At 70.9% G+C, this 230686-nt stretch carries 158 protein-coding genes, 5 tRNA genes, 6 rRNA genes and 5 pseudogenes (2 of these 174 cut by a window edge); 63 read left to right on the top strand and 111 right to left on the bottom strand.

Going from position 1 to position 230686, the window contains the following annotated elements; all coding sequences use genetic code 11:
• Window positions 1–67, top strand: the 3' portion of a protein-coding gene (locus tag P3T34_RS29700) for a hypothetical protein (protein ID WP_280669098.1). It extends 173 nt beyond the left edge of the window; the window shows 67 of its 240 coding nt (coding positions 174–240); the start codon falls outside the window, past its left edge; the stop codon is at window positions 65–67.
• A gap of 75 nt (window positions 68–142) precedes the next feature.
• Here the strand turns inward: P3T34_RS29700 and P3T34_RS29695 are convergent.
• The 5 genes and pseudogenes from P3T34_RS29695 to P3T34_RS29675 all read right to left on the bottom strand — a co-directional run bounded on the left by P3T34_RS29695 (window position 143) and on the right by P3T34_RS29675 (window position 3317).
• A pseudogene (locus P3T34_RS29695) lies at window positions 143–477 on the bottom strand (NUDIX hydrolase).
• A pseudogene (locus tag P3T34_RS29690) lies at window positions 474–599 on the bottom strand (NUDIX hydrolase); the annotation flags it as partial. The pseudogenes P3T34_RS29690 and P3T34_RS29695, both read right to left, overlap by 4 nt.
• A gap of 32 nt (window positions 600–631) precedes the next feature.
• A complete protein-coding gene (locus tag P3T34_RS29685; RefSeq protein ID WP_280669097.1) occupies window positions 632–1081 on the bottom strand; it encodes an NUDIX domain-containing protein in 450 nt (149 codons plus the stop codon).
• A complete protein-coding gene (locus P3T34_RS29680) occupies window positions 1078–2328 on the bottom strand; it encodes a DegT/DnrJ/EryC1/StrS family aminotransferase (protein ID WP_280669096.1) in 1251 nt (416 codons plus the stop codon). Before P3T34_RS29680 ends, P3T34_RS29685 begins: the two co-directional genes overlap by 4 nt.
• Window positions 2325–3317, bottom strand: a complete 993-nt coding sequence (locus tag P3T34_RS29675; protein WP_280669095.1) for a Gfo/Idh/MocA family oxidoreductase — start codon at window positions 3315–3317, stop codon at window positions 2325–2327. The genes P3T34_RS29680 and P3T34_RS29675 overlap by 4 nt, the downstream gene beginning before the upstream one ends.
• A 155-nt stretch (window positions 3318–3472) precedes the next feature.
• On the opposite strand from P3T34_RS29675, the gene P3T34_RS29670 reads away from it, so the two are divergent.
• Together P3T34_RS29670 and pyrE are read left to right on the top strand one after the other, a co-directional pair.
• Window positions 3473–4786, top strand: a complete 1314-nt coding sequence (locus P3T34_RS29670) for a helix-turn-helix transcriptional regulator (protein ID WP_280669094.1) — start codon at window positions 3473–3475, stop codon at window positions 4784–4786.
• A 114-nt stretch (window positions 4787–4900) separates the two neighbouring features.
• Window positions 4901–5425 (top strand): orotate phosphoribosyltransferase, encoded by a 525-nt coding sequence (gene pyrE, locus P3T34_RS29665; RefSeq protein ID WP_280669093.1) that lies wholly within the window; start codon window positions 4901–4903, stop codon window positions 5423–5425.
• Window positions 5426–5583: 158 nt separating this feature from the next.
• Here pyrE and P3T34_RS29660 read toward each other — a convergent pair whose 3' ends face one another.
• The 10 genes from P3T34_RS29660 to P3T34_RS29615 form a co-directional block, all read right to left on the bottom strand.
• Window positions 5584–6102, bottom strand: coding sequence for a flavin reductase family protein (locus tag P3T34_RS29660; protein WP_280669092.1), 519 nt, complete (start codon window positions 6100–6102; stop codon window positions 5584–5586).
• Between the two features lie 85 nt (window positions 6103–6187).
• Window positions 6188–7336 carry an LLM class flavin-dependent oxidoreductase gene (locus P3T34_RS29655; RefSeq protein ID WP_280669091.1) on the bottom strand — a complete coding sequence of 383 codons (1149 nt, stop codon included), beginning with the start codon at window positions 7334–7336 and terminating at the stop codon, window positions 6188–6190.
• A 56-nt stretch (window positions 7337–7392) separates the two neighbouring features.
• Window positions 7393–15489, bottom strand: coding sequence for a non-ribosomal peptide synthetase/type I polyketide synthase (locus tag P3T34_RS29650; protein ID WP_280669090.1), 8097 nt, complete (start codon window positions 15487–15489; stop codon window positions 7393–7395).
• Complete coding sequence (locus P3T34_RS29645; protein ID WP_280669089.1) at window positions 15486–18764, bottom strand: type I polyketide synthase; 3279 nt, start codon at window positions 18762–18764, stop codon at window positions 15486–15488. Before P3T34_RS29645 ends, P3T34_RS29650 begins: the two co-directional genes overlap by 4 nt.
• 1 nt (window position 18765) lies before the next feature.
• Entirely contained in the window at window positions 18766–32172 is a 13407-nt protein-coding gene (locus P3T34_RS29640) for a type I polyketide synthase (protein WP_280669088.1), read from the bottom strand.
• Window positions 32159–33121 (bottom strand): mycothiol conjugate amidase Mca, encoded by a 963-nt coding sequence (mca, locus tag P3T34_RS29635; RefSeq protein ID WP_280669087.1) that lies wholly within the window; start codon window positions 33119–33121, stop codon window positions 32159–32161. Before mca ends, P3T34_RS29640 begins: the two co-directional genes overlap by 14 nt.
• On the bottom strand, window positions 33118–34116 hold the full coding sequence (locus tag P3T34_RS29630; protein WP_280669086.1) for a ketoacyl-ACP synthase III: 999 nt from the start codon (window positions 34114–34116) through the stop codon (window positions 33118–33120). The genes mca and P3T34_RS29630 overlap by 4 nt, the downstream gene beginning before the upstream one ends.
• A 310-nt stretch (window positions 34117–34426) precedes the next feature.
• Window positions 34427–34945: an NUDIX hydrolase gene (locus tag P3T34_RS29625; RefSeq protein WP_280669085.1), complete on the bottom strand. Its 519-nt coding sequence runs from the start codon at window positions 34943–34945 to the stop codon at window positions 34427–34429.
• Window positions 34923–36209, bottom strand: coding sequence for an XRE family transcriptional regulator (locus P3T34_RS29620; RefSeq protein ID WP_280669084.1), 1287 nt, complete (start codon window positions 36207–36209; stop codon window positions 34923–34925). The genes P3T34_RS29625 and P3T34_RS29620 overlap by 23 nt, the downstream gene beginning before the upstream one ends.
• 148 nt (window positions 36210–36357) lie before the next feature.
• A complete protein-coding gene (locus tag P3T34_RS29615) occupies window positions 36358–37956 on the bottom strand; it encodes an IS1634 family transposase (protein WP_280669083.1) in 1599 nt (532 codons plus the stop codon).
• A 195-nt stretch (window positions 37957–38151) separates the two neighbouring features.
• On the opposite strand from P3T34_RS29615, the gene P3T34_RS29610 reads away from it, so the two are divergent.
• The 7 genes from P3T34_RS29610 (at window position 38152) to P3T34_RS29580 (ending at window position 41513) form a co-directional block, all read left to right on the top strand.
• Complete coding sequence (locus tag P3T34_RS29610; RefSeq protein WP_280669082.1) at window positions 38152–38634, top strand: hypothetical protein; 483 nt, start codon at window positions 38152–38154, stop codon at window positions 38632–38634.
• A 92-nt stretch (window positions 38635–38726) separates the two neighbouring features.
• Window positions 38727–38978, top strand: coding sequence for a hypothetical protein (locus tag P3T34_RS29605; RefSeq protein WP_280669081.1), 252 nt, complete (start codon window positions 38727–38729; stop codon window positions 38976–38978).
• 190 nt (window positions 38979–39168) lie between these two features.
• Window positions 39169–39405: a hypothetical protein gene (locus P3T34_RS29600; protein WP_280669080.1), complete on the top strand. Its 237-nt coding sequence runs from the start codon at window positions 39169–39171 to the stop codon at window positions 39403–39405.
• Between the two features lie 82 nt (window positions 39406–39487).
• Window positions 39488–40357: a cupin domain-containing protein gene (locus P3T34_RS29595; protein WP_280669079.1), complete on the top strand. Its 870-nt coding sequence runs from the start codon at window positions 39488–39490 to the stop codon at window positions 40355–40357.
• Window positions 40358–40585: 228 nt separating this feature from the next.
• Window positions 40586–40891 carry a DUF6087 family protein gene (locus P3T34_RS29590; RefSeq protein ID WP_280669078.1) on the top strand — a complete coding sequence of 102 codons (306 nt, stop codon included), beginning with the start codon at window positions 40586–40588 and terminating at the stop codon, window positions 40889–40891.
• A gap of 47 nt (window positions 40892–40938) precedes the next feature.
• Window positions 40939–41094: a hypothetical protein gene (locus P3T34_RS29585; protein ID WP_280669077.1), complete on the top strand. Its 156-nt coding sequence runs from the start codon at window positions 40939–40941 to the stop codon at window positions 41092–41094.
• 167 nt (window positions 41095–41261) lie between these two features.
• Complete coding sequence (locus P3T34_RS29580; protein WP_280669076.1) at window positions 41262–41513, top strand: hypothetical protein; 252 nt, start codon at window positions 41262–41264, stop codon at window positions 41511–41513.
• A 94-nt stretch (window positions 41514–41607) separates the two neighbouring features.
• Here the strand turns inward: P3T34_RS29580 and rrf (P3T34_RS29575) are convergent.
• The 3 genes from rrf (P3T34_RS29575) to P3T34_RS29565 form a co-directional block, all read right to left on the bottom strand.
• Window positions 41608–41724 (bottom strand): 5S ribosomal RNA (gene rrf, locus P3T34_RS29575).
• Window positions 41725–41814: 90 nt separating this feature from the next.
• Window positions 41815–44935: ribosomal RNA gene (locus tag P3T34_RS29570) — 23S ribosomal RNA — on the bottom strand.
• A 285-nt stretch (window positions 44936–45220) separates the two neighbouring features.
• Window positions 45221–46742 (bottom strand): 16S ribosomal RNA (locus tag P3T34_RS29565).
• Together the 16S, 23S and 5S rRNA genes form the textbook arrangement of a ribosomal RNA operon.
• 721 nt (window positions 46743–47463) lie before the next feature.
• On the opposite strand from P3T34_RS29565, the gene P3T34_RS29560 reads away from it, so the two are divergent.
• The gene (locus P3T34_RS29560) at window positions 47464–49098 is read left to right on the top strand and encodes a peptidoglycan-binding protein (RefSeq protein ID WP_280669075.1); all 1635 of its coding nucleotides are present in this window, start codon (window positions 47464–47466) and stop codon (window positions 49096–49098) included.
• Between the two features lie 91 nt (window positions 49099–49189).
• On the opposite strand, the gene P3T34_RS29555 is transcribed toward P3T34_RS29560, so the two are convergent.
• The 16 genes from P3T34_RS29555 to P3T34_RS29480 form a co-directional block, all read right to left on the bottom strand.
• Entirely contained in the window at window positions 49190–49765 is a 576-nt protein-coding gene (locus tag P3T34_RS29555) for a phage tail protein (RefSeq protein ID WP_280669074.1), read from the bottom strand.
• Window positions 49762–51711 (bottom strand): putative baseplate assembly protein, encoded by a 1950-nt coding sequence (locus P3T34_RS29550; RefSeq protein WP_280669073.1) that lies wholly within the window; start codon window positions 51709–51711, stop codon window positions 49762–49764. Before P3T34_RS29550 ends, P3T34_RS29555 begins: the two co-directional genes overlap by 4 nt.
• A complete protein-coding gene (locus tag P3T34_RS29545) occupies window positions 51711–52133 on the bottom strand; it encodes a GPW/gp25 family protein (RefSeq protein ID WP_280669072.1) in 423 nt (140 codons plus the stop codon). Before P3T34_RS29545 ends, P3T34_RS29550 begins: the two co-directional genes overlap by 1 nt.
• Window positions 52134–52135: 2 nt before the next feature.
• Window positions 52136–52492 carry a PAAR domain-containing protein gene (locus P3T34_RS29540; protein WP_280669071.1) on the bottom strand — a complete coding sequence of 119 codons (357 nt, stop codon included), beginning with the start codon at window positions 52490–52492 and terminating at the stop codon, window positions 52136–52138.
• A gap of 38 nt (window positions 52493–52530) precedes the next feature.
• On the bottom strand, window positions 52531–54288 hold the full coding sequence (locus tag P3T34_RS29535; protein ID WP_280669070.1) for a VgrG-related protein: 1758 nt from the start codon (window positions 54286–54288) through the stop codon (window positions 52531–52533).
• Window positions 54285–55001: a LysM peptidoglycan-binding domain-containing protein gene (locus P3T34_RS29530; RefSeq protein WP_280669069.1), complete on the bottom strand. Its 717-nt coding sequence runs from the start codon at window positions 54999–55001 to the stop codon at window positions 54285–54287. The genes P3T34_RS29535 and P3T34_RS29530 overlap by 4 nt, the downstream gene beginning before the upstream one ends.
• A 72-nt stretch (window positions 55002–55073) precedes the next feature.
• Complete coding sequence (locus tag P3T34_RS29525; RefSeq protein ID WP_280669068.1) at window positions 55074–55496, bottom strand: phage tail protein; 423 nt, start codon at window positions 55494–55496, stop codon at window positions 55074–55076.
• A gap of 101 nt (window positions 55497–55597) precedes the next feature.
• Window positions 55598–56320, bottom strand: coding sequence for a hypothetical protein (locus P3T34_RS29520; protein WP_280669067.1), 723 nt, complete (start codon window positions 56318–56320; stop codon window positions 55598–55600).
• A 2365-nt stretch (window positions 56321–58685) separates the two neighbouring features.
• The gene (locus tag P3T34_RS29515; protein ID WP_280669066.1) at window positions 58686–58841 is read right to left on the bottom strand and encodes a DUF6760 family protein; all 156 of its coding nucleotides are present in this window, start codon (window positions 58839–58841) and stop codon (window positions 58686–58688) included.
• Window positions 58838–59302 (bottom strand): hypothetical protein, encoded by a 465-nt coding sequence (locus P3T34_RS29510; protein ID WP_280669065.1) that lies wholly within the window; start codon window positions 59300–59302, stop codon window positions 58838–58840. The genes P3T34_RS29515 and P3T34_RS29510 overlap by 4 nt, the downstream gene beginning before the upstream one ends.
• Window positions 59299–59742, bottom strand: coding sequence for a phage tail protein (locus tag P3T34_RS29505; RefSeq protein WP_280669064.1), 444 nt, complete (start codon window positions 59740–59742; stop codon window positions 59299–59301). Before P3T34_RS29505 ends, P3T34_RS29510 begins: the two co-directional genes overlap by 4 nt.
• A 49-nt stretch (window positions 59743–59791) precedes the next feature.
• A complete protein-coding gene (locus P3T34_RS29500) occupies window positions 59792–61351 on the bottom strand; it encodes a phage tail sheath subtilisin-like domain-containing protein (RefSeq protein ID WP_280669063.1) in 1560 nt (519 codons plus the stop codon).
• A gap of 179 nt (window positions 61352–61530) precedes the next feature.
• On the bottom strand, window positions 61531–62721 hold the full coding sequence (locus tag P3T34_RS29495; protein WP_280672488.1) for a DUF4157 domain-containing protein: 1191 nt from the start codon (window positions 62719–62721) through the stop codon (window positions 61531–61533).
• Window positions 62722–62935: 214 nt separating this feature from the next.
• Window positions 62936–65035, bottom strand: a complete 2100-nt coding sequence (locus tag P3T34_RS29490; RefSeq protein ID WP_280672486.1) for an ATP-binding protein — start codon at window positions 65033–65035, stop codon at window positions 62936–62938.
• Window positions 65036–65043: 8 nt separating this feature from the next.
• Window positions 65044–65808, bottom strand: coding sequence for a DUF4255 domain-containing protein (locus P3T34_RS29485; RefSeq protein WP_280669062.1), 765 nt, complete (start codon window positions 65806–65808; stop codon window positions 65044–65046).
• Between the two features lie 159 nt (window positions 65809–65967).
• On the bottom strand, window positions 65968–66597 hold the full coding sequence (locus P3T34_RS29480) for a response regulator transcription factor (protein ID WP_280669061.1): 630 nt from the start codon (window positions 66595–66597) through the stop codon (window positions 65968–65970).
• A gap of 528 nt (window positions 66598–67125) precedes the next feature.
• On the opposite strand from P3T34_RS29480, the gene P3T34_RS29475 reads away from it, so the two are divergent.
• Window positions 67126–68406 carry a zinc ribbon domain-containing protein gene (locus P3T34_RS29475; RefSeq protein ID WP_280669060.1) on the top strand — a complete coding sequence of 427 codons (1281 nt, stop codon included), beginning with the start codon at window positions 67126–67128 and terminating at the stop codon, window positions 68404–68406.
• 23 nt (window positions 68407–68429) lie between these two features.
• Here P3T34_RS29475 and P3T34_RS29470 read toward each other — a convergent pair whose 3' ends face one another.
• The 3 genes from P3T34_RS29470 to P3T34_RS29460 form a co-directional block, all read right to left on the bottom strand.
• On the bottom strand, window positions 68430–71150 hold the full coding sequence (locus tag P3T34_RS29470; protein WP_280669059.1) for a helix-turn-helix domain-containing protein: 2721 nt from the start codon (window positions 71148–71150) through the stop codon (window positions 68430–68432).
• Window positions 71151–71307: 157 nt separating this feature from the next.
• Window positions 71308–71769, bottom strand: a complete 462-nt coding sequence (locus tag P3T34_RS29465) for a hypothetical protein (RefSeq protein WP_280669058.1) — start codon at window positions 71767–71769, stop codon at window positions 71308–71310.
• Window positions 71770–71776: 7 nt separating this feature from the next.
• Window positions 71777–72019: a hypothetical protein gene (locus P3T34_RS29460; RefSeq protein ID WP_280669057.1), complete on the bottom strand. Its 243-nt coding sequence runs from the start codon at window positions 72017–72019 to the stop codon at window positions 71777–71779.
• Window positions 72020–72202: 183 nt separating this feature from the next.
• Between P3T34_RS29460 and P3T34_RS29455 the strand changes: the two genes are divergently transcribed.
• Together P3T34_RS29455 and P3T34_RS29450 are read left to right on the top strand one after the other, a co-directional pair.
• Complete coding sequence (locus P3T34_RS29455; RefSeq protein WP_280669056.1) at window positions 72203–73228, top strand: LuxR C-terminal-related transcriptional regulator; 1026 nt, start codon at window positions 72203–72205, stop codon at window positions 73226–73228.
• A gap of 147 nt (window positions 73229–73375) precedes the next feature.
• Complete coding sequence (locus P3T34_RS29450) at window positions 73376–73987, top strand: hypothetical protein (protein WP_280669055.1); 612 nt, start codon at window positions 73376–73378, stop codon at window positions 73985–73987.
• 20 nt (window positions 73988–74007) lie between these two features.
• On the opposite strand, the gene P3T34_RS29445 is transcribed toward P3T34_RS29450, so the two are convergent.
• The 4 genes from P3T34_RS29445 to P3T34_RS29430 are packed head-to-tail and all read right to left on the bottom strand — an operon-like array spanning window position 74008 to window position 77990.
• Complete coding sequence (locus P3T34_RS29445; RefSeq protein ID WP_280669054.1) at window positions 74008–75231, bottom strand: ABC transporter permease; 1224 nt, start codon at window positions 75229–75231, stop codon at window positions 74008–74010.
• Window positions 75228–75920: an ABC transporter ATP-binding protein gene (locus tag P3T34_RS29440; RefSeq protein ID WP_280669053.1), complete on the bottom strand. Its 693-nt coding sequence runs from the start codon at window positions 75918–75920 to the stop codon at window positions 75228–75230. Before P3T34_RS29440 ends, P3T34_RS29445 begins: the two co-directional genes overlap by 4 nt.
• Window positions 75917–77275 (bottom strand): hypothetical protein, encoded by a 1359-nt coding sequence (locus P3T34_RS29435; RefSeq protein ID WP_280669052.1) that lies wholly within the window; start codon window positions 77273–77275, stop codon window positions 75917–75919. The genes P3T34_RS29440 and P3T34_RS29435 overlap by 4 nt, the downstream gene beginning before the upstream one ends.
• Entirely contained in the window at window positions 77259–77990 is a 732-nt protein-coding gene (locus tag P3T34_RS29430) for a hypothetical protein (protein ID WP_280669051.1), read from the bottom strand. Before P3T34_RS29430 ends, P3T34_RS29435 begins: the two co-directional genes overlap by 17 nt.
• A gap of 116 nt (window positions 77991–78106) precedes the next feature.
• Here P3T34_RS29430 and P3T34_RS29425 point away from each other — a divergent pair, with 116 nt between their 5' ends.
• From P3T34_RS29425 to P3T34_RS29415, 3 genes are all read left to right on the top strand, one after another.
• Entirely contained in the window at window positions 78107–78826 is a 720-nt protein-coding gene (locus tag P3T34_RS29425; protein ID WP_280669050.1) for a response regulator transcription factor, read from the top strand.
• A complete protein-coding gene (locus P3T34_RS29420) occupies window positions 78816–80723 on the top strand; it encodes a HAMP domain-containing sensor histidine kinase (RefSeq protein ID WP_280669049.1) in 1908 nt (635 codons plus the stop codon). The genes P3T34_RS29425 and P3T34_RS29420 overlap by 11 nt, the downstream gene beginning before the upstream one ends.
• Window positions 80724–80848: 125 nt before the next feature.
• Window positions 80849–81028 carry a hypothetical protein gene (locus P3T34_RS29415; protein WP_280669048.1) on the top strand — a complete coding sequence of 60 codons (180 nt, stop codon included), beginning with the start codon at window positions 80849–80851 and terminating at the stop codon, window positions 81026–81028.
• Here P3T34_RS29415 and P3T34_RS29410 read toward each other — a convergent pair whose 3' ends face one another.
• Together P3T34_RS29410 and P3T34_RS29405 are read right to left on the bottom strand one after the other, a co-directional pair.
• On the bottom strand, window positions 81029–81769 hold the full coding sequence (locus P3T34_RS29410) for an alpha/beta hydrolase (protein WP_280669047.1): 741 nt from the start codon (window positions 81767–81769) through the stop codon (window positions 81029–81031).
• A 90-nt stretch (window positions 81770–81859) separates the two neighbouring features.
• On the bottom strand, window positions 81860–82249 hold the full coding sequence (locus P3T34_RS29405; protein WP_280669046.1) for a VOC family protein: 390 nt from the start codon (window positions 82247–82249) through the stop codon (window positions 81860–81862).
• A gap of 234 nt (window positions 82250–82483) precedes the next feature.
• Here P3T34_RS29405 and P3T34_RS29400 point away from each other — a divergent pair, with 234 nt between their 5' ends.
• From P3T34_RS29400 to P3T34_RS29385, 4 genes are read left to right on the top strand one after another with little or no spacing between them, the layout of a single operon-like run.
• Window positions 82484–83128, top strand: coding sequence for a hypothetical protein (locus P3T34_RS29400; protein ID WP_280669045.1), 645 nt, complete (start codon window positions 82484–82486; stop codon window positions 83126–83128).
• On the top strand, window positions 83115–84818 hold the full coding sequence (locus P3T34_RS29395; protein WP_280669044.1) for a GH3 auxin-responsive promoter family protein: 1704 nt from the start codon (window positions 83115–83117) through the stop codon (window positions 84816–84818). Before P3T34_RS29400 ends, P3T34_RS29395 begins: the two co-directional genes overlap by 14 nt.
• Window positions 84815–85717, top strand: coding sequence for an SAM-dependent methyltransferase (locus P3T34_RS29390; protein WP_280669043.1), 903 nt, complete (start codon window positions 84815–84817; stop codon window positions 85715–85717). The genes P3T34_RS29395 and P3T34_RS29390 overlap by 4 nt, the downstream gene beginning before the upstream one ends.
• Window positions 85714–86898: a hypothetical protein gene (locus P3T34_RS29385; RefSeq protein ID WP_280669042.1), complete on the top strand. Its 1185-nt coding sequence runs from the start codon at window positions 85714–85716 to the stop codon at window positions 86896–86898. The genes P3T34_RS29390 and P3T34_RS29385 overlap by 4 nt, the downstream gene beginning before the upstream one ends.
• Window positions 86899–86987: 89 nt before the next feature.
• Here the strand turns inward: P3T34_RS29385 and P3T34_RS29380 are convergent, their stop codons facing one another.
• Entirely contained in the window at window positions 86988–88148 is a 1161-nt protein-coding gene (locus P3T34_RS29380; protein ID WP_280669041.1) for a transposase, read from the bottom strand.
• 161 nt (window positions 88149–88309) lie between these two features.
• Between P3T34_RS29380 and P3T34_RS29375 the strand changes: the two genes are divergently transcribed.
• The 3 genes from P3T34_RS29375 (at window position 88310) to P3T34_RS29365 (ending at window position 91607) form a co-directional block, all read left to right on the top strand.
• Window positions 88310–89086: a DUF6182 family protein gene (locus P3T34_RS29375; protein ID WP_280669040.1), complete on the top strand. Its 777-nt coding sequence runs from the start codon at window positions 88310–88312 to the stop codon at window positions 89084–89086.
• Window positions 89087–89204: 118 nt separating this feature from the next.
• Window positions 89205–90731, top strand: coding sequence for an FMN-binding glutamate synthase family protein (locus P3T34_RS29370; RefSeq protein WP_280669039.1), 1527 nt, complete (start codon window positions 89205–89207; stop codon window positions 90729–90731).
• 93 nt (window positions 90732–90824) lie between these two features.
• Entirely contained in the window at window positions 90825–91607 is a 783-nt protein-coding gene (locus tag P3T34_RS29365; protein ID WP_280669038.1) for an alpha/beta fold hydrolase, read from the top strand.
• Between the two features lie 58 nt (window positions 91608–91665).
• Here the strand turns inward: P3T34_RS29365 and P3T34_RS29360 are convergent, their stop codons facing one another.
• The gene (locus tag P3T34_RS29360; RefSeq protein ID WP_280669037.1) at window positions 91666–92376 is read right to left on the bottom strand and encodes a hypothetical protein; all 711 of its coding nucleotides are present in this window, start codon (window positions 92374–92376) and stop codon (window positions 91666–91668) included.
• Window positions 92377–92450: 74 nt separating this feature from the next.
• Window positions 92451–93314 (bottom strand): dimethylargininase, encoded by an 864-nt coding sequence (ddaH, locus tag P3T34_RS29355; protein WP_280669036.1) that lies wholly within the window; start codon window positions 93312–93314, stop codon window positions 92451–92453.
• Window positions 93315–93847: 533 nt separating this feature from the next.
• Between ddaH and P3T34_RS29350 the strand changes: the two genes are divergently transcribed.
• Window positions 93848–96910: a BTAD domain-containing putative transcriptional regulator gene (locus tag P3T34_RS29350; protein WP_280669035.1), complete on the top strand. Its 3063-nt coding sequence runs from the start codon at window positions 93848–93850 to the stop codon at window positions 96908–96910.
• A 33-nt stretch (window positions 96911–96943) separates the two neighbouring features.
• On the opposite strand, the gene P3T34_RS29345 is transcribed toward P3T34_RS29350, so the two are convergent.
• A complete protein-coding gene (locus P3T34_RS29345; protein WP_280669034.1) occupies window positions 96944–97168 on the bottom strand; it encodes a hypothetical protein in 225 nt (74 codons plus the stop codon).
• A 323-nt stretch (window positions 97169–97491) separates the two neighbouring features.
• On the opposite strand from P3T34_RS29345, the gene P3T34_RS29340 reads away from it, so the two are divergent.
• The 7 genes from P3T34_RS29340 to P3T34_RS29310 all read left to right on the top strand — a co-directional run bounded on the left by P3T34_RS29340 (window position 97492) and on the right by P3T34_RS29310 (window position 119783).
• Window positions 97492–97683, top strand: coding sequence for an MbtH family protein (locus tag P3T34_RS29340; RefSeq protein ID WP_280669033.1), 192 nt, complete (start codon window positions 97492–97494; stop codon window positions 97681–97683).
• A gap of 117 nt (window positions 97684–97800) precedes the next feature.
• Window positions 97801–102921, top strand: a complete 5121-nt coding sequence (locus tag P3T34_RS29335) for a non-ribosomal peptide synthetase (RefSeq protein ID WP_280669032.1) — start codon at window positions 97801–97803, stop codon at window positions 102919–102921.
• Window positions 102918–109397, top strand: coding sequence for a non-ribosomal peptide synthetase (locus tag P3T34_RS29330; protein ID WP_280669031.1), 6480 nt, complete (start codon window positions 102918–102920; stop codon window positions 109395–109397). Before P3T34_RS29335 ends, P3T34_RS29330 begins: the two co-directional genes overlap by 4 nt.
• 21 nt (window positions 109398–109418) lie before the next feature.
• Window positions 109419–116801: a non-ribosomal peptide synthetase gene (locus P3T34_RS29325; protein WP_280669030.1), complete on the top strand. Its 7383-nt coding sequence runs from the start codon at window positions 109419–109421 to the stop codon at window positions 116799–116801.
• The gene (locus P3T34_RS29320) at window positions 116795–118021 is read left to right on the top strand and encodes a cytochrome P450 (RefSeq protein WP_280669029.1); all 1227 of its coding nucleotides are present in this window, start codon (window positions 116795–116797) and stop codon (window positions 118019–118021) included. Before P3T34_RS29325 ends, P3T34_RS29320 begins: the two co-directional genes overlap by 7 nt.
• A gap of 55 nt (window positions 118022–118076) precedes the next feature.
• Entirely contained in the window at window positions 118077–119369 is a 1293-nt protein-coding gene (locus P3T34_RS29315; RefSeq protein WP_280669028.1) for an MFS transporter, read from the top strand.
• 126 nt (window positions 119370–119495) lie between these two features.
• Entirely contained in the window at window positions 119496–119783 is a 288-nt protein-coding gene (locus P3T34_RS29310; protein ID WP_280669027.1) for a DUF3303 family protein, read from the top strand.
• Window positions 119784–119844: 61 nt separating this feature from the next.
• Here the strand turns inward: P3T34_RS29310 and P3T34_RS29305 are convergent, their stop codons facing one another.
• From P3T34_RS29305 to metG, 3 genes are all read right to left on the bottom strand, one after another.
• Entirely contained in the window at window positions 119845–120231 is a 387-nt protein-coding gene (locus P3T34_RS29305) for a type II toxin-antitoxin system death-on-curing family toxin (RefSeq protein WP_280672484.1), read from the bottom strand.
• Window positions 120232–120243: 12 nt separating this feature from the next.
• Window positions 120244–120441: a hypothetical protein gene (locus P3T34_RS29300; RefSeq protein ID WP_280669026.1), complete on the bottom strand. Its 198-nt coding sequence runs from the start codon at window positions 120439–120441 to the stop codon at window positions 120244–120246.
• A gap of 246 nt (window positions 120442–120687) precedes the next feature.
• Window positions 120688–122295, bottom strand: a complete 1608-nt coding sequence (gene metG / locus P3T34_RS29295; RefSeq protein WP_280669025.1) for a methionine--tRNA ligase — start codon at window positions 122293–122295, stop codon at window positions 120688–120690.
• A gap of 190 nt (window positions 122296–122485) precedes the next feature.
• On the opposite strand from metG, the gene P3T34_RS29290 reads away from it, so the two are divergent.
• Together P3T34_RS29290 and P3T34_RS29285 are read left to right on the top strand one after the other, a co-directional pair.
• Window positions 122486–123301 carry a phytanoyl-CoA dioxygenase family protein gene (locus P3T34_RS29290; RefSeq protein ID WP_280669024.1) on the top strand — a complete coding sequence of 272 codons (816 nt, stop codon included), beginning with the start codon at window positions 122486–122488 and terminating at the stop codon, window positions 123299–123301.
• Between the two features lie 22 nt (window positions 123302–123323).
• Entirely contained in the window at window positions 123324–124523 is a 1200-nt protein-coding gene (locus P3T34_RS29285) for a GNAT family N-acetyltransferase (protein WP_280669023.1), read from the top strand.
• On the opposite strand, the gene P3T34_RS29280 is transcribed toward P3T34_RS29285, so the two are convergent.
• The 8 genes from P3T34_RS29280 to P3T34_RS29245 form a co-directional block, all read right to left on the bottom strand.
• Window positions 124429–125760, bottom strand: coding sequence for an MFS transporter (locus tag P3T34_RS29280; RefSeq protein ID WP_280669022.1), 1332 nt, complete (start codon window positions 125758–125760; stop codon window positions 124429–124431). The genes P3T34_RS29285 and P3T34_RS29280 overlap by 95 nt on opposite strands.
• 26 nt (window positions 125761–125786) lie before the next feature.
• Window positions 125787–126767 carry a phytanoyl-CoA dioxygenase family protein gene (locus tag P3T34_RS29275; protein ID WP_280669021.1) on the bottom strand — a complete coding sequence of 327 codons (981 nt, stop codon included), beginning with the start codon at window positions 126765–126767 and terminating at the stop codon, window positions 125787–125789.
• A gap of 10 nt (window positions 126768–126777) precedes the next feature.
• Window positions 126778–127776 (bottom strand): aldo/keto reductase, encoded by a 999-nt coding sequence (locus P3T34_RS29270; protein WP_280669020.1) that lies wholly within the window; start codon window positions 127774–127776, stop codon window positions 126778–126780.
• Window positions 127773–128384, bottom strand: a complete 612-nt coding sequence (locus tag P3T34_RS29265) for a hypothetical protein (RefSeq protein ID WP_280669019.1) — start codon at window positions 128382–128384, stop codon at window positions 127773–127775. Before P3T34_RS29265 ends, P3T34_RS29270 begins: the two co-directional genes overlap by 4 nt.
• Complete coding sequence (locus P3T34_RS29260) at window positions 128381–130021, bottom strand: radical SAM protein (protein ID WP_280669018.1); 1641 nt, start codon at window positions 130019–130021, stop codon at window positions 128381–128383. Before P3T34_RS29260 ends, P3T34_RS29265 begins: the two co-directional genes overlap by 4 nt.
• Window positions 130021–132231 (bottom strand): radical SAM protein, encoded by a 2211-nt coding sequence (locus P3T34_RS29255; RefSeq protein ID WP_280669017.1) that lies wholly within the window; start codon window positions 132229–132231, stop codon window positions 130021–130023. Before P3T34_RS29255 ends, P3T34_RS29260 begins: the two co-directional genes overlap by 1 nt.
• 107 nt (window positions 132232–132338) lie before the next feature.
• The gene (locus P3T34_RS29250; RefSeq protein ID WP_280669016.1) at window positions 132339–132533 is read right to left on the bottom strand and encodes a hypothetical protein; all 195 of its coding nucleotides are present in this window, start codon (window positions 132531–132533) and stop codon (window positions 132339–132341) included.
• A gap of 1172 nt (window positions 132534–133705) precedes the next feature.
• The gene (locus tag P3T34_RS29245) at window positions 133706–134617 is read right to left on the bottom strand and encodes a LysR family transcriptional regulator (RefSeq protein ID WP_280669015.1); all 912 of its coding nucleotides are present in this window, start codon (window positions 134615–134617) and stop codon (window positions 133706–133708) included.
• Between the two features lie 140 nt (window positions 134618–134757).
• Here P3T34_RS29245 and P3T34_RS29240 point away from each other — a divergent pair, with 140 nt between their 5' ends.
• Entirely contained in the window at window positions 134758–135342 is a 585-nt protein-coding gene (locus tag P3T34_RS29240) for a hypothetical protein (RefSeq protein ID WP_280669014.1), read from the top strand.
• 58 nt (window positions 135343–135400) lie between these two features.
• Entirely contained in the window at window positions 135401–136075 is a 675-nt protein-coding gene (locus tag P3T34_RS29235; RefSeq protein WP_280669013.1) for a YbhB/YbcL family Raf kinase inhibitor-like protein, read from the top strand.
• Between the two features lie 226 nt (window positions 136076–136301).
• Here the strand turns inward: P3T34_RS29235 and P3T34_RS29230 are convergent, their stop codons facing one another.
• Window positions 136302–136760, bottom strand: a complete 459-nt coding sequence (locus P3T34_RS29230; protein WP_280669012.1) for a MarR family transcriptional regulator — start codon at window positions 136758–136760, stop codon at window positions 136302–136304.
• A gap of 63 nt (window positions 136761–136823) precedes the next feature.
• Here P3T34_RS29230 and P3T34_RS29225 point away from each other — a divergent pair, with 63 nt between their 5' ends.
• Entirely contained in the window at window positions 136824–137192 is a 369-nt protein-coding gene (locus P3T34_RS29225; RefSeq protein ID WP_280669011.1) for a VOC family protein, read from the top strand.
• 79 nt (window positions 137193–137271) lie between these two features.
• Here the strand turns inward: P3T34_RS29225 and P3T34_RS29220 are convergent.
• A pseudogene (locus P3T34_RS29220) lies at window positions 137272–138129 on the bottom strand (transposase family protein); the annotation flags it as partial.
• A 414-nt stretch (window positions 138130–138543) separates the two neighbouring features.
• Here P3T34_RS29220 and P3T34_RS29215 point away from each other — a divergent pair.
• Window positions 138544–138813 carry a hypothetical protein gene (locus P3T34_RS29215; RefSeq protein WP_280669010.1) on the top strand — a complete coding sequence of 90 codons (270 nt, stop codon included), beginning with the start codon at window positions 138544–138546 and terminating at the stop codon, window positions 138811–138813.
• Window positions 138810–139046 (top strand): hypothetical protein, encoded by a 237-nt coding sequence (locus P3T34_RS29210; protein WP_280669009.1) that lies wholly within the window; start codon window positions 138810–138812, stop codon window positions 139044–139046. The genes P3T34_RS29215 and P3T34_RS29210 overlap by 4 nt, the downstream gene beginning before the upstream one ends.
• A 108-nt stretch (window positions 139047–139154) precedes the next feature.
• Here the strand turns inward: P3T34_RS29210 and P3T34_RS29205 are convergent, their stop codons facing one another.
• Together P3T34_RS29205 and P3T34_RS29200 are read right to left on the bottom strand one after the other, a co-directional pair.
• A complete protein-coding gene (locus P3T34_RS29205) occupies window positions 139155–139943 on the bottom strand; it encodes a WD40 repeat domain-containing protein (protein ID WP_280669008.1) in 789 nt (262 codons plus the stop codon).
• Complete coding sequence (locus P3T34_RS29200) at window positions 139907–140428, bottom strand: WD40 repeat domain-containing protein (RefSeq protein ID WP_280669007.1); 522 nt, start codon at window positions 140426–140428, stop codon at window positions 139907–139909. The genes P3T34_RS29205 and P3T34_RS29200 overlap by 37 nt, the downstream gene beginning before the upstream one ends.
• 446 nt (window positions 140429–140874) lie before the next feature.
• On the opposite strand from P3T34_RS29200, the gene P3T34_RS29195 reads away from it, so the two are divergent.
• A complete protein-coding gene (locus P3T34_RS29195; protein ID WP_280669006.1) occupies window positions 140875–141246 on the top strand; it encodes a hypothetical protein in 372 nt (123 codons plus the stop codon).
• Between the two features lie 774 nt (window positions 141247–142020).
• Here the strand turns inward: P3T34_RS29195 and lanKC are convergent.
• A complete protein-coding gene (gene lanKC, locus P3T34_RS29190; protein WP_280669005.1) occupies window positions 142021–144642 on the bottom strand; it encodes a class III lanthionine synthetase LanKC in 2622 nt (873 codons plus the stop codon).
• Window positions 144643–145574: 932 nt separating this feature from the next.
• Between lanKC and P3T34_RS29185 the strand changes: the two genes are divergently transcribed.
• From P3T34_RS29185 to P3T34_RS29155, 8 genes are all read left to right on the top strand, one after another.
• Entirely contained in the window at window positions 145575–145877 is a 303-nt protein-coding gene (locus P3T34_RS29185; RefSeq protein WP_280669004.1) for a hypothetical protein, read from the top strand.
• 47 nt (window positions 145878–145924) lie between these two features.
• Window positions 145925–146965: a hypothetical protein gene (locus tag P3T34_RS29180; RefSeq protein WP_280669003.1), complete on the top strand. Its 1041-nt coding sequence runs from the start codon at window positions 145925–145927 to the stop codon at window positions 146963–146965.
• Entirely contained in the window at window positions 146851–147111 is a 261-nt protein-coding gene (locus P3T34_RS39995; RefSeq protein ID WP_348534762.1) for a restriction endonuclease fold toxin-2 domain-containing protein, read from the top strand. The genes P3T34_RS29180 and P3T34_RS39995 overlap by 115 nt, the downstream gene beginning before the upstream one ends.
• 35 nt (window positions 147112–147146) lie before the next feature.
• A complete protein-coding gene (locus P3T34_RS29175; RefSeq protein WP_280669002.1) occupies window positions 147147–147533 on the top strand; it encodes a hypothetical protein in 387 nt (128 codons plus the stop codon).
• A gap of 385 nt (window positions 147534–147918) precedes the next feature.
• Window positions 147919–147991, top strand: a tRNA-Gln gene (locus tag P3T34_RS29170).
• Window positions 147992–148000: 9 nt separating this feature from the next.
• Window positions 148001–148085, top strand: a tRNA-Ser gene (locus P3T34_RS29165).
• A 19-nt stretch (window positions 148086–148104) separates the two neighbouring features.
• Window positions 148105–148196: transfer RNA gene (locus P3T34_RS29160), tRNA-Ser, on the top strand.
• A gap of 1 nt (window position 148197) precedes the next feature.
• Window positions 148198–148280 (top strand) — tRNA-Tyr (locus P3T34_RS29155).
• 585 nt (window positions 148281–148865) lie between these two features.
• Here P3T34_RS29155 and P3T34_RS29150 read toward each other — a convergent pair.
• A complete protein-coding gene (locus tag P3T34_RS29150; protein WP_280669001.1) occupies window positions 148866–149573 on the bottom strand; it encodes a tetratricopeptide repeat protein in 708 nt (235 codons plus the stop codon).
• 48 nt (window positions 149574–149621) lie between these two features.
• On the opposite strand from P3T34_RS29150, the gene P3T34_RS29145 reads away from it, so the two are divergent.
• Complete coding sequence (locus P3T34_RS29145) at window positions 149622–150719, top strand: integrase core domain-containing protein (RefSeq protein WP_280669000.1); 1098 nt, start codon at window positions 149622–149624, stop codon at window positions 150717–150719.
• A gap of 402 nt (window positions 150720–151121) precedes the next feature.
• Here P3T34_RS29145 and P3T34_RS29140 read toward each other — a convergent pair.
• The 5 genes from P3T34_RS29140 to P3T34_RS29120 all read right to left on the bottom strand — a co-directional run bounded on the left by P3T34_RS29140 (window position 151122) and on the right by P3T34_RS29120 (window position 155390).
• Window positions 151122–151195, bottom strand: a tRNA-Pro gene (locus P3T34_RS29140).
• A 133-nt stretch (window positions 151196–151328) separates the two neighbouring features.
• Entirely contained in the window at window positions 151329–152564 is a 1236-nt protein-coding gene (locus P3T34_RS29135) for an MFS transporter (protein WP_280668999.1), read from the bottom strand.
• 153 nt (window positions 152565–152717) lie between these two features.
• A complete protein-coding gene (locus P3T34_RS29130) occupies window positions 152718–153494 on the bottom strand; it encodes a DUF1684 domain-containing protein (RefSeq protein WP_280668998.1) in 777 nt (258 codons plus the stop codon).
• Between the two features lie 40 nt (window positions 153495–153534).
• Window positions 153535–154404 carry an acyl-CoA thioesterase II gene (locus P3T34_RS29125; RefSeq protein WP_280668997.1) on the bottom strand — a complete coding sequence of 290 codons (870 nt, stop codon included), beginning with the start codon at window positions 154402–154404 and terminating at the stop codon, window positions 153535–153537.
• Window positions 154405–154631: 227 nt separating this feature from the next.
• Window positions 154632–155390, bottom strand: a complete 759-nt coding sequence (locus tag P3T34_RS29120; protein WP_280668996.1) for a transglycosylase family protein — start codon at window positions 155388–155390, stop codon at window positions 154632–154634.
• Window positions 155391–155947: 557 nt separating this feature from the next.
• Here P3T34_RS29120 and P3T34_RS29115 point away from each other — a divergent pair.
• Both P3T34_RS29115 and P3T34_RS29110 read left to right on the top strand, forming a co-directional pair.
• Window positions 155948–156901 (top strand): hypothetical protein, encoded by a 954-nt coding sequence (locus P3T34_RS29115; protein ID WP_280668995.1) that lies wholly within the window; start codon window positions 155948–155950, stop codon window positions 156899–156901.
• Between the two features lie 181 nt (window positions 156902–157082).
• On the top strand, window positions 157083–157697 hold the full coding sequence (locus tag P3T34_RS29110; protein ID WP_280668994.1) for a hypothetical protein: 615 nt from the start codon (window positions 157083–157085) through the stop codon (window positions 157695–157697).
• A 116-nt stretch (window positions 157698–157813) separates the two neighbouring features.
• Here P3T34_RS29110 and der read toward each other — a convergent pair whose 3' ends face one another.
• From der to P3T34_RS29095, 3 genes are all read right to left on the bottom strand, one after another.
• Window positions 157814–159283 carry a ribosome biogenesis GTPase Der gene (gene der / locus P3T34_RS29105; RefSeq protein WP_280668993.1) on the bottom strand — a complete coding sequence of 490 codons (1470 nt, stop codon included), beginning with the start codon at window positions 159281–159283 and terminating at the stop codon, window positions 157814–157816.
• Window positions 159284–159392: 109 nt separating this feature from the next.
• Complete coding sequence (cmk, locus tag P3T34_RS29100) at window positions 159393–160109, bottom strand: (d)CMP kinase (RefSeq protein ID WP_280668992.1); 717 nt, start codon at window positions 160107–160109, stop codon at window positions 159393–159395.
• Between the two features lie 127 nt (window positions 160110–160236).
• Complete coding sequence (locus tag P3T34_RS29095; protein WP_280668991.1) at window positions 160237–161322, bottom strand: prephenate dehydrogenase; 1086 nt, start codon at window positions 161320–161322, stop codon at window positions 160237–160239.
• Window positions 161323–161618: 296 nt separating this feature from the next.
• Between P3T34_RS29095 and P3T34_RS29090 the strand changes: the two genes are divergently transcribed.
• Genes P3T34_RS29090 through P3T34_RS29080 form a run of 3 tightly spaced genes read left to right on the top strand, consistent with a single transcriptional unit; the run spans window position 161619 to window position 165731 of the window.
• Window positions 161619–163721: a DUF4139 domain-containing protein gene (locus tag P3T34_RS29090; protein WP_348534706.1), complete on the top strand. Its 2103-nt coding sequence runs from the start codon at window positions 161619–161621 to the stop codon at window positions 163719–163721.
• Between the two features lie 3 nt (window positions 163722–163724).
• Window positions 163725–165344, top strand: coding sequence for a mucoidy inhibitor MuiA family protein (locus P3T34_RS29085; RefSeq protein ID WP_280668990.1), 1620 nt, complete (start codon window positions 163725–163727; stop codon window positions 165342–165344).
• A 24-nt stretch (window positions 165345–165368) separates the two neighbouring features.
• The gene (locus P3T34_RS29080) at window positions 165369–165731 is read left to right on the top strand and encodes a DUF952 domain-containing protein (protein ID WP_280668989.1); all 363 of its coding nucleotides are present in this window, start codon (window positions 165369–165371) and stop codon (window positions 165729–165731) included.
• A gap of 31 nt (window positions 165732–165762) precedes the next feature.
• Here P3T34_RS29080 and P3T34_RS29075 read toward each other — a convergent pair whose 3' ends face one another.
• The 10 genes and pseudogenes from P3T34_RS29075 to P3T34_RS29030 all read right to left on the bottom strand — a co-directional run bounded on the left by P3T34_RS29075 (window position 165763) and on the right by P3T34_RS29030 (window position 177976).
• Window positions 165763–166752, bottom strand: a complete 990-nt coding sequence (locus P3T34_RS29075) for a helix-turn-helix domain-containing protein (protein WP_280668988.1) — start codon at window positions 166750–166752, stop codon at window positions 165763–165765.
• A 188-nt stretch (window positions 166753–166940) separates the two neighbouring features.
• A complete protein-coding gene (locus P3T34_RS29070) occupies window positions 166941–168407 on the bottom strand; it encodes a pseudouridine synthase (protein WP_280668987.1) in 1467 nt (488 codons plus the stop codon).
• 55 nt (window positions 168408–168462) lie between these two features.
• Window positions 168463–169254 carry an SMC-Scp complex subunit ScpB gene (gene scpB, locus P3T34_RS29065; RefSeq protein ID WP_280668986.1) on the bottom strand — a complete coding sequence of 264 codons (792 nt, stop codon included), beginning with the start codon at window positions 169252–169254 and terminating at the stop codon, window positions 168463–168465.
• Window positions 169251–170054, bottom strand: a pseudogene (locus P3T34_RS29060) (segregation/condensation protein A); the annotation flags it as partial. The pseudogene P3T34_RS29060 and the gene scpB, both read right to left, overlap by 4 nt.
• Before the next feature lie 74 nt (window positions 170055–170128).
• Window positions 170129–170725, bottom strand: a complete 597-nt coding sequence (locus tag P3T34_RS29055; protein WP_280668985.1) for a hypothetical protein — start codon at window positions 170723–170725, stop codon at window positions 170129–170131.
• Window positions 170722–171873, bottom strand: coding sequence for a ParA family protein (locus P3T34_RS29050; RefSeq protein ID WP_280668984.1), 1152 nt, complete (start codon window positions 171871–171873; stop codon window positions 170722–170724). Before P3T34_RS29050 ends, P3T34_RS29055 begins: the two co-directional genes overlap by 4 nt.
• Before the next feature lie 319 nt (window positions 171874–172192).
• On the bottom strand, window positions 172193–173335 hold the full coding sequence (gene ald / locus P3T34_RS29045) for an alanine dehydrogenase (protein ID WP_280668983.1): 1143 nt from the start codon (window positions 173333–173335) through the stop codon (window positions 172193–172195).
• A 242-nt stretch (window positions 173336–173577) separates the two neighbouring features.
• Complete coding sequence (locus P3T34_RS29040) at window positions 173578–175392, bottom strand: AAA family ATPase (RefSeq protein ID WP_280668981.1); 1815 nt, start codon at window positions 175390–175392, stop codon at window positions 173578–173580.
• 176 nt (window positions 175393–175568) lie between these two features.
• Window positions 175569–176210 carry an NUDIX hydrolase gene (locus P3T34_RS29035; protein ID WP_280668980.1) on the bottom strand — a complete coding sequence of 214 codons (642 nt, stop codon included), beginning with the start codon at window positions 176208–176210 and terminating at the stop codon, window positions 175569–175571.
• Window positions 176211–176296: 86 nt separating this feature from the next.
• Entirely contained in the window at window positions 176297–177976 is a 1680-nt protein-coding gene (locus P3T34_RS29030) for a CTP synthase (RefSeq protein ID WP_280668979.1), read from the bottom strand.
• Between the two features lie 493 nt (window positions 177977–178469).
• Between P3T34_RS29030 and P3T34_RS29025 the strand changes: the two genes are divergently transcribed.
• Complete coding sequence (locus tag P3T34_RS29025; protein WP_280668978.1) at window positions 178470–180419, top strand: glycoside hydrolase family 15 protein; 1950 nt, start codon at window positions 178470–178472, stop codon at window positions 180417–180419.
• Window positions 180420–180435: 16 nt separating this feature from the next.
• Here P3T34_RS29025 and P3T34_RS29020 read toward each other — a convergent pair whose 3' ends face one another.
• From P3T34_RS29020 to P3T34_RS29010, 3 genes are all read right to left on the bottom strand, one after another.
• Window positions 180436–181602, bottom strand: coding sequence for a glycosyltransferase family 4 protein (locus tag P3T34_RS29020; RefSeq protein ID WP_280668977.1), 1167 nt, complete (start codon window positions 181600–181602; stop codon window positions 180436–180438).
• A 143-nt stretch (window positions 181603–181745) separates the two neighbouring features.
• Window positions 181746–183479, bottom strand: coding sequence for a DNA repair protein RecN (gene recN / locus P3T34_RS29015; RefSeq protein ID WP_280672480.1), 1734 nt, complete (start codon window positions 183477–183479; stop codon window positions 181746–181748).
• 78 nt (window positions 183480–183557) lie between these two features.
• A complete protein-coding gene (locus P3T34_RS29010) occupies window positions 183558–184196 on the bottom strand; it encodes a hypothetical protein (RefSeq protein WP_280668976.1) in 639 nt (212 codons plus the stop codon).
• 112 nt (window positions 184197–184308) lie between these two features.
• Here P3T34_RS29010 and P3T34_RS29005 point away from each other — a divergent pair, with 112 nt between their 5' ends.
• A complete protein-coding gene (locus tag P3T34_RS29005) occupies window positions 184309–185835 on the top strand; it encodes a PLP-dependent aminotransferase family protein (protein WP_280668974.1) in 1527 nt (508 codons plus the stop codon).
• Window positions 185836–185854: 19 nt separating this feature from the next.
• Here P3T34_RS29005 and P3T34_RS29000 read toward each other — a convergent pair whose 3' ends face one another.
• The 4 genes from P3T34_RS29000 to P3T34_RS28985 form a co-directional block, all read right to left on the bottom strand.
• Window positions 185855–186757, bottom strand: coding sequence for an NAD kinase (locus P3T34_RS29000; RefSeq protein ID WP_280668973.1), 903 nt, complete (start codon window positions 186755–186757; stop codon window positions 185855–185857).
• Between the two features lie 87 nt (window positions 186758–186844).
• The gene (locus P3T34_RS28995) at window positions 186845–187651 is read right to left on the bottom strand and encodes a TlyA family RNA methyltransferase (RefSeq protein WP_280672478.1); all 807 of its coding nucleotides are present in this window, start codon (window positions 187649–187651) and stop codon (window positions 186845–186847) included.
• Between the two features lie 13 nt (window positions 187652–187664).
• Window positions 187665–187862: a hypothetical protein gene (locus P3T34_RS28990; RefSeq protein WP_280672679.1), complete on the bottom strand. Its 198-nt coding sequence runs from the start codon at window positions 187860–187862 to the stop codon at window positions 187665–187667.
• A complete protein-coding gene (locus P3T34_RS28985) occupies window positions 187855–188592 on the bottom strand; it encodes a hypothetical protein (protein WP_280668972.1) in 738 nt (245 codons plus the stop codon). Before P3T34_RS28985 ends, P3T34_RS28990 begins: the two co-directional genes overlap by 8 nt.
• Window positions 188593–188777: 185 nt before the next feature.
• On the opposite strand from P3T34_RS28985, the gene P3T34_RS28980 reads away from it, so the two are divergent.
• Window positions 188778–189125, top strand: a complete 348-nt coding sequence (locus tag P3T34_RS28980; RefSeq protein WP_280668971.1) for an SCP2 sterol-binding domain-containing protein — start codon at window positions 188778–188780, stop codon at window positions 189123–189125.
• A gap of 16 nt (window positions 189126–189141) precedes the next feature.
• Here the strand turns inward: P3T34_RS28980 and P3T34_RS28975 are convergent, their stop codons facing one another.
• Complete coding sequence (locus P3T34_RS28975; protein ID WP_280668970.1) at window positions 189142–190182, bottom strand: HAD-IIA family hydrolase; 1041 nt, start codon at window positions 190180–190182, stop codon at window positions 189142–189144.
• Entirely contained in the window at window positions 190179–190754 is a 576-nt protein-coding gene (locus P3T34_RS28970) for a tetratricopeptide repeat protein (protein WP_280668969.1), read from the bottom strand. Before P3T34_RS28970 ends, P3T34_RS28975 begins: the two co-directional genes overlap by 4 nt.
• A gap of 125 nt (window positions 190755–190879) precedes the next feature.
• Here P3T34_RS28970 and P3T34_RS28965 point away from each other — a divergent pair, with 125 nt between their 5' ends.
• Window positions 190880–192253: a DUF1015 domain-containing protein gene (locus P3T34_RS28965; RefSeq protein ID WP_280668968.1), complete on the top strand. Its 1374-nt coding sequence runs from the start codon at window positions 190880–190882 to the stop codon at window positions 192251–192253.
• A 94-nt stretch (window positions 192254–192347) separates the two neighbouring features.
• Here the strand turns inward: P3T34_RS28965 and P3T34_RS28960 are convergent, their stop codons facing one another.
• The 5 genes and pseudogenes from P3T34_RS28960 to P3T34_RS28940 all read right to left on the bottom strand — a co-directional run bounded on the left by P3T34_RS28960 (window position 192348) and on the right by P3T34_RS28940 (window position 200303).
• A complete protein-coding gene (locus P3T34_RS28960; RefSeq protein ID WP_280672476.1) occupies window positions 192348–193328 on the bottom strand; it encodes a tetratricopeptide repeat protein in 981 nt (326 codons plus the stop codon).
• Window positions 193329–193748: 420 nt separating this feature from the next.
• Window positions 193749–194789: pseudogene (locus P3T34_RS39990) on the bottom strand (hypothetical protein); the annotation flags it as partial.
• A gap of 335 nt (window positions 194790–195124) precedes the next feature.
• Window positions 195125–195241, bottom strand: a 5S ribosomal RNA gene (gene rrf, locus P3T34_RS28950).
• Between the two features lie 135 nt (window positions 195242–195376).
• Window positions 195377–198497, bottom strand: a 23S ribosomal RNA gene (locus tag P3T34_RS28945).
• Between the two features lie 284 nt (window positions 198498–198781).
• Window positions 198782–200303, bottom strand: a 16S ribosomal RNA gene (locus tag P3T34_RS28940).
• Window positions 200304–200440: 137 nt separating this feature from the next.
• On the opposite strand from P3T34_RS28940, the gene P3T34_RS28935 reads away from it, so the two are divergent.
• Window positions 200441–200833: a hypothetical protein gene (locus tag P3T34_RS28935; RefSeq protein WP_280668967.1), complete on the top strand. Its 393-nt coding sequence runs from the start codon at window positions 200441–200443 to the stop codon at window positions 200831–200833.
• 109 nt (window positions 200834–200942) lie between these two features.
• Here the strand turns inward: P3T34_RS28935 and tyrS are convergent, their stop codons facing one another.
• Both tyrS and P3T34_RS28925 read right to left on the bottom strand, forming a co-directional pair.
• Window positions 200943–202208 (bottom strand): tyrosine--tRNA ligase, encoded by a 1266-nt coding sequence (gene tyrS / locus P3T34_RS28930; protein ID WP_280672474.1) that lies wholly within the window; start codon window positions 202206–202208, stop codon window positions 200943–200945.
• A 96-nt stretch (window positions 202209–202304) separates the two neighbouring features.
• A complete protein-coding gene (locus P3T34_RS28925) occupies window positions 202305–202949 on the bottom strand; it encodes a DNA-3-methyladenine glycosylase (protein WP_280668966.1) in 645 nt (214 codons plus the stop codon).
• Between the two features lie 125 nt (window positions 202950–203074).
• Between P3T34_RS28925 and P3T34_RS28920 the strand changes: the two genes are divergently transcribed.
• Window positions 203075–203590 (top strand): HNH endonuclease, encoded by a 516-nt coding sequence (locus P3T34_RS28920; protein WP_280668965.1) that lies wholly within the window; start codon window positions 203075–203077, stop codon window positions 203588–203590.
• 39 nt (window positions 203591–203629) lie between these two features.
• On the opposite strand, the gene P3T34_RS28915 is transcribed toward P3T34_RS28920, so the two are convergent.
• From P3T34_RS28915 to P3T34_RS28890, 6 genes are all read right to left on the bottom strand, one after another.
• Window positions 203630–205420: a PQQ-binding-like beta-propeller repeat protein gene (locus P3T34_RS28915; RefSeq protein ID WP_280668964.1), complete on the bottom strand. Its 1791-nt coding sequence runs from the start codon at window positions 205418–205420 to the stop codon at window positions 203630–203632.
• 87 nt (window positions 205421–205507) lie between these two features.
• Entirely contained in the window at window positions 205508–205810 is a 303-nt protein-coding gene (locus P3T34_RS28910) for a 4a-hydroxytetrahydrobiopterin dehydratase (RefSeq protein WP_280668963.1), read from the bottom strand.
• A 57-nt stretch (window positions 205811–205867) separates the two neighbouring features.
• The gene (locus tag P3T34_RS28905; protein ID WP_280668962.1) at window positions 205868–206626 is read right to left on the bottom strand and encodes a sulfite exporter TauE/SafE family protein; all 759 of its coding nucleotides are present in this window, start codon (window positions 206624–206626) and stop codon (window positions 205868–205870) included.
• 137 nt (window positions 206627–206763) lie between these two features.
• The gene (locus P3T34_RS28900; RefSeq protein WP_280668961.1) at window positions 206764–207786 is read right to left on the bottom strand and encodes an SPFH domain-containing protein; all 1023 of its coding nucleotides are present in this window, start codon (window positions 207784–207786) and stop codon (window positions 206764–206766) included.
• Between the two features lie 10 nt (window positions 207787–207796).
• Window positions 207797–208222: an NfeD family protein gene (locus P3T34_RS28895; RefSeq protein ID WP_280668960.1), complete on the bottom strand. Its 426-nt coding sequence runs from the start codon at window positions 208220–208222 to the stop codon at window positions 207797–207799.
• Between the two features lie 100 nt (window positions 208223–208322).
• Window positions 208323–209114 carry an ABC transporter ATP-binding protein gene (locus tag P3T34_RS28890; RefSeq protein WP_280668959.1) on the bottom strand — a complete coding sequence of 264 codons (792 nt, stop codon included), beginning with the start codon at window positions 209112–209114 and terminating at the stop codon, window positions 208323–208325.
• Between the two features lie 205 nt (window positions 209115–209319).
• Here P3T34_RS28890 and P3T34_RS28885 point away from each other — a divergent pair, with 205 nt between their 5' ends.
• On the top strand, window positions 209320–210117 hold the full coding sequence (locus P3T34_RS28885; RefSeq protein ID WP_280668958.1) for a hypothetical protein: 798 nt from the start codon (window positions 209320–209322) through the stop codon (window positions 210115–210117).
• Window positions 210118–210131: 14 nt separating this feature from the next.
• On the opposite strand, the gene P3T34_RS28880 is transcribed toward P3T34_RS28885, so the two are convergent.
• The 4 genes from P3T34_RS28880 to P3T34_RS28865 form a co-directional block, all read right to left on the bottom strand.
• Window positions 210132–210779, bottom strand: a complete 648-nt coding sequence (locus tag P3T34_RS28880) for a response regulator transcription factor (RefSeq protein WP_280668957.1) — start codon at window positions 210777–210779, stop codon at window positions 210132–210134.
• Complete coding sequence (locus tag P3T34_RS28875; RefSeq protein WP_280668956.1) at window positions 210772–211920, bottom strand: GAF domain-containing sensor histidine kinase; 1149 nt, start codon at window positions 211918–211920, stop codon at window positions 210772–210774. The genes P3T34_RS28880 and P3T34_RS28875 overlap by 8 nt, the downstream gene beginning before the upstream one ends.
• 119 nt (window positions 211921–212039) lie before the next feature.
• Window positions 212040–212498, bottom strand: a complete 459-nt coding sequence (locus tag P3T34_RS28870) for a hypothetical protein (protein WP_280668954.1) — start codon at window positions 212496–212498, stop codon at window positions 212040–212042.
• A gap of 6 nt (window positions 212499–212504) precedes the next feature.
• Complete coding sequence (locus P3T34_RS28865) at window positions 212505–220043, bottom strand: RHS repeat-associated core domain-containing protein (RefSeq protein WP_280668953.1); 7539 nt, start codon at window positions 220041–220043, stop codon at window positions 212505–212507.
• Between the two features lie 272 nt (window positions 220044–220315).
• Here P3T34_RS28865 and P3T34_RS28860 point away from each other — a divergent pair, with 272 nt between their 5' ends.
• Window positions 220316–224623, top strand: a complete 4308-nt coding sequence (locus P3T34_RS28860; RefSeq protein WP_280668952.1) for a LamG-like jellyroll fold domain-containing protein — start codon at window positions 220316–220318, stop codon at window positions 224621–224623.
• 70 nt (window positions 224624–224693) lie between these two features.
• On the opposite strand, the gene P3T34_RS28855 is transcribed toward P3T34_RS28860, so the two are convergent.
• Together P3T34_RS28855 and P3T34_RS28850 are read right to left on the bottom strand one after the other, a co-directional pair.
• Window positions 224694–226223 carry a UDP-N-acetylglucosamine 1-carboxyvinyltransferase gene (locus P3T34_RS28855; RefSeq protein ID WP_280668951.1) on the bottom strand — a complete coding sequence of 510 codons (1530 nt, stop codon included), beginning with the start codon at window positions 226221–226223 and terminating at the stop codon, window positions 224694–224696.
• Window positions 226224–226320: 97 nt separating this feature from the next.
• Window positions 226321–228897, bottom strand: coding sequence for an FHA domain-containing protein (locus P3T34_RS28850; RefSeq protein WP_280668949.1), 2577 nt, complete (start codon window positions 228895–228897; stop codon window positions 226321–226323).
• Between the two features lie 218 nt (window positions 228898–229115).
• Here P3T34_RS28850 and serB point away from each other — a divergent pair, with 218 nt between their 5' ends.
• Complete coding sequence (serB, locus tag P3T34_RS28845) at window positions 229116–230357, top strand: phosphoserine phosphatase SerB (RefSeq protein WP_280668948.1); 1242 nt, start codon at window positions 229116–229118, stop codon at window positions 230355–230357.
• 40 nt (window positions 230358–230397) lie between these two features.
• On the opposite strand, the gene P3T34_RS28840 is transcribed toward serB, so the two are convergent.
• Window positions 230398–230686, bottom strand: partial view of a histidine phosphatase family protein gene (locus tag P3T34_RS28840; protein ID WP_280668947.1) — the 3' portion only. The gene runs 239 nt beyond the window's last position; 289 of the gene's 528 nt are visible here — the last part of the coding sequence; its start codon lies off the right edge, out of view; the stop codon is at window positions 230398–230400.

Genomic DNA, 230686 nt, shown 5'->3' with positions numbered 1-230686 from the left:
CCAGGGCGATGGCGTCCCGACCGTGGACTTCCACCCGTACACCGGCACCCCGCCGGCGTGCAGCTAGCGGGGGGCACCCAGGGAGCGGTCAGCGACACGCCGGCCACCAGCTGGTGGCCGCCCACAGGCCTGACCCGTTCCGTCAGCCCTTGAGAACGGCGTTCAGGTACTCCTGCACCGGCTCGAAGGGCCCGTACGGCTGACGACCTCGCAGGCCGTGTACGACATACGCCGCCCCGTCTTCGGGTGGACACGCTCGCCCAGGAGCCTGAGGGCCGCCACCACGAGTCCGGTCTCCTCGACGGTCTCGCGGACAGCAGCATCCTCGGACGACTCGCCACGCTCGATCTCGCCAGCCGGGAACTGCCACGAGAGTTGGCCCTCACTGACCCGGCGTCGCACCATCGGCACACGGCCCTCGTTCACCACGATCGCGGCGGCAATACCCGGCCGCTCCTCGGAAGTCTGCTCTGTCACGTCTGCTCCTCCAGGGCAGCCAGGATGGGTGAGAAATCCGTATCGGCAAAGATGAAGCGGGTCACCGAATTCCGGGGAACCCGCATCATCTCGACGTTCTCGACGGTGTCACTGTTGGTTGAGGAATGTCAGCTGGAAGTTCGACCACCGGATGTCAGTGGATGAGGAGCGCTCGCGTCTCATCGCTCACGTTGGGCAGTTCGCTCCGGTCCGCCCAGGTCGAGTCGTCGTGCTCGGTGAGGATGACCGGTTCATGCTTCTCGACGGTGACGGTGAAGGTGAACTGGCGGGTCATCAGGCCGTTGTCAGAGGAGTAGTCGAAGGCGCCGACGTAGCCGGTGACCTCGGCGAGGGTGAGGCCGGTCTCCTCCGTGATCTCCCGGCTCAGGGCCTCCCCCAAGTGCTCGCCCGGCTCGACCCCGCCGCCGGGCAGCTCCCACAGGCCGCCGAGGAAGTCGTCGGGCTTTCGCCGCAGCAGGAGGACGCGACCGGCCTCGTCAGCGACCAGTGCGCCGACGACGAACTGCCCGATGCCTGCCTGCTTGGCTTCGGCCAGGAGGCCGGGGACGAGGTCGGGTTCGGTGGTGAAGAGGGAGGCACTCACAGAAGCTCCTTGTGGTGGTCGATCACCTTGCGGGCCGCGCGAACATAACTCTCGGCCAGCGGAAGATCCTCCTCACGATGCCAGACGGGGAGCTTGACCGTGTGCCGGTAAGTGTGCTCGGCGATCGGGAAGTCCCCGTCCATGTACCGGCGGTGGGAGTGCGGGTGGCCGGGGAACAACGGGCCCGGTTGCTGGTACAGCGCCAGCTGGTTCATCGGGCAGGTCGAGCCGGGCAGGTCAAACTCGGTGGCGCCTTCTGCCAGGAGTGCCTGGTGGAACCGCTCGATGCCCAGCCCGCCGAGTTCCTCCGGCCGGTAGGTGAGCGTCAACCCGTACCAGGACGGGATCACCCCGTCGGGCATCGGGATGACGTCCAGGCCAGGCATATCGGCGAACTGCCCGCTGAGGTGCCGGGCGATCTCGGCCCGGCCGGCGAGGTAGCCGTCGAGGCGATCGAGCTGGTCGTGCGCGAGGGCGGCGGCCAGCGGGTGGATGCGGAGCTTGAGGCCGGACCCGGTGACCGCGTACCGCGCGAGCGGATGGCCTTCCGGGATCTCCGACTTGGCCCGCTTGTTGTAGTGCGCGAACGTCAGTACCCGAAAGTACGTGTCGTCATCATCGGTGAGGACGAACCCGCCCTCACCGCCTGACAGCGGCTTGGGGCCGTTGAGGGAGAACGCCCCGGCGAGGCCGAACGTCCCGACCTTCCGCCCGCCTTGGGAGGCGCCATGGGCGTGGGAGCCGTCCTCCAGCAGGGCCAGCTTGTGGGTCTTGGCAATGGCCCGAAGCGCGAGCATGGCGGCCGGCCTGCCCCACAGGTGGGTCACCATGATGGCCCGCGTCCGGGGCGTGATCAGCTCCTCCACCCGGGTCGGGTCGATGTTTCCGTCCGGGCCGGTCTCGCAGAGCACCGGCACCGCCCGCAGGTGGAACAACGGGGAGGCTGTGGCGTGGAAGGTCCAGGCCGGGACGATCACCTCATCCCCTGCGCTGACGCGGGCGGCCCAGTGGGCGGCGTGCAGCGCGGAGGTACCGGAGCTGAGGGTGATCGCGTGCCGGACCCCGAAGTACTCCTGCAGGGCATCCTCCAACTCGGCGACGATGCCGGAGCGGCCGGGGATGGAGACGGCGGTGTCGAGCTGGGCGGCGACCCTCGCGCGGGTGGTGTCGTCGATCGGCGGCCAGGCGAAGTGCGGGCTGGCGGCGGTCACCGCGGCATCGCCGCCGAGCAGAGCGAGGGCTTTCACAGCAGTTCCTTCGGGTCGATGTAGCGCCCCGCCTTCTTCGACTCGTAGCAAGAGGCGACGAAGGCGGCGTGGGCGAGGTGCTGGTCCGGGCCGGAGGAGTTGGGGCGGTCACCGTCCAGGACCCGGCAGAAGTAGTCGATCTGGGCGGTCGCGGCGCCCGCCGGGGCCTGCGGGCGGGACAGCTCCTCGACCACCGTGCCGTCCAGGGCAAGGCGCTGGACCTGGCCCTTCGTCAGCAGGACCGAGCCACGGGTACCGACGACATGCAGCTTCTCGGTCTTGGGTGCCATCCAGCGCGAGAGCAGAATGGAGCCGTAGAGGCCTGAGTCGTAGCCGAGCTGGATGACGGCAGTGTCCTCGGCGTCGTAGCCGCCCTCTGGCACCGCCGAGGCCGAGAGTTCGGCGAGCACCCGGGTGGGCATGCCGAAGTACCACAGCAGCAGGTCGACCAGGTGGTAGCCCATGTCAATGATGCAGCCACCGCCGGCCCGGCTGACGTCCCCGCGCCACCCCGCGCCCGGATCGTCGGTGTGGAAGGTGTACTGGCCGTCGATCAGGAACGGGGTACCGATCTGATCCAGCAGCTGCGGCACGGAGGTGTAGAGCGGGTTGAAACGCCGCTGGAGGGTGACCATCAGCTCCACCCTGCCCGCCTCGCAGATCCCCGCGAGCTCGCGGGCCTCGGCGAGGGATGTGGCGAACGGCTTCTCCTTGAGGACATGCACGCCCCGGGTGGCGCACTCCTGGATCACGGTCCGGCCCGCGTGGTGCGGGACGGCGACGATCACGAAGTCCGGCCTCACCGTGTCCAAGAGGTCAGCGGAGCGGGCGAACCCCGGCACCTGGTGGACGTCCTGCTGGGTCCGCAGGGCGTTCGGGTTGCTGTCGCAGACCGCGACCAGCTCGGCTCTGCCGGACCCGAGCAGGCCGGGCAGGTGGTCTTCGAGCGCCTGGTGGCCGAGGCCGATGACGGCAACTCGACGTCTCATGAGCAGACTCCTTCCGCTTCGTACGGGAACTTGTCGATGCGTGTCGAGTACAGCCCAACGGACAGTCGCCGAACAGACTTTGCCTGTAGTCCCGGGGTGGTCCCGCCCTCGCTCGCAGTAGGCTCACCGTCACTGTCGATGATGGAATTGGGCCCGTGGATGACACGATCCGGCACCCCCTCGCCTACGCACGCGACCTGCGCGGCTGGTCGCAGTCAGACCTCGCCCTGCAGATGGACCGGGCGGCCCGCAGACATGGGCTCCGCTCCGGCGCGGACAAGGCTGCCGTCAGCAAGTGGGAGAACTGGCGCAAGGGCCCCAATGCGGAGACCCAGATCTGGATCGCCGAAGCCTTCGAAGTCCCCACAGAGGACGTCGAGTTGTTCGACTGGCCGGACTGGCTGCCCGGCCACGACGTTCCTCTGCCGCTGGGCTCCGCGTACACCGTCCAAGCACTTCGAGAGGCTCAGAGAACCGCGATGGATCGCCGCAACTTCATGACCCTCAGCGCCGTTTCACTGGCCGGCCTCGCCGCTCAGTGGGCGCGCATCGAGCCAGACCGCCTGACCACAGCCCTGAACGGCAAGGTCGTGGACACGGAGCTGGTCAACTGGCTGGAAGACACCAGCGCGCAGCTGACGGCCCTGCCGACCGAGCAGCGCCAGCACACCGCCCGGCTGATGGACGCCCACCTCGCCACCGTCACCGACCTGATCGACGCCGGCCGGTACACCGAGCCGACCGGCAAACGTCTGCACGTCCTGGCCGCGTCCCTGGCCACCACCTGCGGCTGGCACCGATTCGACCAGAGCCGGCACTCGGCCGCGGGCCGCCTATGGGCCTCGGCCCTGCAGAGCGCACATGCCGCCGACGCCCGCGACTTCGGGGCCGGAGTCCTGTCCGACTTCGCCTACCAGTCGAACTGGCTCGGCAAGCCCAACATCTCCGTGGACCTCCTCGGCAACGCGCTGTCCCGTACGGAGCATCCCACCGCCAGGTCCCTACTGTTCCTCCGCCGTGCTCGGGCACACGCCGCGCTCGGTGAAAGCTCCGACTGCTACCGGGACCTGGCGGCTGCCGAGACCGCGTTGTCTGTCACCGCCGCCAACCCGGCTCCCGGCTGGTGCGCGTGGATGAGCCCGGCCGACCTCGCCGTCGATTCCGGCCAGTGCATGCTCGACCTCGGACAGACCGACCTCGCGCACGCCCGCATCACCGAAGGCAAGCGCCTGCTGCCGCGTGCCCGGGACAAGACGCGCGGGATCTTCCTCACCTACGAGGCCCGCAACCTCCTCAAAGCCCGCGAGGTCGAACAGGCCCTCGCCGTCACCAACGAATCCCTCGACCTCGCCACCCGCATCGGCGCCGAGCGATGCGTCACCCTGGTCCGCGAACTCGCGCCGGCCTTCAAGCCCTACCGCCAGGTGGACGGCGTCCCGGAATTCCTGGAGCGACTCAGGGCCAGCTGACCACCGATCAGCGGTCCCACGGTCTCGATGGGGGAGCGGCGTTGGCGGTGGTGGCCAGGTCTGGGGTGCCCCCAGCCGAGGCGGCGTGGCGGCGGGCTGGGAGACTGGGTTTCTGTGACGCGCTCAGAGCTTGCCAGCCGAATTCGTTCCGTTTCTCACCTCACTGGTGAGTTCATCCTTCGATCAGGACGGACTGCCACCGAGTACTTCGACAAGTACCGTTTCGAGGGCGATCCTGTTCTTCTGGATGCCATTGCCAAAGAGATGGCCGCGTTGGTGCCGGCTGACACCGAGGTGCTGGCCGGGTTGGAGATGGGCGGCATCCCTGTGGTCACCGCTCTCGGCCGACACACGGGCTTGCCGTGCGCTTTCGTCCGTAAGCAGGCCAAGGAATATGGCACTTGCCGCCTCGCCGAGGGCTCGGACATCGTGGGCCGGCGTGTGCTGGTGGTGGAAGACGTGGTCACGAGCGGCGGACAGATCGTGCTCTCGACTGCCGACCTGCGTGCGTTGGGGGCCGATGTGCGTGAGGCGCTTTGTGTCATCGACCGCGAACAGGGCGGCGCCGAGGCTCTTGGGGCCGAGGGGATCGACCTGCTGTCGCTGCTGACGGCCACCGACCTGCGTGCCGCTGTCTGATCCGGCAGCACGGCAACTGGTCGAGGACGCCGTGAAAGTCGGCCAGGTCGACCTTCTGGTAACACAGTCAACCGTGCCGCTCCTGCTCCACCCGTCCGGGCATGACGATGCGGCCCTGGCGGTAGCCGCCGGGGCCGCGGTGTCGCAGCGTGGGCAGGTCAGCCGGCGGTGTGGAAGGTGCGTTGGTACCAGACGAGGGAGCGGCCGGGGTGGCCGATGCGGATTCCGGTGACGGCGCCGAGGAGGAGGTCGTGGTCGCCGGCGGGGGTGACCTGGGCGACGGTGCAGCGGAGGAGGACGCGGGCGTCGGGGAGGCAGGGGAGGGCGGTGCCCGGCCAGCTGGTGAGGCCGCTGCCGGCGAAGCGGTCGAGGCCGTGGGTGGCGAACCGGCGGGCGATGTCCTGGTGCTGCTCGCCGAGCACGTTGACGGTGAACTCGGCGGCGGAGACCAGGGCTTGGTGGCAGCTGGAGGTCCGGGCGATGCCCACCAGAAGCAGCGGCGGGTCCAGGGAGACCGAGGTGACGGCGCTGGCGGTGAAGCCCCAGGGCTGCCCGTCGGCATCCCGGGTGGCGACGATCGCGGTGGGCGCGGCGAGCAGGGACATGGCGTCCCGGAAGCTCTGCGCGTCAACGGTGGAGGTGTGGATAGTGGGCTGTTCGGTGGTCAGGGTGGGCATTGCTGATACTCCATCAGTAAGGGACGTGCGCCCGCAGCAGCCCAGGGGGTAGCCGCCGCGGGCGCACGCCCGGTCATGGGGTGGGTCAGCCCTGCACGGGGGCGGCCGACGCGGCCGCTGCGGCCTGCGCCGCGGCGCCGCCCTCCAGCGCGAACTTCTCCTTGTTGGCGGCCATCCAGCGCTGCGAGGCCCGGATGCCGGTCAGCGCGCCACTGAAGTGCGGTGCCACGTAGCGGGCCAGCAGCTCGAAGCTGTGCTTGACCTGCTCGCGGGTGGCCCAGTCGTGGGTGTTGACCAGCAGGGTGCCGAAGCCGCCGCTCTCCTGCAGCATCCGCTCGATCGCCTCGATCGCGTCGTCCACCGAGCCGACGATCACCGTACGGGCCTCGACCGCGGCGTCCACCTCGCGGCCGACCGGCAGGGTGGCCGGCGCGCCGAAGGTGTCCCGCACGCACTCCTTGAACCAGTGCGTCATGCCCGGGCGGACCTGGTCCTTAGCCTCCTCGGTGGTGTCGGCGAGGTGCAGGCAGACCGCGACGCGCCACTTCGAGCGGTCGACGGTGGTGCCGTGCTGGGCGGCCTCGTCCTCGGCGGCCTGCCAGAGCGGGGCGAGCGGCAGGTCCTTCATGCCGGGGCGGCCCGCGAAGGTGAGCGAGCCCAGGCCGTACTTGCCCGCCAGCCGCATGCCGCGCTCGGAGCCGGCGCCGGCCACCGCGAGGTCGAAGAGCGGCTCGCTGTAGGGGCGCAACTGCAGCCGGGCCTCGCGCAGTTCGAACCAGTCGGTCTTGGCGTTGACCGGCTCGGTGGTGGTCAGCAGCTTGACCACGGCGTCCAGCGACTCGGCCATCCGCCGGCGCTGGTCGGCGGCCTCGATGCCCATCATGTAGGCGTCGGCCGGGGAGACGCCGGCGCCCATGCCCATGATGATCCGGCCCCGGCTCTGGTGGTCCAGCTGGACCAGCCGCTCCGCGACGGTCAGCGGGTGGTGGTACGGCAGGCTGACCACGCCGGTGCCGAGCTTGATCCGGCGGGTGCGCTCGACGGCGGCCGCCAGCAGCAGCTCGGGGCAGGCCACCGGGGAGAAGCCGCCGGAGTGGTGCTCGCCGACCCACGCCTCGTCGATGCCGAGGGTGTCCAGCCACTCGATCAGCTCCAGGTGGCGCCACAGGGCGATGGTGGGGTCCTCGTTGAGCGAGTGGAAGGGGGCCATGAACGCGCCGAACTTAAGAGACATTGTGTTCGCTTCCTCTAGCAGGGGGTGGTAGCAGATGGGTGGTTCAGGTGCGTGGTTCAGGGAGTTGCGGGGGCCGGGTCCAGCGCTGCGCGCAGGCCGGCGGCCAGTGCGGACAGCCGTGGCGTCCGCATGACCGAGTAGTGGTCGCCGGGCAGCTCGATCAGCTCGCTCTGCGGACCGCACAGGGCCAGCCAGCGCTCGGAGGTCTCCCGGGTGGAGCCGTCCTCGGCCCGCACCAGGGTCACCCGGCCGCCGTACGGCTGCGCCTGGTGGGCAAGCAGCGCACGGGAGTTGACGGTGAACCGGTCGACGATCCGGGTCAGCGTGGCCAGGTCGATGCCGGGCGGCAGGGCGCCGGTGCGGCAGGCGTCGCCGTGCAGCACCTCGATCGGGCTGCGGCCGTCGGTCGGCCGGTAGTCCTGCGGCTGCGGCGTCCAGTCGCAGTCGCGCTGGCCGGCCAGGTCGCGGGCGAACCAGCAGAGCAGGTCGGCGTCGGCCACCGGCTCGGTGGCGGTCGGGTTCGGCGCCTCCAACAGGTCGATGGCCGCGACCAGTTCGACCTCCCGCCCGGCGTCGCTCAGCCGGCCGGCCAGCTCCAGGGCGATCACGCCGCCCATCGACCAGCCGCCCAGGCGCAGCGGACCGTCCGGGGCGGCCGCCTCGATCGCCGCCGCGTAGTGCTCGGCGAGCTGCGGGACGGTGGTCAGCGGTTCGGCGAGATCGGGCACCTGGAGCCCGTAGAACGGCTGGTCGTCGCCGAGTTGGCCGGCCAGCTCGGCGTAGCAGAGCACGTCGCCGCCGACCGGGTGGATGAAGAACAGCGGCGACTGGGTGCCCTCGGGGCGGATCGGCACCAGGGCGGTGCGCATCGAGAGGGCGGCGCCGTCGCGCAGCGCCTGCGCCAGCAGCTCGATGGTCGGCCGGGCGAACAGTACGGACAGCGGCAGGTCCCGGCCCAGTCGGCGCTTGACCTCGGCCATCATCCGCACCGCGGTCAGTGAATCACCGCCCAGGTCGAAGAAGTTGGCGCCGACGCCGAGCGGGCCGCGGCCGAAGAAGTCGCCCCAGGTGTCGGCGAGCAACTGCTCGATCTCATCCCTGGGCAGCACCTCGCGGCCGTCGCCGACGCCGTCCTCCGGGGAGGGCAGCGCCGAGCGGTCGACCTTGCCGTTGCTGCTCAGCGGCAGCGCGTCCAGCAGCAGGATCCGCTGCGGCACCAGGTACTCGGGCAGCACCTTGTGCAGCGTGCGGAGCAACTCGGCCTCTGCGTCGGCCGATGCCTCGCCGTCGGCCGGTTCGCCGTCCAGTACCACGTACCCGATCAGCCGCTTGGCACTCTGGTCCGCTCCGACGGCGGTGGCCACGGCCGCCCGTACGCCGGGGCACTGCAGCAGCGCCGCCTCGATCTCGCCCAGCTCGATCCGGTAGCCGCGGACCTTGACCTGGAAGTCCTCCCGGCCGAGGAACTCGATGTTCCCGTCCGGAAGATAGCGGCCCAGGTCGCCGGTGCGGTAGAGCCGCTCGCCGGTCGAGGGGTGGCGGACGAAGGAGGCGCGGGTCTTGGCCTCGTCGCCCAGGTAGCCCCGGGCCACCCCGGCGCCGGCGATGTAGAGCTGGCCGGGCACCCAGACCGGGCACGGCTGCATCGCGTCGTTCAGCACGTGGAACTGCTGGCTGCGCAGCGGCGCGCCGTACGGGATGCTGGTCCACTCCGGCGGCACCTCGCCGATCGGGTAGCAGATCGACCAGATCGCGGCCTCGGTGGCCCCGCCCAGGCTCCAGATCGCGGCGCCGGGCGCTGCCGCCCTGATCCGCTCCGGGAGGGTGACCGGGATCCAGTCGCCGCTCATCATCACCACCCGCAGGGGCGGCGAGGCGCCGGCGTCCTCAGCCAGGACGTCCTCGGCCAGCACGTGCTCGGCCAGCATCTCCATCAGGGTCGGGACGCTGTTCCAGACCGTCACCCCGTGCTCGCGCACCAGGCTCGCCCAGCGCGCGGGCTCCCGGTGCGCGCCCGGCTCGGGCAGCACCAGCGCGCCGCCGGCCGCCAGCAGTCCGAAGACGTCGTACACCGACAGGTCGAAGTTGAGCGCGGAGAGCGCCAGCGTGCGGTCCTGCTCGGTGACGCCGAAGCGCTCGTTGACGTCCAGCACGGTGTTCAGCGCCGCCCGGTGCTCGATCATCACCCCCTTGGGCACTCCGGTGGAGCCCGAGGTGAAGATCACGTAGGCCAGGTCGGTGGGCAGCGTCGCGGGGATCGCGAGCGGCTCGGTGCTCTGCGCGGCCGCGTCCTCGCCGTCCACCGCGAGCACCGCGATGCCGCTCGGCCAGACCGCCCGCTCGGCCACCCGCTGCTGGGTCAGCACGGTGGAGATCCGGGCGGTGTCCAGCAGCACCCGCAGCCGCTCGGCCGGCACCGCGGCGTCGATCGGGACGTACGCGGCACCGGACTTCAGCACCGCAAGCACGGCGGCGACCTGCTCCCAGCCCTTCTCCATCACCACCCCGACCAGGGCTCCCGGCGCCACGTCGTGGCGGCGCAGCAGCCGGTCCACCTGGTTGGCCAGGCCGTCCAGTTCGCCGTAGCTCAGGGTCCGCTCGGGGGCGATCACAGCGGTCCGCTCGGGGGTGGCCGCGGCATGCGCCACAAAGGCGTCGTGCAGCAGGCCGCCGGGCAGCGGGGCCGCCGTGGCGTTCAGTTCCTGGCGGCGCGCCAGGTCGGCGTCCGGGACCAGCACCGGCGACGGGCGGTGCCAGGCCTGCTCCTCGGAGCACAGCCCGCGCAGCACGTCGAGGTAGGCGGCGAACATCGCGTCGATCATCCCGGCCGGGAAGATCTCCTCCACCACGTCCCAGTTGACGACCAGGGCGCCGTTGTCCTCGATCGCCTGGTGGTCCAGCCAGACCTGCGGGGTGCGGATCGAGCTCCACACCTCCTGGCCGCTCTCCCCCATCGACATCAGGTGCGCGGCGAAGCCGTTGGTCGAGGCGTTCTCCTTGACGCCGAAGTTGACGGTGCTGGCGAACACCACCGGCATGGTCATCCGGCCGGAGCCGCCGCGCGCCCGGGCCAGCTCGCGCAGCACCTGCACGCCGCTGACGTGGCTGTGCTCGAGGTCGCTCCAGAGCTGCTTCTGGATCCGGTCGGCCCGGACCGCGAAGGCGTCGGTGGCGGTGCTGTCGATCTCCAGGAGCGTGGTCGCGGTGAAGTTGCCGACCAGCTCGCTGACGTCCTTGTGCATCGGCAGCCGGTTGAAGAACAGCACGTTCAGGGTGAACCGGTCGGACTTGCTCCAGGCGGCCAGCACCTGCGAGTAGACGGTGCACAGCGCCGAGGACGGGGTCACCCCGGCGGCGGTGGCGAACTGCTTGAAGCGGGTCCAGTCCGCCTCCTCGAGACGGCCGGTGCGGTGGGCGAACTCGGGCCGGTCCAGCTGCGCCGGGTCCATCGCCAGCGGCAGCTCGGGGGCGGCCGGCAGGGTGGGGATCCGGGCCCGCCAGTAGTCCACCGACTGCTGGTGCAGCTCGCTGCCCTCCATCGAGCGCTGCGCCAACACGTAGTCGCGGAAGGTGACTTCGAGCTCGGGCAGCTGCTCGCCGCGGTAGACGGTGGACCACTCGCGGAACAGCAGCGAGGTGCTCCAGGCGTCCATGATCAGCGCGTCGAGGCCGATGTGCAGCCGGGTCGTCCGGTCGTCGAGGAGCGTGGCGCGGACGTCGAACATCGGCCAGGTGGCCGCGTCCAGGACCTGGCGCTTCATCTCCTGGTGGATCTCCTCCAGCCGCAGCGCCTGCCGCTCGCGGTCGTCGCCGCGCAGGTCGGTGGTGCGGATGACGTACCGCGGCACCTCGGGCAGCACCCGCTGGTAGCCGTCCGGGGTCACCACCGCCCGCATCATGTCGTGCCGGGCGATCAGCTGCTGCAGGGCGTCGTCGAGCCGGGGCAGGTCGACGACCTCCAGGTCGACCTCGATGAAGAAGTAGGTCGAGACATTGCCGAGCGCGAAGGCGTTCGAGCGCCCGACCAGGTAGGCCTGCTGGAGGTCGGTCAGCGCGAACGGCTCGTAGCGGGCGGCCGGGTCGGCCTCCATCACCGGCAGGCCGGTGCGCCGCGGGCCCGCCGTGGCCGGGGTGTTGGGGGACACCACAGAAACAGCCTGCGCCGACACGGTCTGCGGCAGGTCGAGCATGCCGAGGATGATCTCGGCCAGCTTGGCGATGCCGTTGCCCTCCAGGAAGGCCACCAGCGGCAGCGCGACGCCCAGTTCGGCCGAGAGCGCGTCCTTGACCTCCAGGGCCATCAGCGAGTCCAGGCCGAGGTTCTGCAGCGGCTCGTGCACCTCCAGGTCGGCCGGCTTGGCGCGCAGCGACTTGGCGATGGTGCGGGTCAGGATGGTGCGCAGCTGCTCCTCGCGCTCGGCGGGCGACGCGGCGCGCAGCTCCGCCAGGCCGTCCTGACCAGCCGACGTACGGGTGGGGGCCGGCGCGATCCGGGCGGGAGTCTGGGCGCCGCCGGTGCGCAGCACGGTGTCCCGCTCGGCCCGCTTGGCGACCACGCCGGTGGCCAGCACGACCGGGCGGCCCTGCTCGTCCACCAGCCGCACCTCGGCGACCAGCATCTTGCCCGGCTCGGTCGCCGGGAGCAGCACGGCATGGGCGTACAGCGCCTGCTCGGGGTCGTACTCGTGGAACTCCAGCCGGTCGATCCCGACCAGGGCGTAGACCGCGTCGGCCGGGCCGTCGGGAGCCAGGCAGGCGAACAGGGTCTGGAAGGTGGCGTCGGTCAACCCGGGGTGCAGCAGGTACGGGCCGGCCTCGCCGTCCTCGGGCGTGCGCATCCGGGCGATCGCCTCGCCCTCGCGGCGCCAGATCCGGTCGATCCACTGCGCGGACGGGCCGAGGTAGAGCTTGCGCTGCCACATCTGCCGGTAGAAGTCGGCGGAGGAGACCTCCTCGCCCAGCGCGAGCCGGGTGGCCTCCAGCTGCGCGGTACCGGCGACGGCGGTCGCCAGCGTCGGCTCGCGGCGGATCCGCCCGCGGGCGTGCGGCAGCCAGCGGGTGCCGCCGTCCTCGTCCTGGTGCTGCGCGTGGTACTGGAACGCGCCGCTCGGCTCCACCAGCAACTGGGCGTTCTTGCTGCCGTCCTGGTCGAGCACCAGGCTCTGCAGGACCAGGCAGTCCTCCACCACGAACGGGCCCGGGCCCTGCAGTTCGCGGGTGGCGGCGAAGGCGGACTCCAGGTAGACGCCGATGTTGACCACCGTCAGGCCGTCCATCACGCAGTCGCCCAGACAGCGGTGGGTCTCGGTGCTCAGCCGCGACTCGTACTGCACCACGTCCAGCGGGGACGGGATCCGCCGGCCCAGCAGGGTGGCCGGGACAGCGGTGGCCGCGGCGGCGGTCGGCGCGAGTGCCGCCGGTTGCCGTTCGCTGGGCGTGTACCAGTGTCGGCTGCGCTGGAACGGGTAGAGCGGGAGGTCGACCCGGCGGCGCGGGTGGGTGGCGTCCAGGCGGGCCCAGTCCACCGGGAAGCCCCGGGTGTAGAGCTCGGCCAGGCTGCCCAGCGCGACCTGCCAGTCGTCCTGGCGGGGGCGCAGCGAGGGCAGGAAGACGCAGTCGGCGGGGCCGAAGCGCTTGGCCATGCCGAGCAGGGTCGGCGCGGGGCCGATCTCCAGGAAGACCCGGTGGCCGAGCTCGAAGAGGGTGGTCATGCCGGCCAGGAAGTCGACCGGGCGCCGGACGTGCTCGCGCAGGTACGGGGCGCTGAACGCGTCCTGGCCGCTCAGCAGTTGGCCGGTGACGTTGGAGACCACCGGGATCCGCGGAGCCGCGTAGCTGATCCCGGCGGCCTCCTGCTCGAAGGCGTCCAGCATCGGCTCGACCAGCGGCGAGTGGAACGCCCGGGTCACCTCGATCGGCTTGGACCGGATGCCCTGCTCGGCCAGCTCGGCCAGCAGCGCCGCCAGCGCCGTCGGGTCACCCGAGACCACCACGCTCTGCGGGCCGTTCACCGCGGCGAGCGACAGCTCACCGGCGTACGGCGCCAGCGCCCGGCGCACCGGCTCCGGCTCGGCGAACACCGCGGCCATCGCGCCGGGGCCGCAGAGCTCCTGCATCAGCTGGCCGCGCCGCGCGGCCAGCCGCAGGCCGTCCTCCAGGCCGATCGCGCCGGCCACGCAGGCCGCCACCAACTCGCCCACGCTGTGGCCGAGTACGGCGACCGGCTCGATGCCCCAGGACTGCCAGAGCCGGGCCAGCGCGTACTCGACGGCGAACATCGCGGGCTGGGTGTAGCGGGTCTGGTGGATCAGCTCGGCGTCCTGCGGGGCCGGGTCGAGCAGGCTCAGCAGGCTGCGGTCCAGCAGCGGCCGCAGCACCTCGTCACAACGGTCGAGGGTCTCGCGGAACGCGGGCTCGGTGGCGTACAGCGTGCGGGCCATCCCCGGGTACTGCGCGCCCTGGCCGGTGAAGAGGAACACCGCCCCGGGGCGGGCGCCGGCCTGGACCTGCCCGGTCGCGGTGTCGCCGTCCCGCAGCCGCTCGGCCAGCTCGGTCGGCGAGTCGGCCACCGCGGCCAGCCGGTGCGCGAAGTGCGCCCGGCCGACGGCCGCCGTGTAGCAGAGGTCGGCGAGGCCCTCGGGCGGGGTCTGCGCCAGCCGGTCGAGGTAGCGCTCGGTCAACTCGCCGAGGGCGGCGGGGGTCTTGGCCGAGAGGGTGAGCAGGTGCGCGGTGCGGTCCGGCTGCGGCTCGGCCTCGGGCCGCAGCGGGGCCTCGGCCACCAGCACGTGCGCGTTGGTGCCGCTGGCCCCGAACGAGCTGACGCCGGCCAGCCGGGCCTGCTCCTGGCGCGGCCAGGGCGTGCGGACGGTGGGGATCTCCACGTTCAGCTCGTCGATCCCGATCTCCGGGTTGATCTCGCTGAGGTTCAGGTGCGGCGGGATCTCCTCGTGCTGCAGCGCGAGGACGACCTTGATCAGGCCCGCCACGCCCGCCGCGGGCTCCAGGTGGCCGATGTTGGTCTTCACCGAGCCGACCTTCAGCGGCTCGGACCGCTCGGGCCCGCCGTACACCGAGGCCAGCGCGCGCAGTTCGATCGGGTCGCCGAGCGGCGTGCCGGTGCCGTGCGCCTCGACGTAGCCGATCTCGGCGGCCGCGGCGCCCGCGTCGCGCAGCGCGCTGTGCAGCACCTCGCGCTGGGCGGTCGGGTTGGGCACCGTGATGCCGCTGCTGCGGCCGTCCTGGTTGACGGCCGTGCCGCGGATCACCGCGAGGATCCGGTCGTTGTGGGCGACCGCGTCCGACAGCCGCTTGAGCACCACGATCCCGCAGCCCTCGCCGCGGGCGTAGCCGTTGGCGGCGGCGTCGAAGGTCTTGCACCGCCCGTCGGTGGACAGCGCCCGGGTCTTGCTCAGCACCACGAAGGACTCCGGCGCCAGCAGGACGTTGACCCCGCCGGCCAGGGCCATCGAGGACTCGCCCGAGCGCAGGCTCTGGCAGGCCAGGTGCACGCCGACCAGTGAGGAGGAGCAGGCGGTGTCCACCGACAGGCTCGGGCCGGTCAGCCCCAGCCAGTAGGACATCCGCCCGGCCGCGAAGGTCGAGGCATTGCTCCAGGCGTAGTAGGACTCCAGTTCGGCCGGATCGACCTCCTGGATCTGGCGCTGCGGGTAGTCCAGGTTGGTCACGCCCAGGTACACCCCGGTCGGGGTGCCGGCCAGCTGGTCGGCGCCCTGCCCGGCGTGCTCCAGCGCCTCCCAGCCGACCTCCATGAGCAGCCGCTGCTGCGGGTCCAGGGTGGCCGCCTCGCGGGGCGAGACACCGAAGAACGCCGCGTCGAACTGGTCGATGCCGCTGAGGAATCCGCCCCGCCGGGTGCGGGTGGTGCCGGGCCGCTCGCCGGTCGGGTCGTAGATCCGCTCCACGTCGAAGCGGTCGGCCGGGATGTCGCCGGTACCGTCGCGGCCGGCGCTCAGCAGGTCCCAGAAGCCCTCCGGGCCCTCGTCGGCGCCGGGCATCCGGCAGGCCATGCCGATGATGGCGATCGGTTCGGTTCTCGCCTCCTCGGCGGCGGCGAGTTCGGTCCGCAGCCGGCGGATCTCCTTCACGCTCTGCAGCAGGACGCTCTGGCGCTCGTCCTCGGTCGGGTCGGTCATTGGGTGCTCCCAACGGTGCGGGTCGAGGCGCGGATCTCGTCGGCGAGCAGTGTCAGCAGCTCGCCCTCGGACAGCTCCGCGACGTCCTGGTCAGTACGGGTCTGCGCTTCGGGCGCGGTCGGTGCCGGGGCCTGCGGAGCGCGCTGGTCGGTGAGCAGGCCCGCCAGGTGGCGGCCCAGTGCGTCGACCGAGGGGTGTTCGAACATGACGGCGGTGGGCAGTCGGCGGTCCAGTGCGGCGGCCATCCTGGTGCGTACCTGGGCGGCGAGCACCGAGTCCATGCCGAGGTGGAAGAAGCCGCCCTGCGGGTCGATCCGGGCCGGGTCGAGGCAGAGCACCTCGGCCACCGTCTCGCGGACGGCCTCGGTGACGATCCGCTCGTGCTCGGCCGGACCGGCCGCGGCGAGCTGGGCCAGCAGCCCGCTGCCCGGCTCGTCGGCCGCGGCGGCGGCCGGCGCGAGGACCGGTCCCGCGCCCGGCGTGCCCAGCTCGTCGGGCGTCAGCGACTGGCGCCGCTCACGGAACCAGAACTGCTCGCGCTGCCAGGCGTATCCGGGCAGCGGCACGGCGTGCGCCGCGGCGTCGAAGGCGGCCGGCAGGGCCACCCGCAGGCCGTGGCAGTGCATCGCGCCCAGGCTCGCGAGCATGGTGTCCGCCTCCGGCTCCTCGCGCCGCATCGAGGGCAGCGCAAGACCGGTCAGGTCGCCCTGCTCGAAGCAGTCCGCGACGGCGGAGGTGAGCAGCGGGTGCGGGCTCATCTCGACGAAGGTGCCCGCGTCGTGGTGCTGGATCGCCGACCTGACGGTCTCCCAGAACCGCACCGGGCGACGGAGGTTGGTGTACCAGTACTCGGCGTCCAGGTCGGTGCCGGTCACCGGCGCGGCGGTGACGGTGGAGATCATCGGCACCGTGCAGGCCCGCGGCGTGAGGTCGGCCAGGCCGGCCAGCAGGTCCGCGCGCAGCTCCGCCACCTGCGGGCTGTGGCCCGCGACGGCCACCTTGATCAACCGGCCGAAGACGTTGCGCTCGCGCAGCTGCTCGGCCAGCGCGGCCAGGGTGGCCGGGGCGCCGGAGAGCACCGTGGAGCTGGGGCCGTTGGCGACGGCCACCGAGACCTCGTCCCGGCAGGGGGCGATCAACTCCTCGGCCTGCGCGAGGTCCAGGCCGGTGGCCAGCATCCCGCCCCGGCCGCGCAGCCGCTCCAGCAGCGAGGAGCGCAGGCAGATCAGCTTGGCCGCGTCCGGCAGGCTCAGCGCGCCGGCCACGTGCGCGGCGGCGACCTCGCCCATGCTGTGGCCGATCACCAGGTCGGGCACGATGCCGAAGGAGCGCCAGCGGGCGGCCAGGCCGATCGAGATCGCGAACAGGGCGGGCTGCACCAGGTCGAGCTGCTCCAGCTGCTCCAGCGGCGCGTCCGGGGCGAACTGGTGGATCTCCTCGATCACCGAGCGGCCGAGCCACTTGCGCAGCTCCTGGTCGCACTCGGTGACGGCGTCCCGGAACACCGCGCAGTCGCGCATCAACTCCCGTCCCATACCGGCCCACTGGGAGCCGTGCCCGGCGAAGACGAAGACCGTGCCGCGGGCCACCTCCGCCGAGCCGCGGCCGGTGACCACCGAGGCGGGCGCCTTGCCGTCCAGCCAGGAGGTCAGCCGGTCGGCGGCCTGCTCGGGCGAGTCGGCGACCACCGCGCAGCGGTACTCGTGCTGGGTGCGGCGCGCGCTGGCGGTGTGCACCAGGTCCCGCATCCGCACCGCCCGGCCCGCGGGCGAGCGCAGGTGGTCGCGGTAGGCCAGCGCCATCGGCGCCAGCGCGTCGGGCGTGCGGGCCGAGAACGGCAGCAGGAAGCTGCCCTGCTCGGACCCCTCGGCGGCCACCGGCTCGACCACCGGACCCGGGCCCAGGATGACGTGGGCGTTGGTGCCGCCCGCGCCGAAGGAGCTCACCGCGGCGTGCCGGCAGTCGTCCGGCGCGTCCCAGGCGCGCGGCTCGGTCGGGATCGAGAGCCGGCTGCCGTCCAGCGAGATGTGCGGGTTGAGCGTCTCGAAGTGCAGGTTCGGCGCGATCGCCTTGTGCTCGACGCAGAGCGCGGTCTTGATCAGCCCGGCGATGCCCGAACCGGCCTCCAGGTGACCGATGTTGGTCTTGATCGAGCCGAGCGCGCAGGGCCCGCCCTCGGCCGCGCCGTAGACCTCGTTGAGCGCCTCGACCTCGATCGGGTCGCCGAGCGGGGTGCCGGTGCCGTGCGCCTCCACCAGGGTCACCTGGTGCGGCTCCAGGCGGGCGTTGCGCAGCGCCTGGGTGATCACCGCGCGCTGGGCCAGGCCGTTGGGCGCGGTGAGGCCGTTGGTCAGCCCGTCCTGGTTGACCGCCGAGCCGCGGATCACCGCCCGGATCCGGTCGCCGGCCGCCAGCGCGTCGGAGAGCCGCTTGAGCACCACCACGCCGACGCCCTCGCCGCGCACATAGCCGTTGGCTCTGGCGTCGAAGGTCTTGCAGCGGCCGTCGGTCGACAGGGCGTGGATCTTGTCGAAGGTCATCGTGGGCAGCGGGGAGAGCAGCAGGTTGGTGCCGCCGACCACCGCCGCGTCGCACTCGCGGCTGCGCAGGCTCTGCGCGGCCAGGTGCACCGCGACCAGGGAGGAGGAGCAGGCCGAGTCGACCGTCAGGCTCGGCCCGCGCAGGTCGAAGAGGTAGGAGAGCCGGTTGGGGATCAGCGAGTTGGCGCTGCCCGCCGCCGTGAAGGTGTCGATCTCCATCGGGTGCTGCAGCTGGAGCTGCTGGTAGTCCGAGGAGTTGCAGGCGACGAACACCCCCGTCCCGCTGCCCTGCAGCGCCTCGCGGGTGAGCCCGGCGTCCTCCAGGGCCTCCCAGGCGACCTCGAGGAAGTGCCGCTGCTGCGGGTCCATCCGGGCCGCCTCGCGCGGCGAGATGCCGAAGAAGTACGGGTCGAACTCGTCGACGGCGTCGATGAACGCCCCGGACCGGGTGGTCATCCGGCCGGGGGTGGCCGGGTCCGGGTCGTAGAAGCCGTCGACGTCCCAGCGGGAGGCCGGCACCTCGGTGACGGCGTCCACCTGCTGGGAGACCAGCTCCCACAGGGCGTCGGGCGAGTCCACGCCGCCCGGCAGCCGGCAGCCCATGCCGACGATGGCGATGCCCTCACGGGTGGCCTGCTCCAGGGAGTCCAGCTTGCCGCGCAGCTGGCGGATCGCGGCCAGCGCGGAGTTCAGGCGGGCGTCCGCCGAGCTGTCGGGTGTACGGGTGTCAGCCATCTCAGATGTTCTCCAACCGCTGTGTCAACTCGGCGAGTTCACGCTCGAGAAGGTCTTCGGGACTGTCAGTGGGCGCGCCCTGCGAGGCCGGCCCGGCGGCCGGGGCCGCGGCGGTGGGATCCTCCGGCTGCTCGACCTCCTCCAGCGGGATGCCGATCTTCCCGGCCAGGAAGGGCGCCATCTCGCGGATGGTCGGGTAGTTCCAGATCAAGGTGGCCGACAGCCGCACGCTCAGGCGGGCCTCCAGCCGGTTGCGCAGCTCCAGCGACATCACCGAGTCGATGCCGAGGCCGCGCAGCGGCAGATCGGAGTCGATCCGGCTCGGCGAGAGCTGCACCACCTGGGCGACCGTCTCGCGCAGCACCGACTCCAGCGCCGCCCGGCGCTCCGGGCCCGGCGCCACCGCCAGCAGCAGCTCCCGGACGCTCGCAGCGGTGGGCGCGGCCTGGTCGACCGGCGCCGTCACCGCCGCCGCCACCCGGGCGTCCTGGCGGACGATCCGCAGGCCGTCCGCCTCCAGCACCACCGCACCGTCCGGATCGGTGACCCGGACGTCGGCCTCCCAAGGCCCGTCAGGACCGGCGGCGCGCAGCACCGCGTGCGCCCAGAGCTCCGGGCCCGGACGCCGGTGGACCAGGATCCGGCCGATGCCCTGGCTCAGGAAGCCGTGGTTCTCCTCGACCCCCCAGCCCTCGCCGAGCACCGGGCCGACCGCCGCCTGCAGCGCCGCGTCGAGGATCGCCGGGTGGACCCGGAATCCGGCCGCCCTGGTCCGCACCTGCTCGGGCACCCGCAGCAGGGCCAGCGCCTCGCCCGCGGTGCGCGAGATCCGCTCGATGCCCTGGTACGCCGGGCCGTACGCGACGCCCCGGGCCGCCAGCAGGCGGTAGTACGCGGCGCCGTCCAGCGCCTCGGCCATCCGGTCCTGGATCTCGGCGAGGTCCAGGCGGTCCGGCGCAGGCCGCTCCGCCTGCGGGGTCAGGATCAGTTCGGCGACCTTGACCATCGCCCCCGAGCGCTGGGCGAAGAGCTGGACGGTCGCCTCCGCGCCCATCTCGGTAAGCACCGTCTGCACCCGGCGGGTGCCGCTGTCCGGCACCACCAGGGGCTCGTGGAAGGCCAGTTCGCAGGCCGCGAAGCGGGTCTCCGGGTGCAGCTCGGCGGCCGCCGCCAGCGCCATCTCCGCGTACGCGGCGCCGGGCGCCAGAGCGGCTCCGCCGATCCGGTGGTCGCCCACGGCGGCGGTGCGCAGATCGAAGTCGCGCTGCCAGTAGTGCACGCCGGGCTGCACCGCGGAGTCCAGCCGCTCGCCGAGCAGCGGGTGCCCGGTGCCGGCCGAGCCGGGCGCGACGTCGGCACGCAGCCAGAACGACTCGCGCTGCCACGGGTAGCTGGGCAGCTTCACCCGGCGGGCGGCGGTGGCCATCGCCCGGCTGGCGGCCACCGGCAGCCCCAGCGTGAACAGCCGGCCCAGCGAGCCGAGCAGGCTGCCCCGCTCGTCCTCCCGGCGGCGCAGCGAGGGCAGCACGGCCGCGGTGGCGCCGATGTGCGCGGCCACCTGCTCGACGGAGGGCAGCAGGATCGGGTGCGGGCTCATCTCCATGAAGGCCTGCACGCCGTCCCGCAGCAGCCGCTCGATCCGGTCCGAGAACAGCACCGGCCGGCGCAGGTTCTCCACCCAGTACTCGGCCCGCATCCCGGTGCCGTCCACCACCTCACCGGTGACGGTGGAGTAGATCGGCACCGTGGCGCGGCGCGGGACCACCTCGCTCAGGGCCTCCCGCAGCTCCGCGCGCAGCGGCTCCATCTGCGGGCTGTGCGAGGCGACGTCCACCTTGACCCAGCGGTGGAACACGCCGTCCTGCTCCAGCTGGGCGGCGATCCGCTCCAGCACACCGACATCGCCCGACAGCACGGTCGAACGGGGGCTGTTGTTCACCCCGATCGAGACCAGCTCCTCCTGGCCCGCGATCGCCGCCTGCGCCTCGTCCATCGTCAACTCGGCCGCCAGCATGGCGCCCAGGCCGCTCAGCCGGCGCATCAGCCGACTGCGCAGGCAGATGATCCGGGCCGCGTCCACCAGGTCGATCGCCCCGGCCACGCAGGCCGCCGCGATCTCGCCCATGCTGTGGCCGACCACCGCGTCGGGCTCAACGCCCCACGAGCGCCAGAGCGCGGCCAGCGCGATCTCGACGGCCAGCAGCACCGGCTGCACCACGTCGATCCGGCTCAGCCGGGACGACTCCTCGTCGGCCGCCAGCTCCGCCAGCACCGACCAGTCGACGAACTGCGCGGCGGCCCGGTCGAAGGCCTCGATCGACTCCCGGAAGGCCGGTTCGGTGCGCAGCAGCTCCCGGCCCATGCCGATCCACTGCGAACCCTGGCCGGGGAAGATGAAGGCGATCTTGGGCGGGGTGTCGGCGGCCCGTTCGGAGACCGCCAGGCCGGCCGCCGCCTCACCCGCGGCGTGCGCCGCCAGCGCGGCCGCCAGCTGCGTGCTGCTGCCGGCCACCGCGGCCAGCCGGTGCGGCTGCGCCGTGCGGCGCGCGGCGGCGGCGCAGACGTCCGCCAGCGCGGTGTCCGGCCCGGCCAGCGCCGTCGCCATCCGGCCCGCCAGCGCCGCCAGCGCCTCCGGGGTCCGGGCGGAGAGGGCGAACAGTTCGCTGTCGAGGTCCTCGGTCTCACTCTGCGGGGTGTGCGGGGTCATCTCGCTCTCCTGCCGGGGCCGGCCCTCGCCCGAGTCCTCGGGACGCCAGCCCTCCAGTACGGCGTGCACATTGGTGCCGCCCCAGCCGAAGGCGCTGACGCCCGCGAGCAGCGGACGGTCCTGCGGCCAGGGGGCCAGCTCGGTGTTCACCCGCAGGCGCAGCTCGTCGAAGGCGATGTGCGGGTTGGGGTTGTCGAAGTGCAGGCTCTTGGGGATCTGCCGGTTCTTCAGCGTCAGCGCCGTCTTGATGAACCCGGCGATGCCGGCCGCGGCCTCCAGGTGGCCCAGGTTGGTCTTGACCGAACCGATCGTCAGCCGCTCGCCGTCGGCCCGCTCCCGGGTCAGCGCCGCGCCCAGTGCGCTCGCCTCGATCGGGTCGCCCAGCATCGTGCCGGTGCCGTGCGTCTCGACGTAGTGGATCTCCTGCGGCGCCACCGCCGCCAGTCGGCAGGCGTCCCGCAGGACGGCCTCCTGGGCGGCGCTGCTCGGCGCGGTCAGGCCGTTGCTCGGGCCGTCGTTGTTGGCGGCCGAGCCGAGGATGGTGCACCAGATCTCGTCGCCGTCGGCCAGCGCCCGGGAGAGCGGCTTGAGCACCACCACCCCGCAGCCCTCGCCCCGGCCGAAGCCGTCGGCGCTGGCGTCGAAGGCCTTGCAGCGGCCGTCCGGCGACAGTCCGCCGAACTGCGTGATGGACACCATGTTGGCCGGGTTGAGCAGCAGGTTGACGCCGCCCGCGATGGCCGCGGTCGACTCCCCCGCCCACAGGCTCTGGCAGGCCAGGTGCACCGCCAGCAGCGAGGACGAGCAGGCGCTGTCCACCATGAAGCTCGGTCCGCGCAGGCCCAGCACATAGGAGAGCCGGTTGGCCACCATGTTGAGGGCCCGCCCGGTCGCCGAGTGCGGCGAGAGTCCGTCCACGTCGGGCGCGGCCAGCTCGGCGTAGTCGTGCCAGATCGCGCTGGCGAACACCCCGGTCCGGCTGCCGGCCAGCGACTCGTTGGCCAGCCCGGCGTCCTCCAGGGCCTCCCAGGCGACCTCGAGGAAGAGCCGCTGCTGCGGGTCCATCTCCTGGGCCTCGCGCGGCGAGATGCCGAAGAAGAGCGGGTCGAAACCGTCCACCGGGCCGTCCAGGAAGCCGGCTTCGACCGGCACCCGGTCGCTCACCACGTCGGGGTGCGCCTGGGCGTACGCCACCGGGTCCCAGCGGTCGGCCGGCACCGGGCCGACCGCGTCGACGCCCTCCTCCAGCATCCGCCAGAACGCCTCGGGGCTCTCGGCCTGCGGGAACCGGCAGCCGATGCCGACCACCGCGATCGGCTCGCGGACCTGCTCGTGCTCGCCGGCGCCGCGCCGGGCCGGCAGCGGCTGCTGCTCCTGCCCGTGCTCTGCGACCTGCGGCTGCGCACTGTCCGGCAGCAGCAGCCCGCGCAGCGCACGAGCGACGGCGGTGGGCGTCGGGTTGTCGAAGAGCAGGGTGGCCGGGAGCCGCAGCCCGGTCGCCGCCCCGAGCCGGTTGCGCAGCTCCACCGAGGTCAGCGAGTCGAAGCCGAGGAACTTGAACGCCTGCCCGGTGCCCACCGCGCCCGTGTCCTGGTGGCCCAGCACGACGGCGGCGTTGGCGCACACCAGGTCCAGCAGCAGCCGGTGCTGCTCGGCCTCCGGCAGGCCGGCCAGCTTGCCGCCCAGCCCGGAGCCGGCGCCCTGCTCGGCCGCGGTGGTCGCCGCCAGTGCCGTACGGCGGGTGCGACGGGCCGGGGCGGCCTGCGCCAGGCCGCGCAGCAGCGCCGGTACGGGACCGCCGCGCAGCGCCGCCGCGTCGATCCTGGTCGGCAGCACCACCGCGCGGTCACCGGCCAGTGCCGCGTCGAACAGCGCGAGCGCGTCGGCGGTGGCCAGCGGGGTGCTGCCGGAGCGGGCCAGTCGGGCCCGGTCGGCGTCGGTGAGGTGGGTGGACATCCCGCTGCTCTGCGCCCAGTAGCCCCAGGCGAGGCTGCGGGCGGGCAGGCCGCGGGTGTGCCGGTGCTGCGCCAGCGCGTCCAGGAAGGCGTTCGCCGCGGCGTAGTTGGCCTGCCCGGCGTTGCCGAGGGTGCCGGCCACCGAGGAGAACAGCACGAACGCGCTGAGGTCCAGGTGCTCGGTCAGCCGGTGCAGCTGCCAGGCCGCGTCGGCCTTGGGCCGCAGCGCGGCGTGCAGCTGCTCGGCGGTCAGGTTGGGCAGGGTGGCGTCGTCCAGCAGGCCCGCAGCGTGCACGATCGCGGTCAGCGCGTGCTCGCCCGGGACGGCGGCCAGCAGCGCGCCGAGCTCGCCCGGGTCGGCGGTGTCGCAGGCCGCGATGGTCACCTGCGCGCCCAGCCCGGCCAGCTCCTCGCGCAGCTGCTCGGCGCCCGGCGCCCGCTCGCCGCGCCGGCTGGTGAGCAGCAGGTGGCGCACGCCGTGACCGGTCACCAGGTGACGGGCCAGCAGCCCGCCCAGGGTGCCGGTACCGCCGGTGATCAGCACCGTCCCGGCCGGGTCCAGCGGCGCGGGCAGGGTGAGCACCACCTTGCCGATGTGCCGGGCCTGGCTGAGGAAGCGGAACGCGGTCGGCGCCTGGCGGATGTCCCAGGTGCGCAGCGCGATCGGCTGGAGCACGCAGCTCTCGAAGAGGGCCATCAGCTCGGTCAGCATCTGCTGGATCCGCTCGGGGGCCAGCGTCAGCAGGTCGAAGGCCTGGTAGTGCACGCCCGGGTGGGCGTCGGCCACCTGGCCGGCGTCGCGCGGGTCGGTCTTGCCCATCTCGATGAAGCGCCCGCCGGCGCCCAGCAGCCGCAGCGAGGCGTCGGTGAACTCCCGGGCCAGCGAGTTGAGGACGACGTCCACCCCGGCGCCGCCGGTCGCGGCGCGGAAGGACTCCTCGAAGGCGAGGTCGCGGGATGAGGCGATATGCGCCTCGTCCAGGCCGAACGCCCGCAGGGTGTCCCACTTGGCCGGGCTCGCGGTGGCGAAGACCTCCGCTCCCCGGTGCCTGGCCAGTTGCAGGGCGGCCAGGCCGACCCCGCCGGTCGCGGAGTGCAGCAGCAGCCGCTCGCCGGCCCGCAGGCCGCCCAGCTCGGTGAGGCCGTGGTAGGCGGTCAGGAAGACGATCGGCACACTGGCGGCCTGGGCGAAGGACCAGCCCGCCGGCACCCGGGTGAGCAGCCGGTGGTCGGTGACCGCCACCGCGCCGATGCCCTGCGCGAACAGGCCCGCCACCCGGTCGCCGACGGCCAGGCCGGTCACCTCGGTGCCGGTCTCCAGCACAGTGCCGGCGCCCTCGGTGCCGAGCAGCGCCTGGTCCGGGTACATGTCCAGGGCGATCAGCACGTCGCGGAAGTTCAGCCCGACGGCGCGCACCGCGACCCGGACCTCGTGGGCCGCCAACGGCCGTCCCTGTTCGGGGTGTTCGGCCAGCGCGAGGCCGGAAAGGCTGCCCGGCTCGGCGACTTCGAGACGCCAGTGGTCACTGCCCTCGGGCAGCGCCAGGGCGTCCGACGGTCCGCGCCCGGCCAGCCGAGCGGCGAGCAACTTGCCGTCACGGACTGCGAGTTGCGGCTCGTCGGCGGCCAGCGCCGCGCGCAGCAGGCCGCCGGCCTCCGAGCGGTGGTCCAGGTCGAGCAGAACGATGCGGCCCGGCTGCTCGGACTGCGCGCTGCGCACCAGCCCCCACAGCGCGGCGGCGGGCAGGTCGCGGACGTCCTCGTCGGCGTGCGTGGCGATGGCGCCGCGGGTGACGATCGCCAGCCTGCTGTCGGCGAACCGCTCGTCCGCCAGCCAGTCCTGCAGGATCGTCAGCAGCTCGACCGCCGCGCGGTGGGTCTCCTGCGCCGGGTCGGTGCAGGTCAGCGGCGTGCTCCAGGGCAGCAGCAGGACGTCGGGGACCACCGCCAGCTGCGCGAGGTCGGTGACCACCGGGGAGCCGAACAGGCCCTCCTGGCCGTGCCGACTCAGCACGGCCCAACTGGCCGCGCCCTGAGCCGATCCGTCCGGCTCGGGCAGCTCCGTCCAGTCGAGCTGGAAGAGACCGCCGGTGGTGGTGCTGCCGCCGCTGGTTGCGGGCGCCGCGGCCGGGCGGGTGCTGAGCGAGCTCGCGGTGGCGACCGGCGCGCCGGTCGGGTCGGTGACGGTGAGCGCCACCCGGTCCGGGCCCTGCGACGTGAGGTGGACGCGCAGGCTGGTCGCCCCGGTGGCGTGCAGCCGCAGGCCGCTCCAGCTGAACGGCAGTCGCAGCTCCTCCCCCGTCCCGTCCAGCAGTGGCAGCAGGGCCATCGGGTGCAGGGCGGCGTCCAGCAGGGCCGGGTGGATGCCGAAGCCGGCGGCGGCCGCGGCGTGCTGGTCGGCGGGCAGGGAAACCTCGGCGAACAGGTCGCCGCCGCGCCGCCACAGGGCGGTCAGGCCCTGGAAGGCCGGGCCGTACTCATAGCCGCAGTCGGCCAACCGGGCGTAGGCGTCGGTGAGTTCGACCGGCTTGGCCTGCGGTGGCGGCCAACTGCCGCTCAGGCCCGGGTGGTCGGCGATCTCCTCGGCGGCGCAGACACTTCCGGTGGCGTGGCAGGTCCAGGCGGCCTCGGCGGTCGGCCTGGCGTGGATGGTGACGGTGCGCCGGCCGGTGCCGTCCGCCTCGGCGGCGCCCGCGCCGGTCAGCGCGACCTGGAGTTGGACGCTGCCCTGCTCGCCGAGGAACAGCGGTGCGTGCAGCGTGAGTTCGTCGACCAGGTCGCAGCCGACGGCCTCCGCCGCGTGCAGCGCCAGCTCGGCGAAGGCGGTGCCGGGCAGCAGCACGGTGCCGCGCACCGCGTGGTCGGCCAGCCAGGGGTGGCTGCGCAGGGACAGCTGTCCGGTCAGTACCAGGCCGTCGCCGTCGGCGAGTTCGAGCGTGGCGGCGAGCAGCGGGTGCTCCGGGTCGGTCAGACCGGCCGAGGAGACGTCCGTCGCGCTGTCGGTGGTGAGCCAGTAGTGGTGGCGTTGGAAGGGGTAGCTGGGGAGGTCGGTGTGGGTGGTGGGGGTGTGGGTGTGGGGCCAGGTGATGGGGTGGCCGTGGGTCCACAGGTGGGCGGCGTTGGTGAGCAGCCGGGTGGGGGTGCCGTCGGTGCGGTGCAGGGTGCCCAGGGTGTGGGTGGGGGTGCCGGTGGCCTCGGCGGTGTCCTGGATGTGGTGGGTCAGGATCGGGTGCGGGCTCACCTCCAGATAGGTGTGGTGGCCGGTGGTGGCGAGCTGGTGGATGGTCTGGTGCAGGTTGACCGGCCGGCGCGCGTTCTGGAACCAGTACGGCGCGGTGAGCTCGCTGCCCTCCAGGGCGGTGGTGGTCACCGTGGAGTGGAACGGGGTGCGGGCCGGGTGCGCGCTGACCTGGGCCAGTGCGGCCATCAGCTCGTCGTGCAGCGGCTGCACCTGCGGACCGTGGCTGGCCACCGTGGAGGGGATCACCCGGGCCTGCACGCCCTGCGCCGTCAACTCCTCGACCAGCGCGGCCAGCGCCACGCCGTCCCCGGAGACCGTGATGTTGCGCGCGCTGTTGTGCCCCGACACCGTCAGCGTCGGGTAGCGGTCGAGGTAGGGCTGGGCCTGCTCGGGAGCGAGGTTGACCGCGGCGACCGCGCCGTTGCCGGTCAGGTGCTGCTGGAAGAGCCGGCTGCGGGTCACCGTGATCAGCGCCGCATCGCTCAGACTCAGCACACCCGCGACATATGCGGCCGCGATCTCACCCTGAGAGTGGCCTATCACGGCATCGGGAGCGATCCCCAACCCCTGCCACACCTCGGCCAGGCTGATCATGATGGCCAGCAGCACCGGCTGCAGCACATCGATCCGCTCCAGATCGTGCCTGCCCTCGGTGTCCCGCAGCGCCTCCAGCACCGAGATCCCCGCATGCACCGCGATCACCCGATCGCACTCCAGCATGCACTGCGCGAACCGCGGCGAGGCCTCCAGCAACTCCAACGCCATCCCGGCCCACTGCGAACCCTGACCCGGGAACACGAACACCACACCATCGGTGTCACCGACCGTTCCGGTGACCACCGCGGCATGCGGCTCGCCCTCGGCCAGGGCGCGCAGCGCGCTCAGCATGCCCGCCCGGTCGGCGGCGAACACCGCGGCCCGGTGCGAGTGAGCGCTGCGCCCGACCAACGCGGCTGCCAGCGCCGCCGGTTCGAGCTCGTGGTCGGCCTCGGCGAACTCCAGCAACTGGGCGGCCCGGGCCCGCAGGGCCGGCTCACCGACGGCGGAGAGCAGCAGCGGCAGGGCGGGCTCGGTCAGCAACTCTTCGGCCTGGTCGGCCCCTTGCTCCCCTTGCTCCTCGACCGGCGCCACGACGACGCCCTCGGCCGGTTCCAGGGCCTGCTCCAGGATGGCGTGCGCATTGGTGCCGCTGATGCCGAACGAGGAGACCGCGGCCCGGCGCAGTCGCCCGGTCTCCGGCCAGGGCGTCGCCTCGGTCAGCAGCGCGACCGAACCCGACGTCCAGTCCACGTGCGGCGTCGGCGAGTTGACGTGCAGGCTGCTGGGCAGCAGCCCGTTGCGCAGCGCCATCACCATCTTGATCACGCCGCCCACCCCGGCCGCCGCCTGGGCGTGTCCGATGTTGGACTTCAGCGAACCGAGCAGCAGCGGGCGGCTGCGCTGCTGACCGTAGGTGGCGAGCAGCGCCTGCGCCTCGATCGGGTCACCCAGCTTGGTGCCGGTGCCGTGCGCCTCGACGGCGTCCACCTCGGCCGAGGCCAGACCCGCGTTCGCCAGCGCCTGCTGGATCACCCGCTGCTGAGCGAGGCCGTTGGGGGCGGTGAGGCCGTTGGAGGCGCCGTCCTGGTTGATCGCCGAGCCGCGCAGCACGGCCAGCACAGGGTGGCCGTGCTTGCGGGCGTCGGACAACCGCTCCAGCAGCACCATGCCGACGCCCTCGCCCCAGCCGGTGCCGTCGGCGTCGGCCGAGAAGGCCTTGCACCGCCCGTCCGGGGAGAGCGCCCGCTGCCGGCTGAGCTCGACGAACAGGCCCGGGGTGGGCATCACGGTGGCGCCGCCGGCCAGCACCAGCGAGGACTCGCCGGAGCGCAGCGACTGGCAGGCCAGGTGGATGGCGACCAGCGAGGAGGAGCAGGCGGTGTCCACGGTGACCGCGGGCCCCTCCAGGCCGTAGGTGTAGGCCAGTCGGCCGGAGATCACGCTGGACGTGGTGCCGGTCAGCGCGTAGCCCTCGACCTCGGCCGAGCCCTCGTGCAGCCGGGGGCCGTAGTCCAGCGACATCGCACCCACGAAGACGCCGGTGCGACTGCCGCGCAGGGCCACCGGGTCGAAGCCGGCCCGCTCGAACGCCTCCCAGGAGGTCTCCAGCAGCAGGCGCTGCTGCGGCTCCATGGCGAGCGCCTCGCGGGGCGAGATGCCGAAGAAGGCCGGGTCGAACTCGGCTGCCTCGTACAGGAATCCGCCTTCGCGGACGTAGGTCGTGCCGGTCCGCGAGAGCTCCGGGTCGTACAGCTCGTCCAGCCGCCAGCCGCGGTCGGTCGGGAAGCCGGCGATCGCGTCGACGCCGTCGACCACCAGCTGCCAGAGGTCCTCGGGCGAGCGCACCCCGCCCGGGTAGCGACAGGCCATGCTGACGATGGCGATCGGCTCGTCCTGGAAGGAGGCCGGCGGGCGGTTGGCGGTCACCGCGCGGGATGAGCCGGCGGAGCCGCCGAGCAGCTCGGCGCGCAGGTAGCCGGCCAGCGCGGCGGCCGACGGGTGGTCGAACATCGCGCTGCTCGGCACATTGAGCCCGGTGGCCTTGGCGAGCCGGTTGCGCAGCTCGACGGTCATCACGGAGTCGTAGCCCAGGTGCTTGAACGCCTGGCCGGCCTGCTGGGAGTTGAGCGAGTCGCGGCCGGAGACGGCGGCGACATGGGTGCGGACCAGGTCGAGCACCAGGCGCTCGGCCTCGTTGCCGCTGAGCTCGGCGAGCCGCTCGCGCAGCGAGGACTTCTTGGCCGGACGGGTGGCCGGCTCCTGCGCCGGCTCCTGCGCCCGTACCGGCGCGGACACCGGCGCGGCTTCCTGCTCGCTGCTGCTGCTGTCGGAGGTGGTGGTGAGCCAGTAGTGGTGGCGTTGGAAGGGGTAGCTGGGGAGGTCGGTGTGGGTGGTGGGGGTGTGGGTGTGGGGCCAGGTGATGGGGTGGCCGTGGGTCCACAGGTGGGCGGCGTTGGTGAGCAGCCGGGTGGGGGTGCCGTCGGTGCGGTGCAGGGTGCCCAGGGTGTGGGTGGGGGTGCCGGTGGCCTCGGCGGTGTCCTGGATGTGGTGGGTCAGGATCGGGTGCGGGCTCACCTCCAGATAGGTGTGGTGGCCGGTGGTGGCGAGCTGGTGGATGGTCTGGTGCAGGTTGACCGGCCGGCGCGCGTTCTGGAACCAGTACGGCGCGGTGAGCTCGGTGCCCTCCAGGGCGGTGGTGGTGACCGTGGAGTGGAAGGGGGTGCGGGCGGGGTGCGCGCTGACCTGGGCCAGTACGGCAATCAGCTCGTCGTGCAGCGGCTGCACCTGCGGACCGTGGCTGGCCACCGTGGAGGGGATCGCCCGGGCCTGCACGCCCTGCGCCGTCAACTCCTCGACCAGCGCGGCCAGCGCCACGCCGTCCCCGGAGACCGTGATGTTGCGCGCGCTGTTGTGCCCCGACACCGTCAGCGTCGGGTAGCGGTCGAGGTAGGGCTGGGCCTGCTCGGGAGCGAGGTTGACCGCGGCGACCGCGCCGTTGCCGGTCAGGTGCTGCTGGAAGAGCCGGCTGCGGGTCACCGTGATCAGCGCAGCATCGCTCAGACTCAGCACACCCGCGACATATGCGGCCGCGATCTCACCCTGAGAGTGGCCTATCACGGCGTCGGGAGCGATCCCCAACCCCTGCCACACCTCGGCCAGGCTGATCATGATGGCCAGCAGCACCGGCTGCAGCACATCGATCCGCTCCAGATCATGCACACCACCGGTGTCCCGCAGCGCCTCCAGCACCGAGAACCCCGCATGCACCGCGATCACCCGATCGCACTCCAGCATCCGCTCCGCGAACCGCGGCGAGGCCTCCAGCAACTCCAACGCCATCCCGGCCCACTGCGAACCCTGACCCGGGAACACGAACACCACACCATCGGTGGGGACTTCGCCCACCTGACCCTCGATGACCTTCGCGGCCGGACGCCCCTCGGCGAGCGCCTCAAGGCCGTTCAGCAGCTCGGCCCGGTCCTCGCCGAGCACCACCGCGCGGCACTCGAAGGCGGTGCGCTCGGTGGCCAGCGAGCGGGCGACCTGGTCCGGGTCGAGTCCGGGGTTGCGGAGCGCGTACGCCAGCAGCTGCGCCGCCTGGTCGCGCAGCGCGTCCTCGGTGCGGGCGGAGAGCAGCCAGGGCGCGAGCCCCCCGCCGGTCAGCGGCGCCGGGGCGCTCTGCTGCCGCTCCGCCGCCGTGTCCCAACTCTGCATCACCAGGTGGCAGTTGGTGCCACCGACGCCGAACGAGGAGACGCCGGCCAGAGCCGGGGCACCGTCCTGCTGCCAGGGCCGCAGCTCGGTGTTCACCTGGAGGTTGAGCTCCTCCAGCGCGATGGCGGGGTTGGCCCGCCGGAAGTGCAGGCTGGCCGGCAGCGCGCGGTTGCGCACGCACAGCGCGGTCTTGATCAGGCCGGCGATGCCGGCCGCGCCCTCCAGATGGCCGATGTTGGTCTTCACCGAGCCGACCAGCAGCGGCGAGCCCACCGGACGGGCGGCGCCGATCACGGCACCCAGCGCGGCCGCCTCGATCGGGTCGCCCACTCTGGTCCCGGTGCCGTGCAGCTCGACATAGCCGACCTCGGCCGGGTCGGTGCCGGCCCGCTCGTGCGCGAGCCGGATGACGTCCGCCTGGGCGGACTCGCTGGGCACGGTCAGCCCGGCCCCCGCGCCGCCGTTGTTGACCGCACTCCCCCGGATCACGCAGTACACCGGGTCGCCGTCGGCCAGCGCGTCCGCGAGCCGCTTGAGCACCAGCGCCCCGCCGCCCTCGCCCCGGACGTAGCCGTTGGCCCGCTCGTCGAAGGTGAAGCAGCGCCCGTCCGGGGAGAGCCCGCCGAACTGCTCGGCCACCCGCAGGTTCTGCGGAGCGGTGTGCAGGTTCACCCCGCCGGCCACGGCCAGCGTCGACTCACCCGTGCGCAGGCTCTCGCAGGCCATGTGGACCGCGACCAGCGAGGAGGACTGCCCGGTGTCCACGGTCAGGCTGGGTCCTTGCAGGCCCAGCGTGTACGAGACCCGGTTGGCGATGATGCTGCGGTGCAGCCCGGTCAGGGTGTGCGGGCCGACCGCGTCGGCGCCGCCGTTCAGCGTCAGGGTGGTGTAGTCACTGCCCAGCGAGCCCACGAAGACACCCGTGCGGCTGCCCATCAGCGTGCCGGGCACGATGCCGGCGTTCTCCAGCGCCTCCCAGCCGAGCTCCAGCATCAGCCGCTGCTGGGGGTCCATCGCGGCCGCCTCGCGCGGCGAGATCCCGAAGAAGTCCGGGTCGAACATGCCGATCCCGTCCAGGAACGCCCCCTGGCCGAGTCCCGAACGGCCGTCGGACGGCCCGGTCGTGACCGCGTCGGTGCCCGCGCTGAGCAGCCGCCAGTAGGAGTCCAGGTCCGGCGCCTTGGGGAGGCGGCAGGCCATCCCGACGATCGCGATCGCGTCGCCCATCGCCTCGTCATCAGTGGAGAACATCGGCCAGTCCCTCGGTGTGCTCGGTCGCGGTCGGGTGGAACGGTCTGGCGGCAGGGAGCGGCGGCCAGGACGTGTCGGGGGTGATGCCGGCGAACAGGTCGTCCTCGGGCAGCTGCACCGGGACGGTCGACCGGGCCAGGTAGTAGTCCTCGGTCGGCCAGGCGGCACGCAGCAGGTCCGGCGGGTGGATGAACCAGAAACCGTCCGGATCGATCTGCGTCTCGTGCGCCTGGAGGGCGCGGAACCGGGTCTCGAACCAGTCGCCGCACGGCACCCGGGTGGTCAGCGGCAGCAGCGGGGTCGGGTCGTGCTGCCAGAGCCGCATCAGCTGCGCCGACAGCGCGGGGTCGGAGAGGTCCGCGCCGCGGGCCCGCAGTTCGGCCCGCAGGGCGGCGATCCGCTCGGGGTGCGAGCCGCCCACGTGGTAGTAGAGCTTCGACGGCTGCCACGGCCGGCCCGTGCCGGGGCAGCAGCCGGCCTCCCCGGCGCTCTCGAAGGCCGCCACCGAGACCTGGTGGCACATGATGTGGTCCGGGTGCGGGTAGCCGCCGTTCGGGTCGTAGGTCAGCATCACGTGCGGCCGGAACTCCCGGACCACCCTGACCAGTTCAGCCGCGGCGACGTCCAGCGGACGGCTCGCGAAGCAGCCCTCGGGCAGCGGCGGCAGCGGCCAGCCCTCCGGCAGGCCCGAGTCGACGAAGCCGAGGTTGCGCTGGCGTACTCCCAAGATCTCGCAGGCGAGCGCCAGTTCGGCCCGCCGCACCGCTCCGAGGTTCTCCCGTACCCCCGGGCGGTCGGCCGCCGGATTCTGGATGTCGCCGCGTTCGCCGCCGGTGCAGGTGACCACCAGCACCTCGACGCCCTCCGCCGCGTAACGGGCCATCGTGGCAGCGCCCTTGCTGGACTCGTCGTCCGGGTGCGCGTGCACGGCCATCAACCGCATCGTCATGACGGCACCACCCAGCGCACCAGACAGGAGCCGATCGCCATGCCACCGCCGAAGCCGGCCAGCAGCACCAGCTCGCCCTCGCGCAGCAGGCCCGCCCGGTTGGCCGCGTCCAGGGCCACCGGGATGGACGCACTGCCCACGTTGCCGTACTCGACCAGCGTCTTGTGCGTCTGAGCCCGCTCCAGCCCGGCGGCCACCACCAGCTGGTCCAGCATCACGCCGTTGGCCTGGTGCGGGACGAAGTGGTCCACCTCGGCCAGCGGGTGCCCGGCCCGCTCGGCGAGCGCGGCCAGCGCCGGCGGCACGTGCTCCAGCACGAAGTCGCGCACACCGCGGCCGTCCATCCGGAAGTAGTGCTCGCCGGCCGCCACCGTCTCGGCCGAGGCGGGCAGCCGGCTGCCGCCGGCCTCCACCCGGATCAGCCCGTGCGCGTTGCCCTGGCTGATCAGCCCGAACTCCAGGATCCCGGCCGGCTCGTCCACATGGCCAAGCACCGCCGCGCCGGCGCCGTCCGCGAACAGCACCGCCGTACGGCGGTCGGTGAAGTCGAGGATGCGCGAGTAGACGTCGGCCGCCACCACCAGCGCGTGGCAGCCGGGCCGGCGCGCCAGCAGGCTCTCGGCCAGCGCCAGCCCGTAGACGAAGCCGCTGCACACCACGTTGATGTCGAAGCAGACCGCCTTGTCCGCGCCGAGCAGGCCCTGCACCAGGCACGCGGTCGGCGGCTGCGGGGAGTCCCCGGTGGAGGTCGCGACGATCAGGTAGTCGATCTGCTCGGCGGCCAGTCCGGCCTGCGTGAGCGCCTCCGCGGCCGCCTGCGCGGCGAGGTCCGAAGTGGCCTCGCTGGGCGCCGCGTACCGGCGCGACCTGATCTGGGTCTTGCGTTCGATCCACTCGGCGGTGGCACCGACCCGCAGTGCCACTTCCTCGTTGGACACCTCTTCCTTCGGGAGGTAGGAGCCGGTTGCCAGGATCCCGACCGATGTCCTTGCCACGATATGAGTACGCCTTTCGCGAGACAGGGGCTGCCGGAATTCGGGCGCACCGGGCAGTTCCGGGTGCCCTGATGCATGCAATTCCCGATACCTGTCCATCAATTCGGTGCGGCAGGTCGGCAGATGGGCTGCGCTGTGATGCTGCGATGCGATGCGTTCGAAAAGCACACTATGAACGCGCCCGGTGATCGCCAACCCCTAACCGGGCCCCATACGCCCCACGTCCCGAACCCCCGTCCCACGCTCTGATCACAGCGATGCCCCGCCACCCTGGAAGGGTGACGGGGCATCGCGGCACGGCGAGTCCGGGTCAGAAGATCGGACGCCCATCCTGCAGGTATCGGGCGTGTCCATCAGCCAGCGCCAAGAGTGCAGCGTCATAGCGTGGCTGCAACCGGGGACGCAACCGCTCGCGGGCAGCAGCAGTCGACAACATGACCGCATCCGACAACTCATGATCATGAGGGCGGAGTTGCGTCGCCTGCTCGGCGGTGATCTCGCCGCCGTCAAAGATCATGGCCAACTGATCATCCCAAGGCCCGTGCGGCGGCACCCAATCGACCACCAGCAGCTTCCGAGGCGTGAGGTCCAGCCCCAGCTCCTCGCTCACCTCTCGACGGCCCGCGGCCTCGGGGGATTCGTTGGCCTCAACCATGCCCCCGGGCAGATCCCAACCCGGCTTATAGCCCGGGTTGACCACCAACACCCGGCCACGCCGGTCCCTGATGATCAGATCAACCGCGACCCGCTTCCGCGCCTGCTTGGCATTCCCCTCGGCCAAATAGGCGTTCCACGCTTCCGGGTCGTCAGGCGTCGGCGGTGTCCTCAAGACCGGTTCCTCCCCTTAGCGGCGGCATGATGTCGGCTAGCAGCAGCGCCCGCGCTCTGTTTGCTTCATCGAATCGTGCCAGATACTCATAAACAGGTCGGTAGGCAGTGTGGCGGCTGAGTTGATCTCGGAGGCCATCCAGCTGTCGGACGACCCGAATGGATCCTAGGGTTGGGCTGGTGGCGAGGAGTTCAATCCCGACGATCACAGCTGCATCCAGCTCCCCGCGCCTAACGCGCAACGAGGCGAGCGTGATCCGGCTCAAGGCTAGGGACCGGGCTCGACTGTCCTCCCGAAGGCTGACGGCTTGCTCGGCGTGCACAAGCGCAGGGGTGAGCTGCCCCAAGTCCGCGAACACCAGCGCTGATTCGCTGGCAAGCGTCGCGTGGTCAAACGGACTCAGCCAGGGATGTTCGTCGTCGGCTGCAAGCTCCAGAGACACGCCCGCCTGGTCCAGTGCGTAGGTCGCAGGGGCGTATTGCCCTGTCGCCGCGAGGGCGCGAGCGTGCATGGTGTGCAGGCGAGCCATAAGGCTTGGCAGGTGCGGCCCGCTTCGTGCAAGTTCAATCCCCACCAGCGCCCAGTGCGCCGCCTGGTGAGGATCACCGGACTGCAGCGCCAGATGGCTGCTGCTTGCGGCAACGTGCGCGGCGAGCGGAAGGTCTCCGGAAGTGCGGGCAAGCGGCAGCGCCTTAGCGAAGTGCGCTGCCGCCAAGTCATCTTGGCCCGAGTCGTGAGCCATCCAACCGGCCATTTCGGTGAGCGCTGCTGCCGCACCGAACACCCTGGGCCCGGTTGCTCCATCGACCAGACGAGGGGCGACGCTGACAGTCAGGTGGCGGACTACAGCGCTGTACAGCCGCCCGCCACCGGCCTGGCGGTCTGCATTTCGGAAGGCATCCATCGCGGAAAGGTCGTCCGAGTCGGCCGGCACTTCGGCAAGCGGCACACTGTAGGCAGCCGACGGACCCACGGATTCCCATGGGCGTCGAGCGAGGCCGAGCAGGGCGCCGGGAATGTGGACGGCGTCAGCGATCTGCTCGAACATACTCAGCTTCTCAACCCGCGTGCGGCCGTTCATGTAGTCGTAGAGCCGCCCTTGGGTGATCTCTACTGCTGCGGCGATTCGACGGGTACTGACTCCGCGGGAGTTGAGCAGTCTGAACAGGGCCCCCATGTCTCTGGCCCGGAGGATGGCCAACAGGCGTTCATCGCCGAGCAGGCCCGCAACAACATCGCGCGGCCCTGGTGGTTGCTGGTCCACAGATTCGCTCCCCTGACACGGTGCTCCGATCGTAGACCCACAGCCGGTTAGCTGACCCCAACTTGGAGTCACCACCTCGGAGTCTCCCGGCTGGCACTCGGCACCGTTGAATGTGCATCAGCTAGTCGGTGACTTCGCACGTGGGGTTTTAGGTCTCCAGCCAGCGGGGGCGGGTTTCGTCGATGCCGAGGAGTTCGAGCAGGTGTGCTTCGACTCCTCGGCTGATGAGGATGGTGGGTGGGCTGGTGGCGGTGCCGGGTCGGAGCATGAGACTGTCGAGCTGGTAGAAGATCATGCGGCCGGTGGGGCGGACCTTGCGGTTGTCGGGGTAGAGGCCGGACATGGTCTGCTCGGGGCCCAGGGCCTGGCGGACCTGGCGTTCGATCAGGCAGAAGACCAGCAGGGCCAGGCAGATCACGGTGATCAGGGCCGTGATGCGGCGGTTGTTCTCGAGGAAGATCGGTGCGACGGCCAGGGGCCCCTTGAAGTCGTTGTACCGGCGTTCGACCACGCCCTGGCCCTTGTAGCGCCGGAGCACTTCGGCGGCGTCGGCCTGCTCGGCGGTGAGCCGGGTCACCAGCGCGTACCAGCCGTCGGCGGCGGCCTGGGCATCCAGGACGGCTTGATCGAAGGTCCAGCCCAGCGACGGACGCCCGTCCTCGTCGGTGGTGACGGTGGTGTGCAGGCAGTTCGCGACCCGGCGGGATTTGGCGATGACACCGATCCGGGCTTCGACCTTGGCCGCGGTGTTGTAGTACCGCCCGCCGGCCGAGCGTTGCAGCTTGTCCAGGTCCTCGGTGGCCTTGGCCAGGCGTTTCGTGCGGGCGGCCCGCTGTCCCTTGGCGTTGCCGGTGGAGTGGACCAGGACCCTGCGCAGCCGGTGCACGGGATCGCTTTTGCGGGGCCCGGCCATGACGTGGACGTCTTCCAGGACCCGGTAAGACTCGCGCTGGTCGGCAGGGGTGTTCCGCTCGCGGTCGCGGTCGTTGACGTAGTTGACCGGCTCGGCGCGGTCCACGTCCAGAGCGGCGTAGACACCGGCGTCCACCTGGGCGGCCGGGAGCGGGGCGATGAAGTCGACCTTCGCGTCCAGCAACGCGGTGATGTTCGGGTGGGAGACCAGCTTGGAGTCCGCGACGAGGAGGAAGTCCTTGCGGTCGGCGATCTTCCGCAGGGCTTTCATCGCGCCGACGACCTGGGCGACCTCGCCGGCGCCGCCGTCGTAGGCGCGGTGGAAGACCGGGATGCCGCCGTCGCGGGTGACGGCCAGCCCGGCCTGGATCTGCTTCAGATCGACCCGCCGGTCCTTGGGGTGACCGTACTTGACCTGCGGGAATCCGTCCTCCTGGTCCTCGTAGGCGCCGAACATGGACATCGAGGTCATGTCCCAGTGGAGCTGCCCGACGTCGATGCCGAACTCCGCGATGGCCTGCGCGCCGACCGAGCCGGTGATCTCCTCCAGGCGCGGTGCGATGGCGTCCAGGGCCCGGGCGAGCCGGTCGTCGTTCAGCAGTGCGGGCTCCACGCCGAAGACCTCCTCGACGGCCCATTTGCGGGCCCAGTCGCCCACCCGGACCATCGACGTCGGGCACGAGAGCCGGTTGGCGACCAGGACCTCGATGACCTGCCCGTGCGTCAGGTGGGCCAGATCCCGGATCGGGCACAGCTCGTCGATGATCCCGGCCACGTCCAGCCGGCGCAGAAACTCGGCAGAGGCAGGCAGAGCGCCCAGACGCCTCTCCACCACGGGAGCCAACTCCACCGTCAGACGAGGACGTTGAACCCGGGAACGACGCGAACGAGATATCGGCACGCCCCCATCAAAGCGAACAACCAGCCCCCAAGCACCGGTCATACCGACCATTCACCCGAACGTGTCATGTGCGGAGGATGGGGCTAGTCCAACAGGTGCACTGCTGCGAGCGACAAATGAGGTGAGACCGTGTCTGACTCTCTGCTCTCCCGCCTCGTCGGGGAGCAACGTCGGCAGGCGGAGGAGGCATGCGCCGAGCTTCGCGAGGTGACCGAAGATGCGAGGTGCCCGCTGCCCTCACTGGCAGTCGAGTCGGCATCCGTCATCACGGGCACTGTCCTGGTTCAGATGGGCGGTGCGACGCCGGAAGTCGTCCGGCGACTCGCGGAGGTTCTGCGCGCTGGGGTTGACGCCCTGGCTGCCGAGGACACCCCCTCCGCCGTTTCGCACCGCTGGGAACCGTCGCCCGGTGACCTGGTGGTGGACGTGTCGGCGGGCAGGGTCGGCGAGTTCTGCGGCGAGGACGACTCCGGACGGTGGCTGATGGCGCCGCCGACCGGCGGCGAGCCCTGGCCCGCAGACCCCGGGACGGTCCGGGTGGCCGGTCCGATGGACCAGATCAGGGCCGAAGCCGCCCGTGTAACTGCCCGAAGCAAAGCGAGAGTTGGCTAATGATGACCGAGACTGACACGACCAATTCGCCGAAGCCGTGGACCCCGGCGCACTCCGACTGTAGCGAGACGGCCCGTCGTGAGTCCGCTACGGTGACGGCCTTCGGTGAGTGGATCCTGAGCGCGGACGCCGACCCCGGCGACGTCCCACCGGTCTACGTGCTGATCTGCAAGGCGGAAGCCGAGGACAGAACGCCCTGCGGAGTCGAGTCCGGCCCGCTCGGCAGCACGGACGCCATGAGGGAATGGGCTCGCGTGCACGTCTGGAACAACACCGGGCATCGTTCCTTCCGCCTGGTGGCAGACGTGCCGATGGTGATGGTCCCGAAGGTGGAACCGCTGTGACGGTGCAATCGCCCCTTGATCCCCAACCGGCAGTCTGCGCCTGACCGGTTGGTAGCACACCTCCGCCCCGTCGACGGGCCAGGACGGACCCGGACGGCCGGGGCGGGGCACCATCCCTGCCGCAGGGCAGGGCCTCGCCACAGACGGGTACGGCGTCTGCCGTGCCCCACCAACAAGAGGAGGAACGCACGTGAGCAAGCCCGCGGAATTCAACCCGTCGTCGCACCCCGGCCTGAACTGGTCGGTGGCCCGTGACTCCCACCTGGACGACAAGGTGGAGTGCTTCGCCGTCGCCGACGCCGGGAACGGCCTGGTCGCCATCGCCAACATCAACAACGAGGGCGCCGTCATCACCGGCACCCCCGGCGAGCTGAGCAAGCTCAAGGCGGCGTTCACGGCTGGGCAGTTCGACCACCTGGCCGGCTGACTCAACCCCTGGATGGGCGGCGACCGCCCCAACTCAACTGGGGCGGTCGCCGCTCTCCACGTTACGAGAAGGGAGAGCAAACGTGCAGCAGCAGACAGCTCTGGCAAGGCTGGTCGACAACCCGGAGAGCTTTCGTGATGCATGGCCCGTAACCCCCACGGTGTACGACAGGGACGCAATGGACCTGCAACGGCTCGCCAGCCGCCAGGCAGCCCGCGAGATCCTGGCGGACCCGGACATCCGGCCGGGAGGGTTCGGCATGGTCCGGGACGGCGTCCTGACCGCCGAGCGACCGTCCGCCGACCACCCGACGGACACCCTCGTCCTCAACGGACTTCACCGGTCGTACCCGCCGATCGTGACGTTCTGCAAGGAACTCTCTTCCATGCTCGGTCACCCGGTCACCGGAAATTTCTACCTGACCCCGGCCGGTAACGCGAAGGGATTCGGATGGCACTGGGACTGCCACCACGTCTTCATCGCGCAGGCCGAGGGCGCGAAACGGTGGTGTCTCTTCGCCCCGACGTTCCGCAACCCGCTCGAACATCACAACTGGTCCAAGATCGGATTCGACCCAGCCGACAAGGCTCGGTTCGAGAATTCGGAACCGGATTGCGAGGTGACACTCCGGGCCGGGCAAGTGCTGTTCATCCCCCGAGGGTGGGTCCACGCGGGCCAGAGCCTCGAGGAGGATCACAGCCTTCACATCACCTTCGGTGTGCAGCTTCTCACCGTTCACTGGGCGCTGAGGAGGCTGCTGGACCTGGGCGAGGACAACGAGGAACTGCGCGAGGCCCTGCCGCCGAACCTCGGGGGGCAGGACTTCCTATCCCTGACGGGCCAGTTGCGTGACACGCTGGGCAATTGGCTGATGAGGCTGCCCGAGGAGTCTCCCGCCCTGCGTCTTCGCTCAGCACAGCGGCTCTCGGTACTCAACCAGGAACCCAAGTAGAGCGGCCGAGGACGGCTTAGCATCGCCCCGGAACGGACGACGGGGGGAGGCACCGCAGGAAGTGCCGGTGGCCCGGCTGCCGGCACTACGCGAACCTGCGGAAGCGACCGATCTTCGGCCTGTTCGGTTGGCCTGGCACCATCCCGCCTGTCCGGCGCCGGGTGAAAGCTGGCCGCCGAAAGACGCTGGCCGATAGCCTCGGACCAACGCCGTGCGAGAGGATCAGCCGTGCTCGAACCCGACGACGAAACCGTCTCCGACTGGTATGCCGCGCGTGCCAGTTACCACCGGCCGCCGGGAACACGGGACGCGCTGAGCCTGGCCCCGGAGGTCCAGCAGGTCGGTCTGTTCCAGGACACACCGCGCCTGGTGCTGGAGTGGGACGGTCGAGCCTGGCAGCCGGTTGGCGTGGCCGATACCTACGCCGATGCTTATCCGATGATCGTTCGGCGCGGTGCCGAGTTCGCCCCGCCACAGGACGACACTCCTGTGTCGTTGCTGCGCAAGGGAAGCGGTCGACACCGTAGGTGCTGACGGCGTTCCGCGCTCGTCATATTTACGAGCACCTAGCATGGATGACCATGCACGTACTAGTCCTCGAAGACGACCCCGAGCTCGGCCCTGTGATCACGAGGGGTCTACGCGAGGCGGGCTCCACGCTGCCGGTGCTGCTGCTCACCGACCGGGTGGCCGGCTTCGAGCACGGCTCCGACGACTACCCTGCCGCCGACCTGTGAGCGCACGCCTTGAGGATGCTCAGGAGCTCACAGCGGCTGTCCGAGACGCAGAGTCGGCGTCATGGTCCGTCAGGGCTGCCGCTGGACGACGCCTCGCCGCGTCGGCCGAGATCAACAGCGTGTCTGGAGTCCTCCATAGGCTCCTCCTGGATGCGCACGACTCGGGCGTGACGCAAGAGACAGCCGCAGCGCTCTTGGCACGCCGAGACGTGCACGGGCTGCGCTCCGTCCTCGCCGCCCTTGCCTGCGCAACCGAGGATTGGACCGCTGACCAGCTCAGCGCAGAGGTTGACTGCAACCCGCACTGGTTCACCGAGAAGGGCACCATCGAACTCGTCGGCCACCTTGAAATATTGGCGTCAGAAGAAGAGCCCGGTGTTCGAGACGAAGCCCGACGGCTGCTTGCGCGTATGCGTTGATCGTACGGATCACCAGGGAACCGCAGGTAGAACGCTAAACGCAGATAACCCCCATCCGAATCATCGGATGGGGGTTATCTGGTATTCAAAGATTGTTCGGCGGCGTCCTACTCTCCCACAGGGTCCCCCCTGCAGTACCATCGGCGCTGTGAGGCTTAGCTTCCGGGTTCGGAATGTAACCGGGCGTTTCCCTCACGCTATGACCACCGAAACACTATGAAACTGTCAACCGCACCACACCCCCGACCAAGTGGGGATATGGGGTCGTTGTTTCAGAACAACACAGTGGACGCGAGCAACTGAGGACAAGCCCTCGGCCTATTAGTACCGGTCAGCTCCACCCATTACTGGGCTTCCACATCCGGCCTATCAACCCAGTCGTCTACTGGGAGCCTTACCCTCTCAAGGAGGTGGGAATACTCATCTCGAAGCAGGCTTCCCGCTTAGATGCTTTCAGCGGTTATCCCTCCCGAACGTAGCCAACCAGCCATGCCCTTGGCAGGACAACTGGCACACCAGAGGTTCGTCCGTCCCGGTCCTCTCGTACTAGGGACAGCCCTTCTCAATATTCCTACGCGCACAGCGGATAGGGACCGAACTGTCTCACGACGTTCTAAACCCAGCTCGCGTACCGCTTTAATGGGCGAACAGCCCAACCCTTGGGACCTACTCCAGCCCCAGGATGCGACGAGCCGACATCGAGGTGCCAAACCATCCCGTCGATATGGACTCTTGGGGAAGATCAGCCTGTTATCCCCGGGGTACCTTTTATCCGTTGAGCGACGGCGCTTCCACAAGCCACCGCCGGATCACTAGTCCCTGCTTTCGCACCTGCTCGACCCGTCGGTCTCACAGTCAAGCTCCCTTGTGCACTTACACTCAACACCTGATTGCCAACCAGGCTGAGGGAACCTTTGGGCGCCTCCGTTACTCTTTAGGAGGCAACCGCCCCAGTTAAACTACCCACCAGACACTGTCCCTGATCCGGATCACGGACCCAGGTTAGACATCCAGCACGACCAGAGTGGTATTTCAACGTCGACTCCACGACAACTGGCGTTGCCGCTTCAAAGTCTCCCACCTATCCTACACAAGCCGAACCGAACACCAATATCAAGCTATAGTAAAGGTCCCGGGGTCTTTCCGTCCTGCTGCGCGAAACGAGCATCTTTACTCGTAATGCAATTTCACCGGGCCTATGGTTGAGACAGTCGAGAAGTCGTTACGCCATTCGTGCAGGTCGGAACTTACCCGACAAGGAATTTCGCTACCTTAGGATGGTTATAGTTACCACCGCCGTTTACTGGCGCTTAAGTTCTCAGCTTCGCCCGACCGAAGTCGGACTAACCGGTCCCCTTAACGTTCCAGCACCGGGCAGGCGTCAGTCCGTATACATCGCCTTACGGCTTCGCACGGACCTGTGTTTTTAGTAAACAGTCGCTTCTCGCTGGTCTCTGCGGCCACCCCCAGCTCAGAGTGCAAGACTCATCACCAGGAATGGCCCCCCTTCTCCCGAAGTTACGGGGGCATTTTGCCGAGTTCCTTAACCATAGTTCACCCGAACGCCTCGGTATTCTCTACCTGACCACCTGAGTCGGTTTGGGGTACGGGCCGCCATGAAACTCGCTAGAGGCTTTTCTCGACAGCATAGGATCATCCACTTCACCACAATCGGCTCGGCATCAGGTCTCAGCCTTAATGAGTGACGGATTTGCCTATCACTCGGCCTACACCCTTACCCCGGGACAACCACCGCCCGGGCTGGACTACCTTCCTGCGTCACCCCATCGCTCACCTACTACCCTGTTGGGTCAGCGGCTCCACCACGTCCCTTCGTCCGAAGACTCCAGGCCGGCTTCACGGCTTTAGCATTCAGAGGTTCGACGTTGGCGCTTCAAAGCGGGTACGGGAATATCAACCCGTTGTCCATCGACTACGCCTGTCGGCCTCGCCTTAGGTCCCGACTTACCCTGGGCAGATCAGCTTGACCCAGGAACCCTTGGTCAATCGGCGCAAGAGTTTCCCACTCTTGTATCGCTACTCATGCCTGCATTCTCACTCGTGAACCGTCCACAACTGGATTCCTCCGCTGCTTCACCCGGCACACGACGCTCCCCTACCCATCACAGCCCCCGTTGGGGGTATTGCTGCAATGACACGACTTCGGTGGTGTGCTTGAGCCCCGCTACATTGTCGGCGCGGAATCACTTGACCAGTGAGCTATTACGCACTCTTTCAAGGATGGCTGCTTCTAAGCCAACCTCCTGGTTGTCTGTGCGACTCCACATCCTTTCCCACTTAGCACACGCTTAGGGACCTTAGTCGGTGTTCTGGGCTGTTTCCCTCTCGACCATGGAGCTTATCCCCCACAGTCTCACTGCCACGCTCTCACTTACCGGCATTCGGAGTTTGGCTAAGGTCAGTAACCCGGTGAGGCCCATCGCCTATCCAGTGCTCTACCTCCGGCAAGAAACACGTGACGCTGCACCTAAATGCATTTCGGGGAGAACCAGCTATCACGGAGTTTGATTGGCCTTTCACCCCTAACCACAGGTCATCCCCCAGGTTTTCAACCCTGGTGGGTTCGGTCCTCCACGAAGTCTTACCTCCGCTTCAACCTGCCCATGGCTAGATCACTCCGCTTCGGGTCTTGGGCGTGCAACTCAAACGCCCTATTCGGACTCGCTTTCGCTACGGCTACCCCACACGGGTTAACCTCGCTACACACCGCAAACTCGCAGGCTCATTCTTCAAAAGGCACGCAGTCACGAGACACACAGCAAGCTGGTGTCCGACGCTCCCACGGCTTGTAGGCACACGGTTTCAGGTACTATTTCACTCCGCTCCCGCGGTACTTTTCACCATTCCCTCACGGTACTATCCGCTATCGGTCACTAGGGAATATTTAGGCTTAGCGGGTGGTCCCGCCAGATTCACACGGAATTTCTCGGGCTCCGTGCTACTTGGGAGAAGCTCAAGTGAGCCGCACAGATTTCGTCTACGGGGGTCTTACCCTCTACGCCGGACCTTTCGCATGTCCTTCGACTATCCATACGGTTTCTGACTCACCCAGCCGCCGGCAGACGACTGAAGAACTTTCCCACGACCCCGCATTGGCAACCCCTGCCGGGTATCACACCAATACGGTTTAGCCTCATCCGGTTTCGCTCGCCACTACTCCCGGAATCACGGTTGTTTTCTCTTCCTGAGGGTACTGAGATGTTTCACTTCCCCTCGTTCCCTCCACATACCCTATATATTCAGGTACGGGTGACAGCCCATGACGACTGCCGGGTTTCCCCATTCGGAAACCCCCGGATCAAAGCCTGGTTGACGGCTCCCCGGGGACTATCGTGGCCTCCCACGTCCTTCATCGGTTCCTAGTGCCAAGGCATCCACCGTGCGCCCTTAAAAACTTGGCCACAGATGCTCGCGTCCACTGTGCAGTTCTCAAACAACGACCAGACACCCACCTACACCACCCGACACAAGCCGAGGATGTCCATGGGACCGGCACTGAAGCAACGACCATGACAGCCGTTCCCTCAGGACCCAACAACGTGCCCGACACACCCGACCCGCCGATACGTTCCACGCACCGAAGTGCAGTACTGGTATCAACCAACCGTGTGTGCCGAATAGTCAACGTTCCACCCATGAGCTGACCGTGCGAGACAGGTGCTCACAATCGGCCGTGTGCTCCTTAGAAAGGAGGTGATCCAGCCGCACCTTCCGGTACGGCTACCTTGTTACGACTTCGTCCCAATCGCTGGTCCCACCTTCGACGGCTCCTCCCCTTACGGGTTAGGCCACCGGCTTCGGGTGTTACCGACTTTCGTGACGTGACGGGCGGTGTGTACAAGGCCCGGGAACGTATTCACCGCAGCATGCTGATCTGCGATTACTAGCAACTCCAACTTCATGGGGTCGAGTTGCAGACCCCAATCCGAACTGAGGCCGGCTTTTTGGGATTCGCTCCGCCTCGCGGCATCGCAGCCCTTTGTACCGACCATTGTAGCACGTGTGCAGCCCAAGACATAAGGGGCATGATGATTTGACGTCGTCCCCACCTTCCTCCGAGTTGACCCCGGCAGTCTCCTGTGAGTCCCCATCACCCCGAAAGGCATGCTGGCAACACAGAACAAGGGTTGCGCTCGTTGCGGGACTTAACCCAACATCTCACGACACGAGCTGACGACAACCATGCACCACCTGTATACCGACCACAAGGGGGCGACCATCTCTGGCCGTTTCCGGCATATGTCAAGCCTTGGTAAGGTTCTTCGCGTTGCGTCGAATTAAGCCACATGCTCCGCTGCTTGTGCGGGCCCCCGTCAATTCCTTTGAGTTTTAGCCTTGCGGCCGTACTCCCCAGGCGGGGAACTTAATGCGTTAGCTGCGGCACCGACGACGTGGAATGTCGCCAACACCTAGTTCCCACCGTTTACGGCGTGGACTACCAGGGTATCTAATCCTGTTCGCTCCCCACGCTTTCGCTCCTCAGCGTCAGTAATGGCCCAGAGATCCGCCTTCGCCACCGGTGTTCCTCCTGATATCTGCGCATTTCACCGCTACACCAGGAATTCCGATCTCCCCTACCACACTCTAGCCTGCCCGTATCGAATGCAGACCCGGGGTTAAGCCCCGGGCTTTCACATCCGACGCGACAAGCCGCCTACGAGCTCTTTACGCCCAATAATTCCGGACAACGCTCGCACCCTACGTATTACCGCGGCTGCTGGCACGTAGTTAGCCGGTGCTTCTTCTGCAGGTACCGTCACTTGCGCTTCTTCCCTGCTGAAAGAGGTTTACGACCCGAAGGCCTTCATCCCTCACGCGGCGTCGCTGCATCAGGCTTTCGCCCATTGTGCAATATTCCCCACTGCTGCCTCCCGTAGGAGTCTGGGCCGTGTCTCAGTCCCAGTGTGGCCGGTCGCCCTCTCAGGCCGGCTACCCGTCGTCGCCTTGGTAGGCCATTACCCCACCAACAAGCTGATAGGCCGCGGGATCATCCTGCACCGCCGGAGCTTTCCACCCATCCCCATGCGAGGACAGGTCATATCCGGTATTAGACCTCGTTTCCAAGGCTTGTCCCAGAGTGCAGGGCAGATTTCCCACGTGTTACTCACCCGTTCGCCACTAATCCACCCGAAGGCTTCATCGTTCGACTTGCATGTGTTAAGCACGCCGCCAGCGTTCGTCCTGAGCCAGGATCAAACTCTCCGTGAATGTCTGTCGGTAATCCGACCCACACCCGCGTTGAGCGGCACGACAACCACCGGAATAGGGTGGCCACGTGCACTGCGTCCTCGCTGTGTATTACTTCAAAAGGAATCTCCAACCCCGATCCGAAGATCAAGGCCGGGGATGTCAACATATCTGGCGTTGACTTTTGGCACGCTGTTGAGTTCTCAAGGAACGGACACTTCCTTCGAACTGCCTTCGCAGTATCTCCGGGCGCTTCGTTCTTTCTTTAGCTTATCAGACCCGCCGTTCGGCGTTTCTCACTCGCTTTCCTGCTTCGCGGTTTCCCGCCGCAGTGCCTCCGACCCTACCAGGTCCTCCGCACCGCCTCGGCCCTCAAGTGGCCTTGCCGTAACCGACCTGACGGCCTGTCCGACGTCCCAGACTTTAGCCCGGTTCCGCCCCGAAAAGCGAATCCGACCCCACCCACCGAAATGCAGACGCAGCAAAGCAGAACCCCCTGCGACAAGGCGCAGAAATGGCACACGTATTGCTGAGAAAGGGTATTTCAGGAGAGTGGCCGCCCCGGGACCGTCCGCGCCGATGCGTGTCCGGTGCTCCCTGCCGAGCGACTTGAGAACACTAGGCCCACGGGAGGCGGGATGCAAATCCGAGGCAGAGCCTGCCCGGACGGGCAGTCAGGGCTGCCCGCGGTAGCGCCCCTTGGGCCGTCGTGGCCACGCCAAGGCGCCACTACCGTGCGACGGTGAGTATCTGGACCTCCCTGGAACCCGCGTCGGCAACAGTCGACGCCGGCGCGAGCACCACCGTGGCCCTGCGGCTGCGCAACACCGGCGACGTTGTCGAGGAGTACCGCATCCAGCTGGTGGGTGACCCGGCCCCGTGGGCCCGGGTCGAGCCCGCCACGCTCAAGCTGTACCCGGGCACCAGCGGCACGGTCGAGCTGACCTTCGCCCCGCCACGCTCCCCCGACGCGACTGCCGGCCCCAACCCGTACGGCGTACAGGTGCTGCCCGCCGAGCAGCCCGAGGCGACCGTGGTGGTCGAGGGCGTGCTGTCGATCACGCCGTTCACCGAGCTCTACGCCGAGCTCCTACCGCCGACCTGCCGAGGCCGGCTGCGCGGGCGCCCGCGCCTTGCCCTTGACAACCTCGGCAACACCCCGCTGACCGCCTCACTGGTGGGCCGCGACCAGGGCAACCAGCTGGACTACGAGCTGGAGCCGTCCTCGGTGCAGATCGCCCCCGGGCGGGCGGCGTTCGCCAGGGTCAGCCTGCGCTCGAAGGAGCGGCGCTGGATCGGCGGCAAGGAGACGCTGCCGTTCGGCATCGGGGTTCAGCGCTCCGGGGTCGAGCCGATCACGGTCGAGGGCAACTGGATTCAGCGCGGCCTGCTGCCCCGGTGGATCATGCGGTGCCTGGGCGTACTCGCCGCGCTGGTGGCGGCGGCGGTGGCCCTCTGGCTGACGGCCGCGCCCAGCGTGAGCACCAGGGCCTCGGAGGTCGCCGCGACCGTCGCCCCGTCGGCGATCCCGCCGTCCGCTGGGCCGCAGGCCCTGGGCGCGCCCAGCGGCCAGCCGCAGGCACCGGTCGGGCAGCCGAGCACCGACGCCGGCGGCCCGCCGCTCGCCCCCGCGCCCGTTCCCGTCCCGGGCGGGAACAACGCCCCCGCTCCGAACCAGCCCCCGGCCGGTGGCGGAGGCGGCGGCGGAGGTGGGGGCGGCGGTGGCGGCGGAGGCGCCCCGGCCCCGACGCAGCTCGCCCTGCCGATCACCCAGACCAGCAACACCCCGCCCAACCTGATCGTGCAGTTCGCCCAGCAGCGGCTGGCGAACCTGCCCAGCAACAACCAATGCAGGCTGACGGGACCGGTCACACCAGGGGTGCTCGACGCGGCCACGGCCGCCAAGATCGCCTGCTTCCAGGGGTCCACCGACCGCGACCACCCCAACCACCCCGGGAACATCGGCCACAGCGACGCGCCCGGCGCTCTCGGACGGGCGACCCTGACCGCGATGATCATGTTCCCGGTGATCCAAACTCCGCTCAACGTGGTGGGCGACAAGACCAACTGGGAGAACGCCTGCACCACGGCGGCCCTGCGGTGGGCCGACCAGGACAGCCTGAGCCAGGCCGACCTGAACGCCGAGTCCACCTTCTTCCAGCAGGCCATCAGCGGACTCGTGAGGCAGACGGCCAACCCGACCGCCGGGTACCCCACCGCGGCGATCCACCAGTACCAGCAGGACGTGCACCCGCCCGCCGGCACCGCCGGGACCACGGTGATGGTGGACGCACTGGTGACCGGCTGGGTGAAGGACTTCAGCACGCAGCCGGGCGTCATCCAGGCATCGGCCTGGCCGGGAATGTTCACGGGCTGACACCGAGCAGCCGAAACCAAGCAGCCGGAAACACCGCAGGCCCGAAGCGAAATGCCTCGGGCCTGCGGTGTTTTCGGCTGGCGTTACCCCGCTATTCGGGCCGCAGCTCGACCCGGAAGTCGACGTGGGCCGGGCGCTCACGCTCGACGAGCGCCTCGATCCGGCGCAGCGAGGCCGCCGACCGGTCGGCGGTCCGGACCCGGACCAGGACGGCCGGTCGGGGCGTGCCCGGCAGCGGGCCGTTCGGGGTGGCGGACCAGGACGATCCGCCGCTGTCGATCACTTCGGCCTCGACGTCCAGCTGCCGCAGCCGCTCGACCAGTCCGCGGGCGGTGCCGCGCAGCCGGTGGGACGGGATCGCCTCGGCCACCAGTGCGCGGCGCTCGGCGAGCGGCGCCGGCTCGCCGTCGGCGCGGGCGCTGGTCTCGGCGGCCACCCATCCGGCCAGCCAGTCCAGGAAGTCGGCCGGGGCGACTTCCGGCGCCCAGTACGAGTCCAGGCAGTCCAGTACGGCGAAGACCGGGGCGAGGACGTCGTCGAACGCACCGAGGAACCGCTGGGTGAAGTCGTCCTCGGCGTAGACGCCCGGCAGCCGCTCGCCCAGCGGGTGCGGGGAGGCCAGGCCGGCCACCGCCCGGCGACCGCCCGGGTCCACCTCGGCTGTCACAGCTCCTCCACCCTGACCTGGTGCTGGTGCGAGAAGACCAGCGCGTTGTGGTCCAGGTCGACCCGGTCGCTCGGGTCACCGCGCTCGCCGGTCAGCGGATTGGCCGGAAAGAGCTGGACGTGGTCGACGAGTTCGACGCCGGGCAGTCGCTGCAGCACCGCGTACGCCTCGCCGGACTGCACCGGGCGGCCGAACGGCCAGCCCTGCCCGTCCGGGCCGCCGACCAGCGGGTTGAGGTAGCGGTAGAGCGCGTCCAGCGCCTGCTCACGGACGCGTCCCACCGGCACCCCCCGCCGCGCCATCACCCGGGCCACCACGGTGACGCCCTGATAGAACGGCGGTTCCACCACCAGCCGGGCGCCGATCGGCCGCCGGTCGTCCAGGTAGGTCGAGATGCCGGCGAGTAGTTCGTCCGAGGGGACCATCTGCTCGAAGCGCAGCCGGTCGCCCGCGTCCGCGGTCACCCCCGGCACGACCAGCACCCGCACGCCGCCCTCCGCAGCGCCGGAGCCGGCCGCCAGCGCACGGATCCGAGCCGCCGACGGGGCGGCCCGGCGGGCCAGCAGCTCGTAGTCGGCGGCGGTCACCGCCCGGTCCTGGGTGCGCAGTTCGACCGGTCCGCGGAGCATCGCGGACTCCACGCTCTCGCCGTCCACGCCGCCCGCGGCGCCCTCCCTGTTCTCCACCCGGGAGACGTACGGGACGGAGCTGCGCAGCACGGTCAGCGCGCCGCGCGCCACGTTGCCGCGCCGCCCACCGCCGGTCCGGTAGCGGCGGACCCGGATCCGGGCGCCCTTGCCGGGCACCGCGCCGTACGAGCTCAGCGACCCGTCGGCCTCCCGGACGGACGGCCCGAACGAGACCTCGCCGGAGGTGCGGTCCAGCGTGATGTGCCGGTCCTCGGGGCCGGAGTCGCCGAACGCGTCGACCTCCTGCCACTCCTGCCAGCCGTCGCCCTCGGCCACCTCGACCACCAGCGGGTCGCCGTCCGCGAGCACCGGGGGCCGGGAGACCAGGAAGCGCTGCCCGGGGGTGCCGGTGGAGTCGCCGATCCACTCGTCGTTGACGGTCTCGCCGTGCAGGGCCTGGACGGTCCCGCCGACGGTGCCCGCCACCACGGAGCGCACGGTCGGCGAGGCGGAGTAGAAGGGCTGCCCGGGCCGGCTGGCGACCGTGCGGCAGCGCAGCCAGCCGGCCCGCCGGCCGGCGACGGTGGCGACCGCGTGCCCGGCCGGGACGTGCAGCACGACGTCACCGGGGCGGTTGAGCCCGCCGGTGCCGTCGGTGTCCACCTCGCAGGGCAGCCAGTGGTCGCCGTCGAACGCCTCCCAGACCAGCGGGGGCTGCCGGGGGTCGACGCCGACGCCCTCGACCTCGCTCTCCAGGCTCAGCAGCACCGCGCAGGACGGGACGGGCGCGGACAGCGCCACCATCATCAGGTCGCCGACCTGCGGGGCCTCGGCGAAGCAGGGGACGGCCTGGCCGTCCAGCAGCTCCTCGGTCCGGTCGGCCGGTCGGCCGCCCGCCGACTGGGTCAGCAGCGCGGTGAACTCGCAGGGCACGATCGCCAGTTCGCTGGTGGTGGCGAAGACCACCCGGTCCTTCTGGCCGGCACCGGCGGTGGCGACCTCGGTGCCCTCGCGCAGCCGCAGCTCGGTCGCCTGGGGCGAGGAGAGCCAGAACGTCACCCCGGTCCTGGCGGCGCTGGCCGGAAAGAGCTTGACGCCGATCAGGTCCAGGAAGGCCAGGTAGTTCTTCTCCGGCACCCGGTTGAGCCGGTAGAGCAGCTGGTCGGTCATGTGCGCGAACGCCTCGATCAGCGTCACGCCCGGGTCGGAGACGTTGTGGTCCGACCACTCCGGGCAGCGCTGCTGGACGAACCTCTTCGCCTCGTCCACGAGTTGCTGAAAGCGGCGGTCGTCCAGGTTGGGCGCGGGCAGGGCCATCAGAGGGAGTTCTCCTGCTCGTGCTCGGGGTGCTCGGGGATCACATAGAACGGAAAGACCAGGCTGCGCGGGTTGTTGGTGCCGCGCACGGTGTAGCGGATGTCGATGTAGAGGGTGCCGCTGTCGGCCCGGTCGAAGGAGACCTCGACGGTGTCGACCTCGATCCGCGGCTCCCAGCGGTCCAGCGAGCGCCGCACCTCGGCGGAGATCCCGCCGGCGGTGTCGGCATCGGTCGGCGCGAAGACGTACGCATGGACGCCGCAGCCGAATTCGGGGCGCATCGGCCGCTCGCCCGGCGCGGTGCCGAGGATCAACCGGATGGACTCGGCGATCTCGCGGTCCTGGTCGACCAGGGCGATACCGCCGGTGAGGTCGGTGCGCAGCGGGAAGGCCCAGCCGGAGCCGACGAACTGCTCGGGCATCGCTACGCACCCCCGATGAGGACGTTGAGCGCGCCGCCGCTGATCGAGGCCTGGCAGGTGACCTTGTCGCCCTTGCGCGCCGCCGGGAACCCGCCGATCAGCACCTCGCCGCCGGTCGGCAGCGAGGGCAGCACCAGATTGCCGAGCAGCAGTTCGGCGTGCAGGTCGCAGACCACCACCGTGCCGGTCACCGCGGCCGGTTCGCCGCCGATCCGGACCGAGGGCACGCCGAGCAGCGGGCCGATGGAGGCCGGCAGCGCCTGCCCACCGGGCGGACCCACCGTCCCCGTGGGCAGCCCGCCCACCACGGGTACGTACAGCTGGCTGATGGGATCCCCCACCCTCGCGGCCGGCGGCATCGGATTCACTCCTCTGAGTTGATTGCACTGACGTATCGTCAGTTGAGCTTGATGAGGGGCGCATTGACGCTGACCTCGGAGTCGCCGCGAATCGAGACGGAGGCGCCGGAGAGTTTGAGCGCGCCGCCCGTGGCGCTGATGGTGATGTCCCGGGCGGCCGTGATGGCGACCTCGCCGCGGGAGTTCACCATGATCTTGGTGTTCGTGCGGTCCAGGTGGACCGTCAACTCGTCCTTGCCGGTAGAGATCTGCACGCCCTCGCCCTTCCCGGACGGGCCGAGCAGCTCGAGCCGGTCGCCATCGCGGGAGGAGAGCACGCGGCGGCGCACCTTGTTGCCGCTGAGCAGCTGACCCGCCACCGGCGACGGAGTGTCCTTGCCGTTGTAGAGGCCGCCGAGCACCACCGGGCGGTCCAGCAGGCCCTGTTCGAAGGCGACCAGCACCTCGTCGTCGATGTCCGGGCAGAACAGGCTGCCACCGGCCACCCCGCCCAGCTGCACGGTCCGCACCCAGTCCGTCACGTACGCGGGGTCGCCGAGCGACGGACTGTCCGACAGCCAGGGGAACTTGAGCTTCACCCAGCCCTGCTCGGGCTGGGTGTCGTAGCCGTTGACGACGGTCTTCTGGCCGGGCCGCATGATGTCCACCACCACGCCGACCGCCACCGACGGGATCCGCGCCGAGCGGGCCGCCGCCGAGGCGGCGGCGGCCAGTCCGGGCAGCGTGCGGTCCTGCTGGCCGCTGACCGTGATCCGGGTCTCGTAGCCGATCCCGCGCAGGTCGGTGTGCGAGGCGGCGGTGATGGTGTACTTGCCGTCGAAGGGGTCCCCCGCGCTGCTCAGCGTCACCGGGACGCCCACCCGCAGCTCCGGGGTTCCGCGTACGGTGAGCTCCAACTCGGCCATCCCGGCGGCGTTCTCGGCTGCCAGCGCGGTCGCCACCGCGGTCACCTCGGCGTCCGTCCGGTACGGGACGTCCGCCACCAGCAGGTTGGCCGGCGCGAACGGGGCGGTGACCTTCGCCGGGGTGAGGGTGAGTTGCTGCTCCGGGCTGGGCTGGACCGTCGGATTGGCGCTGACGGCCTTCTTCGCCGCCACGTCCCAGCCGCGCACCTCCACCGTGGTGACCTGGTTCACCGAGGTCGCCATCGCCCGCACCGCGAGCACGTTCTTGCCGAGCTCCAGGACGTACGGGCTTTTCTCCGGTTCGGCCGACAGAGCGGGTGCGGCGGCGGCCGGCACCGGCTTGCGGAAGTAGAAGGTGCCGTCCTCCACCACCATCTCGCGCTCGTTCTCCAGCGCCAGCGTGCGCAGGAAGTCCCAGTCGGAGACGTTCGGTTGGGTCACGTAGCCGTAGACCGTCGTGGTCGGGTCGATCTGCACCTTGGTGAGGCCGGCCGCCTTGACCACCTGCTCGACGATCTCCGAGGCGGTGCTGCTCGGGTAGCCGACGATCCGCCGGCCACGCTGCAGCCGGTGCGAGACGTCCAGTGCGCGGACCGTGGTGAAACTGCCCGAACCGTCGAACTCGGCCTCCAGCGAGACCACTTCACCGGTGAAGAGCGGCTTGGCCGGTGACCCGGCCCCGATCTGGACCTCGATCGTGAAGGGGGCGCCGATGGTGATCCCGGTCTGCTTCAGCAGTGCCCGGTCCGGGTCGTGGAAGCGCACCACGGCCACCGCCGCGAGCGCGCCGCTCTCCTCCACCTGGACGTCCATCGGCGCGGAGGCCCACACCGGCGGCAGCGGACCAGGCGTACCGATCGTGAAGCCCTGCGTGTCGGAACCGACCGTCATGCCGTACCCTCCCGCCGCTCATTGCCGGCCGGCACCAGCAGTTCGGCCCCCGGGCGCAGCCGCATCGGATCGTCGATGCCGTTGGTCTCGGCGATCCGCCGCCACGCGGTGGCGGAGCCGTACTCCTTGAAGGCGATCAGCTCCAGGCTGTCGCCACCCACCACCCGGTGCACCCGGCGCGCCTCCAGCGCGCCCGAGGTGGGGTTCTGCCCCGGCGTCGGGTCGCCCGCCTCGGTGAGCTGGACGGCGCAGGTCGCGCGCAGCGGGTGGCCGTCCGTGTCGAAGAGCGTGTACGTGGCGCTGACACTCTCCAAGTAGCCGGAGAAGAAGGCGGATTGGAAGGATCCCCAGGCGAACATCACCCGCGGCGCGCACGGCGCTTCGGCGGCGACCGAGGCGGCCGTCGGGGCGCACCAGCCGAGCACGGTGTCCACCGCCTTGGCCACGCTGTTGTCGTGGGTGGCGGTGGCGTCCAGGAAGAGCTCCACCGAGAGCCGGCGCGGCTGGGCACCGCGGTACGCCGCCACGCCGACCTCCAGGGCCTTCACGGTCGGCTGCTGCAGCCAGGACGCACCCTTGCTCATCGTGAGGGTGTGCGGGTTGAACTGGAAGGTGACCGGGCTCCCGATGGCACCGCCGGGCATCTCGCCGGGCATCTTGGGCGGTTCGTAGGCTGTCAGCGTGGCCTTGGCCGGCGTACTGGGGCTGGGCATGGGGTGCGCGCTCCCTTCCATAGGTCGTGCGGTGGCGGGTGGTGCGGGTGGTGGGCTGCTAGTGGTGGGCTTCTAGAGGAAGCCGTGGTAGGCGAGTTCGATGCTCTCGCTGGCCACTTCGGACCGGTTCGGGTCGAAGGACGGGCCACTCCAACGGACCATGATCGCGTCGCGCAGTGACCAGGTGGCGATCACCGACTCGAACTTCGAGTCCAGCGCCGTGATCTGCGCAGTGCCACGGGTCACCCGCTGCTGGAGGGCGGTGAGATACGTGGCGATCTTGGCGCTGTCCGGGGTCACCCCTCGGCTCATGGTCACATTGGGATACGTCACCCGGGTCGGCAGCTGCCAGACGAAGCCGTTGTTGCCGCCCTCCGGACGCTGCTCCACCTCCACCTGGGCGCCGAGGCCGCTGCAGGTGTTGAAGACACCGAGGTCGATCCCGGTGACCTGCAGGCGGAAGTGGACGGTCGTTCCTGGGTCTTGGCCGCTCACCGGCTGACTGCTCCTTGCTCTGATCGGTTCGTCACGGATCGGTCCCTTGCGGGTCGGTCCCGTGCGGGTCGGTCCCTTGCGGGTCGGTTCAGCACGTCAGCTCACCGACCGCTGTCCGTCAGCCGCCCGGCGCGCTCGCGGCCGAGCCTGAGCTCGGCGCGGAGCAGGCGGCCGATCGGGGCGGCCAGGCGCCGGGCCAACTCGTCGAGGTGGTTGCGGTCCAACGCCGCGAGCACACCGTCGCCGTCGGGGGTGGGGGCCGGGGTTTCCGATCCGCCGTCGGGCGGCGTGCCGGTGGCGCTCCTGGAGCTGGTGCGGGGAGCGGCCGTCGCCGTACGGTCGGTGGGGAGCTGCGAGCCGCTCGTGCCGGACGGGCCGGTGCTCTCCGAGCCGGTCGGGCCGGCCTGCTCCGGGCGCGGCAGCGCCTTGCGGAGTACCACCGGAGTCGCGGGGGGCGTCGCGGGCGAGCTGCCGGCCGGGCGTTCGCGCAGCCGCTGCACCATCGGGACAACGGGGACACCGGGGACGACGGGACCCGAGGGGGCCGAAGCGGTCAGCGCGCGGGCCGACCTGCCTGCCGACTGCGGGACGGGGGGCGCCCAGTTGACGGTGTTCCGGTGCGGCGCGGCTGCGGGGAGCACGCCGGGGGTGGGGGCCAGGGCCGGAGCCGGAGCCGGAGCCGCGAGGGGGATCGCACGACGCTGCACGGTGGGTGCGGCGGGTGCGGTAGGCGCGGTGGGTATGGCGGGTGCGGCGGGCACAGTGCGGACGCCGGGCATGGCGGTGGTGGGCATGGCGGTGCTGGGGAAACCACCGGTACCCACGCTCCGTTCACCCGACCTCTGTCGCTCCGGGTGGACGCGACGCTGGACTGCCGGTTCCGTGCCGGCGCCGGAAGGCTCCGGCGCGGCGTTCCCCCGCTGCTGGTCGCCTGGGACGGCACGCGACGCGCGCCGTCCCAGACCGCTCCGACGCTGGACCGTCGGTCGGGCACCGGTGGCAGGCGGCGTCGCCGTACCGCCCTGTTGAGAGCCGGAATCGCTTGCCGTGCGCCGACCCCGGCCGGTCAGCCGCTGGAGTGCGGCGGGCGTGCCGCCGCTCCTGCGCGGGCTACTCGGCGAGCCGGCCGTCGAACCGCCGGCGGCGTGCGCAGGCCGGTTCGCCGCGCTCGGGGTGCTCGGGGTGCGGGACGGGCTCGGGGTGCCGGACGGGCTCGGGGTGCCGGACGGGCTCGACGGGACGGACGGGCTCGAGGGGCCGGCTCCGCCCGTGCCTGCCGTCGGGCTGCCGGCCTCGGGCCGCAGCCAGCGAAGCGGCACAGCAACGGGCGTACCACCGGCCGGAGCCGCACCATCGCCCGTCACCGGGACCGGTTCCGGCGCCAACAGCGGCACGATCGGGCGCGACGACATCAGTTGGACGCTCGGCGCCGCAGCCTCCGCAGACCGCCGCTCGACGGCATCCGCCGACCCCTGCCCGGCGCCGTCTCGCGCCAAGCGGTCCAGTCCGACCAGCGGCACCACGGGCACAGCCGGAACCGCGGTCACCGCAGGCACCACCACAGGCACCGTCGACCGCTGCACGCTGGACTCCACCGGCGGCAGTACGGGCTCCGACACCCGGTCCACTCCGCGTCGCACGGCAGGCACCACCGGCGCCGAGGCGGGTTCCACGCTTCGCTGCACAACGGGCTCCGCGATCGGTATGCCACCCTGCGCACCAGCACCAGCGCCGGCGCCGGCGCCCACAACCGGGCGGTCAACGCCGACCAGCGGCACCGAACCCGGCACCGCACTCCGCTGCACAACCGGCTCCGCTGCTGGCGCCCCACCCTGCGCAACCGCACCCACACCCACGCCCGCAGCCTCGCGGTCAACGCCGACCAGCGGCACCACCGGGACGGACGTCGACTGCGCACTCCGCTGAACGGGTTGCCCGACACTGACGCCGGCGCCTGCGCCGGCGCCGGGCCCGCGCTCGACGACCGGACCCGGACCCTGACCCGCCGGGCCGGCCGACGACGGTACCGCCGACAGCGGCTCCCCCAGACCGGCGCGACGCTGCACAACCCTGCCCGCTGCCGGAGCCGGGACGGGGGCAGCAAGAGGGGCCGGCGACGCCGCCGGCTTCGCCGCACTGGGCGCCGACTGCGGCAAGTCCCCGACGTGCGACTCAGCGCGAACGGCCCGCTGCACCACCGACGGCATCGCAAGCGGTGCCACCGCGTCACGCGGCACCGCAGCGATCGGAGCACCAAGTCCATTGCGCGGCGGGCTCGTTCGACCAGCCTTCGGAGGTCCGCTCACCGATGCCGCCCCCGCCGGCACTCCAGCGTCAGCAGCTGCCGTAGGTGCGGCACTCGCCGGTGCGCCAAGCAGCGCCGCTGTCTCCGGCAGCCGCTGGACGGGCTCACCCGCACCGCCCGGCGTCCGCTCGCGCGGCGCACGGGCAATCGTCAACGGCAGAGCCGCCAGACGGCGCGCTTCACCCGGCACCGGCTGAGCCACAGTCAGCGAAGAAGTCGACGGACCCGAAGGACCTGGACGAGCCGACCGCTGAGCTCTAGCCCCGGCTACAGCCCCTGCCCCCGCTCCCGCCCTCGCTCCCGGACGGGCCACCGCCGCCCGCTGCACGGCCAGCCGAGGCAACGCGCCGACCCGCGCGGGCTGAGCGGCCTGCCCACCCCGTGTGCTGGTCGCACCGTTGCCCGACTCACCCACACCCGCACCCAGCTCACCCACACCAGGTGCAGCCCCGCCCGCAGCCGTCTCGTCCAACGGCCGCACGTAGCTGAACGACTCGCCGCCCGCCCGCTGCACCGGCAGGCCGGCGATCGGACGGAGCACGCCGTGCAGCACCCCGGCGGGCGCCGACGCGCTGACCTGGTGCCCGAGCGTCCCGTAGAAGGACGGGTTCTGCCGGGTCGCCAGGCTCCCGACGAACCCGTTCGGGTCGCTCAGATCGCCCGACGCCGGGCCCGCGCCGACCGAGGCCCGCTGGATCGCCGGAGCCGACCGCCAGGCCTCACCGCCGCGCGGCACCTCGGCCCCACCCGCCGAAGCAGTCCCACCCGCCGAAGCAGCCGCACCCGGCGCACCGGCGGCGGCGTCGGCGGCTGCGGCGTCTGCGGGCGCGCGCCCGGGGCGTCGCCGTCCCAGTCGGTCTCGCAGTGCCACGTCGGCTACCTCATCATCCTTCGTTGATCCGGGTGTTGATCCGGGCAATCTCCCGCACCCAGCGGATGCGGTCCGCGTGCGTGAGATCGAGGATCTGGTCCTGCTGCCAGTGGAAGTGGTACGCGATGTACGCGGCCTCCTCGTACAGACGGTCGGCCGCGTACGTCACGATTCCCCCAGGCGCCCCCCTGCGAGGTCTACTTCGAAGGGGGAGTCGCAGGACGGGCAGGTCACGGCGGCCCGGGTGTGCCCCTCCGCGTTGATCCGCCGGTAGAAGTCCTGCAGGAAGGCTAGGTCGGAGGCGAACAGTTCCTCCACCACGCCCGCCCCGGGGGAGGTCAGCGTGCCGAGCCGGGTGATCACCGTGCCGAGCAGCACCACGGTCAGGTACGCCGGGTTGCTCTTCACCCGCATGTCGATCAGCGGCATCAGCTCGTCGCGCGCGGTCGCCAGCCGCATCGAGCCGCGCCGGTGCACGGCTCCCGACGCGTCCACGTAGCCACGCGGCAGCTCGAACTCGAACTCGGTGCGCAGCGGTTCGACCGCCGCCACCGCGGGCGGGGCCGCCTCCTCGAACTCCTCGCCGGGGTCGAACCCGGCTGCCCCGCCCGCGACCGTACGTCGCCTCATGCGAAGTCAACATCCTCGAAGACCAGGGTGACCTTCTCGATGGCGGCCGTGGATCCGCCGGCCGTGAGGGTCGGCCCTTCCCACTTCTTCGCCCATGCCTTCTGCAGGTTGATCGTTCGGACCGTCGTGTCCGCCGAGTCCTTAATGATGATCGAGATCGTCTGCCGGGCTGAGGCCACGTTGCCGCTGATCAGTGACGTCTTGAGCCAGTTGGTGAACGTCGGGCTGGTGTCGACGCCGCGGGAGATCGTGACCTCGCCGCCCTTGCGCGCACCCGCGAGCTTGCGGACCAGCAGCTTGCCGGCGCTGGTCACCTCGGAGTGGTCGATCGATTCGAGCTCGAAGGAGAGCCCGCTCACCTCCTGGACGGTCTCCACCTCGTAGGCACCGAGCTTGACCGTGAAGATATGGGTGGCAACTGCGTAGCCGGGGTCCGTCATCTCGGACTACCGCCTTTCTGAGTCTGCTGGGATTTCTGGGGAACTACGGCTACTCGGCGACCAGGCTGGTGCTGTCCGAGAACTGCGCGAGCCGGAAGACCACGAACTCGGCGGGCTTCACCGGGCAGATGCCGATCTCGCAGACGACCTGGCCGAGGTCGACCGAGGCAGGCGGGTTGGTCTCGGCATCGCACTTCACGTAGAACGCCTCGGCCGCCGTGGCGCCGAAGAGCGCACCGCGGCGCCACTCCTCGGTGAGGAAGGCAGTCAGGTCGCGCCGGATGCTGATCCACAGCAGCTGGTCGTTGGGCTCGAAGACGGTCCACTGGGTGCCCAGCAGGATCGATTCCTCGATGTAGTTGAAGAGCCGCCGGACGTTGATGTAGCGCCAGGCCGGGTCGGAGGAGAGCGTGCGCGCGCCCCAGATCCGGATGCCGCGGCCGGGGAAGGCCCGGATGCAGTTGACGCCGATCGGGTTCAGCAGGTCCTGCTCGCCCTTGGTGACGTTGGTCTGCAGGTCGATCGCCCCGCGCACCACCTCGTTGGCGGGCGCCTTGTGCACGCCGCGCTCGGTGTCGTTGCGCGCCCAGACGCCCAGCATGTGGCCGCTCGGCGGGACGAACCGGTTCTGACCGCTGGACGGGTCGAAGACCTTGATCCACGGGTAGTACAGCGCGGCGTACTTGGAGTCGTAGCCGGCGCCCTCCTGCCGCCACTCGCGCACCTGGCGCGGCGTCATGTCCGGCAGCGGGTCCAGGACGGCCAGCCGGTCGCCCATCAGCTCGCAGTGGGTGATCATCGCGCTCTGCACGGCCTTGACGCCCTCGACGTCGATGAGGCCCTGCTGGTGGGCGGCCATCAGGTCGGGCACGGCGAGCATGGTGATCTCGTCGATCGCCTCCAGACCCGCGAACCCGGTCCGGGCGTCGGCGTCGCCAACGTACTCCGCCGCGGAGATGCCGACCGGCACCACCTCGGCCGAAGCGGCCGGGACGGCGAGCGTGACGGTCTGCTTCTGCGGCTTGGCCAGCGCACCGGTGGCGGCCGCCGCCTCCTCGACCTGGATGAGCGTCGAGCGCTCCTTCACCTGCGTCACCACGTAGTTGCGGGCGCTCTTCTTCGCCGAGACGTCGAAGTTCTCGACCGGCTTGCCGCCCTGCTTGACGACCAGCTTGAAGCGGTCCTCGCTCGGGTTCTCACCCTCGGCGTCGGCGACCTCGACGGTGAGCTCACCCTCGACGCCGGCCAGCGCGGCGACCTTGAACGCTCCCAGCGCCACGGCCTCACCGGCCGACAGGGCCTTCGGCCGGCTCTGCGTGGTCTTGGCCTTCGCGGCCTCCCCGACCTCCGAGCCGACCCGCACCACGTAGGCGATGCCGCCGCCGTTGGCGAAGTAGCCGTACACCGAGTGCGCCAGGTAGGCCCCCTCGGTGAAGCCACCGAAAGCCTGGACGTACTGGCTCCACGTGGTCACCAGCGTGGGCGTGTGGAACGGGCCCTTCTCCGCGAAACCGACGAAGGCGGCAACGGACGTGCCGACGCCTTCAATCGGGCGAGGTCCACTGGAGACCTCCTCCACATAGACCCCTGGGGACAAGTACGACGGCATCCTTGGCGCTCCTTCTCGGGTGAACTCCGATCCGCTCAGAGCCTCGCGGAGATTCGCCGCGCCAGAAACGACCGCCCGGTACCAGGTGAGGGCACGGCACCCTGCCCCATGGGGCAGGGTGCCGCCGACCGCTTTCTCCGACCCCGGTCAGTTGGGGCTCCGCACCGGCATCGCACGGCTCATGACCTGATTTTCAGGTGGTAGTTGAACATCGGGCTCCGGTCGCTCCCGGTTGCGCCGAGTGCCTTGTGGAAGGACACGCCGGTCGTGTCACTGGACGGGACGAAGCCGCCCTTCTTCTCAGTCCACCAATTGCGGAGTGCATCCCCGACCCGCTGGTTGACCGTGGACTCACGATAGTCCCCAGCCGCACCACTCGCGCTGGTCCCCCAGGTTCCGTTTGCCCTGCAGCCTTGGGGCCACCGTCCGTCCGGGAGCTGCCTGACGTTCTTCCACAGCGCTAACTGCGCCTGAATGCTGGTGATCTCCTCCATGAACCGCTGCTGATCGTTTTCGTTGAGATTCCTCTTGTATGCTGCCAGCGGGTCGGGAGGCGGCGGGGTGCACGCGGCTCGCACGAGGGTTTCGAAGGCGGCGGCGGTACCGAACGCCTCCTGGTAGTTCGCCGCCACCGCTGCGGCAAAGGCCGGCTCCTCCTTCTTGTACATCTTCCGCGGCCCTTGGCCCGGCCCCAGGAACTGTGTCTTCGCGTTGTTGACCGCCGTATTGATGTCGACCACCGTGGCCGGCCCCCCCTGTTCCACGCGCTGTACAGCCGGCTGCGCCGATGCGTGGGCGCCGGGACTGCGGACGGCCTCGACCGGACCGACCGGAACGGCTGCCGACATCACCCTGCTGGCGGTTGCTTCGGCCTCCCGTTCGAACCTGTCGGACGGGTCGCTCACCCGAAGACCGCTGCCGGTATCGGTACCGGCGACGGGACCCGAGCGCTGCTGGATGACGTGGGTCAGCTCATGTGCCAGCGTGTGCCGGTCCGCACCGCCCGCACCAATGACGATGTTGCGCCCCGAGGTGTAGGCACGAGCACCGACTTCGGTGGCCGAGCGCTGAGCCGTCGCGCCAGTGTGCAGCCGGACGTCCGAGAAGTCGGCGCCGAGCCGGGCCTCCATCTCGGTGCGGACCCGCTGGTTCAGTGGCGCACCCGCGCTGCTCAGCACGTCATGGACGCTGGAGCGCTGCACCGCGGTCGCATGGCCGCAGGCCACGTCGTGCTGGTGCCGTTCCTGCCCGACGAGTGCTGCCATGGCCCTGTTGCCGATCGCCCGTTGCAGGGCGGCCAGCGCGGCTGGCTGCGGGCCGCCGGGAGCCGAGAGGCTCGCGAAGGCAGCCGGGGCGCTGTCGTGCCTCACCTGGCTCTCGCCGAGCCGCTGGGCCAGTGCCTGGTCCGGCTGATCCTCGTGTTCACGCACGCCGTCTTCTCCCAAGATCGTTCCTGAGCGAGGGCGCCTGCCCTCACTTGCCAACAGGACTAGCAGCCCCGACGCGCAGACGCCTGCCCGTTCGGGCGGACCGGCGGGCAGCCGACGTTGTCCGTCGGGAGATCGGACTCCGGCGTCCGCGCCCTCACGCCCGCCCGGTCCCCCACTCCCCGAACTCGCTTGCCAGGACCAGCCGCCCCAGCTTCCGGTACTCCCGCTGCACCGCCGCCACCAGGTCGGCCATCGACACCGGCCGTTCGCCTGCCGCCGCCAGGTACGCGGCGGTGACCACGCACGCTCGGATCGAGCCGCCCGCCAACTCGAAGCGGGCGCAGAAGTCGAGGTCGAGGTCGTCGGCGCGGGGGACGGCGGGGCCGAGGCAGCGGTCCCAGAGGGCGCGGCGGCCGGCGGGGTCGGGGACGGGGAAGTCGACGATGACGTCGAGGCGGCGGGTGAAGGCCTCGTCCAGGTTGGCGCGCAGGTTGGTGGTGAGGATCGCGATGCCGTCGAAGGACTCCATGCGCTGGAGCAGGTAGGCGCTCTCCATGTTGGCGTAGCGGTCGTGGGCGTCCTTGACCTCGGAGCGCTTGCCGAAGATGGCGTCGGCCTCGTCGAAGAGCAGGATGCCGTTGATGCCGGCGGCCTCGGTGAAGATGCGTTCCAGGTTCTTCTCGGTCTCGCCGACGTACTTGTCGACCACGGTGGAGAGGTCGACCACGTAGAGGTCGAGGCCGAGGTCACCCGCGACCACCTCGGCGGACATCGTCTTGCCGGTCCCCGAGTCGCCCGCGAAGAGCGCCATCACGCCGCGGCCGCGGCCGCCTCCCGGGCGCATCCGCCAGCTGCCGAGGACCGTGTCGCGATGGCGGGCGCGCAGTGCGAGATCGCCCAACTGCTCGGCGGTGGCGGGTGGTAGCACCAGGTCGTCCCAACCGACGGCGGGTTCGATCCGGCGGGCGAGGCGTTCGAGGCCGGCGGCGTTCTGGGCGCGCACGCCGGTGCGCAGGTGGCCGGCGTCGACCGGGACACCGCCGTCGAGCAGCGCCTGCCGGCCGGCCGACTGCGCCGCTCGGCGCAGCTGGTCGGGGCTCAGCAGGTAGGGGGCGAGCAGCCGGGCGGGGTCGGTCGCGGGGTCCAGGGCGGCGCCGGCCAGCGCATCCCGCCAGAGCACCACCCGCTCCTCGACAGCGAGCTGAGGGGCCGTCAGCAGCAGCGGGCTGTCCTCGGCCCAGAGCGGGTCCCAGGCGGTGTGACCGGTCAGCAGCACCGGCACCGGGAGCTGGGCCAACTGCCGCAGCAGCCGGGCCCGTTCGGGACGACCGGCCGGCTCCAGGGCGTCGACCGGGCCGGCCACCAGGCCGCCGCCGCGCAGCCGGGCCTCGCGGGCGGCGGCCGGCAGCAGCAGCTCGGGGTGCGGTTCGGCGGCCAGCGCGGCCAGGTCCAGGCAGACGGCGGCGCGGTCGGCCAGCCGCAGGCCAGTGGCGGCCACCGCGGTGGCCGAACCGCCGGGCTGCTCGCGCAGGTAGACCAGCCGGACCCCGCGTGCCAGGGCCTCGGCGAGCGCCGCGGCGGTCGGGGAGGACGGGAGATCGGTGGCGCTGGTGAGCAGGCCGCGCAGTTCGGGGTCGGGGCCCGGCTCGCCGAGCAGGTGCGCGAGCACCCGGTCCGGGACGCGCAACGAGCGGCCGAGGAACGGGCGGTCGGGTTCCTCGACCAGCAGCAGGCCGCCCGCCACCAGCGGGGCGGCGGGCGACAGTCGAGCCCGGGCGGGGTCCTCCAGCGGTCCCGCGCCGAGGAGTTGAAGTGCCAGGCCACAGCTGGCGCGACGGCGCGACACGTCGTCGTTGAGGTAGCCGTAGAGCTGCTCGAAGCGGGCGTCCGCGTCCGGGAGCAGGGCGATCAGCAGCAGCTCGATGTCCAGCGGACCGAGGTCGAAGTCGGTGGCGAGCGAGCGCAGCGGGAGCGCGGTGCCGGCCGCCTCGGCCTGGTCGGCCCACTGTTCCACCGCCGCCCGCTCGTGCGGGTCGAAGAGCGACGGCAGGTGCGGGAGCTCCGGCCGGTCCAGCAGGTGGTCCGCCGACTCCGCGGAGAGGTAGAGACCGCGGAAGGCGTCGTCCGGTTTGGGATCGGTGGCGCGCCGGGCCTCGACGACCGCGCGGACCCGGAGCTCGACCAGCGCCAACCGCTCCAGCAGGTACCGGGTTCCCGGCGCCACCGACGTGTCGTCGAGCACAGCCGCGGTCATCGTCGTCATCACGCGCCCTTCTCCGATCCGTCGATCAGGTCGGCCCCACCGACCCGATCCGCCCCACCGATCCGCCCCGGCCGCGCCGCACGGGCGGCCTCACCGCGGGCCCGGCGGACGCCTACCGGCGCCGCGCCGGTCAGCACCGACCGCTCCGGCTCGTCCTCGAACCGCGGCCGCCTGACCTCCAGTTGCCCGCCCGCCGCGCCATCGGTGACGCTCAGCAGCAGCGCGTCGGTGACCTGCGGCGCCGGCAGGCGGCGGGCGGTGGCGAGCGGCGCGGTGACCACCAGGTCCAGCGAGGGCTTGAGTTCACCGCCCAGCGCCGACCAGATCTCGGCCAGCGCGCGCTTCTCGGCCGGCGGGACGGCCACGGTGTAGGGCAGCGAGATGCCGAACTCGGCTACCGCGCCCGTGAGTTGCTCCGGCGCCAGGGTACTCTGCCGCAGCAGGCCGGCCAGCAGCACGGAGAGCAGCCGGTGCTCGTCCTGCGGCCGTGTGGTCCACGCGGTCACCAGGTAGGAGAGCGCGTACCAGCGCGGTGGCTCGTGCTCGGCCACGATCTCGCCCCGCCGGCCGAGCTCCCGCATGCTGCCCTGGCGGCGCAACCCGAGGTCCTCGCGCAGGTCGTAGAGGAAGACGTTGACGGTCGGCCCGTTGCGGCGCGCCGCCCAGTCCCTGGTCGGGGCGTCGAACACCACCTCGATGTCCCCGCTGCCGAGGACCTCGTCGCGGAGCAGTGCGTGCAGGGCCTCGTCGACCTCGTGGATCATCGGTTCCGTTCACCCCTCGTGTGCTCCGGCCGGCCCGGGCACCCCGTCGAGAATGCACTGAACCGGCCGGCACCGGACCGGGCGCCGGTGCGGTTGCGCGGGCACCGTGCGGTGCCCGTTCGGGCACGAGGTCACCGAGGTCAGCGAGGTCACCAGCCGTCAGATCAGGCCCTGCCGCATCGCGTACGCGACGGCGTGGGTGCGGTTGCGCAGCTGGAGACGGCTGGTGACGTCGTGCAGCACGTTCTTCACCGTGCGCTCGGAGTAGGCGAGCTGCTCCGCGATCTCGCGGGTGTCATGGCCCTCGGAGACCAGCTTCAGGACGTCGATCTCGCGCTGGTGCAGGCCGGAGAACGAGAGCCCGCGCGGGTCCAGGATCTGCCGCTGGAGCCGGCCCATCTGCTGGAGCAGCCGGCCCAGCAGGTCGGGCGGGATCGCGCCCTCGCCGCGGACGGCCGCGCCCAGCGTACGGACGAGCTGGTCGGCGGTCGCCTCGGAGCGGCGGACCAGACCGACCACCCCGCACTCCACGGCCGTGGCCATCGCCGCGTCGTCCAGCGCCGACACCACCAGGACCAGCGCCGAAGAGAGCGTGCGCTGCAGGCCGCGCAGCTGCGCGACGACCTGCGGGTCGAGGCTGTTCGCGATCACCAGCACGGCGTCGGCTTCGGCGGTGTCGGCGGCCTCCACCAGCCGCAGTTCGGGCCGGGTCCGCAGCTGGGCCACCACCCCCGACTGCGAGATGGGGTCCTCGGCCTGGATGCGGACGGCGATTCGCTGCACGGACATGCGTGTGTCTCCGGTGTTGGTAGGGCTGCCAGGGCTGGGGAGACAGTCGTCCTGCGTCTCCCTTTCGGTCCTGGTCAGGTGCGCGATCGGTCTGCTGATCTCCACTGACAGCCTCTGGCACCCGCACTCCGCGAACAAGGTGTTGCCTGTTGCCCATCGGCTGGTCAACCCCGGCTCGGCGGCAGGCAACACCCCGACCGCCGGCGCACCGGCGCCCCTCGGACGCGGCGAGGTCCGAGTGAGCTCCGGTTGCCCGTTCAGGCAGCAGTGGGCGGGCGAACGGGCGACCACCGGTGCCTGCACTGCGGGACCTCCGGTCCTGGTGGCGGCGGGTGCGCGCGGGCAGGGTCGTCCCGTGCGGCGCCACCTCCGACCGTGGAGCGGTATGCCGCACCCCCGTAGCGCCTCGGCCGTGCCGGCCCCCAGGACCGGCATGGCCGAGGTGCGCCCCCAAACCTCCGTACGCCACCTCCGTACGCCCGATGCCCAGCGCGGTCCGTGAGCCCCGCGCCGGAGAGGACCCTGCCGGTGAGCGTCAGCGAGACTCGATCCCGAGCCGACCATGGCGACTGCACCGAATGCGGTGCGGCCCTTCAGCCGGAGCGCTCGTTCTGCGACGCCTGCGGAGCCTTCCTGAGCTGGTCCGACGACCAGACCACCGGGTCGGCTGACGCGGCGGCAGCCGCCCCGGCGACCGGCGCCGCGAAGACCGGCGCCGCGAAGACCGAGAGCGCTAAGGCCGAGAGCGCCAAGGCCGCCGCCACGAAGGCCGCCGCCGTGGAGAGCGTCACAGCCAAGGCCGCCACCCCGCCTCCGGTGCCCGCCGGCGCCGAACCGGTCATCCCGGTCGTCGAGAGCGGATCGGGCGCCGCCCCCGGGCGGACGCCGGAGGCCGACACCACCGAGATGCCGCCGGTGAGCCTGGCCGACATGCTCGCGACCGAACGGGCACAGGCCATGCTGGTGCCCGTCGCCGAAGCCACCGCCGGCGGCCCCGGGGTCGCACCGGTGCTGCCGGGGCGGCCTCAGGAGAACGGTCCGCGGGTCAGGGGCGTGGTCGAGGCGCCGGTCCTGGACGGGATCGCCTGCCCGTGGTGCGCCACCGTGAACCCGCCCGAGCGGCACTTCTGCCGGCGCTGCGCGACCCGCTTCTCGTCGGCCGCGCCCGAGCCGGAGCACCGCCCGTGGTGGCGCCGGGTCATCGACTTCCGTGGCCACGAGGCGCCCTGGGCCGGACAGCGACCGCGCCTGCGGCGCGGGCCGTGGCAGCTGGTGCGCCTGATCCTCACCGGTGTGCTGGCGATCACCCTGCTGGTGGCGGCCATGGTCTGGACGGGTCCGGCCGTGCAGGCGGTCAGCGATCACTTCGCACACCCGGTCCCGATCCAGGTGGATTCGATGACGGCCTCGCACTCGTACGCCGGGCACGGTCCCGAGCTGACCATCGACCGGCAGTCCAACTCGTGGTGGGGCAGCGGCTTCGCCGGGCAGCCGGTCGACACCTGGCTGCAGGCCGGGTTCAACGCGCCGGTCCGCCTGCTGGACGTGATCATCACACCGGGCACGGGGACCACGCCGGAGGAGCTGAGCGCCCAGGCCCGACCGCACCAGATCGACCTGGTGACCACCGACAACGGCGGCCAGAAGACCACGACGCACCTCGAACTCTCCCCGGACGGGCCGCAGACCTTCAAGCTCCAGCTCCACCAGGTGGTCAGCGCCCGACTGGTGATCCTCAGCGCCTACGGGGCAGCCCCGGACAAGCAGGTGGCGATCAGCGAGGTCGAGTTCTTCGGCACGACGAACTGAGCACGGACCTGATGAGCACGGAGTCAGGGCGGCGCGCCGCAGTCGCGCTCGGCTCGCTCCCAGAGCCGACCGGCCGCGCCGGCCGCGCCGACGGCGACGAGTTCGCCCGAGCCCCGGCCGGCCCGCGCCGAGTCGGCGGAGCCGGTCGGCTGCGGATCGTCGGCGTTGCGGCAGGGCGCGAGCCCGGCCAGGCAGGTCCGGACGTCCGCCGCACGGGGATCCCCCAGCGCGTCGTACAGCGCCCACGCCCGCAGCCAGACACGCCGCGCCTGCCGCGCCGCGCCCTGCACGCTCAGGCACAGCCCGAGTTGGTGCAGCGCGTGCGCGACGCCCGCACGCATGCCGGTACGGCCGTGCAGCTCGAGCGCCTGCCGGTAGCACTCCTCGGCGCGGGTGTGCTCGCCCAACTCCCGGTGGGCGGTGCCGCTCAGCGTCCAGGCGGCCGCCTCCAGCCACAACGAGCCTCCCACGCGGTGGAGTTCGCGCGCCCGGGTCAGCGGCCCGAGCGCCTCGTCCGGACGGCCTCGCGCCAGTTGCGCCTCGCCGAGCGTGCTCAGTGCCACCGCCGTACCCCAGGTGCTCCCGGCAGCCGCGTACAGCGCCACTGCCCGGTCCACCTGCTGCGCCGCTTCGGCCACCCGGCCCTGGCGCATGCACGAGACGGCGTAGCCGAGCCGCACGCCGCCTTCGCCCACACCGTCCCCGCAGGCGCCGAAGCGGTCGATCGCCCGCTGGTAGTGCCGGTCCGCCACCGCGTGCCGGCGCAGGCCGGCCTGGGCACTGGCCAGCACCAGTTCGGCGCAGGCCTCGGCCAGCGGACCGTTCCCGTCGGCGGCTTCGCCGGCGACATGCCCGGCCTCCAGCTGGTCGTGGTGATGGTGACGGAGGAACAGGAAGCCCCAGAGCGTGTGCGGCAGCTGCCAGGCCACCGGGCTGCCGGCCACCCGGGCGGCCCGCGCGCAGGCCAGCAGGTTGGCTCGCTCGCTCTCGCACCACTCCAGTGCCGAGGCGGTGGAGCCGAAGTGCGGTGGTCGGCACCCGTCGGGCAGCGGTCCGACCGGCGGCCGGTGGCGTTCGGGGCCCAGCAGCTGGTCCGCCGCGGCCTCGGCAGTGTGCAGGTACCAGGCGAAGACCCGCTCGGCGCAGCCCGCCAGCGTCGCGGGGTCCTCGGCCTGGGCGTGCTCCCCGGCGTACTCCCTCAGCAGGTCGTGCATCCGGTAGCGGCCCGGCGCGACCTCGGCCACCAGGCTGGCGGCATGCAGTTCACCGAGCAGCCGGGAGGCGACGGCCGGGGGCTCGCCCCACAGCGCCGCCACCGCGCCGATCCCCGCCACGGTGCCCGGGTGAAGTGCCAGCAGCCGGAACGCCCGGGCCAGCTCGGCGCTCAGCGCCCGGTACGACCAGGCGAACACGGCCCGCACCGCGGTCTCGGCTTCGCCCGGCATCGCCAGCGCGTCCAGCCGGGACCCGGCGGGCCCCGGCTCGTGGATCAGCGAGGCGGCGAAGGCCGGACCCTGCTCCGCCATCCGCTCGGCGGCGATCCGCAGCGCCAGCGGGAGGTAGGCGCAGCGCCGCGCGACCTCCGCGAGCACCGCGTCGACCTCGTCGGACTCGCTCTGCGCGACGGGCTGCGCGCGCCGGTCCAGCGCTTGACGCAGCACCAGCACGGCCGCGTCGGCGCTCAGCGGTTCGAGCGTCACGCGCAGCGCGCCGTGGCGCAGACTCAGCCCGGTCAGCCGCCGGCGGCTGGTGACCAGGACCAGGCTGCGACCCGTCCCCGGCAGCAGCGGCGCGACCTGGGCGGCGGAGTCCGCGTCGTCGAGCACCACGACCACCTGGCGGTCCGCCAGGACGCTGCGCAGCAGCGCCGCGCGCTCGGCCGGCTCGGCGGAGATGTCCTCGGGAGCCGCACCCAGCGTGCGCAGCAGCCCCGCGGCCACGTCGCCCGGCACCACCGGGCTGTGGGTGCCCAGGTCGGCGAAGAGCAGCCCGCCGGGGTAGGACGGGCTGAGCCGCCGCGCCAGCGAGACGGCGAAGGTGGTCTTGCCCGCTCCGCCCATCCCGTCGACCGCGACCACGGCCGGGCCGGGCTGCCGGGCGACAAGTGCCTCGACCCGGGCCAGCTCCTGGTCCCGTCCCCACATCTCCCCGATGGCCGGCAGCTGCGCCGGGACGGGACGTATCCGAAACGCCGCGGACCGGACCGGCGACTCCGGCAACTCCGGCTGGACCGGCTGGACCGGCTGGACCGGCTGGACCGGCGACTCCGGCACCTGCGGCACCTGCGGTAGGGCGAGCGGCGCCGGTCGGGTCTGCGCCTCGGGTCCGGTCCGCTGCGGCAGCCCGGCGGCGACCAGCCGGGCCAACTCGCCGTCCGTCCCCATCACCTGATCGCAGAGCTGGGCGAACTCCGGTGAGACCGCGCGGCTGCCGTTCTCGATCCGGCTCAGGTAGCTCTTGCTGTAGTGGACGAGTTCCGCGAACCGGGTCAGTGACCAGCCCCGCTCCAGGCGCAGCGCGCGAATCCGTTCCCCTGCCAGCACACCTGCCTCCGCGCCCCCGTGACCACAGCGCTCCGCGCTGCCGTCCCCCACCGCGACCTGCCCGCCGTGCGCGCCGCTTGCCACCCACATTCTAGGCAGTACCCCCTGGTCGCGAACCGTCAGGGCCACCCCGGGCACCTCGGGCACGCACGGCGAGGCCGGGTACGAGGTCGGGGCGGAGGCCGCAAACGGGCGCGACAAGACGGCGTGCTGGGACACGGGGACGACCGATCAATGCTGGAAGGGCTGACCATGACGCTGCGTCGGGATCAGTGGGGGGCACGCACTGGGCGGCCCGGGCCGCTCCTTCCGCCACCCACCGGTTTGCCGGTCGGTTTCAGGCCTCAGGGCTCAGGGCTCAGGCCTCGGAAGGATCGCGGCCCTCGGCGGGGCTGTGCCGGGCCGGTGCCCGGACGACCGATCGCACGGCCGTCCGGGTCTGCTCGATCCGCTCTCTGCGGGCCATCAACTCGGCCTCGCTCCGGTCGAGTTCGGCCTGGGCCCGGGCCAGCGCCATTGACGCCGCCTGCGGTCCCGCGGCCACCAGGGCCTCCCCGCCCGCCGGGCGCAGCAGATCCCATTGCCGCAGGACGTCGACCGACGCACGGCAGGAGGCGGTGCTCAGCCCGGTTTCCGCGCTGGCCCGCCGCAGGTCGGTGGCGTCGAAGCCGCCGTCCTGCCCCCTGGCCCAGCGGTAGAAGGAGATGGTGTCATCGTCGACCTCGGGCACCGAAGTGCCCTCGGCCGCCGCATCCGTCCGGATCTCCGCACCGGGTTCGGGGCTCCGCTCGCGGGGTGGCGGGGGGAGGCCGCTGTCCATCGGCTGCTCAGACCTGGGCGCCGGCCGGCTTGACGACCGTGTGGGGGGTCGGGGCGGGGTGGCTGTGGCTGCAGGCGTCGAGCGGGAGCTTCTTGCCGACGCAGACCGGCCAGCCCCAGCTCGTGTTGGCCTGCACGGTGGTCGCGGAGCCGCCCGCACGGTCGGCGACCTCCAGGCCTGCCAGCGCGACGGTGCCGGTAACGAGCGCAAGCGCCACGGCAATTGCGCGGACGTGCTGGCGTGCCTTCATGAATTACCCCTGGTACTTGGTAGACGACCGGTTCGGTCCGAACCCGGTTCGATGACACCAGTCTTCCTGGGGGCAATGCCTCACCGCCAGAGGCATAAGGGAGCATGAAGCTGTTGTCTGACTGAGGAGGGGTGGATGAATCAGGGCAATTCGGACTCAGCTGGGGCTGGGGTTTCGGGGCAGGTGGCCGTGCTCGATGGCGAGGCGCGGCTGGTGTACGAGTGGGTCGTACAGCACGGGACCCTGGACAGTGACGATCCGACGCGGCTCGTCCACGCACTCGGCCTGTCGCCGGAGCGCTGCCGGCGCTCGGTCGACCTCCTGGTGGAGATGTGCCTGCTGGCCCAGCAGGCGGGGGCTGCTCCCGGCCGCCTCTCGGCGGTCGGACCGGACGCCGCAGCGGTACGGCTGACCGGGCAGGAGGAGGCCCGACTGCGGGCGGAGGAGGCGGAACTGCACCGCCGCAAGGCCGCGTTGGCCAGGCTCAGGGCCGAGATGGCCTCCCTGGGACCGGTGTACATGGCCCAGAGCGGAGGCACCGACGGAGCGGTGCAGATCCTGGACGACATGCACCTGGTCCGGGCGGCGCTCACCTCCGTGGTCGCCGGGGCCGAGGAGGAGGTGCTGGCCGTTCAGCCGGGCGGCGGGCACCCGGAGGCGGCCCTGATGGAGTCGCTGCCCCGCGACCTGGACATGCTGAACCGGGGCGTGCGGCTGCGGAGCATCTACCAGCACCCCACCCGCTTCCATGCGCCGACCCGCTCGTACGCCGAGGTGATCCTGGCAGCCGGCGCGGAGATCCGTACCAGGCCCGAGGTGCCCGGTCAGACGGTCATCGTCGACCGCTCGATCGCCTTTGTTCCCGCCCGTCTCGCCACCGGTGGCGCGATTCTGATTCGCGAGCCGTCCCTGGTGGCTTTCCTGGCCCAGACGTTCGAGCACGAATGGGATCAGGCAATTCCCTACGACACCAGTCCGACCGCCGCCCGCGTGGTGTCCCGTTCCATCGAGGACGCCATCACCGTGCTCCTCGCGACCGGCGTCAAGGACGACGTCATCGCCCAACGGCTCGGCCTGTCGACCCGCACCTGCCGCCGCCACATCGCGGAACTGCTGCAACGCATCGGCGCCCAGAGCCGGTTCCAGGCAGGCGTCCTCGCCGAACGCCAGGGCCTGGTCACCCCCCTGGGCCCGACCCCGGAGCCCTGATCCTCCCGGGCACAACCAGGGCTCGCCGATCACCCCCAGCAGTGAGGCCGCTGGGAGACGCGTAACGCTTGCCCCATTTACTGACGATCCATCAGCTGCCCCTGACAGCGTGGCGCTGCCCACCACACGAGCAGCAGGAGCAGCGCCTTGAGCACACCCGAAAACGACGGCCGAACGTCATGGGGAACCCCTCAGCAGCCGCAGACCCCCTCCTGGGGTCAACAGCCGCCACAGGGCCCACCGCCCGGGTGGGGTCAGCAGCCGCCCGTCCAGAAGAAGAAGCGCGGCAAGGGCGGCTGCCTCGGCTGCGCCGGGGTCCTCGCCGTCATCGTGGTGATCGCGGTCGCCGCCGGCGCCGGCAAGAGCAGCAGCGGCTCGAAGACCGCGGCCCCGGCCGCTCTACCCGCCGCGCAGGCCCCCGCCGCACAGGCCCCCGCCGTCCAGCAGCCGACGGCGCAGGCACCAGCTGCCCAGGCGCCGCCGCCGGCCGCGCCGGCCGTCGTGCTCCAAGCCTCCGGCTCCGGCATCAAGAACACCGCCCAGTTCACGGTCGGCGATCAGTGGACGCTGGCCTACACCGTCGACTGCTCCACCTTCGGGCAGTCCGGGAACTTCATCGTCAGCGACGAGAGCGGCATGCCGCTCGTCAACGAGCTCAAGGACAAGGACTCGGGCAGCAGTCCGCAGTACAACGCGGGCACCCACCACCTGGAGATCAACTCCGAGTGCGCCTGGACCGTCACCGTCACGAACGGCTGAGCCTGCGGCGGGTCGGGGGCTCAGGTCGAGGCCAGGGCCTCGGTGGGGGTGAGTCGTGAGGCGCGGATCGACGGGTAGACGCCTGCCACCACGCCGACCACGACCGCCCCGCCGATGCCGCCGAGCAGCGCCTGCAGCGGGATGACCGGCGGCCAGCCCTGGTAGGTGGCGTAGCCGAACGTCACCAGGGTGCCGACCGCGGTGCCGGCGATGCCGCCGAGTCCGGACAGCGCCACCGACTCGGTGAGGAACTGGCCGCGGATCTGGCCTCGGTTGGCGCCCAGTGCCCGGCGCAGGCCGATCTCCCTGCGCCGCTCCAGCACCGAGATGACCATGGTGTTGGCGACGCCGATGCCGCCGACCAGCAGGGCCACGGCCGCGAGACCGAGGAACAGCGCGGAGAAGGCGGTCTGGGTATCCCGTTTCGCCGCCAGCGCGTCCGAGGGCCGACTGACCTGCACCAGGCCCGGCTGCTGCGGATCGATGGTGGCGGGCATCACCGCGCGGACCGCCTCGATCTGTGACTCCTGGGCTTGGACATAGATCACGGTGGGGTTGCCGTTGAAGCCCAACTGGGCCTTCGCGGCGTCCCAGCCGACCAGGACCGACTGGTCGATGTCCGGAGCCAGCGGCACCGGGGCGAGGATCCCGATGACGGTGAACCAGTGGTTGCCGATGGAGATCTGCGGGCCGGCCCCACCGGGCGGCAGCGTGGTGATGCCGAGTCGGGACGCGGCCGCGGAGCCCAGCACTGTGGTGGGGAACCGCTCGGTGGCCGCGTCGAGGAAGCGGCCCGACTGGATTCGGCCGTTGATCGCCTGCAGCAGGTTCAGCTTGCCGGCCAGTACGGCCAGGCCGGTGTCGTTGTCGGGGTCGACCTTGTCGGAGCGCGCGACGGTGGTGTTGGTGTTGGCGACCGCACTGGCGATGGTCACCGGGCCGATCCGGGCGACCATGTCCGGCGATTCGGGAGGGAAGACCACCGGAGGATTCTGGTGGGGGTCGGCCGTGGCCTGCAGCATGTTGGTGCCCAGCGCCGACAGCCGCTCCAGCAGGGCCTTCTGACTGGACGCCGGAATGCCCATCACGATGATCATCGTGGCGATGCCGATGGAGATGCCCAGCGCCGACAGGGCCGCACGCGCCTTGCGGGTGCGGATGCCCAGCAGTCCGAGACCGAGCAGGTCGGTCGGGGCCAACCGCACCGGCTTGGTCCGGTTCGCGTGCATGTGACGGTTGCTCATGCGCTGGTCCCGATCCCGGTACGGCTGTCGGACACCAGGCGCCCGTCCAGGATCTCTATCCGACGTGGCATCAGTTCGGCGATGCCACGGTCGTGGGTGATGATCGCGATGGTGGTTCCCTCGTCGTTCAGCTTGGTCAGCAGAGCCAGGACCGCTCGGCCGTTGGCGGTGTCCAGGGCGCCGGTGGGCTCGTCCGCAAGCACCAGGGCGGGCTCGTTGACCAACGCCCGGGCGATCGCCACCCGCTGCCGCTCGCCGCCGGAGAGCTGGTGCGGCAGGTGTCCGACGCGGTGTGCCAGCCCGACCCGGCCCAGCGCCTCCAGCGCCTGCGGACCCCGTCGGCGGCGTGGCACTCCGGCGTAGAGCAGCCCGGTGGCCACGTTCTCCGCGGCGCTGAGTCCGTCCGTGAGGTGGAACTGCTGGAAGACGAAGCCCAGCCAGCGTCCGCGCAGCGCGGAGAGTCGGCGGTCGGAGAGCTGTGCGATGTCGTGGCCGCCGATGTGCACCGTGCCGCTGGTCGGCCGGTCCAGGGTGCCCATGATGTTGAGCAGGGTGGACTTCCCCGAGCCGGACGGTCCGAGGATGGCCAGCAGTTCGCCCTCGTCGATGGTCAGCGAGACGTCGTCCAGGGCCTTGACTCCGCCCGGGTAGGCCATCCCGGCCCCGCGTACCACTAGCACCGGGGTCATGTGGTGGTCACCACCTGGGTGCCCGCCGTGATGCCGTTACCGGTGATCGCCACCATGCCCATCGCGAACATGCCGGTCTGGACCGCCACCAGCCCGCCGCTCTTCAGCTGCACGGCGTAGCCGCCGCCACCCAGCGCGAGGAGCGCGCCGACCGGCACGGCCAGCACCCCGGGTGCGGTCCCCGACACGAAGGCCACCTGGACGGTCGCGGAGTCGAAGCTCTGCACCGCCGAGGGGTCGTCGATGGCCACGGTCACATTGACGGTGGGCGGGCTGTTGGGCCCGCCGGCCGCACCCGCGGTGCTTGCGGTGCTCCCCTGGACGGCGGTGCCGATGCCGCTGACCGTTCCCGGCGTCGTCGAGTTGTCGGGCAGGGTGATGGTGACCTTGTCGCCCTGCTTGATCGAACCGAGATTCGCCGGATCCACCGGCACGGTCACCACCTTGCCGGTCGGCGTGACCGACATCAGTGCCTCGGTGCCCTGCCCGCCCAGCTGCGTCTGGAGGGAGCCGATCCGGATCGCGCCCGGCAGCACCGCCACGTCGCCGATGCCAAGAATCCCCGTCGGCTGCAGGCCGACGGCCTTCTGCCAGCGCTTGATGGCAGCGATCAGGGAGTTGGTGAGAACCGCGTCACCCGATTCCACCGTGATCCGGGTCGGCGCCGCGGGCGTGCCGGCACCGGCGGGCGGGGCGCTCGGCCCGCCGCTGGGCGGCGTACTGCTACTGGATGCCGGCCCGGCCGCGTCCTGGGGGATCACGGTTCCGACTTTCGGCTGCGGACCGACCTCGTAGCCCAGGGCCTGCAGATTGCTCACGACCACCTGGACGTCCCGGCCCACCAGGCCCGGCTTGTCGAGGGATCGGAAGAGCGGGGTGCCGCCGTAGAAGAGCGGCACCGGCTGGTCGTTCACCCGGTACAGCTGCTGACCCCTGGTCACGGTGGCTCCGGTGGCGGGCAGCGCCGTGATGATGCCCTGCTTGGCGCCCGTCAGGGTCTGGGGCGTGCCGAAACCCAAGGTGCCGCTGAGGCTCTGGGTGTTCGACAGGTCCGTCCTGACCACCGCGACCGTCTGCGCCTGCGCGGCGCTACCTGCGGCTGCGGACGGCTTTCCCCGGCCGCCGCCGAGGTGCCGCAACCCCACCGCGCCGCCCGCCCCGACGCCGACCGTCACGGCCAGGGCGACGACCACGGCCACGCGCCGCTTGCGGCTGCGCCGCCGGGGTGGCTCGGTGGCGGGGACGTCGTCGAGGTCGGCGAGCTCGTCGAGGTCGGCGACGTCGGCGACGTCGTCGAGGCCGGCGGGGATGTCGTCGAAGTCGGCGCTGCCGCCGCTGTCAGTGTCCGCTGCCACTGAACGCCTCCACCTTGCAGGCCGAGATCACCTGGTCCTGCTGTGCCTGGGACATCGTGGGCTGCCCGTCGAAGGTCCACCCGCTGTCCCCGCTGCCCGCAGTGCCGTAGGCCTTGACCTTCAACCCCTTGCTGTTGATGCAGTTGACCCAGGCGCTGAAATCGGTGCTGAAGTTCGGATTGAGCTTCGGATCCGTCTGCGGCGGCATCAGCGGCATCTTGGGCAGGCAGGCCGCGAGGGCGGCCGGGGGGACGGTGGTGCCCGGGGCCGGTTGCTTCTGCATGGGCTGCCCGGGCATGGCGATCCCGCCCGTCAGGGGGACTCCGTTGGCGCCGAGGCAGTTGTAGTAGCCGGTCCAGAGCTGCGCGTCGTGCGCGGTGGTGTCGTCCAGCCGCTCCTGGGGGCGGTCTGCGGTGGACGCGGGGGCCGGGGTACCGGCGGCGGCGCCGGTCGCGGGGGACGCGCCAGCGGACGAACCCGCACTCGGAGCTGCGGCACTCGGGGTTGCGGCGCTCGGCAGCGAGGCCACGGCGGAGACCTGTGCGCCGCCCTGCGCACCGTGGCCGGCGCCGCACGCCGTCAGCGCGGTCAGGGGGACCAGCAGGGCGGCGGAAAGCAGCGCGGTCCGCGGTATCCGGCGGTCCTGGCGGTCCTGGCGGTCCTGGCGGTCCTGGCGGTCCTGGCGCTGGGAACGATCATCGGTTGACTTCGGCATGGCTGCGATGATCGCCAATGGATATAAGGAAGTTGTCAGGATGTCATTCGATTCCGATGACCCGATGGCAGGTCACGCCACCAGGCCGGAACACTGGCTCACCTATGATCGAAAACGTGAGCGCATATGTCCTGGTGGCCGAGGACGACCCGAAGCAGGCCGAGCTCATCCGCCGCTATCTGGAGCGGGAGGGCCACACCGCCGCCGTCGTCCACGACGGACGCGCGGCGATCGACGAGGTCCGGCGGCGCGAACCGGACCTGCTCATCGTCGATGTGATGATGCCCCGGGTCGACGGCCTCGACGTGTGCCGCATCCTGCGCCGCGAGTCCGAACTCCCGATCCTGGTGCTGACCGCCCGGACCGCCGAGGACGACCTGCTGCTCGGACTCGACCTGGGCGCCGACGACTACATGACCAAACCGTTCAGCCCCCGCGAGCTGATGGCCCGGGTGCGCGTCCTGCTCCGACGCTCGCAGCGGGCGGCGCCGGTGAAGGGCCCGGCCGACCCGGTGCTGCGGGTCGGCGAGCTCACGGTGGATCCCGACCGCCACGAGGTCCGCGTCGCCGGCACCCCGGTGCCGTGCACACCAGGGGAGTTCGAGCTGCTCCGCACCCTGGCCGCACACCCCGAGCAGGTCTTCAGCCGGGCTCAACTCCTGGGCGGCAGCAGCGGGTTCGCCCAGTACATCTCCGAACGGACCATCGACGTGCACATCATGAACCTGCGCAGGAAGGTCGAACCCGACCCCCGGCGCCCGGTCCGCCTGCTGACCGTCTTCGGAGTCGGCTACAAGCTCACCGACGGCACGGGCGGACGCCACCATGCGCCGTAGGGTGCCGCTGCGCAAGAGCCTGCTGGTCCGGCTGCTGGCCGCCTCGATCCTGGTCGCCGTGTGCTCGGTCGCCGCCACCGCCTGGCTGGCGGTGAACACCACCTCGCAGGAGATCCAGCAGGAGCAGGTCCAGACCCTCTCCGCCGACGCCGGCATCTACGAGACCCTGCTCGGCTACGCCGCGACCCACCAGAACTGGGACGGCGCCGGCCCCGTACTGGCGGACCTGGCGAAGAGGACGGGCCGTCATATCGCCCTGACCGACCAGAGCCGCCAACCCATCGGCGGCGGCTCTGCCGCCCCGCAGGCGTCGCCGGTCCCGTCCAACGCGTCGGCGGTGATCGACCCGCTCGACGTGGACCAGACGCTGGCAGCCAACGGCGGCACCACGCGCATCGACCCGCGCGCCGTCGGGCCGTTCGCCCTCTCCCCCGACGAGCGCACCCAGCTGCGCGCGGAGGCCGGCCGGACCGCCGACTGCCTGCGCACGCGCGGATTCGCCGCCGAGACCGGCACCGACCCCAGCGGCCGACCGAACGTGACCGTCGCCGGGCCCGCCCCCGACACCGACACCGCCACGGCGTGCGCCCTCCCCCAACTGTCCGCTCCCACCCCGACCGAGCAGCAGGCTCTGAGCAGGCTCGGCGAGCTGGTCGACGCCTGCCTCTCGTCCCAGGGGCTGGGGCCGGTCAAGCTCGGCATCGGCCCCGGCGGGGTGGTGCCGAGACCCCAGGTGCGGAACCCCGGGTCGTCCTCCCCCAGCGTCGTCGTCACGCCCGGCACGCCCGTCTCCCCTGCGGCCAAGCCCAGTCCGGTGCCGAACCCGACTGCCGACGACAGCGCCGATCAGGCCGTGGCGACCTGTGTCGACTCCAGCCGTCGGCAGCAACTCGCTCCCTATGTCGCCCCCGCCGCCCTGCTGTTCATCAGCGACCGCAACGGCATCACCGCCCCCGCCTTCCACCTGACCCGCGCCGGAACCCTGCGCATCACCGGCGTCACCGGCCTGGTCCTGGCCCTCACCGTGGCGGTCTCGGTCCTCCTCGCCACCCGGCTGGTCCGGCCGTTGCGCGCGCTGACCGACGCCGCCCGGCACCCCACCGAACCGCACGCCCGGGTCCCGGTGACCGGCGACGACGAGATCGGCTGCCTGGCCGCCGCGTTCAACGACCTGTCCGAACGCCGCGAGCGGATCGAGGAGCAGCGCAAGGCGATGGTCAGCGACGTCGCGCACGAACTGCGCACGCCGCTCAGCAACATCCGGGGCTGGTTGGAGGCCACCCAGGACGGCGTGGCCACCCCGGACCGGGCGTTGATGGCCTCGCTCCTGGAGGAGGCGCTTCTGCTGCAGCACATCATCGACGACCTGCGGGACCTGGCGGCGGCCGACGCGGACAACTTCCGCCTGCACCGCGAGCCGATCCGGATCGCCGAACTCCTCGACCAGGTCGCCGCAGCCCACCGGGCCCGCGCCGAGGCCGCCGGCGTGCAGCTGAGCGTGCTGCCCGCAGCCGGGGAGGCGGAGTTGGTGGCCGACCCGGTGCGGCTGCGCCAGGCCGTCGGGAACCTGGTGGACAACGCCGTACGCCACACGCCGCGCGGCGGGAGTATCACTGTCGGAGCCGAGCCGGTGGGCGACGACCTGGTCATCGAGGTGACCGACACCGGCACGGGTATCGGCCCGGATGAACTGCCCCACGTCTTCGACCGGTTCTGGCGCGCCGAGAAGTCCCGCAGCCGACAGACCGGCGGCAGCGGCCTGGGCCTGGCCATCGTCCGCCAACTCGCCCAGGCCCACGGCGGAACAGCAACAGCAACCAGCCACCCCGGCGCGGGCGCAGTCTTCACCCTGCGCCTCCCGAAGTCAGCCGAACATGAAGTTCGCCTTCGACCCTGAGCGCCAGGCATCATCCTGGTGGCGGGCGACAAGGCCGGCGCGTGGCGCGAGTGGTACGAGATCAACGTCCCCATCGCCGACGGGCGCTCCAGCAGGCGCCTGAAGGCCATCGAGGAGGGCAAGCCATGAAGTCCTGGAAGGACGTACGACCGAACGTCGTCACCGACCCGCAGCGGGTAGCCGCACACCGGAAGGAGCTCGACGCCGAGGTGCGGGCCTACCGGCTCCCCGAGATCCGCCGCGAGCAGCATCTGACCCAGGCCGAGGCCGCCGACTTCGGCGACCGCACACTCACCATCGGCTGACTACGCAGCGATTCCCGCGGCGCGGGCCAGTGTGTCGGCGGTCAGCGACCCCGCCTCGACGGCGTGGTCGGCGGTGCTGGGCAGGCAGCGGGCGTGCTCGGGGACGAACTCGGTCATGATGACGCCGGCATGATCGGTCGCGACCTCGCTGAGCGACACCGGCCAGCCGTGTTCCTCGAGAGCCCTGTGCAACTCGCGCGAATGCTCGACGTCCATCAGTGGATCGGCGGTGCCGTGCACCAGCCACACCGGCATGGACGGCAGCCGGCTGCCACTCACGCGGAGGTCGTCGAGCGGGACGGTTCCGGTGGTCGGCGCCGCCGATCCGTACGCACCGGCGATTCCCACGACGGCCTGCGGCCTCCAGTTGCCGAATGCGGCGGGGTTCAGGGCGACACCCACCGCGGCCTTGCCACCCTGCGACCAACCGGCGAGCACGATCCGCTCGGGATCACCGCCGAAGTCGGCCACGTTCTGGCGTACGAAGACGGCCGACTCGCTCAGGTGCGTTCGCCCGCCGTCCGGAGCGTCCGATCGCCAGTCCGGCACCAGGACAACGACGCCCAGCGCCGCCGCAGCGCGGGCGACCGGCGCGAGGACATCCCGTTCGTCGGGGCCCCGGCCGTGCCAGAGCAGCACCGCGGGCACCGGATCCGACGCGCTCGCGGGCTGATAGACGTCCATGAGCTTGCCACTGGCCCCGTACGTGATCCCCGTCGTGACGACAACCTCTGCTGCCACTACAACACCCCCCACTCGTCCCACCACGAACAACGTCACGCTACAACGCGAGTCGGCCGACCCGACAACGGGCCGTCGGGGTCATCGGGGTCAATGGCCTTGGGCGATCTCCCACAGGTAGCCGTCGAGGTCTCGGAAGCTGGCGGTGCGCGGACCCCAGGGCCGATCCATCGGCCCGTTGACGAGTTCGACACCGGCCGCGGCGAGCTCCTTGCACCTGGCATCGACGTCGTCCACCTCGACCGTGAAGACCAGGCGCACGCCGGCTTCGCGCGGGGCCGCGGTCGCCGGCTCGATGAGTTCCGGGACGTGCGTCGTCTGCAGCAGGTTGACGATCGTGCTGCCGAAGCCGAAGGCGACGGACTGCTCGTCCTCGAAGAGGATCGGGGCGTCGAAGACGTCCAGATAGAACTTCTTCGAGGCGGCCAGGTCTTCGACGAAGACGGTGTTGGCGGCGATGCCGTTGGCCCATGCGCCCATGACAGCTCCTTGCTCGTTGGCGACGGAGAACAGAGGTACAGAGAACAGAGAACGGAGAACAGGGACCAGAGCCTACGACCGGGCACTGACAACCCACGGCGAGCCCTGGAAATTCGTTCGATTGGGATTCGAGCAGACATGCGGTGCTGGTGCATACGGTTGTGGCGCCGGGTTCCGAACAACCGGTATCCGAACAGCCGGGATCCGTGAGAAGCGCAGCACCAGGGGGACGTGATGACGTCGAGTCAGCCGGATTTCTTCGTGGTGCTCGGTCCCGACTTCGCGGGGAAATCCTCGGTGCTGGCCGAGTTGGAACGGACCAGGGCGCCGTATCGGGTGCTGTCCACTGACGACGCGTTCACCAGCCGGGAGCATTCCCTGATCACCCGGCTCCGCCGGGACGTGGTCAAGGACGTCCTGCCGGCGCTCAATCGCGGCTACTCGCCGGACTTCCTCGCCAGTCTGCTGCAGACCGCGGTGGTGCACCTGCGGGACCTGGTCCGCGAGGCGGGACCTGGTGATCCGCTGCTGGTCGACTCCTACTACTACAAGATTCTCGCGAAGTGCCGGCTCTCCGGCGTCACCGAGAACCCGATGTTCGACTGGTGGCGCTCCTTCCCCCAACCGCGCCGTGTCATCTACCTGGACATCCCACCGGAGACGACCTGGGAGCGCTGCGGCCGGGGCGCGTCCACCAATCCTCTCGAACACTACGGTGAGCGGCCCGACCTGGCGTCCTTCGCGGCGTACCAGCGGGACCTGCGCAAGCTGATGTGGGAGGAGACGGCCCACCTGCCGGTAACCGTGATCGGGCAGCGGGACGGCGTCGCCCGGACCGCACAGGACGTACGAGAGGCCATCACCCATGAGCGTGACTGAATCCTGGAGCGACCCCGACCGGGCCCGGCGCTACCGCGAGCGGGTCCTCGGCGAACGGACGCGGCTGCGCGCCGCCTTCGCCGACCCGGCTGCCCACCAGCAGCGGGTGCTGGCCGAGCTGCTCGCGTTCAACGCCGGCACCGACTTCGGCCGCACCCATGGCTTCGACCGGATCCGCACCCTGGCCGACTACCAGCGAGCCGTCCCGGTGCACGACTACGCGGCCCTGGCACCGTGGATCGAGCGGATGGCAGCCGGGGAGAGCAACGTCCTCACCGCCGACGACCCCGCCGTCTACTTCACCAGCAGCGGAACCACCGGTGCCCACAAGAAGATTCCGGTCACCCCCGCGTTCATGCGCAACACCTTCTTCCCGTTCTACTACGCCGCCTGGGCACCGCTGATCGAGCACTTCCCCGACGTGCTGGAGCGGCCCGACGCCGTACTGAACCTCAAGCACGACCCGCTGAGCCTGCCGCCCACCACCGCCTCCGGCCACCCCCACGTCGGGGCCAGCCAGGTCGATTTCGGCAGCCGCTTCGGCGAACCGCTCTCGGCCGAGCTCGGCACCGGCGCCCCCTGGGGGACCCTGCCGGTGCAGGTCGCCCAGAACGATCACCTGGAGAGGGCGTACCTGCGGCTGCGGCTCGCCGTCGAGAGCGACGTCCGCTGCGTGATCGGCATCAACCCGGCGATGGTCGCCGCGCTGCCCTACCAGCTGAACCTCTGGCTGCCCCGGATCGTCAAGGAGGTCCGCGACGGGACGCTCGGCGGCACACCGCACCGCAGCCCCAACCCCGAGCGGGCGGCCGAGCTGGAGCAGCTCGCCGAGCGGTTCGGGACGCTGCGCCCGGCGCACGTCTGGCCGCGGATGCGGGCCCTGTTCTGCTGGACCACCGGCATGGCCTCGCTGTACCTGCCCCGGCTGCGCGAGGAGTTCGGCGTCGGGGTGACGGCGCTGCCCGCCCCGGTGGCCGCCTCGGAGGGCCCGGTGGCCGTGCCCCTGGACCGGCACGGCTCGGCGGGCAGTCTGGTGGTGACCGCCTCCGTCTACGAGTTCGTCGACGCCGACGCCGAGCTGACCCCGGACGTGGCCACGCTGCGGCCCGAGGAGCTGGAACCCGACCGGGACTACCACGTGCTCTACAGCCACATCGGTGGCCTGTACCGCTACGCCGTCGGCGACGTGGTCCGGGTGACCGACCGGGTGGACGGCGTCCCGCGCATGTCGTACGCCGGCCGCAGCACCCGCTCCGACGCGGCCGGCGAGCGGCTGCGCGACGCCCAGGTCTTCCGCGCGCTGGCCACCGCGCTGGAACGCACCGGACTCGAACTGCGCAACACCGCCTGCCGGGTGAGCTCCGAGGGCGCCACCACCCTGCCGGGCTACGAGTTCGCCGTGGCCGCGTCCACCCCGTGGCGGCCGGAGGAGCGGATGCGCTTCGGCGCCGAGCTGGACGCCGCGCTCGGCGGCGAGGCGCCGAGCTACCGCGCCGCCCGTGCCGGGCAGCGCCTGGGCCCGATCACGGTGCGGAGCCTGGACCCGGACGCCTTCCTGCGGGACTGGCACACCGCGGTCGGCGGCGGCATCCGCCCCACCCAGGTCAAGGACCGGCTGTTCCGGCAGGACCCGGCGGCGTGGGACCGACTGACGGCCGGCACATCGGCCACAGAGCAGGGAGAGGCATGAGCCAGCCACTGAACGCCGTAGAACTGAACGCCGTGGACCTGAACGCCGTAGACCTGAACGCTGTGGAAAGGACCGCGCTGCTGACCGCCGCGGTACGGGCCGTCGAGAGCGCGCGCGAGGACCGGCTCTACGCCGACCCGTATGCCGCCGCGCTCGCCGGAGAGACCGGCCGCAAGCTGCTGGCCGAGGTGGCCGGGGCCACCTTCCCGCCGGACCGGCCGCGCGACCTGCCCAGCACCCCCGACTACAACGCCATCCGCACCCGGTTCTTCGACGAGTACCTGCAACGGGCGGCGCAGGAGGCGAGCATGACCCAGCTCGTGCTCGCCCCCGCCGGCCTCGACTCCCGCGCCTGGCGACTGGACTGGCCCGGCCACCTCCGCTACTTCGAGGTGGACCGCCCCGCCGTGCTCGACTGGAAGCGGTCCCACCTCGCCGACGCGACCGCCCGGGTCGACCACCGCACCGTCACCGCCGACCTCACCTCGGCCGACTGGGAGCAGCGGCTGCTGGACGCGGGCTACGACCCGGCGCTGCCGTCCACCTGGCTGCTGGAGGGCCTGCTCTACTACCTCACCGAGCAGGACATCGACCAGCTGCTCGAACGGATCCGGGCCATCACCGCACCCGGCAGCCGGATCGCGGCGGACACCGTCAACGCCGCCGCCCTGACCACGCCGCAGACCCGCGGACTCCTCGACGTGTTCGAACGCTGGGGCTGTCCCTGGGTGTTCGGCACGGACGAGCCGGAGGCGCTCTTCGCCCGGCACGGCTTCACCGTCGACGCGGTCCAGCCCGGAGAGCCGGACGCCGACTTCGGCCGCTGGCCGGACCCGGTACCGCCGCGCGACCAGCACGGCGCGGCCAGGGTGTTCTTCGTCCACGGCCGGCGCCGGTGAGCACGTACACGGCGGCCGCAGCCGCGGCAGAACCCGCCTACGCCGCCGGCGACCGGCCACGGCACCAGGTCCTGCTGGCCCCGGTCACGGTGACCCCGTCGAAACCGCTGACGCCGAGCCACCTCAAAGGCCTGCTGTGGACCGACGCGATGTACCGCGCCACGGCCCAACTCGCCGACGTCACCTACCGCTACAGCCACACCACCTACGACCGCACCGAGCAGACCCTCGGCTTCTGGGAGTACCTGGACCGCACCGCCGACTGCCTCGACTACAGCACGCTCAGCGAGGAGCAGATCGGCGAGCTCTACGTCGGATACCGCGCCGAGGGCAGCCGGCCCAGCGCTGCCCAACTGCATCCCTACGCCGAGGCGGTGGAGCACCACGGCTGGGTGCACCCGGCGAGCGCGCGCATCCTGGAGCTGTGGACCTCGCACTACGCGCGCCTGGGCATGCACGACCCCGGCCTGCTGGCCCACCAGCCGCCGCCCGGAGGCCTGGACGAGGTGATCGCCCTGCTCAGCGTCCGGAACCTGTGCCTCGACCTGCGCGAGTCGGGCGGCCCCGTCTACCTCGACGGCACCCGCTACGGGCTGCCGCTGCGGCTGATCGTGAGCTCCGACGGACAGCCGAACTACCTTGCCTGCGCGCTGCGCGAACTCGTGCCGCTCGCACCGGACTTCGACGAAGTCGTGCTGCTCTACGACAGTGAGCTCGAGCCCGACTACATCCTCCTGCAGCGCATCCTCGGCGAACTCGGGCCCGAGGTCCGCAGGGTCACTCTGGGCCGGGTCCCCATCGACGGCCGGATCCGGTCCGCCCGCCACGGCGGCTGGCACGACCACACCGCCGGCGCCGTGCTGGCCGAGGCCGGCGCCGACCACGACCAGGACGCGGTCCGGCTCGGCCTGCGCCTGTACTTCATCGCGACCCTCGGCCCCGGCGCCGGGCAGTCCTTCCGGCGCGACCTGCTGCACCAGTGCTGCACCAAGGCGGCGCGGCTGATCGAGGCCGCACGGGCGACTGCACCCGCCCCGGTCGCCGACACCATCGCCCGACACCGGGGCAACCACCTCTTCGTCGACCCGTACCGGCTGACCAGCAGCCTGCTCGGACGGCGCAGCCCCGCGCCGACCGCCGAACTGCTCTCGGCGGTGTACCTGTCAACTTCTCGGCCCTGAAGGACTGAGCCTGTCACCCGATCCTGGAGCTCTGATTGCAAGTCGTACTCGCGGCTGGCTGCCGCAGGTCGCCTGCGTCCTGCACCATGCTAGGCGTGTCGCCTGACGGTGCTGGGGCAGTTGACTCTGCCCCGCTGCCACACAGCATCGGCCCGGTGGGCGATGTTGCGGGAGGCGTTGAGGTCCGCGTTCATGACGCTCCCGCAGGAGCGGCAGGCGAACCAGGACTGCGACACCCTGTTCGATCGATGGGTGTGCCAGCACTGCGAGCACTGGCGGGAGGTGTTGCGGGGGTCCACATGGACCACCGCGACACCCGCACGCCGCGCCTTGTACTCGACGAAGCCGCCGAGCTGGGCGAACGCCCAGGAGTGCAGTCGATACCGCTGGTCCTTCTTGGCCGTAACCCTCTGCCGGATTCCCGTGAGGTCTTCCAGGGCGATCCCGCACGAGGTGCGTTCAGCGGTCGTGACGATGGTCTTGGAGACGCAGTGATTGGTGTCGGTGACGAAACGGGACTCACGCCGGCGCAGCGCCTTCAGCCGGCGTTTGGCGGACTTGGTGCGTTTGGCCTGCAGGTTGGCGACGGTGGTGCGCATCCGCTTGCGGTAGCGGTCCACCCGGCGCCCGGACATGGTCCGGCCGTCGCTGGTGGTCGCGATGTTGACGATCCCCAGGTCCACGCCGATCCACCCGGTCGGCTCGGACACCGGGGGCTCGGGCAGGTCGACGGTGGCGTACAGGAACCACTGGCCGTCACGCAGCACCAGATCCGACTCGCCCTTACGCGAGGCGAGGAGCTTCAACGCCTGCGGCGAGCACACGAACGGGATGCCCTTGATCCGCCCGGCGACCGTCCAGATGGACACGGTCCGATCGTCCAGGTTCCACGTCAGCATCCGGTCGTCGAACGGCTGCGCCGCGTCCTCGCGAAAGCTGATCGGCTTGGCCTGCGCCTTGCGCCGGGCCTTGCCCGCCAGCCGACCGTTGCGGATGTTCCCCGCGAGGGTCGCGTACGCGTTGCACACCTTCTTGACCGTGCGGACCGCCGCCTGCGCACCGAGGTCGAACTCGGCCTTCAGCCGGTAGTACACCTCGTCCTGCAGGTCGTTGCGCCGGACCTTCCCGGTCCGGAACGCGATCTCCGAGGCGAGGCGCGCGCCCCGGTTGCAGGCTCGCAGCGTCGCCGCCATCGCATCCGCGTCACACGCGGACCGGGGCAGCAGCTTCACCTGTGCCACGATCTTCACACCGAGGACACTAGTAGACCCAAACGGGCCAGCGCAAAACCATGCCCGCACCCCACTGCACGGCGGTCCGCCTGGCGGCGAAACGCCTCAACCTGCCCTGCCGCGCTGGCAATCCACTTCCTCCCTGGCCTGAAGGCCAGGGCCTCCTTGGAGGTAATCCTGTGAACCTCACCCAGGAACACCTGAGCGTCGTACTCGCCGAGCGGGTCCGCGCCGCCCGCCCCGACCTGGGCGAACGCTTCGACCTCCGCTCCCCGGACGGGCTGCTCGCGGCCCGCGCGGAGATCACCGGAGCCAGGGAGGGAGCCGGGGAAGGAGCCGGGGAAGGAGCCGGGGAGGCGGGTGGGGAGGCGGGTGTGGTCGCCGTGGCGGTCCTCCCCCGCTTCGACCTCTCCTCCTGGATCCGCACCACCTGCGCCTTCGCGCACGGCCTGGACCAGCCGACCGCCACCGCCTGGCGGACCTCCTTCACCAAGACCGTCTTCCTGGCCGGGAACCCACGCAACCTGCTGGGACGCTTCCCCTTTGACCACGTGGCCGAGGACAGCTCGACCGCCTGGCTCGCCCCGGCACCCGCCGCCGCCTCCCGGACGCTGCGCCGGCTGCTCAAACTCTTCGACGGACCAGGAGAGTTGGCCACCCGCCCACCGGAGCGGATCGTCCTGCCGGGCGCGGTGGGTCAGCGCTCGCCCGTCCGCCGGGAGCTGCACCTGGCGACGGCCGGGGTGAGCGTCTCCGCCGTGCTGGTGCACCTCACCCACCTGCTGGTGGAGTCCGTGCTCGACGGCCTGATAGCCCCCGGCGACACCGTGACCACACGCCAGCGCCCCTACCTGGAAGCCGGAGCGGAACCGTTCGCGGCCCTGCGGATCAGCGCGGCCGGGGTCGGCCGGCCGACCCGCCTGCGCGCGTACGCCGGACTCACCGAAGAGGGCTAGCGGCCGCCCGGGCACGGGCCCGGAGACCCTGGCCACGGGCCCGTCCGGGCGGCCTCTTACTATCAGTCCGCACTCTTCGGCGGACGCTGATGGAGTCGTGCATCGAGGAGGAACGTTCATGGACGCCCGGAAGATCGGCACTGTCGCCGCCACGGCAGTGGCCCTGGTGGCTGCCCGCGACCTCATCCAGAAGAGGCACGCACTGCTCCGGAACTTCCCGGTGATCGGGCACGCCCGGTACCTGCTGGAGACGATCGGGCCGGAGCTGCGGCAGTACATCGTGACCTCCAACGAGGAGGAGCGCCCGTTCAGTCGTGACCAGCGCACCTGGATCTATGCGTCGGCGAAGGAGGAGAACAACTACTTCGGCTTCGGCACCGAGGTCGACGTCGAGCATGTGCAGGGGCACGCCTACCTGAAGCAGCGCACGTTCGCCGGCGCGCTGCCCGACGCGCACGACCCGCAGGCCCCGCTGCCCTCGGCCAAGGTGCTGGGCGGGCCGCGCGGGCGGGCCAAGGCGTTCCGGCCGGCGAGCGTGGTGAACATCTCGGCGATGAGCTTCGGCTCGCTCTCCGGCGCGGCGATCACGGCGCTCAACAAGGGCGCGGCGCTGGCGGGCACGATGCACAACACGGGCGAGGGTGGCCTGTCGCCGTACCACCGCAACGGCGGTGACCTCATCCTCCAGATCGGTACGTCGTACTTCGGCTGCCGCAACGAGGACGGCAGCTTCAGCCTCGACAAGCTCAAGGACGTCGTCGCCGGCGCCCCGGTCAAGGCGATAGAGATCAAGCTCTCCCAGGGCGCCAAGCCCGGGCTGGGCGGGATGCTGCCGGGCGCGAAGGTGACCGAGGAGATCGCCGCGATCCGCGGCATCCCGGTCGGCAAGGACTGCGCCTCCCCGTCGCGGCACACCGCGTTCAGCGACGTCGACTCGATGCTCGACTTCGTCGAGCTGCTGGCCGCCGAGACCGGCCTGCCGGTCGGGGTCAAGAGCGCGGTGGGCGAGATGGACTTCTGGCAGGAGCTGGCCACGCTGATGGCGCGTGGCGACCGCGGTGTCGACTTCGTGACCATCGACGGCGGTGAGGGCGGCACCGGGGCGGCGCCGCGGATGTTCGCCGACTCGGTGGCGCTGCCGTTCCGGATGGGCTTCTCCCGGGTCTACGGCACCTTCGCCGAGCTGGGACTGACCGACGACCTGACCTTCATCGCCTCCGGCAAGCTCGGCCTGCCCGAGAACGCCGCGGTCGCCTTCGCCCTCGGTGCCGACATGATCAACGTGGCCCGTGAGGCGATGCTGTCGATCGGCTGCATCCAGTCGCAGAAGTGCCACACCGACAAGTGCCCCACCGGCATTGCCACCCAGAACCCCTGGCTGGCCCGCGGCCTCGACCCGGCCTCGAAGTCCACCCGGGCCGCCGTCTACCTGCGCACCCTGCGCAAGGAGCTGATCAAGGTCTCGTCGGCCCTCGGCGTCGCCCACCCGGCACTCATCACGGCCAACGACATCGAGATCATGAACGGCGACTACGAGGCCCGCACCCTGGCCGGCGTGTACGGCTACAAGGAGGGCTGGGGCGAGCTCGGCCCGCACCTCGCCGCTGAGATCACCGCGCTGCTCACCACCAAGCCGGCCGTCTGAGGCTCTCCCCGAGCTGCCGTCCCGCCGTCCCGCCGTCCTGCCGTCCCCCCACGAACAGTCCATGCCGACAGTCCATGCCGAGGCGATCACACCATGACTGAAGAAGTCCGATTCAAGAGCGTCGTCGGCCCCGAACTGGCCGGGTCGATCGACCTGCCGGAAGGCGAGATCCGGGGCTGGGGCATCTTCGTCCACGGATTCACCCTCGGCAAGAACTCGCCGGCCGCCTCGCGCGTCAGCAAGCAGCTGGCCCGTGAGGGGATCGGCATGCTGCGCTACGACAACCTCGGGATCGGGGACTCCGACGGCGACTGGGGGGACGGCTCCTTCACCATCAAGGTCCAGGACACCGTCCGTGCGGCAGCGCTGATGGCAGAGCGGGGGACTCCGGCGGACCTGCTGGTGGGGCACTCGTGGGGAGGCGCCGCCGCCATCGCCGCGGCGGCCGAGGCGACCGGCGTCCGCGCGGTCGCCACGATCGGAGCACCGGCCGACCCCAGCCACGTCGAGCGACAGTACGACGCGGTCATCGATCGCGTCCTCAGCGAAGGCTCGCACGAGTGGTTCGTCGGCGGGCGGACCCTGGTCCTCAAGCGGGCCTTCGTCGACGACGTCCGCCAGGCTCGCCTACGGGACCGGATACGCGAGTTGCACCTGCCGCTGCTCGTCATGCACTCGCCCACCGACACCACCGTCGACATCGCCAACGCCGGGGAGATCTTCCGCGAGGCGCAGCACCCGCGAAGCTTCGTCTCTCTCGAAGGAGCGGACCATCTCCTGACCGCACGAGGACAGGCGCAGCGAGCCGCCCACATCATCAGCGCCTGGGCCGACCAGTACATCCACGGGGCCCGGTCCGCAGCAAAGGACGTCTGACGGTCACCGCCCCACCTCCGCCTCGGACGCCGCCCCGCCCTCCGTCCCCGACCGATGGTCATCCGGCGGTCTCCGCCAGCACGATCTGGACGAGATAGGGAAGGACCGCGACCGCCTGGGGGTCGTGGTCGAGCAACACCGCGACCGGTGCCCGGCCGTGGGCCCGTAGCGCCTGGACCGGGCGCGCCCGGTGGGGCGGGCCGAGGGGAGCCCGCGGTGCGGCCGGTCGCAGCTCCTGCCCGACGCCGATCGCCGCGACCCGTGACGTCTGTGCCAGCAGCGCCTCGCAGTGCTGCGCCACCCCGGTCTCCACGGCGGAGATCCAGGTGAGCCCGGCGGCCGCACCCACCGGCGGACGGAACGGGGGACGGGGAAGCGGCGGCGCGCCGAAGGCGTCCTCGCGAGGTATCCGGCGCAGGGAGCCGGTGGCCAGGTCCAGCCCCCAGACCCAGGACCGCTCCTCGGACAAGCTCGCCGGGGCCGGCCGGTGGGCCGCCAGCGCGCCGTAGGCGGCGAGAGCCGCGAGAACGGCGTCCGTGCGATCCTCACCGGGGCCTTGCCCGCCGCGCACGGCGACGGCACCGAGCACCGCGCCCAACAGGCCGGTGTGGCATTGGGCCACCCCGTCCGCCCGGGCGAGGAACTGCCCGGCGTCCACCGCCTCCCCGCCAATGCGCTGCAGGAAGGCTGCCCGCGCCTGCGCCTGGGTGATCCCCTGCCGACTGCCGCCGCGCGGGTCCGCGGCGGAGGCGTCCGATCGCAGCTCCATGGCCGTCCCTCCTTCGGGCTCCCCCCGTCGGTGAGCCTCTTGGTCCATGGAACACGAACCGGATATCCGCCGGATCACCCCGCGATATAAGCAGCTTCCTGGGAGCTCTGGGAGCTGTCCCGGATGACGAGGGTGCAGCACTTCGCGCTGCCACCGCCCTTCAGCAGCTCGGACAGGTCCGTGCCGATCGGTCGGAAGCCGCGCTCACGCAGCTGCCCCATCACACCGGTGGCGGCTTCCGGCAGGATGACGTGGAGGCCGTCGCTGACCGCGTTCAGGCCGAACACCTCGGCGTCCGCCTCGCTGACCAGGATGGCGTCCGGGAAGAGCCGGCGCAGGACCGCCTGGCTCCCGGCGGAGAAGGCCTCCGGGTAGTACATGATCTCGTCGCCGTCGAGCACGGTCAGGGCCGTGTCGAGGTGGTAGAACCGCGGGTCCACGAGCTCCAGACTGATCACCGGCTGCCCGAAGAACTCCTGGGCCTCCGCGTGCGCCTCGGGAGTGCTGCGGAACCCGGTCCCAGCCAGCAGCCAGCCGGCGGTGGCGAGGAAGTCGCCCTCGCCCTCGTTCACATGGACCGGGTCGCACAACTCCTGGTACCCCCGTGCCCGGAACCATTCCAGATAGGCGGGGCCCTCGGCGGCACGCTCCGCGTTGCGGAACCGGACCCCGAGCACTCTGCCGTCCACCACCGTCGCGCCGTTCGCCGCGTAGACCATGTCGGGGTAGCCGGGCAGCGGGTCGATCAGCTCCACCTGGTGGCCCAGCGACCGGTGGAGCGTGAGGAGTTGTTCCCACTGGGCGACGGCGAGGTCGGTGTCCACCGGCTTGGCGGGATCCATCCACGGGTTGATCGAGTACGTCACCTCGAAGTAGGTGGGGCGGCACATCAGGTACCGGCGGGGGCGGGCGGTGCGGACCTGCGGGAACTCGGTCATGGCAGGGCTCCTTCGACGGGGTAGGGCATGCGGCATGGCGCAGCGGCGTCACCCGGTCCTGACGCGCGGGCACAGGTGGGGTGAGGTGAGGTGGAGTCCTCGGCATCGGCAGCCGGGCCGCTCGCGGAGGTTGCTGGCTGAGAATGTGTGTCGGCGCGGAATCACACGCAGGTGGCGGGGCGTCGGCAGAACCGCCCGGACCGGGAAGCGGGATCCACGTACTCGGAATCCTCGGGCACATCAGCGGCCCGAGCATGGCACATCCGGACGCCTGCGGGAAGACCGCGAATCTGCTTCTTCCGTGCTTGTTGTGGATATTCCCGCCGAGGTTGCCGGTGCACTACATTGTCAGGGTTGGGGGTGCCGAAGGACTGCGCTGCAGCTCAAGTGGCTTGCCGTGCAACTGATTCGGGCCGGGGAGGACCATCTCCTGACGGCCCGTTCGATCGGCTGCCGTTCGCGTCCCGACGCCGCCGTTCCCGCAGGCGTCCAGGTCCAGGTCTCGTGGTCACAGTTGCTGGGGGGAAGGGAACATGGTGGAGGAGATCAGATTCTCCGTGCTCGGGGCCCTGCGCATCCATCGGGGCGAGACCGTTCTGGTGTCCCGGTCGCCACAGCTGCAGGCTCTGCTGGTGGCCCTGCTGCTCCGCCCCGGACGATCGGCCTCGGCGCACGAACTCATCACGGCGATCTGGGGCGACTCCTCCCCGGATTCCGCGCTGGCGAGCCTGCGCACGTACGCGTGGCGCCTGCGCCAGACCCTGGAGGTCGACCGTACCGACCCCCGGTTACTCATTTCACTGCACGACGGATACCAGTTGGTGATTCCGCCGGACTCGGTGGACGCGAACTACGCGGAGAAGCTGGCCGCTGACGCCGCACGCGCCCGTTCACAGGGCCGGGACGACGACTGCAGCCGCCTGCTGGGCGAGGCCCTGGGACTGTGGCAGGGCGAGCCCCTGTCGGGTGTTCCGGGACCCTACGCGGACCAGCAGCGTTCACGGCTCAACGAACTTCGGCGAGGTCTGCTGGAAGAGCGTTTCGACCACAATCTCCGCTTGGGGCGGAACTCGGCCGTCATCCCCGAGCTCACCGCGTTCATAGCCGAACACCCGCTGCAGGAAAGACCCTACGGCTTCCTGATGCGGGCGCTGTACTCCTCCGGCCGCCAGGCCGACGCGCTGGCGGTGTTCACCCGGGCCCGGCACGTCCTGGCCGAGGAACTGGGCGTCGATCCCGGGCCGGAGTTGAGTGCGCTCCATGCCCGCATCCTGGCCGGCGACCCGCTGCTCAGCGCCGCCCCGCAGGAGCAGGCCCAGCGGATCCAGCAGGGACCGGAGCCTGTCTCCGCACCGCAGGAAGCCCATCCGGACGAACAGTCCGCACCGGTCGGAGCGGTCGGAGCGGACGCGGAGGAACCGCCCGGCAGCGGCGGCAGACCCCATCCGGTCTCCAGACCCGCCCAACTTCCGGCGGACACAGCCGATTTCACCGGGCGCGCAGCCGAGGTGGTCGACCTGTGCCGGGTGCTGACCAGCACCACCAGGACCTCGCTGCCCGTGGTGTCCGTCGCGGGCATGGGCGGCATCGGGAAGACCACGCTGGCCCTGCGGGTCGCCCATCTGGCCAAGCCGCAGTTCACCGATGGACAGCTGTACGCCGATCTGGGCGGCAACGGGCTGGAGCCCGCCGAGCCGAGGACGGTCCTGGGCAGTCTGCTGACGACGCTGGGGGTTCCGGGACACGCCCTCCCCAATGCGACCGAGGATCGCGCGCGCCTCTTCCGCTCCCTGCTCGACGGGCGGCGCATCCTGCTCCTGCTCGACAACGCCCGGGATCCGGCGCAGGTCAGACCGCTGCTACCGGGCTCGGCCGACTGTGCGGTGATCGTCACCAGCCGAGCCCGGCTCGCGGGACTGCCCACCTCCGCCCAGGCCGATCTGGCCGTCTTCACGACCGACGAGGCCATCGCCCTGCTGCGCTCGATCGTCGGCGGGGAGCGGGCCACCGACGAGCAGGCCGCCACCGAACTGGTGACCGCCTGCGGGCATCTTCCGCTGGCCGTCCGGATCGTGGCCGCGCGACTGGCCGCGCGCCCGCAGTGGCAGGTCGAGACGATGACCCGCCGGCTTGCCGACCAGCGCCGTCGCATCGGTGAACTGCGGGCCGGGGACCTGGCGGTGGCCGCGGCCTTCGAACTGGGCTACCGCCAACTGACGGACGGTCAGGCCAGGGCGTTCCGACTGCTCGCGCCCACGGCCCGGACCGGTGTCGGACTGGCTGCCGCCGCGGCGGCCCTCGATCTCGCCGAGGAGGATGCCGAGGACCTGCTGGAAGCACTGGTGGACGCCGCCATGCTGGAGGCGCCGCTGCCCGGCCGGTACCGGTTCCACGATCTGGTCCGCTCCTTCGCGCTGCAGCTCCCGGCTCCCCCGCCCTCCGAGGACGACGACGAGCGCGGTGCGGCGCTGGCCCGGATGCTCGACCACCTGCTCGCCGGAGGATCCGCCGCCTTCCGGCGCATGGTTCCGGGCGACCCGGTCGGCGTCTTCCTGGTCCGCAGCCCCGCTGCGGGTCCGCAGCTCGGCTCTCTGTCAGAGGCACGTGCCTGGGTGGCCACCGAGTTCGACTGCATCACCAATGCGGTGACCCTGGCCACCCAGAGCCCGCCCGGGCCCGAAGGCCGACTGCTGCGCACGGCGACCGACCTGCTGGTCTCCCTGAGTCCGTACGGCAAGGGCATTCCCTACGGCCAACTGGCCGAGGCTGCCCGGACGGTGGCGGAGACGGCGGCCCTGCGGGGCGACGACCGGGCCGAAGGCCGGGCCCGGTTCGTCTGCGGTAACGCCGCTCTGCAGAACACTCAGCTGGCGGAGGCCGAACTGCATATCCGGCTGGCGACCGAGGCCTGCCTGCGCGCGGACGACCGGGTCATCCTCCAGCAGACCCTCAACGACCAGGGTCTGATCGCCCAGCTCCAGCAGAACTACTCCGACGCTGTCCGCTACTACGACCAGGGGACGCTGCTCGCCAGGGAGTTGGGCCACCACTCCGGCGAACTGACCACCGTCCTCAACGCCGCGCAGGCCCGCCTTCGCAGCGGGAGGACCCAGGAGGCACTGCTGGCCTGCGACGAAGCCCTGGCCGCACTGCGGGCGGTCGCGGACCAGCACGGCATCGCCTACGCGCACTATGTCCGCGGCCTGGCCCTGCACGAGTTGGAGCGCTACGACGACGCTGCCGCAAGCTACTTGAGCTGTCTGGCGCTCTGCGAGGCCGAGGGCATCCGGGGCCAGGAGGCGCAGGCGAGGCTCCGCCTCGCGGACACCTTGCGGAGGACGGGCAAGTCGGTCGAGGCACTGTCGCAGGCTCAGCAGGCACTGGCCCGCTGCGAGGAGCTGGGCGCGGAACGCGACCGCGGGCACGCACTGGTCGTGCTCAGCCATGTCCTCGCCGAATTGGGCGAGCTCCAGTCCGCGCTGGCCCGGGCGGTGCAGGCACGCGCCGTGTTCACCGGGCTGGGGCTCCCGGACGCCGTTCAGGCGGGGAACCTGGTCGCCGACCTCGAACTGGCTCTGGAGCCGGCGAGCGACTGAATCGAAGGTACCTCTGCGGTACCCGCGCCGGCCTCAGCCCTTGCTGTTCCACTCATCGGGGTTGACCGGCGTCGGAGTCGGCGAGGGGACCGCCACCGGGACCGACCCGTCAGCCTGCACGCTCACCGACCGGCCCGGCGTCGGGGCGCCGAGGTGAACCGGGGCCGCCGAGACCGCGAGAGCCAGGGCGGAGGCGCACCCGGCCGCAGCCACGGTCGCACCAGCACGCAGCACCAGTGACTGTATCGATCGCTTCATCAGAGTGTCCGTTCACTCGGGGGGCTGGGTTCGAGTAACAGTCTTCTCGCGCTCGATCTCACGGTGATACACGCCCGATCGCCGACCCCTCTCCCGCTCCGCCCGGCGCGCCCAGGGCTTGGCGATCCCGCGTATATCGGCGGTGTGGAACATCGTCATCACGACGAACCGAACCGGTGGCCGCAGGGCCCCCGGCCGGGATGCAGCGATCGGGCAGGGGTGAACGGCTCCTCGGCCGACATCAGCGACCCCACCCGAACACGGGCTGCCTCCCAGGTCATCGTCACCGCACCCGCCTGCTCTTGGGAGAGGAACGAAAAGCAATGAGCGACGAGACCGAGGACCTTCAGACCTACCTGGTGGTCGTCAACCACGAGGAGCAGTACTCCGTGTGGCGCGCAGACCGCGAGCTGCCCAACGGCTGGGACGCCATCGGATCGCCGGCCGCCAGGGCCGAGTGCCTCGCCCGCATCGAGGAGCTGTGGACGGACATGCGTCCGCTCAGCGTCCGCTGACCCGCTCACCGCTCCGCACGATCCGCGTACCGCACCCGGGCCGGGCCGCTCAGAACGGCGGCCCCGCCCCGGGTGGTCGGAGAAAGCCCTCGGCCCTATCGATGTTCGGAAGGTGACATGCCTGCATCAAGCTTGGAGTCGGACAGCTCCGTGGACGAATCCCCGGACGAATCCCCCCGCACTGCCCGCGCTCCGTACGAGTTCGACCTCCTGGCTCTCGCGCAGGGAACCACCGTGTCCAGGCCGCCGACCACCCTCGTCTCCATGTTCGAGGAGCAGGCCGCCCGCACCCCGCACGCCCCGGCCGCGGTCTGCGGAACGACCACCAGCTCGTATGCGGAGCTCAACGCCCGGGCGAACCGGCTCGCACGGCTGCTGGCCGCCTGCGGCATCGGCCCCGAGGACCGGGTCGCGGTGCTGCTGCCCCGCAACCACGACCTGCTCACCGCACTGCTGGCCGTCCTCAAGTGCGGTGCGGCCTATGTCCCGCTCGACCCCGGGCACCTGGCCCAGCGGATCGACCTGATCCTCGACGACACCCGGCCGGCCTGCCTGATCACCGAAACCGGGACGTCCCGGGGTCGTGCCTGGGACCGGCCGGTCCTTCACCTGGACACCCCCGAGCACCTCACGGCCTGCGCCGCCCAGTCACCCGACGATCTCACCGACACCGACCGGGTCGCACCGCTGTCCCCGCAGCACCCGGCCTACCTCATCTACACCTCCGGCTCGACCGGGACGCCCAAGGGTGTGGTCGTCGAGCACCACGCCGCGGCCGGCTATCTCCAGTGGACCGTCCACCTCAACCCGGACCTCTCGGGGAGCGTGCCGTTCCACGGCTCGGTCTCCTTCGACGGCACCGCGACCGCCCTCTTCGGGCCACTGGTCTCCGGCGGGCTGATCCTCCTCGCCGATCTGGACAACGACCCGCAGACCCGCGCCAACCTGCTGGAGCACCCGCCGTCCTTCCTCAAGGGCACGCCCAGCCTCCTCCCCCAACTGATGGACCTCGGAGCCGAGTTCGCACCGAGCGGGGTGCTCATGCTCGGTGGCGAGCAGCTGACCGCGCAGGCCCTGGCCGGCTGGCGGTCCCGGTACCCCGACGCGGCCGTGGTCAACAGCTACGGGCCCAGCGAGGTGGTGGTCGCCTGCACGCAGTACCGCGTGGAGCCCGGCAGCCCGCTCCCGGCCGGCCCGCTGCCGATCGGGCGCCCGGCCTGGGACACCGGCATCCACCTGCTGGACGGCGACCTGCGACCCGTCGAGCCGGGCGCGGTGGGCGAACTGTACGTCGGCGGGCCGGGCCTGGCCCGCGGGTACTGGAACCGCCCCGGCCCCACGGCCGCCGCCTTCGTCCCGGACCCGGACGGAGCCCCCGGGTCACGGATGTACCGCACCGGTGACCTCGCACGCTGGAACGCCGACGGCCAGCTCGAGTTCCTGGCCCGCGCGGACGGGCAGCTCAACCTGCGCGGCTACCGCATCGAACCGGGCGAGGTGGAGGCGGCTCTGCGCCGTGACCCGGCAGTCGCCCAGGCCGTCGTGACGGTCCGCGAGGACCGCGAGGGCGACCGGCGTCTGATCGGCTACGTGGTCGCGGAGCACGACGCGCACCTCGACACGGCGGCACTGTGCGAACTCGTCGCCACCCTGCTTCCCCCCTACATGGTCCCCAGCACCGTCGTCGTCCTCGATCGCCTGCCGCTGAACAGCAGCGGCAAGATCGACCGCGGCGCACTGCCGGCCCCCGAGTACCGGACGACCGGGAGCGGGGGCGACGTCCGCACCCCGGTCCAGGAAGTCCTGTGCCATCTCTACGCCGATGTGCTCGGCGTCACCGAGGTCGGCCTCGACGACGACTTCTTCGGCCTCGGCGGCCACTCCCTGCTCGCGTTCAGACTCATCGGCCTGGTGCGGTCCACCCTCCACGCGGAGATCGACCTGCGGACGCTCACCACCGCCCCCACGGTGCGACTGCTGGCGCCGCGGCTGCTCCGCAGCACCCGGTCTCGGCCACCGCTCGCCGCCGCGCCCCGCCCGGCGGTGCTCCCGCTGTCCCCCGCCCAGCAACGGCTCTGGTTCCTCGACCAGTTGGAGGGACCCAGCGCGGTGTACAACCTGCCGTTCCAGCTGTCCCTACCGGGTCCCGTGGATCCTGCCGTGCTGCGGCGGGCACTCCAGGACGTGACCACCCGGCACGAGAGTCTGCGCACGGTGTTCCTCCCCGGACCCGACGCGGGCCCGCCCCGCCAGTCCGTGCTGCCCGACTCCACCGTCCCCGCGCTCTCGGTGGTCTCGGACGGCGGCCTCGCCGCCGCGCTGGACCAGGCATCGGCCCATGTGTTCGACCTGGCCGCCGAGCCGCCGCTGCGCGCCTGGATGTTCCCGTCCGACGAACCGGACAGCACGACCGTCCTGCTGCTCGCGCATCACATCGCGGTCGACGGCTGGTCGAAGGCACCCCTGGCGCGTGACCTGATGACCGCCTACCAGGCCCGCAGCCGCGGACTCGTCCCGCAGTTCGACGTCCTTCCGGTGCAGTACGCGGACTACACGCTGTGGCAGCAGGAGCTCCTGGGCGAGCTCGCGGACCCGGCCAGCCTGCGCTCCGAGCAGGCCGGCTACTGGCGCGCCGCGCTGGACGGGATACCCAGCGCCATCGAGCTGCCCACCGACCACGCCAGGCCATCGGTGCCGGGTCACGCCGGCGGCCGCGTCAGCCTGGCGATCGACCCCCAACTGCACGCCCGGGCGGCCGAGTTCGCCCGCACCCACCGGGCCACCACATTCATGGTGCTGCACGCGCTGATCGCCGCCCTGCTGACCAGGCTCGGGGCCGGCACCGACATCCCCATCGGCACACCTGTCGCCGGCCGCACCGAGGAGGGCCTCGCCGACCTGGTCGGCTGCTTCGTCAACACCCTTGTGCTGCGCACCGACGCCCAGGGCGACCCGAGTTTCACCGAGCTGCTGCGCAGGGTGCGGGAGACCGACCTGGCCGCCTACTCACACCAGGACCTGCCGTTCGAGGAGGTCGTCGAGGCCGTCAATCCGGACCGCTCACCGGCGCACCACCCGCTCTTCCAGATCATGCTGGCCTTCAACAACACCGACACCGCGTCCCTCCCGGACAGTCGCTCCGACACGGCGCCGCTGGACCTCCGCGGCGCGATGTTCGACCTCACCTTCTCCCTGAGCGAGCACTTCTCGGCGACCGGTGCACCGGAAGGCCTGTCCGGCGTCCTGCAGTACTCCAGCGAGCTCTTCACCCCGGACACGGTCGAGCTCATCGGCGCCCGGCTGCTACGGCTGCTGGGCTCGGCGCTGGACAGTCCCGACTCGCCTGTCAGCGACCTGGACATCTTCGTCCCCGGCGAGCTCGCCGTGCTGCACGACCTCCCCGGGAAGGCGGGCCTCGACGGCGCCACCGACGGGCCGCTGTCGGTGCTGGAGGGGTTCGGGGCGCAGGTGGCACGCGATCCGGGCGCGGTGGCCGTGGTCTGCGGAGCGCAGCAGCTCAGCTACCAGGACCTGGCCGACCGGTCCGACGCACTGGCCGAGGCACTGCGTACCGCCGGGGTCGGCCCCGAGTCCCGGGTCGGCGTCTGCCTGGAGCGCGGCCCATGGCTGCCCATCGCGCTGCTGGGCATCTGGAAGGCCGGCGGCGCCTACGTCCCGCTCGACCCCGAATACCCGCACGCCCGCCTCACCTACATGGCCCAGGACGCAGCCCTCAGCTGCATCGTGACCCAGCACAAGCTCGCCGACCTGGCCACCTCCCTGCACACCGCACCGGTCCTGGTCGAGGACCTCCCCCGCACGGCGTCCCGCAGGACCGACCCGCACCTGCCGGCCGGGAACGCGCTCGCCTATGTGATCTACACCTCCGGCTCGACCGGACAGCCCAAGGGCGTCGGCATCGACCACGGCAGCCTGATCCGATTCTTCGCGGGCATGGAGCAGTCCTGCCCGTTGGGCCGGAACGACACCATCGCCGCGCTCACCAGCATCTCCTTCGACATCTCGACCGTCGAACTGCTGCTGCCACTCGTCCTCGGCAGCCGCATCGTCGTGATCACCAAGGAGCAGTCCCTGGACGCCCGTGAGCTCGCCGACCTCGTCAGGGATCACGGTGTCACCGTCCTGCAGGCCACGCCCACGTCCTGGCGCATGCTGGTCGAAGCGGGCGGCGACTGGGGGAGCCTGACCCACGCGATGTCCGGCGGTGAGCCCCTCAGCACCGAGCTGGCCGCCAAGCTGCTCGACCGCGGTCTGCGGGTCTGGAACCTGTACGGGCCCACCGAGGCCACGGTCTGGTCCTCGCTCGCGGAGATCACGGCAGCGGCCGATGCCGCGACGGTGGGCCGCACGATCGGCGGGGCACGCCACTACGTCCTCGACCCGCTCGGCCGGCCGGTACCGGTCGGTGTGACGGGTGAGCTCCACATCGGCGGCGACATCGTCGCCCGCGGCTACCACAACCGCCCTGCCCAGAGCGCGGAGCGCTTCGTCCCCGACCCGCTGGGACCTCCGGGATCCAGGATGTACCGCACCGGTGACCGGGTCCGCTGGCTCACCGACGGCAATCTGCAGTGCCTCGGCCGCCTCGACAGCCAGGTCAAGATCCGGGGCTTCCGGATCGAACCGGGCGAGATCGAATCCGTGCTCGGCAGCTGTCCCGGCGTCGACTTCGCCGCGGTGGTGGTGCGGGCGGACCCCGCCGGCGGGCAGCGCCTCATCGGATACGTCCTCCCCCAGTCGCCCGGCTCGGTGACCACGGTGGAGCTGCGCGCCTGGTGCGCACGCCAGTTGCCAGCCCACATGGTGCCCGCACGCCTGCTGCTGATCGACTCCGTCCCCCTGACACCTGGCGGAAAGCTCGACCGCCAGGGGTTCCCCGACCCCGACAGCGCTCCCGAGGCTCCGGATACCGGGCACGAACCCCCGACGAACGAAGTCGAACGGACCCTGGCCGGCATCTGGGCCCGCCTGCTCGGGCTGCGGAACCCCGGTATCCGGGACAACTTCTTCGAAAGCGGTGGGCACTCGCTCCTCGCCACCCAGCTGATCTCCCAGATCCGGGTGGAGTTCCAGGTCGACCTCCCGCTGCGGGAGTTCTTCCAGGCTCCCACCATCGCCGATCTGGCCACAGCTGTCGAAGACCTGATCACCGCTCAGATGTCCGACCTGACCGAGGAAGAACTCCGAGACATGCTCGCCGAAATGGATGCGTCGTGAACGTGAACGAGAACACGCCCGCCACGGCGGACGCCCTGCGCAGGGAACTCATCGCCAAGCGGCTGGCCGGCCGGAAGACCGCGGTCGCCGGCGGTGCGGTCGGTGGGCGGATGGTGCCGGTGGAGCGGGGCGGGGCGCTGCCGGTCTCGTTCGCGCAGGAGCGGCTCTGGCTGCTCGACCGCCTCTCCGCGAGCGGCGACGAGTACATCCTCAAGTACGTGTGGCGGGTGCGCGGTCCGCTGGACCCGGTGGCCTGGCAGCACGCCCTGGACGACGTCGTCGCCCGCCACGAAGTCCTGCGCACCGCCCTGACCGAAGTCGACGGACGCCCCGTCCAGCACATCGCCGACCACGCCACCGTCCCCCTCCAGTGGACCGACCTCACCAGCACCCCCGCCGACCACCGCCTCGACCACGCCCGCAGCCTGGCCACCACCTTCTCCACCCAGCCCTTCGACCTCGCGGCCGCACCCCTGCTGCGCTCCGCCGCCTGGACCCTGGACACCGACGACCACCTCGTCGTCGTCACCTTCCACCACGTCGCCTCCGACGGCTGGTCCGCCAAGATCTTCACCGACGAACTCACCGCAAGCTACGAAGCACGCACCACCACCGGCACCACCGCCACCCTGCCGCAACTCCCCATCCAGTACGCCGACTTCGCCAGCTGGCAACGCAACCACCTCACCGGCCAGGTGCTGGACGACCAACTCAGCTACTGGCGCACCGCCCTGGCCGACCTGCCCGTCCTCGACCTGCCCACCGACCGACCCCGCCCCGCCACCCGCACCGGCCGCGGCGGCACCATCACCTACACCCTCCCCACCACCCTGATCACCCAACTCGAAGCCCTCGCCCGCACCCACCAGGCCACCACCTTCATGGTCCTGCTCGCCGCCTACCAGACCGTCCTCGCCCGCTGGTCCGGACAGCACGACATCGCCATCGGCACCCCCATCGCCGGCCGCAACCGCGCCGAAATCGAAGGCCTCATCGGCTTCTTCGTCAACACCCTCGTCACCCGCGCCGACCTCACCGACAACCCCACCTTCGAAACCCACCTCACCCGCGTCCGCAACAACGTCCTCGGCGCCTTCGACCACCAAGACCTCCCCTTCGAACGCCTCGTCGAAGACCTCAAACCCGAACGCGACCCCAGTCGCAACCCCCTCTTCCAGGCTTGGTTCGTCACCCAGAACTTCGAGCAGGCCGAGGCGCACCACGGCTCCATCCAGCTGTCGCCGATGAGCCTCGACACCGGCGACCCCTCCTCGCCCTTCGACATCTCGCTGATCACGCGACCCGTCGAAGGCGGGATGAAGTTCCACTTCACCTACGCCAGGGATCTGTTCGACGCCGACTCCGTCGAGCGTCTGGCGAGCCACCTGCGCCGGCTGCTCGAGGCGGTGGCGGTCACCCCTGACGTCCCGGTCGGGAGCCTGGACCTGCTGACGGACGAGGAGCGGCAGGCTCTCGCCGTCCTCAGTGCTCCGGTCGACGTGAGCGGTGAGCCGCTGTCGGTGCTGGAGGCCTTCGCGGCGCAGGTGGCACGCGATCCGGCCGCGGTGGCCGTGGTCTGCGCAGAACAGCAGCTCAGCTACCAGGAGTTGGACGACCGCTCCGACGCACTCGCCGACGCACTGCGCACCGCCGGCGTCAGCCCCGAATCCCCGGTCGGCGTCTGCCTGGAACGCGGCCCATGGCTGCCCATCGCCCTGCTCGGCATCTGGAAGGCCGGCGGCGCATACGTCCCACTCGACCCCGCCTACCCCCACGCCCGCCTCGCCTACATGGCCAAGGACGCAGCCCTCACCTGCATCATCACCCAGCACAACCTCGCCGACCAGGCCACCTCACTCCACCCCACACCCCTCCTCGTCGAAAGCCTCCCCACCACCGGCACCCACACCCCCCACCCCACCGGCCAACTCGCCTACGTCATCTACACCTCCGGCTCCACCGGACAACCCAAGGGCGTCGCCGTCGACCACCCCGCCCTCGCCCGCCACACCCACACCATCCGCCACCACTACCAACTCACCCCCCACGACCACGTCCTGCAATTCGCCTCCTCCTCCTTCGACCCCTTCCTCGAACAGCTGCTCCCGGCCCTGCTCAGCGGCGCCCAGGTGGTCATCCGGCCCAGCGATCCATGGCTGCCGACCCATATTCCGTCCGTGATCGAGCAGTACGGCATCACCGTGGCCAACTTCCCGCCGGCCTACTGGGCGGAGCTGGTGTCGGGCCTGTCGGCGGCACAGGTACCGGCGATGGCGACGCTGCGCCTGCTGATCCTCGGCGGCGAGGTCCTGCCCACCACCGCGCTCGCCGTCTGGCAGCAGCACCTGCCCGGCACCACCGTCATCAACGCCTACGGACCCACCGAGGCCACCGTGACCTCCACCGCCCACACCGTCCAGGGGGACACCCCCGGCAAGGTACCGATCGGTACCGCTCTGGGCAGCCGGCGGACCTACATCCTCGACCCGCACGGCAAACCCACCCCCCTCGGCGTCCCCGGCGAACTCTGCATCGGCGGACCCGAACTCGCCCGCGGCTACCACCACCGCCCCGCCCTCACCGCCGACCGCTTCACCCCCGACCCCTACGGCCCCCCCGGCTCACGCATCTACCACACCGGCGACCGCACCCGCCGATACCCCGACGGCACCCTCCACTACCTCGGCCGCCTCGACAACCAGATCAAACTCCGCGGCTACCGCATCGAGCTCGAAGAAATCCAAACCACCCTCACCAACCACCCCCACATCACCGCAGCCATCACCACCATCCGCGAAGACCACCCCGGACACCCCCGCCTCACCACCCACTACACCACCACCAACACCACCCCCCTCACCACCACCGAACTCCGCACCTGGTGCGCCACCACCCTCCCCGACCACATGATCCCCACCACCTACATCCACCTCACCACCCTCCCCACCACCCCCACCGGCAAAATCGACCACAAAGCCCTCCCCGCACCCGCCACCGATCGCACCGACAGCGACACCGACTACACCGCCCCGCGCAACCCCACCGAGCAGACCATCGCCGACATCTGGGCCGAAGTCCTCGGCACCACCCTCATCGGCATTGACGACAACTTCTTCGAACTCGGCGGCCACTCGCTCCTCGCCACCATGGCCGTCTCCCGGATCGCCGAACAGCTCAACCGCTCGGTCGAACTGCGCACCCTCTTCGAGAAGCCCTGCATCCGCGACTTCGCCGAGCAGGTCGCCGCCGCCGGTGACGCGGTCGGTGGGCGGATGGTGCCGGTGGAGCGGGGCGGGGCGCTGCCGGTCTCGTTCGCGCAGGAGCGGCTCTGGCTGCTCGACCGCCTCTCCGCGACCCGCGACGAGTACACCCTCAGCCATGTGTGGCGGGTGCGCGGCCCGCTGGACCCGGTGGCCTGGCAGCACGCCCTGGACGACGTCGTCGCCCGCCACGAAGTCCTGCGCACCGCCCTGACCGAAGTCGACGGACGCCCCGTCCAGCACATCGCCGACCACGCCATCGTCCCCGTGCAGTGGACCGACCTCACCACCGCCCCCGCCGACCAGCGCCTCGACCACGCCCGCGACCTGGCCACCGCCTTCTCCACCCAGCCCTTCGACCTCGCGGCCGCGCCCCTGCTGCGCTCCGCCGCCTGGACCCTGGACACCGACGACCACCTCGTCGTCGTCACCTTCCACCACGTCGCCTCCGACGGCTGGTCCGCCAAGATCTTCACCGACGAACTCACCGCAAGCTACGAAGCACGCACCACCGGCACCACCGCCACCCTGCCGCAACTCCCCATCCAGTACGCCGACTTCGCCAGCTGGCAGCGCAACCACCTCACCGGCCAAGTCCTCGAAGACCAACTCACCTACTGGCGCACCGCCCTGGCCGACCTCCCCATCCTCGACCTCCCCACCGACCGACCCCGCCCCACCACCCGCACCGGCCGCGGCGGCACCATCACCTACACCCTCCCCACCACCCTGATCACCCAACTCGAAACCCTCGCCCACACCCACCAGGCCACCACCTTCATGGTCCTGCTCGCCGCCTACCAGACCGTCCTCGCCCGCTGGTCCGGACAGCACGACATCGCCATCGGCACCCCCATCGCCGGCCGCAACCGCGCCGAAATCGAAGGCCTCATCGGCTTCTTCGTCAACACCCTCGTCACCCGCGCCGACCTCACCGACAACCCCACCTTCGAAACCCACCTCACCCGCGTCCGCAACAACGTCCTCGGCGCCTTCGACCACCAAGACCTCCCCTTCGAACGCCTCGTCGAAGACCTCAAACCCGAACGCGACCTCAGCCGCAACCCCCTCTTCCAGGTGCTGTTCGACGTCAACGACCGGCCCGCCACCCAAGTGACGGCTGCCGGGGCCGAGTTCACGCCCTTCGAACTCCCGCGGGACACGGCGAAGTTCGATCTCTCGCTCTCCTTCGGCACGGGCAGGGAGGGTCGCTTCTCCATCCATGTCGAGTACGCCACCGACCTCTTCGATGAGGCGACCATCCGCCGCCTGGCCTCCCATGTCGAAAGCGTCCTGACCGAGATCGCTCACTCGCCCCGCACCCGGGTCGGCGACCTCCGGATGCTGTCCGAGGAGGAGCGATCGATCGTCGACGCCTTCAGCGCTCCGGTCGACGTGAGCGGTGAGCCGCTGTCGGTGCTGGAGGCCTTCGCGGCGCAGGTGGCACGCGATCCGGCCGCGGTGGCCGTGGTCTGCGCAGAACAGCAGCTCAGCTACCAGGAGTTGGACGACCGCTCCGACGCCCTCGCCGACGCACTGCGCGCCGCCGGCGTCGGCCCCGAATCCCCGGTCGGCGTCTGCCTGGAGCGCAGCCCATGGCTGCCCATCGCCCTGCTCGGCATCTGGAAGGCCGGCGGCGCCTACGTCCCACTCGACCCCGCCTACCCCCACGCCCGCCTCGCCTACATGGCCCAGGACGCAGCCCTCACCTGCATCATCACCCAGCACCAACTCACCGACCTCGCCACCTCACTCCACCCCACACCCCTCCTGGTCGAAAACCTCCCCACCACCGGCACCCACACCCCCCACCCCAGCGGCCAACTCGCCTACGTCATCTACACCTCCGGCTCCACCGGACAACCCAAGGGCGTCGCCGTCGACCACCCCGCCCTCGCCCGCCACACCCACACCATCCGCCACCACTACCAACTCACCCCCCACGACCACGTCCTGCAATTCGCCTCCTCCTCCTTCGACGCCTCACTCGAGCAGTTGCTCCCCGGCCTCACCGCCGGAGCCCGGGTCGTGATCCGCCCCGACCAGATGTGGACCACCGAGGAACTCTGCGAGCAGATCCACACCCACGGCATCACCGTCATGGAGCTCGTCCCCACCTACTGGGCCGAGTTCGCCGCCGGCCTCGACCACACCCCGCTCCACACCCTCGCGACCCTGCGCCTCGTGATCACCGGCGGCGAGGTCCTCCCGCCCGCTCCCACCGACGCCTGGTTCACCCACCTCCCGCACGTCCCCGTCATCAACACCTACGGCCCCACCGAAACCGCCATCGCCGCCACCGCCCACACCGTCCACCAGCGCACCGCCGACCGCATCCCGATCGGTACCGCTCTGGGCAGCCGGCGGACCTACATCCTCGACCCGCACGGCAACCCCACCCCCCTCGGCGTCCCCGGCGAACTCTGCATCGGCGGACCCGAACTCGCCCGCGGCTACCACCACCGCCCCGCCCTCACCGCCGACCGCTTCACCCCCGACCCCTACGGCCCCCCCGGCTCACGCATCTACCACACCGGCGACCGCACCCGCCGACACCCCGACGGCACCCTCCACTACCTCGGCCGCCTCGACAACCAGATCAAACTCCGCGGCTACCGCATCGAACTCGAAGAAATCCAAACCACCCTCACCAACCACCCCCACATCACCGCAGCCATCACCACCATCCGCGAAGACCACCCCGGACACCCCCACCTCACCACCCACTACACCACCACCAACACCACCCCCCTCACCACCACCGAACTCCGCACCTGGTGCGCCACCACCCTCCCCGACCACATGATCCCCACCACCTACATCCACCTCACCACCCTCCCCACCACCCCCACCGGCAAAATCGACCACACAGCCCTCCCCGCACCCACCACCGACGAGGGCGCCAAGAGCACCTCCTTCGTCGAGCCCAGCACGCCCACCGAAGACGTGATCGCCAGCATCTGGTCCGTCGCCCTGGGCATCGACCGGGTGGGCGTCGAGGACAACTTCTTCGAACTCGGCGGCCACTCGCTGCGGGCCACCGTCGTCGCCTCCCGGATACGCCAGGCGTTCGACTGCGCCGTCCAGGTCCGGCACATCTTCGAGAACCCCACCGTCTCCGCGTTGGCGGTCACCGTGGAACAGCTCCTGATCGACGAGATCGCCGCCATGAGCGGCGACGAGATCGACCTGTCGCTCCACCTCCACCTCCAGTGACCAGCCGAACGAGGATCTGACATGTCAAACATCAAGGAAGCCGCAAAGCCCCGTGCCCGCCAGGCCCTCACGCCCGCCGCGCGCGCCCTGCTGAACCAGCGCCTGCGCGGCCTGCAGCCCGCCGGCCAGGCCGCTCCGGAGATCCCGCGCCTTGCCCCGGGCGAGACCGCGGTGCCGCTCTCCAGCGCGCAGCAGCGCCTCAACTTCCTGGACCAGTTGCAGCCCGGCAGCACCGAGTACCTGATGCCCGCCGTCTGGCGGCTGTCCGGGGAGCTCGACCGCTGCGCACTGGAGCTCGCCCTCGCCGACCTGGTCCAGCGGCACCCGCAGCTGCGGACCCGCTTCCCGAGCCGCGGCGGCGTGGCCTTCCAGGAGGAACTGCCGGTCGGCGGGTCCCTGCTGGAGTGGGTGGACCTGTCCGGTGTCGCACCGGCGGCACGGGAGCAGGCCGCGACCGCGGCCACCGAAGCCGCCGCGAACCGGCCCTTCGAGCTGGCAGCCGAGGCCCCGTTCCGGGCGACCCTGGTGCGGATCGGGGCGGTGGACCACATCCTGGTCCTGGCGATGCATCACATCGTCTCCGACGCCTGGTCCCTGGGCATCATCTGCCGCGACCTGGCGGCCCTGTACGGCGCCCGCACCGAGGGCCGGCCGGCCGCGCTGCCGGAGCTGCCGATCACCTACCGCGACTACGCGGCGTGGGAGTCCGCCGCGGGCGGCAGGGCTCGGGCGGAGGCCCACCTGGACTACTGGCGCACCCGGTTGGCCGGCCTCACTCCGCTGGAACTGCCCACCGACCGACCGCGCCCGGTCGAACGCTCCCACGAGGGCGCGGTCTTCAAGCTGGCCCTCCCCTCCCGGCTGCGCCAGTCGCTGCGGCAGCTCAATGAGCGCAGCAGCTCGACGATGTTCATGACGCTGCTGGCCGCCTACCAGATCGCCCTCGGCTTCCACACCGGGCAGGAGGACATCGCGGTGGGCACAATCGTGGCCAACCGCGACCGTCCGCAGACCGAGTCCCTGGTCGGATTCTTCGTCAACACCCTGGTCATGCGGGGGGACCTGTCCGGGAACCCGACGCTGGCCGACTACCTGGAGCGGGTACGGGACGCGGCCCTGGGCGCGATGGACCACCAGGACGTCCCCTTCGAGCGCCTGGTCGAGGTGCTCAGCCCGGAGCGCGACCTCAGCCGCAACCCGCTGTTCCAGGTGCTCTTCGCCTACGAGTACGCCGACGGGGGTTCCTTCACGCTGGGCGGCGCACGCGGCGAGAGCGTGTCCGTCGGCGCGGACATCGCGAAGTTCGATCTGTCCCTGCACGCCACCGAGCAGCCGGACGGACTGGCGCTCTCGTTCGTCTACCGGCGCGACCTGTTCGACGCCGAGACGGTCGCGACCCTGGCCGACCATGTGCACCGGATCCTCGACGCGATCGTCACCCGCCCGGCGACGGCGATCGCCGCCCTGGAGCCGCTGGCCGAGGAGGAGCGCGCGTCGCTGCTGGCGCAGGCGGGGAACCCCGACCCCGCAGCGGCCGGGGCGGTGCCGCTGCTGCTGGACGCCTTCCACCAGCAGGTCCGCCTCCGCCCTGACCAGGTCGCGACGGTATGCCAGGACAGACACCTCTCCTATGCACAACTCGACGAGCGGGCCGAGCAGTTGGCGCGAGCGCTGCGCCGCCGCGGGGTGGGTCCCGAGTCCCGGGTCGGCGTCTGCGTGGGCCGCAACGAATGGCTCGCGGTCGCGGTGCTGGGGATCTGGAAGGCCGGCGGGGCCTACCTGCCCATGGACGGCTCCCACCCGGCCGAGCGCCTCGGGTTCATGGTCGACGACGCCGGGGCCACCCTGCTGCTCACCGACAGCGTCACCCACGACAAGGTCGCGGACCTGGGCGCCGAGGTCCTGGTGCTGGACGCGCCCGGCGCGCTGGACGGCTCCGGCTGCCCCTACCTGGACAGCATCCCGGGCACCGCGCTGCGGCCCGGCAACGCCGCCTACATCATCTACACCTCCGGCTCCACCGGCCGTCCGAAGGGCGTCGTGGTCACCCACCACAACGCCGCCCGCCTGTTCGCATCCTGCGAGGCCTGGTTCGACTCCGGCCCGGACGACGTCTGGTCGCTGCTGCACTCCTTCGCCTTCGACTTCTCGGTCTGGGAGCTGTGGGGGGCGTTGGCCAAGGGCGGGCGCGTGGTGATCGCCTCCAAGGACGTGGTCCGGGATCCGGATGCCGTGTTCGACCTGCTGGCCACCGAGCGCGTCACCGTCCTGAGCCAGACCCCCGCCGCCTTCCAGGGCTTGCGGGCGCAGGCCGCGCAGTCCGGGCGCTCGTTCGCCGAACTCGCCCTGCGGACCGTCGTCTTCGGCGGCGACGCGCTGAGCGCGCGGGACTTCGGCGACTGGTTCGCCGATCCCTCGCCGCACCGGCCGCAGCTGGTGAACATGTACGGGATCACCGAGACCACCGTGCACGTCACCCACCGGGTGCTGACCCGCGAGGACGCCGAGGGCGACACCCTGTCGCCGATCGGGGTGCCGCTGGCGGACCTGCGCGGATACGTGCTCGACCAGCACCAGCGGCTGGTACCGATCGGCGTCCCGGGCGAGCTGTACGTCGCCGGGGCGGGTCTGGCCCGAGGCTATCTCGGACGCCCGTCGCTGACCGCCGAGCGTTTTGTGCCCGACCCCTACGGACCGGCCGGTGGCCGGCTGTACCGGACCGGCGACCGGGTCCGGCGGCTGCCCGACGGGCAGTTGGAGTTCCTGGGCCGGGTGGACGCCCAGGTCAAGATCCGCGGATTCCGCATCGAACTGGGCGAGATCGAGGCCGCGCTGCGCGGCTTCCCCGGAGTGGTCGACGCCGCGGTCGTGGTCCGCGAGGAGCCGGGCGGCGTGCGACGGCTGGTCGGGCACATCGCCACCGGCGCCGACACCCCGGTCGGCGACAGCTCAGTCAGCGGCTCCCCGGCCAGCGACACAGTCGACACCCGCGAGCTGCGCGCCCACCTCGGCCGCGGCCTGCCCGACTACATGGTCCCGGCCCTGATCACCGAGCACCCGGCCCTGCCGCTGACCGTGAACGGCAAGGTCGACCGCAAGGCCCTGGCCCTGCTCCAGGCACGCGAGGCCGACCTCAGCGCGCGGTACACCGCGCCGCGCACACCCACCGAGGAGCTGCTGACCGGCATCTGGGGCAAGGTCCTGGGGCTCGACCGGGTCGGCGTGGACGACAACTTCTTCCGTCTGGGCGGCGACTCCATCCTGGCCCTGCGGGTGATCGGGCTGGCCCGCGAGGCCGGGCTGGCGCTGAGCATCCCGGACATCTTCCGGGCCCAGGTCCTGGCAGACCTGGCGGACGTGGCGGACCACTCGACGGCGTCCGTCGAGACGGCACCGGTGGCAGCCCTGTCCATGATCGACAGTGCCGAGGCGGCCTCGCTGCCCCCGGGCATCGAGGACGCCTATCCGCTGACGATGCTTCAGGCGGGCATGCTGCACGAGTTGCTGAGCGATCCGGAGCGCGGCGCCTACCACAACGTGACCAGCTTCAAGCTGCGCGACAGCGCCGGCTTCGACCTCGCCGCGTTCCAGGAGGCCGTGGACGTCCTGGTCGAGCGCCACGACATCCTGCGCACCTCCTTCGACCTGCTGCGCGACACCGAGCCGCTGCAACTGGTGCACCGGCAGGCCGCCCTGCCGGTGGGCTTCGCCGACCTGCGCGGCCTGTCCGCGGCCGAGCAGCGCGACGCCGCTGCCACCCATGTGCGCGAGCAGGCCGCGCTGCCCTTCGACCTGTCCGCCGCCCCGCTGGTACGGCTGTTCGTGCACCGGCTCGACGAGCAGCAGTTCCGGCTGACCATCACCGACTGCCATGTGGTGCTCGACGGCTGGAGCCTGACCTCGTTCATCGCGGACCTGATGGAGTTGCACCACCGCCGGGCGGCCGGCTTGGAGCCCGCCGCCGCGGCCAGGCCCGCGGTGCGATTCGCGGACTATGTGGCGCTGGAGCGCGAGGCGCTGGCCTCCCCCGCGTCCCGCGACTTCTGGCACGAGGCGCTGGTCGGCCTGGAGCCGGTCCACTTCGCCCCCGCCCCCGGCCCGGCCCTGATCGGCGACCAGCCGCCGCACGAGGCCGAGCGCTCCTACCGGGAGCTGGCCGAGCCGCTGGCCAAGGTCGCCGCCCTGGCCGAGGTCCCGGTGCGGACGGTCTTCCTGGCAGCCTTCTACCGGCTGATGGACCTCTTCGCCGGCGACGACCCCTACAGCATCGGCATGGTCACCAACGGCCGCCCCGAGCACGCCAACGCGGACCTGCTGCGCGGCCTGTTCCTCAACACGGTGCCGATCGGGTTCCACTCCACCGCCCGCAGCTGGGTCGACTACCTGCGCGAGACCTTCGCCGCCGAGCGCGCCCTGCTGCCGCACCGAAGGTTCCCGCTCGCCGAGATGCAGCGCTCGCTGGGCGGAGTCGCGGTCGAGGCCGTCTTCAACTTCGTGAACTTCCACCGGCTCGAGAAGAACGTGTGGGAGGACACCTTGGAGGTCGCCCGCACCAACTTCCCGCTCAGCCTGAACGCCAACCCGGGCGGCATGACCCTGGACGCCGACCCCCGCTACCTGGACGCCACCGCCTGCGAGCAGCTCGCGGACACCTACCGGAGCCTGCTGCGGGCGATGGCCGCCGAGCCCCACGGCCCGGTCACCCGGCCCGCCCTCACCGGCGCCGCACGCGAACTGGTGCTGCACCGCTGGAACGCCGCCACCACGCAGGACCGGGACCAGGACCCGTACCAGGAGGACGACGACCGGCGGCTGTTCCACGAACTGGTCCAGCAGCACGCCGAGCAGCGCCCGCAGGCCCCCGCCCTGGTCCACGGCCAGGACGTCACCGGCTACGGCGAGCTCGACCGCACCGGCGACCGGATCGCCCGGCGGCTGCGCGCGCTGGGAGTCGACACCGAGACCGTGGTCGGCATCTGCCTGGAACGGGGCCCGGACCTCGCGCGAGCGATCCTGGGTGTGCTCAAGTCCGGTGCCGCCTACCTCTGCCTGGACCCCGAATACCCCGGGGAGCGGCTCGCCTTCATGGCCGGGGACTCGGCCATGACGGTGCTGCTGACCCAGCCCGAGCTGGCCCACGCCGCCCCTGCGGTCCAGCACACGCTCATGATCGGCGCACTCACCGCGGACCCGGACCCGCAGTCCGACCCGCAGTCCGATCAGCTCCCGGCCGGCTGCCCCAAGTCCGGTGTGGGACCGGACAGCACCGCCTATGTGATCTACACCTCCGGCTCCACCGGCACGCCCAAGGGGGTGGCGGTCACCCATCGCGGGATGCTGAACCTGGTCCTGGCGCAGCAGGACGTCCTGGCTCCGACCCCGGACGACCGGGTGCTGCAGTTCGCGTCCAGCAGCTTCGACGCCTCGGTGTTCGAGATGACCTGGGCGCTGGCCAACGGCGCCGGGCTGTGCACCGCCGCACGCCAGGACCTGGCGCCCGGGGCCGACCTCACCCGCACCCTGCGCACCCAGCGGATCACCGCGGCGGTACTGCCCCCGACCGCCCTGAGCGTCATGGACCCGCAGGGACTGCCGGAGCTGCGCACCCTGATGGTCGCCGGCGAGGCCTGCCCCGCCGAGATCGTCGACACCTGGGCGCCCGGGCGGCGCTTCCTCAACGGCTACGGCCTGACCGAGACCTCCGTGTGGGTGACCGCGGCCCAGTGCCTGCCGGGCGGCGGTCGGCCCTCCATCGGCACCCCCATCCGCAACACCGAGGCCTACGTCCTGAACGCCGACCTGGAGCCCGTACCGGTCGGCGCCCCCGGCGAGCTCTGCATCGGCGGCCTCAGTCTGGCCCGCGGCTACCTGGGTCGCCCCGGGGTCACCGCGCAGCGCTTCGTCCCCGACCCCTTCAGCGGCCGCAGCGGCGCCCGGCTGTTCCGCACCGGCGACATCGTCCGCTACGCCGCCGACGGCTCGCTCGACTACGTCGGACGCCAGGACAGCCAGGTCAAGCTGCGGGGATTCCGGATCGAGCTCGGCGAGGTCGAGGACGCCCTGCTGACCCACCCCGGCGTCCAGTCGGCCGTGGCGATGGTGCGCACCGATGGAAGCGGCGACCCGCGGCTGGTCGCCTACGTGGTGCCGCAGGACCCGGGCAGCGCCCCGCAGGCCGAGGAGCTGCGCCAGTCGCTCCGTCGCCGGCTGCCGGCCCACATGGTGCCGACCGCCTACGTGGTCATCGACGCGATACCGCTCACCGCCAACCGCAAGGTCAACCGCCGGGCGCTGCCGCCCGTGCCCAGCGTCCGCGCCGAACTGGCGGACAGCTTCGTCGCCCCGCGTACCCCCGCCGAACAGGCGATGGCGCAGGTCTGGGCCGAGGTCCTGGGCGTCGAGCGGGTCGGCATCCACGACGACTTCTTCGCCCTGGGCGGCAGCTCGCTCTCCACGGTCCGGGTGGTGGCCCGGGCGCGCGCCCAGGGTCTCGCCCTGACCGTCCGTGACCTGGTCGAATCACCCACCATCGCCGGCATCGGCGCCCTGGGGACCGCCGCTGACCCGGTGGCAGGCCCGCGCTCCCGGGTGCTGCTGCGCCCGGGAGCGGGGCAGCCGCTGAACTGCGTCCACCCCACCGGCGGCAGCGTCACCTGGTACCTCCCGCTCGCCCGGGCCCTGGGCGGCGCCCGGCCGGTGCACGGCTACCAGGCCCTGGGCCTGGCCGGCGGCACCGACCCGCTCACGATCCGTGAGATCGCCGCCACCTACGTCAGCGAACTGACGGCCGACCGGGCCGACGGCCCGCACGCGATCCTCGGCTGGTCGATGGGCGCCAACATCGCCCTGGAGATGGCCACCCAACTCCTCGACGCCGGTGCCGCCGTGGCGCCGCTGATCCTGGTCGAGCCCTATCTGCCCACCCCGGACACCCACCGCCGGCTCGCCGGCTTCGCCGAGCAGCAGCGCCACGCGCTGGTCCTGCGCGACGAACTGCGCGCCGCACCCGCCGGATCCGAGGCCCGCACCGCGGCGGACGCCCGGCTGCGGACCGTCCTGCGCGACGCGGGCATGGTCGACGAGGAGGTCGACCTGGCCCAGGACGCTCCGATCGAGGTGTGGCACTCGCTGCTGCAGGCCCTGGCCGACTACCGGGCCCGCCCCTACCCCGGGCAGATCCACCTGGTCATCGGCCAGGACACCGCCGACCAGCCCCAGGACACCCCGATGCCCGACATCGGCGTCCCCTACCGCGAGTACCTGTCGGCCTGGCAGGGCCTGGCGGTCGGCGGACTCCAGGTGCACCACCTCCCTGGAGGGCACCGCACCATGCTCACCGATCCCGGCGTCGGCGCCATCGCCGCGCTGCTCGACACGCTCACCTCCGGAGGACGTCCGTGCTGACCGCCACCCGCTTCACCGAGCGCTACCTGCTGGACCCCCAGGTCAACGCCGACCCGTACCCCTATCTCAACGCGCTGCGCGAGCACCGGCCCGTCCACTGGAGCAGCATCCACCGTGCCTGGCTGGTCACCGGCTATGCGCAGATGGCCGAGGCGCTGGGCCACCCGTCCCTGTCCGCCGACCGGGTCCGACCGCTGATGGAGGCCATCCCGGCCAGCGTCCTGGACGACGAGGCCCGGCGCGCGGTCGGTCTGCTGTCGCACTGGATGGTCTTCAACGACCCGCCGCAGCACCGCAGGCTGCGCGGGGTGTTCCAGGACCAGTTCTCCGCCCGCGCCATCAACCGCTACTCGGGGCTGATCGAGAAGGCCACCACATCGCTGCTGTCCCGCCGCGCCGCGCCCGGCAGCAGCGGGGACGCCGTCGCCGAGGTGGCCAGGACCCTGCCCAGCCTGGTCTTCGCCCGCTGGCTCGGTGTTCCGCACGCTCACGCCCCTTCGTTCTGGTACTGGAACGCCCGGGTGGGCGACCTGGTGCTCGGCGCCGCCCAGGAGGAACGGGAGTACCGCACCTCGCTGCAGTCACTGGTCAAGCTCTACGACTACCTGGCCGACCTGGTGCGCCAGCGCCGTGAGCAGCCCCAGGACGACCTGATCAGCGCGGTGCTGGCCGGGGGCGCCATCGGCGACACGGTCAGCGACGAGGAGTTCATCGGCATGCTGACCCATCTGGCCTTCGCCGGCGGGGAGACCACCAGCAACCTCATCGCCAACGGACTGCGCGCCCTGCTGATGCACCCTCACCAGCTCGAAGCGGCACGGGAGAACCCCAAGCTCCTGTCCGGTGCGGTCGAGGAGGCCCTGCGCTTCGACGGTCCCTCCAAGATGTCGGTGCGCATCGCCGCCGAGGACCTGCAGCTCGACGGCCAGGACATCCGCGCCGGTGACCGGATCTTCCTGGTGACCGCCGCCGCCAACCGCGACCCGCGGCAGTTCGACGACCCGGACACCTTCGACGTCCACCGCGGCCGCACCTCGCACCTCGGGTTCGGATACGGCATCCACTTCTGCATCGGCGCGCCCCTGGCCCGACTGGTGGCAGGCAGTGCGCTCGGGGTCCTGGTACGGGAGCGTCCGAACCTGCGGCTTCTCCCGTCCCGCCACGAGTGGCAGCTCTCGCTGCTCAACCGCAGTCTCAAGGACCTCCCCGTCAGCTACTGACGTCCTCCGCGTCCTCCCCGTCCTCCGCACACCGACGAAGGCGAAGAACCAGCGCATGACTGAGACCTTGACCGAGACCGCGACCGCGACCTTGACCGAGACCCCGACCGTGACCCCGACCGAACGACCCTCGCTGCGCGCACCCCTGCGCACGCCCTCCTTCCGCAACCTGTGGACCGCCCAGTCCTTCTCCCTCCTGGGAGACGGATTCAGCACCGTCGCCTTCGCCTGGATCACCCTCACTCTCACCCACTCCAGCCTGGCTCTCGGCGTGGTCCTCGCCTGCCAGGCCGTGCCGCGCGCCCTGCTCACCCTGCTCGGCGGGGCGCTCAGCGACAGGTTGTCGGCCCGTCACCTGATGATGTTCTCCAGCCTCCTGCGCTGCGCACTGATGGCGGGGGTGGCGGCAGCCGGATTCGCGCACCTGCTCAACCTGTGGATGCTGTTCGCGGCAGCGGCGTTCTTCGGCGCGGTCGACGCGTTCTTCCAGCCCGCACGCAGCTCCATCCTGCCCTCGGTCGTCGAGCCGGAGCAGTTGGAGCCGGCGAACGCCCTTCTCAGCGTGGGCAGTCGGGTCGCCTCGGTGCTCGGCCCCGCCATCGGCGGCATCGTGGTGGCCGCCACCGACCCCAGTGCCGCCTTCGCCGTCGACAGCTGCTGCTTCGCCCTGGTCGCCCTGTTCGTCAGCCGGGCCACCCGCCGCGTCACCGCCCCGGCGACCAGGACCAGGGCCGACACGGCCAGGGATTCCCTCGGCAGCCGGATCCGGGCCGGCCTGGTCTACGTCTGGTCGGACCCGCGGATCCGCGCCATGGTCGTCATCGACACCGCCGTGACCTTCTGCTACGCCGGTCCGTTCACCGTGGGCTTCGCCAGTCTGGCCAAGTTCCGGCTCCACGGAGGAGCGACCTCCCTCGGCCTGCTGGACGGCGCACTGGCCGCAGGAGCCATCGTCGGCGCCCTGCTGGGCGGCGCAACCCGTCGCCACCTGCGCGTGGGCCTGCTCATCTCCGCTCTCACCGGCTGGCTGGGCGCCGGGATGCTCGCCCTGGGGATGCTCGGCAATCTGGTCGAAGCCGTCGGTGTGGTGCTGCTGATGGGCCTGGGCATCGGCTTCCAGGGCGTGTTCGGAATGAGCTGGATCCAGCGCAACATCCGCGGTGAGATCCTCGGCCGCGTCATCTCCGTCGACATGGTCGCGGGCTACATCGCCGCCCCCGTCTCCCTGGTGCTGTGCGGCGCCCTGGCCAAGTCCCACCCGGAGGCCATGTTCGCCGCCACAGCCGCCATCCTGATCGCCACCGGAGCCGCCGTCCTCTGCTCCAAGCCCGTCGTCACGATGGCCTGAGCCGCTGGCACGCCGGACGCCGGACTGCACTCCGATGCCTTACTCCAGCTGCAAAGGCCCCGAATCGCGGCAACGCTTGGCAAGCGGCACATGTGTGCCGAACGCCAACGAGAGGGTGGAACGACCATGCGGGTGCTGCTGACGGTCCAGATGGACACCGAGAAGGCGAACAAGGCGATCGTCGGCAAGACGCTCGCCACCACCATGAAGTCGGTGTTCGACCGGATCAAGCCGGAGGCCGCGTACTTCGGAGCGTTGGACGGGATGCGTACCGGTTACGTCGTCTTCGACCTCAAGGATCCGTCCGACATCCCGAGCATCGCCGAGCCGTTCTTCCAGGACCTCGGCGCCAAGATCACCTTCATCCCGGTGATGAACTTCGACGACGTCCAGGCCGGCCTCCAGAAGTCCTGACCACACCCGACGAATGGCCCGCACCCCGGCACCGGGGGCGGGCCATAGTCGCGTGCCGTGGCTACGAGAAGAAGGGCCGGAGTCGACGCGCGATTTCCGGCACATCCAGCCGGGACTGCGCCACTTCGAGCACAAGCTCCTCCGCTGCGTCCTCGTTGAGCGGCTCAAGCAGCTCATGATCATTGATGTCCACGAAGACCGCGGTCACCGTCCAGGCAGTGCGCTTGTTGCCGTCGATCAGGCTGTGGTTACTCGCGAGCGAGTGCAGCAGTGCCGCAGCCTTCTCGAACAGATCCGGATACGCCTCAATGCCGAACCCGCCGGCCTGGGGACGTGCCACCGCACTCTGCAGCAGGCCATAGTCCCGGATCTTGACCTCCATGCCGAACGGCTCGAGGACGACCTTCGCAATGGCCAGGACGTCCTGGACGTCGAGGTACTCCGTGATGGCGTTCTCCGGTTACTTATCCGCAAGACGCTTGTTGAGGCCTGCGGAGATACGGGCGACGCGGACCGCCGCGGCGGCGACCTTGCGGCGATGAACTTCGTTGAGGACGGCGTCGTGAGCGAAGGTCTTCATGCTGGTCTCCTCCTCTGCAGTCGCCTCGCGAATACGGGCCATCTCTTCGACGGTGAAGGTGATGTTGAGTGCGGGCATGGTGTCCGCCTTTGGAATGGTGTCGGGGCACACAAGTCAACCAGGTACCTGTTTTGGTACCACAGCCAATGTACCCCGCCGGCCCCCCGCAAGTCCTCCCCAGCGACGAAAATCTCCGCCGCCTCCCGCCGCTGCTGCGTCCCCGCGTGGCGGCGGGTGTTCCGGGTCCCACCAGGCCACTCGTATGCGGACCGTCCGGATCAGTCCTACCCCAAAGCGACCCGCAGAGCAGGCAGTTGATCGTGCTCAGGCAGGCTCGGTGACCTCCAACCGCGGGAAGAGGACCGCACCCTTGGTGAGCACCGAACCTGCCGGCAACGTGCCCCAGCGGCCCACCTCCTGGACCCGCTGGTCGCCGAGCGCCCCCAGTGAGGCATCCGCCCCGAGGGAGTCCCACAGCCGCTGCGAGGTCTCGGGCATCACGGGGTTGAGCAGCACCGCGCACCCGCGCAGGGCTTCGCAGGCGGTGTAGAGGATGGTCGCGAGCCTGGCCCGGCCCTGCGCGGACTCGTCCTTGGCGACCGCCCACGGCTGCTGCTCGGTCAGATAGCCGTTGACCTGCTTGATGAACTCGAAGACCGCGGCGATGCCACCGGCGAAGTCCAACTCCTCGCCGATCCTTCGGTCGGCGGCGTCGACGGCCTTCGCCAGGCCGAGCTGTACCGCCCGCTCGGCGTCCTCGACCGCGGTGGCGCCGGGCAGGACCCCGTCGAAGTACTTGCCGACCATCGCCACCACGCGCGACGCCAGGTTGCCGTAGTCGTTGGCGAGTTCGGAGGTGTAGCGGGCGGCGAAGTCCTCCCAGGAGAACGAGCCGTCGTTGCCGAAGGCGATCGCTCGCAGGAAGTACCAGCGGTAGGCGTCGACGCCGAAGTGCTCGGTGAGGTCCTGTGGCTTGATGCCGGTCAGGTTGGACTTGCTCATCTTCTCGCCACCCACCAGCAGCCAGCCGTTGGCCACGATCCGGCCGGGCAGGGGCAGGCCGTTGGCCATCAGGAGCGCGGGCCAGATGATCGCGTGGAAGCGCAGGATGTCCTTGCCGACCAGGTGGACGTCGGCGGGGAAGACCTCCTCGAACCTCGCCGGGTCCGAGCCGTACCCCACCGCGGTCGCGTAGTTGAGCAGCGCGTCGATCCACACGTAGATGACGTGCCGCTCGTCCCACGGCACCTTGATGCCCCAGTCGAAGGTCGACCGCGAGATGGAGAGGTCCTGCAGGCCCTGCTTGACGAAGTTCACGACCTCGTTGCGTGCCGACTCGGGCTGGATGAAACCGGGGTTGGCCTCGTAGTGCTCCAGCAGCCGGGAGCCGTACTCGGAGAGCTTGAAGAAGTAGTTCTCCTCCTTCAGGGTCTCCACCGGCGTCTTGTGGACCGGGCACAGCTGCGTGCCCCCCTCGCCCTCCAGCAGCTCACCGGGGATCTTGTACTCCTCGCAGCCGACGCAGTACGGGCCTTCGTAATCCTTCTTGTAGATCTCGCCCTTGTCGTGCAGGTCCTGGACGAACTCCTGGACGCGCGCGGTGTGGCGCGGCTCGGTGGTGCGGATGAAGTCGTCGTTCGCGATGTCGAGGTGCGCCCACAGAGGCTTCCACGCCCCGTTCACCAGTCTGTCGCACCACTCCTTCGGGGTGACCCCGTTCGCGTCGGCGGTGCGCTTGATCTTCTGGCCGTGCTCGTCGGTGCCGGTGAGGAACCACACCCGCTCGCCGCGCTGGCGGTGCCAACGGGTGAGCACGTCACCTGCGACGGTCGTGTAGGCATGTCCCAGGTGAGGGGCGTCATTGACGTAGTAGATGGGGGTCGATACGTAGTAGGTCTTCGCACCGTGCTCTTCGGATCCAGTAGCCGCCATGCCGAAAATTCTAGACCTGCGGCAGCTGCCCGGGCCAACTCCGGAAGCCCGGCGGCACCGTCTCCAAGATGGTTCGTCGCTGTCCCGATCGCAGCTGCGGCATCAGCACTCCTGACGGTCCGACATGTCCCAACCCGACCGTACAATTGTACCTCTTGCAGAGCATCTGGGCGTCAGATACAGTTTCAGCATGCTCATAGGTGACTTCCTGTCAGGTAGGGTCAGCCTTTCCCAGGTCTCCGTCGATCCGGCGGACGACGACTTCGCCGGGAAGATGCTTGAGAGGCTGCGGAACTTCGGTGTCACGTTCTCGCCCGGATGGCTGGACGCCGTAAAACTCGCTGACCTGCAGAATGAGTTCGAAGGCGCATTCGCCGACAGTGAGGGAAAGCCGCTGGAGGAACTCACAGCGGCCGGCAAGGACCTCTCCCGATCGTATGGGAGAACACGTACCGGCAGGCATCTCAAGTACAGCAACGGGGATGAACTGACGGATTCTCTCCCGGTGGTGCACGAGGTCTTCAACCAGGCATGGATGGGCGAGCTGGCCAGTGATTACCTCGGGCTTCCCTGCACGCTCAACCGCCATGTCATCCTGACTGACGACCACATACCAGGCGACGAGATCATCCCCTATCACTACGACGAGATGGGCGCACTCAAGTTCTTCATCTATCTCGATCCGATAGACAAGGAGAACGGGCCCTTCCAGGCTATTCCTGAAACCCGGGACGCGACCCGTCAGCTGCGGATCAGCGAGTGGCTGAAGCACGACGACATCGAGAAGGTCCGCATCAAGGTGTTCGAATCCTTCTCCGAGGACGTCTTCTACGCCCTGTACGGCCAGTTCAAGCTGGCCCTGCAGTCCCGGTCGATCACCTTCCAGGCTCCGGCCGGCTCGCTCCTGGTCTTCGACACGGACACCATCCACCGGGCGGGCCTGTTGAGCCCCGGCCGCCGCCGAAGGGTGGTCAGGGGAAGCTCCTACCGTGGGCTCTGGCCGTAACACACCGAGGGGCAGGACACACATGAGGCTAAGGTCAGCCGGCCTGATCACAGAGATCGCCCAGGAGTGGCGGGAGTCGGTGCGGCCGGATTCGCTCTACTCCACTCCCGAATGGCTGGAATGCAACGAGAGCGGCCGGCCAAACGATATCCGGTACACCGTCGCCCTGACGGAGCCGGGCGGAATGGTGGTGCACCGGACGGTCGCCGGCGGCTTTCCGGGAGGCGATCCGCTGTATTTCCTGCTGAGGCAGGAACTGGGTCACCATCCTGACGCCGCGCTCCTCGGACAGGCCACCGATCTCCGCGAAAGGCTCGGCCCGAGAATCCTGGACGGCGGCTATCCGATGGCGGTCTCCGCGCTGCCCGGAGGATATCTTCCGGGATTGACCGGCGCCATCGGGGACGCCGGTACCGCTGTTTTTCTGGATAGCCTGGAGGCGACCGCCAAGGAATGGGAGTGCCCGTCCACGGTGATGCTTCACGTCCCGGACGGCAATTCACTTCCGGCGGCCCTGGAGGAGCGTGGCTACATCGGCGTCGTCGGCGTGGCGCAAGCTGTCCTGAGGCTTCACGGAAATGATTTCAGCGATTACCTGGACACGTTCGACAACCGGCGGCGGGTGCGGCAGGCCAGAGTTCTCCAGGAGCGTCGGGCCTTCGCCGCAAGCGGGCTGACCCTGCGAGTGGCCGAGCTGGGCGAGTTCGGCGCCGGGCACGCCGCGCTGCATTCGCGCCAGCTCCGAAAATACGGCCATGACGTGTCTGACGAATGGCTGGTCGAGCTGATCAGGCGCAGCGCCCACTATCTCGGCCGGTGGGCGCACCTGCTGGTGGCGGAGCGGGATGGCTCACTGGAGGCATTTACCCTCTGCTACGAGTACAACGGGGAACTGCACTTCAAGATGTCCGGCTTCTCGGAATACGCCGAACAGAACTTCGGGTATTTCAACCTGGCCTACTACGAGCTGGTGGAACAGGCGCTGAGCCGGCAGGTGGGGCAGCTGGTCTACGGCCCGCTCAGCTACGAGGCGAAGGTCGGACGCGGCTGTGCACTCCACCCCCGCACCAGCTATCTCCGGGTGCCCCCGGCGTACCGGTCCGATCTCGCGGAGCTGGCACGGATCGTCAGCCACCTGAATCGCTCGTTGTTCCTGCGGCTGGAGGAGGAGTGGGGGACTCGACGCCAACAGGTGAACCACTTGACGTCTCAGGTCCCCTGACTGATCGTCGGTGAACGGCGATGCGGTCCAGGCGTCCCAGCACGGCAAAGGCGAGCGCGCCCAGAGCAGCGCACGCCCACCAGAGCAGCGCGGCGTTCGCCCGGTAGACCGTGACTCCCAGCGGGGAGAGCACACCGGCGGCGCCCAGGCCGACACCGAAAGCGCCCATATAGCGTCCTCTGGCGTCCTCGGGCGCGAGATCCGCGACCAGGGCCGGCAGCAGGGCTGCGACCCCGATCTCTCCCAGGCTCCACACCACCACGGTGAGCAGCAGGAGGGGCAGGGTCCGGGCCGCTCCGGTGAGCGCCACCCCGATCCCCACGAGCAGCACCCCGCCACCCAGCCCGTACAGCCGGGGAATCCGGCTCAGGGTGGGCCCGATCAGAGGTTGCACGACGGCGATGAGGACACCGTTCAGCGCCATCATCACGCCGTAGCCGCCCGCGTGGAGGCCGGTGTCGATGGTCCGCAGGGGCACGGTGTAGGAGGTCTGGAAGTAGACGGCGAAGGTCATGAGGCTCGCCAGGCACGCCGCGGCCAGCGCGCCGTCCCTCCAGTGGTTCCAGGAACGGGTCCGGGGAGCCTCGCCGGCCTCCGCGGGCGCCGGCCCCAGGCGTGGCGCGGTGCCCAGCAGCTTCCAGCCGATCAGTGCCGCGAAGCTGAGCGAGGTCAGTGCGTCCAGCACGAAGAGCGGGGTCCAGCTGCGGGTGGCGAACCATCCGGCACCGAGCGCGGCGATCGGTATGGCGAGGTTCAGGGCCCAGTGCAGCAGTCCGAACGCCCGCGGGCGGTCCTGCGCCGGCACGATGTCGACGACGAGGGCGTTGGCCGCGGGACGGAACAGATCGCTCGACAGGCCCAGGAGGAAGACCGAGGCCCCGACCGCGACCGGCCCCCGCGCGAGGGCGAGCAGGAGTTGGCAGGCCGCCGCGCAGCTCAGGCCGAGCACCATGGCGTGCCCTCTGCCGATGCGGTCTGCCAACTGGCCGCCCAGCGGGCTGCTCAGGAGGACGCCGACGCCGTAGCCCATCAGCACGGGAGTCACTGCGGCGTGGCCGAGGTGGTGGTACTGCGTCAGGAAGATGGTGAGAAAGGGCGCGACGAACGTCCCGGCCCGATTGATCAGGGTGCCCGCCCAGAGGAGCGCGAAGGTGCGCGGGAGGTTCCCGAAGCGGCTGGCAAAGGGCCCGCTGCGGCGGTGCGCGGCGGCATGGTGGTCGTGCTTGCTACTGGTCATCGCCTGCTCTCGGAACAGTGTCGCGACTATGGTCGGGGACGTCGGATCTCGGGCAGCCGCTCCTGCCAGGCGCTCACGTCCAGGCCCGGGTAGCGGGCGGACATGCCGTCCAGAACGTGACGGTCGTAGGCATCGTGTCCCGGTGGGGGAAATCCGAAGAGTTGGAGCTCCTCGGGGGTGGAGCCCGCGACGAACTCCTGCCAGTGCGGTGACATCGCGGTGCGCAGGAAGCTCTGGAGACCGAGCCAGTCGGCACCGGCCGGCTTGTAGCTCAGGTTCATCCACAGCCGCGATCCGCCGGGCTCGGTGAGGTCGACGGCCCGGTGCCAGATGTCCGGGGCATAGACCAGCAGACTGCCGGCCGGCCCGGGGCAGGAGACCTCGGCCCGGTAGAGGTGCGGGTGCGTGCCGGGCCACACGCGGTACGGGACCGGCGGTAAGTCCCTCGTGAGCCGTCGCGGCACCAGGCGGGTCGGACCGCGGCCGTCGGTGATGTCGCTCAGGTAGAGGAACATCTCGACCTGCCGGGGCCTGCTGTCCCGCTTCGGCACCAGGAGGGTGTGCGACGAGTAGTCCAGGTGCAGCGGCTGGGCGTAGTTGGTGGCGCCTGCGTACTTCGCCCACAACTGCGCCTGGTAGATGCGCAGATCGGCGGTGCCCAGCAGAGTGACGGCGAGGGCGACGATCTGCGGGTGGACCGCGAGCCGGTTGAGGGCCCGGCCGGCCCAGGGGAAGTCGAGCTGGCCGGCGAACTGCACGGGGTTGGGGGCGAGGAATCCCGCGCCCCGGCCTACGGCTCCGCCCGGAGCGTCGGCCGGGTCCCGGTAGCGGGCGTTCCGCTCCGGGTCGACGTCCGCCGCGAAGTCGGCGCCCGTAGGGTAGAGATTCGCTAACTCCTCCGCGACGGCATCGAGTTCTGCGGGCCCGATCAGTCGCGGGACCAGGAAGAACCCGTCCGAATGCCAGGACTCCAGCAGGGCCTCGTCCCGGAGTTCCACGTCTGCCATCGTCAGCTCCTCAGGGGCTCTTCGGGTCGTCGGGGTTCGGGCCGGTGTGTTCCGCGCAGCGCGGGCAGTCATCGGACGGCGAGGCATGCGGTGCCAGCGCGTGCAGCTCGTGCGCCCTCTGCCGGTCGGACAGCAGGTCGAGCGCCGCCATGACGGCGTCCAGCTGCTGCGGAGTCTTGGGACCCACCAGCACCCGGGAGACCGCAGGGATGCTCAGGCAGAAGGCGATGGCGGTGGCGGCCCGGTCGGCCTGCCCCTCCCCAGCCCCCGCCGACCTGATGAAGGCGTCTGCGGCTGCCCGCAGTCCCGTCCGGGTGGCGGAGGGGAGCAGTGAGCGCCAGTCCTCTTGAGAACGGGTGCCTGGGTCGTCGTCGGGGCGGGCGAGGAAGCCGTAGGCGAGGGGCTGCATCGCCCAGACCTCCCATCCGATCCCGGCCAGCGCCTCCCCGGCCGGCACTGACACATGCCGGTTCACCCCGTTGAGTTCGATCTGTGCCACGCGTCGACGTGGCGGTGGAGGCAGCCGCAGAAGGGAGGCGTGGAGGTGGCCGGCCACCCCGACCGTCACGCCCGGCAAGGTCTCCTCCAGGAGGTCGAGCGCCTCGACCAGCGATCCGTCCTGGTAGGACTGCGGACTCGGGTCCTTGACGAGGACGAAGCGCGGCTCCCCTACGAGGCGCGCACCCACGGCCACTTCGGCCAGCAGCTCGGTCGGCCCGATCCTGTTCGTCGGCACCCCGTTGATCCGGGGCCGACCGGGTTTGGCGGCGATGTTCCAGGTCCGGCCGCGCGAGCGTTGCCAAGCCGCAAGCCGACGCAGACCGTCGCCGCCGCCGTAGCCGGGCGCGGTGTCGACGGTGCGCATGCCCAGCTCCCACGCCCGGTCGAGGACTTGCGACGCCGACAACTCGCTCACACGCCCGTAGGACTGGGTGACCGGCAGGCTGCCGCTGCCAGACAGGCCCCAAGTCCCCAGGACGAAGCTGTCGCAGACCGAGCGGATGGTCATGGCGCCACCGCCGACTCCTGGCCCAGCGACTCGAGGATCTCTTCTCGCAGCCCCACCAACCGCTCCTGCGGCACCGGCTGCAGGACGGACTTCGTCGGTGCCGAGGGCGGGAGGTGGATGTTCAGGGTCACGGTGGCGTCGGCCGGGAACATGACGAAGTGGTAGTCCTGCCAGTCCAGCGCATAACCGAACCCGGTCCGGACCACGCACTGTTCGCGCAGCTGCAGGTCGGGCTCGTCCGGCGACCCCGCATTGTCGAAGAGGAGGTGGTGGTAGGACCCCTTGAGGATGCGGGTGGCGAACGAACGGCGGTGGTAGTGCGGGCTCAGCGTGCCGCCCCGCCAGAATTCCAGGAAGCGCTCCCGGCTGAAGAGGTTGACTCTGGCGAGGCCGACACCCTCGCGCTCGGCCACCGTGAGAATGCGCGGGTCCACCCCGGGCGTCTCGCCGTCCTGCCTGTTCAGCCGGGTCAGCTCGGCCGGCGAGAGCGATGTCAGCAGGTCGACGGTGGAACGGCACCAGTCGGTGTCCGCTCGCAGGAGCTCGGTCACCTGGCCGAGCAGTGGCTTGCTCACGTCGACCGTGTTCAGCAGGTCCTGGGCGTTCACCTGCCGACCCCCTGGCGCATGGCGATGACGTCGTTCTGGGTGTAGTAGCGGACCTCGCCCTCGGCCTGTGCCACGCTGCCCAGCAGCAGGGCCTTGGCCAGCGACATCCGTGACTCGACCGACGCCAGTCGCTGTTCGGTCCGCGCCAGCACTTCACCCGGGCTCGGGGCGTCCTGGCCCGACAGGTCCTGCACGGCCTGCTCGACGACCGCGACGAAAGCTGCGTTGCAGGTCTTCTCGAACAGGTCGATCGCTCGGGAGACGGCTGGATCGCGCCCTGGGACCGTCCGCCGCCATTCGAACGTGACCGATGACTGGAGGCCCGCGACGACCTCCTGGTAGGGCGCGTAGCGCGCCGCGGTCTCCTCCGCGACCCGCTTGGCCACGGCAGTCCTTGGGTCGAGATAGTCGGAGGCCAGTGAGGAGCCCAGGTCCCGCAGTGCTCCGTCGTGTTCGATGACGCGATTCAGCGGTGTCCCGAAATGGGGATCGACAGCACTGTTGACCGTGACCGGTTTGAGTTCGCCGATCTCCCGGAGGAAGTCGAGACCGGCTTGTATCTCGCTGATCGTGGCCCGGTGGTTGAACAGCATGAAGCCCGGCTGGAACGACAGGCCGAGTGATTTGATGATCCGCACCGCGTCGAGGTTCTGCTGGACCGAGTGGCCCTTTCCGTACAAGCGCAGCGTCTCGTCGTCGCCGGTTTCCAGCCCGACGAAGACATGCTTGAGGCCCCCTCGCGCCAGGGCGGCGAGCACCTGCGCGTCGACGTTCTCGGCGCGGCAGGACATGGCGAACTGGAGAGGGAGCGCGAGTGCCTCCAGCTCCTGGCCGATCATCAGGGCGCGCGCGTGGCCGGCCTCTGTCCCCCCGAAGAACTCGTCGTCCACGATGAGGAGTTCGATGAGGCCGAACCGCTCGTGAAGATCGACGATCTCAGCGACCGTGTGCGCGACCGACCGGGCGAGCCAACTGCCGTTGGCCAGTGGCCGGTCACGCTCCAGCCCGTAGAAGCGGGGGATGCTGCAGAAGGTGCAGCGCGCGTAGCAGCCCCTGCTGGTGGAGACGCAGACGAGTCCGTCGAGGTCGATCAGGTCCTGGGTCAGGTCCCGAGCCGGCGGGGCCAGCCGGTCGAGGTCCCGCACCCGCGGCGCCGGCCGCCAGCGGACCTCCCCGCCGTGGCGTGCGTACACGCCCGGGACGGTCCGGGGGTCCCGGCCCTCGGCCAGCGCCGTGGCATAGCCGACGATGGGCCCCTCTCCCTCGCCGGAGACGACCGCGTCAACGGCGGGGCAACCGTCCAGCACACGCTGCGGGATGAAGGAGACCGCGTGCCCCCCGATGACGATGCGACCGCGGAATCCGCTCTCGCGCAGCAGCCGGCAGATGCGATCGGTGCTGTCCGGGAAGTGGTTGAGGATGACGGTGAATCCGACCAGGTCGGGATTGAGCGCCAGGATGCGTTGGACGGTCTCCTGCTCGCTCCAGTCGTGGAGCATGCCGTCGAGCATCGTCACGTCGAGCCCCGCCTGCCGCAGGGCGCCGGCGCAGTAGGCGATACCCAGGCACTCCACCGGCTTGCTGAACTTGTGCAGCACATCGACCGGAGGGCGGACGAGAACGGTGTGGACGCCCATCAGAAGACGAACTGGGTCGTGTGTCCCAGCAGGCGCACGGGAACACTCCAGAACCGTTCGAGGTCTCCCCAGTGCCGGCCGACCAGGTCGCGCCCGTGCGCGTTGAAGCCGGTGGCCGGGACCAGGATGAGGTCCGGTTTGCGTCCGACCTGCTCGTACCGGCGGACCAACGCCGCGTTGATATCGCCGATCGTGCACATGTCCATGACGCGGATGTTCCCTCCGAGGTAGTCGTTCGTGGCCACGACGAAGTCGATTCCGTCCGCGTAGTCGGGCAGATACCGTTCGATGAACGCCCGAGCGGCCGGCAGCATGAGGGAGGACGTCACCAACCAGCTGTGGCGGGCTCCGGTGTCTTCGATCTGGGCCGCTATGCCTTTCGCGTCACCGGCGCTGATCGAGGGTGCCGTCACCACGCCGTGCGGAACGATGTACTTGCCGATGAACGATCCGGTGTACGGGTACTGCATCGGCAGGTCCGTGTCGAGGGTGGTTTCGAAGAGCCGTCCGCCACGCCGGACTTGCAGCCTGACGAGGCCCTTGACCAGCATGAGCGCACTGACCACTTCGGAACGGGTCTTCGGTTCGAGGAAACCCACTTTGACGATGACGTCTCCCGGGCGCAGATCGCATGCGGCGGCCGGCGAACCGGGCACCGTGCCGATGACCCGGGCAGCCAGCGGGTCGTCGTAGAAGAAGTTCTCCTCGTACGCGCTCGGGATGGCGATGACGGGCACGGAGGTCTGCTCACGCATCCGTTGCGTCCATTCGATCACGCTGCCCCACAGCACGTCCGTGTCGAAGTCCATCGAGGAGGGATGACTGCGGGTGAAACCGGGCTCGTTGATCCGGATGAAGTTCGGATCAAGCTCCGAGACCGCTTCCACCGTGCGGGTCAGGTCGTCCAGTGGGAAGTCAGGGGTGGCCACCAGGCTGACCCCGAAGGGTATTTCATGCTTGCGCAGTTCTTGCAGGCAGTGCAGGGCGGTCCAAGTCCGGCTGGGCTTCTCCTTCATGACCTCCTGACGCAGCGGCTCGTCGACGGTGTTCGTCGACACCACGAAGTGCACCGGCTTGACCTCGGCGAGCTGCTCCACGATTCTCGGCGTCAGCGGATTGCCGTTGGTGGTGAAGAAGAACGGGCGGTCGGTAGCCTGGCGGAGGGTCCGCATGATCTCGGGAAGGCGGGGGTCCACCAGGAACTCGTTGAGCTCCCACTGGGCCGAGAAGAGGGCCCGCCTCTCGTGCGGACGGTAGTAGGCGAGCCGGGTGTCCAGTTCGTCGCGGGCGATGCTCTTCTTCGCGCGGGCGATGGCCAGGGTGTCCGGGTTGCCGAAGAGGTAGCAGAAGGAACAGGCCACGTTGCAGATCCGGGCCAGGTGCTCGTAGACCTCGGACGGATGGCCGTGCGAGGGCACCACCCAGTCGACGGTGTGGCGCAGGCGGAAGCCGTCAAGAACGGTGGCGTCACCGCCCTTCGACACCCGCAGGAGGTTGGCCAACAGCGCCCAGTGCCTGGCCAGGACGGGGATGGTCGGCTCCGTCTGCGAAACGGAGAACAACGGCTGCCGGCGGATGGCCGTTCTGGCGTCCTCGGTGCGCTCGGCCATCGGATGGGGCTCGGCCACCGGGCGCAGGAAGAGTGCGTACTCGCCGTCGGCGCTGCGCAGCGAGACCGGGTACACCGCGCGGCCTTCCTCCAGGAGGTCGACCTCGTCGAGGAGGGCGGACAGCAACTGCGCCGGGTAGTCCGCACGACCCGCCGTCGCCTCCGTTGCCTGCGTCGGCCCCGGCTTCGGGATCGGATAGGAGAAGACGAAATCCCCCGAGGTGTCCGGAGCATGGTCCCAGGACCCTGCCGAGGCTCCGTCCGGACACTGCCAATCGGCCGCGAAGAGCGGAACCTTGGAGTTCTCTGGGATCGTGATGCCGAGAAGCGCGTCGAGCGTTTCCCGAAGGGGATCGGCGGTGCTCCCCGGTAGGCGGCCGAGAGGTTGGCGAAGAGGCCGGCTTTCGCCGATGCCGTAGTCGACTGCGGAGTCCAGGTCCCGGCACCGTAAGCGGTAGGCGGACGGGTGGCGGGCCGAGCCGTCCGCGCCGATGAGGTCAGCGCTTTCGAGGATCGAACCCAGTACCGCGAGGCAGTACTCGTGGAATGCCTCGCGGGCGCCCGGGAGCTGCTCCGGAGATTCGATATCCAGCATTGTCATGAATTCAACCCTGTCGCCGTACGAACTCCGACCGTGCCATGGGGGCGGGAAACGCCCCCATGGCACGACTCCCGCAATTCAGCCCGCGAGCGGGCTCACAGTCCTCTTCAGACCATGTTGAGCGTGGAGATCTCCGCCGAAAGCGAGCGGGTCAGGACCTCCGCCCGCTCCAGCAGGTCCGCACGGGTCCAGCCGCGCTCGGCGATGAGCGCCTCGGCCTTGGCCTCGTCGCTCAGCGCCTCCATCAGCTCCTCGACGGGAATGTCGAGCTTGCTTTCCAATACTGCAGTGCTGGGAGACATGCCTTCCTCCAATTGATGGATTCCTGCCCCCGGTGGGGAATGGCGAAGTCCCGGACGGCCCGCGGTATCCGTCAGGAATTTCACCTCCGACACTGCCATACCGTCAGTGCCCGATCAACGGGTTATCGGACGACAATGACTATTCGCTGACGAACTGTTTGATTCCGGAAATGCCCGAGTCGGGCATGGGGGGGTGAAGTCACCCATGCGGACGTGCGCCGCCGGCGCGGGTGCCCGGCCCGTCGGCATGCCCCGCGACCTGCAGTCAGATGTCTTACGGGGCAAGCGCATTGAAGGTCTTGTGCGTGTGCAATGTCATACTACACAGCGGAGCCCGACTCGGCGATGCCTGGCCGCAACCCGTTCCCCTCGTACGCCTCCGCATCCCGCTCGCCGCACCCGACCCTGCCCTTGCCGAGAACCTCATCCGCCCTGGTGAGACGCACTGTGTGAGGGTGCACGAGTGTCGACCTCGTCGGTCGGGTGGGCGCTCTGGCAGAGCCGACGAGCTCCGCGGCACGATGACCGACCGTGCTGCTACGACTGGCGTACCTGGGTGTGACGAACGCGTTCGCGATTCTGCGACTACTGCCGAGGAGCGACCGCGAGAAGGACGTGGAGATCCTCGCGCTGCGTCATCGCCCACCGAAGCGATGGAAACGGCCTCCGACCTGCATAAACGCTGGTCGGGACGACAGGATTTGAACCTGCGACCCCCTGACCCCCAGGGCGGTTCAAGTAGTGCCGACAGCCGGAGCCTTGAGGCTCCGACTTTCTGTTACGCCAATAAGCCTGAGGATAGGCAGAGTTGGCGCACTTCGACAGGCACCCCAGGGCCGCCACATCCTCGGCCACCTGACGAATCTTCAGTTCGCGAGCGCTTGAAAGCTCCCATGGCAACGGCGCAGCACGGCCCTGCGGACCGGCCGACGCGGGCGGATCATGGTCGCCTACCCACCAGCTACAGATCGTGATCATCCCGGCGCTGTGTCGTCTTGAGCGTGTCTCTGCTGACCGGTCCCCACGCACCTCGCGCACCGCCCCGCACGCTCTGCCGACCCACCCGACCACCCGGCGAACCTTGGACTTCGGAACCGGGGGGACCCCGAACTCCGCGACCGGGAGGAGTCCACCTCGGCGCGGCCGGCCAGGAACGTGACGGCGTCACTGGGTCACAGGCATAGCCTGCGCGCAATGTGCGGCGGGTTGACCAGGGTCCGGTCGGCGATGGCGTCGACGAAGGCGGCAGTGATCGGGTCGGGGCGTACCCGGGTGTAGACCGACAGCGGGCGCCGAACCGGTGGGTCGGGGCGCAGCACGGTGCCCTCGAAGTGTCGGGGGATGTTGTTTCCGGGCACCAGGGCCAGGCCGAGGCCGGCCAGGGCGAGGTTGATCGCGGAGGGGCTCTGCTCAGTTCTGACGGCGACGCGCGGTTCGAAGCCGGCGTCCTTGCAGGCGCGGTTGAGGATCTCGGACAGGCCGCTCTGCGGGATGAAGTGGACCCACTGGTGCTCGGCAAGGTCCGCCATGCGGACTCGGTGGGAGTCGGTGGGCAGTTCGGCGTCGGGCGCTGCGGCAATGACGAACTCCTCGATGCCGATCTCGCGGACGGGGCCGTCCCAGCCGGGGGGCGTGGGACCCACGGCCAGGTCGGCGTTGCCCGCTTCCATGGCCGCGATGAGGTCGTCGCTGTGGCGGAACTCGACCAGTTGGACCCGTAGTTCGGGATAGTACGTGCGCCAGGTACGCAGCGCGGGGGGCAGGATTCCGGTGCTGATGGAGAAGAGCGTGCCGACGTGTAGTTCTCCGGTCGCGATGCCCGAGGCCCGACGGCCGGCGCTGCTGGCACGTTCCGCGTGAGCGAGGCTGGCGCGCGCGTGCGGCAGAACGGTCCGGCCGGCCGGGGTCAGGCGGACCTTTCGTGGCAGGCGTTCCAGCAGCGGACCGCCCAGTTCGCGCTCCAGGGCCTGGATCTGGTGGGACAGGCCCGGCTGCGAAACGTGCAGCACCTGGGCCGCGGCCGTGAACGAGCCCTCGTCGACGACGGTGACGAAGTATTCGAGCTGACGCAGAGAGACTGCCATGCACGCAGGTTATCACTGCGAGAACATCCATTTGTTGGACTTCTGACTCAACCCCGCGCATGATGACATCCAGGCGGCAGATTCGCCTGCTACGTGAGTCAGCCGCTAAATGGATCCGGACGGATACCCCGGGAGATGGTATGAGTAATATCCGCGTACTGTGCCTCCATGGTTACCACGGAAGCGGACGCATTCTGCGCGAGCAGATGCAGCCGCTGACCGGAGATCTGGGAGCGTCGATCGAGTTCGTCTATATCGATGCACCGTCTCTCGGTAGGGGCGATTTCGGGTGGTGGCATGAGGGGTTCCGCGGGTGGGAGAAGACACGCGACTGGATGGTCGGGTTCTTCGGGGAGCAGGCGCCCTTCGACGGGGTCTTCGGGTTCAGTCAGGGTGCGGCCCTGGCCTCGCTGCTGGTCGGGATGAGGGGCATCGGAGGAACGTCGCCCAGGCCTCTGACTTTCGAATTCGCGGTGATGGCCGGCGGATTTCGGAGCGACTCCGCCATACACGCGCCGTTGTACGCCGGGACCCAGAACTACGAGCTGCCTTCGCTCCACATCATGGGCCGATCGGATTCGATCGTCCCGATCGCCGACTCACGTGTCCTGGCCACGCAGTTCAGCGCCCCCGTCGTCCTTGAGCATTCCGAGGGCCATGTCATTCCGGCGGCACCGTCGATACGCGGCGACGTCGAGCACTTCTTCCACCGCATGGCCCGGTGATTTCCACCCGAGCCTTTACTGCCGCCCATTGTATTGACGCCCGGAAGGATCTACTGTCATGTCACGCCCCAAGTTGACGTTCGCCGCCACCGTTGTCGCCCTGGCGGCTACAACCTGTGCCCTGGTCGGCTTCACCGACAGCGGATCGGCGACCACTCCCGCGCACACGGCCACAGCCACTGCCTCGCGCACCGGTGCCGAACGGCCCAACCCTTACGCGTTCCTGCCGAAGGTCCCCTCATTCAAGCTGTCGAGCACCACCGTGAGCAACGGCAGGCCACTGCCGACGGCCCAGCTTTCCGGCGTCTTCGGCGTGCCCGGCGGCAAGGACATCTCCCCGGAGCTGACCTGGTGCGGATTCCCCGCCGGCACGAAGAGCTTCGTGGTGTCGATGTACGACCCCGAGGCACCCACCGGCAGCGGCTTCTGGCACTGGATCGTCGCTGACATCCCTGCGTCGATCAGCTCCCTGCGGGAGAACGCCGGTGCGCTCGGCAGCAAGGCGCTTCCCCCGGGCGCCTTCCAGCTCAATGCCGACGCCGGCACGCCGCGCTACATCGGCGGCGCCCCGCCCGCGCACTCCGGCGTCCACGACTACTTCGTCACGGTCACCGCCCTCGACATCCCCACGACCGGCCTGAACGCCACCACCAGCGGCGCGCTGCTCGGCTTCACCATCGACAGCCACACCCTCGCACGGGCGACCATGGTGTTCCCCACCACCGCCCACTGAGAGAGCGCCCTCGCCACGGCCCAGCACCGCACGAGGTCGGCCCTGCCGAGCGGCACGTCCGGGTCAGAGGCCAGCGGGTGCAGCTTTTCCGGCTCATCGCAGAAGAGGGTGTAGTCGGGGTCTGTCGGTTTCGAGGTCGCCTGCACGGGTTTTCATGCTCGGCTGCACTCCCGTCGGGGCCCGGCGAGATGTGCGCCAGGGAACGAGATGTGCGCCAGGGAACGAGCTATGCACCGGCGTCGCCGTCGCGCAGGGAATGGATCATGCTTTGCAGGAGCCGGAACGCGTCTGACTGCTCTGTCTCGGTCATGCCGGCCAGCATTCTGACCTCGACGGACCGGACCGCTACGGTCGCCTGCTCGAGCCTCTGTCGGCCGCGAGGCGTGAGCCGGGCGGGAAGAACCTTCCCGACGGGTGCCTCCGCAGGCCTGGTCACGTGACCCTCTCGTTCCAGGGCCTGGAGCAGCACGTGCATCGACTGCCGTGTCACGAACGCGCCCCGCGCGAGCTCGGAGTTCGACAGGCCCGGCCGTTGAGCCAGCAGCTCTAGACAGGAGTAGTGCGTCACGCTCATCCCGAGTGGCCGCAGCACCTCCTCCATGGCTGCGCGCAGGGCGCTCGAAGCCTCTTTCAGCAGGTAGCCCAGTGATTTGTCCAGGTCGACGCCGGCACCGTTTTGACTCATGTCAGCATTCTGACATACATTGGCCTATGTCAGGAATCTGACACGAAGAGAAGGAGCATCACCATGCCCGCCACCGGCCCCGACTTCATCTCGCTCCAGGCGCGCGACCTCGACGCCTCGCAGGCGTTCTACGAGCAGTACCTCGGCCTGGTCCGCTCGCAGGCCGGACCTCCGCACGCCGTCGTCTTCGAGACGAAGCCGATCGCGTTCGCTCTGCGCGACGTCGTTCCCGGCACCGATCTCGCATCCGTTGCCCAGCCCGGCATCGGTGCCGCGATCTGGCTCCACGCCACAGACGTCCAGGCCATCCACGATGCTCTCGTCGTCGACGGTCACACCATCGTCTCCGCACCGATCGACGGCCCCTTCGGCCGGACATTCACCTTCGCCGACCCCGACGGCTACCAGATCACCCTCCACGACCGCACCTGACAGGCCGACATCCCGACGAGCCGCGGCATGTCGCGTCTACCGTGGGAATATGAGAATTTCGGCTCCGCCACCGCATCCTCCGGCCGTTGTAGTACGGGAGGGTGAGTCCGGCGTCGACGGCGGCGCGGTCGAGTTCGAGGCCGTTCGTGAAGGAGTGCAGGTGGGGCAGGTCGGCGGCGCGGACTGTGGTGATCCAGTCGGTGAGCTTGGCGTCGTTGCCCTCCGCTGGGGTCAGTAGCTGCGCGAACTCGGCGCTGAGAAGGGCGAGTTCGGTCATCTCGGCGCAGGTTTCAGTGAGTTCCCGCAGAAGTGCGGTGTCCTTGTCATGCAGGTTCTCGGGGCGGGTGAGGAGGAGGCGGGCGAAGCGTTGCGGGGTGGTGACGGGCTTGTCGCCCTCGGCGCGGCCCTGGGCGATGTGGCGGTAGAGCAGGTTGAGGCTGCCGGTGTATCCCAACTCCTTTATCTCCTGGAACAGTTGCTTGACAGGGACGGCCGGGTCGGCGGCGCGGCGGCTGCGGAGGTGGTCGCGGTAGCGGTCGACGAGCGTGGGCTTGTAGCGGGGTGCGCGGCGGTCGCCGGTGGGCTCCTGCATGCGGGCGTGTCGCTTGACGGTGTTCAGTGCGACATCGAGGCGGCGAGCGCATTCGAGCTGGCCGACGCCCTGGTCGAGCAGGTTGTGGACATGTTGCCAGCGCTGGCGGGTGGTCTGTTCGCGTACGCCCCCGGGCCGGGCGGGGTTCACGGCGGTTGCCCAGCAGACGGCACGCCAGTCTCCGGAGCCGCACCGACGCCACGACCCGCCGTCCGTCCACCGGCACGTCCGCGACCACCCGCCCGTGGAAGCCATGCACCCGCCCCGTCGACTGCCCGCACACCGGGCACGGCACCGGATCGTCCCGAGTCCGCGCCGACACCCGGATGACCTCGCCTCGTCCATCACGCCCTCAATGACCAGGGCCGACAATCCGAGCACATCGACGAGTGGATCACCGCCCAACTCAACTCCGGCCGCGGCCGCGTAGCCGTCTACCGGGCTGTCTCGACCCTGCGCAACGCCCTCAATGCCGCCGTCCGCTCCTGGCGCCTGCGCTACAACCCCGCCAAGCACTCCATCCCACCCAAGCCCCGCGCTGAGGAGCGCACCTGCTGGACCCCCGAACAGGCCGCCACCTTCCTACGCCACAACGCTGAGCACTACGCCGACCAGCTCACCGACCTCTTCGAGGTCATGCTCGGCACCGGCATGCGCCGCGGCGAAGCCCTCGCCCTGCACTGGTCCGACGTCCACCTCATGGACCGCAAGCTCTTCGTCCGCTGAGCCCTGGCCGCAGTCAACAACAACCAGCTGCACATGCGCCAGCCCAAGACCCCCGCCAGCCACGCCTGGATCAGCCTCTCCCCCAGAGTCGCCACCGCCCTCCACCGCCAAGCCGCCCTCCAGATGGCCAACCACCCCGACGGGCGACTGGAAGGACTCGTCTTCTCCCGCCCCGACGGCTCACCCCTGCGCCCCCAGTGGATCCTCGACCAACTCCACAAGCGCACCACCGAGATCGACCTACCCCGCATCGCGGTAGTCCAGATGCGGGCCGGCGGGGTGGCGCGCACCCTGGTTCCATGAGCGCATACATGCCTGCGACGGTCTTCTTCCACCAGCGGGTCGAGATCGAAAGCACCGTCTACCAAGGCGAGATGGAGAACCTCGAAGTCGCCATGGAGGACCGGTGGTTGCATGTGCGAGTTGGGGCAGCCGGAGAGCGGGTCCACAGCTTCCCCCTGTCCATGATCGCCTGCGTGGCTTGGGACAGGACCGAACCAACGGCGCCGCCGTTTGTCGCCGGCAGGCCTCGCTGAACATCTACGGCTGGCACTCGATGACTGTGGCGGTCCTGTGCTCGCACAGCTTCCGCGAAGCACCGCCGGGCCCCAGGCGTTGCGCAGGATCCGCACCCGGCTGAGCGGCTACTGAGACTCTGTGCTCGCGCGCACCTGCTGGTAGACGCGGTCCGGGTCCGGGTCCCAGAGCCGCACGGCGGGGCCGTAGTCGGGGTCGCTCGCGGTGGTGGCGACGGTTCGTTGGCCGGGGGCGAACTCCGGGGCGCTGCCGCCTTGCAGGGTGACGGCGTCCTGGGACGTGACGGCGGCGGGCTCGGTCACATCCCAGAGCAGCAGTTGGTCGTCAAGCCCCTGCGCGGTGACGGCCAGCAGTCGGCCGTCCCGGCTGGCGTAGAGGTCGGCGGGCGCGATCGGGAGGTCCAGCCATCCGATCGGGCTGGAGGGTTTGTCGAGGCTCCGGAAGCCGACGGCGTTCGCGTGCCCGGAGGCCGTCACGACAATCGGGCGGCTGCCGAGTGTCGTGACGCTCTCCGCGACCGAGCGGATCGTGGCGGTTTGGGCCGGGTTGCGGACGTCGGCCACATCGAACATCTGGACGTCCGTGTCCGCCCGCAGGGCGATCATCCGGCGACCCGGTGCGTCCTCCACGAAGGTGGCGCCGCCGCTCGGGTTCAGGACGTGGGACTCGCCGGGGTGGTACGGGTCGGCGAGGCTCCAGAGCCGCACCGAGCCGGCGTCGTCGATGGTGACCAGGCAGCGGCCGTTCTGCTGGAAGCCGATCCCCGCCACCGGGCCGGGGGCCGTGACGGTCGCCAGCTCGACCGGACGGGCGCGGTTGGTGATGTTCCAGATATGGATCACCGGCTCGGCGGAGTTGTTCAGCACCACGAGGCCGCGGCCGGCGTCAGCGTCCACCTGCAGGTGCCGCTCGCTGGACCCGGCCTCGCCAGGGTGGCCTCCGGCACGGGGTGGCGGGGGTCGGCCGCGTTCCACAGCCCGATGGACGAACCGGTGCTGTCGGTGGTGAGCAGGGTGTGGTCGTCGGACAGGAACCCTCCTTCCGACCAGGGCGCGGGCAGTGTCGAGGCGAGGGCCGGGTTGAGCCGGTCGGTCACGTCCCAGAGTGCGGCGCTGCCGTCGCTCGCCTGTGTCACGAGTGCCCGCCCGCCGTCCCCGAACGAGGACCCTGGCGCGCTGTTGCTCTGCCGATTGGTCAGTTGCCCCGGTATCGCCGGCGCCACGCTGGTCCAGAGCTCGACCGTCCCGTCGTCGCGGCCGGTGGCCGCGGTCTGGTCGCCGGGTCGCAGCGCCGCGGTCCGCAGCGCCACCGGGCTCGGTAGGTTCGGCAGGTCGAGCGGACCCAGTGAGGTGGCGGAGCCGGGGGATCCGGCGGGCTCCACGCTCCATCGGTACAGCGGCCCGTCCGAGCCGGCTGCCACCTTCGTCCGCCGGACTGGTGACGGTCCACGGTCTGACGCGTGAGAGGTCTCAAGGTCATCTGCCGCCTCGGCGGCACACAGCGCAGCGGGGAGATGAACGCCGGCAATGATCGAAGCAAGGCTCCACCTCGTCGAGGCTCGCGTCCGCTACGCGCCGACGCCCTCACCGACAGCAGGCCCTTGCCGAACCCGCTGTTCAGCCACGCGGCCTGACAACCGCCCAGCCAAGCCGGCCCACCGAGCCGCTCAACAGCGGCGAGGGCCGACAAAGCAGCCAGCACCGCGTCGGCCTATAACTGACGCTCACTCAAGCTCACTGTTCACCACAGCAGTTGACGCCACGGGCTCTGTCACTAGCCGACGGGGGCGTAGGGCTCTCCCGTCATGTCCAGACGAGGGATCCGTTCATGCTGACTCGCCGTACGTCCCTGCGATCTGCCATCGCCATCCTTGGCGTTGGCGCCGCGATCGCCCTGTCCGCGTCCACGCCCGCATTCGCCGCCAACGAGGGGAACTACCCGGGAAATTGGGGCGGCTGCGCTGCCACGGAGGAGATCCAGCTGCGGACCGTCAGCGGTGCGACCCACGACTGGATGGAGTTCTTCCCGACCGCAACCGGTCCCAACTGCTTGTTCGACATCATTAACAACAATTCCGTGATCTGGACCTCCACAGGCGCCGGATCCGGCTGGATCTACGACGGCCCAGGCAACTACCTCTGCCCCCAGATCCATGACAAGGCCACCGGTGTACTCAAGTGGCAGGGCCAGTGCAACTGAGGTTGTCACGCAGCACGGCCGACTGCGGACCAGGTCCGGTTCGGCGGCGATGAGGTCGAGCAGGACCTCGCGCTCGACGGCCTTCGCGCCAGGTGACACGAAGCGCACGACCGGCAGTCCGTGGAGCGTGCTGACCAGGCGCAACCACATGCAGCCGTGAGGGCGTCCATCTCGGTCGTTACCGAGTGGACGCCCTCGCGTCGTCTGCGCGGCTACCCCTTGGAACCAGTCATCTGCGTCTGGACCTGCAACAACGCCTGGAACCAGCAGTGGAGGCTCCAGTAGGAGCCGCTCTCGGCGGAACGCGTCGAGCGGGGTCCGGGCCGGCGGCTCGGCCGGGACGCGCGGGCAGGCCCCGAGCCGCATGGTCCGGTAGCCCCAGGGCGCGCATGTGGTGGTGCTCGGGAGGTGGGCGGGCTCGAAAAACGGGGCTGACACCCGTTCCGTGGGGGCGCCGACCCCCGGTTCCCAGGGGTACGGGGGTCGGCCGCACCGAGTGCCCCGGAGCCGGCCCCGACCGCTCAAGGCGACCGGGATCGGCTCCGGGGCCGTTCGTCAGCTGCCGCAGCCGGTGCTGGCGGAGGTGCTGCCGCAGCCCTCACAGGACATGGACGTCACCTTGTTGGGCTCTTCGAGCTCCTGGAGGGCGAGGACTTCAGTCATCGGACACATCCTTTCCGGTTCCGGTCGCTGGTACGCGGGACCGGTCGCGTGCACCCCGGTGGATCCGGGGACATCTGGGGGGCAGCCGCTTGGGAAGCGGCCGGGAGCAGGTCACCGAGTGGGACTGACCAGCTCGTCTAGGGTGAAGAAGACATCCGCGGGCCCGTCGAGCAGCCGGGTCAGTGCGAGCAGTACGCCGGCCGAGCCGCTCCACAGGTCGGCGCTGAGCCGGAACATGTGCTCGCCGCAGAACCGCACGCCGTCGGGATCGGTGACCGCATGGCAGAACAGCCTGCGTGCGGCGGCCACCGCGGCCTGGCGGACGGCCTGCGAGCCGGTCCGGCTCGCATGGTCCGCCAGGGCGAGCACCAGGCCGGCGCGGCCCTCGTAGAGCCCGCTGTAGGCCGTGGTCGGGACCGAGCTCGGGATCAGGCACTGCTCGACCAGGGTGGCCAGCTCATCGCTGTGGGCCAGGTAGCGGGTGGCGACCAAGGCCAGCCCCGCCGAACCCCGGTGCAGGTAGGGGAACAGTCGCGCGTCAGTGGTGGAGATCCGGAACGCGATGCCGCCGCCCGGATAGTCGACCGCCCTGGTGGCCTCCGCGCGCAGCAGGGCGAGGCCGCGGCGGATCGCCGCCGGGTCGCCGGCCAGGTGGTGGAGGTAGTAGTCGAGCAGCGCCAACCCTGGCCTGCCGTGCAGCAGTCCGGTGGCGTCGTCGGGCCCGAGCAGTGGGGTCAGCTCCGGATCGTCGGGGACGGTCGCCCGCAGCTGCGCGGCCCGATCGAGGTGGCGTTCGTCGCGGTCGTGGCCGTACAGCGCGAGGTGGGCCATGGCCACGCCCGCCACGCCCTCGCCGAGGGTGGCCCGTTGGCGTAGCAACGGGTCCTGTTCGGCCGTGGCCAGCAGGGCGTTCGCCTCGTCGAGGAGGCCGTGGTCGGCGAGTACCCAGGCGATCCCGGCATTGCCGACGTGCAGGCCGGGCGGTGTGCGGTCGCGCAGGCGCAGTGAGTCGTCGGCCAACCGCCGGACCAGGGCCGGGTCGGCGGTGCGGCCCGCCAGGCGCAGCGCGTGCAGCACCCCGGCGGTGCCGTACGCGACGCAGCGCCGGTTGGTGAGGTAGCCGCGCGGCACTGTGGGGAACACCGGGTCGGCGTCGGGCCGGGCCATGGCGAGCAGGCCGTCCGCGATGCGTTCGCACAGTCGGCGCAGCTGCTGCTCCGGCGCGGCGGCCACCTCGGCCGCAGACGGCAATGCGCCCGTCGCCCGGGACTCGACGAACTCGGCGGCGGCTGCCAGCAGCTGCTCCGGGAGCGGAGCGATGGCGGCCTCGTTCGCCACCAGGTGGTCGAGGACCGCAGGTTCGCGCTGGAGCACGTGGTGCACGTTGCCGAACAGCATCAGCTTCGCGAGACCGGCCAGCCCGTACCGGTCGAAGTGCAGCGGGTCCGCGGCGGCGATCTCGCGCAGCCGGGCGCGGGGCTCGGCGGGGTGGTAGCCGGGGGTGCCGAACAGCGGCAGCGGCTCGCCGATCCGGGTGGCGGCCTCGAAGTCGATCAGTCGGACGTTGTCGTCCTCGTCGACCAGCACGTTGCCCGGGCTGACGTCCACGAACGCGTAGCCCGCAGCGTGCAGTTGGCCGAGCTGCTCGCCGAGCTGGGCCAGGATGCGCAGGCACCGCTCGTGGTAGGTGCGCTGCGGTGCCGGGTCGTCGGTGACGTAGAAGCCGGGCCTGAGGTTGATCACCCAGTCCATCAGGGTCCGTCCCGGCAGGACCTCGGTGACCAGGAACGTGTGCTCCCAGCACTGGAAGTAGTCCAGCGGCTCGGGGGCGAGCCCCGGCCGGATGCCGTGGAGGTCGCGCAGCGTGCGGTACTCGTGGGCGAGCCGCTCCGCCGCGGTGCCGCCGTCCCAGTCCAGCCCGGTGAGTGCGCGTGCCTCCTTGACGAACACCTGCCGGCCCGAGGCGCGTTCCACGGCGAGGTAGGTGCCGCCGCCGTTGGAGTGCCGCACGACCTGCTCGAACCGCAGTCCCTCGAAGGTGATCCGCCCGGCCTCCGGGGCGGCCGGCGGCGGAGCCACCGCCACGGGCTTCGCCTGCTCAGCCAGTTCCGCAGGCTGCACGAAGGGGTCCTCGATCCCGGGCGGCAGCTTGAACGACACACCTCGTACGTCGGGCACCAGGTGGCCGGTGCCATCGGGGACCATGAGTTCGCGGGTGCCGTCCGCCCGAAGCTCGGCGATCGGCTCGAAGGCCCCGTACCGGTAGGCGACGACGGAGGACTCCCGGAAGCGCCGGTCCCCGAGGATGTGCGGCCCCTGCACGCCGTCGAGGGCCTTCGCGAGCGCCTCCATCAGCAGACGGGCCGCTTCGGCGTCCGGCGGGTACGCGGCGATGAACTTCCCGCCCTGCGCCCGGTTTCCGTGCTTGTGGTGCAGCAGGGTGAAGCACACGTCGTTGCGCAGGTGCTTGAACGACACCCCCAGCTCGACGCAGATCGCCGCGGCCGTGTCCAGCACGTGCTGAGCGCGCTCCGCGGCAGCCGAGACGTGCACCTTCCACCCGTGGGTGGCCCGCGTGGTGCCGACGGGCGTGTAGATCTTCCAGAAGTCGGCCTCGGTGGTCTCCCACCCGCCTGGAAGTCCCTGCACCTCGAACGTGGTGGTGACCTGCGTCGTTTCACCGGCTGGGCGGTAGAAGTCCCGATCAGCCGTGAGATAGGGCAGTACGTCCACAGGGCCCCCGTTTCGCTCAAATAGAATCCGTTTCGGCGTGCCTCGGCTATTGCACGGCACCACGGAACATCCGTGCTAGGCCCCGGACTTCGCATCGGCCGAATTCTGGTTCCCTTTGGCTGGTTCGATGCAGTCCAATCAAAGACGTGCAGTCAGAAATCGTGCCAATTCGCCAATGAACCCGTGGGCCGCCGGTGAGTTGCCTTCAGGGGGGACGGCTCGATTATTCCCCCGTAACGTATCAGAGACCCATTTCGGTTCATTCGGATTTCCTATTTCTTCTGCAAGGCGACGTCAACGATCGGTGCGGCACCTGGTTCTCCTCCGCTGCGGGGTTCCTGCCGGCCTCGTTGTCTCATCGCGGCGGCTCCCGACGACGACGTGCTTCCAGGCTGCGCCGCCGCGCCTGCCCTCGGTGCCCGGTTGCGGATCTATCACCCGGACTGGGCCGCCGCGACGTTCCGCGACGCTGAGAGCGTGCGCCAGGTCCGCCTGTACAGCCGCGGCTTGTGGGAGGACTTCGAGCAGACCCGCACCCGGCGGCACCCTGCGGGAAACCCGGCCTCGAGCGCTTCGGACTCACCGTCACCCCCGGCGGCTGGCACCCCTGGCTGGACGACCCCACCCAGCCGCTGTGACCAGCTCCAACCCAGCCCGGTCCGGTGCTGCGAGAGCGCCTCGCGGCAGCGGACCCGTTGCCGAACACCGCCCGCTCCCGCCAGCTGGCTATGTAGTCCGCCCCGGTACCGGGGCGACCCGGGCGTGGCAGCGCTCGATGGCGCGCGTGTTCGGCTCGGTTCAGGTGGTGGGTTCGAGCGAGCGCCGGCCTGTCGGCGGGGCTCGCTGCTGTGGATGCAGACTTCGGAGGGGTGGTGGGTTTGCGTCCGGCTGACGTTGGGGTTGCGGGTGGCTACCAGGTTGATCCGGGAACGGTGTTCACCTCCTCGGTGGGGTTCCTGGACACGAAGGACTTCGTGTTCAACATCGCCTCGGGGGTGACCGGGGACCTGGGCGCCTCGGCGGGTATGGCGGGGGACGACAGCACCGCGCACTCCTTCGCGGCGAAGTATGAGCCCGCCGCGCAGACCATCGTGCAGGCGATCGGCACCGCCGGGCAGGGCATGGCCGCGATCTCGAGCCGGCTGCTGACGATGGCGACGAACTACCTGCAGGTCGAGGACCGGATCGCGGCCGCGCTCACGGCAAGGTCGACACCGCCTCGGGGCTGCAGGTAGGCGGGCAGGAGGACTGCGAGCCCAGTGGCGCGCACACGAGCCTGCCGATGGTCACCGGCTCCAAGCAGGTCCACGAGATCCCGGTCATCGGGAAGTTCTGGCCCCAGGGCGACCCGGACAAGCTGCGCGCGGCCGGCGGCGTGTGGGCGAAGTGCGCATCACTGATCGACGACGCCCAGAGCAACGCCGGCCGGCACGCCGCCTACGTGAACCAGGAGTGCTCCGGCGCGGCGTTCGACGCGTTCCAGACGTACGCGGCCACGATCTACACCTCCCACCCGCAGGGCGGCACAACGGTGGCCGCCTCACTACCGCTGATGGAGAACCTGTCGGCTGCGTGCCGGGTGATGCACCAGACGTGCCAGGACTACGCGGACGCCATCGACACCTGCCGCGACACCCTGATCGGACTGGGCACCGCCGCCGGCGTCATCACCGTCGGCGGCGCCCTGCTGACGTTCTTCACCTTCGGCGGCTCCGACGCCGCAGGTGCCGCCGGCGACGCGGCACTGGCGGGCGAAGCCGCAGCCGCCGCGGACGCCCTGGCGACCGCGGAAGCCGACGCCGCGGCCGCTGCGGCGGTCGCCGAGGCGGAGTCCGTGGTCTCCCAGCTCGCGGCCCGCCTGATCGTCACCTCCGCCCTGACGACCGCGGCCGTCGTGGTGCCCGCGGTGTCGGCGGACGCATCGCCCGCGACCGCCCTGGCCGCCGCCGCGCCGACGGGCCCGGGAGCGGCACCGCTGGTGTCGGCGCCGGTTGCGCCACCCGACCCGCCGCCCTACCCGCTGTACACCCCGGCCCAGCAGGCCGCAGCCGCGGCGTGGGAGAACGCCCTGCCCTGGCGGCCGGCGAACTACGGCACCCCCGACGACCGGGCCTACCAGGTGCGCGTCGCCGGCAGCCCGGAGCGCTCGATGAGCGGCGCGGACGGGAAACCGTGTGGGCGGACGGCTTCCGGCCAGCCGACGGCGCGATCATCGACGCCAAGAACGTCCGCAAGCAGGGCTGCAGCCCGCGCAGCCTCAACGGCATCCAGGAGAACGCCTTCAACACCAACCTGCTGCTGGGCAAGGACAACAGTGAGCTGAGCCGCTACCAGGCGGCCATCGAAAACCCCGACAACCACGCCCAGTACCTGGAGATCGACACCCCCGACCAGGCGACCATGGGCTACTGGCAGTACCTGCTGGCCGCCAACCACGTCACCAAGAGCAACGTGCGCTACGTTCCCTGACGATATGCGCGCCCTGAACTAAGGAGCAGACCGCCATGGACGGGATCTTCATCGCCGCACCCCCTGGAGCCGCATGGCCGTTGGGCCTGGCCGAGTTCGAGGCACGGGTGCGCGACCACATCCCGCTCGTCCTCTGCTTCACCCGGCACGACCCCGTCCAGCGGCGGGACTACCTGAACTTCGAGGCCGACCTGGACGGCATGCGCCGCCACGGCAGCTACTTCGAGCACAGCAACCTGGTGCTCAGCGACGGTGACCCCGCGTTCTGGGCCGACACCATCACCTGGTTCCTCAGCCTCCTCCCCGCGGCCGCGCCAGCGGTCGCGATGGCCGAGTCCAACCCCGACGACGTAGTCCCCGTCCCAGCCGGCGCAAGCGCCGAGCAGATCCGCGACCTCCTGGACACCCTTGTGGCAGGCTGACACAGGAGCTCGATGAGCAACGAGCCCTGAGCAGCCAAGGCGAGGCTGTCTGTAGCGTCGACGCCCACGTGCTGGGCTGCCAGTGTTGAGGTCATCCGAGACGGGTGTCCGCCTGCCGATGAGTTCGGTCGAGCCTGCGAGCCGGGCGCCGCGGAAGCCCTGCGGGATATTCGGTTGCCCAGCGGGCTGCCATGCCGCAGAGTTGCCACACCAGCCCGCACCGCCGCAGAGAGGAACACACCGTGAGCAGCAGCCAGTCCTATCAGTGTTCCTCGAGCTCCCAGCAGAGCCAGGGGTATCCCACCGGACGGTAGAACGGCTGAAGTGCCGGGCCGCCCACGGGGGAACTCCCCGTCCGGGCGGCCTCTTTCATGCCGCCCGGCAATGCCAGATGGTGTAACTGGCAACACGCCTGACTCTGGTTCAGGAGGTTCGGGGTTCGAATCCTCGTCCGGCAAGCAGCACCGGGAGAGTTGGCCGAGTGGTAAGGCAGCGGCTTGCTAAGCCGTAGTCGGGGTCACACCCGCGCGCGTTCGATCCGCGCACTCTCCGCGCAACAGAGCAGTTCACTGGAGGAGCCAGCCGACTGGCGCCGGCCGCGGTCCCGAAAACCGTCGGGGTGCACGAGCACCCGTGTGGGTTCGACCCCCACTTCCTCCGCCAAGGGCGAGCTGGGCATTGGAGAGCCCAAGGGTCTGTAACACCCCCGCTTCTGCTGTGACGGTTCAACTCCGTCCTCGCCCACCAAAACCTGCTATGCCGGACAGTCCCGGATTCGCGGATTGGGGCCAGGACCCACCCGACCGCAGGACGCGTGCTGTTGCGGAGGGTTCTTGTCCGCGAGGCACTCCCGGCGGGCGGGCCGGCGTCGCCTTGTCGGTGGCGATCTCCCGTGGTCACCGCCGGATCCACCCAACTGCCGTGGCTGTGCAGGAGCAGGTAGTTGCAGTTTGCCTGCGCCCGGGGTCTTGATGATCCGGCTTCACCTATATGTCAACAGGCCTGTTGGACGGTAGAGTTAAGGTGCATCGGCACACACTTCGGACGGGCGATCGCGCAGCGCGACGGCGAACCGTCAGTATTCATTACGTGCACATGCGCCCGTCATGACCCATGAGCGCTCATGAGCGCTCATGGAGCGTGGTCCCACAGTGGTCCCAGAGACCGCCATCGGTCACCGGTTACGCGCAGCGACGGGAACCTGACACACGTTCAGCAGGAGTCTTCACAGGCGCCGAGGGGAGATCCTCGCCCTGCACTGGTCAGATGTCCACCGCATGGACCGCAAGCTCTTCGTCCGCTGGAAAGCGGCATGGGTCAAGCCCCGTTCACCTACCCATTGCCGGTGCACCCGGGGTCGCTCCGAAGTCGCTCGCGGATCTCCGCTGCCTCCGCCTCCCGCCCGACACTCTCCAGTCCGTTGGCCCGGGCCGCCTCAACCGTCCGCAACTTCTCCAGGAACGCCCCGGGGTCGCCGGCAGCCAGGCGGCGGTAGACCTCGGCCGCCTGCACGCCGACCTCCAGTGCTTCGTCCGGCCGGCCGGCCCGCCACAGGCTGACGCCGAGATCACCCAGGTATCCCGCGAGAGCCGGCTCGTGGGCGACGGGGTCGGCGGCGGCCAGCCGTCGGTGTCTGACGACCAGCTCCGTCGCCACCTCCACCAGTTCGGGCCACCGCTCCATCGAGCTGTGCAGGAAGCCGAGCTTGGCGAGGACACTGATGAGCAGGGGCTCGCGGCCCGGCTCGTGGGAGACCACCGACTGGAGGATCAGCACGGCCTCCTCCAGCGCCGCCAACGCCTCCTCCCGGCGACCCGCCCGGAACAGGTCGGTACCGAGGTTGTCCAGCGCCATGGCGAGGCCCCGCTCATGCACCCGCCCGTGGCGCTCGACCGCCACCCGGCCGAGCGCCACGGCCTCCTCGCTCGCCGCGAGCGCCTCAGGCAGGCGGGCAGCCCGCGACAGCGCGAACCCGTGGTTCAACACTGCGCTCGCCAGCGCCGGCTCGTGCGCCGACAGTGCGCTTGCCGGGAACGTCATCCGCCCTGGTCAGAAGCCTCGCGACGGGAGGAGGCATGATGGTCGTTCGTGCTGCTGCGACTGGCTTACCTGACCGTGACCAACGCCTTCGCTGCGCTTCGGTTGCTGCCGATGAGCGATCGCGAGAAGGACGTCGAGATCCTGGCGCTCCGGCACCAGTTGACCGTCTTGGAGCGACAGCTCCACGGTGATCGGGTCCAGTTCGCGCCCGAGGATCGGGCGATCCTCGCCGCGCTGCTGGCGCCGCTGCCGCGAGCATTGTTGCGGCGACTGAGGTTACTCGTACGGCCGGATACAGTACTGCGCTGGCACCGCGACCTGGCGAGACGTCAGCACGCGAAAAGGTGTCGGCCGAAGCGCCCGGGTCGGCCGCGCACGGTGAACTCCATCCGGGCCCTGGTCCTGCGCCTGGCACAGGAGAATCCCAGCTGGGGGTACCGGCGCATCCACGGCGAACTACTGGTCCTCGGAGTGGCGGTCGCCGCCTCCACCGTCTGGGAGATCCTGAAGCAGGCCGGCATCGACCCCGCGCCCGAGCGCACGTCCACCACCTGGGCCGACTTCCTGCGCTCCCAGGCCGACGCGCTACTGGCATGCGACTTCTTCGAGACGGTGACCCTCACGGGGACACGGATGTACGTGTTCGCGGTGATCGAGCACGCCAGCCGCCGGATCCGGATCCTGGGCGCAACCGCCCATCCGTCCGCGTCCTGGGTAGTGCAGGCCGCCAAGAATCTCGTCATGGATCTCGAGGACGCCGGCTGCCAGGCGCGGTTCCTGATCCGGGACCGGGATGGAAAGTTCCCCGACCTGTTCGATGCCGTCCTCAAGGACGCGGGCATCGAGGTCGTGCTCAGCGGCGTCCGGATGCCGAGGATGAACTCCATCACGGAGAGGTGGGTGCAGACCTGCCGGCGCGAGCTCCTGAACCGCACCTTGATCTGGAACCAGCGCCATCTCCTGTATGCCCTGCGGGAGTTCGAGCAGTTCTACAACGCCCACCGGCCACACCAGGGCATCGCGAACGCCCGCCCGCTCCAGCCACTACCCGTCCCGATCGCTGATCCGGTGCAGATGGGCCGCCTCGACATACGGAGACACGAACGCCTCGGCGGCATCCTCCATGAGTACCAACATGCCGCATGACCTGCGCGGACGGGGTTTTCGGCAAGGGCAGTGGTGGTCGCAGGGTGGTCGCAGGCGCCCAGACTCCGGACCGGCTTCAACGACGCCATCAGGACCGTCAAATGCAGACAGAACGGCAGAAACGTGACGGGCTCCCGATTTCCCGCCTACGGGCGGGTCAACCCGGAGCCGCGCTGCCATCCATCCGTGGAGGGTCCGAGCGGATGACGCCCAGGTGACCAGTCGAGCCATCGCGGCACAACTCCAGCCCAATGAAGGCGAGTTGACGGGTCAGCCCGCACACCGGAGCACTCCCGCGACCGGACGAGGTGCGACCACCCTGCGACCATCACCCCGCGACACGCACAAAAAGGCCGTCCCCATCTTCAGATGGAAACGGCCTCCGACCTGCGAAAACGCAAGTCGGGACGACAGGATTTGAACCTGCGACCCCCTGACCCCCAGTCAGGTGCGCTACCAAGCTGCGCCACGTCCCGTGGTCTCGCCACCGACGCTGTCGGCTTCTCGACCTTGTCCCCGGTGTTTCGGCGACGTGCAAAACAATACAGCACGGCGAGGGGTGTTCGCTGCCAGGATTCGGCGCAGGTCACGGGTGGGGTGGCGGGTGGGTCAGGGGGTGGGGTGGCGGGCGTCGTAGCGGAGGAAGGCGGGGCGGCGGGCGGCGAGGAGGAGGACGGCGGCGACGCAGGCGAGGCCGCCGGAGACGGCGGAGACGGTGGGGTTGGTGAGGGCGGCGACCGAGCCGGACTCGAAGTCGCCGAGGCGGGGGCCGCCGGCGACGACCACGATGAAGATCCCCTGGAGGCGGCCGCGCATCTCGTCGGGGGCGGCGGCCTGCATCAGGGTGTTGCGGAAGATCATGCTGATGGTGTCCGCGCAGCCCGCGACGGCGAGCAGCAGCAGGCCGAGCCAGAGGTAGCCGTGGGTGAGGCCGAAGAGGGCGATGGACAGGCCCCAGGCGGTGACCGAGGCGAGGATGGCGACGCCGTGGAGGTGCACCTTGGAGACCCAGCCGGAGAAGAGCGCCCCAGTCAGCGCGCCGACGGCGGGGGCGGCGACCAGCAGGCCGACGGTGCGGGCGTCGCCGCCGTAGAAGCCGACCGCGATGGCCGGGAAGAGGGCGCGGGGCAGGCCGAAGACCATGGCGGCCAGGTCGGCGACGAAGCTGGTGCGCAGGTTGGGCTGCTCGCGCAGGAAGCGCAGGCCGTCGAGGACCGAAGCGCGGCCCTTGCGGGAGCCGGAGTCCGGGCGCATCGAGGGCAGCCGCCACATCGCGTAGATGGTGCCGGCGAAGGCGACGGTGTCGACGAGGTAGGCGCACTGGCTGCCGTAGGCGCCGATCAGGACGCCGCCGAGCATCGGGCCGACGGTGAGGCCGAGGTTCATGCTGATCGTGTTCAGCGCATTGGCGGCCGGCAGCTGTTCGCTGGGGACCAGGCGCTGGATCATCGACGAGCGGGCGGGCGAACTGAGCGCGAAGAAGGCTCCCTGCAGGGCCACCGCGACGTAGAGCACGGCGACCTGACGCAGTCCGAGCAGCGCCTGGGCCGCCAGAACCGCGGAGGCCGCCGCCAGGCCGGCCGAGCCGATCAGGCCGAGCTTGCGACGGTCCACGGTGTCGGCGATGGCGCCGCCGTAGAGGCCGAAGACGATCAGCGGGACGAGCGAGCAGAGGCCGACCAGTCCGGTGGCGAAGGTGGACCCGGTCAGGGCGTAGACCTGGACGGAGACCGCTACGGCGGTCATCTGCTGGCCTATCGAGGAGACGGACTGGCCGAACCAGACCCGCCGGTAGTCCGCGTTCTCGCGCAGCGGCGTGAGGTCGGCGAGGGCGCCGCGCAGCAAGCGGGAACGGGAGGGAGGCGGGGCGGAGGGAGGGGACGAAGGGGAGGAGGCGGGAGAGGGAGAGGGAGAGGGGGAGGGAGAGGTGGGATGATTGGTCGACACAGCGACCAATGGTCACCCCTCCCCCCGCGCCCCGGTCCACCGGGGGACCCCTCAGCGCTGCAGCACGGCCTTCTCCCCCGCCCGCACCTCGACCGGCAGCCGGTTGCCCGGCGGCGGGAACGGGCAGACGAAGTGGTCGGCGAAGGCGCACGGCGGCAGATGGGCGCGGTTGAGGTCGAGGACCGTCCGGCCCTGCGCGTCCGGCGCGGGCAGCGTGACGAAGCGGAACCGGTACGTCTCCCGGCCGCTGCCGGCGTCGCTGATCACGCCGCTCAGCCGCTCGCCGGACCGGCTGACGGTGAGTGTGCGGGCCTCGCCCGCCAGCTCGAAGGAGAGCAGGCCCGCGACGTCCAGTCCGCGCTCGCGACCGTCGGCGTTGGGGACGGTGAGCGTACGGTCGCCGCTGTCGAACGGGGTGAAGACGGCGGGCAGCGACCACTGCGGCTGGTAGGGGTAGGCGGAGATGCCGGCGAACCGGGCGCGCGCCTCGCTCGCCGGGTCGAAGACGCGCAGGGCGAGTTCGCCCTCCCGCTCGATCGGGATCAGCCGCACCTCGCCGTAGCCGGCCACCGCCGCCTCGGGGTGGGTGTCGGGGTGCAGCAGCAGCTCGCCGTCGACGGGGCGCTCCGCGACCGCCAGGCCGTCGGCCGCCGCGGCCGTCACACGCACGCTGTCCCCGCTCCGCGACCAGCGGCCGGGGACGCCGGGTATCTCGGTGTCCGAGGCATCGAGCCAGTACGTCCCGACCAGCGCCAGGACCCCGTGCGGGGTGCTCACCGCCTCGGCCCGGGCCTCGCTCCAGGCCTTCCACTCGTCAGCAGCACTCACAGACCATCCTCCTGATCACTTGTCCGACGAGCAGATCTGATCATTCGTCACGCCCGTTCAGCGGTCTGAACAGGCCCTCCTGCACCACCGAGACCACCAGCTGGCCCTTGCGGTCGAAGATCTGGCCGCGTGCCAGCCCGCGCGCGCCGTGCGCGATCGGCGACTCCTGCTGGTAGAGCAGCCAGTCGTCGGCGCGGAACGGACGGTGGAACCACATCGCGTGGTCGAGCGAGGCCATGTCGAAGTTGCGCCGGCCCCAGAGCGGTTCGACGGGGGCGCGGACGGAGTCCAGCAGCGTCATGTCGCTGGCGTAGGTCAGCGCGCAGACGTGGATCAGCGGGTTGTCCGGCAGGGCGCCGTTGGTCCGCAGCCAGACGCCGCTGCGCGGCTCGACGCCCGCCAGGTCCTCCTGCGTCCAGCGCAGCCGCTCGACGTAGCGGATGTCGAACGGCTGGCGGCGGCTGATGAACGGCGGCAGCTCGCCCAGGCGGTTGCCGACCTCCTCCAGCGCGCTCGGCAGGTCCTCCGGGGACGGCACCGCGGGCATCGGCTCCTGATGCTCGATGCCGCCGGGCTCGGGCACGTGGAAGTCGGCGGTCAGCGCGAAGATGCTTCGGCCCTGCTGGATGCCGAGCACCCGGCGGGTGGTGAACGAACGGCCGTCGCGGATCCGGTCGACCTGGTAGACGATCGGCACGCCGGGGACCCCGGGGCGCAGGAAGTAGGCGTGCAGCGAGTGGACCGGGCGGTCCTCGTCGACGGTACGGCCCGCCGCGACCAGCGCCTGCCCGGCCACCTGCCCGCCGAAGGTGCGCTGCAGCGACTCCTCGGGACTGCGTCCACGGAAGATGTTGAGCTCGATCTGCTCCAGATCCAGCAGGTCGACGAGCTGGTCGACGGGCGTTCCCATGGCGTGCGTCCTCTCAGGGGCGGGCGCGCCGGAACTCCCGGCGGCATACCGCTGTCGTCTAGCGAGAAGTCTGCTGGCCGCCGAGGAATTCCCACCGGAGGCCGCGCGCGGACGGGACGCGACCGACGCCACCCGGGGCTGATGCGGGCAGCGGGCAGAACGCGGCCGACCGCCGCCCCCGAAGGGACGGCGGTCGGCGGCGCGGGCGGGCCGGCTGACGGGGTACGTCAGACCGCGAGCACCTGGCCCGGCAGGATCAGGTCGGCGTTGCCACCGATGACCTGGGTGTTGTTCTTGTACAGGGTCTGCCAGTTGAGGCCCTTCGCCGCGGCGATGCCGCTCAGCGTGTCGCCGCTCTTGACGGTGTAGGTGCCACCGGTGCTCGGCGCGGCGGGGGCGGCCGGAGCAACCGGGGCAACCGGGGCGGCGGGCTTGGGGGCCGGCTTGGTCGGCTTGGGGGCCGGAGCGGTGCTCTGCTTCGGGGCGGCAACCGGCTTGGCGGCCGGAGCCTGAGTAGCCGGAGCCTGCGCGGCCGGGGCCGGAGCGGGGGCCGAGGTGTCGACGGCGGCGGGCGCGCCACCGGCGGTCAGGCCGGCCTTGACCGAGCAGACGGGCCAGGCGCCGGGGCCCTGGGAGGCCAGCACCTTCTCGGCGATGGCGATCTGCTGCGCCTTGGTGGCCTGGTTGGCCTGCGGGGCGTACTGGGTGCCACCGAAGGCCGCCCAGGTGGAGGAGGTGAACTGCAGGCCGCCGTAGAAGCCGTTGCCGCTGTTGATGCTCCAGTTGCCGGTGCTCTCGCACTGGGCGACCGCGTCCCACGTGGCGGTGGAGGCGGCGGAAGCCGTCGTGGCCGTCACGAGGCCGGCCACCGGCAGGGCGGCGAGGACGCCACCCATGACCGCCATGCGCAGGCGGCCGCTGCTGCGGCCGGCCTTCGCGTTGTCGGCGACGGCGGTGGTGGCGGCGTTCTCGTTACGGAAGGTCATGGGTTCCTCTCGACAGCCCCGGGCGGGCATGCGGAACCAAGGCCTCGAAAGGCCTGGTTCCTCTGCCGCGTCTGCTGGGCGACCGTGCACGTGTCCGACGTGCCGCGTCGCCCTGGCCACTCCGCCACTCACCACGGACGCGTTCGAACCGTCGTGTGGTGGGCACTGCTGTGCGCTGGGGGTGAACCCGGGTGGTGCTCGTTGCACCGAGAACGAAGTTAGGTGGCGCGGGTGTCCCGGTTCAACCGGGCCGGGGTCTTCGCAGGTCAACCGAAGGTTACCGGTGGTAATGATCAGGTAAAGCAGTCGTAAATGTCCGTTTTTGGCATGATTACGAAGATCAAACCCTTGCGCGAGGTGACCCTGGCCACCCTCCTGCCCCTGTGAGCCTGCGCACAAGGTCGACAGATTGTGACCATCTATCCACCACTAGTGGTCGCCGGCCGGGCAAAACGAGTCACTCTGTGCACCCACCCGTGACCCGGGCCACAGCAGCCCGTTGGTAATGGCGGCCGGGTGCGTCCGCGCCACCGCCGCAACGACCCGAGGAGTCCTTCGTGCCGCGCATGCTCAATGTCAGCGACGAGGTCCGAGCCGAAATCGGCGACGACGAGGCAGATCGCCTGCTCGGCGGGGCCCACGCCCCCGACAGCTACGACTGCACGTCCTGCCGCACGCCTGGCGACTCGATCAACGAGCCGACCAGTACTGTCCTCTTCGTCGGCGAGGAAACCGCCGTGCTGGCCTTCGCCCACGCCCGGTGCATCCCGTCCCAGGTGGTGGCGGTCTCGGAGGAGCAGCTGCTCGGGGCGGTCCGCAGCATCAGCCAGACCCAGGGCAGCGGGCTGCCGGCCCAGGCCTACCCGGTCGATCCGGCCTACCAGGCCTATCCCGTCGACCGGGCCTACCCCGCCGACCCGATGGCGATGCCCGCGCCACCGGCCGCCCAGCTCTACACCCCGGCCGCACCGGCCCCCGTCGCACCGGCCCCCGCCGCGCCGGAGCCATCAGCAGAGCCGGTCACCGGTCCCGCGCCCGGCGAGCCCGCGATCCTCGGAATCACCTGCGGCCTGGTGCTGTGCGGGGACACCGGGCACGCCGCCCTGGTGGTCGAACCGACCGGACCGGTCGGCCGACCGGGCAGCCTGGTCGGCGCGGACGAGTTCCTGTCCCTGCTCACCGAACACGGGTTCGCCCCGATCCACGACGTCGAGCAGCCCCCGGCCGTGCTGCCCGGGTGGTCGGTACTGATGGCGATGGGACGGCTTCACGCGATCCTGCAGCCCTCGGCGGCCGGGACCAGCGCCGCCTGGTGGCAGGCGCACCAGCCGCTGCTGGTCACCGAGCCCTGGCGGGCGGCGGCCTCCCGCTACGCCCGGGTGATCATGTACGCGGCGCCGGCCGGGACGATCGGCCGCCAGCCCCGTGAGGACCTGCTGCGCACCGCGCTCGACCGGGCGGCCGCCCAGGGGCTGCTGGTCGCGGCCGCCCTCCCGCTCGCCGGCACCTGAGCCGCACCACCACCACCCGCACCACCAGCACCACACACCGCCGCACCACCACCGAGGCGCGCGCCGGGGTCCTTCCCGCAAGGGACCCGGCGCGCGCCTCTCCAACGCGCTCCCGCCCCTCGCCGACCACCCGCATCCCCTGAGCGGCTCACTCGTTGGCCCTTACGTGTACAGCTACGACGTGACCTCAGCCTTCCGCCAGACCACCGCCAGCCGAGGGATCCCCGCGATGAGGCCGTCGTACGACGCGGAGCATCCGCACTCCGCCACCCCCATCTACGACGAGCTCTACTCCGAGTACCGCCGCCTCTTCCGCGCCCTGCCCGGCGACCGGGCCGGCGAGGAGGACCTGCGCTTCACCGGCTTCGCCGTCCGCGAGCGCCGCCCGTACGCCCTGGAGGAGTACCGCGCACCGTACGGCCAGAGCCAGAGCCAGAACCAGAGCCAGGGCCCCCAGGAGCAGCACCAGCCCTTCCCCTCCCCCTTCCCCGGCTACAGCGCGGGGTACGGCTCGGCCGCGCCGCAGTTCGTCCCGGCCCAGCAGGCGCTCCCCCACCAGCCGCAGCAGCCCCACCACCAGCCGCACCACCCGTCCCAGCAGCACCACCATCAACACCAGCACCAGCAGCACTCCCCGCAGCCCAGCGCGGGACAGGGCTGGGTCGCCTCCGGCTACCTGGCGGCCACCGCCCCCGCCGTCCCCGCACCGGCCGCACCCGCACCCGTCGGCGCGGGGATGGCCGGCCGCCACCGCAGCGGCCTGCTCTCGCTGCCCCCGGGCCGCAGCCACTCCTGAGAGCCTGCCCAGCCCAGCAGCACCCAGCACAGCCCAGCAGCACAGCGGCCCGGCACCTGAGTGATCAGGTACCGGGCCGCTGCGCTGTGCTGAGCTGCCAGAAGCGGCAGCTGCTCCTACTTGCGGCGACGCTTCTCGCGCACCCGCACCGAGATCGAGATCGGCGTCCCCACGAAGCCGAACTCCTCACGCAGCCGGCGCTCGACGAACCGCCGGTAGCCGGCCTCCAGGAAGCCAGAGGCGAAGAGCACGAACCGCGGCGGCTTGACCCCCGCCTGCGTCCCGAAGAGGATGCGCGGCTGCTTGCCGCCACGGATCGGGTGCGGGTGGGCCGCGACCAGCTCGCCCAGGAAGGCGTTCAGCTTGGCGGTCGAGATCCGGGTCTCCCAGCCCTCCAGCGCGGTCTCGATGGCCGGCACCAGCCGCTCCATGTGCCGGCCGGTCAGCGCGGAGACGTTGACCCGCGGCGCCCACTTCACCTGGACGAGATCCTGCTCGATCTCGCGCTCCAGGTAGTAGCGGCGCTCCTCGTCCATCTGGTCCCACTTGTTGTACGCGACGACGACCGCGCGCCCGGCCTCGACCGCCATCGAGATGATCCGGGTGTCCTGCTCGGCGAGCGGCTCGCTGCAGTCGATCAGGACGACCGCGACCTCGGCCTTCTCCAACGCCGCGGAGGTGCGCAGCGAGGCGTAGAAGTCGGCGCCCGCGGTCAGGTGGACGCGCCGCCGGATGCCCGCGGTGTCGATGAACTTCCAGGTCTTGCCGCCGAGTTCGATCAGCTCGTCGACCGGGTCGCGGGTCGTGCCGGCCAGCTCGTTGACGACCACCCGGTCCTCACCGGCGACCTTGTTGAGCAGGCTGGACTTGCCGACGTTCGGACGGCCGATCAGCGCGACGCGGCGCGGGCCGCCCTGAGCCACGCCGAAGGTCTGCGGCGGCGCCTCGGGCAGCGCGGCCATCACGGCGTCCAGCAGGTCGCCGGAGCCGCGGCCGTGCAGCGCGGAGACGGGGTAGGGCTCGCCGAGGCCCAGCGACCAGAGGTAGGCGGCCTCGGCCTCGGTGGACTGGCCGTCCACCTTGTTGGCGCAGAGCACCACGGGCTTGCCGGCCCGACGGATGATCTTGATCAGCGCCTCGTCGGCGTCGGTGGCGCCGACCGTGGCGTCGACGACGAAGAGCACCGCGTCCGCGCTCTCGATGCCGAGCTCGGCCTGCGCGGCCACCATCGCGTCCAGGCCGAGGACGTCGATCTCCCAGCCGCCGGTGTCGACCAGCTTGAAGCGCCGGCCGTTCCAGGTCGCTTCGTACTGCACGCGGTCGCGGGTGACGCCGGGCTTGTCCTCGACGACGGCCTCGCGGCGGCCGATGATGCGGTTGACCAGGGTCGACTTGCCGACATTGGGCCGGCCGACGACGGCCAGCACCGGCAGCGGCACGTGCTGGGCGTTGAGGTCGCCGTCGAGGTCCTCGGGGTCGAAGCCCTCCTCGGCGGCGAGGGCCATGAACTCGGCGTACTCGGACGCGTCCAGCGCGCCGTGCTCGGCCGAGGCGGACTCGGCCGTGCCGGTGGTTTCGTTGCTCATCTTCTTCTGTTCCGTTTCCCGGCCCGCCCGCTGGGGGCGCACCGTGCGTACCTGCCCGTCGAAACGGGCAGCGCGAAAGGTCAATCCAGTACTCGAAAAAACAGCTGGGCTAGGCGGCGGTCAGCCGGCCGGCCCGCTCCTCCACCAACTCCGCGATGGTGTCGATGACCTGGTCGAGCGTCAGGTCGCTGGTGTCCACCAGGACGGCGTCCGCCGCCTGGGCCAGCGGCGCCGTCACCCGGGAGGAGTCGGCGGCGTCGCGGCGGACCAGGTCCGCCGCCATCGCCGCGATGGTGCTCTCGTCGACTCCCTTGGCCCGCAGCTCGGCCGCCCGGCGCTCGGCGCGGGCGGCCTCGGAGGCGGTCAGGAAGATCTTGGCGGTGGCCTCCGGGAAGACCACCGTGCCCATGTCCCGGCCCTCCGCGACGATCCCGCGCTGCGCCACCGCCGCGCAACCGCGCTGCAGCTCGACCAGCCGGACCCGCACCTGCGGGACCGCCGACACCGCGCTGACCTTGGCGGTCACCTCGGGGCCGCGGATCGGTCCGGAGACGTCCTGGCCGTCGACCGTGATGGTCGGGCCGTCCGCGTCCGTACCGGAGACGATCACCGGCTTGCCGCAAGCGATCGCGACCGCGTCGGCGTCGTCCACATCGACGTCGTTGGCCAGCATCCACCAGGTCATCGCCCGGTACATGGCACCGGTGTCCAGGAAGCTGAGGCCCAGCCGGGCCGCCACCGCGCGGGAGACGGTCGACTTGCCGGAGCCGGAGGGTCCGTCGATGGCGACGACGACCGGGGCGTTCGCTCGGTCGGCTGTGTCCACGGGGAACCTCTCTTCTTGACACCGGGGAGTTACCTCAAGGTTAGACGACCGGCACCGCCTCTCCTCCCGGTCGGTCGCTCCCCGGTTCCCTCAAGGCTCCCTCAAGGCTCCCGCACCCTGATCGGTCTCAGTCCCGCACGCTCCAGCCGCGCTCCCGCAGCGCCTTCACCAGCGTCCTGGCGGTCGGCGGCGCCACCGACAGCTGCACCAGGCCGACCCGCTGGCCGGTGGAGTGGTCGATCGAGACGTCCTCGATGTTGATCCCTATCTGCGCGACCTCGCTGAACAGCCGACCCAGCTCGCCGGGCTGGTCGCCGATGGCCACGATCACCGTCTCGTAGCGGGTGGGCGGGGCACCGTGCTTGCCGGGGATCCGGGCCTGGCCGTGGTTTCCGCGCCGTATCACCGACTCGATACCGGCGCTGCCCGCCTGGCGGGCCTCCTCGTCGCCGCTCTCCAGCGAGCGCAGCGCGGCGACCGTGCTGCCGAGGTCGCCGGCCAGCTCCTCCAGGATGTCGGCGACCACACCGGCATTGGCGGCCAGGATGTCCAGCCACATCCGCGGGTCGGAGGCGGCGATCCGGGTGACGTCGCGCACACCCTGGCCGGAGAGCCGGACGGCCGTCTCGTCGGCGTGCTCCAGCCGGGCGGCCACCAGCGAGGAGAAGAGCTGCGGCGCGTGCGAGACCAGCGCCACCGCGCGGTCGTGCGCGGCGGCGTCCATCACCACCGGCATTCCGCCGCAGAGCGCGACCAGCTCCAGGGCGGCGTTGAGCGTCGCGGTGTCGGTGTCGGCGGTCGGGGTGAGCACCCAGGGTCGGCCCTCGAAGAGGTCGGCGCGGGCGGCCAGCGGACCGGACTGCTCGCGGCCCGCCATCGGGTGGCTGCCGATGTAGTGCACGGTGTCGCAGCCGAGCGCGGTGATATCGGTGCGCGGACCGGACTTCACGCTCGCCACGTCGGTGTAGCAGTGCGCCAGACCGCGCCGCTGGCAGTCGGCGAGCACCTTGCCGACCAGCGCCGGGGGGACGGCCACGATCACCAGGTCGACCGGGCCGGGCGGCGCCTCGGTCGTACCGGCGCCGAGCGAGGCCGCGGTCCGGGCGGCGTCCGGGTCGGCGTCCTCCAGATAGACGGTCAGCCCTCGTCCGGCGAGCGCGAGCGCGGCGGAGGTGCCGATCAGTCCGGTGCCGACGACGGCGACAGTGCGCATGACGGGTTCGTCTCCTGGGATCCTGGAATGCTGGGATGCTGGGCTGAACGGGAGGCGGGATGAATGAGCGGGCGTCGCCCCATCCTCGCGCACGGCCGCCGCGCCGGGCACGCCGGGCGGCCCTCCCACGCCGAGCGGCTCTCGTCCGGGGCCCGTCCGGCACGCGCTCCGCAGGCACCCGCCAGCCGTCCGGTCCCCCGCGCCGGCGCGGCGCGCCGGGCAAAACCGGCGACAGCCGCCCGGCCGGCGGGCAGACTGGGCGACCGAACGGCGCACAGGGCGAAGGGGCGGTCGCGGTGACAGAACAGGTACCTGAGCAGGCGCCGGGAGAGGCGCCGGGCGAGGCGCCGGACCAGGCGATCCCCTGGCCGAGCAGGCTGGACTCCGTGGTGGTGCACGCCGCCGGGGCGGTCTGCCGCCGCCGCGCGCACGGCCTCCTCCCCACCGCCGACGGCCCGGTCCGGCTGCGCCTGACCGGCCTCCCGCGCACCCTGGACGGCCAGTCGCTGCGCGCCACCGTGCTGGACGGACCGCCGGGCTGGCGGGTCACCGAGGTCCGGCCCGCGGTCGAGGCCCGGCTGCGCGGGCCGCAGGAACTGCCCGAGCTGCGCCACCGCCGCACCGAACTCGCCGAGCGGCTCGACGCGCTGAACGAGCAGCGCGGGCTGCTGGACACCCGGATCGCGCAGACCGCCGACCTGCGCGCGGTGGCCCCGGACCGGGCCCCGGAGGACCCGCACCGCCGCGCTCCCGCCGACGCCTTCCTCGCGCTGGCCGACTTCGTCGACGAGCGGCTGACCGCCCTGCACGCCCGGGCCGAGCGGGTGCGCGAGCAGCTGCGGCAGGCCGAGCACGAGCTGAGCGTGCTGGACGACCAGCTGGCGCGCGCCTCCAGCGCCGAGCCCGCGACCCCGGTCGAGACCTCGGCCGTCGCCCTGCTCACCCTGACGCCGAGCAGCCCTGGCACCCCTGGCACCCAAGGCACCCCCGTCACCCCGGGCACCCCGGCTGCGGCCGGCGAGCTGGTGGTCGAACTGGAGTACCTGGTCCCCGGCGCGGTCTGGGTGCCCGCCTACCGGCTGAGCCACCGCCAGGATGCCCCCGGCGGCACCCTGCTGCTGCGCGCCGAGGTGGCCCAGCACACCGGCGAGGACTGGACGGACGTCCGGCTCGCGTTCTCCACCGCCGACCTGCAGCGCTCGACGGAGCTGCCGCGGCTGCGCTCGATCCGGATCGGCCGCAGCCAGCCGGCCCCACCGCCGTCCGGCTGGCGCGAGCCGCCGGCCGGGCTCGGCGAGCTCTTCGCCGGCTACGACCGGGCCGCCGCTCTCCCGGCCCCGGCCCCCGCTCCCGTGCCCGCTCCCGCTCCCGTGCCGGTGGCCGTCGCCGCGGCTCCGCTGATCGCCTACGGAGCCGCGGCCCCGGGCGGCCCGCCCGCCCCGCCGGCCGCCGCTCCGCGGGCGATGCACGCCATGCACGCCATGCACGCCATGCACGCCATGCGCTCCTCGGCTGCCCCTGACGTCCTGCGCAAGTCCGCACCCCCACCACCCGCCGACGCGCTGTCCGTCCCCGCGGCGGCCCTGCTCGACTACGCCGCCCTCACCCTGGCCGGCCCGGCCGAACCCGCCGCCCGGCGCGGCCGCCTGCACCTCGCCCCGCACGCCGTCCCGGGCGCCACCCCCGCCCCCGCCGCCCCCCTCGCGCTCCCCGCGCACGCCGTCCTCCCGCGTCACTCGGCCGGCTCCTTCGACCACCGCTACGACGCCGCCGCCCGCGCCGACCTGCCCTCCGACGGCAGCTGGCACACCGTCACCATCGGCGAGATCCCGCTGTCGCTGCACACCGAGTACGTCTGCGTGCCGTCCGTCGACCCCGCCGTGCACGCCACCCTGCTGCTCTCCAACGACTCCGACCAGGCCCTGCTGGCCGGTCCGCTGGAGGTCACCGTGGACGGCGAGTTCCTGCTCACCACGGCGCTGCGGACGCTCGCCCCGGGCGCCACCCGCCGGGTGGGCCTGGGCGTCACGGAGAGCGTGCGGGCCACCCGGCGCACCGAGGTCCAGGAGTCCACCGCCGGCCTGCGCGGCGGCACCACGGTGATCGAGCAGCGGGTGCACGTCGGACTGGCCAACCGGCTGGGCCACCCGGTCACCGTGGAGGTCCGCGAGCGGATCCCGGTGGCGGGCGACAAGGACATCCGGATCGAGGAGCGCGCCGGCACCCCCGGCTGGGCGGCCCCGACCGAGGCCGGCACCGAGGCCGGCGAGGCGCATCCGGCCGGCACCCGGCTCTGGCGGGTCGAGCTGCCCGCGGGCGGCCGGGCCGAACTCGAAGGCGGCTACGAGATCCGGATCCCGGCCGGCAAGGCCCTGACCGGCGGCAACCGAAGGAACTGACCCATGACCCCCGAGACCACCACGGCTGCCGTGCCCGTCCTCCCGCTGCCCGTCACCGCCGTGACCTGCCTGGAGGACCGGGCCCTGATCGAACGCACCACCACCGTCCGGCTGGTCCCCGGCCTCCAGCGGCTGCGGCTCGGCCCGATCACCGCCCTGGCCGTCGACCGCTCGCTGCGCACCGAGCTCAAGGCGCACGAGACGGGCGCCACCGTCCTGGACGCCCACCTCACCCGCAGCTGGACACCGCGCCCACCCGGCCCGCCCGGCGCCGAGGACTCCGCCCTCGTCCACCGCCTGGACGAGCTGCGCGAGGAGCAGCGCCGGGCCGCCCAGTCGATCCAGCGGCTGGCGTCCCGGCTCGCGCTGCTGGACCAGCTCGGCGCCGAGCTGCTGCGCGAGATCGCCGAGGGCACCGGCCGCGGCGAGGCCGAGCCGGCCCGCTGGTCCCACGAGCTGCAGCGGGTGGAGGCCGAGCAGGAGTCGTACGGCGAGCGGCTGCGGGCCGCCCGGACCAGGGTCGCCGAGCTGGAGCAGCGCACCAAGGAGCTGCGGGACGCGCTGGCGGCCGCCGAGTCCGAGCCGGCCGAGCTGAACGCCTACGTCGAGCTGACCGTCCACGCCGACCGGCAGACCACCGCCGAGCTGACGGTCGGCCATCTGACGCCGTGTGCGCTCTGGCGCCCGGCCTACCGCGCCGCCTTCACCGGCGCCACCCTGCGGCTGGAGTCGGACGCGATGGTCTGGCAGCGCACCGGCGAGGAGTGGACGGACGTCCGGCTCACCCTCTCCACCGCCCGGTCCGCGCTGGCCGCCGAGCCGCCCCGGCTGCACGAGGACGTGCTGACCCTGCGCGAGCTGAGCAGCGGCGAGCGCCGCACCCTGGACGTCGAGCTGCGCGAGGAGGAGATCAGCACCCTGGGCCCGGACGGCGCGGGCGGCGCGCAGGGCCCACCGCTGGCCGGCACCGAACTGCCGGGCGTGGACGACGGCGGCGAGGTCCGGGTGCTGCGCGCCCCGGCCCCGGCGAGCGTCCCGGGCGACGGCCGCGGGCACCGGGTGCCGCTGGGCGCCTTCAGCGTCCCGGCCGCCGCCGAGCTGGCCTCCGCCCCTGAGCTGTCCCCGCTGGTCACCGAGGTGGTGGCGTTCCGCAACCCGGCCGACCACCCGCTGCTGGCCGGACCGGTGGACCTGGTGCGCGGCAGCGGCTTCACCGGGCGCGGCGAGTTGCGCTTCACCGCCGCCGGCGCCCCGGCCGAGCTGGCCTTCGGCAGTTCGGACGGCTACCGGGTGCTGCGCGAGACGGCCGAGGTCCGCGGCAGCACCGGCCTGGCCGGCCTCGGCCAGCGCACCGTGCTGACCCGCACCGTACGGGTGCACGTCTCGCGGCTCTCGGCCCCCGACGAGCAGGGCGAGCAGAAGATCACCCTGCGCGAGCGGATCCCGGTCTCGGAGGTGTCGGCGGTGGAGGTGCGGCTGCGCCGCGAGGAGTGCCGTCCGGCGCCCGCGGAGCTGGACGCCGAGGGCGTGCTGCGCTGGGAGCTGTCGCTGCCCCCGGGCGGCCGGCGGACCGTCACCCTGGTCTACGAGATCTCAGCCTCGGCCAAGGTCAGCGGCCTCTGAGGCGCGGTCGGGTACAACAGGAACATGATCCTGCACCTCGCGCCCCTGGACGACTGGCTCCGTGACCCGGGCCGCCCGTACAGCGCAGCCTCGCTGCTGACGGACGGCTTCCTGCACTGCTCGCCCGACGAGGCGGTCACCCTGGCGGTGGCCAACCACTTCTTCCCCAATGCGCCGGACCCGCTGATGGCCCTGCTGATCGAGGAGGAGGCGGTGGAGCCGATGGTCCGCTGGGAGGCGCCGAACGGCGCTCCCCCGCCCGGTGTCGGCCCGGAGGTGCTCTTCCCGCACATCTACGGCCGGCTCAACCGCAGCGCCGTCGCGGGCCTGCTGATCCTGGAGCGCGGCCCGGACGGCCACTGGGCCGGCTTCAAGCCCTGGAGCTGACCGCGGGCGGAGCTGCCGCGGGCGGCCCGGCTCAGAGCCAGCCGCGCTCGCGGGCCGACATGCCGGCCTGGAAGCGGGTGGTGGCGCCGAGCTCGCGCATCAGGGCCTGCAGGCGGCGCTGGGTGGTCCGGGCGCTCCAGCCGAGCGAGCGGGCGATCGACTCGTCGGTCAGGCCGGCCGCCAGCAGGCCGAGCAGCTTGCGGTGGTCGGCGTCCGGCTCCCCGAGGGCGGGTTCGGCGCCGACCGCCACCTGCAGCGGCACCGCGCGGTCCCACTCGGCTTCGAAGAGCCCGTCCAGCGCCTGCAGCAGCGCGGACGGGTGGATCACGTACGCGGCGTCCAGCACGCTGTCACCGACGCTGATCGGGATGATCGCCATCCGATCATCCGAAATGATCATCTTCATCGGCAGCGTGTTGCGGACCCGGGCCTCCTCGCCGTCCTGCGCGCCGACCAGGATCTCGTGCTCCAGCCGCCCCGGCCAGGCGACCGCCTCCCGGTCGTAGACCGTGCGGAACCGCACGCCCTCGCGCAGCCGCCTGCGCAGCCGGCTGAGGTAGGAGTCCGGGTCCTGGACGTCCTGCACGTACGGCGGGCAGTCGAAGCCCCTGACCTGCTGCTGGCTGGTGTCCTGGAGGTACTCGATGCGCTGGGCGATCGCCTCACCGCCGGTGAGCACCTCCACCGAGCTGGCCGGGTCGGTGAACCGCGAGGCCTCCCGGAAGGCGTCCATCAGCCGGTGCATCTCCGCGCGGGCGGTGCGCAGTTCGGCCTCGCGGTGGCCGATCAGGGTGCCGATGGCGACATCGGGCGCGACGGCGAGGTAGCGGTCGCGGTCCACCGGGGCCCGGGTGGCCATGCCCTGCTGGGCGAGCCTGCTCAGCGACTTGCCGCCCTGCTGGGAGGTCAGCCCGCAGCGCGCGGCGAGGTCGGCGGCCGTCGACTGCGGGGCGGCCACCAGCGCGGCGTAGATCTGACCGTCGTGCTCGGAGAGACCGAGCGCGTTGAGAGCGTCAAACATGGCGCCCCTCCCCCGTGTGGCGGTTTCACGCCAATTGGCGAGTGATGTTCCTGTGGCCATCTTCTGCCACGGACGATCCCCGTGACAACCCGCCCTGGTCAGACCAGGCTCAGACCGGGCATCGGCGGCGGACAACACCGAGGGGCCGCGCACCGGAAGCGGTGCACGGCCCCTCGGGTGTCGACGTGCTACAGGCCGACCTCGTTCATCAGCTGGCCGACCTCGGGGTTGGTCAGGCGGCGCAGCCAGCCCGACTTCTGGTCGCCGAGGGCGATCGGGCCGAAGTGGGTACGGACCAGCTTCTCCACCGGGAAACCCGCCTCGGCGAGCATCCGGCGCACGATGTGCTTGCGGCCCTCGTGCAGGGTGACCTCGACCAGGTAGTTCCGGCCGACGTTCTGCAGCACCTTGAAGCTGTCGGCGCGGGCGAAGCCGTCCTCCAGCTCGATGCCCGCAGCCAGGGTCTTGCCCAGGTCGCGCGGGATCGGGCCGATGATCGACGCCATGTACGTCTTGGTCACGCCGTACTTGGGGTGGGTCAGGCGGTGGGCCAGCTCACCGTGGTTGGTGAGCAGGATGATGCCCTCGGTCTCGGTGTCGAGCCGGCCCACGTGGAACAGCCGGGTCTCCCGGTTGGTCACGTAGTCGCCCAGGCACTGGCGGCCGTCCGGGTCCTCCATGGTGGAGACGACGCCGGCCGGCTTGTTGAGCGCGAAGAACAGGAACGACTGGGTGGCGACGGTCAGGCCGTCCACCTTGATCTCGTCGTTCTGGGCGTCCACGCGCTTGCCCTGCTCGGTCACCAGCTGGCCGTTGACCTGCACGCGGCCCTGCTGGATCAGCTCCTCGCAGGCGCGACGGCTGCCCATGCCGGCCCGGGCGAGGACCTTCTGCAGACGCTCGCCCTCGGGCTCGCCGAAGGTCTTCGGGAGCTTCACGGCCGGCTTGTCATGCCGGGCCAGCACCGCGTCCTCGATCTTGGCCTGCAGCTCACGGGAGCGCTGCGGCTGACGACGCGGGTCGCCCGGGGCGCCCTGGCCCTCCTTGCGCGGGGGCTTGGTGCGAGGGCTCTGGCTCTGCGGCAGCGCCTTGCGCGCGCCGTAGGAGCCGCCGGAGCCGAACTCGGGACGGTCGTAGCGGCGCTCCTCGGGGCGCAGCGGACGGTCCGGGTACTGCTTGCGGTCGTCCCGGCGGTCGTCCCGGCGGTCATCGCGCCGGTCGTCACGCCGCTCGCCGCCACGGCTGCTACCGCCGCCGTACGAGCCGCCGCCACTGCCACCACGGCTCGGGCCGCCACCGTAGGAGCCGCCACCGCTACCGCCACGGCTGCTGGAGCCGCCACCGTACGAGCCGCCACCACTACCGCCACGGCTGCTGGAGCCGCCACCGTAGGAGCCGCCACTACTGCCACCACGGCTGGAGCCGCCACCGCTACCGCTGCCACCGCCGTACGAGCCGCCGCCGCTGCCACCACGGCTACCGCCGCCGTAGGAGCCGCCGCCACCACTGCCACTGCCGCCACGGCTCCCGCCGCCACCGCTGCCACTGCCGCCGCCGTAGGAGCCGCCCCCGCGCTGCCCACCACGGAAGCCGCCACCGCCACCGCCGCCGCTGCTGTTCCTGCCGCTACCGCTACCACTACCACTGCTACGCATCAAAAACGTCCGTACGTCGATTCCATCGGGGAAGTGCTAGTCGTGCCGGCCGACCTCACTGCACTTCCCGAGCGTTCGCCGCGGCCGCCATCGCGTCCGCGATCACTGTGCCTTCGAGGGACTCCGCTTCCACGTCGTCGACCTCGGGCAGGAAGGGCGCGAGCTCCGGCAGCTCATCCAAGCCGCGCAGCCCCATCCGTTCCAGGAAGTAGTTCGTCGTCCGATACAGGATCGCACCTGTTTCGGGCTCGGATCCGGTCTCTTCCACCAGTCCTCGCTGTACCAGGGTACGCATCACGCCGTCACAGTTCACACCGCGTACCGCGGAGACCCGCGATCTGGACACCGGCTGACGGTAGGCGACCACCGCCAGCGTCTCCAGCGCGGCCTGCGTCAGCCGGGCCTGCTGGCCGTCCAGGACGAAGCGCTCGACCAGCTCCGCGCACTGCGCCCGACTGTAGAACCGCCACCCTCCGGCCACCAGCCGCAGCTCGAATCCGCGCCCCTGAGCGGTGTACTCCGCCGCCAGCTCGCGCAGCGCGGCGGCCACCTCGGCGCGCGGCCGCCCGACCACCTCGGCCAGCCGACCCTCCCCGGCGGGCTCGTCGACCACCATCAGGACGGCCTCCAGCCCGGCCTTGAGACTCACCTCACCCGCGTCGTCGGACGCAGAAGTCGACCCGCCCGACTTCTCGGTCAGCGCAGGCAGCTCAGGCAGCTCCTCAACGGGGTCGGCCGGGTAGGCCGGCTCCAGCCACTCCTCCGCCCGCGGCCGTCCCGGCATGCTCAACGGACGGCGGCCCGGCCGCCCACCCCCGCCCAGGGGCTCGCCAGCGGTCGCAGTCATCGAGCAGCTCCTTCCGGCTCGCCCGGCGGGCGGTCGAACTCGTCGGTCACCTCGATCAGCACCCGGTCGGCCGGCGCCACCCAGCGCACCAGCAGCTCGCCGAGCGCCTCGGGCTGCTCGAAGGCGAGCACCCGCTCCCGGTACAGCTCCAGCAGCGCCAGGAAGCGCGCCACCACCGTCAGGTTGTCCTCGGCGTCCGCCACCAGCGCGGCGAACGAGGCCTCGCCGAGCCCGGCGAGCAGCTCGACGACCAGCGCCGCCTGCTCCCGCACGCTGACCGCGGGCGCGTGGATGTGGTCCACGTACACCACCGGCTTCGGCTTGGGCGTCATCGCCCGCGCCGCGAGCTGCGCGAACCGCTGCGGCCCGACGTGGATCACCACCTCCGGCAGCAGCGCCGCGTGCTGCGGCTCCAGGCCCACCGTCCGCGGCGCCCGCAGCAGCTCGGCCGCCCAGCGCTCGCCGAAGACCGCCGCCGCCCGCTTGTACGCCCGGTACTGCAGCAGCCGGGCGAAGAGCAGGTCGCGGGCCTCCAGCAGGGCCAGGTCCTCCTCGTCCTCGACCTCGGCCGCCGGCAGCAGCCGGGCCGCCTTGAGGTCCAGCAGGGTGGCCGCCACCACCAGGAACTCGGTGGCGGCGTCGAGGTCCCAGTCGGGGCCCATCGCCCGGATGTACTCCATGAACTCGTCGGTGACCCGGGCGATGGCGACGTCGGTGACGTCCATCTTGTGCCGGGCGATCAGGCCGAGCAGCAGGTCGAACGGGCCCTCGAAGTTCTCCAACCGCACCTGGAAGCGCCCGCCGCGCGGTGCGTGGGCGGGTTCGCCGGAGTCTGGAGGGCCTGCCATAACGGCCCATCCTCGCAGAGCAGTACTCAGCGGCCGCGCAGGCGCCGTACCAGGATGCTGGCCTCGCCGCGCTGCTCCAGGTCGGCCAGCACCACCGCGATGGCCTCCCGGACCACCCGGCCGCGGTCCACCGCGAGTCCGTGCTCGCCTCGCAGGACCAGTCGGGCGTGCTCCAGGTCCATCAGCTCCTCGGCGGAGACGTACACGGTGATCTTCTCGTCGTGCCGCTCGCGGCCGCTGGGACGCCGGGGCGCGCGCCCGCGCGGGCGGCGCCGGACGGCGCCGTCGCCGCTCTGCTGCTCCTCGGCGCCGGACGGGGCCGCAGCGCCCGACTGCGGCGCGATCGTCACCGCCGGGCGCCCCGAGGTCCCCGGACGGCCGTGCGACGCCCCCGCGCCACCGCCGGCCGCCGTGGCGGGGCCCGGCACGCCGGTCGCCGGGGTGGCGGTGCCCGGTACCCGGCCGGCCTGCACCCGGTCCACCGGTACCCGCGGTGCGTCAGCCGAGGGCGCGCCAGGCTGCTTCGCGCCGTCCGCCGCTTCCCCGGAGGGGCGGCCGAGGGAGGGCGACAGCGCCATCCCCCCGGTGGTGCGGAACAGTTCGTCGGCCCCCGGGAGACTCACTCGACGGGGCGGCACCGCTCGAGCACCTCCCTGGCGAGCTGACGGTAGGCGGCCGCGCCCACCGAGTTGGTCGCGTACGTGGTGATCGGCTCGCCCGCCACCGTGGTCTCCGGGAACCGCACCGTGCGGCCGATGACGGTGTGGAAGACGTGCTCACCGAAGGCCTCGACCACCCGTGCGAGCACCTCGCGGCTGTGCACCGTCCGGGAGTCGTACATGGTGGCCAGGATGCCGTCCAGGCGCAGCTCGGGGTTGAGCCGCTCGCAGACCTTCTCGATCGTCTCGGTGAGCAGCGCCACCCCGCGCAGCGCGAAGAACTCGCACTCCAGCGGGACGATGACGCTGTGCGCCGCCGTCAGGGCGTTGACCGTCAGCAGGCCCAGCGAGGGCTGGCAGTCGATGATGACGAAGTCGTAGTCGGGCAGCAGCGGCTTCAGGGCGCGCGCCAGCGCGGACTCCCGGGCCACCTCGCTGACCAGCTGCACCTCGGCGGCCGACAGGTCGATGTTGGAGGGCAGCAGGTCCATCCCCGGCACGGCGGTCTTCAGCAGCACCTCGTCGGCCGTCAGGCCCCGCTCCATGAGCAGGTTGTAGACGGTGACGTCCAGTTCCATCGGGTTGACCCCGAGACCGACCGAGAGCGCGCCCTGCGGGTCGAAGTCGACCAGCAGCACGCGGCGGCCGTACTCGGCCAGCGCGGCACCCAGGTTGATGGTCGACGTGGTCTTGCCCACGCCGCCCTTCTGGTTGCACATCGCCACGATGCGCGCCGGGCCGTGCTCGGCCAGCGGCGCGGGGATCGGGAAGTAGGGCAGCGGGCGGCCGGTGGGGCCCACTCTTTCTCGTCGCTGACGGGCTGCGTCAGGGGCCAGGGTCGCGGCGTACTCCGGGTCTGGTTCGTACTCGGCGTCCGGGTCGTCGTGGGAGCCGTAGGCGAACTCGCCGTAGGCCAGACCGTGCGCCGAGAGGTCGGAGTCGTAGCCGGCGGCCGCAGCCTGCCGGGCTTCGAACGTCCGAACGGCGACCGTACCGATCTCGGTGGCGCCGACGGTGGTGTATGCGGCCCCGGTGTCGTCGGTCGGCTGTCCGGTGGCGTGCTCTGCCAGTCCTGGCTGACCACCCCCGGGAGCAAATGTCGACTCATTCACAAGTCGTCTTACCTCCTTGGGCATCCAGGGCATTATGTCGATTCGTCAGCCTGACACCATGCCGACGATTTGCGACTCTAGGCCGTTCCGGGCGTTCGCAGCAACACAATCCACGGTAGTGGGCAGGATGTGTCGGGTATCCGACCGGGCTCTGTCAAGGGTTGGACGGTGCTCCGGCAGCGCCGTTTCGCGGGCCGGTCACCTTCCCGGGAGAGCGGCCGGGGGACGGCGGGTGACACGACCCACAGGGTATTGACGCACGCCGAAGCCCCTGACCGGCGCTCACCGGTCAGGGGCTAGTGGCAGGACTGGCGGAGCGTCAGGCCAGCACGCTGTCCAGCGAGATGGACGGCAGGTCGAACGCCTCGGCGACGGCGGCGTAGGTGATCTGACCCTCGTGGGTGTTCAGGCCCTTGGCGAGCGCGGCGTCGCGGCGCAGCGCGTCCTTCCAGCCCCGGTTGGCCAGCTCGACGACGTACGGCAGCGTCGCGTTGGTCAGCGCGTAGGTGGACGTGTTCGGGACGGCGCCCGGCATGTTGGCCACGCAGTAGAAGACCGAGTTGTGGACCTTGAAGGTCGGCTCGTCGTGCGTGGTCGCGCGGGAGTCCTCGAAGCAGCCGCCCTGGTCGATCGCGATGTCGACGAGCACCGAGCCCGGCTTCATCCGGGAGACCAGCTCGTTGGTGACCAGCTTGGGGGCCTTGGCACCCGGGATCAGCACGGCGCCGATCACCAGGTCGGCCTCCAGGACGGCCTTCTCCAGCTCGAAGGAGTTGGAGACGATCGCCTTGATCTTGGTGCCGAAGATCTTGTCGGCCTCGCGCAGCTTGTTGATGTCGCGGTCCAGCAGGGTCACCTCGTAGCCCATGCCGATCGCGATGGTCGCCGCGTGCCAGCCGGAGACGCCGCCGCCGATGACCACGCACTTGGCCGGGTAGGTGCCGGGCACGCCGCCGGGCAGCACGCCGCGGCCGCCGGCCGGGCGCATCAGGTGGTACGAGCCGACCTGCGGGGCCAGTCGGCCCGCGACCTCGGACATCGGGGCGAGCAGCGGCAGCGCGTTGTTGGCCAGCTGCACGGTCTCGTAGGCGATCGCGGTGGTGCCGGAGGCGAGCAGCGCCTCGGTGCCGGCGCGGTCGGCCGCCAGGTGCAGGTAGGTGAAGAGCGTCTGGCCCTTGCGCAGGCGGTGGTACTCCGACGCGATGGGCTCCTTGACCTTCAGCAGCAGGTCAGCGGTGGCCCACACCTCGTCGGCGGTGGGGAGGATGGTGGCACCGGCGGCCACGTACTCCTCGTTGGGGATCGAGGAGCCGACACCGGCGTTGTCCTCGATGAAGACCTCGTGCCCGTTGCGGACCAGCTCATGCACGCCGGCCGGCGTGATGGCCACGCGGTACTCGTGGTTCTTGACCTCACGGGGGATGCCGACCTTGGTCACGGTTAAACACGTCCCTCTTGCCATGGGAGTCCCAACCGGGGGAAGACCGGCGGGTGCACGCGTGGACAGGCCTCCGGCAGGGCCGGGGCACGCTGCACTGCGCGACTAAGGTCGAGTGTAATGAAGCCCAGGCGATCCGTCAGCCTTCCAAACTGAATAAATCGGCTGGACTCATTGGCAGATTCGTAGGCTTGCATCGGAGCCTTCCTGCCAAAACAGCGCGGAACGGGCAAATCTCCCATAGCTCACAAGCCTCGCGGGAGATCTCACTCCCCCAGGCCGGCCAGCGCCGCCGACACCGCCCTGATCCCGCGCTCGTCGCCCAGTCTGCGCAGCAGCGCCAGCGCCGCCCGGTACTCCCGCCCCGCCTCGGCGAACCGGCACTGGGCGGCGTGCGCCTCGGCCGTTCGGACCAGCACTCTGGCCTGCCCGGCGCTCTCGCCCAGGCCCTGGCGCAGCGCCAGCGCCCGGCCGAACCAGTCCGCGGCCCGCACCGGGTCGCCCAGCGCCCGGTAGCACTCGGCCGCACCCTCCAGCGCCCGGGCGGTGGCCTCCTCGTCCCGCGGCTGCCTGGCGTGCTCCAGCGCGGCCCGGTAGCGCAGCGCGGCGGCCTCCCAGTGCCCGGCGGCGGCCTGCAGGTCGGCGAGGTTGAGCAGCGCGGCGGCCGCCCGGCGCGGCGAACCGTGCCGCTCGGCCATCCGCAGCACCAGCGCGTGCAGCTGATAGAGGTCGGCCGGCGCCGCCTCGCCGGTCAGCGGCAGCGTCCGCAGCAGGGCGCTGACCAGCCGGCCCGCCGAACCGTCCAGGTCGGCCAGGCCGATCGCGTCCTCGACGGCGCCCAGCAGCAGGTCGCGCTCGCCCAGCAGCCACTGCCGGGCCTGCTGGGCCGTCCGCAGCCTCAGCGGCCCGGGCAGCGGATCGGCGCCCGCCGTGCGGGCGGGCTCGAGCAGCGCGCGAGCCGAGTCCACCAGCCGCACCAGCCGCTCCAGCAGCCGGGCGCGGGCCAGCTGCACCTCGGCCGGGCGGTCCAGCTCCTCGCGCAGCGCGAGCAGCCGGCCGTACAGCCGGCCCGGCACCAGGTAGCGCGGGGTGCCGTCAGCGGCCGGCAGGTCCTCCTCCAGCAGCTCACCCTCGGCCAGCGCGTGCAGCGCGGCGGCCGCCTCGGGAGCCGGGCAGCCGACCAGCGCGGAGGCGGTACGCAGATCGCCGCGCCGACCGGGGGCCAGCGTCAGCATCCGCAGCAGCCGGGCCTGCGCCACCGGCAGCGCGCGGTAGCGCAGGGTCAGCGCCGCCGCCAGCGGGTCGCCGGCGTCCGCCTCGGCGCCGGCCGCCTTGAGCGCGGCCACCGCGTCCGGGACGGCCGCCTTCGGCCGCTCGCGCAACCAGCCGGCCATCAGCCGCAGCGGCGCTGGGCGACCGGCGCAGGCCTCGACCAGTTCGGCCGCGCCGACCGGGTCGCAGCTGACCCGGGTCCCGCCGACGACGCCGGTCAGCAGTTCGACGGCGGCGGACTCCTCCAGGCCGCTGAGGATCACCGGGTCCACCGCCCAGCGGTCGGCCAGCCCGGTCAGCGGGCCCTCGGTGACGGCGAGCACCAGGCAGCGCGGCTCGTCCGGGAGCAGCGCGGCGAGCCGCTCGGCGTCCGGAACGGCGTCCAGCACCAGCAGCGTGTCGCGGCCGGTCAGCACCGCGCGCAGCCGCTCGCAGGCCGGGTCCGGCGCCCCGTCGTCGGGCAGCACACCCTGCGGCGGCTGTGCGCCCAGTTGCTCCAGCAGCACGCGGGCCACCGCGCCGCTCTCCAGGGCGCTGCCGTCGGGGGCGCTGAGCCGGGCGAACAGCGGCTCGCGGGAGTCGGGATACGAACGGGCGAAGCGCAGCGCCAGCGCGGTGCGCCCGGAGCCGGGCCGCCCGGCGATCACCAGCAGCCGGCAGCCGCCGCCCGGGGCCGGCCGGTCCGCGCGGGCGCGCAGCGCGGCGAGTTCGCCGCGCCGGCCGGTGAACGGCTCCGGGCCACGCGGGAGCCGGTCCGGTGGGCCGGCCGGGGCCGGCCGTGCGTCCATCGTCGCCGTCTTCCTCGCCACGTGCGCCACTCCTGACCAAGTCGCTCAGCGTTCGCAGACCGACCTGTGCCCAGGTCCGTCTGCGAAGCGTAGTTCGACGAAGGCACCCTGCGGAGTGGACATTCCGGTAGTACCAACGGGCGAATCACCCCGCTGGATCAGTGCGGGTGGAGCAGCGAGCGGACGCCGGGTCGGGCTCAGGCGGTGAAGGGCCGGGCCGGCCACGGCGAGTCGGCCGGGCGCAGCGCGGCCAGGCCGGCGCCGGTGAGCGCGGCGTGCAGCGCCAGGGTGCCGGTGATCAGCGTCGGGTTGTGCAGCTCGCCGGCCAGCACCCGGCGGATCAGCAGCTCCAGCGGCACCCGGGCCACCTCGATCTCCAGCTCCTCGCCGTGCGCCGCGTAGCGCTCGTCCTCGGAGTCGGCCAGGTCGGTGGCCAGGAAGAGCCGCAGTGCCTCGTCGGTCCCACCGGGCGAGGTGTAGAAGTCGACCAGCACCTTCCACTCCCCCGCCTTGCAGTGCGCCTCCTCGTAGAGCTCGCGCTGGGCCGCGTGCAGCGGGTTCTCGCCGGGTACGTCCAGCAGTCCGGCCGGCAGCTCCCAGAGCCGCTGGCGCACCGGGTGGCGGTACTGGCGCACCAGCAGCACCCGCTGCTGCTCGTCCAGCGCCAGCACGCTGACCGAGCCCGGGTGGGTCTGGTAGTCGCGGCGGGCCACCGAGCCGTCCGGCATCTCGACCTCGTCGGTGCGCACCCCGGTCACCCGGCCCTGGAACGGGGTCGTCGAGGAGAGCACCCGCCACTCCTCGGCCTGGTCGCTGATCTGCTGCTGGACGTCCGTCATGGCACTCCCCTTAGGTCCGAAGAGCTCAACCTACGACAGACGGCGGCCGGGCGAGGATCCGCCCGACCGCCGTCTGCTACCGCTGGTTACTCGCCGCCGCCGGTCTTGATCTTGATGGCGGCCGCCACCAGACCCGCGAAGAGCGGGTGCGGGCGGGTCGGACGCGACTTCAGCTCCGGGTGCGCCTGGGTGGCCACCAGGTAGGGGTGCACCTCGCGCGGGTACTCGACGTACTCCACCAGGTCACCCTTGGGCGACAGACCGGAGAACTGCAGGCCGGTCTTCTCCAGATCCGCGCGGTAGGCGTTGTTGACCTCGTAGCGGTGGCGGTGGCGCTCCTCGACGTACTGCTCGCCCGCGTAGACCTCGCGGACGATCGAGCCCTCGGCGAGCTTGGCCGGGTACAGGCCCAGGCGCATCGTGCCGCCCAGGTCACCCTTGCCGTCCACGATGGCCAGCTGCTCGGCCATGGTGGAGATCACCGGGTACTTGGCGGTCGGCTCGAACTCGGTGGAGTTCGCCTCCGGCATACCGGCCAGGTTGCGGGCCGCCTCGATGACCACGCACTGCAGGCCCAGGCACAGGCCCAGCAGCGGCACCTTGTTCTCGCGGGCGAAGGTGATCGCGGCGACCTTGCCGGTCACCCCGCGGTCGCCGAAGCCGCCCGGGATGCAGATCGCGTCCACGTCGCCGAGCTGCTGCTGAGCACCCTCGGGCGTCTCGCAGTCGTCCGAGGTGACCCACTTGATCTCGACCCGCGCGTTGTTGGCGAAGCCGCCGGCGCGCAGTGCCTCGGTGACCGACAGGTAGGCGTCGGGCAGGTCGATGTACTTGCCGACCAGGGCGACCTTGACGATGTGCTGGGGCTCGTGCACCCGGCGCAGCAGGTCGTCCCAGGTGGTCCAGTCCACGTCGCGGAACGGCAGGTCGAGCCGGCGCACCACATAGGCGTCCAGGCCCTCGCCGTGCAGCACCTTGGGGATGTCGTAGATCGACTTGGCGTCGATGGCCGCGACCACGGCCTCCTCGTCCACGTCGCACATCAGCGAGATCTTGCGCTTGATGGCCTGCGGGACCTCACGGTCGGCGCGCAGCACGATCGCGTCCGGCTGGATGCCGATGCTGCGCAGCGCGGCCACCGAGTGCTGGGTGGGCTTGGTCTTCAGCTCGCCCGAGGGGCCGATGTAGGGCAGCAGCGAGACGTGCACGAAGAAGACGTTGTCCCGGCCGACCTCGTGGCGCACCTGGCGGACGGCCTCCAGGAACGGCAGCGACTCGATGTCGCCGACCGTGCCGCCGACCTCGGTGATCACCACGTCGACGTCGTCGGTCGCCATCCGGCGGATCCGCGACTTGATCTCGTTGGTGATGTGCGGGATGACCTGGACGGTGTCGCCCAGGTACTCGCCGCGGCGCTCCTTGGCGATCACCGTGGAGTAGACCTGGCCGGTGGTGACGTTGGCCGAGCCGTGCAGATTGGTGTCCAGGAAGCGCTCGTAGTGACCGACGTCCAGGTCGGTCTCGGCGCCGTCGTCGGTGACGAAGACCTCGCCGTGCTGGAACGGGTTCATGGTGCCCGGGTCCACGTTCAGGTACGGGTCGAGCTTCTGCATCGTCACGCGCAGGCCACGGGCCTTGAGCAGGGCACCGAGGCTGGAGGCGGTGAGGCCCTTGCCGAGAGAAGAGGCGACACCCCCGGTGACGAAGAGGTGCTTGGTCGTCACGGCGCGGCTGTTCGTCGCCTTGCCGGAATGGGGCTGTGCCAAGAGGGGGCTCCCGTGGGTCGCGTGTCGAGGATGACGCTGGTGGCGCGGCCGCGCCGAACGGACGAGAGGCCGCGTAGCGGGGGTCGTCAGTCGGCGGGTCCGGGGCGGTTGATCCACCAGTCCACGGGATACCAGGGTATCAGCGAGCTGGACGGCACGCGTTCGGACGTCCCCCGACTACTCCGTACGGGTGAGCGAGCGGTCCCGTCCACGGGCCGTGGTGATCAGGTCCGGCTGGCCCGTTCCGGTCAAAGAGATCGTTTCCGGGTGCTTCGCCCGCCCACCTCGTCGTATCCTGCACGGACGCATCGCCGACAGCAGAGCCAGCCGAGGACGAGGGGTCGGGACGACGCCTCTCCGTCCCCGATGCGGTACCGGACCCCAGCTGCACTCCCCCACGCCGGTCGGGGCTCGCCCCTCACCCTGCGGCCCCGCAGTCACGCTCCCGCTCCGTCGCGCGACCGCCGAGCACTACCGCGAACTGGAGATCCACGTGGCCGGCCGTATCGAGGACTACGCACTCATCGGGGACATGCAGACCGCCGCCCTGGTCAGCAGAGACGGGGCCGTGGACTGGCTCTGCCTGCCCCGGTTCGACTCCCCCGCCGTCTTCGCCGGCCTGCTGGGCACCGACGAACACGGCTTCTGGCGAATCGGCCCCGCCGAGGCGGCCCCCATCGGCCCGGTCCCCGCCGCACCGGCTCCGCGCGCGCCCTTCGCCGATACGGGTGAACTGAAGGAGCCCCCGATCAGCGCCGCGGCGCCCGCCGTCCCCGCCGACCGGCGCCGCTACCGGGGCGACTCGCTGATCCTGGAGCAGGAGTGGGACACCGAGCGCGGCAGCGTCCGGGTGATCGACTTCATGCCGCCGCGCCACCTCGGCGACCAGGAGCCGGTGCCGCAGATGATCCGCATCGTGGAGGGCCTCAGCGGGCGGGTGCGGATGCGCTCCGCGCTGCGGATGCGCTTCAGCTACGGCCGGATCGTCCCCTGGGTGCACCGGGTGGAGCAGCCCGACGGCGGGCACCGCACGGTCGCCATGGCCGGCCCCGACTCCGTCTGGCTGGACGGCGAGTCCGAGACCTACGGACGCAACCTGACCACCTACGCCGACTTCACGGTCGAGGCGGGCGAGCGGATCACCTTCGCGCTCACCTGGCAGGCCTCCCACCTGCCGCCGCCGGAGGCCCCGGACGCGGAGGCCGCGCTCGCGCTCACCGAGGCGTTCTGGCTGGACTGGGTCAGCCACTGCACCTACCAGGGCCCCTACCAGGAGGCCGTGGTCCGCTCGCTGATCACCCTCAAGGCGCTCACCTACGCCCCCACCGGCGGCATCGTCGCCGCGCCCACCACCTCGCTGCCCGAGGACATCGGCGGCGAACGCAACTGGGACTACCGCTACACCTGGCTGCGGGACGCCGCGATCACCCTCTCCTCGCTGCTGCGCACCGGCTACCGCGAGGAGGCCCGGGCCTGGCGCGAGTGGCTGCTGCGGGCGGTGGCCGGCGACCCGGAGAACCTGCAGATCATGTACTCCATCACCGGCGAGCGCGAGCTGTCCGAGATCCACCTGGACTGGCTGCCGGGCTACGAGGGCTCGGCGCCCGTACGGGTCGGCAACGGCGCCGCCGGCCAGCTCCAGCTGGACGTCTACGGCGAGGTGGTCGAGGCGCTCTACCTGGCCCAGATGACTGGCCTGTCCCGCAACGACCACGCCCACCTGCTGCAGCTGCGCCTGATCAGCTACCTGGAGGAGCACTGGAAGGCGCCCGACGAGGGCATCTGGGAGGTCCGCGGGCCGCGCCGGCACTTCGTGCACTCCAAGGTGATGGCCTGGGTCGCGGTGGACCGCACGATCAAGCTGATCGAGCAGACCCCGGCCGAGGGCCCGCTGGACCGCTGGCGCGCGCTGCGCGACGAGATCCACGCGGACGTCTGCGAGAAGGGCTACGACCCCGAGCGCAACACCTTCACCCAGTACTACGGCGGCAGCGAACTGGACGCCTCGCTGCTGCTGATCCCGCAGGTCGGCTTCCTGCCGCCGGACGACAAGCGGGTGATCGGCACCATCGAGGCGATCCAGCGCGAACTGTCCACCGAGGACGGCTTCGTGCTGCGCTACCCGACCCATGACGAGCAGGGCAACAACGTGGACGGGCTGTCGGGGCACGAGGGCGCGTTCCTGGCCTGCTCGTTCTGGCTCGCCGACGACCTGGCGATGATCGGCCGGGTCGGCGAGGCGCGCGAGCTGTTCGAGAAGCTGCTCGCGCTGCGCAACGACGTGGGGCTGCTGGCCGAGGAGTGGGACCCGCGGCTCAAGCGCCAGGTCGGCAACTTCCCGCAGGCGTTCAGCCATGTGCCGCTGATCGACACCGCCCTGCGGCTGACCGCCTGCGGCGCGGCCTACCTCTCCCCGCAGCCGCAGGCCTCCGCCGCTCAGTAGTGCGGCGGTGCGGTGCCTACGGGCGCTGCACCAGCTCGTCGTACGTGCTGAGCACCTGTGCGACGGTGGCGGCCTCGTCCGGCCAGGTCTCGGCCTGGACGGGCCCGGCCGCCGCCAGCGCCGCGCGACGCGCAGGATCGGCCAGCAGCTCGCGCACCGCCCGGCCGAGCGCGGCCGGGTCGCCGGCGGGCACCAGCACCGCGGCGTCGCCGACCAGCTCGGGGATCCCGCCGACGGCGGTCGCCACCAGCGGCACGCCGGCCCGCAGCGCCTCCTGGGCGACCAGCGAACGGGCCTCCCAGCGGCTGCTGATCACCACCACGTCGGCGGCGGCCAGCAGGTCGGGCACATCGGTGCGGTGGCCGAGCAGCACCACCGGCAGCTTCTCGGCGGCGGCCCGCGCGCGCAGCTCGGGGCCCTGCGGCCCGTCGCCCGCGATCAGCACCAGCGCGTCCCGGGGCAGCTCGCGGGAGGCGTCCAGCAGGTGGCCGAAGCCCTTGTGCGGCACGAGTCGGCCCACCGCCAGGACGAGCGGGCGCTGCGCCGCGTCCGGGTCGCCGGTCAGCAGCTCGGCGCGAGCCGCCGCCCGGCCCAGGCCGCCCGGGGCGAACGGCGGGGCCGCCACCGGGCCGAGCCGGGCGTCGGTGGCTCCCAGCTCACGGGCCCGGGCCACCAGGTCCGAGGAGGCGCCGAGCACCAGGTCGGCCGCCCGGGCCACCCGGCGCTCCATCAGGCGCTGCAACCGGCGCTCCAGGCCGGTGGCGAGCAGCGCGTGGTGGGAGGTCACCACCAGCGGGGTCTCCGGCCGCAGGCCGGGCAGCCGGCCCGCTGTACGCAGCGCGAGGTCGGCCAGCAGCGCGGCCCGCAGGCCGTGCGCGTGCACCAGCCCGGCGCCGGTGAAGGCGCGGCGCAGCTCACCGATCGCGGTGGCGTCGCTGCGGGCGCCGGCCGTCGCGGTGATCTCCACCGGGTGGAAGACCGCGCCGGTACGCGAGAAGCCGAACAGCGCGTCGGAGTCGGCCGGCGCGCAGACCGTCACCTTGAGGCCGTGCGCGGTCAGCCCCTGCGCGAGGGAGCGCACATGCGCGCCGATCCCGCCGCTGCCGGCCGACAGCACCAGCACCACGTGCAGTTGGCCCGATTCCGGGCCGGTCGCGGTGCCCCGGGCGGAGGAATGGTCCACGTCGTCTCGCTCCGACTTCGTCTCTGGCTCGCGCCGCCGCCGGGATGCCCCCGCCGTCGACGTCCGGGACCGGAATCCATGGTCCGCCCGCCACGATGCCAGGTCCGCGGGCTTCTTGGACAGTCGGCACAACGGGGAGCGCGCTAAAGCTGCCGCGGTGCCCTGGCGGCGGCGAGGAGCTCCTCGGCGTGGGCGCGGCCCAGCTCGGAGTCCTCCAGGCCGGCCAGCATCCGGGACAGCTCGCGCACCCGCTGCTCGTCGTTGAGCGTCTTGACGCCGCTGCGGGTGACCGTGCCGTCGTTGGTCTTCTCCACCACCAGGTGCCGGTCGGCGAAGGCCGCCACCTGCGGCAGGTGGGTCACCACCACGACCTGGGCGCTCTGCGCCAACTTGGCCAGCCGGCGGCCGATCTCGACCGCCGCCTTGCCGCCGACACCGGCGTCCACCTCGTCGAACAGATAGGTCGGGACCGGGTCCGCACCGGCGAAGACCACCTCGACCGCGAGCATCACCCGGGACAGCTCACCACCCGAGGCGCCCTTGGCGATCGGCCGTGCCGAGGCACCCGGGTGCGGGGCGAGCAGCACCTCGACCTCGTCCACGCCGTGCGAGCCGTAGGCCACCGTGCGGCCCTCCAGCTCCAGGCCGGCCGGGTCGTCGAGGCGGGAGAGGTCGAAGGTCACCCGGGCGTGCGGCATGGCCAGTTCGGTGAGCTCGGCGGAGACGGCCGCGGCGAAGCGGCCAGCGGCGGCGTGCCGGGCGGCGGAGACCTCGGCGGCCAGCACGGCCAGTTCGAGCCGCAGCGCGCCCTCCTCGGCGCCCAGCTCCTCGATCCGGTCGTCGTCGCCGTCGAGTTCGGCGAGCCGGGTGGCGGAGGCGTCCGCCCACTCGATCACCTCGGCGGTGCCCCCCTCGACCGATCCGTACTTGCGCAGCAGCTGGGCCACCACCGAGCGGCGCTCCTCGACGGCTGCCAGCCGGACCGGGTCGGCGTCCAGGTCGTCCGCGTAGAGCGCGAGGTCGCCGGCGACGTCGGCCAGCAGGTAGCCCACCTCGGTGAGCCGGTCGGCCAGCGCCGCCAGCCGCTCGTCATGCCCGCGCACGCCGTCCAGGGCGCGGCGGGCCTGGCCGAGCAGGGTGCCGGCGTCCTGCGAGTCCGGGTCCTCCTGGTCGCCGGCCAGCGCGGCGTGGGCCAGCGCGGCGGCGGAGGAGAGCGCGTCCGCGTGGCCGAGCCGCTCGGCCTCGGCGGCCAGCTCCTGCTCCTCGCCGGCCACCGGTTCGGCGGCGGTGATCTCCTCCAGGCCGAAGCGGAGCAGATCGGCCTCCTGGGCGCGCTCACGGGCCCGGGTGGTCAGCTCGGCCAGGGTGGTCGAGACCTCGCGCAGCCGGCGGTGCACGGCCCGGTAGCGGGCCAGCGGCTCGGCGAGCGCCTCCCCCGCGTAGCGGTCCAGCGCGGCGCGCTGGCGGGAGGGCCGCAGCAGGCGCTGCTGGTCGGTCTGGCCGTGCACGGCGATCAGGTCCTCGCCGAGCTCGGCGAGCAGGCTGACCGGCACCGAGCGGCCGCCGACGTGCGCCCGGGAGCGGCCCTCGGCCGAGACCGTACGGCTGATCAGCAGCTGGCCGTCGTCCAGTTCGGCGCCGGCCTCCAGCGCCCGGACCGCCGCCGGGGCGCCCGCGGGCAGCGTGAGGCGGCCCTCGACCACCGCCCGGTCGGCGCCGGCCCGCACCAGGGCGGGGTCAGCGCGGCCGCCGAGCAGCAGACCAAGGCTGGTCACCACCATGGTCTTGCCCGCACCGGTCTCGCCGGTCACGACGGTGAAGCCGGGCGCCAGCTCCACCACCGCGTCATCGATGACGCCAAGATCCCGTATCCGCATCTCGTCCAACACGGAGACGACCTTACGAGACCCCGCCCCCACCGCGCGACGAGCGGCGGCCCGGCGAGGCGAAGTTCATCACTTCCGGGGCTCCGGGACGGCAACGGTGCACCAGGGCAGGAAGATCTGTGCCAGCGGGCCGATCGCCACCGCGTAGAGCAGCGTGCCAGGACCGGCGCCGCCGCCCAGCAGCACGCCGGCCGTCAGGACGCTGAGCTCGATGGCGGTGCGGATCAGCCGCAGCGAGCGGCCGGTGCGGCGGTGCAGGCCGGTCATCAGCCCGTCGCGCGGGCCGGGGCCGAGGCGCGCGCCGATGTACAGGCCGGTGGCCAGGCCGTTCAGCAGGACGCCGGCGGCCAGCAGGGCGATCCGTACGGGCAGCCCGTGCTGGGCGGGCAGCAGGTCAAGGGTCAGGTCCATCGTGGCGCCCAGGATCAGCACGTTGCCGACCGTGCCGACGCCGGGCCGCTGGCGCAGCGGGATCCAGAACAGCAGGACGGCGGCGCCGGTGATCGTCATCCAGGCGCCGATGCTCAGGCCGAAGTGCCGGGTCAGGCCCTGGTGCAGGACGTCCCACGGGCTGAGGCCGAGGGCGGCCCGGACCATCAGGGCCAGGCTCGCGCCGTACAGCGTCAGGCCGGCCAGCAGCTGTGGCAGGCGGCGGCCGAGGGCGAGGCCGCGGAGAGTGCGGGGGCGGGTGAGGACGAGGGTCGCCATCGAGGCTCCTTGGACGAGAGGGTGGCCTGTAAGCCGGGTGGCCGCTCTGCCATCATGGACAGTGTGTAGGAGCCACATCCAGGTCCAATTCGACTCAGGTGGACTGATCCGCATGGCCGACTGGCACAGCACCGTCACCCCGCCCGCTCTCGCCCGGCTGCTGCGTACCGCCCGGCCGACCGAGCCCGCCGGGCACCGCCCGGCCTACCGCGAGCTGGCCGGGCAGATCCGGGCGCTGGTCGCCGAGGGACGGCTGCCGGTCGGCAGCCGACTGCCCGCCGAACGCGAACTGGCCCTGGTGCTCTCGCTCAGCCGCACCACCATCGCCGCCGCCTACGACACGCTGCGAGAGCAGGGCTACCTGCTCAGCCGGCGCGGCTCCGGCAGCTGGACCACACTGCCCGAGGGCAGCAGCCCGCCCAGCGACGCGCTGCACCCCGTCCCGCCGGACGAGCAGGGCCGGGTGCTGGACCTGGGCGTCGCCGCGCTGCCCGCGCCGCAGCCCTACCTCGGCGAGGCCGCCGCCCGCGCGGTCGAGCAGCTGCCCGCCTACGCGACCGGCCACGGGCACTACCCGACGGGCGTCCCGGTGCTGCGGGAGGCCGTGGCCCGGCGCTACACCGAGCGCGGACTGCCCACCACCCCCGAGCAGATCCTGATCACCACCGGCGCGATGGGCGCGCTGCACCTGGCCCAGCGGGCGCTGGTGGGCCGCGGCGACCGGGTCGCGGTCGAGGCGCCGAGCTACGCGCACACGCTGCGCTCGCTGCAGCTCGCCGGAGCCCGGCTGGTCCCGGTGCCGCAGAGCCGGCCCGGCGGCCCCGAGCGGCTCCCCGGCTGGGACCTGCCGCAGTGGCGCCGGGTGCTGCGCGACGCGGCGCCACGGGTGGCGTACGTGATCCCCGACTTCCACAACCCGACCGGCGCGCTGATCGCCGAGGAGCAGCGCCGGGAGCTGCTGGCCGCCGCCCGCACGGCGGGCACCGTGCTGCTGGTCGACGAGACGATGGCCGAGCTCGACTGGGGCACTCCCGACCAGGGCACGGGCGACCGGGGCACGGGCGAGCCTCCCCGGCCGATGGCGGCGCTGGACCGGGCGGCGCAGGTGGTGACCGTCGGGTCGGCCAGCAAGCTGCTCTGGGGCGGGCTGCGGGTCGGCTGGGTCCGCGCGCAGCCGGCGCTGGTGCGCCGGCTGGCCACCGACCGGATCTACAGCGATGTCGGCACCCCGGTGATCGACCAGCTGATCGCCGCGAACCTGCTGGCCGAGCGGCTGACGGAGGTGCGCACCCTCCAACTGGGCCGGCTGCGCGCCAGCGCGGCAGCCCTGGCGGCGGCGCTGCGCGAGCAGCTGCCGCGCTGGCGCTTCGCCGACCCGGTCGGCGGGCTGACCCTCTGGGTGGACACCGACGGCCTCTCCGGCAGCGCGCTGGCCGCGGCGGGCGACCGGACCGGGGTACGGATCGCGGCCGGCTCCCGGTTCGGGGTGGACGGCGCGTTCGAGGGCTTCATCCGGATCCCGCTGACCGTGCCGGCCGCAGCCGCCGCCGAGGCCGCGCGACGGCTCGCCGCGACGGCCGCGGCCGCCGGCAGCGCGCCCTGGCCGACCGAGACGCAGTCTCAGCCGCTGGCGGTGTGAGCGGGTCGGTAGGACCGGCTCAGCAGGTGCCGGAGCGCCCGCGCCAGCCCGTCACCGGGAGCGCGAACTTGGCCACCAGCCGGTCGGTGAACGGCGCCCGGTGCAGCCGGGCCAGCCGGACCGGGACCTTGCCCCGGCGAACCTCCACCCTGGCGCCGGCCGGCAGTTCGAACGAGCGCCGCCCGTCGCACCAGAGCACCCCGTGCGGCGTCTTGGGCTGCACCTCGACGGCCAGCACCGAATCCGGCGAGGTCACCAGCGGGCGGGCAAAGAGCGCGTGGGCGCTGATCGGCACCATCAGCAGCGCCTCCACCTCGGGCCAGACCACCGGCCCACCGCCGGAGAACGCGTACGCCGTCGAGCCGGTGGGTGTGGAGAGCACCACGCCGTCGCAACCGAAGTTGGAGACCGGCCGGCCGTCCACCTCGGTCACCACCTCCAGCATCCGCTCGCGCGACGCCTTCTCGACCGAGGCCTCGTTGAGCGCCCAGTCCTCGTGCACCACATCGCCGTTGGTGCGCACCAGGACGTCCAGCGTCATCCGCTCCTCGACCTCGTACGCGCCGTCCACCACCCGCTCGACCACGACAGCGAGGTCGTCGCGCTCGGCCTCGGCCAGGAAGCCGACCCGGCCCAGGTTGATGCCGAGCATCGGCAGGCCGGTGTCCCGGGACAGCTCGGCTCCGCGCAGCAGCGTGCCGTCACCGCCCGCCACCAGGATCAGCTCGCAGCCGTCCGCCGCGCCGTGCCCGGCCTGGACGGTCTCCACGCCCTCCGGCAGGTCGAGGTCGACCGCCTCGGCGGCCAGCAGGCGGATCCTGATCCCGGCCTTCAGCAGGCCCTGGACCAGCTGCTCGACGCTGCGCAGCGCGGCCTCCCGACCGGTGTGCGCGATCAGGAAGACCGTACGTCCCTCGCTCAATGCCCTCTCCCTACGTCTGCCGGGTTGCCCTTGGCCCGGTGGCGGCCCCCGCTTGCCGGCGGGGCCGGTGCTCGACGCACCGGCAGCCTAGCGGGGACCCTCCGCGACGGCCCGGTCAGCCTCGGCCGGGTCGAGCTGCGGAGCGTCGCGACGAAGCCACAGGAAGTACTCGACATTACCCGAAGGACCCGGCAGCGGACTGGCCGTTACCGCACGAACTCCAAGACCCAACTCCCAAGCGCGGGCCGCGACCTGACAAACCATCTCGGCCCGCAGCTGCGGACTGCGGACCACTCCGCCGCTGCCCAGCCGCTCCTTGCCGATCTCGAACTGCGGCTTGACCATCAGCACCAGGTCCGCGTCCGGGCCCGCGCAGGCCGCCAGCGCGGGCAGCACCAGGCCGAGCGAGATGAACGAGAGGTCGCCGACCACCAGGTCGACCGGCACCCCGCCGATCTGCTCCAGGGTGAGCTCGCGGACGTTGGTGCGGTCCATCACGGTGACCCGCTCGTCGCTCTGCAGCGACCAGGCGAGCTGGCCGTAGCCGACGTCCACCGCCAGCACGTGCGCGGCGCCGGAGCGCAGCAGCACGTCGGTGAAGCCGCCGGTGGAGGCGCCCGCGTCGAGCGCCCGGCGGCCATCGACCCGCAGCCCCTGCGGGGCGAAGGCCGCGAAGGCGCCGGCCAGCTTGTGACCGCCGCGCGAGACGTAGTCGGGGTCGTTCTCGTCCTTGGCGACGACGACGGCGGCCGAGGTCTCCACCTGGGTGGCCGGCTTGGTCGCGGTGGCGCCGCCGACGCTCACCCGGCCGGCCGCGATCAGCTCGCTGGCGTGCTCGCGGGAACGCGCCAGATTGCGGCGGACCAGCTCTGCGTCGAGTCGGCGTCGTGCCACTGCCACGGGGGGTTCAGCTCCTAGCTGTGCTGTGCTCCGGTTCTTCGGGCCGGTCCAGCGCGCTGAGCGCGTCGGTCAGGCTCCGATGGACATCTTCGTACACGGCGGCGTGTGCCGTGGTCGGCACCCCGTCCAGAGCGGTCAGTCGCGCGAGGGCGGCGTCCACGGGCGGGTGGCCGGTGGGGGTGGGGCCGGGGGTGGGGTCAGACATCGCCGTCCTTGCGGGTGGCCTTCTTGGCGGGGGCCTTCTTGGTCGCCGTCTTCGCGGCCGCCGGCTTTGCGGCCGCTGTCTTCTTGGTTGCCGTCTTCTTGGGCTCGGTGGCCTTCTTCGCCGCTGTCGGCTGCTTCGCAGCCGTCTTCCTGACCGCCGTCTTCTTCACAGCCGCCTTCGCCGGCGCGGCCTTCCTGGGAGCAGCCTTCCTGGGCGCGGCCTTCTTCGCCGGTACGGCCGCCGGCGCGGGCTCCTCGTCCAGCACCGGCTCCTCGTCCAGCGCGGCCGACTCCTCCTCCGGCCACCAGTCCTCGCCGAACAGCCCCTGCGCCCGTGCCGCCGGCGGCTCGCGCCGGTCGGCCGACGGCCGCTGCTCCGGCTCGCCGCCCTCCAGGTCGCGCAGCTTCCCCTCCAGGTAGGAGAGCACCACGCCCACCTTCACCACCTGGTCACCCAGCCGCCCCACCCGCTCGACGGCCTTCTCCGCCTCCGTCCGCGCCAGCCCCACCGCGAGGTCCACCCCGGTGCGCCCCGCCGTCGCCAGCTCACCCACCAGCGTCTGCAGCGACTGCACGGACGGCGGGAGCTGCGCCGCGACCGTCCGCTCGACGGCCTCCAGGTCGACGCCGGCCCGCTCCAGCAGCCCGGTCGCCGTCCCGACGACCCGCTTGCCGGCCCCCTCCGCGAGCCCGGTGGCGAACTCCACGTACTCCCGCAGCGTGTCCCGCATCGGGGTGCCTCCTCCGTGCCGTGTCCCTACCGGGCGTGCCTGCGCACGACGCTACCCCGTACCTCCGGGGGCGCGCTGCACCAACGGGCGGACGGAGCAGGCCGCTCAGGGCCCGCCAGGGGCCTGAGCCGACCAGGCGGGTACCGTGGCCGGAGCAGACCGTGGGGACAGGGAGCAGCGAGACGATGGCCGACACCGACGAGTGCCGCGAGGCGCTGGAACAGCTCAGCCGCAACCTCGGACGCGCCAACGGCAACGTCAAGCAGGCCGCCGCCCTGGACCGCACGCTCAGCTGCCGGCTCACCGACCTCGACCTGACGTTCACCGGCACCCTGCGCGAGGGCCGGATCCAGGGCCTGGCCGAGGCACCGGGCGCTCCGGTGGGCCGGGCCGACATCCGGCTGACGATGGCCAGCGACGACCTGGTGGCCCTGGTCGGCGGGCGGCTGAACTTCGCCTCCGCCTGGGCCACCGGTCGCGTCAGGCTGGAGGCGGGCATCCGCGACCTGCTCCGGCTGCGCACCCTGCTCTGACCACCCGAGGGCGCCGTCAGAACCCCAGCTCGGCCAGCGCCTTTCGGCCGTCCGCCGGTCGGCCGTCCCGATCCAGCGCCACCCAGGCCGCCGCGCACAGCGCGCGCAGCCCGTCGTACCGGTCGCCCGTCCCGGTCAGCCGCAGCTCGCCGTCCTGCACGCGCGCCTGCCGGCCACGGCAGCGGAACGACCCGTCCGGCAGCCGCTCGACCGCCGGCTGCGCCTCCAGCAGTCCGCGCAGGTCGGCGGCCAGATAGGTCGGCCGGTGCTGCACCGGGGCGCCCAGGAGCTCGGCGGGCGTGCAGACCCCGGTGAAGACCAGCAGGCTGTCCACGCCGCCGTTGTAGGCACCCTCGATGTCGGTGTCCAAGCGGTCGCCGACCACCAGCGGACGCTTCGCCCCGGTCCGCAGCACCGTCTCGCGGTGCATCGGCGGCTGCGGCTTTCCGGCCACCTCGGGCTCGGCGCCGGTCGCGGCGCGGACGGCGGCGACCAGCGTCCCGTTGCCGGGCGCGACACCGCGTGCGGTCGGGATCGACAGGTCGGTGTTGGAGGCCACCCAGGGCAGCCCGGACGCCACCGCGTAGGAGGCCTCGGCCAGCTGGGCCCAGCCCACCGACGGGTCGAAGCCCTGGACCACCGCCGCCGGGCCGTCCGCCAGCGAGGCGACCGCCAGCAGACCGTGCTCGGCGAGCGCCTCGACCAGGCCGGCACCGCCGATGACCAGCACCTTCGCTCCCGCCGGCACCTTCGCGGCGACCAGTCGCGCGGCGGCCTGCGCCGAGTTGATCACGTCACCCGGCTCGGCCGGGACGCCCAGCTCGGTGAGGTGCTCGGCGACCACCCGGGGCGGCCGGGAGGCGTTGTTGGTCACGTACGCGAGCCGCATGCCGCCCGCCCGGGCCGCCGCCAGCGAGTCCACGGCGTGCTCGATCGCGTCCGCGCCGGCGTAGACGACGCCGTCCAGGTCGAGCAGCGCCGTGTCGTACGCCTCCAGCAGCGGTCGCTCGCTCGACCCGGGGGCCTGGAGAACTGCGCGGGGCTGGGTGTCCGTCATGCGTGGTCTTCCTCGTCCTTCGGGTCGTCGTCGCGGGCGGCCGGCGGCCCGGCGTCGGCGCCGGACTCGGTCTGCTGCGGCGGCACGTACCCCGGCGCTCCGGGCTGCAGCGGACCGTACGCGCCCGACCGGGCCGCCAGGGTCGCCCTGCTCTGCCGCAGCGCCGCCCGGTAGTGGGCAGCCTCCGGCCGCATGGCCACCGCCAGCGCCAGATGCTTCACCGAGGTCTCGAAGTCGCCGAGCCTGGCCGCCGCGATCCCCCAGCCGAACTGAGCGTAGTCGTCCGACGGATCGGCCTTCGCGATGGCCCGGAAGTTCTCCACCGCCCCCGCGTACGAACCCGCGTCGTACTGCGCCCTGGCCAGGGCCTCCCGGATGCTCTTGGAGTCCGGCTCGGCGGCCGCCGCCCGGGCCAGCAACTGCTCGGCCGCGGCCGGATGCCCGGTGGCCAGCAGCTGCTCACCGCGCCGGAACCAGTCGTACACGTCCCCCTGCGGCTCGCCCGGTCCACCGCTCGTGACCGGCGGACGCTCGGCCCCACCGCCGGTCCCCTGCCCCTGCCCCTCACTCATGCTTCGCCTCGCTCCCGCTCGCACTCCGAGGGCCCTGCCCCCGGCGGCCTCTGCCGACAGCCCTCGGCCGACTGCATCCGGCAACAAGATCTCGGAACTTCCACTTCCCGATTACCATGCCCAGAATGAGTGCACCCAGTGCAGAAAGCGGAGCCAAGACTTCGCCCGGCGGCCCCGGCGATCCCGGGCGCGTCGCTGCGGCAGGGCTCTCCCTGTCGCCCTTCCGCGGACTGCGATACGTACCCGAACGGGTCGGCACGCTGGCTGCGGTCACGTCGCCACCGTACGACGTGGTCGACCCCCACCGACGGCTCGGTCTGGAGACCGCCGACCCGCACAACGTGGTCCGGCTCATCCTCCCGCGCCCCGAGCCCGAGGACACCGGCGAGCGCTCCGACCGCGACACCCGCTACCGGCACGCCGCGCGACTGCTCAAGAAGTGGGTGCGGGAGGGGGTGCTGGCCGCCGACCCGCAGCCGGCGCTGTACGTGTACGAGCAGCGCACCAGCGACGACAGCCCCGGCGGCGAGCTGCTGCAGCGCGGCCTGATCGGCGCGCTCGCGGTCAGCGGCCGGGAGGGCGGCGTGGTGCTGCCGCACGAGGACGTGATGCCGCGGCCGGTCGCCGACCGGGTCGGCCTGATGCGCACCACCCGGGCCAACCTGGAACCCCTGCTGCTCACCTACCGCGGCGGCGGCGGGGCGGCCGGGGTGATCGAGCGGACCGTCGAGCGCGAGCCGCTGCTCACCACGACCACCAGCGACGGCACCCACCACCGCCTCTGGGCCGTCACCGACCCCGCCGAACTGGCCGAGGTGACACGCGATCTGGCCACCTGCCGGGCGCTGATCGCGGACGGGCACCACCGCTGGGAGATGTACCTGCGGCTGCAACGCGAGCACCGGCACCTGCCGTTCAGCCCGTGGGACCGGGGCATGGTGCTGCTGGTGGACACCGCGCGCTACCCGCTGCGGGTCCGGGCCATCCACCGGGTGCTCTACCGGCTCCCGCTGCAGCGCGCGCTGGCCGCGCTGGACGAGGGCGGCTGGTCGGTCCGGCAGCTGGCGGGCCCGCTGGAGCAGGCGCTGGCAGCGCTGACCGAGGCCAAGCAGAGCGGCGGCAACGCCTTCCTGCTGACCGCCGGGGACGGCGGCTACCACCTGCTCACCGGCCCCGACGAGGCGCTGCTGAACGCCACCGTGCCCAAGGACCGGCCCGAGGAGTGGCGCCGGCTGGACGCCACCGTGCTGCACGCGACCCTGCTGGAGCACACCTGGCGGGTCCCGGACGGCCCCGACGACATCGGCTATCTGCACGCCGCCGCGGCCGCCGAGCGCGAGGCCGCGCGCACCGGCGGCACGGCTGTACTGCTGCACCCGGTCGACGAGGGGGTGGTCCGCCGGCTGGCCGAGCAGGGGGTCACGATGCCCCGCAAGTCCACGTCGTTCGGGCCCAAGCCGGCCAGCGGACTGGTGCTGCGCAGCCTCGAACTGGGCTGAGAACGCCGGCTGGGAACAGTCGGGGGAAACGGCCGGGGAAACGCAAAGAGGCCCTGCCCGGGTGGGCAGGGCCTCTTCAGCAACTCCTGGCAGGTCAGCCGCGGTTCTCGCGGTTGCGCAGCTCGCGCTCGACCTCGTTGCCCTCGACCTCGTCGATTTCGAGGTCGTCGTCGTCGTAGTACTCCTCGACGTCCTCGTCCTCTTCGAAGATCACCCGGTCGTCACGGTCGTCGCCGCGCTCATCCCGCTCGCCGCGCTCGTCACGCTCGTCACGCTCACCGCGGTTGTCCCGCTCGTCGCGGACCTCGCCGACAAGCTCGTCGTCGTCCTCGTCCTCGTCCCGGGCCTGGACCAGGTCCTCGTCCTCGTCCTCGACGTCGAGCTCGGGGTCGAGCGCGTCCACGAACTCCAGGCCGTCGATCTCCGCCAGGCGCTCGGAGGCGTTGGTGGTGCCCTCCGGGTCGGCCTCGGCGGCCTTCGCGAACCAGTCGCGCGCCTCGTCGGCCCGGTCGGCCGCGATCAGCGCCTCGGCGTACGCGTAACGCAGTCGCGCGGTCCACGGCTGGACCGAGTTGGAGCCCAGCTCCGGGCTCTGCAGCGTGACGACGGCAGCGTCGAACTGGCCCATGTCACTCCGGGCACCCGCCGCCACCAGGCGCATCTCGACCTGGCCGGCCTTGTCCAGCTGCTTCACCTCGGGCTCGCCGGCCATCGCCAGCGCCCGCTCGGGGCGGCCGAGGCCGCGCTCGCAGTCGGCCATCACGGGCCACAGGTCGGCGCGGCCGGTCATCCGGCGAGCGGCGCGGAACTCGGTCAGCGCCTCCGCGTACCGCTGGGTCATGTACGAGGCGAAGCCGGCCGCCTCGCGCACCGACGGCACGCGGGAGGCGAGGCGGAGCGCCACGCGGGAGTACTGGTAGGCCTCCTCCGGCTCGGTGTCGAGCAGGCGGGCGACCATCACGAGGTTGCGGGCCACGTCCTCGGCCAGCGTCTTCGGGAGGCTCATCAGCTCCTGGCGGACATCGCCGTCGATCTCCGTACCCGTGACGTCCTCGGGGATCGGCAGGCGCCGCACCGGCTCGATGTGCCCGCGCCGGTCGTCATAGCCGCCGCGGTCGCCCTCGGAGGAACGGTCGTCCCGGCGGTACCCGCCACGGTCGCCACCGGACGGACGGTCGTCGCGGCGGAACCCGCCACGGTCGCCACCCGAGGGCCGGTCGTCACGACGCGGGCCGCGGTCGCCGCCCGAGGGACGCTCGTCACGGCGGAACCCACCACCGGTGGACGGACGCTCGTCACGACGGAACCCGCCGGACGGGCGGTCGTCACGGTTGAAACCACCGCCGCCGGAGGGACGATCATCGCGACGGAAGCCACCACGGTCGCCACCGGACGGACGCTCATCGCGACGGAAACCACCCGACGGACGGTCGTCACGGTTGAAACCACCCGACGGACGGTCGTCACGACGGAAACCGCCGCGGTCGCCACCGGACGGACGCTCGTCACGACGGAACCCACCGCGGTCGCCACCGGACGGACGCTCGTCACGACGGAACCCACCGCGGTCGCCACCCGAGGGGCGATCGTCGCGACGGAAGCCACCACCGGACGGACGGTCGTCACGGTTGAAACCACCCGACGGACGGTCGTCACGACGGAAGCCACCGGAGGGGCGGTCGTCGCGGTTGAAACCACCGGAGGGCCGGTCGTCACGACGGAAGCCACCACGGTCGCCACCGGACGGACGGTCATCGCGACGGAAACCACCGCGGTCGCCACCGGAGGGGCGGTCATCGCGGTTGAACCCGCCCGAGGGACGGTCGTCGCGACGGAAGCCACCGGAGGGACGGTCGTCACGGTTGAAGCCACCCGACGGACGGTCGTCACGACGGAACCCGCCACGGTCGCCACCGGACGGACGGTCATCGCGGCGGAACCCGCCACGGTCGCCACCCGAGGGGCGGTCATCACGGTTGAACCCACCGGACGGGCGGTCGTCACGGCGGAAACCACCGCCACCACCCGAGGGGCGATCGTCGCGACGGAAGCCACCGCGGTCGCCACCCGAGGGGCGGTCATCGCGGTTGAACCCGCCCGAGGGGCGGTCATCGCGACGGAAGCCACCACCGCCAGACGGACGGTCGTCACGGCGGAACCCGCCACGGTCGCCACCCGAGGGGCGGTCATCGCGGTTGAACCCACCGGACGGGCGGTCGTCACGGCGGAAACCACCGCCACCACCCGAGGGGCGGTCATCGCGACGGAAGCCACCGCCGCCGGACGGACGGTCGTCACGGTTGAACCCACCCGACGGACGGTCGTCACGACGGAAACCACCGCCACCACCCGAGGGACGGTCATCGCGACGGAAACCACCGCGGTCGCCACCGCTGGGACGGTCGTCACGGCGGAAACCACCGCGGTCGCCACCGGACGGACGGTCGTCACGACGCGGGCCGCGGTCGCCACCGCTGGGGCGGTCGTCACGGCGGAACCCGCCACGGTCGCCACCGGACGGACGGTCGTCACGACGCGGGCCGCGGTCGCCCGACGCCCCCCCACGCGAGCGGGGCTCGTAGCCTCGGCCATCGTCCGATCGACGCTCGGGACGGTCCTGGGGCGGGTTCGACATCGCGGTGACTCCTTCTGCTTCATCAGCTGCGCCGCTGGTCCGGACAGCGACTGCGTCCGGGCGGCTCGGTGCCGGCCGCCTGGCCACACACCGTCTCCATTGTCAAGCATCAGCTCCAACCTCGCGCCTGGAGGGCGGCGAAGCAAGCCGACAAATCGTGCAGGTCAATCCTGTGCAGGTAAAACAAAAAGGCCGCGGCCCCAGCGAATCGCTGGGGCCGCGGCCTTTGAATAATTGTTCGGCGGCGTCCTACTCTCCCACAGGGTCCCCCCTGCAGTACCATCGGCGCTGTGAGGCTTAGCTTCCGGGTTCGGAATGTAACCGGGCGTTTCCCTCACGCTATGACCACCGAAACCCTATCGGGTATTCAGCGAAACACACTTTTTAGTTGAATGGTGTTTCTTTTATCGTGGTTGAGTCGAATATTCGACTCGTCACCGGCGATAGCTGTTCGCTACCCGGGAACCACACAGTGAACGCGAGCGTCTGAGGACAAGCCCTCGGCCTATTAGTACCGGTCAGCTCCACCCATTACTGGGCTTCCACATCCGGCCTATCAACCCAGTCGTCTACTGGGAGCCTTACCCTCTCAAGGAGGTGGGAATACTCATCTCGAAGCAGGCTTCCCGCTTAGATGCTTTCAGCGGTTATCCCTCCCGAACGTAGCCAACCAGCCATGCCCTTGGCAGGACAACTGGCACACCAGAGGTTCGTCCGTCCCGGTCCTCTCGTACTAGGGACAGCCCTTCTCAATATTCCTACGCGCACAGCGGATAGGGACCGAACTGTCTCACGACGTTCTAAACCCAGCTCGCGTACCGCTTTAATGGGCGAACAGCCCAACCCTTGGGACCTACTCCAGCCCCAGGATGCGACGAGCCGACATCGAGGTGCCAAACCATCCCGTCGATATGGACTCTTGGGGAAGATCAGCCTGTTATCCCCGGGGTACCTTTTATCCGTTGAGCGACGGCGCTTCCACAAGCCACCGCCGGATCACTAGTCCCTGCTTTCGCACCTGCTCGACCCGTCGGTCTCACAGTCAAGCTCCCTTGTGCACTTACACTCAACACCTGATTGCCAACCAGGCTGAGGGAACCTTTGGGCGCCTCCGTTACTCTTTAGGAGGCAACCGCCCCAGTTAAACTACCCACCAGACACTGTCCCTGATCCGGATCACGGACCCAGGTTAGACATCCAGCACGACCAGAGTGGTATTTCAACGTCGACTCCACGACAACTGGCGTTGCCGCTTCAAAGTCTCCCACCTATCCTACACAAGCCGAACCGAACACCAATATCAAGCTATAGTAAAGGTCCCGGGGTCTTTCCGTCCTGCTGCGCGAAACGAGCATCTTTACTCGTAATGCAATTTCACCGGGCCTATGGTTGAGACAGTCGAGAAGTCGTTACGCCATTCGTGCAGGTCGGAACTTACCCGACAAGGAATTTCGCTACCTTAGGATGGTTATAGTTACCACCGCCGTTTACTGGCGCTTAAGTTCTCAGCTTCGCCTAGTCGAAACTAGACTAACCGGTCCCCTTAACGTTCCAGCACCGGGCAGGCGTCAGTCCGTATACATCGCCTTACGGCTTCGCACGGACCTGTGTTTTTAGTAAACAGTCGCTTCTCGCTGGTCTCTGCGGCCACCCCCAGCTCAGAGTGCAAGACTCATCACCAGGAATGGCCCCCCTTCTCCCGAAGTTACGGGGGCATTTTGCCGAGTTCCTTAACCATAGTTCACCCGAACGCCTCGGTATTCTCTACCTGACCACCTGAGTCGGTTTGGGGTACGGGCCGCCATGAAACTCGCTAGAGGCTTTTCTCGACAGCATAGGATCATCCACTTCACCACAATCGGCTCGGCATCAGGTCTCAGCCTTAATGAGTGACGGATTTGCCTATCACTCGGCCTACACCCTTACCCCGGGACAACCACCGCCCGGGCTGGACTACCTTCCTGCGTCACCCCATCGCTCACCTACTACAGACTTGGGTCACCGGCTCCACCACGTCCCTTCGTCCGAAGACTCCAGGCCGGCTTCGCGGGCTTAGCATCATCTGGTTCGACGTTGGCGCTTCAAAGCGGGTACGGGAATATCAACCCGTTGTCCATCGACTACGCCTGTCGGCCTCGCCTTAGGTCCCGACTTACCCTGGGCAGATCAGCTTGACCCAGGAACCCTTGGTCAATCGGCGCAAGAGTTTCCCACTCTTGTATCGCTACTCATGCCTGCATTCTCACTCGTGAACCGTCCACAACTGGATTCCTCCGCTGCTTCACCCGGCACACGACGCTCCCCTACCCATCACAGCAGGCGTTGGCCCTATTGCTGCAATGACACGACTTCGGTGGTGTGCTTGAGCCCCGCTACATTGTCGGCGCGGAATCACTTGACCAGTGAGCTATTACGCACTCTTTCAAGGATGGCTGCTTCTAAGCCAACCTCCTGGTTGTCTGTGCGACTCCACATCCTTTCCCACTTAGCACACGCTTAGGGACCTTAGTCGGTGTTCTGGGCTGTTTCCCTCTCGACCATGGAGCTTATCCCCCACAGTCTCACTGCCACGCTCTCACTTACCGGCATTCGGAGTTTGGCTAAGGTCAGTAACCCGGTGAGGCCCATCGCCTATCCAGTGCTCTACCTCCGGCAAGAAACACGTGACGCTGCACCTAAATGCATTTCGGGGAGAACCAGCTATCACGGAGTTTGATTGGCCTTTCACCCCTAACCACAGGTCATCCCCCAGGTTTTCAACCCTGGTGGGTTCGGTCCTCCACGAAGTCTTACCTCCGCTTCAACCTGCCCATGGCTAGATCACTCCGCTTCGGGTCTTGGGCGTGCAACTCAAACGCCCTATTCGGACTCGCTTTCGCTACGGCTACCCCACACGGGTTAACCTCGCTACACACCGCAAACTCGCAGGCTCATTCTTCAAAAGGCACGCAGTCACGAGACACACAGCAAGCTGGTGTCCGACGCTCCCACGGCTTGTAGGCACACGGTTTCAGGTACTATTTCACTCCGCTCCCGCGGTACTTTTCACCATTCCCTCACGGTACTATCCGCTATCGGTCACTAGGGAATATTTAGGCTTAGCGGGTGGTCCCGCCAGATTCACACGGAATTTCTCGGGCTCCGTGCTACTTGGGAGAAGCTCAAGTGAGCCGCACAGATTTCGTCTACGGGGGTCTTACCCTCTACGCCGGACCTTTCGCATGTCCTTCGACTATCCATACGGTTTCTGACTCACCCAGCCGCCGGCAGACGACTGAAGAACTTTCCCACGACCCCGCATTGGCAACCCCTGCCGGGTATCACACCAATACGGTTTAGCCTCATCCGGTTTCGCTCGCCACTACTCCCGGAATCACGGTTGTTTTCTCTTCCTGAGGGTACTGAGATGTTTCACTTCCCCTCGTTCCCTCCACATACCCTATATATTCAGGTACGGGTGACAGCCCATGACGACTGCCGGGTTTCCCCATTCGGAAACCCCCGGATCAAAGCCTGGTTGACGGCTCCCCGGGGACTATCGTGGCCTCCCACGTCCTTCATCGGTTCCTAGTGCCAAGGCATCCACCGTGCGCCCTTAAAAACTTGGCCACAGATGCTCGCGTCCACTGTGCAGTTCTCAAACAACGACCAGACACCCACCTACACAACTCGAAGACTCGAGCAGTGTCCGTGGGACCGGCACTGAAGCAACGACCATGACGGCCGCTCCCTCAGGACCCAACAACGTGCCCGACACACCCGACCCGCCGATACGTTCCACGCACCGAAGTGCAGTACTGGTATCAACCAACCGTGTGTGCCGAATAGTCAACGTTCCACCCATGAGCTGACCGTGCGAGACATTTGCTCACAATCGGCCGTGTGCTCCTTAGAAAGGAGGTGATCCAGCCGCACCTTCCGGTACGGCTACCTTGTTACGACTTCGTCCCAATCGCTGGTCCCACCTTCGACGGCTCCTCCCCTTACGGGTTAGGCCACCGGCTTCGGGTGTTACCGACTTTCGTGACGTGACGGGCGGTGTGTACAAGGCCCGGGAACGTATTCACCGCAGCATGCTGATCTGCGATTACTAGCAACTCCAACTTCATGGGGTCGAGTTGCAGACCCCAATCCGAACTGAGGCCGGCTTTTTGGGATTCGCTCCGCCTCGCGGCATCGCAGCCCTTTGTACCGACCATTGTAGCACGTGTGCAGCCCAAGACATAAGGGGCATGATGATTTGACGTCGTCCCCACCTTCCTCCGAGTTGACCCCGGCAGTCTCCTGTGAGTCCCCATCACCCCGAAAGGCATGCTGGCAACACAGAACAAGGGTTGCGCTCGTTGCGGGACTTAACCCAACATCTCACGACACGAGCTGACGACAACCATGCACCACCTGTATACCGACCACAAGGGGGCGACCATCTCTGGCCGTTTCCGGCATATGTCAAGCCTTGGTAAGGTTCTTCGCGTTGCGTCGAATTAAGCCACATGCTCCGCTGCTTGTGCGGGCCCCCGTCAATTCCTTTGAGTTTTAGCCTTGCGGCCGTACTCCCCAGGCGGGGAACTTAATGCGTTAGCTGCGGCACCGACGACGTGGAATGTCGCCAACACCTAGTTCCCACCGTTTACGGCGTGGACTACCAGGGTATCTAATCCTGTTCGCTCCCCACGCTTTCGCTCCTCAGCGTCAGTAATGGCCCAGAGATCCGCCTTCGCCACCGGTGTTCCTCCTGATATCTGCGCATTTCACCGCTACACCAGGAATTCCGATCTCCCCTACCACACTCTAGCCTGCCCGTATCGAATGCAGACCCGGGGTTAAGCCCCGGGCTTTCACATCCGACGCGACAAGCCGCCTACGAGCTCTTTACGCCCAATAATTCCGGACAACGCTCGCACCCTACGTATTACCGCGGCTGCTGGCACGTAGTTAGCCGGTGCTTCTTCTGCAGGTACCGTCACTTGCGCTTCTTCCCTGCTGAAAGAGGTTTACGACCCGAAGGCCTTCATCCCTCACGCGGCGTCGCTGCATCAGGCTTTCGCCCATTGTGCAATATTCCCCACTGCTGCCTCCCGTAGGAGTCTGGGCCGTGTCTCAGTCCCAGTGTGGCCGGTCGCCCTCTCAGGCCGGCTACCCGTCGTCGCCTTGGTAGGCCATTACCCCACCAACAAGCTGATAGGCCGCGGGATCATCCTGCACCGCCGGAGCTTTCCACCCATCCCCATGCGAGGACAGGTCATATCCGGTATTAGACCTCGTTTCCAAGGCTTGTCCCAGAGTGCAGGGCAGATTTCCCACGTGTTACTCACCCGTTCGCCACTAATCCACCCGAAGGCTTCATCGTTCGACTTGCATGTGTTAAGCACGCCGCCAGCGTTCGTCCTGAGCCAGGATCAAACTCTCCGTGAATGTATACCCGTAATCGGGTGACACCCGCGTTGAGCGGCACGACAACCACCGGAATAGGGCGGTCACGTGCACTGCGTCCTCGCTGTGTATTACTTCAAAAGGAATCTCCAACCCCGATCCGAAGATCAAGGCCGGGGATGTCAACATATCTGGCGTTGACTTTTGGCACGCTGTTGAGTTCTCAAGGAACGGACGCTTTCTTTGAACTGCCTTCGCAGTATCTCCGGGCGCTTCGTTCGGTACTTCGTTTCGTTCTTTATTCAGCTTATCAGATCCGGCTGACTGCCTTTTCTGACTTCCTGGCTGACCAGGTCCGCCATTTCTGCGGCGACCGCCACTCTACCGTATTTCCGGACCAGGTCCGGACCATGTCGAATCCACATAAAGAAAGGATTCAACAAGGCGGTCATTCGGTAAATGTGATGATCGCTCCGGTGGTTCGGGCCAGCTTCTCAGCTGCCCCTTCCGTCCGACCGGTTCTGGCGACTCGTTCAACACTAGGCCAGTCAGCGGGTCCCGTCAAACGCTGAGGGGCCAGATCCGACTGGATCTGGCCCCTCAGCGTTGTTCTCCCAGCTCAACGGCGGTCTTGTTTCGGCCACCTGACGCGTGCTCGGCGTCGGGGAGTGTGAAGGAACATCAGCTCGCCTGCAACTCCACCGCTGCGAGGTTGCGCTTTCCACGGCGCAGGACCAGCCAGCGGCCGTGCAGCAGATCGTCCGCCGTGGGCACCATGTCCTCGTCCGCGACCTTCGCGTTGTTGAGGTACGCGCCGCCCTCCTTCAGCGTCCGGCGGGCTGCCGAGCGGCTCGCGGACAGGCCCACCGCGACCAGCAGGTCGGCGATCGGCGCGAGCTCGGCGACCGTGGCCTTCGGCACCTCGGCCAGGGCCGAGGCCAGCGTGCCGGCGTCGAGCTCCGCCAGGTCGCCCTGGCCGAAGAGCGCCTTGGAGGCTGCCACCGCGCGCTCGTAGTGCTCCGCGCCGTGCACCAGGGTGGTGAGCTCCTCGGCCAGCGCACGCTGGCCGAGCCGGGCGGCCGGACGCTCAGCGCTCTCGCGCTCCAGCTCCTCGATCTCCTCCTTCGAGCGGAAGCTGAAGACCCGCAGGAAGTTGGAGATGTCGGCGTCGTTGGTGTTGAGCCAGAACTGGTAGAAGGCGTACGGGGTGGTCAGCTCGGGGTCGAGCCAGATCGTCCCGGTCTCCGTCTTGCCGAACTTGGTGCCGTCCGCCTTGACCAGCAGCGGGACGGCCAGGGCGTGTGCCGACTTGCCCTCGGCCTTGCGGATCAGATCCGTGCCGGCCGTGATGTTGCCCCACTGGTCGCTGCCACCGGTCTGCAGGGTGCAGCCGTAGCGGCGGTAGAGCTCCAGGAAGTCGTTGCCCTGGAGGACCTGGTAGCTGAACTCGGTGTAGCTGATCCCCGCGTCGGAGCTCAGCCGGCGGGCCACCGCCTCCTTGGCCACCATGCTGTTGACCCGGAAGAACTTGCCGATGTCGCGCAGCAGATCGATCGCCGAGAGCTCGGAGGTCCAGTCGAGGTTGTTGACCATGCGCGCGGCGAACGGGCCCTCGAAGTCCAGGTAGCGCTCGATCTGGCCGCCGACCCGGTCCACCCAGGCGGCGACGGTCTCGCGGTCATTGAGCACGCGCTCGGCCGTAGGCTTCGGGTCCCCGATCAGACCGGTGGCCCCACCGACCAGGCCCAGCGGCAGGTGCCCGGCCGCCTGGATGCGGCGCATCGTGAGGATCTGCACCAGGTTGCCGAGGTGCAGGCTCGGCGCGGTCGGGTCGAAGCCGCAATAGAAGGTGACCGGGCCGTCCGCGAACGCCTTGCGCAATGCGTCCTCGTCGGTGGACAGGGCGATCAGCCCACGCCACCGCAGCTCGTCGACGATGTCCGTCACGGTCACCGGTTCTCCTCGGTCTGGTCGGGCCGCTTCTACGGCGGGCCCGGCTGTGCGATCCAATCTGTCCGAGGGTACGCCGTTCGCGCCACCTCTTTAGCTCCGGACCGGACCGCTCGGGCTGCGGCGGCGCGGGGTGTGGGCGCGATACGGGCTGACGCTGGGCTCGTCGGCGGTCCAGAAGCGCCACGGCGTCCGACTGCCGAGCGCCACCCCTGTGCGCGGGCCGCTGCGGATCAGTTCGGCGGGCGGCGGTGTGCCGTTCAGCACGCGCAGCACCGGCCCATCGAGGTCCGCGCCGTCCTGCGACCGGTCGACGCCGAGGGCGACGGCGAGCCGGGCCGGGCCCTGCGCGAGGTCGGCGTCGCCGCGGCTGGTCGCGCGCCGCCTGCGGGCGAGCTCCAGGCCCGCCGTGACCTGGCCGGCCCGAAGCAGGACGCCGCCGGGGGCGAGGCCGGGGCCGCAGACCAGGTTCAGGCAGAAGTGCATGCCGTACGTGAAGTAGACGTAGGCGTGCCCGGGCGGGCCGAACATGACGGCGTTGCGGGCGGTCTGCCCGCGGTAGGAGTGCGAGGCGGGGTCGTCCGCGCCCTGGTAGGCCTCGACCTCCGTGATCCGCAGCTCAACGCTGCCGTCCGGGAGGGTGCAGCGCAGGAGGCGGCCGAGGAGTTCGGGCGCGACGATCGGGGCCGGCCGGTCGAAGAAGGCGCGGGGCAGCGGATCACGGGCGGAGATGGGCACACGGTGAGCGTAGCGGGGGCGGATGACACCCGCCGTTGGCCTAAATTCCGTTGTCCCGTGCGCCTGCTGGCATCCACAGTGGACAAGTCCGCCACAGGGCGGGAGGGCTCTGGGAGGTGGCCGGAATGCGCAACACGCTGGTTCTGAACGCGAGCTACGAACCGATGTCGACCGTGTCACTGCAGCGCGCGGTGGTGCTGGTGCTCCAGGACAAGGCCGTGGTCGAGCAGGCGCATCCGATGCGCATGGTGCGGGCCACCGGGATCTCCGTACCGGTCCCCCGGGTGATCAGGCTGCGGCGGTACGTACGGGTGCCGTTCCGACAACGGGCGCCGTGGTCGCGGCGCGGGGTGCTGGCCCGTGACCAGCACCTGTGCGCGTACTGCGGGCGGCGCGCGACCACCGTCGACCATGTCCAGCCCAAGTCGCGTGGTGGCGCCGACAGTTGGCTGAACACCGTGGCCGCCTGCGCCGCCGACAACCAGCGCAAGGCCGACCGGACGCCCGAGCAGGCCGGGATGGCGCTGCTGCGCCGCCCGTTCGAGCCGACCCCGGAGGCCTCGCTGATGCTGGCGCTCGGCCTGCGCGCCGCGGAGGCCGGCGAGCTGGCCGCCTGGCTCCCGCGGTCCGCGGCCGCGTAGCGGCGGGGCCTTCGGTGGCAGCCCTTGGCCTGGTAGGTGTCAGCCCTTGGCCTGGTAGGCGGTGGCGAGGCCGAAGTTCGCGGAGTGCTCGGGCACCGCGATCACCTTGCCGCCGCCGGTCAGCACCCGGCCGGAGCTGAGCAGCGAGCCGGTGTCCGGCGGGAATCCGCCGCCGACGTCCTCCTGGCCGCCGGTCACCGCGAAGCGGCTGAGGTGGGCGGGCTGGCCGACGCGTTCGTCGGCGGCCAGCACCAGCGCGCCGTTGTCGAAGCCGACCGCGCGGACCGTGCCCTTCTCGCTCACCGGGGTCTGCCAGAGCTGCTTGCCGGTGGTCAGGTCATACGCGACCGCCACGACCGGCCCGGCGCCGCTGCTGGGGAGCTGCGTGGTGATCATGCTGTGGCCCTGGAAGAAGACGCCGGGCAGCGCGTCGAAGCTGCCGCGCGAGACGTCCAGCCGGGTGGTCGCGGTGCTGACCGGGATGTCGGTGGCCGGATCACCGGTCGGTCCCCAGGCGAAGACCTGGGCGTCGGTGGGCTTGTCCCCCGTGGTGAGCACGACGGCTGGTTCGGCCGACAGCACGGTGACGGTCTTCGGCTGGTTGTTCAGCCCGCGCCACCAGAGCACCTTGCCGTCGGCGACCGAGAGCGCCACCGCCTGGTCGGCGGGCGTGCTGTCGGCGCAGGCGCTGTGCAGCAGCACGGTCGCGCCGGAGGCGCTGCCGGAGAGCGTGCAGAACTTGCCCTGCCCGGCGTACTGCCAGGCGTCCGTGCCGTCCGCTGCGGCCCAGGCCGCCGCCTTGTCGTCGCCGACCACGACGACCTTGTCGGCGGTGACCGCGACATGGGCGGCGTAGGCACCGGTGGCGGCGGAGACGGTCTTGGTCCAGGCGGTCTTGCCGGTCTTGGAGTCGACCGCGGCCAGCAGCACGCACGGGGTGGTCGGGTCGGCCGAGGGCCGGAAGAGCACGCCGCCCAGGCCCGTTGCGTTGACGGTGGGTGAGAGACCGCACGGGACGGCGCCGGGGGCCGGGGGCGCGACGCTCCAGGTGGGCTTGCCGGTCGCCAGGTCGTAGGCGTGCACGCCTGTGCTGTCGGCGCGGACCACGGCGTCGGCCAGCAGCCAGCTGCCCAGCAGGGTGTCGTCCGCGCCGGGCTGGAGGGCGACTGCGGGCTGGGCGGACCAGATCTTGCTGTGCGCGACGGCGAAACCGGTGTCGGTGGGGGCCGCCGCAGCGTCCTTGGGAGCCGCGCTCTGGCGGGTCGCGACGAAGCCGGCCGTCAGCAGGACGCCGAGCGCGGCGACGCCGGCGGCCGTCCGGAGCAGCAGGGCGCGCTTGGCCGGGGTCTGGTCGGCGCTGAGGACACCGGTGGCGGCCTCCTTGGCCCGGTCGACCAGCGAGGAGCGTGCGCCGGGGGCGCGGCCGGCGCGGGAGCGCGCGGAACGACCCGGCTTCGGCTCCTCGGCGGTAGCGGTGGTGGTGACGGTCGCATCGGGCGCATCGGCGTCCGAGGGCTGCGGGTCCGAGGGCTCAGCCGACGGGGTCTCGGCGGACGGGGTCTCGTCGAGCGACGGCTGGGCCGGGAACGCGACCGGCGGCTCGGCATGGGGCTCGGCGTAGGGCTCCGCGTACGGCGCGTAGTAGCCGGGCTCGGGCTGCCACTGCCACGGCTGCTGCTGCCCGTGCTGCCCGTCCCCGTAGGGCTCGGGCTGGGCCTGCGGCGGCTGCTGGGGGTACCAGGACTGCTGGTACCCGTACCCGGCGGGCTCCTGCCCGTCGCTGCCATGGGGGTACCCCTGGCCGAAGGCTGGGGGAGGGTCCTGAGCCATGCGTTCCGTCCGTCCCGACTGCGTGCTGCGACCGCCAGCATCTCATGTCGGCGCTGCGGGTCCGGCCCCCCACCAGCTGCCGGGCGGTCAGCTCGGTTGCGGCAGCAACTCGTCGATGCGGGCCGCCAGCTGGAGATCGAGGCTGGTCAGGCCGCCCGCGCTGTGGGTGGAGAGGACGAAGGTCAGGGTGCGCCAGCGGATGTCGATGTCCGGGTGGTGGGCCATCTCCTCGGCGATCTCGGCGACCGCCACCACCGTGCGGATGGCGGCCGGGAAGTCCGCCGCGTCGGCGGTCCTCGTGATGGCGTCGCCCGCGCGGCGCCAGCCGGGCAGGCCGGCCAGCGCCGCGGTGATCTCGTCCTCGGAAAGCCGGCTCGGCCTGCTGCTCATCGCTTCGCTCCAGAGGGTTTTCGCGCGGAGGGCCAGAGCTTTGAGAATATCCGCGGGTCAGCCGACCAGCAGCTTGACGGCCGCGATCAGGCCGATCACCACGATCACCGCGCGCAGCGCGTTCGGCTTCAGCCTGCGGCCCACCTTGGCGCCGAGCAGGCCGCCGAGCGCCGAACCGGCCGCGATCAGCAGTACCGCCGTCCAGTCGATCGTGGCGGTGAAGATGAAGAAGACCGCGGCGACGCCGTTGACCAGCAGCGCGAGGACGTTCTTCGCGGCGTTCATCCGCTGCATCTCGTCGCGCAGCAGCATGCCCATCAGGGCGAGCAGCAGGACGCCCTGGGCTGCGCCGAAGTAGCCGCCATAGATGCCGGTGAGGAAGACGCCGGCGATCAGCGCCGGGCTGCCGTCGGCCCGGGCCGGCGAGCCGCCGCGGGCGGCGACGGCCTTGGCCACCCGGGGCTGGATGACCACCAGGACCAGCGCGAGCAGGATCAGCACCGGCACGATCGCCGCGAAGGCGCTGCTGGGCAGCTTGGTGAGCAGATAGGCGCCGAGCAGGCCGCCGAGCAGCGAGGCGCTGCCGAGCCGGATCAACCGGCGGCGCTGGCCGACCAGTTCGCGCCGGTAGCCGATCGCGCCGCTGACCGAACCAGGCACCAGGCCAAGGGTGTTGGAGACGTTCGCGGTGACCGGCGGCAGGCCGAAGGCGAGCAGCACCGGAAAGGTGATCAACGTCCCCGATCCGACGATCACATTGATGGTGCCCGCTCCGGCTCCGGCGGCGAAGACCGCGAGCCCTTCCCAGAGGTTCATCAGCTGTCCCAACGTTTCGCGTGTCCACTCCCAAGGGGGTAGCGGCGCTCGCGATCATGCCGGACAGCGGCGCGGCTGCCCAGTCGGTTCCAGGATGGGAGACGGACCGGGCAGCCGGGCGGGCTGGGGCGTGTCACCTACTCCGGGTCGAGCTTCGGGTACTCACGGGTCGGGTTGACCCGGGGGCGGGCCGCGCCCTTGTCGTCGGTGTCCAACGGACGCGGGCCACCGGCCGGTACGGGCGGTGCGGTCGGCGGGGCGGTCGGCTGCGGCGGGACCTGGTTACCGCCGTTGAGGCCGCCGAAGGCGCCGCCGAGGCCCTTGAGCGCGTCGCCCACCTCGCTGGGGATGATCCAGAGCTTGTTGGAGTCGCCCTTGGCCAGCTCCGGCAGGGTCTGCAGGTACTGGTAGGCGAGCAGCTTCTGGTCCGCGTCGCCGTCGTGGATGGCCTCGAAGACCGTCCGGATCGCCGCGGCCTCACCGTCGGCGCGCAGCACCGCGGCCTGCGCCTCACCCTCGGCGCGCAGCACGTCGGCCTGCTTCTCGCCCTCGGCGCGCAGGATGGCGGCCTGCCGGGCGCCCTCGGCGGTGAGGATCGCGGCGCGCTTGTCACGGTCGGCGCGCATCTGCTTCTCCATCGAGTCCTGGATGGAGGTCGGCGGCTCGATCGCCTTGAGCTCGACGCGGTTGACCCGGATGCCCCACTTGCCGGTGGCCTCGTCGAGCACGCCGCGCAGGCCCGCGTTGATCACCTCGCGGGAGGTCAGCGTCGACTCCAGGTCCATCGAGCCGATGATGTTGCGCAGCGTGGTGACGGTGAGCTGCTCGATCGCCTGGATGTAGCTGGCGACCTCGTAGGTCGCGGCCCGGGCGTCCGTCACCTGGTAGTAGATGACCGTGTCGATGTTCACCACCAGGTTGTCCTGGGTGATCACCGGCTGCGGCGGGAAGGGAACCACCTGCTCGCGCAGGTCGATCCGGTTGCGCACGGTGTCGATGAACGGCACCACGATGTTCAGCCCCGCGTTGAGCGTGCGGGTGTAGCGGCCGAAGCGCTCGACGATCGCGGCGCTGGCCTGCGGAATCACCTGGATCGTCCGGATCAGTGCGATGAAGGCCACCACTACCAGAACGACCAGCACGATGAGGACGGGTTCCACGGTCTCTCCCCTAGACGACCAGGGCTGTCGCGCCCTGGATTTCAACGACATCCACCTGCTGGCCCGCCTCGTACACGCGGTCCGGGTGCAACGCCCTGGCCGACCAGATCTCGCCGTTCAGCTTGATCCGGCCGTCCGCGCCGCCGTCCACCCGCTCCTGCACGATCGCGGTCGCACCCGGCAGTGCCTCGATTCCCATCCGGACCTGCGGCCCCTTGCGGAGCTGCCGGTAGGCGATCGGACGGACCACCACCAGCATCGCGATCGAGACCGCGATGAAGATGACGAACTGCCAGACCGCGTCGACCCCGAGCCCGGCCGCGGCCGCGGCGCCGGCGGCGCCGATCGCGAACATGCCGAACTCCGGCAGCGCCGTCACCGCCAGCGGCACCCCCAGGCCGACTGCGAGCAGGAGCCACCACACCCAACTGTCCACAGCCCCATCCTAGGGAGGAAACATGCTCAGGTGTGGTGGCTTCCCGCAGGTGGACGGGCGGAAACCGGGCAGGCTCAGGCGACTTGTCGATGCGCGGGGGTCAGCCGAGCGGCAGACCGTGGGCGGACCAGCGGTCGCCGTGGCGCTCCAGGGTGAGCGGCAGGCCGAAGCAGAGCGAGAGGTTGCGGGCGTTCAGTTCGGTGTCGATCGGGCCGGCGGCCAGCACCTTGCCCTGACGGATCATCAGCACGTGGGTGAAGCCGGGGGCGATCTCCTCGACGTGGTGGGTGACCATCGCCATCGAGGGCGCGAACTCGTCCTGGGCAAGCGCGCCGAGCCGGCGGACCAGGTCCTCGCGGCCGCCGAGGTCGAGGCCGGCGGCCGGCTCGTCCAGCAGCAGCAGCTCGGGGTCGGTCATCAGGCCGCGGGCGATCAGGGTGCGCTTGCGCTCGCCCTCGGAGAGGGTGCCGAAGGTGCGCTCCTCGTAGCCGCGCATGCCCAGCCGGTCGAGCAGGGCCAGCGCGCGCGACTCGTCGAGGGACTCGTAGGTCTCGTGCCAGGTGGCGGTCATGCCGTACGCGGCGGTCAGCACGGTCTTCAGGACGGTCTGCTCGCGCGGGACGCGGTCCAGCATCGAGGCGCCGGCCAGGCCGATCCGCTGGCGCAGCTCGAAGACGTCCACCGCGCCGAGCTTCTCACCGAGGACGGCGACCGTGCCGCTGGTCGGGTAGAGGTAGCTGGCGGCGACCTGCAGGAGGGTGGTCTTGCCGGCGCCGTTGGGGCCCAGGATCACCCAGCGCTCACCCTCGGCGATCGACCAGGAGATCCCGCTGATCAGCGCGCGCCCTTCCCGGACCACGGATACGTCCACCAGCTCCAGCACGTCAGTCATGCCTACGCCTTCCCCAATGCAGAATGCGGACGTCCGAGGCTCCGGCGCGTCGGGGCCCTCGGGGTGCGGTCCACTCGTGTCGACAAGTCGGTGCGGACGGGCGGCCTGCTCCCCCGCCGGTAGGCGGGGCGGGAGCGCGGCTTCTCGCACAGCACAGGGCAAACCTACGCCACCCAGGTGAGCCGTTCTTCCGTAGGCTGGCCCGATGCGTGTGACTCCTGCCGACAATCCCTTCTCCGAGCCCCGTTCCGGACGTCTGGCCGCGTGGGGCAACTCACTGCTGGCCGGCTTCTCGCCGCCGGACCACGTGGTGGAGGAGGTGGTGGGGAGCGACGAACCGCACCGGGTGACCGGGCTGCCGGGCGATACCGAGGGCGAGCTGCACGGGCTCAGCTGGGCGCTGGGACGGCTGCGGGTGCTGGGCGCCACGGGTCTGCGGCTCGCGCTGCCCGCCGAGGGGCACCCGCTGGGCCTGACCGGTCCGGCCGCCTTCAACGTCGCCGCGCTGGCGGCGGGCGAGGCGGTGCTGGCGGTCGGGCTCCCGGTCGGCCTGGTACCGGAGGTGGACGTGTACGGACCGCCCGGCGACCAGTCGGCGACCGTGCTGTGGCGCTGCCAGGAGGTGCTGGAGGCGCCGCCGGCCGATGTGCCCTCGCTCTACGAGGCCGAGCGCGAGCTGGCCGAGGGGCTGCGCGAGGCGACCGCCATGCTGACCCGCCTGGACGTGGCCGGCGCCGGCCCGCAGGCGCTGCGCGAGCTGGACCGCTTCCGCCGGCGCGGGCACGCCGAGTTGCTGGCACCGGGCTACCCGCCGCGCGCGGTGCGGGTGTTGGAGTCGGCGCGGCAGGTCTCGGCGCTGCTGGAGATCGCGGCGGGCGGGCACGGGGCCGCGGTCAGCGCCTCCGAGATGGCCGCGCGGACGGCGGCGCTGGCGCCCCTGCGCCGGACCGCCCGGCGGGCGCAGGTGGCGGCGTACAACGCGCTGGTGGACGAGCGCTCCTAAGGGTCTCTGGACCCTCAGGCCGCGCCGTTGCGGACCGCCCAGAGGGCGGCCTGGGTGCGGTCGGCGAGGTCCAGCTTCATCAGGATGTTGGAGACGTGCGTCTTGACGGTCTTCTCGGAGAGGTTGAGGCTGCGGGCGATCTCCCGGTTGGAGCGGCCGTCGGCGATATGGCCGAGCACCTCGCGCTCACGTTCCGTCAGGGTCCCACCACGGCCCTGCGGGACGTGCGGCGCGTCCTCGGCGAGCAGTGCGCCGGCCAGCTCCGGCTGGAGCAGCACATGCCCGGCGTGCACCGAGCGGATGGCGCCGGCCAGCGCCTCGGGGTCGACGTCCTTGTAGACGTACCCGGCGGCGCCGGCCCGCAGCGCGGGGACCACGGTGCGGTGCTCGGTGAAGCTGGTGACGATCAGCACCCGGGCGGGGTTGCCCTCCCCCTTGAGCCGGCGCAGCGCCTCGATGCCGTCCACGCCGGGCATCTTGAGGTCCATCAGGACGACGTCCGGGGAGAGCTCCTGGGCCTTGGCGACGCCCTCGGCGCCGTCCGCCGCCTCGCCGACCACCTCGATGTCGTCCTGGACCTCCAGGAAGGTGCGCAGGCCCCGGCGGACCACCTGGTGGTCGTCGACCAGCAGGACGCGGATGGGCGAGCGGGCCTCAGGCACCGGGCACCTCCAGTTCGATGACGGTCCCTCGGCCCGGGGCCGAGGTCAGGGTGAGCCGGCCGCCGACGGTCTGCGCCCGGTCGCGCATCGAGACCAGGCCGAGGTGGCGGCCCTCGCGGCGGACGCCGTCGGGGTCGAAGCCGCGGCCGTCGTCGGTGACCCGCAGCACGGCGCCGCGCCCGGCGGTGCCGCGCAGGGTGACCTGGACCTGGTGCGCGCGGGCGTGCCGCAGGGCGTTGTGCAGCGCCTCCTGGGCGACCCGCAGCACGGCCGCCTCTTGGGCCGGCGGCAGGGTGCGCACGCCGTCGGAGTCGAAGCCGACGGTGGCGGCGTGCGCCCGGTCCAGCACCTGGACCTGCGAGGCGAGGGTGGCCACCAGCCCGTCCTCGTCCAGCGCGGCCGGACGCAACTCGACGACCACGGCGCGTAGTTCATCGGCGGCCTCGGCGGCCAGCCGGGCCACCTCGGCGAGTTCGAGGCGGGCCCTGGCCGGGTCGCGGTCCAGCAGGGTGGCGACGGCCTTGGCGGTCAGCCGCAGCGAGAAGAGCTTCTGCGAAACGGCGTCGTGCAGGTCGTGGGCGATCCGGGCGCGCTCGCCGGCCAACGTGAGTTCGCGGCTGCGCTCGTAGAGTTGGGCGTTGCGCAGCGCTATCGAGGCGTGTGCGGCGAGGATCCGCAGCAGGCCCTCGTCGTAGTCGGTGAAGCCGCCGTCCTTGTTGGCCAGGAAGATCGCGCCCAGGATCTCGCCGTCGTCGACGATCGGCATCCCCAGGAAGTGGCTCATGTCCGGGTGCGCCTCGGGCCAGCCCTCGAAGGCGGGGGCCTGGCGGACGTCGGTGAGCCGGGTGGGTTCGAGCTCGTGCAGCATGGTCGCGAGCACGCCGTGCTGGCGCGGCAGCGGGCCGATCGCCTCCCACTGCTCGTCGGTGACGCCGTCCACCACGAACTGCGCGAAGCCGCCGTGGTCGTCGGGCACCCCCAGGGCGGCGTACTCGGCGCCGAGCAGGCTGCGCGCGGAGGCGGTGATCCTGCGCAGTACCTCGCGCACCTCCAGGTGCCCGCTCATCGCGAGCACCGCGACGCTGACGGCCTCCAGGTCGCCCAGGCAGGGCCCTGGCAGCGGTTCGTCGGTTGTCCCCATGCGATCACCGTACCGCCGGCCCGAGGCGCAGTGCCTCGGGCCGGCGGCGGGTGGGTCCTACACCCGGCGACCTAGGCCGCCAGTACTGCTAGCTAGAGAGCGAGTTACGCGCGTCCGTATTAGGAGGCCAACGAATGACGAGCGATGTCGTAACCCTGAGAGTTTCCCGGCAGCAGCGTCGACATTTTCCCGAAGAAGGATTCTCCAGCAGACCTAAGCGCCGCCAGAAAGTCGCTTTCGTTGACGTTAACCTGCCTCAGATCGTCGCCGACTCGACATGATACGAGAAGCCGTCCCGGACTACTCCGAAGAAACTTCAACATGATCGGCTGATCCGGAAAGAATGTCGACGCTTCTCCCTCCATCGGGAGCGCATGGATCATGTCCGAGATGTATGACCAGAGTTGGTCGATGCAGTCCCAGTCGGCGACAGTAAGGATCTGCACCCCATCTGCGATGAGTTCGATAGCGCCTTCGACGTACTGCGCATCCGGAGGGCGTTCCTCACAAGATTCTATCTGCACGAACGCCCCATCGGGCAACCTCAGCAGGGTCCGCACCTCGATCACGGAGGCCACTACAGATCACCCCTTCACCGGATAGAACTGTCCCACTCGACCATTATTGAGACCAAGCACGTAATTAGTTCCGTTTAGGCTACCTCGAATCTGATACATCCCGCGCGACCCTCGGCTGATTAGAGTGTCACGGTTCTGCTGCATGACGCTGCCGATGGCGTCCTGAATGTCACTCACGCTCATCTTCGGATCAAAGAACGACTGCTGAGCCTTTACTGAGCCGTCCCAATACGTCGGATGGTGCCTCTCCAGGATATGAGTCATGCCAGACCGATCCAGAAGGAAATTCTGATTGCCGAATTGGAATCGCTGACTGCTCCAATTCTTAAGAACCCCCAACCCTCCGCCACAGAGGGAATTATGAACCAGAACTGGCGTGATACCGGCCAGCACATAGTACGTGTGGACGTCGTCGACCGTCAGGTCGTAGGTGATCTGCGGATCGGTGTAGGAGCGGGTGGCCATGACCGTGGCGGTCCCGCCGTCCGGCGTCTGCAGGAGGTCGCCGGGGCGCAGGTCGCCCGCGTTCTGCCAGGTGTGGGCCGTGACGTCGTAGTACGGGTGGTTCGAGGTGGACGTGATCACGTGCAAGCCGTCGGGGGTGCCGACCGTGATGTCCGTGAAGTCCCGGTCAGTGGTGGTGACATGGACCTGGTCCACCACATGGGACTCGGTCCGGCTGCCGCCACCTGGGGCGTCCGCCACGCGGTCGCCGACCTTGACGTCCTCGATCTTCTTCGTCGAGCCGTCGGCCATCAGCACCTCGGTGCCTGCGACGAAGCTGTGCGAGCGGGGACACGATCCGGTCAGCGCCTTGGCAGCGTCATTGGCCTTGGTGGCATCCTTGACGTCATTTTCGTCGCCCCACAGCTTGGCTACCAGCCGCAGGCCCTTCTTCTTCGCGAAGTTGCCGCCCGCGTCCTCCGGCGCACCGAAGAAGCTCGTGACTCCGCCGATGACGCCACCGGAGTGGTAGCCATCGGTGTTCTGGTGGACGCCGACCTTCTTCGCGAGCCAGTCCAGCGGCTTGTGCAGCTGCCCGGTCGGATCCAGGCCGCTCACGACCCCGGACACGAAACCCGCCGCCAGATCAAGGAAGCTGCCGCCTGGGCGGCCGACGTTCGGGCTGGTCTGCTGGTACTTGCACCAGGTGTCACACCAGCCGGCGATGCCGTCCTCAGCGGGGTACATCCGGCCCGATGGGTCACTCAGGTTGACCGGGTCGTTGTTGCTGTAGGCGTAGCCGTTCCACTGCTGGGGGTTGGAGGAGTCGAGCAAGGGGTCGACTCCGACGAAGCGGCCGGTGGCGGACTGGTACTCGCGAGCTCCCAGGTTGGTCAGGCCGGTCGTGGTGTCCTTGGTCCCGCCGACGAAACCGTGGTCTCCGGCCCAGTTGTTGGTGGCCGTCGAGGTGGCGCGGGGGTTGCCGAAGGGGTCGACCGGGTTGCGTGTCTCGGCCAGCGAGTTGGCGTCGATGGCCAGGGTGTCGGTGCCGTGGTTGTCGGCGAACTCGTAGACGGCCGAGTTGCCCTGACGCACCAGGGTGACCTCGCCGGGGATGCTGTAGTAGCGGGTGCCGCTGAGCGACTTGGTAGCCGTGGTGTAGGTCAGCTCGTCGCTGCCGAGCGTGATGACGGTCTTGTCGGGGTCGCGCCGGACGAGCTGGTTGCCGTCGGCGTCGTACACGTAGGTGGTGGTGGCCCCGCCCTGGGTGACCGAGCCGAGCTTGCCCTCGGCGTCCCAGGTCAGGGTGGCGCCGCCCGCGGCATCCGTCGAGTTCCAGGTTCCGGAGTTCCAGAGCGGGTTCTGGTTGACGGCCTGGGCCGACTTGTAGAGGACGAAGTTGCCGTCGTCCTGGACCGCGATGTAGGCACCGGCATTGCCGTAGGTCACCGTGGACCAGAGCGGGTTGTGGTTGGTGTCGTAGACCACGAAGTTGCCGTCGGTCTGCATGGTGGCCCAGGCGCCGGGGTGGTTGTTGGTACCGGTCTTCCAGACCACGGCGCCGGTCCGCAGCGAGACGAGGACGAGGTTGCCGTCGCCCTGCATGGACAGCCGCATGCTGTTGGAGGTGATGCTCTGTCCGGAGGCGATGACCGTACCGCCGAGCAGGTTGCGGGTGCCGAGCGGGTTGGTGATCTTGGTGGTGTTGCCGTCCGCGTCGTACTGGTCGGAACCACCGCTGCTGGTCACACCGTTGCTGCTGTCCTGGCTGGTCAGCAGCGCGTGCGGGCCACCGGTGCCGCCGCCGGTGTCGGCCGCGCCGGTCGGGGTGTTGGCGACGCCCGGAGCCCCGAAGGTCTGGGTCGTCGTCTGGTCCTTGGTGCTGTCACCGTTGGTGTCGTGCTGCACCAACTGGGTGCGGTTGCCGGTGAGGTCGTAGCTGTAGGACTGCCAGTACGCGGCCGGTCCGCCCACCGTGGTCCTGCTGGGGGCCTGCGCGCCGCTGGTGGGGCTGGCGTTGGCACAGCTGCCGATACCGCCGACCGTCGGCATCGCCGCCATGTTGACGCCACCGGTGTCCGACCACGCCGTGGTCAGCCGGTCCAGGTAGTCGTAGCTGAAGCACTGCCGGTCGGTGGCCGCCGGGACGTTGTCCGGGATCGAGGTGATCGCGGTGACCAGGCCGGCCTGGTTGTAGGCGTAGGCGGTCTGCTGCACCGTGCCGGTACGGGCGGTCTGCTTGTCGACGAACTGGGTGAGCAGTCGGCCCGTGGTCTCGTCGTAAGCGTTGGTCTCGACGATCTGGGTGCCCCACGGGTTCAGCGTGGAGCGGAGGTTGCGTCCGTAGGCGTCGTAGTCCGAGGAGACGTCGTAAGTGGTGTTGCTGGTACCGAAGTTGTCCAGCGGCCCGTCCACGTCGTACGTGTAGTTGACGGTCTCGGCGGCCTGGTCGCCGACCTGGGAGCGGCTGTCAGCGGAGAGGGCTCCGGTCAGCGGGTCGTAGGTCGCCTGGTGGGTGTAGGTGTACGGGGAGGTCTGGTTGACCTCCGAGCCGGGGATGGAGACGGTGGTGGAGGTGGGTCGGTAGGCCGTGTCCATCGCCGTGACCGTGCTGCTGTAGGCGCTGCCGCTCGTTCCGCCGACGTAGCGGGTGGAGGAGGCGGGCTGGCCCTTGGCCACCGTGTCGTAGGTCCAGGCGGCGAGCTGCTTGGTCGGGTCACCGGCGGTGGTGCCGTTGAACTCGCCGGTCTTGCGGCCCAGTAGGTCGTACGCGTAGGCGAGCGACTGGCCGCGGGCGTCGGTGGTGGAGGCCGGCCGGCTGTCGGTGTCGAAGGTCGTGGTGCTGGTGCCGCTGTCGGGGTCGGTCGAGCTGATCTGCCGACCGCGCAGGTCGTAGCCGTAGGACCAGGTGTTGCCGGCGGCGTCGACCCGGCCGGCCGCCTGGCCGCTCGGCGTGTAGCTGTACGTGGTGGTGTCCGCGTCGGACTGGTGGCCGGTGGCGGTCGTTGTGTGGTACTGCCACAGCTGTGCCGTGCGCCCGCGGGCGTCGGTCACCGTGCTGGTCGGGGTCGCTCCCTGCGGCGACACGTCGGTGCGTTCGGCACCCGGGTAGACGGTGGTGGTGGTCGCCTGGGGCGAGCCGTAGGCGAGCAACTGGCTGCTGGTCGGCCGACCCTGGCCGTCGTACTGGGTGTAGGTCTGCGCCGGGACCTTGTCGGTGCTCGGCATGAACCAGGTGGTCGACGGGCCCGAGTCGTTGTTGTAGTAGGACGCGTCGGTCCGCCCGACCCGGCCCTGCGAGTCGTAGTAGGTGTCGGTGATCATCCGGCCGGTGTAGGAGGACATCCCCGGCGTTTCCTGGGTCTGCACCGTGCGGCCGAGCCCGTCCAGGATCTCCACCGAGGTGCTGTACACGGTGCTGGTGGCGCCGTCCGAGCGGAGCGTCGAGGTGGCGACCGTGGAGGGTGCGCTGCTGCCGTTGAGGGCGTAGGCGTAGTTGTAGTCGGGGTTCTGCGAGGTGGTGCGCCCCGCCAACCACACCTTGCTGAGCCGGCCGAGGGCGTCGTACGCCTCGGTGACGGTGCGGCCGTTCGGGTCCGTCGTGGTCAGCGGCAGACCGCGGGCGATGTCCAGGGTCTTGGACGTGGTCCGGCCGGTGGCGGCGTCGGAGGCGCCGGCCGGGGCCGGGCTGGTGACCGAGACGGAGTTCGGCAGCTCACCCGGGTTGGCCGAACCGTAGACAGTGGTGGTGACGGCCCCGTTGGGGTGCGCGGAGTCTGTCGAGTTCGGGTCGGTCGCGGTCGCGGCGCGGCCGTACGCGTCGTACGTGCTGGTCGCCGTGGTGGTGAACTGCGGGTTCCCGGAGCCGTCGTAGTGGTCGATCAGCTGCGTGCCGGTGTTGTCACCGGTCGCCAGGGCCTGCCCGAACGGCTGGCCGTCGTAGAGGTTGCGGGTCCACGCGGAGGTGTTGGCGGCCGTCGGGGTCGCCGAGCACGCCGAGGCGCCCGAGACGGTGAGGACGTCGGACGGCAGCGAGGTCATCTGCGGGTTGCCGCCGACCGCGTACGACGTGCGGGTACACACGTCCGGCAAGCCGTCTGCGGTCTGCAACGAGGTGACCGGACGGTTGCCGTTGGCGGGATCGGAGGTCACCGTGCTGCCGGTGGTCTGCAAACTGCCGTCAGTCTTCTGCTTCTTGGTGACGCTGACGGTGCTGGTCGCGGCGTACCGGGCGATCAGCGGGGTCCAACCGGCACGGTTGTGGGTCGCGGTGGTGACCGGGCCGCTGCTGGTGTTGACGGTGTACTCGTCCGGTGCCGGATCGCCGGCCTTCGCGTAGTTGTCAGTCTCCAGGACCTGGCCGGCCAGCCAGTCGTCGTCCGACACCTGGCCGCTCATCGGGCCCGCCACCGTGGACGTGCGGGGGCCTGTGGTGGTGATGTCACCGTTCATACCCTGGTAGTACGAGGTGCTGGTCTGCGCGATCGGGCCGTCGGCACCGCTACCGGTCTGGACCGTCACGGACGCGTAGCCGCGGAACTGGTCCCAGGTACGGTCCTGGTCAGCGACGAACTGGGCGTCGTTGCGGTGCCAGGCCGCCTTGCCGTAGGTGTAGGTGGTGACCTGCGGCAGCGAACCCTGGATCAGGTTCGACTTCGGGTCAACCGTGACGGTCTTCACCGGGTAGCGCAGGAACCAGTCGTCGGTGGGCACCGTGGTCGCCGTCGAGTTCGGCGGGTACCACTTGACGTTGTAGCAACCGACGGTGTCCTGGTCCGCCGGGGGCGGCTGGGGGCCGTTGACCCGGGAGCACGCAGGGTGGGAGCCGTCGTAGTCGACGCCGATGCTGCCGCCGGTCTCGGTGGTGATCAGCGAGATGCGCGGCCGGTAGAAGTCCGGGCGGGACAGGCTGTAGCCGTCCACCCGGTTAGGCAGCAGCACCGAGGTGAACGACACCTGCGGGAGGTTGATCGCGCTCTGGCCGCTCTGGTTGTCCTGGGCCTGGCGCTTGATATCGGTCAGCCACGGGATCTGGGCGTTGTCCGAGCCGTTCTGATCATTGAGGAAGCTGTGATCGAGCGTGTAGGTGTCGACCTGGCGGTACGAGCCGCCCGACTCCACCTCGGTGGTGATGGAGTTCAGCCACTTGCTCGACCAGAAGCTCGGGCCGTACTGGTTGCAGCTGCCGGCCTGGCTGAGGCACTGCTCGTCCATCGGAACGTCCGGCCAGTTGGCCGCGTTGGCCGTGGTCCGCTGCCCCGGGTCGCATGCGGCGGTGCTGGTCACACAGCGCTCGCCGGAGTTGAAGACGACCTTGGCCGCGGCCTGGTAGCCGCCGTTGGCGCCGAGCTGGTCCGACAGTCGCTGACCGTAGCTGATCGAGGCAAGCACGCCCGCGCGGGTGTAGGACTGGTTGGAGCCCGTGCCGTTGTTCTGGCCGCCGCCCAGTGCGTAGTAGTTGGCTTCGGGCGTGTAGGCGTAGCTGATCAGGTTGCTGTGCGCATCGACGACGAAGTCGAGGTTCCAGCGCCAGGCCGACTGGCACCAGGAGGCCTGGCCCTTGGTCGCGTCGTAGCACGGGTCGCCGCTGTTCGGCGAGAAGACCGGCTCGGTGAACGCCGATCCGGTGGCCGCGCCGATCGTGGTCGGGTTGCCGTTGGCGTCGGGCAGGTGGTTGAGGCCGAAGTAGTAGACCGTGCCGGTGGTGTCGGTCACCTTGGCGTAGGAGCCGTTCCAGGTGCCGTTGGTCGCACCGGTCAGGAACTGGACCTTGGTGCCGTCGTCGCCCTGGAGGTGCCAGGTGCAGTGTGACTGCTCGTCGTTGCCCGAGGCGTTCTGGCAGCTGGCGTCGTCCGGGACGAGCTGCCCTGAGTGACCGCCCAGTGAGAGGGTGCCGTTGGCGCCGGCCCAGCACTGGTCACCGGAGTTGGTGATGCCGTCCTTGTTGCACGGGCGGTAGGAGCGCTCGATGAAGCCGGGGCTGTAGTCCCAGCCATCGCCGATCCAGGAGGCCTGTGAGTTGGTGGAGGAGGTCTTGCCGTCCACCGAGGAGGAGTCGTACGAGAGCGCGACCTGGGGAGCGCTGCCGCCGATGGTCGGCGGGAGCTGGAGTGGATAGTTGTAGGTGAACGAGCCGGCCGAGTTGCCGGAGGCCCATGCCTGGCTGGGCGCCAGCGAGGAGGCGGCGTAGGTGCCGGCGCCGCTGCTGGAGCTGCTCACCACCCCCAGCACCAGCGCGTCGGCGGCGGCCTGCGGCGCGGCGGCGAGTGACTGGGCCTTGGGCTGGGCACCACCCGCGGCGGTACCGGCGGGCAACTGGACGTCCGCCACCAGGCGCTTGGTCGCCGCGTCGTAGTGCGAGGGAACGGGTGTGCGCTGCTGGCAGCCCTTCGCCTGAGGGGTGGTCAGCGCGCAGGCGGGCAGCTTGACCAGGGTCGCGCGCTGCGCCCAGTCGCCGCCTGTGCCGGCGCCGAACCGGCCGGCGTCCAGGGAGAGCTGGGTGCTGGTCGCGGCGCTCGCCGACTTCGGGGTCAGGGTGAGCAGTCCGTCGGGCGTCCCGGCGGCGGTGGCGGTCCTGTCATCGGCCACCGAGACCGTGATCGGGACGGCTGCCGCCTCGGTGGTGGGCGCGGCCTGGGCGGAGACCCGGGCGGCGGCGGCCGGCGCCGAGGGCGTCAACCAGACCGGCAGACTGCCGGCTTGGACCGCGGCGCCGGCGGCGGGCGCAGCCTGCGCGGCGGCGGCCGACTTGGCCTGCGGCGCCGCCGCTCCGCTTCGCGCGGGTGCGGGCAGGACTATGTCGGCCTGGCCGTGCGGCCTGGCCGGCGCGGTCTTCGGCGGCGTCCACATCGGTGCCGAGGCCGGCGCGGCGGCCGGGTGTCCGGGAACCGACTTGCCGGGAACCGAAGCGGTCTTCGACAGTGTGGTGTTGGGCGGGGTCCAGATCTTCGACGACCCCGTACCGCCGGCCGCGACCGCAACCCCGGCGGTCGGGACGACCAGCGACCCGACGACGGCCAGCGCGGCGAGTACGGCCAGCGGCGAACGGCGTGGTCGCCATCGGGTGCGTGGGCGGGCGGATCTGGCTGAGCGAAGTGGCATGAGTTTGGCGCTCCCGTGAGTTGACGATGTACCAGGGCAGCCTGAAAACCGATGGACAGTCAGGCATAGGCAGCCGCACCCTACGTCCACGTCTGAAGATCCACTCAAAAAGTTGAGCGTGATCAACATCACCGGGCTCACAAATCCCTCATGTCTCCCCGAAACGCCTCCACGCGAGAGTTAATCCTTTTCCAAGGATCTTCTAACAGCCCATCATGTTGTCGATCTCTGCGCAGTCGCGCCGATCCCACCCCTCCCGTGGAGACCTCTACATGCCTCTGCCCGCCCACCCGCCGTTCTCCCGACGGCGGAGAACCTCGCCTGCCCGCCTGGTCGCCCAGGCTGCCGCCCTCGCCCTGACCGCCGCTCTCGCCTCCCCCGTCGCCGCCTTCGCGGCACCCGCGCCCGCGCCGTCGATCACCCAGCTGATCGCCGCCGGCGCCGCCGCCCACGCGGGCGACCAGCCGCCCGCCTCGGAGGCGGACAAGGCGATCGCGCAGGCGAGGAAGACCGGCAAGAACGTCCCCGTGCCGTCGCTGACCACCGAGTACTCGGACACTGTCGCGACCCCGCAGGGCCACCTGACGCAGACTCAGCACGTCGACCAGCAGCGCATCAAGCACGGCAGTGACTGGGTCACCCTGGACCCGACGCTCGCCCGCGCCGCCAACGGGTCGCTGCAGCCGAAGGCCTCCGCCTCAGCGCTCACGCTGTCCGGCGGCGGCAAGGGCCCGCTGGCCACCATGACCACCTCGGACGGCAAGCAGCTGTCGATCGCGGCACCCTTCGCGCTGCCGACGCCCACCGTGAATGGCGCCACCGCCGTCTACCCGAACGTCACCCCCGGCACCGACCTGCAGGTCACCACCACCGGGGCCGGCGGCTTCTCCACCGTCCTGGTGATCAAGAACGCCCAGGCCGCCGCCGACCCGGCGCTGAAGAAGCTGCACTGGGCCACCACCACCAAGGGCGTGACGGTCCGCACCGACAGTGCCGGCAACCTCGCCGCGGTGGACTCCTCGGGCAAGCCGGCCTTTGCCGCGCCCGCCCCCACGATGTGGGACTCCAGCACGGCCCCCGCGCCCGCGGGCCACCCGGCCGCCCTCGCCGCCGGCAGCGACGCCGCCGCTGCGCCGAGCCCGGCGCCCGTCGCCGACAGCAGCACCGCGCAGCACCCGGGCCTGCTCGCCAAGACGGCGCCGCTCGCGGTGGCCGCCTCGGGCAACGGGATCGACCTGACCCCGGACCAGTCCCTGCTGAGCAACCCGGGCCTGAAGTTCCCGGTCTTCGTCGACCCGAGCTGGCAACCGGCCACCGCGGCCCTGCAGTCCTGGACCTGGGTGCAGACCGGCAGCAACTCCTCGCACTTCCGCGAGGCCAACCCGCACCTGGGCGTCGGTATCTGCGCCCAGTACCCGAACGGCGGCAGCTGCTCGCCGTCGATCACCTACCGGTCGTTCTACCAGTTCGACATCACCGGCTTCGCCGGCGCGGTGATCAACAGCGCCGCGCTCACCGCCAACCAGTACAGCAGCGCCGACTGGAACTGCAGCACGCAGTACCCGGTGGACCTGTACACCACCGACGGAATCGACAGCGGCACGGTCTGGGACAACCAGCCCGGCAACGCCACGAAGATCGCCACCCAGCAGTTCGGCGGCTCCGGGCACAGCGGCTGCGGCAACGAGGTCAGCGCCCAGTACGACGTGACCGGCACGTTCCAGTCGTACGCCTCCCGCTCGGCGGGGACGATCACGTTCTCGCTGCGCGGCGACGAGAGCAACGACTACGCGCTCAAGTTCTTCGACTACTCGCCCTCGCTGGCCGTCACCTACGACCGGACGCCGAACCCGCCGACCAACCCGTACGCGTACCCGCACCCGACGACCGTCAGCCCGGCCCAGACCAACGAGGGCTGCGGCACCGGCTACGGCTGGCTGGGCGCAGGGACCAACCTGGCCGGGACCGTCACGTTGAACGCGACCGTCTCCAGCCCGGTGCAGTCCCAGCTCTACAGCTGGACGCACATCTGGGACGACACCGTCCCGAGCGTCAGCATGCCCTCCGGCTACTCACCGCTGGTGGCCAGCGGCAGCAACGCCTCGTTCCAGCTGCCGGGCAACACCCTGCAGAACGGCCACCTCTACACCTACAGCAGCTTCGCCGCCGACCAGCTCAACGGCGTCGGCTGGGCCGGCCCGACGCCGGGCTGCAGCTTCGGGGTCGACCTCACCCCGCCGACCATCAGCTTCCCCACCTCGGTCAGCGACCTGAACAACTACTTCCCGCCGTCCGGCAACGGTCAGACCACCAACCTGTGGGCCGGCCAGCGCGGTTACGTCCCCTTCACGGCAACCGACCCCGCACCCGGCGCCGGCTTGATCAGCTCCGGCCTGGCCTGTGCCCGCTGGGGCTGGGACCCGCAGCTGGCCGGTGACCAGTGGCAGTGCGGCGGTGCGATGCCGCAGAACGCCATCCAGGTGGTGCCCGGCCACTGGGGGACCAACATCCTCTACGTGCAGGTCGAGGACAACGCCGGCAACTACTCGGGGATCGGCCAGTACTCCTTCTACGCGCCGTGGAACCCCAACGGCCCGGCCCCGGTCTTCGGTGACGTCACGGGCGACAGCGTCCCCGACATCGTGACCCCGGACAGCAACGGCAACCTGCGCGCCTACAACGTGCCCGGCAACCCGATCGCCACCAGCAACACCTCCGGGGTGCTGGCCGCGGACACCGCGCACAGCCCCAACGGCCTCTCCTGGGCCAACACCCAGATCAGCCACCGCGGCAGCTTCACCGGCGGCAAGGCGATCGACGACCTGGTCGCCCACGAGCCGGGCAGCTCGCAGCTCTACGTCTACGGCAACCCGGGTGACACCGGGGCGTACGGCAAGTTCGACAAGCACACCCTGCTCGCCAAGCCGGCCTGCGTGGACAACGCCGCCCAGACCAACTGCGTTGGCTACGACGCCAAGGACTGGTCCACCACCGAGGCGATCGCCGCGCTCGGCGACCCCAGCAGCACCGGCCTCGACACGAGCAAGCACTTCCTGAACCGCACCTCGCTGGTCACCGAGGAGGACAACGCCTCCGGCGGCGCCGACCTCTGGTACTACCCCGTGGTCTCGGACAACACGCTCGGCCAGCCGGTCCGCCTCTCGGGCGACTTCAACTGGAAGGGCTGGGATCTGATCTCCCCCGGCGACTGGGCCGGCCAGGGCCAGCCGGGCCTGTGGGCCCGCAACCGCTCCACCGGTGAGCTGCGCGGCTACACCTTCAGCAAGGCCACCCAGGTCAGCGGCACGGACCGGTTCAACAACCCGATCACCTGGTACACCCTCGCCTCCATCGCCACCACCAGCACCATCGGCAGCGTCGCCGCGAGCGACCGGCCGTACATCGGCTCGGACGGCGACATCTCCGGCAACGGCCACCCCGGCCTGTGGACCGTCAACACGAGCCGCGGCATCGAGGCCTGGGACGGCGTGCCGGCCGGCACCGCGGCCAACCCGGGCTACACCTGGCAGCACGGCCCGTACAGCGCCGGCACCACCAGCACCGCGGACATCTGGCCGCTGAACGGTACCGGCGCGGACACCGGCGCCGTCAACGCCATCCAGACGCCCGGCAACTCCACCTGGACCGCCAACCACGCGGGCACCGCCAACGGCGCGGCCTCGTTCAACGGCAATGTGATGGGTACCGCGCTCAACCCGACCTGGGGCAAGTACACCCTGGCCGCCGGCATGAACCTCTCCTCCGGCCAGCGCGTCAGCGCACTGACCAGCACGCTGACCATGCAGCCCGACGGCAACCTGGTGCTGGCCGCGGCCAACTCGCCCATCCCGCTGTGGGCCTCGGGCACCTTCGGGCACCCGGGCGCGATCGCGAAGATGCAGTCCGACGGCAACTTCGTCATCTACGACACCAACAACAACGCGCTGTGGTCGACCGTGACGAACGGCAACAGCGGCAGCACCATAGCCCTGCAGAGCGACCACAACCTGGTGGTCTACAGCGCCACCGGCTCCCCGCTCTGGAACAGCAACACCTTCAACGCCACCTTCAACGGGCCGATTCCGGTGGCGGCCTCCGGCCCGTCCGTCGACACCTCCAACAGCTACACGCTGGCTGCCTGGGTCAGGGTCAACGGGGACACCAACAACGACCAGACCTTCGTGTCGCAGAACGGCGACACCGTCCCGTCGCTCAGCCTCACCTACCGCAAGTACAACAACTCCTGGGTGGTCTTCGCCCCCGGCGAGGACGACAGCAACGCCACGTGGTACTGCGCGGGAACCGGTAGCAACACCGCGACCTACAACACCTGGACCCACCTGGTCGCCACCTACGACACCGGGACCCACGCGCTGACCCTGTACGTCAACGGCCAGTTCGCGGGGTCCACCACCCAGCCCACGCCGTGGGGCGCCAACCGGCAGCTGACCGTCGGCGAGGCCCTGTTCAACAACGCCACCAGCGTGGTCAACAAGCTGAACGGGGCGGTGAGCGACATCCGCAGCTACCCCTACGCGCTCACGCCGCAGCAGGTCACCGCCATGTACAACGGCAGCTGACCAGCCGGCTGAAAAACGGGGGTGCCCAGGACCGGATCCGGTCCTGGGCACCCCTTCGTCGTGCGGTCGCTCAGATGTCGCGGAAGGTCTCGATCTGGGCGCCGATGGAGTTGAGGCGCTCGGCGAGCTCCTCGTAGCCGCGGTTGATCACGTAGACGTTGCGCAGCACCGAGGTGCCCTCGCTGGCGAGCATCGCGAGCAGGACCACGACGGCCGGGCGCAGGGCCGGCGGGCAGATCATCTCGGCGGCCCGCCAGCGGGTCGGCCCCTCGACCAGGACCCGGTGCGGGTCCATCAGCTGCACGTTGGCGCCGAGCCTGGTCAGCTCGGTGAGGTAGATCGCGCGGTTGTCGTAGACCCAGTCGTGGATCAGCGTGGAGCCGTGCGCGGTGGCGGCGATGGCCGCGAAGAACGGCACGTTGTCGATGTTGATGCCGGGGAAGGGCATCGGGTGGATCTTGTCGATCGGCGAGGTCAGCTTGGACGGCCGGATGGTGAGGTCGACCAGCCGGGTGCGGCCGTTGTCGGCCGGGTACTCCGGGCTGCGGTCGTAGTCCAGGCCCATCTCCTCCAGGACCGCGAGCTCGATCTCCAGGAACTCGATCGGCGCGCGGCGGACCGTCAGTTCCGAGGAGGTGACGACGGCGGCGGCCAGCAGGCTCATCGCCTCGACCGGGTCCTCGGAGGGCGCGTAGTCCACGTCGCAGGTGATCTGGGCCAGGCCGTGCACGGTGAGGGTGGTGGTGCCGATGCCCTCGATCCGCACGCCGAGGCGCTCCAGGAAGAAGCAGAGGTCCTGGACCATGTAGTTGGGGCTGGCGTTGCGGATGATGCTCACGCCGTCGTGCCGGGCCGCGGCCAGCAGGGCGTTCTCGGTCACCGTGTCGCCGCGCTCGGTCAGCACGATCGGCCGGTCGGGGCTGACGGTGCGGTCGACCGAGCCGTGGTAGATGCCGGTGGTCGCGGTGACCTCCAGGCCGAAGCGGCGCAGCGCGGCCATGTGCGGCTCGACGGTGCGGGTGCCGAGGTCGCAGCCGCCGGCGTAGGGGAGCTTGAAGCGATCGACCCGGTGCATCAGCGGGCCGAGGAACATGATGATCGAGCGGGTGCGGCGGGCGGCGGCGACGTCCATCGCGTCCAGGTCCAGGACGGCGGGCGGGGTGATCTCCAGGTCGCTGCCGTCGTTGATCCAGCGGGTGCGGACGCCGATGCTGTTGAGCACCTCCAGGAGGCGGTAGACCTCCTCGATCCGGGCCACCCGGCGCAGCGTGGTGCGACCGGTGGTCAGCAGCGAGGCGCAGAGCAGGGCGACACAGGCGTTCTTGCTGGTCTTGACGTCGATGCTGCCGGAGAGCCGACGCCCGCCGACCACCCGCAGGTGCATCGGGCCGGCGTAGCCCAGCGAGACGATCTCGCTGTCCAGCGCCTCACTGATCCGGGCGATCATCTCAAGGCTGATGTTCTGCCCGCCGTTCTCGATCCGGTTGACGGCGCTCTGACTGGTCCCCAGAGCTGTGCCGAGCTCTGCCTGCGTCCAGCCGCGGTGCTTGCGGGCGTCGCGGATGAGCTTGCCGATGCGTGCGAGATAGTCCTCTGCCATGGGCCAGACGATATCTCATGGATGAGATACGACTGCGGGCGGTACCCCCAAACGGGGGACCGCCCGCAGTCGTGAGCGACTGTCAGCCCTCATGCTGTCAGCCCTGCTGCATGACCTCCGGCTCGTGACGGCGCAGCAGGCGCAGCACGAGGAAGGCGAGGCCCACCGAGATGACGACCAGCGCGCCGGCATTGATCGCCCAATGCAGCACGCTGTGGCTCCACATCGCGTCGCGGTGGTCATTCTGCGGGTGCAGCGGGTCGTGGTCGAAGGGGACCATCAGGTGACTGAGGTTCAGCGTGGTGCCGACCACGCCGACTCCCCAGCGGGCCGGCATCAGCCAGGCGAACTGCTCGAGGCCCGGCTTACTGAAGATCTGGAAGAGCACCCCGGTGAAGACCACCTGGATGATCGCGAACATCACCAGCAGCGGCATGGTCTTCTCGCTGGTCTTCACCAGCGCCGAGATGACCAGGCCGAACATCATCGAGGTGAAGCTGAGCAGGATCAGACCGATCGCCATCTCGACGGCCGGGGCGTTGGCGAAGATCAGGCCGTGCTCCGGCAGCGTGCGCGGCGCGAAGCCGATCACCGCGATGATGGCGCCCTGCAGGATGCTGAACAGTCCCAGGACGACGATCTTCGAGACCAGGTACGCCGACCGGGACAGGCCGGTGGCGCGTTCTCGTTCGTAGATCGCCCGTTCCTTGATCAACTCGCGGACCGAGTTGGCCGCCCCGGAGAAGCAGGCGCCGATCGCCAGGATCAGCAGGATCGTGCCGGCCTGGCCGTTGAACCCCTGCGGGTTGGTGTTCGGACCCAGGCCGAAGCTGTCCGGGATGACGGTGCTCACCCCACCGAGGACGGCCGGCAGCAGCACCGACAGGGCCAGGAAGCCCCGGTCGGCGGCGAGCACCGACATGTAGCGGCGCATCAGCGTCCACAGCTGGGAGCCCCAGCTCTGCGGCTTGGGCGGCTGGATCTGCTCCTGCACGATCGGCGCGGACTGCACCGCGGTCACCGCATCCACGTCGGCCGAGTAGGCCTTGTAGTGCTCGGAGCCGCGGTAGCGGCCGGCCCAGTCGTGGTCCGGGTAGTTCTCGAAGGCCTGGAAGACGTCCGCCCAGGTCTCGTAGCCGAAGAAGTGCAGCGCCTCGGCGGGCGGCCCGAAGTAGGCCACCGACCCACCCGGCGCCATCACCAGCAGCCGGTCGCAGAGCGCGAGTTCGGCCACCGAGTGGGTGACGACCAGGATGGTGCGGCCGTCGTCGGCCAGGCCGCGCAGCATCTGCATGACCTCGCGGTCCATGCCCGGGTCCAGGCCCGAGGTGGGCTCGTCCAGGAAGATCAGCGACGGCTTGGTGAGCAGCTCGAGGGCGACCGAGACGCGCTTCTGCTGGCCACCGGAGAGCGCGGTGATCCGGTTGTCGGCGCGCTTGTCCAGGCGCAGCTCGTAGAGCACCTCGTCGATCCGGCGGGCCCGCTCGGCGGGCTCGGTGTCGCCGGGGAAGCGCAGCCGGGCCGCGTACTTGAGGCCGGTACGGACCGTCAGCTCCTTGTGCAGGATCTCCGACTGCGGCACCAGGCCGATCCGCTGGCGCAGCTCGGCGAACTGCTTGTAGAGGTTGCGGCCGTCGTAGAGCACCTCGCCGCGGTCGGCGGGGCGGTAGCCGGTGAGCGCGCGCAGCAGCGTCGACTTGCCGGAGCCGGAGGGGCCGATCACGGCGACCAGCGACTTCTCCGGCACGCCGAAGCTGACGTCGTTCAGCAGGACCTTCTTGCCGCCCTTGAAGTCGACCTCGACGGTCAGGTGGTGGGCGGAGAAGGAGACCGGGCCGTTGTCGATGAACTCCTGCAGCTGGTCGCCGACCAGCTGGAAGGAGGAGTGTCCGACGGTCAGCCGGTCCTGCGGACCGAGCAGCTGGCGCCGGGTCGGCTGGCCGTTGACGAAGATGCCGTTGTGCGAGCCGAGGTCGACGATCTCGTAGCGGCCGTCCGGCAGTTGGTGCAGCTCGGCGTGGTGGCGGGAGACCTGCAGGTCGGAGACGACCACGTCGTTGTCGAGCGCGCGCCCGATCCGCACGATGCGCATGCCCGCGGTGAGGTTGCGGACCACCGTCGGGTTGCGCTCGCCGGGCCCCTGGGCGCTCATCGGTGCGGGGCTCTGCTGGTGCGGGAAGGGCGGGTTCGCCTGCGGGGGCTGGGCCCACGGCTGCTGGCGGCCGTTGTCCCACTGCTGCTGGACGGGCGGGGCGGGCTGGTGCTGCTGGACGGGCGGGGCGGGCTGGTCCCAACCGGGCGCCGCGGCCTGCCGGTCGGTCTGCGCCTCGTGCCAGCCGGCGGCCGGCGTGGGCACGGGTGCGACGGGCGCGGCCGCCGCGGCCGGGGCGCTGAAGCCGAGCCGGGGGCCGTTCTCGGCGTTGCCGAGGTTGACGACCGTGCCCGGGAGCAGCTGGGCCTGCTGGGTGCGCGCACCGCCCACGAAGCAGCCGTTGGTGCTCCCGTGGTCCTGCAACTGCCAGCCGGCGCCCTCGAACGAGATGGTGGCGTGCCGCCAGGAGATCCTGGGGTCGTCGAACGGGAAGTCCGACTGCGGATCCCTCCCGATGGTGTAGGACTGTCCCGGCTCCAAAGTCCGGTACTGCCCATTGAGCTCAAGTACGAGTTGCGGCACTTTCCGCCTGCCCCGCTCTCTCGGTCCCCCGGTGATCCCCCTGCGGGGAGTGCTGAAATCGCCTCTGACGGGGGGTAATCATTCCAGCTCCCGGTGAACGGCGGAAAGTCGACCCCGTGGACTGTGACCAGGCGGCAACGTTGTCACCATCTGTTAACCGTCCACGGGACGGACACCCATGAGCGGGCGGGCGTGTGACCGGTAGCGTGGTCCACACCATGAACACCACTCCCCCGCAGCCCCGGACTGCCGACGACGAGCGCACTCTGCTGGTCAAGGTGTTCGGCAAGGACCGTCCTGGTATCACCACCGGCCTGTTCGCCACGCTGGCCGAGTTCGGCGTCGACGTCATCGACCTCGAACAGGTGGTCACGCGTGGCCGGATAACGCTCTGCGCGCTGGTGACCCCACCGGCCGGCGGCGCTCCGGGTGCCGAGGGCGCGCTGCGCGCCACGGTGCACCGGTGGGCCGAGGAGCTCAGACTCCAGACCGAGATCATCTCCGGCACCGGCGACAACCGGCCGCGCCGCGAGGGCCGCTCGCACGTCACCGTGCTCGGCCACCCGCTGACCGCCGCCGCGGTCTCGGCGCTGGCCGCCCGGATCACCGAGGCGGACGGCAACATCGACCGGATCTTCCGCCTGGCCAAGTACCCGGTGACGGCCGTCGAGCTGGCCGTCTCCGGTGTGGCGACCGAACGGCTGCGGGCGGCGCTGGCGCTGGAGGCCGCCGTCCAGCGCGTGGACATCGCGGTGGTCGCGGCCGGCCTGGAGCGCCGGGCCAAGCGGCTGGTGGTGATGGACGTGGACTCCACGCTCATCCAGGACGAGGTGATCGAGCTCTTCGCGGCGCACGCCGGCTGCGAGGCCGAGGTGGCCGAGGTGACGGCGGCCGCGATGCGCGGCGAGCTGGACTTCGCCGAGTCGCTGCGGGCCCGGGTGTCACTGCTGGCCGGTCTTGACGCCGGGGTGGTGGAGAAGGTCCGCACCGAGGTCCGGCTCACGCCGGGGGCGCGCACGCTGATCCGTACGCTCCAGCGGCTCGGCTACCAGGTGGGGATCGTCTCCGGCGGGTTCACCCAGGTCACCGACTACCTGGTGGAGCTGCTGGGCCTGGACTTCGCCGCGGCCAACACCCTGGAGGTCGAGGACGGCCGGTTCACCGGCCGGGTCACCGGGGAGATCGTCGACCGGGCCGGCAAGGCCCGCTGGCTGACCCGGTTCGCCGAGCAGGCCCGGGTGCCGCTGGAGCAGACGGTGGCGATCGGCGACGGGGCGAACGACCTCGACATGCTGAACGCGGCCGGGCTCGGGGTGGCGTTCAACGCCAAGCCGGTGGTCCGCGAGGCCGCCGACACCGCCGTCAACGTGCCGTTCCTTGACACCGTGCTCTACCTGCTGGGGATCACCCGCGACGAGGTCGAGGCGGCGGACGAGCTGCACGGCACGCCGCCGGAGTAGCAAGCCCTGGGCCGGGGGGAGCCCCCGGCCCAGGGCTCTCTCAGTCCTGCGGGGGCACGTAGAACGAGACCAGCCGGGCCACGCCCGGCTCGACCGACTTCCAGGATCCGTCGAAGGCCAGCACCGCGACGGACGCGGTGGGGAAGCCGCCCTGGCGCAGCCGGGCCAGCTCGTCGCCCATGCTCTCGTCGCCGGCCAGCACCTCGGTCAGGTTCTGCACCCCCGGGTTGTGGCCCACCAGGAGCACATCGCCGACCTCGTCGGGGGTCTCCTTGAGCACCTCGATGATCTCGCCGGCCGAGGCATCGTAGATCCGATCCTCGAAGACG

It is taken from the genome of Kitasatospora sp. MAP12-44 (assembly GCF_029892095.1).
Lineage (GTDB): Bacteria > Actinomycetota > Actinomycetes > Streptomycetales > Streptomycetaceae > Kitasatospora.
This window is presented reverse-complemented; position numbering and strand designations above follow the sequence as displayed.

What these genes read in the sequence shown, in the direction of transcription:
- P3T34_RS29675 (WP_280669095.1), bottom strand. Translation starts at nt 3,317, where the DNA reads ATGAGACGTCGAGTTGCCGTCATCGGCCTCGGCCACCAGGCGCTCGAA.
- P3T34_RS29660 (WP_280669092.1), bottom strand. Translation starts at nt 6,102, where the DNA reads ATGCCCACCCTGACCACCGAACAGCCCACTATCCACACCTCCACCGTT.
- P3T34_RS29655 (WP_280669091.1), bottom strand. Translation starts at nt 7,336, where the DNA reads ATGTCTCTTAAGTTCGGCGCGTTCATGGCCCCCTTCCACTCGCTCAAC.
- P3T34_RS29650 (WP_280669090.1), bottom strand. Translation starts at nt 15,489, where the DNA reads ATGACCGACCCGACCGAGGACGAGCGCCAGAGCGTCCTGCTGCAGAGC.
- P3T34_RS29645 (WP_280669089.1), bottom strand. Translation starts at nt 18,764, where the DNA reads ATGGCTGACACCCGTACACCCGACAGCTCGGCGGACGCCCGCCTGAAC.
- P3T34_RS29640 (WP_280669088.1), bottom strand. Translation starts at nt 32,172, where the DNA reads ATGTTCTCCACTGATGACGAGGCGATGGGCGACGCGATCGCGATCGTC.
- mca (WP_280669087.1), bottom strand. Translation starts at nt 33,121, where the DNA reads ATGACGATGCGGTTGATGGCCGTGCACGCGCACCCGGACGACGAGTCC.
- P3T34_RS29585 (WP_280669077.1), top strand. Translation starts at nt 40,939, where the DNA reads ATGCACGTACTAGTCCTCGAAGACGACCCCGAGCTCGGCCCTGTGATC.
- P3T34_RS29550 (WP_280669073.1), bottom strand. Translation starts at nt 51,711, where the DNA reads ATGGCCCTGCCCGCGCCCAACCTGGACGACCGCCGCTTTCAGCAACTC.
- P3T34_RS29545 (WP_280669072.1), bottom strand. Translation starts at nt 52,133, where the DNA reads ATGCCCGAGCAGTTCGTCGGCTCCGGCTGGGCCTTCCCGCTGCGCACC.
- P3T34_RS29540 (WP_280669071.1), bottom strand. Translation starts at nt 52,492, where the DNA reads ATGCCGCCGGCCGCGAGGGTGGGGGATCCCATCAGCCAGCTGTACGTA.
- P3T34_RS29535 (WP_280669070.1), bottom strand. Translation starts at nt 54,288, where the DNA reads ATGACGGTCGGTTCCGACACGCAGGGCTTCACGATCGGTACGCCTGGT.
- P3T34_RS29530 (WP_280669069.1), bottom strand. Translation starts at nt 55,001, where the DNA reads ATGCCCAGCCCCAGTACGCCGGCCAAGGCCACGCTGACAGCCTACGAA.
- P3T34_RS29510 (WP_280669065.1), bottom strand. Translation starts at nt 59,302, where the DNA reads ATGAGGCGACGTACGGTCGCGGGCGGGGCAGCCGGGTTCGACCCCGGC.
- P3T34_RS29505 (WP_280669064.1), bottom strand. Translation starts at nt 59,742, where the DNA reads ATGACGGACCCCGGCTACGCAGTTGCCACCCATATCTTCACGGTCAAG.
- P3T34_RS29500 (WP_280669063.1), bottom strand. Translation starts at nt 61,351, where the DNA reads ATGCCGTCGTACTTGTCCCCAGGGGTCTATGTGGAGGAGGTCTCCAGT.
- P3T34_RS29490 (WP_280672486.1), bottom strand. Translation starts at nt 65,035, where the DNA reads ATGACCGCGGCTGTGCTCGACGACACGTCGGTGGCGCCGGGAACCCGG.
- P3T34_RS29485 (WP_280669062.1), bottom strand. Translation starts at nt 65,808, where the DNA reads ATGATCCACGAGGTCGACGAGGCCCTGCACGCACTGCTCCGCGACGAG.
- P3T34_RS29480 (WP_280669061.1), bottom strand. Translation starts at nt 66,597, where the DNA reads ATGTCCGTGCAGCGAATCGCCGTCCGCATCCAGGCCGAGGACCCCATC.
- P3T34_RS29465 (WP_280669058.1), bottom strand. Translation starts at nt 71,769, where the DNA reads ATGGACAGCGGCCTCCCCCCGCCACCCCGCGAGCGGAGCCCCGAACCC.
- P3T34_RS29460 (WP_280669057.1), bottom strand. Translation starts at nt 72,019, where the DNA reads ATGAAGGCACGCCAGCACGTCCGCGCAATTGCCGTGGCGCTTGCGCTC.
- P3T34_RS29445 (WP_280669054.1), bottom strand. Translation starts at nt 75,231, where the DNA reads ATGAGCAACCGTCACATGCACGCGAACCGGACCAAGCCGGTGCGGTTG.
- P3T34_RS29440 (WP_280669053.1), bottom strand. Translation starts at nt 75,920, where the DNA reads ATGACCCCGGTGCTAGTGGTACGCGGGGCCGGGATGGCCTACCCGGGC.
- P3T34_RS29430 (WP_280669051.1), bottom strand. Translation starts at nt 77,990, where the DNA reads ATGCCGAAGTCAACCGATGATCGTTCCCAGCGCCAGGACCGCCAGGAC.
- P3T34_RS29420 (WP_280669049.1), top strand. Translation starts at nt 78,816, where the DNA reads ATGCGCCGTAGGGTGCCGCTGCGCAAGAGCCTGCTGGTCCGGCTGCTG.
- P3T34_RS29415 (WP_280669048.1), top strand. Translation starts at nt 80,849, where the DNA reads ATGAAGTCCTGGAAGGACGTACGACCGAACGTCGTCACCGACCCGCAG.
- P3T34_RS29405 (WP_280669046.1), bottom strand. Translation starts at nt 82,249, where the DNA reads ATGGGCGCATGGGCCAACGGCATCGCCGCCAACACCGTCTTCGTCGAA.
- P3T34_RS29400 (WP_280669045.1), top strand. Translation starts at nt 82,484, where the DNA reads ATGACGTCGAGTCAGCCGGATTTCTTCGTGGTGCTCGGTCCCGACTTC.
- P3T34_RS29395 (WP_280669044.1), top strand. Translation starts at nt 83,115, where the DNA reads ATGAGCGTGACTGAATCCTGGAGCGACCCCGACCGGGCCCGGCGCTAC.
- P3T34_RS29390 (WP_280669043.1), top strand. Translation starts at nt 84,815, where the DNA reads ATGAGCCAGCCACTGAACGCCGTAGAACTGAACGCCGTGGACCTGAAC.
- P3T34_RS29370 (WP_280669039.1), top strand. Translation starts at nt 89,205, where the DNA reads ATGGACGCCCGGAAGATCGGCACTGTCGCCGCCACGGCAGTGGCCCTG.
- P3T34_RS29365 (WP_280669038.1), top strand. Translation starts at nt 90,825, where the DNA reads ATGACTGAAGAAGTCCGATTCAAGAGCGTCGTCGGCCCCGAACTGGCC.
- P3T34_RS29360 (WP_280669037.1), bottom strand. Translation starts at nt 92,376, where the DNA reads ATGGAGCTGCGATCGGACGCCTCCGCCGCGGACCCGCGCGGCGGCAGT.
- ddaH (WP_280669036.1), bottom strand. Translation starts at nt 93,314, where the DNA reads ATGACCGAGTTCCCGCAGGTCCGCACCGCCCGCCCCCGCCGGTACCTG.
- P3T34_RS29350 (WP_280669035.1), top strand. Translation starts at nt 93,848, where the DNA reads ATGGTGGAGGAGATCAGATTCTCCGTGCTCGGGGCCCTGCGCATCCAT.
- P3T34_RS29345 (WP_280669034.1), bottom strand. Translation starts at nt 97,168, where the DNA reads ATGAAGCGATCGATACAGTCACTGGTGCTGCGTGCTGGTGCGACCGTG.
- P3T34_RS29340 (WP_280669033.1), top strand. Translation starts at nt 97,492, where the DNA reads ATGAGCGACGAGACCGAGGACCTTCAGACCTACCTGGTGGTCGTCAAC.
- P3T34_RS29335 (WP_280669032.1), top strand. Translation starts at nt 97,801, where the DNA reads ATGCCTGCATCAAGCTTGGAGTCGGACAGCTCCGTGGACGAATCCCCG.
- P3T34_RS29325 (WP_280669030.1), top strand. Translation starts at nt 109,419, where the DNA reads ATGTCAAACATCAAGGAAGCCGCAAAGCCCCGTGCCCGCCAGGCCCTC.
- P3T34_RS29315 (WP_280669028.1), top strand. Translation starts at nt 118,077, where the DNA reads ATGACTGAGACCTTGACCGAGACCGCGACCGCGACCTTGACCGAGACC.
- P3T34_RS29310 (WP_280669027.1), top strand. Translation starts at nt 119,496, where the DNA reads ATGCGGGTGCTGCTGACGGTCCAGATGGACACCGAGAAGGCGAACAAG.
- P3T34_RS29300 (WP_280669026.1), bottom strand. Translation starts at nt 120,441, where the DNA reads ATGCCCGCACTCAACATCACCTTCACCGTCGAAGAGATGGCCCGTATT.
- metG (WP_280669025.1), bottom strand. Translation starts at nt 122,295, where the DNA reads ATGGCGGCTACTGGATCCGAAGAGCACGGTGCGAAGACCTACTACGTA.
- P3T34_RS29290 (WP_280669024.1), top strand. Translation starts at nt 122,486, where the DNA reads ATGCTCATAGGTGACTTCCTGTCAGGTAGGGTCAGCCTTTCCCAGGTC.
- P3T34_RS29285 (WP_280669023.1), top strand. Translation starts at nt 123,324, where the DNA reads ATGAGGCTAAGGTCAGCCGGCCTGATCACAGAGATCGCCCAGGAGTGG.
- P3T34_RS29280 (WP_280669022.1), bottom strand. Translation starts at nt 125,760, where the DNA reads ATGACCAGTAGCAAGCACGACCACCATGCCGCCGCGCACCGCCGCAGC.
- P3T34_RS29275 (WP_280669021.1), bottom strand. Translation starts at nt 126,767, where the DNA reads ATGGCAGACGTGGAACTCCGGGACGAGGCCCTGCTGGAGTCCTGGCAT.
- P3T34_RS29270 (WP_280669020.1), bottom strand. Translation starts at nt 127,776, where the DNA reads ATGACCATCCGCTCGGTCTGCGACAGCTTCGTCCTGGGGACTTGGGGC.
- P3T34_RS29260 (WP_280669018.1), bottom strand. Translation starts at nt 130,021, where the DNA reads ATGGGCGTCCACACCGTTCTCGTCCGCCCTCCGGTCGATGTGCTGCAC.
- P3T34_RS29255 (WP_280669017.1), bottom strand. Translation starts at nt 132,231, where the DNA reads ATGACAATGCTGGATATCGAATCTCCGGAGCAGCTCCCGGGCGCCCGC.
- P3T34_RS29250 (WP_280669016.1), bottom strand. Translation starts at nt 132,533, where the DNA reads ATGTCTCCCAGCACTGCAGTATTGGAAAGCAAGCTCGACATTCCCGTC.
- P3T34_RS29245 (WP_280669015.1), bottom strand. Translation starts at nt 134,617, where the DNA reads ATGGCAGTCTCTCTGCGTCAGCTCGAATACTTCGTCACCGTCGTCGAC.
- P3T34_RS29240 (WP_280669014.1), top strand. Translation starts at nt 134,758, where the DNA reads ATGAGTAATATCCGCGTACTGTGCCTCCATGGTTACCACGGAAGCGGA.
- P3T34_RS29235 (WP_280669013.1), top strand. Translation starts at nt 135,401, where the DNA reads ATGTCACGCCCCAAGTTGACGTTCGCCGCCACCGTTGTCGCCCTGGCG.
- P3T34_RS29230 (WP_280669012.1), bottom strand. Translation starts at nt 136,760, where the DNA reads ATGAGTCAAAACGGTGCCGGCGTCGACCTGGACAAATCACTGGGCTAC.
- P3T34_RS29225 (WP_280669011.1), top strand. Translation starts at nt 136,824, where the DNA reads ATGCCCGCCACCGGCCCCGACTTCATCTCGCTCCAGGCGCGCGACCTC.
- P3T34_RS29215 (WP_280669010.1), top strand. Translation starts at nt 138,544, where the DNA reads ATGCGCCAGCCCAAGACCCCCGCCAGCCACGCCTGGATCAGCCTCTCC.
- P3T34_RS29210 (WP_280669009.1), top strand. Translation starts at nt 138,810, where the DNA reads ATGAGCGCATACATGCCTGCGACGGTCTTCTTCCACCAGCGGGTCGAG.
- P3T34_RS29195 (WP_280669006.1), top strand. Translation starts at nt 140,875, where the DNA reads ATGCTGACTCGCCGTACGTCCCTGCGATCTGCCATCGCCATCCTTGGC.
- P3T34_RS29180 (WP_280669003.1), top strand. Translation starts at nt 145,925, where the DNA reads ATGGTCACCGGCTCCAAGCAGGTCCACGAGATCCCGGTCATCGGGAAG.
- P3T34_RS29175 (WP_280669002.1), top strand. Translation starts at nt 147,147, where the DNA reads ATGGACGGGATCTTCATCGCCGCACCCCCTGGAGCCGCATGGCCGTTG.
- P3T34_RS29150 (WP_280669001.1), bottom strand. Translation starts at nt 149,573, where the DNA reads ATGACGTTCCCGGCAAGCGCACTGTCGGCGCACGAGCCGGCGCTGGCG.
- P3T34_RS29125 (WP_280668997.1), bottom strand. Translation starts at nt 154,404, where the DNA reads ATGGGAACGCCCGTCGACCAGCTCGTCGACCTGCTGGATCTGGAGCAG.
- P3T34_RS29120 (WP_280668996.1), bottom strand. Translation starts at nt 155,390, where the DNA reads ATGACCTTCCGTAACGAGAACGCCGCCACCACCGCCGTCGCCGACAAC.
- der (WP_280668993.1), bottom strand. Translation starts at nt 159,283, where the DNA reads ATGAGCAACGAAACCACCGGCACGGCCGAGTCCGCCTCGGCCGAGCAC.
- P3T34_RS29095 (WP_280668991.1), bottom strand. Translation starts at nt 161,322, where the DNA reads ATGCGCACTGTCGCCGTCGTCGGCACCGGACTGATCGGCACCTCCGCC.
- P3T34_RS29085 (WP_280668990.1), top strand. Translation starts at nt 163,725, where the DNA reads ATGACCCCCGAGACCACCACGGCTGCCGTGCCCGTCCTCCCGCTGCCC.
- P3T34_RS29080 (WP_280668989.1), top strand. Translation starts at nt 165,369, where the DNA reads ATGATCCTGCACCTCGCGCCCCTGGACGACTGGCTCCGTGACCCGGGC.
- P3T34_RS29075 (WP_280668988.1), bottom strand. Translation starts at nt 166,752, where the DNA reads ATGTTTGACGCTCTCAACGCGCTCGGTCTCTCCGAGCACGACGGTCAG.
- P3T34_RS29070 (WP_280668987.1), bottom strand. Translation starts at nt 168,407, where the DNA reads ATGCGTAGCAGTGGTAGTGGTAGCGGTAGCGGCAGGAACAGCAGCGGC.
- scpB (WP_280668986.1), bottom strand. Translation starts at nt 169,254, where the DNA reads ATGACTGCGACCGCTGGCGAGCCCCTGGGCGGGGGTGGGCGGCCGGGC.
- ald (WP_280668983.1), bottom strand. Translation starts at nt 173,335, where the DNA reads ATGGCAAGAGGGACGTGTTTAACCGTGACCAAGGTCGGCATCCCCCGT.
- P3T34_RS29035 (WP_280668980.1), bottom strand. Translation starts at nt 176,210, where the DNA reads ATGACGGACGTCCAGCAGCAGATCAGCGACCAGGCCGAGGAGTGGCGG.
- recN (WP_280672480.1), bottom strand. Translation starts at nt 183,479, where the DNA reads ATGCGGATACGGGATCTTGGCGTCATCGATGACGCGGTGGTGGAGCTG.
- P3T34_RS29010 (WP_280668976.1), bottom strand. Translation starts at nt 184,196, where the DNA reads ATGGCGACCCTCGTCCTCACCCGCCCCCGCACTCTCCGCGGCCTCGCC.
- P3T34_RS29005 (WP_280668974.1), top strand. Translation starts at nt 184,309, where the DNA reads ATGGCCGACTGGCACAGCACCGTCACCCCGCCCGCTCTCGCCCGGCTG.
- P3T34_RS28990 (WP_280672679.1), bottom strand. Translation starts at nt 187,862, where the DNA reads ATGTCTGACCCCACCCCCGGCCCCACCCCCACCGGCCACCCGCCCGTG.
- P3T34_RS28985 (WP_280668972.1), bottom strand. Translation starts at nt 188,592, where the DNA reads ATGCGGGACACGCTGCGGGAGTACGTGGAGTTCGCCACCGGGCTCGCG.
- P3T34_RS28980 (WP_280668971.1), top strand. Translation starts at nt 188,778, where the DNA reads ATGGCCGACACCGACGAGTGCCGCGAGGCGCTGGAACAGCTCAGCCGC.
- P3T34_RS28975 (WP_280668970.1), bottom strand. Translation starts at nt 190,182, where the DNA reads ATGACGGACACCCAGCCCCGCGCAGTTCTCCAGGCCCCCGGGTCGAGC.
- P3T34_RS28970 (WP_280668969.1), bottom strand. Translation starts at nt 190,754, where the DNA reads ATGAGTGAGGGGCAGGGGCAGGGGACCGGCGGTGGGGCCGAGCGTCCG.
- P3T34_RS28965 (WP_280668968.1), top strand. Translation starts at nt 190,880, where the DNA reads ATGAGTGCACCCAGTGCAGAAAGCGGAGCCAAGACTTCGCCCGGCGGC.
- P3T34_RS28935 (WP_280668967.1), top strand. Translation starts at nt 200,441, where the DNA reads ATGTCAACATATCTGGCGTTGACTTTTGGCACGCTGTTGAGTTCTCAA.
- P3T34_RS28920 (WP_280668965.1), top strand. Translation starts at nt 203,075, where the DNA reads ATGCGCAACACGCTGGTTCTGAACGCGAGCTACGAACCGATGTCGACC.
- P3T34_RS28915 (WP_280668964.1), bottom strand. Translation starts at nt 205,420, where the DNA reads ATGGCTCAGGACCCTCCCCCAGCCTTCGGCCAGGGGTACCCCCATGGC.
- P3T34_RS28910 (WP_280668963.1), bottom strand. Translation starts at nt 205,810, where the DNA reads ATGAGCAGCAGGCCGAGCCGGCTTTCCGAGGACGAGATCACCGCGGCG.
- P3T34_RS28905 (WP_280668962.1), bottom strand. Translation starts at nt 206,626, where the DNA reads ATGAACCTCTGGGAAGGGCTCGCGGTCTTCGCCGCCGGAGCCGGAGCG.
- P3T34_RS28890 (WP_280668959.1), bottom strand. Translation starts at nt 209,114, where the DNA reads ATGACTGACGTGCTGGAGCTGGTGGACGTATCCGTGGTCCGGGAAGGG.
- P3T34_RS28885 (WP_280668958.1), top strand. Translation starts at nt 209,320, where the DNA reads ATGCGTGTGACTCCTGCCGACAATCCCTTCTCCGAGCCCCGTTCCGGA.
- P3T34_RS28875 (WP_280668956.1), bottom strand. Translation starts at nt 211,920, where the DNA reads ATGGGGACAACCGACGAACCGCTGCCAGGGCCCTGCCTGGGCGACCTG.
- P3T34_RS28865 (WP_280668953.1), bottom strand. Translation starts at nt 220,043, where the DNA reads ATGCCACTTCGCTCAGCCAGATCCGCCCGCCCACGCACCCGATGGCGA.
- P3T34_RS28860 (WP_280668952.1), top strand. Translation starts at nt 220,316, where the DNA reads ATGCCTCTGCCCGCCCACCCGCCGTTCTCCCGACGGCGGAGAACCTCG.
- P3T34_RS28855 (WP_280668951.1), bottom strand. Translation starts at nt 226,223, where the DNA reads ATGGCAGAGGACTATCTCGCACGCATCGGCAAGCTCATCCGCGACGCC.
- serB (WP_280668948.1), top strand. Translation starts at nt 229,116, where the DNA reads ATGAACACCACTCCCCCGCAGCCCCGGACTGCCGACGACGAGCGCACT.